Origin of the sequence: Nocardia cyriacigeorgica (genome assembly GCF_005863245.1) — a bacterium.
In the GTDB taxonomy this organism is placed as follows: domain Bacteria; phylum Actinomycetota; class Actinomycetes; order Mycobacteriales; family Mycobacteriaceae; genus Nocardia; species Nocardia cyriacigeorgica_C.
In genome coordinates this window covers 285,852-516,537 of record NZ_VBUT01000002.1, presented here as the reverse complement: position 1 = coordinate 516,537, position 230,686 = coordinate 285,852, and the positions used below count along the sequence as shown (strand labels likewise).

Below are 230,686 nucleotides of genomic sequence, written 5' to 3'. Positions count from 1 at the left end.
CCGTTGTTGGCCGGGTCCCACATCTGGGCGCAGATCTGCAAGGCCTCCTCGAGACGTTCGAAGCGTTCCGAGATGCCGGGGAACGGGACCCCGAGGCCCTCGTGTTCGCGGTCGAACCACGCCGCACCGAGGCCGAGGGCGGCGCGGCCGCCGGAGAGCACGTCGAGAGTGGTGACGATTTTGGCGAGCAGGCCGGGGTGACGGTAGGTGACGCCGGTGACCAGCAAGCCGAGTTCGACGGTCGAGGTGTGCGCGGCGAGGTAGCCGAGGGTGGTGTACCCCTCGAGCATGTTCGCCTCGGCGGGCAGGCCGGTGGGCGGGATCTGGAAGTAATGGTCCATGAACGACAGCCAGGTGGCGCCGGATTCCTCCACGGCCGCGCCGACCCTGGCCAGTTCACCGGCGATCGCGCCGGGACCACCGTCGATGTCGAAGTTCGGGATGTGAAAGCCGAGGTCCATACGATGATCTCCTCAGATGGGCAGCGTGTGCGACAAGGCTATGAGCTGGAGTGCACTCCAAGTCAAGCGCTAGCGCTCAGCGCGCGAGCCCACCGGCGAACGGCATCGCCCGCCACTGATCGATGGCCGGTTTCATGACCTCCACCAGCACCGGAAGTTGCGGTGCGAGCGCGAGATAGGCAACAACCCGCAGCATGCCGATGGCATTCACGAACTTCATGACCTCGCTGTCCAGCGGGCGCAGACCGTTTCGTCGCGCACCCCGGTCGTATGCGGCTTCCAAATCGGGCCCGAGCGCGGCCAGATCCCATTCGACCGGGCCGAGGGTGACCAGTTCGAAGTCGGAGAAGAGGTCGCCGTCCACCCCGGCGAAGAAGTTCTCGGGCGGCGAATCGCCGTGGATGGGCTGGAGGTCGATCCCGGGAAAAGCCGCCTCGAACGCCGCGCGGGAACGCACCAGTGGCTCGAGCACGGACCATTCGCGGCGCGCACGGTCCAGATCGGGCGCATCGACCAGGTCGGGGCGTTCGCCGAGTGCGGCGAGGGCTTCGGTGACGAACCAAGGTTCGGCCGCGGACAGAAACGACAACTGCCCCGGATAGGCGCGCAGTGCGGCATGCAGGTCGGCGACGCGTTCGGAGTTCGTCGCGTAGTCGGGTTCGGCGTCGGGGTCTTCATCGATGTACTCCCAGAACGTCATCGAGAATCCTTCGCGCCGAACGGGTTCCGATGCGACGAGCGAACTGGGCGCGATCACCGGTACACCGTGATCGGCGAGCCACCGCGTCACGTCGAGTTCTGATCGCTGACGCTGTGCCAGTGCGTCGAGCCCGCCGATACCAGGTACGACTGTCGGGATCCGCGCGACGACCGGCGCGGGCGCGAGGTGGACGACAACGGAGAACAGATCGTGCAGCACCCGCGCGTCGGTCACGGTGAGTCCGAGGTCGCGCCCCGCTCCCACGGCGGCGTCGACTGCGGCTGCGGTGCGGGCGGCGAGATCTGATGCGCTCAGGAAATCGGACACCGGACCGACCCTGCCACGTCGCCCGGGCCGCGCGCCGCACCGGCGTGGCCGCCACATACCGGCACCCGACGTTCGAGGTGGACGACGCATTCGTCACGGTGAGACCGGACCGTCGGCCACTCCCCACCCGCTACTATTCGCATATGCGTTCGATCACCACCGCCCAGCGGCGCGCACGGCTCGGGGTTCGGCACCGGCTGGCCTACCAGCAGCGCAGCGCCGACGTCGCCGAGATCGCGCGGTCGATGGTGGTGCTGCACGCGACCGATCCGGCGACGGTGTTCCTGTCGCTGGCCGCGCGCGGCGACGGGATCGCCCCCGCCGATATCGAGCACGCACTGTACGAGCAGCGATCGCTGCTGCGCATGCTGGCGATGCGGCGCACCATGTTCGTCGCGCCGATCGAACTGGTTCCGGTCTTGCAGGCCTCGTGCGCGGACGCACTGGCCGAGAAGCAGCGCCGCACCTACGGAAAGTTCTTGGAGCAGGCCGGAATCGGCGACGGCGATGTGCGGTCGTGGTGGGCGGAGGTGGAGGAGCAGACCCATCGGGCGCTACTCGCGCGCGGTGCCGCGACCGGTGCGCAACTGAGCAAAGACGTGCCGCTGCTGCGCACACAGGTCAATACCGCACCGGACAAGGCGTATTCGCGGCCGACCAATATCACCACCTGGGTGCTGGTGACGCTCGGCGCGGAGGGGCGCATCGTGCGCGGGCGGCCGAACGGCAGCTGGTCCAGCAGTCAGTACACCTGGTCGCCGATCGAATCGTGGCTGCCCGGCGGCGTGCCCGTCATCCCCGCCGACGACGCCCGCGACGAACTGGTCCGGCAGTGGTTGCGCGCCTTCGGGCCCGCGCCGGTCAGCGATATCAAATGGTGGACCGGGTGGACGCTGGGCGAGGTGCGCAAAACCCTGGCCCGCCTCGACATCACCGACGTCGAACTGGACGAAGGCACCGGCGTGATCCTCACCGACGACCTCGACCCGGTGCCCGAACCCGAACCCTGGGTGGCGCTGCTACCCGCCCTCGACCCCACACCCATGGGCTGGCAGTCACGCGCCTGGTATCTCGGCGATCACGCCGCCGCCCTGTTCGACCGCAACGGCAATATCGGACCCACCATCTGGTGCGACGGCCGCATCGTCGGCGGCTGGGCGCAACGCAAGGACGGCGAGATCGCGCTGCGGCTGCTCGAGGACGTCGGATCCGACGCCGTCGCGATGATCGACGCGGAAGCCGAACGCATCGGCGCCTGGTTCGGCGATGTGCGACCGGTCCCGCGCTTTCGCACCCCGCTCGAAAAGGAACTGACCGCCTGAACCGGGGTTGGAGCGGGTGTTTCGCCGCTATCGTTCGATCTTCCTGTCCCGCTCCGCCCTGTTCTTCGCCCGTGCCACTCTCGACACGCTGACCGTCGCCGCGTGCCGATCCCGCAGCACCCGGCCGGCGTGGGATCTACATGTCCAGGCCGAGATCCAGCACGGTCACCGAGTGCGTCAGGGCGCCGACGGCCAGGTAATCGACGCCGGTGCGGGCATAATCGGCGGCAACGTCGAGGGTGAGCCCGCCGGACGACTCCAGTTTTGTCCCAGGCGACTTCGTATTACGGCGCTGCACCGCGGCCTGCGTCTGCCAGAGCGGGAAGTTGTCCAGCAGCACCAGTTCCACGTTCTCGGCGAGCACGGCATCCAGCTGTTCGAGGCTGTCGACCTCCACCTCGCATTCGATATCGGGCGCGAGTTCGCGCACCGCGCGCAGCGCCTCGACCACCGAACCGGCGGCGACGACATGATTGTCCTTGATGAGGGCGGCATCGCCGAGACCCATCCGGTGGTTGACGCCGCCACCGACGCGCACCGCGTACTTCTGCAAAGCCCGCAGGCCGGGCAGGGTCTTTCGGCTGTCACGGATCCGGCATTCGGTACCGGAGACCGCGTCCACCCAGGCGGCGGTCGCGGTGGCGATGCCCGACAGATGACACATCAGATTCAGCATGGTGCGTTCGGCGGTGAGCAGCCCGCGCGTCGGCGCGACGATGCTCAGCACCGACTGCCCTGGCGTGACCCGGGTTCCGTCGGCCACCCGCTCGGCGACCTCGTAGTTGCCCGCGCCGATCACTTCGTCCAGCACCAGTAGCCCGACATCGATCCCGGCCACCGTCCCCGGCTGCCGCGACACCACCGACGCCTTCACCACCGCGTCCTCGCCGACGGTGGCCACGGTCGTGACGTCGGGCCCGTAGCGCAGATCCTCGTCCAACGCGGCCCGAATCACCGCGAGCACTTCCGCGCGCTCCAACCCCGCATCCAATCCCATCACGAACTCCTACTCTCCTGTCTCTGGTCGGCGAGCGCTACATGGCCGAGAGGTCTTCTCGCGTTTCGCCTCGGCCATGTAGCGCTCGGCGACGTCATCCGGTGGTGACGGGCACCGTCAGTGGGGTGAGGTGCGGGGTGCCGTCGGGGGCCAGGCGGATTGCCGTGCTGTGGCGGGCGGTCTCGACCGGCGCCGGGTGATCCGAGCGGGTGTGGCAGCCACGACTCTCCTCGCGCGCGGCCGCCGCCAGCAGCAGCGCACGCGCCGTCACCGTCAGCGCCGCGTCCTCGACGGCGGCGATGCGCGCGGTCAGCGTGTCGGCCGTAGCGGGATCCGATCCCGCCGCTCGGCTCAGCCCGGCCACGTCTGCGGAACTGCGCACAGCCCGCTCGATCGCCTCGATCGCGGTCGTGAGTCCGGCCGCGTCGCGGACCACCGCGGCATGGGTGGTCATCAGGTGCTGCACGAGTTCCCGAGGTGCCGAGGGGACGCCGACGTGCTCATCTGCCGCGAAGCCGGTCGGTTCGCCGAGGCGCGTCACCGCCGCCACCCCCGCACGTTCGCCGACGACCAGACCCTCCAACAGGCTGTTGGATGCCAGCCGGTTCGCACCGTGCAGCCCGGTGCGCGCCACCTCCCCCGCCGCGTACAGCCCCGGCACCGAGGTGCGGCCGCACACATCGGTCACGACACCGCCGCACTGATAGTGCGCGGCGGGAGCCACCGGGATCAGGTCGGTGCGCGGATCGATACCGACCGCCAGGCAGGACGCGGTGATCGTCGGGAACCGGGTGGTGAAGCCCTCGACGGCGCGCGCGTCCAGATAGACGTGGTCCTCCCCCAGCTGACGCATCCGGTCGGCGATGGCACGCGAGACCACGTCCCTCGGCGCGAGATCACCGAGCGGATGCACCCCGGCCGTCACCGGCATTCCACGCGAATCGACCAGCACGGCGCCCTCGCCGCGCACCGCCTCGCTGATCAACGGCCTGCGCCCGAGCCCGCCCACGGTGTGCAGGACCGTCGGATGGAATTGCACGAACTCCAGATCGGCCACCTCGGCCCCGGCCCAGAGTGCGAGCGCGATGCCGTCGGTGGTGGCGCCGGGCGGATTGGTGCTCAACGCGTAGAGCTGGCCGAGCCCGCCGGTGGCCAGCAGCACCGCGGGCGCGTGCACCGCGCCGATGCCGCGCTCGGATACCGCGATCACCCCACGCACCCCGCGCTCGCCGGTGACGATCCGCACCGCCGCCGTGCGGAATAGCACCGGAAGCCCGGCCGCGTTCAATGCGCGCTGCACCTCCGCGCCGGTGGCGTCGCCGCCGGCGTGGATGATCCGGCGGGTGCTGTGGCCGCCCTCGCGGGTGCGCGAGATCTGACCGTCACGGCCCAGGTCGAAGACCGCGCCGAGATCCGTCAGCGCGGCCACGGCGTCCTGTCCGCCCGAGACGATCGACTCCACCGCCGCGATATCGCAGAGTCCACCACCGGCGGCGACCGTGTCGCGCACATGCGACTGCACCGAATCACCATGCGGCGCAACGACGGCAATCCCGCCCTGCGCGTACTGCGTGGAGGTGTCGGTCGGGCCACCCTTGCTCAGCACCAGCACCCGCAGACCGCGCTGCGATGCGGCCCGGGCCGCGGTCAGTCCCGCGACACCGCCACCGATGACGACGAAATCGGCGTCCTCGGTCCAATCGAAAGCCGGCGCATTCATCTCTTCTCCAGGTGGATTCGCCTGCGGCCCCGCACGTCAGCGGGGCGCGCCGGGGCCGTCGGCGCCTGCACGGGCGGCGCAACAGCCGACGGCCGGGCACTCCCGGCACCAGGCCGGGACCGGTTCACTCCCCGCCGCCGGGGTTGCCGATCTCGATCATCCGCTGGACCGAATTGCGGGCCAGGGCGGCGGTTTCCGGGTCGACGTGCACCTCGTCGGTGTTCTCGGCGAGGCTGCGCAGCAGGGCGGCCGGGGTGATCATCTTCATGTACTTGCAGGACGCGCGGTCGTTGACGGCCTGGAAGTCGATGCCGGGGGCGGCCTTGCGCAGCTGGTGCAGCATGCCGACCTCGGTGGCCACCAGCACCTGGCTGGACTTGGCCGCCTTGGCCGCGTCGATCATGCCGCCGGTGGACAGGATGTGCACCCGGTCGGCCGGGAACGAGCCCTCGCCCGCCAGGTACAGCGCCGAGGTGGCGCAACCGCATTCGGGGTGCACGAACAGTTCGGCGTCCGGGTGCGTGCGCGCCTGCTCCTGGAGTTCGTCGCCGTTGATGCCGGCGTGCACGTGGCATTCACCGGCCCAGATGTGCATGTTCTCGCGGCCGGTGACGCGCTTGACATGCGCGCCGAGGAACTGGTCCGGCAGGAACAGCACCTCACGGTCGGGGTCGATGGAGGCGACCACGTCGACGGCGTTGGAGGAGGTGCAGCAGATGTCGGTGAGCGCCTTCACCGCGGCGGTGGTGTTCACATACGAGACCACGACCGCGTCCGGGTGTTCGGCCTTCCACTCGCGCAGTTCGCCGGCGGTGATCGAATCGGCCAGCGAGCAGCCCGCGCGCTGGTCCGGGATGAGGACGGTCTTGTCCGGGCTGAGGATCTTGGCGGTCTCGGCCATGAAGTGCACGCCGCAGAACACGATGGTGTCCTCGGGTGCCTCGGCCGCGATCCGCGACAGCGCCAGCGAGTCTCCGACGTGATCGGCCACGTCCTGGATCTCGGGCAGCTGGTAGTTGTGCGCGAGGATGGTCGCGTTGCGCATCCTGGCGAGGCGTTTGACCTCGCTCGCCCACTCGGGTGTCGCGTCGACCCCGGCGAACCCCGACGGAGTGTCGGTGACCCGCTCCAACAGTGCGGGGGCGAGTTCAGCTCCCATCGTCGCCATGACGGCTCCTTCCTTCGTGCGCCTCGGCATCGCCGCCGATTCGCACCACACCAGGTTTTCGACTTATGATCGAAAACATGGCCCATAGTAGCACCATCCACGAATCGCTCACCGCGGTGTTCCAGGTTCGCCGCTTCCCTGCCGACGTTCCCGCAGGTCAGAGCCGTGATGCGGGTCCGAGTGGGCGGAGCGGGCGACGGCCACCTGGTCAACGGACCGAGTTGGCGGTGTTGCTGTGGCAGCGCGCGCTGGACCCGCAAGCAGGCACCTGGTCGCTGCCGGGCGGCCGGTTGCGCGATGACGAGGACCTGGATTTCTCGGCGCGCAGACAGCTCGCGGAGAAGGTCGATGTGCGCGAGCTGACCCACCTCGAGCAGCTGTCGGTGTTCAGCGCCCCCGATCGGGTGCCGCCGCCGCGCCGGATCGCCTCGGCCTATCTGGGCCTGGTGCCGTTGACCGCCGATCCGCAGTTGCCGTCCGACACCGCCTGGCATCCGGTGTCGGCGCTGCCGGACATGTCCTTCGACCACGGCATCGTCGTCGACCACGCGCGAACCCGCTTGGCCGCCAAGCTGTCCTACACCAATATCGCCTTCGCCCTCGCCCCCGACACCTTCACTATGTCGACGTTGCGCGAAATCTATTGCGTGGCACTCGGATACGACGTCGATACGACGAATCTGCAACGAGTCCTCAGCCGCCGCAAGGTGATCACCCCCACCGGCGAGACCGCCGCCCCCGGCCGGGCCGGCGGCCGCCCCGCCGCGGTCTACCGGTTCACCGACTCCGAACTGCGCGTCACCGACGAATTCGCCGCACTGCGCCCGCCGACCTGAGCTGTGCGCCACAATGATCCGGGGTCCGTCAGCGGATCCGCGCGATCGTCGAGACCGAGGAGCGTCGGCATGTCGGGATCACCATGGACGTCCCACTGGCCCCACATCACACGCAACCGCGAACAGGCGGCCGAGTGGCTCGACAGCTGGCAGTTCCCGCACGTGCGCTGGGAGCGGCCGCTACCGGAGTTTCCGTCGCCCTATCTCGGATTCTCACGAGAGCAGCTCGACGTGTTCGAGCGGATGTTCAGCGCATCCGGCGACCACTACCAGTGGATCGTCGCCGGACAACCGGAGATCGCCGAGATCGCCGAGGCGCACGCGGTGTGGGAGTTCAACGCCCAGCACGCCTTTCAGTTGCTACAGGTCCAGCTCGTCCTCATTCCGGACCCGGACTTCATCGCCGCGGTCTGCGTCGACTGCATGCGCGCCTCGGGCGTCGACACCCTCGCCGACCTCGCCGAGGACCACGCCGGCGCACAGCACTACCACGACTGGTTCGCCCGAATGGTCGTCACCGCCTGCGACAGCGGCGGCGCGAGCGGAACAGGGCGCCGCGACCGCACCAAGATCGGCTTCCGGTGCCTGGCAACGGCATCGCATCCCGGAATGGTCGCCGCGGTGCTCGAATTGACGCCCACCGAGCACACCCTCGACGGGACGCCACTGGCCGACCTGCCCGAATACGCCCCCGAACCGCCGTCCTGACCGATTCGGCCACCACCGACTCCTCCTCGGCACCCGGGATCGGACACGCCTGCCGGCACGCTCGAGCACAGCCCCGGTTCACCGCATGCGGAAGGCCCGCCGGTAGGCGCCCGGCGTCGTGCCCACCTGGGCGCGAAAGTGCCGGCGCAGGTTCACCGCCGAGGACAGGCCCACCCGGACCGCGATCGACTCCACCGGCAGATCCGTCTGTTCGAGCAGGGTGCGGGCTTCGGCCACCCGCCGTGCCAGCAACCAGGCACCAGGACCGGTGCCGAGCTGTTCGGCGAACCGGCGGGCCAGGGTGCGGGGCGAAACATTCAGGTGCGCAGCCATATCCGCGACCGACAGCGGGGTGTCCAAGCGCGCGGCCGCCCAGTCCAGCAGCCCGTCCAGGGCATCCTCCGGCGGCGGGGCGGGAGCGTACTGGAGTTGACCGCCGTCGCGATGCGGTGGCATCACCATGTGACGGGCCACGAGGGCCGCGTGCGCGGCGCCGTGGTCCTCGCGGACCAGGTGCAGACACAGATCGATGCCCGCGCCCGCACCCGCGCTGGTGGCGACGTCGCCGTGGTCGACGTAGAGCACATCGGGCTGTACCCGCACGGCAGGGAACTCCCGCTGTAGTTGGGCGGCGCGGGCCCAGTGCGTGGTGGCCGCGCGACCGTCCAGGAGTCCCGTGCGGGCCAGCGCGAACGCCCCCGTGCAGATCGTCACCAGCCGCGCACCCCTGCTGTGCGCGGCCAGCAGCGCTCGACGTACCCGGGGCGGCAGTGGCGCCTCGACGGGCGCCCAGCCAGGGATGATCACGGTATCCGCCGACCGTAACGCCGACAGTCCGTGCGTGACCGTCATCGAATATCCGGCCGAGGTCGGCACCGGCCCGGGCTTCTCCGCGCACACCAGGAATTCGTAGTGCTGCGGTATCCCGGCCCGCACCGTGCCGAAGACCTCGGCGGCACAGCCGAGCTCGAAGGTCGACTGCACCGGCCGCACCAGAGCGACGACGCGATGCATGGCAGGAAATACCCCATGGTGTCTTTACCGCCACTGGTGCGCCGGTGGATGGCGCGGCAGGGTGGGTGTCATGCATCCGGAGATCTTGGCCCAGCAGGGCTACACGTCCGTATCCGTCGACGACGCACCTGTGCGGGAGCTCTTCCCCGGCATCCGGTTACGGCCGCTGTGGCGCGGACCGGACGGGGCACACGCCACTGTGCTGGAGATGGACCCCGGCACGTCCTGGCCGCGTCGCGATGTCCACGAACCCGGACCGGAAGAGGTGTTCGTCGTGGCGGGCACGTTCAACGACGGCGCCCGCGACTACCCGGCGGGCACGTTCCTGCACGCACCGGCGGGGACGTGGCATGTGCCCGCGTCAACCACCGGATGCACGCTGTTCGTCTTCTATCCCGAAGGCTGAGAACAGCCGCCGGTAGATCCTGCTACTGGTAATCGGCTTTCGCGTGTTTGCGTTCGCGCCGGTATCTCCGCTTGTTCGGCAGTGGTTGTGCGGCATTGGAACTGCGGAGTGCGTGGCGGGTGCGCCAGGCGGTCAGGTCGGGGCGCTCGGGCGCCTCTCCCCGAGACTCGGATCTCGAATCACGGGGCGGCAGTTGGGTCGTGCTGCGCATGGTTGTCACCTCCTTTCGCTGGTACGCGGCGGCTCTCGCGTGGCAGCGCATTCGTGCGACGCTGTCGCCCCCGGATGAATGCCGTGCCACCGTAGGCGTGCACACCCACGCTCATCCACACATTTTCGCGATGAACGCACCGCGCCGGGCTGTTCCCGGCGCGGGCCGGGAGCTGATTCAGGCCGATTTCATATCCGGTGCCGGCGCCGGTTCGGGTGGGCGGCGGGTCAACCGGTAGATCGCCCAGGCGATGAGTTCGATGAACCAGAACAGGATCAGATACACCGTCACCACCGTCACCGGGACGGCGAGGAACAGTACCGACAGCACCGCGACGAGCAGGAACAGCGCGATATCGCCCGCGGTGGCGCCGCGCAGCCGGCTGGCGAAGCGCACGGCCGCCCACATCATCCAGCGGCGCGGCACCGAGACCCCGAGTTCGCCGAGGGTGCGGCGGAAGATGCCGTCGGCGTCGGCGACGCTCACCGCACCGGAACTGAGCAGATAGTCGTGCAGGATGGCGGCTTTCGTGTACGCGCCGTAGCGCGGGACCAGCCACACCACCGGGCGCGGCACCGACGCGAAGTCGGTGCGGAAGCCCGCGGGCACCACGAATCGCTCGGTGGCGCCGCGGTACTCCAGCGGTTCGGCCACCTGCCAGAACCGTTCGTCGAGTTCCTCGACGACGATCCCGCCATCGGAGAACGGCATGGCTCGCCTCCCCTGAAAGTCCAGCGTATGCACTGATTCTAGGGTCGGCAGGTATCTACTCGACCGAACACGCGGCAACGGTTGAGCCAACAGTGGCGCGAGCGCCCAGCAGTCAGTTCGACGAATCCCGTTCCGGCACCGCATCCGACTGCTGCGCACTGCCCTGCGGCGGCGCACCGTAGCGCCCCGGGTTCGCGGGCACCCGGTAGGGGTCGTACACCGATGCCGGGTCGTACTCGTGTTCCGGCACCGGCCGCGACGCCCCGACCGGCCCGGCGTACCCCGTCCCCAGATCCTCCGACGAACTCAACGCGGCGAGGAACAACACCACCAGCGAAGCGATCAGCGGCTGCGGCACCAAGGCGAGCCAGGTGCCGACCTCGGGCGGCAACGTCACGATCTGGCCGACGGGCGGATCGGTGGGGCGCGGATGGTTCGCGTCGGCGAGGTACTGGCCGAGCAACGCCATCAGCCAGCCGCCCGCCAGCGATCCGAACAGCAGGCCCGCGAACGCGATGGGCCCGCGCATCCGCCGCCACCGCCAGGCGCCCACCGCCGAGCACACACCGATCACCGCGCCCACGCAGACGAAGATCGCCACCGCGTCGAACCGGTGCGCGCTTTCCCCGGTGAGCGCCGCCCCACGCCCGGGCTGCACTACGAGCAGCTGTTCGGCCGGCGCGAGCAGCGCCCACACCAGCGCACCGAGGAGGTTGGCGACGATGACCGCGGCCGCGATGACGCCCGCCGCGCCCACCTCCCGGCGCACGGCTGCACCCGGTTGCGCTGTCACCGGGTGCACCTGCGTATTCGCTGCGACCATTGCTGGATTATGACCGACCGCCGCGGTCGCGGGCTCAGCGGCGCTCCAGGCTGCTCGAATCGGTGACCCCGTGCCGGGAGCATTTGGCCCACCAGCCGTCGGGGTTGACCTGCACGATCATCCGGCGCCCGCAGTGTTCACAGAAACGCGGCGGCTCCAGCCCCAGTTCGGCGGCCTTCGGCATCGGATCGTCGAGCCCTGGGACGATCCGCTTGCCGGTGAACGGGTTGTAGCGCTCGGCCATGTCCATCACAGTAACCGCGCCGCTCACAGGGTGTCGTTGAGCGCCTTGATCGGCATCTTCAGCTCGCCGAGCAGGTCGAGGTCGCTCTCCGCGGGCCGGCCGAGGGTCGTCAGGTAGTTGCCGACGATGACGGCGTTGATGCCGCCGAGGATGCCCTGCTTGGCGCCGAGGTCGCCGAGGGTGATCTCGCGGCCGCCGGCGAAGCGCAGGATGGTGCGCGGCAGCGCCAGCCGGAACGCGGCCACGGCGCGCAGCGCATCGGCGGCCGGCAGCACCTCGAGGTCACCGAAGGGGGTGCCCGGGCGCGGGTTGAGGAAGTTCAGCGGGACCTCGTCGGGCTCGAGTTCGGCCAGGTTGGCGGCGAATTCGGCGCGCTGTTCGAGGCTTTCGCCCATGCCGAGGATGCCGCCGCAGCAGACCTCCATGCCGGCCTCGCGCACCATGCGCAGGGTGTCCCAGCGCTCCTCCCAGGTGTGGGTGGTGACGACGTTGGGGAAGTGCGAGCGCGAGGTCTCCAGGTTGTGGTTGTAGCGGTGCACGCCCATGGCGGCGAGCTGGTCGACCTGTTCCTGGGTGAGCATGCCGAGCGAGCAGGCGACCTGGATGTCGACCTCGTTGCGGATGGCTTCGACACCGGCGGCGACCTGCGCCATCAGCCGCTCGTCCGGGCCGCGCACGGCCGCGACGATGCAGAACTCGGTGGCGCCGGTCTTGGCGGTCTGCTTGGCGGCCTCGACCAGGCTCGGGATGTCGAGCCAGGCGGCGCGCACCGGCGACTGGAACAGGCCCGACTGGGAGCAGAAGTGGCAGTCCTCCGGGCAGCCGCCGGTCTTGAGGCTGATGATGCCCTCGACCTCGACCTCCGGGCCGCACCACTTCATCCGCACGTCGTGGGCCAGCGCCAGCAGATCCTCGAGCCGGTCGTCACCGAGCTTCAGGACCTCGAGGGTCTGTTCCTGGGTGAGTCCGACGCCGCGTTCGAGCACCTGCTCGCGGGCGATGGCCAGAATGTCGGTGGTCACGGGTGCCTGGGTCACTGCACGAATCCCTTTCATCCGGCCGGGTGCGGCCGTCGGTGGTGGCCGATCGAGATGGCATTCACACTGGAACGACCATGCAACTTGAACGGTGTTCAGGATAGGGTAGCTCGAGAGTGAGACACAACACGACGGGAGGGTTCCAGCGTGCAACTGCACCGGTCCGATGTGGTCGACGGCGCCATCGCCATCCTCGACCAATTCGGTCTCGCCGACCTGACGATGCGTCGGCTGGCCGGATCGTTGCGCGTGCAGCCCGGCGCCCTGTACTGGCATTTCCCGAACAAGCAGGCGCTGCTCGGCGCGGTGGCCGACCGCATCCTCGCGCCCATGGAGGATCCGCTCGAGGCCACCGACTGGCCGGGCCAGCTCACCGAACTCGCGCACCGGCTGCGCAACTGCCTGCTGGCCTACCGTGACGGCGCCGAACTCGTCTCGGCCACCTATGCCTCACGCCTGACCACCAGCAAGGGCCGCGAGCGTTTCGCCGGCGCCGCGATCCGCGCGGGCATGCCGCGCGCCGAGGCCGAACTGGCGGCGTTCACGCTGCTGTACTACGTACTCGGCCACACCGTCGACGAACAGTCGCGCATGCAGATGGACTCCGCAGGCGCACTCACCGACGCCGATTCCCCGCTGAGCGATGCCGAATCCCCCGACCCGACAGCCCGTTTCGACTTCGGCCTGCAACTGTTCGTCGGCGGTATCCGGCACCTGCTCGGCTCCCGCGTGCGCTGATGCTCGAATCCCGCATGCGCTGAGAGCTGCGCAAGATCGGCACGATACCTCCACGCAGGCCTTTCTCATCGCGCTATCCGGCCCTCACCGGACCAGTGCCGGCCGCCGCGCGAACCGGCTCTCCGGACGCGGCAGCCCGAAGTGGTCACGCAAGGTGGTCCCGGTGTATTCGGTGCGAAACAGCCCGCGCTCCCGCAGAATCGGCACCACGGTCTCGGCGAACACCTCGAGCCCACCCGGGTAATACGGCGGCATCACGTTGAACCCGTCGGCCGCGCCGTGCCGGAACCACTCTTCGATGGTGTCGGCGACCTGCTCCGGTGTTCCGGCGAAGACGCGATGCCCGCGCGCACCGGCCAGCCGATGCAGCAGTCCGCGCACCGTGGGACGCTCGCGCTCGACGATGCCCGCCACCACTTGCAGGCGGCTCTGGGCGTTGTCGGTGACATCACCGGCGTCGGCGAACAATTCGTACGGCACCGGCTCGTCCAGTTTCAGATGCCGCAGGCTCTTGCCCGCGATGCTTTCCAGCTGCGTCAGGCCGTATTCCGGCACGGTGAGTTCGTTGAACTCCCGTTCCAGCCGCCGGGCCCCTTCTTCGGTGTCGGCGATGAACGGAGAGATCCCGGGCAGGATCTTGACGTGATCGGGGTTGCGGCCGAAACCGCGCGCCCGCTGCTTGATATCGCGGTAGAACCGCTGCGCGTCCTCGAGCCGCTGATGCGCGGTGAAGATGGCTTCGGCATAGCGGCCCGCGAAGGCGCGGCCGTCATTGGACGCTCCGGCCTGCACCAGCACCGGATAGCCCTGCGGGGTGCGCGCGGAGCTGAACGGGCCACGCACGCGCAGGTACTCGCCGTCGAAGTCGATCCGGTGGATCTTGTCCGGGTCGGCGTAGCGCCCGGCGGCGCGGTCGAACACGATGGCGTCGTCTTCCCAGCTGTCCCACAGCGCGACCACCGCGTCGACGAATTCCCGCGCCCTGGCATAGCGTTCGCGATGATCCGGGTGCCGGTCGAGACCGAAATTGGCGGCCGCCGCTTCGGTCCCGGTGGTGACGATGTTCCAGCCCGCGCGGCCACCGGAGATGTGGTCGAGCGAGGAGAACAGCCGCGCCAGGTTGTAGGGCTCGTAGTAGGTGGTCGACGCCGTCGCGATCAGGCCGAGATGCGTTGTCGCCGAGGCGATCGCGGTGAGCAGCGTGATCGGCTCCAGCCCTGGCGCGGCGTTGAACTCCACGTTGGTTCGCAGGGCGGGCCCGTCGGCGAAGAACACCGCGTCGAAGGTCGCGGCCTCGGCGGTGCGGCCGATCTGCTGGTAATAGGACACGTCGTAGATCCGGTCGGCGCCGCTGTCGGGATGACGCCAGGCCGCCTCGTGATGGCCGGCCGGGTAGATGAACGCGTTGAGACTCAGTTGTCGTTGCTCGGTCATGAAGCCTGCTTCACCTACGCTGCCTGCGGCTCGACACCGAGCCCGCTCAGCAGCTCCTCTCGATACTGTGCGAACACCGGATCGCTGTGCCGGCGTGGATGATCCAGTGCGATGCGGCGGTCGAGCACGATGCGCCCCGCCTCGAGGACGAGCACGCGATCGGCCAGCGACACCGCCTCGTCCACGTCATGGGTGACCAGTAGCACGGCCGGGGTGTGCTTGGCGCACAGCTCGCGCAACAGCACGTGCATCCGGATCCGGGTGAGCGCGTCGAGCGCGCCGAAGGGTTCGTCGGCCAGCAACAGCGCGGGCGCGCGCACCAGCGAACGGGCCAGCGCGACCCGCTGCTGCTCACCACCGGACAACTCGCGCGGCCACGCCCGCTCCCGCCCGGCCAGCCCGACCTCGGCGAGCGCCTCCCGGCCACGGTCGGCGGCACCCGGACCGGTCAGCCCGAGGGTGACGTTGTCGAGCACCCGCGTCCACGGCAGCAGCCGCGAATCCTGGAACACCACCGCCTTGTCCGCCGGCACCGACAGCTCCCCCGAACCGGGCACGCCGTCGTCGAGTTCGGCCAGCGCCCGCAGCAAGGTGCTCTTACCGGAGCCGCTGCGCCCGAGCAGCGCGACGAATTCGCCGCGCGCGATATCGAGATCGAGCCCGTCGAGCACCACCCGGTCGCCGAAACCGCGAGTGAGGGCGCGGGCCCGGACGAGATTCAGTCGCCGAGAGTCTGCCGCCATGACAGCGCCTTCCTTTCCACTGTGCGCACGGCGAGATCACCGAGCAGCCCGAGCAGGCCGTAGATGACCAGGCCGACCACGATGACGTCGATCTGGCCGTAGGTGCGGGCCTGCGTCATCAGATAGCCGATGCCGCTGGTGGCGTTGACCTGCTCGACCACCACCAGCGCCAGCCAGGAGATGGTGACCGCCAGCCGCAGCCCGGTGAAGAAGCCGGGCAGCGAACCGGGCAGCGCGATCCGGCGGATGAACGCCGTGCGCGACAGGCCGACCGTCTCGGCGAGTTCGACATAGCGTGCGTCGACGCTGCGCAGATGCGCGTGGGTGTTGATGTAGACCGGGATGAGCACGCTGGTGGTGATGACGATGAGCTTCATCTGTTCACCGATGCCGAACCACACGATGAACAGCGGGATCAACGCCAGCGTCGGGATGGAGCGTTTGATCTGGATCGGCCCGTCCACCAGCGCCTCACCCAGGCGGCTCAGCCCGGCGATCAAGGCCAGCACCACGCCGATGACGACGCCGAGCACCAGACTGATCCCGGCCCGTTGCAGCGAGGTGAGCAGGTTCGATTGCAGGCGGCCGTCGGCGAGGAGATCGCCCGCGGTCTGCGCGACCGTCCACGGCGCGGGCAGGGTCTCCGGGTCGAGCGCACCGGAGGCGGATCCGGCGATCCAGGCGCCGATCAGCAGTGCGGGCCCGAGCGCCGCGCCGAACGGGATCGCCCGGCCCGGCCCGAGGGTGCGGCGGGTGCGCTTGCGCGCGGCGAGCGCGGGGGTGGCGGCGGTGCGCGGTACCCGTCCGAAGACGCCCGCGCCTGCGGTCTGTACAGCCATCAGTTGCTCCCCGGTGCGAAGCCGGCGCCGACCTGGCCGACGGTTTCGGTGATGACGGTGTCGAAACGCAGGTCGATCCCGTCGGCGGCGCTGACCTTGCGCGGCAGTTCACCGGCGGCGTCGATGACGTCGATGGTGGCCTGCTGGCGGTCGATCAGCTGCTGGTCCAGATGCGGGAAGGTGATGGTGCCCCGCGATGCCACGATGCGCTTGGCGTCGTCGAGGCTCACCTTCTGGTTGTCCACGTAGTACTTCTGCGCCCATTCGTCGCGGTGCTCGTTCACCCACTGCCAGGACCGCACATACGCGGCCACCAGCGCCCGCACCGCGGCGGCCTTCGCCGGATCACGCACCACCTCGCGGCGCGCGTACAGGTAGGTGAGCCCCGGGTAGGTGCCCGCGGTTTCCTCGGCCGGGATCAGCGAGGTGCCGGGGGTGCGCAGGAATCGGGTGGTGTTGGGTTCGTTGAGCGGGGCGAGATCGACCTGGCCGGTGCGCACCGCGTCCAGGAATTCGGCGAGCTGGATGCGCACCAACTCCACGTCGGAGGTCTCCAGCCCGGCCTTGTCCAGCAACCGCAGCACCGCCGCCTGCTGTGAGGTGCCCTCGGCGTAGGCGATCTTCTTGCCCTTGATCTCCGCGGCCGTCCGGACCGAAACACCGGGGGCCACACCGAATCGCAAAGCGCCCGGGTCGATCTGGGCCGCCGCGACGATCGGCACATCCTGTTTCGCGGCGAGGGCGTGGATGGGCGGGACATCGCCGACCCAGGCGGCGTCGGCGGCCCCGGCGCGGAACGATTCCAGGATCGCCGGACCGCCCACGAAGTTGGCGAACTCGACCTCGAACGGCAGCTTGTCCAGCTCACCCGAGAGCAGCAGTTGGTGGCGCAGCAGTTCGGACTGGTCGGCGAGCACGAGCTTGGTGCCCGGCGGCACCTCGGTCGGCAGTGGCCCGTCGACGACAGACCCAGCCTCCGGCTTGTCGGAGGCACATCCGGTCAGCGCGAACGTCGCGAACGATACTGCGGCGAGCAGGAGGGCGGCGGTGCGGCCGCGCGGGCCGGTGCGGAAGATACGAGGTCGAGCCATGCGGGAATTCAACAAGCCGGGCCCGGCCCCGAACACCGTTAACGGCACCGTGATCCGAACTCGTCCTCACCGTCCGGCGTCGACGCGGCCGGCGCTCTGCTGTTCGAACCGTTCCACGAACGGCTGCACCTGCTGGGCGAGCACGGTGTTGTACTCGTGCGGGCGCTGGCGCGGGTTGGCATGGCCGGTGCCGTGCGGCAGCACCACCAGCAGCGCGCCGTCGGCGCCGCCGACCTCGTCGATGAGCACCTGATGGGTGCGTTCGACGTCGACCACCTCGTCCCGGTGGGCGTCGTGCGGGCGGATGAACACGATCGCCGGACGCGGCTTGCCGTCGGCGGGCTCGGACAGCGCGCGCAGATTGTCGACCGAACCACCGGCCACGATGGCGAGGAATTGGGATTCGATCAGGCCGTTGCTCGCGGCGTCGGGGTTGAAGATCTTGTCGCGCAGCACCTCGGCCACCACCGCGCCCAGCTCTTCGACGCGGATACCGGGGACGCCGTCGCGGTCGACGAAACGTTCCCGGCGCGCATAGGTTTCGACGACCAGCCGCAACGCGCGGCTCTCCCTGGCACCGGGCAGCCAGCCCATCCAGCGCACCATGTCCTGCCCGCGGCCGCGTTTGTCGGGCCGGACGGCGTCGAGGTCGAGCGGGGTGCAGTCGAGCAGCACCGCGACCAATCGCAGCTCGCTGCCGGTGTGGATATGCTGGCCCACCTCCAGCGCGATCACCCCGCCCATGCTGTGCCCGGTGAGCACGATATTGCGGATCCCGGACATGACCGCGGCCCGGATGATCAGATCGGCGATCACCTTGGTGTCGATACCGCGATTGTCGTAGCGGATCGCCCACACCACGCCCATCGTGCTCAGCGCGGGCAGTGCTTCGGCGGTGTCGGAGGCGTTGAGGCCGCCGAGTCCAACCATGTCGACGACGGCGGTATCCCAGTCCCCCGGATCGGCGGGCGCGGAGATCGGCAGCAGCGACGGCTCGGTGCCCGCCAGCCGCGCCCGCTCCGGCGCCACATCGTGCACCCAGTACTGGACCATGCCGATCAGCACGATCAGCATCAGCGCACCGGCCCGCGACAACGCCAACCGGGTGCGGCGCAACGTCGTCCAGTTGTGCCCGGGCCGGGTCTCGGCCAGTCGGGCCCGCCGTCGCGCATCGTCCCAGTCGGTGACAGTGGACGGGTGTCGATCGTCCAGCGGCGACATGTTTTCACTGTAGGCACGGCGCGCGACGCTCTGCCATCGCCGCGACCCGGCGCCACCTCGAACCGGACCGATCGGTAGAGTTCGGCCTCACCCTCGGTGGGTGCGGGAATCCGGTGCAAATCCGGAACGGTCGCGCCACTGTGAGCGCCCCCTGCGGGCGCGAGTCAGACCTCCCCCACCGGACGAACTCTGGAGAGGCCGCGACTTGCCTGTGGAGCGCTGTTCATCGATGGTGCGTGCGCGATGACCCGTGTCGGCACCGCTGTCGTCGTCCCGATACTGCTGGCCGCGCTGGCCGCGGTCATGGTGCTGGCCACCGGATTCGGCGCGGAATCGCTGCCGGTATCGGGCGTGATCGACGTCCTGACCCACCGCCTGACCGGCCGGATACCGCCGGACCCCGGCCTGGACACCATCGTCTGGCAGCTGCGGGTGCCGCGTACCGTGCTGGCCGCGATCGTCGGGGCCGGGCTGGCGCTGGCCGGTGCGGCCATGCAGACGCTGGTGCGCAACCCGCTGGCCGATCCGTTCCTGCTCGGTGTGTCCTCCGGCGCCGGGGTCGGCGCCGCGGCGGTGATCACCTCGGGTGTGCTCGCGGGTGCGGGGCTCTGGGCATTGTCGGGCGGTGCGCTCGTCGGCGCGTTCGCGGCGGCGGCGCTGGTGTTCATGATCGCGGTGACCCAAGGCGGGCTCACGCCGCTGCGCCTCGTCCTGACCGGCACCGTGCTCGCCTCGGCGTTCTCGGCGCTGACCAGCTATCTGATCTTCCGCAGCACCGACCCGGCGGCCGCGCAGTCGGTGCTGTTCTGGCTGCTGGGCAGCCTGGCGGGCGCGGACTGGACCAAGATCGCGGTGCCGCTGGCGGTGGTCGCGGCCGCCGCAGTGGCGCTGATCGCGGCGTCGGGCTGGCTGGACGCGCTGCATCTGGGCGCGGACACCGCCGGTTCCATCGGCGTTCCGGTGCGTGAGCTGCGAATCGCGTTGTTCGTGCTGCTCGCGGTGCTGGTCGGCGTACTGGTGGCGGTGTCGGGCGGGATCGGCTTCGTCGGGCTGGTGGTGCCACACGCGGCGCGCCTTGTCGTCGGGCCGCGCCACCGCGCGCTATTGCCCACGTGCGCGCTGCTAGGGGCGCTGTTCCTGGTGATCGCCGATGCGGCGACACGAGTCCTGGTGCGGCCCACCGAGATACCGGTCGGCGTATTGACCGGGCTGATCGGTGCGCCGGCGTTCCTGATCCTGATGGGCCGGCGGCATTACCGGTTCGGTGCGTCGTGAGCGGCGCGTTCATCACAGCCGACACCGGTGGTCGTGATGAATCTGCCGAGTCGCCGGAGCACCCGATGACCGCCGACCAGGCCGTGGGCGGTGCGACCGTCGCGGTGCGCGACCTGGCCTGTGGTCCCGGGCGACGCGAGGTCCTGGCCGGCGTCGATTTCGAGGTCCGCCCCGGCGAAATGATCGGCATCGTCGGCCCGAACGGCGCAGGCAAGACCACCCTGCTGCGCACCCTCGCCGGACTCACGAAGCCGCGACATGGCCGCGTCCTGGTCGGCACCGACGATCTGCACGCCCTCTCGCCCCGCCGGCGCGCGCGAACGGTCGCGCTGGTCGCGCAGGACGAACGCCCACCCGACGATCTGCTGGCCTGCGAGGTCGTCTCACTCGGCCTGACGCCGTATCTACCGCCCTGGGGTGCCGGCTCCTCGCGCGAACGCACGATCATCGACGACGCCCTGGCCGCGGTCGACCTCGCCGGCTTCGGCGACCGCCCGGTCCACCGCCTCTCCGGCGGCGAACGGCAGCGCGTGCTGCTGGCCCGCGCCCTCGTCCAGAACACCCCGGTGCTGCTGCTGGACGAACCGACCAACCATCTCGACATCACCCACCGGCTCGAGCTGCTCGCCCAGGCCCGGCGCCTGAACCGCACCGTGATCGCCGCGCTGCACGATCTGGCGCTGGCCGACCGCTACTGCGACCGAGTGCTGGTCGTGCACGACGGGCGGGCCCATCCGCTCGAACCGCCCGAGATCGCCCTGCACGCCGACATCGTCGGCACCGTGTTCGGAGTGCGGGCCACCCGCGTGCCGCATCCCGAGACCGGCGAGAACCATCTGTTGATCACCCCGCGAGAGGCGGCCCGATGAAACACCCGATCCGAATGCTGTCGGCGGCCGCGCTGGCCGTGACGCTGGCCGCCTGCGGCAGTCCGCACGCCGCGACCGGCGACCTCACCGTACGCAATTGCGGTGTGGAGTCGAGCTTTCCGGCCCCGGCGCAGCGCATGTTCGTCAACGACAGCAACATGATCTCGATGGTGCTGGCGCTCGGCGCGCAGGACCAGGTGGCCGCGGTGTCGAGCATGCAGCAGGACATCACCGTGCTGCGCAACCACTACGGACCGGCGGTGGACACGCTGAACTCGGTGGCCGACGAATCCCCCTCGCGGGAAACGGTTCTCGCACAGGGAGCCGATGTGGTGGTCGCCGGCTGGAATTACGGCTACGACGAATCCAAGAACCTCACCCCGGATTCGCTGCGGGCGGCCGGCATCGCCGCCTACATCCTCACCGAGAGCTGCCGTCAACGCGCCGGTGAACGCCCGCGCGGAGTGGTCGAACCGTGGACGGCACTACGCGAGGATCTCACCAACCTCGGCGCCATCACCGGCCGCACCGAACGCGCCACCGAGCTCGTCGGCGATCTCGATCGCCGCCTCGCCGCGCTCGCGGCCGCGCCGAAACCCGAACGCACCCCGCGGATCTTCCTGTTCGACAGCGGCAGCGACACCATCTTCTCCAGCGGCAGTTTCGGTGCGCCGCAGGCGATCCTGGACGCCGCCGGTGGACGCAATGTGCTCTCGGATGTCCCCGACACCTGGACCGCGGTGTCGTGGGAGCGGCTGGCCGGCGCCGACCCGGACGCCATCATGTTCGTCGACTATCCGATGCAGAGCTACGCGCAGAAGGTCGAGATGCTGCGCGCCAAGCCGGGCATCAACCAGCTGCGCGCCGTCACCGAGGGACGCTTCCTGAACCTGCCGTACGCGATGTGGACGAGCGGGCCGCTCAATATCGATGCGGCCGAACAGATCCGCAAGCACCTCGAACAGTGGGGATTGGTGCCGCCGTCGGATATCGCGCCGCGATCCGACGACGCGATCCGCTGAGGTCGGGACAGGCGGTTCGGCACTCGGATAGCCGCGGCCCGAACGTGATGCTCACCACATCAACCCAGGTAGAGCGGCGCTTCCGGCGAATCTCACACCGATTGTGTCGGACCCCGGGTCTAGCGTCGGCTCCGTGACGCATACGTCGCACGGCCGGCATCATGACCTCTCACTCAGCAGACGTGACGTCAGACACAAACGCGCAATATTCGCTTGTACGCGACTATTGCGTGCGCATTATGATCGCGCGGTGACGAGTGAATTGGGAATCAGCGAGACGCTTGAGCGTTTCCTGACGGGCCTGTTCAGCGCGAGTCGTTCCGGGGGTGCCGATCGGCTGGTCGACCTGGATCTGTCGCTCTCGCAGGCACGCACCCTGTTCGTCCTCGGCCACGACGATCGTCAGCAGCTGCCCATCCACACCATCGCCGAACGACTCTCGTTGTCGGTGACCGCGGCGGGGCGCAATGTGGATCGGCTCGTTCGTCTCGGGTTGCTGACCAGGGACGAAAGCCCAGAGGACCGGCGGGTGAAACTGGTCGGCCTCAGCGAACACGGCCGCGAGGTCATCCGCGATCAGATGATGTGCCATCGCGAAGCGATCGACCGCCTGGTCGAACGCCTGCCCGACACCGTGCGTGACGATCTGCACGCCGCCCTCATCGGCGTGCTCGACTCCGGGGCACTCGCCTCGGTGCAATCCATCCCAGCCGTATCGACGGGAGACCCCTCGTGAGCAAGTCCGCCGGCAGTACCGCCGCAGCGGTACCCGACAAGATAGACGGCGCCGTACTCAAGGTCGCCGGTGTCGTCGTCCTCGGCGCCATCATGTCGATCCTCGACATCACCGTGGTCAACGTCGCGCTGCCGACGTTCCAGACCGAGTTCGACGTCGCCAACTACTCCACCGTGGCCTGGACGGTCACCGCCTACACCCTCGCCCTGGCGACGGTCATTCCGCTGACCGGTTGGGCCGCCGACCGATTCGGCACCAAACGCCTCTACCTGGCCGCGCTGGTGCTGTTCACCGGCGGTTCGGTGCTGTGTGCGGCGGCCTGGAGCATCGAGGCGCTGATCGCGTTCCGGGTGATCCAGGGCCTCGGCGGCGGCATGCTGATGCCGCTGGGCATGACGATCATGACCAAGGCCGCCGGACCCGAGCGGATCGGCCGGCTGATGGCCATCCTCGGCATCCCGATGCTGCTCGGCCCGATCCTCGGCCCGATCCTGGGCGGCTGGCTGCTCGACAACGCCACCTGGCACTGGATCTTCCTGATCAACCTGCCCATCGGCGCCATCTCGCTGGTTTACGCCTACCTGGTGCTGCCCAAGGATGATCCGCAGCCGAGTGAGACCTTCGACTTCATCGGCATGCTGATGCTCTCGCCGGGTCTTGCGCTGTTCCTGTTCGGTGTGTCCACGATTCCGGAGGAAGGCACCGTCACCGCGCCGAAGGTGTGGGCGACGATGCTGCTGGGCGCGCTGCTGGTGATCGCGTTCGTGTTCTACTCGTTCAAGCCCAAGCATCCGCTGCTGGATCTGCGCCTGTTCAAGAACTTCGACCTGTCGATCTCCACGATCACCATGTTCCTGTTCGCGGCCTCGTTCTTCGGTGGTCTGCTGCTGGTGCCGACCTACTTCCAGCAGGTGCGCGGGGAGAGCGCGCTGATGGCGGGTCTGCTGGTGGCGCCGCAGGGTCTCGGCACCATGCTCACCATGCCGCTGGCGGGTGCGCTGGCCGACAAGCTGCCGGTGGGCCGGATCGTTCCGGTCGGCATGGCGACCATCACCGTCGCGATGTTCGGGCTGTCGCAGACCGACGCGCACACCTCCTACCCGATCCTGCTGGGTCTGCTGTTCGTGCTGGGCCTGGGCATGGGTGGCACCATGATGCCGCTGATGACGGCCGCGCTGCGCACCCTGTCCGAGCACGAGGTGGCCCGTGGTTCCACGCTGCTGAACATCGCGCAGCAGATCGCCAGCTCGGTCGGTGTCGCCATCATCTCGGTGGTGCTGACCAACCAGTTCAAGGCGTCGGAGCCGGTGTCGGCGGCCCAGGCCGTCGGCGAGGCCGAACGCACCGGCACGCCGCCGGACCCGTCGATCCTGGAATACATCCAGTCGCTGGGTGCGAAGTTCGAGTCGATCGTGCTCGACGATATGGCGTCGGCGTTCTCCACCAGCTACCTGGTGGCGGCGTTCCTGTGCCTGGTCACCTTGATCGCGTCGTTCTTCCTGCCGCGCAAGAAGATCGATGCTCCGGCCGAGGGTGAACAGCCCAAGGCTCCGGTCATGATGCACTGAGCTGCGTAGAAGCGGACCACAACCGATCCCCGTGCGAACGAACTCGCACGGGGATCGGTTGTTTTCGGCTATCAGAAACGGTCGGGCACACAGGGCGAACCTCAGGCGCGCAACGCCGAACCGCAGGCCCACACGCCGAAGCTCAGGCCCACACGCCGAAGCTCAGGCCGACACCCCGACCATCGCGGCCGCGACATTATTGGCATTGGCGATCCGCTGAGCGCGGGCCTCGCCCGAGCTTCGTTCGTAGTACTGGTCGAACACGGCAGCGGCGGCGGCAGGGGTATCGGTGGCCCGCAGCCGCGCGTAAGCCGCGGACTCACTGCCTTGCAGCTCGTGCATCATGAAATCAACCTGAGTTTCCCAGTCGCCGGCCGATTTACCCTGGGCCGCAGCAAATGCTTCCAGATTCGCGCGACGCCCGCCCAGCCACTGGCACAGCCCATAGGCGCCCTCGTTCGGGTTGTAGGCCCCAGTGTTCAGCCCCGGCGCTTCGACCTGCATATTGCCGATAATGCCCGCCGCCTGGGCCGGTGTGAGGTGGTACTTGTTGACGAGCCGGTCGTAGATCTTCTCGGCCGTGGTCCGCTCACCGCCCTCCAGCGGCCGCGCATCCGCTGACGTCGGGATGTCGCCGCCGGTGTAGACGTCGCCGGGCAGGTTGCTGCCGAATGTCGGCGTCCACGGCGGTGCGCCGCCACCGCCGTACCCGCCGCCACCGCCGCCGGTATTCGCCCCGCCCGGCGGCGAATTCCAGGCCTGCCGGTCCAGCTCGTTGAAGGCGGCCCACACCTCGTCGACGGCCTTACCGATGAGCTTGTCGATCGCGCCCACCGCGCCGACCTGCTCGGCCGGGGTCGGGCGGTCCGGCGGATCGTCGACCACCGTGGCCAGGGCTTCTCTGATGGCGTCTTCGAGCAGATCGACCTGCTTGGTCACCTCATTGGCGACGTCGGCGGACGCGGCGGCCATCTCGGCGATCTGATCGTCGAGTGAATTCCATTGGTCCTGATAGTCCTTGACGTCGGCGGCCCGGAGTTTGTACTGCTGCTTCATTTCTCCGGTACCCGGCATCTCGCCGCCGAGGCCGTCGAGGTATTTCGCCGTGATGGTGGTGGCGTTCTTGTCGCCGAGCCCCTTCTTCAACGCTTCCAGCGTCGCTTCGGCCCGCCCGATATAGGGATTCAGAATGGGGGCGTCAGCAAAACGCCGAAACTTCACCGGTTCCGGAGCCACCGTCCACCTCCACCACATGAGCCGCAGCATGCGCTCCCTGCCCTGTCTGCCACAGACGCAGGTGACCACGGCAAGAAATAGCAGATTTCGCCGGCGCGCACGAGCGCCGATATTCCCTGCGGCGAGAAGTCAGCGGACTCGGGCGGACGTGCACCGTTGGTCGCGAGGCGCTCAGATCAGCGTCCCGACATCGGTGGCGACCAGATGATCGAGTGCGCGTTCGGCGACCGCGGCGATCGTCATCGACGGATTGCAGGCGGCGGTATTGCCCGGCATGAGCGCCCCGTCGAGCACGTACAGGCCGCGCTGGCCGAGCACCCGGCCCTCCAGATCGCAGACGCTGCCCATGCTCGCTCCGCCCAGCGGATGCCAGGTGGACGGGAACCCGGCATTGGTGTCGAGCAGGGCGGTGCCCGGGCCGGCGATGCGGTGCGCGGTGGGCCCGATGTGGTTGTCCTGGATGAAGGAATCGCCGTCGGCCGGCCAGCGCAGCACCGCCTGTTCGGCCGCCGCATCGTAGGTGAACGCGCCGCGGCCCGCGCTGACGCCGTAGCCGACCATCATGGTGGACTTCGGATCCACCGGCATGGGCGGGATCGACGCCTGGATGAGCGTGTGCGCGGAGTTCGGGTCCGACCAGTTCAAGCTGCCGTACACCACCGGACCACCCTGCGCGGGACCGAAATCCGCGGCGGGGTTGGTCCATACGTAGATACGGTCGGCGTTGGTGCCCCAGTTCTGGCCGACTGCGTCGGGCAGATCGGGAATCAGACCCCTCGCTCCGGCGCGCACCAGCATTTTCGTCGTGTTGAGGCTGCCGGCCGCCAGCACCAGCGCGCCCGTGGTGATGACGAGGTTCTCTTGGACGGCGCCGGTGGTGTCGATGCGGTCGACGTGCACGATCCAGCGGCCGTCGGCGCCGCGCTCGATATCGGTGACCTCGTGCTGGGTGCGGACCTGCACCCGTCCGGTGGCTTCGGCGGCCGCGATATAGGTGACGTCGACCGAGTGCTTGCCGCCGTTGTTCACGCCCATCGCGCCGTCGCCGTTGGTGTAGGACGGTTTCATCTCCCCGCGCAGTTCGGCGAGGGCGAAATTCCAGTCGATGGGCATGGGGATCTTCGACAGCGGCAGCCCGGCGCGGCGCACGTGATCGGCGAAGACGCGGGCCGCGGCATAGTTCGGATGCGCGATCAGCTCCTCCGGTGCGACGGCCAGCCCGAGCATCCGCGCGACCCGCGGATAATGCACGCGATCCATGGTGGCCCAGTCGAGTTCGGCCGGGAAATGGGTGTTGAACACCGCTTCGTCCGGCTGCAACGACATGCCCTGATAGATCAGCGATCCGCCGCCGAGCCCGGCCGCGCACAGTGCCGTCATGTTCTCCCCCGGCACCGCCTCGACCAGGCCGGTGTAGGGCTCGAAGGCCAGCGGGCGCCCGAAGAGGTTCGGGCTGGATCGATGCCACAGGATGCGCTTGTCCGGCGCGGAGGCGCGCGGGAAGGTCTCCGCGTTCGGCCCGGTGTGCCAGCGCATCCCCCGTTCCAGCAGCAGCACCGGCACCCCCGCCTCGGCCAGCCGCAGCGCCGTCACCCCGCCGCCGAAGCCGGAGCCGATCACCACGACACGGTGCTCTTCCCGGGTGAGCCGGACTCCGTTGACCCGAGCGGCGATGGCGGGCTTCGGGTCGAGGACCCGGGCTCCGGCGAGCACGGCCCCGGCGGCCACCGCCCCGGTCAGTAGCGAGCGGCGGGAGAGCACTGACATGGATGATCCTTACGACGAGCCGAGTGCGGGGTGCACGGCGCATCGCTCGACAGCACTGGCGAGTCCTGCCATCGGGTGGCCAGCGCTGGTCACGTGATGGTCCGGATGCGCCGTGCGTCGGTCACCGGGCGTCCCGACGCAACCTCTCCGCGTCGGTAACCCGGTTACCGAGTAACGACGTTACTGCACCGGCGGAGCGCAGGAGGCGAATTCGACGAACTTCCCGCTCAGCCGAGCAGGTAGCGACCCACCCAGTCGGAGTCGAACCATCCGGACGCATCGGCCCGGAACTCATCCGCCGGCCACGCGCCCGCCCCCGCCGGAACCGAGCCGACCAGTGGGGCGCCGGTCACCCGCGGCAGGTCGACGCGGTTGGTTTCCATGGCCAGATCGGGCACCTGCGGCCACGACCCGATCACCAAGCCCGCGCACTCCACACCCGCCGCGTCCAGCGCTCGCGTGGTGAGCTCGGAGTGATTGAGGGTGCCGAGACCGGGCGCGGTGACCACAAGGACCGGAGCCGACAGCTTGACCGCCAGATCCAGCAGGGTGAACTCCCCGATGCGTACCAGCAGCCCGCCCGCGCCCTCGACCAGCACGAGGTCGGCGCCGAGTTCGGTGATGGCCGAGAGCGTTTCGTCGATGGTGAGCAACGGTGCGCCGCACCGGCGGGCCGCCGTGTCGGGCGCCAGCGGTTCGGGATAGCGGGCCAGCTCGACGGTGTCGGTGACCCCGGCGAGTCGCGCGATGGTCGCGAGATCGCCGGGTTCGTCCGGTGCGACACCGGTCTGGGCGGGTTTGCAGACCGCGACCGACCGCCCGGAAGCCGCGGCGGTGGCGGCCAGGGCCGCGGTGACGATGGTCTTGCCGACGTCGGTCGACGTTCCGGTGACGAACAACAAGGTCATCGCAGTGCCTCCATACTCGCTCGCCTCACGCCGGCACCGCCTGACGCGCACCGGAGAGCACCTCACCGAGCACCGTGGCGATCGTGTCGAGTTCGGCGGAGGTGAGATTCGCCCGCGCCGTGAGCCGCAGCCGCGAGGTCCCTTCCGGCACCGACGGCGGACGGAAACACCCCACATCCAGCCCTCGTTCCCGGCACTGCTGCGCGGCATCGAAGGCCACCTGCGCCTCGCCGAGCACCACCGAGACCACCGCCGAATCCGGTTGCGGCACACCGGCGATCCGCGCGATATCGGCCGCCCGGTCCAGCACCCGCTGCGCGATACCCGGATCGCCGCGCAGGATCCCCAGCGCCGCACGGGCCGCGCCCACCGCGGCGGGCGCCAGCCCGGTATCGAAGATGAACGTACGAGCCGCGTCGATGAGGTGCGCACGCACCCGCTCACCGGCCAGCACGGCTCCCCCTTGGGCGGCAAGGGCTTTCGACAGGGTCGCGGTGATCACCAGATCCGGTTCGCCGGCCAGTCCCACTTCGTGTACCAGCCCGCGTCCGCCGGTGCCGCGGACACCGAGCCCGTGTGCTTCGTCGACGACGAGCACCGCGCCGTTGGCGCGGGTCACCCGATGCAGTTCGGCCAGCGGCGCCAGATCGCCGTCGGCGCTGAACACCGAATCGGTGAGCACCAGTGCGCGTTCCTCGGTGCGGCTCGCCAGCAGCCGGTCCACCGCGGCGACATCGCAGTGCGGTGCGATCTCCACCCGCGCCCGCGACAGCCGGCACGCGTCGACCAGCGAGGCGTGACTACCGGCGTCGGAGACGATCAGCGAGCCACGCCCGGCCAGCGCCGTCACCACGCCGAGGTTGGCGGCATAACCGGAGGCGAACACCAGCCCGGCTTCGGCGCCCATGAACTCGGCGAGTTCGGACTCGAGCAGTTCGTGTTCGGTGGTCGTCCCGGTCACCAGCCGCGATCCGGTCGACCCGGCGCCCCACCGCCGCACGGCCGCGATCGCGCCCTCGATCACCTCCGGGTGGCGTGCCAGCCCCAGATAGTCATTCGATGCCAGATCGATGGACGGCGACTGCGGTTCCCGTGCCCGCAGCTGCCGTCGCAGCCCCGCCCCCACCCGCTCGGCAGCACGCGCGTCCAGCCAGCTCAATGGATCGGTACTCACAGCTGAACACCATACTTGAACGGCGTTCAGGAGGGTGACCGGGGCCACCGGCGACGCCGTTATGGGCCGAACCAGCTGGGCGTATCCATCCGGAAGAGCTCGCCCGGCGCCAGCGTCCGAAGATCGGCTTCCAGGGCGGCCATCCGCTCGGCGCCCAGCGCGGCCGCCCAGCGCGCGTGGATGCGGTCGAAGGTCGCGGCGGATCTGTCCAGCATCTCGACGCCGCGATCGCTGAGTGTGTAGACCTTGCGCCGCGCGTCGGCCGGATCGTGGCCACGGCGCAGGTACCCGAGGCGCTCGAGGTTGTCGATGTGCTTACCCGCGGCCTGCTTGGAGATGCCGAGGGCGCGCCCGAGGTCGGCCGCCGTGCAGCCCTGCGGCCCGCTGCGGGCGATCGCCTGGAACAGGAACCCGTGCATCGGCCGCAGGTCCGGGTGCCCGTGCTCGGCGAGGTCGGCGTGCACCTCGTCGATGGCGGCACGGAAGGCGGCCAGCATGCGCAACGGCAGCTCGAAGCCACCCGCATCCCTTGACATAATGGACAACCTCGTTGACTATATGGACAACATCGTTGTCTATCTTAAGGACGTCGCTCCGTGACCGTCATCCGACACTCCGACACCCGCCGCACCGAAACCCCCGGCGGCGTCATGACCACCCTCGCCTCCCCCACCCAGGGCGGCGCCTCACTCCCACTGTGGCGCGTGGAGGTCGCGGCCGGTCAGTCCGGACCACTGCATTTCATCGATGCCGAGCAGGTCTGGACCGTCCTCAGCGGCAGCGCCGAGATCACCGTCGACGGCGCCGATCACGTGGTGTCCGCCGGGGACACGATCATCCTGCCGCCCGATATCCTGCGCCAGATATCCGGCGGCACGGAAGGTTTCACCGCCATCGTCACCGCGCCCGCCGGTGCACGAGCCGGGAAGCCGGACAGTGCGACCACGATCGTGCCGCCCTGGATCGCCTGAGCCGCTGACAGTTACCTCTATACCAGCGTCCGCGCGCCGCCTGCGGGTCATGCGGAGACCACCCAGCCGCTGGGCAGCGCCGGCCGGTGTCGCGCGGCGCCGGCCGAGCCGGACGCCGTCTTCATCACGACGCGCGACCGCGCCGACGGAGCGCTAACCGACCCGCGCCGCCGCCACCATCGCCGACGTGATGGTGGCAATGTCGCCGGTGCTGCTGATGAACGGCGGCATGCAGTAGATCAGATTCCGGAACGGCCGCAGCCAGGCACCCGCACCGACTGCCGCATCGGTGGCAGCACGCATGTCGACGGGGTGATCCAGTTCGATCACCCCGATCGCGCCGAGTACCCGGACCTCGGTCACCGCGGGCAGTTCTCGCGCCGGAGCCAACCCTGATTCGAGTTCGCCTTCGATGCGTTTCACCTCGCCCTGCCAGTCCCGCGAGAGCAGCAGTTCGATCGACGCCACCGCGATCGCGCACGCCAGCGGATTGCCCATGAAGGTCGGCCCGTGCATGAGCCCACCGTGTGCGGCGCTGAGTGTTTCGGCGATCCGCTCGGTACACAGGGCGGCGGCCAGCGTCAGATATCCGCCGGTCAACGCCTTGCCGACACACATCACGTCCGGGCTCACTCCCGCCTGTTCGGCGGCGAACAACGTTCCGGTCCGGCCGAATCCGGTGGCGATCTCATCGAAGATCAGCAGCACGCCGTGGCTGTCGCAGAGCCGGCGCAGTTCGGTGAGGTATCGCGGATCATGCCAGCGCATACCGCCCGCGCCCTGCACCACGGGCTCCACGATGACGGCGGCCAGCTCATCGGCGTGCTCGCGCATCGCACGCTCGAGTTCGTCGACGTAGCCGGGATCGAACTCCCGCGGCGGCGCGGGCACGAAGACCTGTTCGGCGAGGATGTCGGTCCACAGCGAGTGCATGCCGCCCTCCGGGTCGCACACGCTCATCGGGGTGAAGGTGTCGCCGTGGTAGCCGCCACGCCACGTGAGCAGCCGCCGTTTGCCGGGCAGTCCGAGCGCGCGCTGATATTGCAGGCACATCTTCACCGCGACCTCCACCGACACCGACCCGGAGTCGCAGAGAAACACCTTGTCCAACCCGGCCGGGGTCAGCCGCACCAGCAGCTCCGACAGCCGCGCCGCGGGTTCGTGGGTGAGCCCGCCGAACATCACGTGACTCATCCGCTGCGACTGCATCAGCAGCGCCGAGTCCAGCACCGGGTGCCGGTATCCGTGCACCGCCGCCCACCAGGAGCTCATGCCGTCGACGAGTTCGCGCCCGTCGGCCAATATCAGCCGGGTGCCCGACGCCGAGGCGACCACCAGCGGCTCGGTCGTGGCCGGAAACCCGCCGTAGGGGTGCCACACATGTTTCGCGTCGATGGCGGTGATCTCGTCGGGCGTCAGCACCACAGCAACCCTTCGCACAGTGGACGTGCCGCCACCAGCCGGCGGCCTTGAACACCGTTCAAGTTAGCACGGAGCCGCGCAACGACCAGGGGCGCAGCAGCGGCCCCGTAACGCCGGTTAGTGTCGTTGCCATGGTTTCGCCCGACTCCGCTTCCGCCGCGGCACCGCTCGGTGTCTGGCCGGGCAGCGCGTATCCGCTGGGCGCCACCTACGACGGGACCGGAACCAATTTCTCGCTGTTCACCGAGGTCGCCGACGCGGTGGAATTGTGCCTGGTCGACAAGGCGGGCGCCGAGACGCGGATCGGGCTGGAGGAGGTCGACGGGCACGTCTGGCACGCCTTCCTGCCGGGCGTCGGTCCGGGACAGCGCTACGGGTTCCGGGTGCACGGCCCGTTCGATCCCGAGCGCGGCCTGCGCTGCGATCCGAGCAAATTCCTGCTCGACCCGTACGGCAAGGCCTTCGACGGCACCTTCGCCGATCACCCCTCGCTCTACACCTACGGCGAGGATTCGCTCGGCCACACCATGACCGGTGTGGTGATCAACCCGTTCTTCGATTGGGGCGCCGACCGCCCACCGCGGCGGCCCTACCACGAGACGGTGATCTACGAGGCCCACGTCAAGGGCATGACCATCACCCACCCGGATATCCCGGAGGACCTGCGCGGCACCTACGCGGGCCTGGCGCATCCGGCGATCATCGACCATCTGCGCGGCCTCGGCGTCACCGCGATCGAGCTGATGCCGGTGCACCAGTTCCTGCACGACCGCATCCTGCTCGACCAGGGCTTGCGCAATTATTGGGGCTACAACAGCTTCGGCTATCTCGCCCCGCACCACGAGTACGCCGCCGGGGCGCGCGCCGGGGCGGCGGTGACCGAATTCAAGGCGATGGTGCGGGCGCTGCACGCCGAGGGCATCGAAGTGATCCTCGACGTGGTGTACAACCACACCGCGGAGGGCAATCATCTGGGGCCGACCATCGGTTTCCGCGGCATCGACAACGCCGCCTACTACCGGCTGATGGACGACGACCCCGCGCACTACATGGACTACACCGGCACCGGTAACAGCCTGAACGTGCGTCATCCGCACACCTTGCAGCTGATCATGGATTCGCTGCGGTACTGGGTGCTGGAGATGCACGTCGACGGTTTCCGGTTCGATCTGGCCGCCACGCTGGCCCGCGAACTCCACGATGTGGACCGGTTGTCCACGTTCTTCGATCTGGTACAGCAGGACCCGGTGGTCAGCCAGGTCAAGCTCATCGCCGAACCGTGGGACGTCGGCGAGGGCGGCTATCAGGTCGGCAATTTCCCGAGCCTGTGGACCGAATGGAACGGCAAATACCGCGACACGGTGCGCGACTATTGGCGCGGCGAACACGCCACCCTCGGCGAGTTCGCCTCCCGGTTCACCGGGTCCTCGGATCTGTACGAGGCGACCGGGCGCAGGCCGAGCGCCTCGATCAACTTCGTCACCGCGCACGACGGTTTCACCCTGCGGGACCTGGTGTCCTACAACGACAAACACAACGAGGCCAATGGCGAAGGCAACCGCGACGGCGAAAGCCACAACCGGTCCTGGAACTGCGGGGTGGAAGGCCCCACCGACGACCCCGAGGTGCTGGCCTTGCGGGAGCGGCAGTCCCGCAATCTGCTGGCCACACTGATTTTGAGCCAGGGCACCCCGATGCTCGCGCACGGCGACGAGATGGGCCGCACCCAGCTCGGCAACAACAACGTCTACTGCCAGGATTCGGAATTGTCCTGGATGGATTGGTCGCTGGCGCACAAGAACGCCGATCTGCTCGCCTTCACCCGCGCCGCGATCGCCCTGCGCACCGCACATCCGGTGTTTCGCCGCCGCCGCTTCCTCGGCGGCCCGGTCCGCGACGGCGGGCAACCCCGCGATATCGCCTGGCTGACCCCGGGCGGCGCGGAGATGACGGTCGCGGACTGGGACAGCGGTTTCGCCCGGTCGCTCGCGGTGTTCCTGGACGGCGACGGCATCCCGGAACCGGGCCCGCGCGGTGAACGCATCACCGACGATTCGTTCCTGCTGTGCTTCAACGCCCACGACAGCGCCTTGGATTTCACCCTGCCCGCCCCCGATTTCGGCGCCGAATGGTCGGTCGCCCTGGATTGTTCAGCACCCGACGGACGTGCCGAGGCCACCTATGCCGCGGCGAGCACCGTCACCGTCACCGCCCGTTGTCTGCTCGTCCTCCGCCGCACCGCCTGAGAACATGACCGAGAACCTGACCGCCACGCATCTCACCGATCCACAGTCCATGCGCCGCCCCGCCCGGTCGACGCCGGTGCGCAGCACCTACCGGCTGCAACTGCGCCCCGACCTGCTCACCTTCGCCGACGCCGCCGCCATCGCCGAATACCTACAGCAGCTGGGCATCTCGCATCTGTATCTGTCGCCGGTGATGACCGCCATGCACGGTTCCACGCACGGTTACGACGTCACCGATCCGACCACGGTGTCGGCGGCGCTCGGCGGTCCGGCCGGGCTCAAGGCGCTCTCGGACGAGGTGCGCAGCCGCGGCATGGGGTTGATCATCGACCTGGTGCCCAACCATGTCGGTGTCGGCGATCCGCGGCAGAACCCGTGGTGGTGGGATGTGCTGCGGCACGGGCCGGAATCGCAGTACGCGCACTACTTCGATATCGACTGGAGCCCGCTCAACGGCGCCGGCGGGCGGCTGGCGCTGCCGGTCTTGCAGAGCGAGAACGATCCGGCGGCGCTGACCGTCGACCGGTCCGGACCGGAGCCGATGCTGGCGCTGCACGATCTGCGCTTCCCGATCGCGCCGGATACCGACGGCGACAACGCCCTGCGCATTCACGACAAACAGCATTACCGGCTGGTGAGCTGGAAGGCCGGGTTGTGCAGCTATCGCCGGTTCTTCGCGGTGAGCGGGCTGGCGGCGCTGCGTCAGGAAGATCCGGAGGTGTTCGAGGCCACCCACCGCGAGCTCGCGGCCTGGTGTGAACATGACCTGATCGACGGTGTGCGCGTCGACCATCCCGACGGGCTGTCCTATCCGGCGGCCTATCTGGCCCGGCTGCGCAGCCTCATCGGACCGCACCGGCTGCTGCTGGTGGAGAAGATCCTCGCCAACCGCGAACCCCTCGACGCGACCCTGCCCATCGACGGCACCACCGGCTACGACGCGCTCGCCGATATCGGCGGCGTGCTGATCGACCCCGACGGTGAGCAGACGCTGACCGAACTGTCCCAGCATTTCGCCGGCCACGGCAGCGACCGCGCCTGGATCGGCGAGAAGCAGCACCGCATCAAACGCGCGGTGGCCGAGAGCATTCTGGCCCCGGAGATCCGGCGGCTGGTGGCGGCGGTGAAACGCGACGCCGGCGTGAACGGTTTCGACGCCTCCGGGATCAGCGATATGGCGCTGACCAACGCCACCATCGAGGTGCTGGCGTTCCTGCCGGTGTACCGGGTAGATTACACGCCGCTGGCCGGGATGACGGGGGCCGTCGTCGCGGATGTGGAACGACGCAACAGTGAACTCACCGCGCCGCTGTCGGTGCTGGTGGCGGCGCTGGCCGCGGGCGGTGAGGCGGCGGTGCGGTTCAGCCAGGTGGGTGGCGCGATCACCGCCAAGGCCGTCGAGGACACCATGTTCTATCGCGCGGCGCGGCTGGTCTCCCTGCAAGAGGTGGGCGGCAATCCGGCCCGGTTCGGGCATTCGCTCAACGAGTTCCACCTCGCCAACAGCGAACGCGCCCAACGCTGGCCCGCCACCATGACCACACTGTCCACCCACGACACCAAACGCGGCGAGGATGTGCGCGCCCGCATCGGCGTGCTGTCACAGGTGGCGACCCGGTGGGCGCGGTCGGTGGCGACCTGGCTGGAGCTCACGCCCGGCCCCGACGGCGCGACGGCGCTGTTCCTGTTGCAGAACATGTTCGGCGTGTGGCCCGCCGACGGCCGCCCCGCCGCCTCGGTGCCGGGGCTGCGGGATCGGCTGCACCGGTTCGCGGAGAAGGCGATTCGCGAGGCCGGCGAACACACCTCGTGGGAGGAACCCGACCCCGAATTCGAGACCGCCGTGCACACCTGGATCGACGCGGTGATCGACGGCCCGGTCGGCTCGGGACTCGGCGATCTGGTGCATGAGCTGGCCCCGCACGCCTGGTCGGATGCGCTGTCGCAGAAGCTGCTGCAACTGTGCGGGCCGGGGATCCCGGACGTCTACCAGGGCTGCGAGCTGTGGGAGGACTCGCTCGTCGACCCGGACAACCGGCGTCCGGTGGATTTCGCAACCCGCGCCGGAATGCTGCAATCGCTCACGGGCACACCAGGTTTGGACACCACCGGCGCGGCGAAGATGTGGATCGTCGCCTATGCGCTGTGGTTGCGCCGGGAACGGCCGGACTGCTTCGTCGGCGGCACCTACCTGCCGTTGTTCGCGACCGGCGAGCAGGCGGGCAAGCTGGTGTCCTATGCCCGCGGCCGGGTCGGTGATGCGCCGGAGGTGATCGTGGCCGCGACCCGGCACAGCGTGTCGCTGGCCGAGACCGGCTGGGGCGACACGGTGCTGGATCTGCCGCCCGGCACCTGGACCGACCGGCTCACCGGGCACACCTTCCAAGGCCGGGCGCGGCTGGAGAAACTGTTCGCGCGGCTCCCGGTGGCGCTACTGGTGCGCTGAGCGCTCAAGCGCCCAGCTTCGCCGTCACCGGGACGGTCTTCTCGATGAGCTCTTCCGGGAACATTCCGCCCAGCTCCTCGCGCCACCGGCGCAGATTGGCGGGGCGGTAGTCGTCGTTCTGGGTGCAGGAGGCCAAGCGGATGCCGATATCGTCGGCGACGCCGAGTTTGCGCCAGGAATCCCAGTGGAACCGTGGACTGCGCGGATTGCGCAGCGCCCGCATCAGATTCAGGATGCGGTACCCGATGCCCAGCGAGTCGTGCCTGCGCATGTGGTCGGTGCCGGTGGTGCAGCGTTCGGACAGGGCGTCGAGGCGGTCGCGGTCGAACACCAGCCCCACCGATTCGGCCTCGGCCACCATCCAGCGCAAGGTGATGTCCGACAGCCCGCATTCGGCGTAACCGCCACCGATATCGCTGTGCACGCCCTCGAACCACACCTGCTTCACGCGCTGGAAACCCCTGCGGTACTTAACATTCGGCTCCACCGGAACCTCCCACAGGCAGGGCTCGAAGTTGCGGCGCCGCTCATCGATGGCCAAGGCCTGGCGCGCGCAGTGCACATTGGGGCCCAGGCGCACGTCGTGGAACTTGTGCCGCAGTGAGGTCAGCCCGGGCACACCCAGCGCCCCGACAGTGTCGAAGACGCCGAGGAAATCGATCTTGGCCGGGCCGGGATGGCAGTTCTCCTCGCGGAACTTTACCCACTCGGCGGGTGTCTCACCGTCCGGCGGCACCGGCTGCTTGTGGATCTTCAACGCCTCCGGGTACATGCCGTCGATCATGGCTTCCGGCGTCATGATCCCGATCCGCCCGATCAAGCCGGCGAGGCTGCGCGCGGTGAAAGCGCCGCGGCTGAACCCGAAAATGAAGATCTGGTCCCCCGGTTCCCAGTTCAACGCCAGATGCCAGTAGGCGGCCGACAGGTTCGCCTCCAACCCGAGCCCGAATGCCCCGCCCATCAACCGATCCGCGAGAAATCCCTGCGTCCCCGGCCCCGGCACATACGTGACCCACTGGTGGATCGGCCGCCCCTGGTCATCGGGCGCCTCGATCCGGATGGTCTGCGCGATCTTGATGATGTTGGATACCGTCGTGCTCGACTCGGCTTTCCAGGTGCCGTCGCAGCACACCACAAGTCGTTTCATACCCCGATCCTCCCGCCGCGCCCGCTCCGGGACCCGCGTACTCGACTACCCGAATATTCGTTCCCGCCCCCGGGACCGTTAATGAGCGATTACTCGTGCCACGGTATCCACCCGCAGGTACGTCACGCCAGACCTCTGCGTGTCAGTCCTCGTCGTAGACGACGTGATAGCGGCGGGTATAGCGATTGAGCGCGCCGGGATCGAACCGGCCACCCGCACTGACCTCGGTGCGGTGTTCGATGATCGCCTCGACCACGCACTCCCAGCCGCCCGGCGACGAGATCTGGATGACGCGCGGCGGCGGGGTGGAGCCGGGGCGCAGGGCATGCGGAACACCATGCGGCAGGAACACCAGCTCGCCCGGGCCGGCCAGGTGGATCCGGTCGTCGAATTCGACTTCCAGCCTGCCGTCGAGGACGTAGACACACTCGTCGGCGACGTGGTGGATGTGCCGGGGAATCGGCTGGGCGACAGTCACTTCCAATGCCGAGAACAGACCGTCGGTGTCGGTCGTGCGGGCCTTGACGCTGAAGGCGGGCGGGACGGCGATGCGCCCGGGCCGGGCTCGGCCCTTGCCGAGCAGGTAGAAGCGGTCGCGGTCGCCCCAGTCGCCGGGGTCGCCGATCCCGAGGTGGTAGCGCATGCCGTGGGGCTTGCCGATGGCATTGGCTTTCGCCCAGTCACGGTCCGGGGTCCACTCGCCGCTCTGGCGTGCTTCGGTGACATCCTCGAGGTAGCGCTCCCAGCCGCCCGGCGCGGACAGCTGCAAGGCGTGCACCGGTGCGTCCGGCCCGCCGAGGTTGCGCATCGCGTGCGTGACGCCGCGCGGCACCAGGAAGCACATCCCGCCGGTGACGCGGTGGGTGGTGCCGCCGTAGTCGAGGCCGAGTTCGCCGTCGATCACGTAGACGAACTCATCGAAGGTGTCGTGCACGTGCGCGGGGATTTCGGCGTCGCCGCGGTTCTCCATGAGGGTGAACCGGCCTTCGGTGTCGCCGGCGCCGGCTTTGACGGTGGTCCAGGGTGGCAGTGGGACGCGGGTAGCACGGGATGCGCCTGCTACCAGCAGGTAGAAGCGGTCGGTGGTCATGACGATCCTCTCGATATCGGAATCGGATTCCGCTTCCGAATATGGCAACCCGGCGCTCGGATGTCAACGCTTCGGGGCACTCCGCAGCCCGGAACGAGGCCGCGCCTGGCCGAGCCCGCACGTCACCTCGGGTACGATCCCGAATCGGAATCCCGTTCCGACACCTGGAAGTCTTCGCTCCATGCCAGCTGCGCCCCGTCCACTCCGCGCCGACGCCGGACGCAATCGCGCGCGCGTCCTGACGGCCGCGACCGAGCTGTTCGCCGAGCGTGGTGACGAGGTCCAGATGTCGGAGGTCGCCGGCGCGGCAGGCGTCGGCGTCGGCACCATCTACCGGCACTTCCCCACGCGGCAGGCCCTGATGGAAGCCATTGCCGAACAGCGATTCCTCGCGATCCTCGACTTCGCGCGCGCCGAATGCCTCGACTGCCGCACCGGGGTGGACGCCCTCCGGCAGCTACTGTTGCGCATCGGGCAGGTCCACGAAGACGGGCGGACGCTTTCCCGGGTGATCGAGTCCGCGCTCGGCCACACCGCACCCCAGGGCCAGGTCAGCGAGGACCTTCGCGACGTGGCCGCAACGATTCTCGATCAGGGCAGGCAGGACGGCTCATTGCGATCCGATGCCACGGTGGACGATCTGTACATGATCATCGGTTCGCTCGCGACGGTAGTGCGCGCGAATCTCGGCGACTGGAAGCGGTTCGTCGACATCACGCTGGCCGGCTTGAAGCCCTGAGCGCCGGCCAGGGCCGGAAGACTTTCTGCGCCTTGTGATCAGAATCCAGCGTGACGAGCCTTGACAGTTGCGGCACCTCCTTGCGTATCGTATAAGCGGAATATGAATCCGGTTCCGTTCATTGGTTCTGATGCGGATCACTGTTCAGGTGCGGCGAGATCTGTCGTCACGTTCGCCGGAAATGGTCGCGCAAGCAGCGACCCACCGCACCATTCCGACTGCACACCAGGGTGATTCGCTTCGATTCGGTACCGCACCAGCAGTTCGACAACCAGCAGGAAGGGCACGGCAATGGCAAACACACAACCTGCCGACCTCTCGTCCGACACGTCCGCGCGACTGAAATATTGGTCCGCCGCAACACTCTTCGCCCGCCTCGCGCTCGGCGTGGGCTTTCTGTCCGCCGTCGCCGATCGATTCGGCCTGTGGGGCCGACCCGGTACGAACAACGTCGCCTGGGGCACCTTCGACGCCTTCACCGCCTACGTCGACGACCTGGCCCCCTACCTGCCCGACCTGCTGATCGACATCACCGCCTGGGCCTCCACCGCCGCCGAACTCGCCCTTGGCCTGGCCCTCCTCCTCGGCCTGGCACTCCACTGGACCGCCCTGGCCGGCTTCGCCACCCTGCTCGCCTTCGGTGGATCCATGTTCTTCTTCTCCGGACCCGAATCTGCCTTGAACGCCTCGGTTTTCAGCGCCGCCGCCGCAGCCGCCCTCCTCGCGCTCTCACCCGAGCGCGCCCACATCGTCAGCCTCGACCGGCTCCTTCGCACTTCCCCTGCGGGCGGGGACCTGGTCAACACAACCGCCGGCTGAGCATAGTCGGCCATTGATACACCCAAGTGTCCAATCGACTGGACACTTGGGCGTATGGCGTGCCACACTCGCCTAGTGCCCGATCATCCCTATCGCGTCGATGTCGCCGGCAAAGCTGTCCATATGGCCCGCGAGCGAGCCGAAACCGCCGAACTCGCGGCGCGCTGCGTGATCGCCGAGGCCATAGCGGTAATGCGCGCAGAAGGGCTCAGCGACCGCAAGATCGCCGCTGCGCTCGGTGTCAGCAAGTCGTCGATCAAGGCAATGGCCGTCCGGCCTTCGCTCACGAACAAGACCATGGCGGCGCAGGTCGAGCCCCTCCGCCAGACGGTGTGGTCCGACGTCGCGGGTATGACCGAGCAGCACTGGATGATCGAGGACGATCACCTGCGCAGCTATGAACGGATGCTGTTGCACGGCATCACACCTGAACTGATGACAGCCACCGATACCGCGATCACCGACGCGCGGGAGTACGTGCAGGTGACCACGGGCCGGCGGATTCTCGTCTACTCGCAGACCCGCTGGAACGGCAGCCCCGACGCCGCCGCGCCGTCCGGCGGGGATCAGCGTGGCCGCTATCTGATCGAACGGTGCCCCGGCCTCGACCGCGGCCTGTGCGCTGTACGGCACGAGCCGCTGCCGCTGGAGGAGATAGGCCTGGACGAGGATGATGCGCTGTACGGCACCGGATGGCCGCGACCACGCCCGACCGCACACCAGGTCTGGAAGCTACTCACCGCCGCCATCGAAGACACCTACCAGATCTTCGACCCCTCATACCCGGAGTGGGAGATCAAACGGCGCCGGGGCACCACCGACCGCTACAGCGACCGCACCGATGCTCGACCCGGTCGACGCGTGTCCACCGATTAGCTTGCACGACACGGCAGTTCACCCACGAGCAACCGCTCACAACCCACCTTGCAATGGAGGCAACCATGGAAATCGCAACGCGAGAAGAACTCGTCGCCGGCATCGCCGAAATCATCGAGGAAGTCACCGGCATCGAGCCGTCCGAGGTCACCATCGAGAAGTCTTTCGTCGACGACCTCGACATCGACTCGCTCTCGATGGTCGAAATCGCGGTCCAAACCGAGGACAAGTACGCGGTGAAGATTCCCGATGAGGATCTTGCCGCGCTCCGTACCGTGGGTGACGCCGTCGACTACATCCAGAAGCTCGCGGCCGAGAACAGTGAAACCGCACAGGCGATCCGGGAGAAGTTCGAGGCCGGCAAGCGCGGCTGACCGCAGCGGAAGCGGTGCGGGGGTGTGGGCGGTGCCGGCGTGTGGGCGGCCTTTGTATACCCCTCACGGCCCCTCTCCGGTCATGCACGGTCGACAGGATGGCCGGTCGACCGACAGGCCCTACGTCCAGTCCGCCGTCGTTCGCGATGCGACGTATGCCTCGGCCCGAATGCGGTAAACCTGACCAGCCGATGACAGCCTGGCGCTATGCAGGCATCCGGCACGGGCGGTCGGCGCAACTCGGGCGTGTTCGCACGGCGGCCGATCTCGATCGACACATAGGGTCGCCGACGCTGTCAAGCCGCGGTGGAACCCGGCTGCGCATAGCGAGGCGTTCGTTGGTGTTGTTGTTCGGGGGCTTGTTCGTCGCGCAGGTGGTTGCGGGTGAGGGTTTCGGCGAGTAGTTCGCCTGCGTGGTGGCGGTGGTTGATTCGTGGTGTTTGGTGGGGGTCGATGTGGGGTGGGGCGATCCAGGCGGTGCGTCCGGTGTATGGGGAGTGGGGGCCTTCGGTGCAGGTTTTCCAGCCGCCGGGGCCGTCGTGGATCAGGGCGTGGCAGGCATCGCAGGCCAGGGTGAGGTTGTCGATGTCGGTGGCACCGTTCTTGCGATAGTCCAGGACGTGATGGACCGCGGACAGGCTGGCGGGGGCGTCGCAGCCGGGGCGCGAGCAGCCTTTCAGGGCAGCGATGAGCGCGAGTCGTTGGGCGGCGGAGGCGAGGCGTTTGGTACGGCCGAGGTGTAGGGGGAGGCCGTTGTGGTCGAAGACAGCGAGCCAGGGTTGGGATCGTTGGGCGAGGGTGAGCGCGTCTGCGAGGGGAACGGTGCCGCCGGTGGCGGTGGTGGCGACTCCGGCGGCGCGTTCGATATCGTCGATACTGATGGTGAGGATCGTGGAGACCGGCAGGCCGCGGTGCGCACCGAGGTGTTCGGCGATGATGCCCGAGCTGAGGATGGCTTTGAGGGCGTCGTGGTTGCGTTGGGCGGTGCTGCGGTGATCACGCGCGGCGGCTTCGGAGAGTGCGGTGGGGTCTATCCAGGTGCTGTCGGGCGGTTCTGGTGGCGAATCATTCGGCGCGCCAGCCATATCGGACGACTGACCAGCGCAAGCCCTAGCGGCCGAGGCACTCCCACCGCCACCGCGACTGACATAGCCAGCATCAGAGTCGGCTCCAGCACGAACGCCGGCGCCAGCACGGCGGCTGGCGCTCCCACGAGGGTCGGCGCAACCACGAGCGACAGCACGGTATCCCGAGCCATAGGCAGCACCTGAGCCGGCGTCGACGCCACGGCCGGCGGCGGTAGCACGGCCGGCACCAGGGTCGGCGGCAGTGACACGGCCGGTGTCAGTGCCACAGCCAGCGGTATGGCCAGGGCCAGCGGCAACACCAGCGCCAGCAGCACGGCCAGCGGCAGGGCCGTGGCCGGCGCCAGGGCTGCGGCCAGTGGTAGCGGCAGGCGCGGGGCCGGTGCGGACGTGGGGCGGCTCGGGTACCGAATCATTGTGCGCACCAGCCGTATCGGACGGTCGACCAGCGGCGGCGCCAGAGCCGACGTCAACGCCACGGCTAGCGTCGGCAGCACCCGCATCCGAGTCGGCGGCAGCCGTACCTGTACCAGCACCACGGTCGGAGTCAGCGCCCGCAGCGGCAGTAGCAGCGGGACCGGCAGCACCACGACCAGTGGGAACGGCAGCGGCAGGACCAGCAGCAGAACCAGAGCCGGAGCCGGAGCCGGAGGCGGGTGCAGGGGTGGGGCTTTCGGGGTCGTCAGGGTTGCACATGCCCGGGCGGGCGTATTTGGCCAATAGTGGGTCGAGCAGGGCGCGCAGGACGGGGTCGATCTCGCCGCGGATGGGGCTCATGCCGTCGGGGCGTTGGCGGCCGATGATGATGCCGCGCATGCGGGCTCGATCGTTGTCGGTGGTGAGGCGGCCGTCGGGGTCGAGGTAGGCCAGGATCTTGTCGCCGACCTTGCCGATGTCGTCCGGGGAGCCGGTGCGGGCGAAATCGGTGAGGATTTCCTCGGCGGCGGCCCGGTCCTCATGTGTGGCGCCGCAGGGAACGCGGTTCATGACGGTGGCGATGCCGCGGGCGTGGTCGGCGGAGATCTCGCCAGCGGTCAAGGCTTGCGCGACATTCGGCAGGCGGGGTTCGATGGGGTCGCCGCCCATGTCGTGGAAGGTGGCGACGGTGTGGGCTTGGTGGACGCGGGCACCGGCATCAGCAGAGGCCAGGTTCAGCGTTTCCATCAGGAACCGTTTCAACGATTTCGCGCCGTGCCGGGCGGGTAGTGAGCGTTCGGAGGCTTCCACCAGCAGTTTGTGGCGCACCATGGTCAGCATCCGCGAGCACCGCTCGACCTCGCGCATCATGGCGATGACGGCGTTATCCGATAGTGGCGTCAACGGTTCGGCGAGCAGGTCGGTGACTGCGGCGTACAACCGGCCGACCGCGGCCTCGTCTCCTTCGATCCCCCCACTCGAATGCATGTTCGAATACTACCGCGACGACCACCCGAGCACCAGCGAAAACCGCATCTGATCTACACATCTTCACACTGGACGGGCGATCGAAAACCATTGCGGAATACGCCGTTTGGATGACCCACCGTTGCGGTCTCAGCGCAGGATCGAACACCGGGAACGGGATTCTTCCGCGACGAACTCGAATCGATGCTGAATTACCACACCGGCTGCGCACCACGTCCATTCAAGTCAGCGTTGCTGGAACTGCTCGATTCGATGAATCGGCATGGCATCGACTTTGCTCGTGTGCCGCCCTCGCCCTGGATTCACGGATCGCGGGTAGCGCAAGCGTCAGATCGAACCACTTTGCGGATCAATTGGACTGAACTTATGGCGCTTCGGATCTCCGAATCCGGTCCGCCCGCGGACTACTCGCGATCCAAACAGGAGCGTGGCGATGTTGTAGTCCGAACACACCGAAATCCGGTCGGATCGCACCGACCGGATTCGGATTATTCTATTGTGGTTGCGCCTGATTCGAAGTTCAGGCGCGGCGCAGACCCACATATTGCAGGGCAGCAAAGACACCGACGACGATGGCCTGGAGGACCGCCCAGATGGCGCCCGCCACGGTCAGGTCCAGGCCGACAGCGAACAAGGCGGCCAGGCTGACCACCACCCACGCGGCGTTGCCCGCGATGACCGTGCGGACGGCGGCCGGGTTGATGTTCGCCGGGAGGCCGACCAGGGCGACGCCGATGCCGTAGAGGGTGAGGAAGACGCCGATGGGGATGCCGATGGCGGCGTCGAGGCCGAGCAGGGATTCGATCGGGCCGGACAGCGCCAGATAGGCCAGGCCGTTGGCGGCGGTCACCACCGCGTCCAGGCGCAGCGAAAACCGCAGCAGGGCAGGGCCGGGGGTGAGCAGGGTGGACAGGTAGCCGGGGGCGGTGGTGGTCATGATGACTCCTGGAGAGTTCGAGAGAAGATCGGGGTCAGGCGGCGGCGGGGACCTTGTCGAGGAAGCCGTAGACGTTCGCGATGCGGCCGTCGGCGATGATCGCGACGTCGAATCCGACGATGACGGCGGGCCCCTCGGCGGGGCCGAGTTCCCAGGTGAAGCGCACCTGGTCGTGGTGGCCGTCGACGGGACCTGCCGGGCGGAACACCCAGCCGGGGAACTGCGCCTGCACACCGGCGATGGCGGCGGCCAGCTGTTCGTGGCCGGTGACCGACACCAGCGGGTCGATGTAGGTGGCGTCGGGGGTGAAGACGCGCTCGACGGCGGCGGCGCGGGCGCCGGCGTCGGTGGTGTTCCAGGCCTCCAGGTACTGGGCGACGAGAGTGTTCATCCTGACCTCCATAACGTTCTGATCTGCGGTTTCTCCGCTCGATCGGCTGATGAGAACTACGTTATGGGCGGACAGGGGGTCGCCGAATCAGTCACCTATAAGTACTTTCCGACGGCGTTACCTATAGGCGTCGACTCCTGATCACCCCGGTGCGGCGAAGCGGTAGTGTTCGCTGCCGAGGGCCGGCGCGTTGACCGGCCGGCGGAAAGGTGGGGGATCCAGTGGATTTCGGCAAGAACGACGATTCGGCAACCGAGGCCGACCACGAGCCGTACCCCACGGCAGCGGACAGCGCGCCGGGCATCTGGCCGTCACCGCAAGTCACTGTGCCGCAGGCATTTCCGATCACCATGCCCGCACCGGTGCGAGCAGCTCAGATCGTCTCCTGGGTGTTCGGTGCCGTGGGCGCCGCACTGATGGCGGTGGCGGTGTCCGCGGACAACTGGGAGTTGGTCGGCGCGCTCATCGGGGGTTACCTGCCCGCCGTTTTTCTGGTGGTCCTGGCGTTCGGGTTCGCGGTGAACGGCAACGGCGTGCGCGTGTCCGCGATCGTCGCCGCCGGCGTCGGAATGTTGCTCGGCCTCGGCGCGATGACACAGGGGCTCCCGCCCGGCTTCCTCGGCTTCGGCATGTGCATGGCGATTGTGATCCTCCTGTCGCAGCGCAGCGCGGCGGACTGGTTCAAGCGGCCGCAGTGAGTTCGCGCCCACGACTTCCTCAACGCCGCGGGCCCTCGGCCACTCCCCCGAACCCACCCGGTAGGCAGCACAGACCTGTGATTCGGCGTCCGTCGTAGGCGCCGATTCCGCAGGTATCGGGCTCCTCGATCAGCGGGTACTCGGTCTTCGGCAGTTCTCACACGGCCGCGGGCAACGCACCCACCTCGAGCCGCTCACCACGCCAGCGCTGACGCAGTCGGCGGTCGTGGCTGACGATCACCAGCGCGCCGGGATAGTCGGCGAGTGCCGCTTCCAGTTCCTCGATCAGGCCGGGTGAGAGGTGGTTGGTGGGCTCGTCGAGGAGCAGCGCGTCGGTCGGCTCGCTGACCAGCCGCGCCAGCGCGAGGCGTTGGCGTTGGCCGGTGGAGAGTTCGGCGACGCGGGCGGTGAGCTGGGCGCGGTCGAACAAGCCCAGCGACAACAGGCGTTCGGCCTGCCGATCGGGTTCGCCACGCCCGCGGGCGAATGCCGCGAGCAGGGTCTCCCCCGGTTTCGCCGCAGGCGGCTGCTGGGCGAGGTAGCCGATGCGGCCGCGGCGCACGACCGTGCCCGTGTCCGGGGCGAGATCACCGGCCAGCACCCGCAGCAGCGTGGACTTGCCCGCACCGTTGGGGCCGGTGATCAACAGGCGATCGCCGGAGGCGAGGGTGAGATCGGTCCGACCGAGGCGACCCGCGACCGTGACATCGGTGGCCTCGAGCACCGCGCCGCGCACCCGGCCGCCCGCCAGAGTCGGCGTGAACCGCAACGGTTGCGGGGGCGGCGGCACCGGGTCGTCGAGCAGACGACGCAGCCGCTCCTCGGCATTGCGGACGCGGCTCGCCAGCGACTGCTGGACGCGGCCGCCGGCGCGGTCGTAGGCCATCTTGTTGTTGTCGCGCATCGCACGTCCCGGTGCCACCTGACGTGCGGTGGTCGCGACGGTCTCACGCTGCCGGGCGATGTCGGTCTGCCATTGCACATACGACTGCTCCCAGCGTTGCCTGGCCGCCGCCTTCTCGGCGAGGAATCCGCTGTAGCCGTTGCCGTGCCGGATCACACGGCGGCGGTCGGCGTCGACCTCGAGCAGACTGGTCGCGACCCGATCCAGAAAGACCCGGTCATGGGAGACCGTCACGGTGGTGCCGCGGCGGGTCCGCAGGTGATCTTCGAGCCAGGTGAGGGCGTCGTCGTCGAGATGGTTGGTCGGCTCGTCGAGCAACAGCACCTCCGGTGCCGCGGCCAGCACGGCGGCCAGGCGTAAACGCACGTGTTCACCGCCGGAGAGGCCGCCGACGGTACGCGAGCGCGGCACCAACCCGAGACCGAGGCCGTGCAGGGCTTGTTCGAGGCGGGCATCGGCGTCGTAGCCGCCGCGCAGTTCGAAAACGGTCATCAGTTCGCCGTATTCGGTCATCGCGGCGTCGTCGCCGTCGGCCATCGCGGCTTCGAGTGCGCGCATGCGGCGTTCGATCGCGCGCAGTTCGCTCATGGCGCGGTCGACGACCTGCTGGACCGTCAGGTGCGGCGGCAGGTGCTCGTCTTGGGCGAGATAGCCGACGCCGCCCTCGGATCGGACGACGATCTCGCCCCGATCAGGACGCTCGACGCCGGCGAACAAGCGCAGCAGGGTGGACTTGCCCGACCCGTTCTCGCCGATGATGCCGGTGCGCTCACCCGCGCCGAGCGAGCAGCTGATCTCGTCGAGTACGACGCGACCGTGGAAGGACTTGGTGACCGCCAGTGCGGTGATCTGAGTGGGCATGTACACGCTCCGAAGCATTCGAGGTCGAGGCGGCCGTGACGGACCGCGGGGACGGGTGAACACTTCGAATGAGCATCGGCAAGTACCTCACTAGTGCGACAACTGTCGTAATAGGATGACAGCCCAGACCCACTCCGTCAAGCATCGGATGACCGACGATGAATTCCGCACCGGACAACGACCGGCCCACCAGCACTCCCCGGCCCCGGCCGGGCGGCCGGACAGCCCGTATCCGCACCCAGGTCCTCGAGGCGGTGCACGCCGAGCTGACCGAACACGGCTACGACGCGCTCACCATCGACACCGTCGCCGCCCGCGCCGGGGTGCATCGCGCGACGGTCTACCGGCGCTGGCGCGATGTGGGCGGATTGATCGCCGATGTGTTCGCCGCCGCGGAGGACATCGAATGGCAGCCACGCGACACCGGTTCCCTGCGCGGTGACCTCGCCGCGCTCAACGAGGAAATCCAGGCGTCGCTGACCGAACAGCCGTCGATCGCGGCCGCGTTGATCGCGGTGTCGTTCCGGTCGGAGGAGGCGGCGCGGGCATTGCAGCGGCTGTGGGAGCGCCGGTACGGACAGTCGGAGATTGTCGTCGAACGGGCGGTGGAGCGTGGGGAGATTCCCGCCGGAACCGACGCGCGGGAGCTGTTGATCGCGGCCACGGCGCCGCTGTATCACCGGTTGGTGCTGCTGCGGACACCGGCCGAGGTGGACCTCGCCGACCGGATCGCCGACAGTACGGCGCGGGCGGCGGCAGCCGGCGCCTTCGTCGCCCGAGAAGGTGAAAGCTGATCATGCGCTGTGATGATCACTCGCCATGAACTGACTGGCTGGCGCACACTGTAATTCGCGTCCAGGAGCAGCAGGGCGTCGCCGGTCGAAGCTTCCAGGTCGGCGCATGTGGTCGACCGTTCCGGCATCAACAGGGACGGGGTGTGATGAATGATCAGCAGTCTCGCCACGCGCCGAGTTCCCAGCAGGCTGCGAGGTTCTGGGCAGGTTGGCGGCCGAATTGGTCGCCTACTCGCTCGCCGCGGCCCGCGCCGGTGGGCGCGGGCCGCGACCACGCCACATCAGCTCGCGGCGGCGAATGCCCCCGCCTCGTACGAGCCGCCCTTGGTCCGGGTGATCACCAGCAACCGGTTGGCGGCGTTGATCATGGCGACCAGATACACCAGGGCGGCGATCTGATCGTCGTCGTAGTGTTCGCGCACCTGCGCCCAGGTCTCGTCGGACACACCGTGATAGGCGTCGGCGAGGCGGGTGCCCTCCTCGGCGAAGGCCAGCGCGGCGCGTTCGGCGCCGGTGAACACGGTGGATTCGCGCCAGGCGGCGACCAGATTGATCCGGACCGCGGGCTCACCGGCGGCCGCGAGTTCCTTGGCGTGCGCGTCGACGCAGTAGCCGCAGCCGTTGATCTGGCTTGCCCGCAACTCCACCAGCTCGATCAGGGACTTCGGCAGCGTCGAGCCCATGATCAGCATGCTGGTGCCGGCGAAACGCTTGCCGATCTTGGCGCCGAGTTCATTGGCGTTCAGGTCGAAACGGGGTTCCATGATGTGGTCCTCACTGGTTGTCACTGGATGGGAACGACCATGAGACGAACGCTGCCGGAACCGCGTAACGGAGCATCCGAGTGACGTGCGCCACGCTCGCGCGGTGTTACGCGACGACGATGTCCGGCGTCTTGTGGGTGACACACCCGAGGAGAACAGGAGCGCAGCCATGGCCGCAACGAGCACACCGGACGCCCAGCAGCCCGCGGACCCGGCCACCGCCGCCTTCCTCGCGCATCGCAATCTGCTGTTCACCGTCGCCTACGAAATGCTGGGCTCGGCCGCCGACGCCGAAGACGTGCTGCAAGAGACGTGGATGCGGTGGGCGGGCATCGATCTCGGTGAGATGCGCGATCAGCGAGCCTACCTGGTGCGCATCACCACCCGGCAATCGCTGGACCGGCTGCGCGCGCTCGGGCGGCGCAAGGAGGCCTACGTCGGGCCGTGGCTTCCGGAGCCACTGTTGACCGCGCCGGACGTGGCCGAGGACGTGGAACTGGCCGAGAACGTCTCGATGGCGATGCTGTTGGTGCTGGAGACGCTGACGCCGATCGAACGGGCGGTGTTCGTGCTGCGCGAGGTGTTCGATCTGAGCTACGAGGAGATCGGCGAGGCCGTCGACCGCAGCCCCACCGCCGTGCGCCAGCTCGCCTATCGGGCGCGGGCGCATGTGGCGGCCCGGCGGCCGCGCGGAGTGGTGTCGGAATCCGAGACCCGCGGGGCACTCGAGGCGTTCCAGCGGGCCGTCGAGACCGGCGAATTGCAGGGCCTGCTGGACATTCTCGCGCCGGAGGTGGTGTTCCTCGGCGACGGCGGCGGAGTCGCGCAAGCGGCATTGGTGCCCATCGTCGGGGCCGAGGCGGTGGCCGGACTGCTGGCGGCCGGACTGGGCAACCTTGCCGCGCGGTCGATGGAGGCCGCGCAGGTCAACGGGTATCCGGCGCTGATCCTGCGGCTGGACGGGGAGATCGACACCGTCATCACGGTGCGCATCGACGACGGGCTGGTCACCGGGCTGTACTCGGTGCGCAACCCGGCGAAGCTGTCGCGGGTGCAGCGGGAGGTGAGTTTGCGGCGCTGAGGTGGGGCGACGACGCGGTGCGCCCATCGCAACTCCAGGCAGCGACGCCGCGCGGGACGCTACCGTGGGCGAATGCTGCATGGACGCGAAGCCGAACAGGCCGAGATCGATCGGCTGCTCGACGCGGCGCGGGCCGGGCGCAGTGGGACGCTGGTGCTGCGCGGGGACCCCGGCATCGGCAAGACCGCACTACTGGATTATGCGGCGGCGCAGGGCATTCCGGCGGCGCGCAGCGCGGGCATCGAATCGGAGGCGGAGCTGCCGTTCGCGGGACTGCACATGCTGGTGCGGCCGGGCATGGAGCTGGTGGAGCGGCTGCCCGCCCAGCAGCGGGACGCGTTGCGGGGTGCGTTCGGGCTGGCGCCGCGCGACCCCGGCGACCGGATGCTGATCGGGCTGGCGGTGCTGACGTTGCTGGCCGAGGAGTCCGCGGACGGGCCGCTGCTGTGCCTGATCGACGACGCGCACTGGCTCGACCGCGCCACCGCCGAGGCCTTGCTGTTCGCCGCGCGCAGGCTCGACGCGGAGGGGGTGGTGATGCTGTTCGCCACGCGCGCGGGCGCCGGCGACTTCCCGGCACCGGGCATCCCGGAACTCCGGCTCACCGGGCTGCGACAGGAGGCCGCGGCCGCGCTCATCGACAGCACCGCCCCCGACCTCGCGCCGGTGCTGCGGTACCGGTTGCTCACCGAGGCAGCCGGGAATCCGCTGGCGCTGCGGGAACTGCCGGCAGTGCTGGCGGCCGAAGCGCCGGAAGCAGGGCCGAATCCGCTGCCGCTCACCGACCGGCTGCGGCTGGCGTTCCACGGGCAGATCAGCGGACTGCCGGAACCGACATCGACGTTGCTGCTGGTGGCGGCCGCCGCGCACACCGCGGATCTGTCGACGGTGCTGCGGGCAGCCGAAACGCTGGGCGCGCAGGTGAGCGATCTGCGTCCGGCCGAGGAGGCGAGCCTGGTGCACAGCGACGGAAGCACGCTGGTGTTCCGTCATCCGATGCTGCGTTCGGCAGTCTACCAGAGCGCGGGCCTGAGCCGTCGGCTGCAAGCCCATCGCGCGCTGGCCGCGGTGTCGACCGCACCGGAGGATGCCGACCTGCGCGCCTGGCATCTGGCTGCCGCCGCAACCGGACCGGACGAATCGGCGGCGGCCGCGCTGGAAGCCACCGCCGAACGGGCCCGCGTGCGCAGCGGCTATCACGGCGCGGTCGCGGCCTACGAGCGCGCGGCGGACCTGAGCACCGACGCCGAAGCCCGGGTGCGACGGTTGGTACTGGCGGCCGAAACCGCTGTGGAGGCCGGGCAATTCGACCGCGCACGCTTGCTGGCCGAACGCGCCGCGGCGCACGGCAGCGACGAATCGATGTCCGCGCGACTCGATGCGGTGCGCGGCATCGCCGAGTTCGGCGCCGGCCGCCCGCGCACCGCCCATGAGCTGCTGCTGAGCGCCGCCGATGGCACGGCAGATCCGGCACGGGCCGCGCGGATTCTGGCTCAGGCCGTGCACGCCGCCTGGTATGTCGGCGCGGGGGAACTCGCCGAGGTCGCCGAGCGGGTCCGGGCCCTGCGGCTGCCTGCCGCCGACCCGATGGCACCGATCATCGGTTATCTGCTGGCCGCCACGCTCGACATCCGGCCTCGACAGGGCGCACAGAACGCCCCGGCGAGCGTGCCCGAAGCGACTGTCCGAACCAGCACCTCCCTCGATAGAGAGCGCGGCGACCAGCCGGTACCCGAAGCCCGCACCGAGCGTCGCAGGCTCGCACCGCCGCTCGAGGCCGGCGGCGCAGCACCTCGCGCCGACACGCCGGCCGACTCGGCGCCCGAATCAGCCGCTCGCTCGACGACCCCGCGCACCGACCTGCGTGTCGCCGCATCGGCCGCGCAGCACAACGGCGCCGACAGTCCGCGTGATCTGGTGCAGATGTGCGGCGCCGGGCTGGTGGTCGGCGCGGATGAGCAGGTGGGTGAGCTCGCCAGGGAACTGCTGGCGCAATGCCGTGAACAGGGCCGTATCGCGTTGCTGCCGCCATTGCTGTTCTTCCGCGCGGAGGCCGAGCTGTTTCTCGGCAGGCCGCGGGAATCGCGTGTCGCGGCGGCCGAGGGACTGCGGATCGCCGAGGACATCGGTAATGGGCATTGGGTCAGTCAGCTGTGCGGCTTCCTGGCCTACCTCGGTGCGCTCGAGGGTTCCGAAACCGAATGCGGCGAGCTGGTCGCCAAGGCGCTGGCCGAGGATCTCGGTGGCCCCGACGCGGCGGGCGCGACCTGGACTCATGCGGCGCTCGGCCTGCTCGATCTCGGGTTCGGCCGGGTGGACGGGGCACTGTCGCGGCTGGCGGCGCTCACCGTGGAACCGGCACGTCATCAGGTGATCGGGTTGCGGGTGCTGCCGGATCTGGTGGAGGCGGCGGTGCGCGGCGACGATCCGGGCCGGGCCGAGGCGGCACGGGAACGGCTGACGACGTGGGCGGATCGGACCGGCGCGGACTGGATCGCGGCGCTCGCGCACCGTGCCCGGGCCCTCACCGCCGCCGACGCGACCGCCGAACACCATTTCCGCGCCGCGCTCGCGCCCGCGGGCCGCCCGTTCGACACCGCGCGCACCCAGCTGCTGTTCGGTGAATGGCTGCGCCGCGACAAACGCAAGACCGAGGCGCGCACCCTGCTCGAATCCGCCGCCGAAACCTTCGACCGGCTCGGGTTCGCGCCGTGGGCGCAGCGGGCCCGCACCGAACTCGCCGCGCTCGGCGTCGGTGCGGCGGCCCGGCCCGCGCACGGGCTCGCGGCCGCGTTGACGCCGCAGGAATTGCAGATCGCGCGGTTGGCCGCGCAGGGCATGTCGAATCGGGAGATCGCCGCGCAGCTGGTGCTCAGCCCGCGCACCGTCGGCCATCACCTGTACAAGGCGTATCCGAAGCTCGGCGTGGTCTCGCGCGGGGAGTTGGCGGATCTGCCGCTGGGGCCGGAGTGAGCCGAGCGGTTACCGTGCGCGGATCAGGCCGGTGATCCAGACCAGGCTGCCGACCGCAGCGGCGGCGAGCACCGCGACCTGCGCGGAGCCGACGATCAGGGCAAGCGCCAGCAGCGTCGCCAGACCCGCGGCGAGCGCTTCCAGCTTGTAGACCGGCCAGGCGCTACCCGCGAGGTCGATCACGGCCGGGCGGGCCGGCAGAGGGCGGCTCGCGGCGCGGAGTTCGGGGTAGGACGCGGTCATGTCTTCAGGGTATACCGGACAGCAAAGTTAGGGCCAGCGAACTTTTTGTCGCGGGTGCCACAGCCGCCGGTCGGCGCGGGGTGTTCGGGGGTGCGGGAACAACGGCGCGGTCCCGAACTGTTTGCGCAGTTATGCCACTTACAGGGGAATACGCACCGAGCACCTCCGACTGGGCCCGCAAGCAGGCCGAGACCTACGAGAATTCCGGCGGCGAGAAGGGCACCACGCTCAACGGCGTGCCCGTCGTCCTGCTCACCACCCGCGGCGCCAAGACCGGCAAACTGCGCAAGACGCCGTTGATGCGGGTCGAGCACGACGGCGAGTACGCGGTCGTCGCCTCGCTGGGCGGGGCGCCCAAGCATCCGGTCTGGTACCACAACATCAAGGCCGACCCGCACGTCGAGCTGCGCGACGGGACGGTCAGCAAGGATTACACCGCCCGTGAGGTCTTCGGCGAGGAGAAGGCGCTGTGGTGGGAGCGCGCGGTCGCGGTCTGGCCCGACTACGCCGAGTACCAGAAGAAGACCACCCGCGAGATCCCGGTCTTCGTCCTGACCCCGCGCTGATCGGTTCGCACGCCGGCCGACCACCCGCCGCAGCGGCCGACCGCGGCGGGTGGCACGATATTCGGGTGTCGGATCCGGTCGATGTCCTCGCTGAACTGCCCACCCGTCCGCCGTTGACCGCGGACGAGATCGACGCGGCCGCGAAGCGAATTTCCGACATCATCGAGCCGACCCCGCTGCAACTGTGCCCGCGGTTGTCCCAGCTCACCGGCGCGCAGGTCTACCTCAAGCGCGAAGACCTCACCGTGGTGCGCTCCTACAAGCTGCGCGGCGCCTACAACCTGGTGGTCCAGCTCAGCGACAGCGAACGCGCCGCGGGCGTGGTCACCGCCAGCGCGGGCAACCACGCGCAGGGCGTGGCGTTCGCGTGCAAGGCCATGGGCATCAACGGCCGCATCTACGTGCCGACCACCACGCCGAAGCAGAAGCGCGACCGCATCCGCATCCACGGCGGTGAGTTCGTGGAACTGATCGCGGTCGGCGAGACCTACGATGCCGCCGCCGCGGCCGCCGCCGACGATGTGGCGCGCACCGGCGCGACGATGGTGCCGCCCTTCGACGACACCCGCACCGCCGCGGGCCAGGGCACCATCGCCGCGGAAATCCTGGACCAGCTCGGCCGCACCCCCGACCTGGTGGTGGTACCGGTGGGCGGCGGCGGCTGCCTCGCGGGCATCGGCACCTACCTGCGGGAACGGTCCCCGCAGACCGCGATCCTCGGCGTCGAACCGGCGGGTGCGGCCTCGATGACGGCGGCGCTGGTGGCCGGTGGCCCGGTGACGTTGCCCGAGATCGACCCGTTCGTCGACGGCGCCGCGGTGCGCCGCATCGGCGATGTGCCGTACGCGGCGGTGTCCGGGTTCGGCGGCCGGGTGGTCACACACGGTTCGCTGCCGTTGCTGGTGGCGACCGAATCCCCGTCGGGGGCGGGATCGTTCCGGATGATGCAGGTCGACGAGGGCGCCATCTGCACCGCCATGCTCGACCTCTACCAGAACGAGGGCATCATCGCCGAACCCGCGGGCGCGCTCGCGGTGACGGCGCTGGCCGGGATCGAGATCGAGCCGGGATCCACCGTGGTGTGCCTGGTGTCCGGCGGCAACAACGACGTCTCCCGCTACGGCGAGGTGATCGAACGGTCCCTGGTGCATCAGGGGCTCAAGCACTATTTCCTCGTGGACTTCCCGCAGGAGCCGGGCGCGCTGCGGCGCTTCCTGGACGAGGTCCTCGGGCCCGACGACGACATCACCCTGTTCGAATACGTCAAACGCAACAACCGCGAGACCGGGGCGGCGCTGGTGGGTATCGAACTCGGCGCGCCGGAGGAGCTGGAGTCGTTGCTGGCGCGGATCGCGGCCTCACCGATTCAGTGCGAGCGGCTGGAGCCGGATTCACCGGCCTACCGATACCTGACCTGAGCAGCTGCGATCGATCTCGACGGCCCGCGCTGAAGCTCGTGTTTCCGGCGGGCGGGACTGCTGTCGGCAGTGATGCCGCGCCGCGCCGGGTGGCGAGCGGGTGACGGCTCAGCGCGGCTCGGTGTCGAGGACCACGAAGGAATGGCCCGCGAGTGTCGTCGCGGCATCGTCCTGAACCGGTGTGACCCAGCAATGCACCACGGCTCCCGTCACCGGCAGTGTCACCGGTTCGGCGGAGAGATTGCAGGCCAGGGTCAGTGCGCCACGGCGGATGACGATCCAGCGCGCGTCCTCGTCGTAGTCGATGTCGGTCGGGTCCGCCCATCCGTCGGTGATCTCGGGGCGGCTGCGGCGTAGGGCGATCAGCGCGCGGTAGCAGTCGAACAGCCGGGCGTGGGTGGCCCGGTCGAGTTCGGACCAGTCCAGCTTGGAGCGCGTGAAGGTCGCCGGGTCCTGCGGATCCGGGACGTCGTCGGTGGACCAGCCGTGCTCGGCGAATTCGGCTCGGCGCCCGGCGGCCGTCGCGGCACCCACCTCGGGATCGGTGTGCGAGGTGAAGAACTGGAACGGCGTGCGCGCACCCCACTCCTCCCCCATGAACAGCATCGGCGTGTACGGCGACAGCAGCACCAGCGCCGCCTTCACCGCGAGCTGACCGTCGGACAGGTAGGCGCCGGGACGGTCGCCGAGGGCGCGGTTGCCGATCTGATCGTGGGTGCAGGTGTAGGCCAGCAGCGCCGAGGCAGCAAGCACAGCACGATCGAGCGGCCTGCCGTGAGTGCGGCCCCGAAAGGTGGAATACGTTGCGGCATGGAAGAACCCGTGCGCCCAGGTCCGCGCAAGGCACGCCATGGAGCCGAAATCGACGTAGTAGCCCTGCCGTTCACCCGAGACCGCGGCGTGGACGGCGTGATGCAGGTCGTCGTTCCACTGGCCGGTCAGGCCGTAACCGCCGGCCGCACGCGGCGTGATCAGCCGTGGATCGTTGAGGTCGCTTTCGGCGATCAAGGTCAGCGGCCGGCCCAGATACGCGGCGAGGCGGTCGGTGTCGGCGGCGAGTTCGGCGAGCAGATGGGTGGCGGTGGTGTCGGCGAGTGCGTGCACCGCGTCCAGGCGCAGGGCGTCGATGTGGAACTCGCGGAACCACCGCAGGGCATTGTCGATGACGTAGCGGCGAACCGCATCCGACCCTGGGCCGTCCAGATTCAGCCGCTGCCCCCAGGTGTTGCGCTGCTCGGCCAGATACGGCCCGAAGCGCGGCAGATAGTTGCCCACCGGGCCGAGATGGTTGTAGACCACGTCCAGCGCCACCGCCAGACCGCGGGCGTGGCAGGCGTCGACGAAGCGGCGCAGCCCGTCCGGTCCGCCGTACGGCTCGTGCACCGCATACCAGAGCACCCCGTCGTATCCCCAGTTGCGCGGGCCGTCGAAGGCGTTGACCGGCATCAACTCCACCACGGTCACCCCGAGCCGCACCAGATGATCGAGACGCTCGATCGCGGCATCGAAGGTACCCGCGGCGGTGAAGGTGCCGATGTGCAGTTCGTAGAACACCTCGCCCGCGAGCGGCCTGCCGGTCCAGTGGGTGTCGGTCCAGGCCCCGGGGTCGATGCGGTGCAGTGCCGAACGGGCGTGGACGCCGTCGGGTTGACGCGGTGAGCGCGGGTCGGGCAGCACGGCCGGGTCGTCGTCGAGCAAGTAGCCGTAGCGGGCGCCGGGCGCGGCGGGCACATCCGTACGCCACCAGCCGTCGTCCGCGCGGCTCATCGGATGGACGACGCCGTCGACCTCCAGCCGCACCAGGTCCGGCGTCGGCGCCCACACCTCGAACACGGTCACCGCGCCAGCATCGCACGCACCCGCGGCCAGGGCAGCCCGGCGCGGCACTGGTGCGCCGGTGTGGTTGCTGACACAGTGGAGGCCGTGGGTATCTACAACGATCAGGTCGTCCCCCGGCTCGTCGAGGTCGCGTGCGGCGTCAAGGCCAACGATAAGCTCCGCGCGCAGGTGTGCGGCGGGCTTTCCGGCCGGGTGGTCGAGATCGGGTTCGGGTCGGGGCTGAACGTGCCGTTCTATCCGCCTGCGGTGCGGTCGGTGAGCGCGGTGGAACCGGCCGACCTCGGCTGGAAACTCGCCGAGAAACGGGTGGCCGCGGCGACGGTGCCGATCGAGCGCGCCGCCCTGGACGGCCAGTCGCTGCCCTTCGCCGACAACAGCTTCGACACCGCGGTCTCGACCTGGACCATGTGCACCATCCCCGATATCGACGCCGCGCTGGCGGAAGTGCGCCGGGTGCTGGTGCCCGGCGGCACGCTGCATTTCGTGGAGCACGGGCTCGCGCCGGACGCGAAGGTGCGGGCCTGGCAGCACCGGCTCAACCCGATCCAGAACGCGGTCGCCGGTGGTTGCAACCTGAATCGCGATATCCGGGGGCTGATCGAGAAGGCCGGATTCGCGTTCCGCGATATCGACGTCTTCTACGGCGGATGGCCGAAGTTCATGGTGGCGCAGACCATCGGGGTCGCGGTCTCACCCTAGCCGCGTCGCCCGGCACCGACCCCATCGACGGTCGCACACGACATTTGTATTAATCGGTCCAAAACTGCTACGGTTGCCGCATGGCGCGACCACGAGGCTTCGACGAGGACGCGGCGGTCGACGCGGCGATGCGCGCGTTCTGGTCCGCGGGGTACGAGGCAACCTCGACCCAGGACCTCTGCGCGGCGACCGGACTGGGCCGCAGCAGCATCTACAACACCTTCTCCAGCAAGCACGACCTGTTCGAGCGCGCACTCGGCCGCTATATGGCGGTCAAGAACGCCGCCACCGAGCAGGTACTCGACTCCGACGCCCCGGCCGTGGAGAAACTGCGCACCCTGCTGTGGCGCGTCGTCGACGCACCCGAGGACGACCCGATCGGCTGCCTGGTGGTGAATTCGACCGTCGAGCTCGGCCCGCGCGATCCCGAGGTGGCGGCGAAACTTCGCGCCGATCAACAGTATCGGCGCGAGCTGCTCACCGTCGTCATCGAGCGCGGGCAACGCGACGGTGAGATCAGCCGCGACAAAGACCCGCGCACCCTCGCCCTGTTCGTGATCGCCACCATCGGCGGACTTCAGGTGGCGGCTCGCGGCGGCGCCGATCGCGCCGAACGCGCGGCCATCGCCGCCACCGCACTCGGCGCCTTGTAACCCGCACCGCCCCAGCGACTTTCGAGCCGCCCTCACTGCTGCCCATATTTTGGACTGATTAATTCAAAACACATGGAAGGTTTCCCGTGCCCGTAGCCATCTACATCCTGGGTCTCTCGATCTTCGCCCAGGGCACCTCCGAACTCATGCTCGCCGGACTACTCACCGAGATGTCGGCCGACCTCGGCGTCTCGGTTCCCCGTGCGGGCCTGCTGATCTCGGCCTTCGCGCTCGGCATGCTCGCGGGTGCGCCGGTGCTGGCCGTGCTGACGCTGCGCTGGTCGCGGCGTACCGCCCTGCTGGTGTTCCTCGCGGTCTTCATCGCCGCGCATATCGCCGGTGCGCTGGCCACCGACTACTGGGTGGTGTTCGGCACCCGGGTCGTCGCGGCCTTCGTCTACGCCGGGTTCTGGGCCGTGGCGGCCGCGACCGCCATCGGCCTGGTGCCGGAGAACATGCGCGGGCGGGCGATGAGCGTGGTGGCGGGCGGGTTGACCGTCGCCACCGTCGTCGGACTGCCCCTCGGCACCGTCATCGGACAGCATTTCGGATGGCGGGCCGCCTTCTGGGCGGTCGCGATCCTGTCGGCGCCGGCCATGATCGGCGTGCTGGCGAAAATCCCGGGCGGGCGCCCCGCGCGGACGCCACGAGTACGCAGCGAACTCGCTGCCATGGTCCGGCCCCGGCTGTGGTTGTCCTACGCCATGACGGCCGTGGCGACCGGCGCGCTGCTGGTGACCTTCTCCTATCTGGGCGCCATGCTCACCGAGACCACCGGCCTGGCCGAGTCCTGGGTGCCCGCCGTCCTGGCCGGATACGGTGCGGGCGCGCTGGTCGGCATCGTCGTCGGCGGCCGGGTGGCCGACCGGCACCCGATGCGCACGCTGAGCGTCGGCGTCACCGGGCTGGTCGTCACCTCCGTGCTGATCGCGGTGACCGCCACGCACATCGCGCCGATGGTCGTGCTGGCCATAGCGTTGGGCGCGTTCGGATTCGGCACCAACCCGGTGCTGAACTCCCGGGTGTTCGCACTCGCCCCCGAGGCGCCGACGATGGCAGCCGCAGTGAACACCTCGGCGTTCAATGTCGGGATCACCGCGGGACCGTGGCTGGGCGGGCTGGCGCTCACCGCCGGGTTCGGATATCCGGCGACGGCATGGATCGGCGCCGCGCTGGGTGTGCTGGCGTTGGGGCTGGTGGGCTGCGCGGCCGCGGTGCAGCGGCGCGACGCCGCTGCCCGGCTCAGCGAGCAGGTGCCGGAAGTGCGCACGTCCGCTGCTGAACAGGCACCCGTCTGCGTCTGATCTGCGCCGCATGACGCCGCGCCGGCCCGGTTGCCCCGGCGCGGCTCAGGTGCCCGGCGGCCGCGGCTCCCGCTTGCGTGGTGTGCCGGGGCGCCGCGCCGCCTCCTCGGCGACGGTGGCGCGGTGCTCGGCGGGGACCAGGGCGATGATGTCGTCGCGGGAGCCGATGCTGAGCTTCTGGAAGATCGCGGCCATCTGCGCGTCAACGGTCTTGAACGAGCTCCCGCGGCGGGCGGCGATCGCGGTATTGGTCCAGCCCGCCGCGGCCAGCAGCGCCACATCCTGTTCGGCCGCCGACAACTCCTGCCACCGGGTCGGCCGCTGCCGCCGGACCGGATGCCGCACCGGCAGCGCGTCGAGCGACAGCGTGCCGAGGGCCAGCTGGGCCACCTCGTCGAGTTCCGGGCGCAGCATCGCGCCCTCGCGTTCGGCGGCGGTGAACGCGTCCTCCCCGAGCACCGAACGTGCGACCCGCGCCGCCCGCTCGGTTTCGGTGCGGAACGAGGTGAGGTGCTCCAAATCGACGCCGAGGCGCCGCCGCAGCGACGCCGCACCACCGAGAATCCAGGCGATCTCGCGAGCGCAGTCGCGTGACTGTGTGTCCTGCTCAGGATCGTCCTCGATCTTGCGGGCCAGCGCCCACGCGTACATGTGCACGGCCCAGACCGTGCCCCACCGATCACGCATGGCGAGCTGGTCGGCCAGCGTGGCCCGGACCCGGGTGAGGGCGGATTCGGCGTCGCTGTTCTTGATCAGCGCCAGCACCCAGCCGAGTTCGGCCCAGGACAGGTCCCAGGGCGCCCCGGCCCGGCGCGAGGATTCGAGATGACGACGCGCGACCTCGCGGACCTGCTCGGGGGTTCCGGCGAACCCGGCGGCGAGAACTTCGAACATCTCGCTCAACGACGCGGCACCGCGATCGCCCGCGGCGCGGAACTTACGCTGCGCCCGCACCAGCACCTCGATCGCGCGCGGATCGTTGTGTACCAACATCAACAGACTGCCGTAAGTGAACTCCACCGGCGCGGGCAAACCGAAATCGGTCTCCGGCTCCCGGCGCACCCGCGCCACCGCGCCGGGCTCGGGCAGGCAGGCGGCAATGCATTCGTCGAGCAGCCGTTCGGCGTCGGCCGGAATGCCCTGGCACATGCTCAGCCAGCCGATCATCGCCATGGCGGTGACCTGCAACTCGACCGGCTGCGGATCCAGCGCGCGGGTGGCAGCCAGCGCGCGTTCGGCCAGATGACGCGATTCGCGCAGCGACCCCTTGAAAAACGGCACCCGGATCGCGATCAGCCCCACCACGATCTCCAAACCCACCGCCGCCTCGCCGGGCGTCGACTCGGCACTGTCGATCGCGCACAGCAGGTTGTCCCAGGCGGCGCGTGCCCAATCCAGCAGCTGCTGCTCGCCGGGGCCGAGCCATTCGCCCGCGGCCTGAGCCACCTTGTCGCGGTAGTAGCGGCGATGCCGGTCGCTGAACCGTGCCAGTTCCGCGTCGCCGCGGTCGCGCAGGCGCTGCTGGGCGAAGACCCGGAAACTCTCCAGCAGCGAATACCGGGCGGCGTCGGCGGTCAGGTGCACCGAGACCAGCGATTGGTCCACCAACCGCTCCAGCAGGCCCTCGACCTCCTCGCGGGCGATGCCGCCGGGGCGTGCGCCGGGGTCGTCGTCGGAGCAGACCGCTTCGATGGCCTCGAGTTCGGCGCCGATATCGCGTTCACCGGTGTCGCCGGGGTCGGCGTCGTAGCCCGCGGCGAAGACCGACAGCCGCTCGAACAGCAGCCGCTCCTTGTCGTGGCACAGATCGTAGGACCAGGCGATGACATCGCGAATGCCCTGATGCCTGCCGTCGGTGCCGACCCGGTGCCCCGGCGACCAGCCCAGCCGGCGGTCGGAGGCCTCCCCGGTGAGGTCGCGCAGAATCATCGACAGCGGTTGCCTGCGCAGCCGGGCGGCGGCCAGCTGAATCGACAGCGGGTGATTGTGCACGTGCCGGCAGATCGCCGCGGCGAGTTCGCTGTCGGCGTCGCCCGCGACGCTGTGCCCGGTCAATTCGGCCCGGCCGCGGAACATCGTCAGCGCCTGCTCCGCCGACAGCGAACCCACCGGAACCAGGTGCTCGTCGACCCAGCCGATCGCTTCGCGACTGGTCGCGACCACAGTCAGGCCGGGCACCGCGCCGATCAGGTCGGCGATCACCCGGCCCGCGCCCTCGAGGACGTGCTCGCAGTTGTCCATCACCAGCACGGTCTGCAACTTGCGTCCGACGGCGTCGGTGCGGGCCAGGGTATCGGCGAGGGCGTCCCAGGCCGGGCGGCCGGAGAAATCGTCGTGCACCAGCGACTGGGCGAGCTCGTTCTCGATCGCGGCGGCGTCGGCATGACGGGGCAGCCGTGCCAGCCGCGCCCAATGCACCGGCACGCGTTTGGCCTTGTGGAATCGGTGCACCGCCTCGGTCGCCAAACGGGTCTTGCCGATGCCGCCCGCGCCGATCAGCGTGATGAGCCGGGTCGAACCGAGCAGCAAGGTGCCGATCTTCTCCAACTCACGCTCGCGGCCGATGAAATCACTGGTGGCCGCCGGCGGAGCACCGGCGCGCGCAGTTCTGGCCGTCACGATGGTGCAGCATAGCGGTCCCGCGCGCCGGAAATGGGCGTTGTGGCCACGGATGTGCGAGATCTACCTATACGCGCAATGTGATGGGTCCACTTGCCGCCCAAGGCATCCGGCGACGCCTGGGAGCACCGGCACGACCAGCGAAACTGTCAGGACAGTGCGAATGACGCCTCTGCGGGACACTCACGACCTCGGGCCGGGCCACGCTACCCGGCCGCAACCCTGCCGGATTCGCGTGCGATTCGACGACCCTCCGATCGAACTGAGCTATCAGGACGACCGCGCGGTCGCGGCCCGTTTCGCGCTGGCGGCAGCGGCGTTGGGCCTGCACGTGACCATCGACCAGCAGCTGCACCGCGATCTGCCCGCACTGCCGTGCCGCGGGTTGTGGACATGAACGGCCGCTGGCCCCGGCGGGGTACGGGCAGCGGCACCGGTGCGCGCATCGCCTACCGATGTGCGCGCCCTACCTATCATCCGACGATTTCGGTACACGCCGATCGATACCGGAAGGATCCGTACATGGGACAGATACAGGTGGTGGGTGCCGGCGAATGCGGGCTGCCGTTGGCGCTACGCCTGCAACGTGGCGGTCAGGACGTCACGCTGGTCACCGACAAGGACGCCGAAGCGGTGCTGGCCGGTTCGGTCACCAGCACGCAGGTCAAGTTCGCCCGCACCATCGCCCTCGAGGCGGAGGCGGGCCTGGACTACTGGGCCGAGACCGCGCCCGCCATCGACGGCATCCGGTTCACCATGGTGGTCGACCGCAACGCGGTGGCCGGCTGGTCCGGCCTATTCAGCGCACCGGCCCGCAGCGTCGACCAGCGCACCGTCTTCGCCCGCTGGTTCGGCGAATTCACCGCCGCCGGTGGCCGGGTGGAGCTCACCGCGCCATCGGTGGACGAGATCGACGCACGCGCCGCCGAGCACGACCTGACCGTCGTCACGCGCGCCTCCCGCGAGTTGGCGGACTGCTTTCCCATCGACGACTGGCTGACGGTGCCGAGCAAGCCGGTCCGCAAGCTCGCCGCGCTGTACTTGGACGGTGTCACCCCCGATCCTGACGGCCTCGGGACCTATGTGGCGCTGCCCGGGCTCGGCGAGATGGTCTCCACACCCGCCCTCACCGGCGCTCCGGGGCAGGAAAGGACCTGCGCCACACTGATGTTCGAGGCGGTGCCCGGCGGCGGCCTCGACGTGTTCGACGCCGCGAGCACGCCCGCCGAGCGGCTGCGGCTGACCCGCGAGATCCTCGACCGGCATCTGCCGCCCGCCCTGGCGGCGCGGTTCCGCGACGCCGAACTCACCGACGCCGGCGCGACCATCGCCGGTGCGGTGACCCCGGTGGTGCGCCATCCGGTCGGCACGCTGCCCTCCGGGCGGGCGGTGCTCGGCGGCGGCGACGTCGTCTGCCGGATGGATCCCGGTGGCGCCCAGGGCGCCAACAGCGCCGCCCAGTGCGCCGCCTACTACGCAGCCGCCGTGCTCGACAGTCCCGACCGCGGCTTCGACGCCACCTGGATGGCGGCGGCGGCCAAGCCGTGGATCACCGACATCGCCAGGCCCGCGGCCCTGTGGACGATGACCCTGCTGGATCCGCCGCCCGCCTTGCAGCGGCTGATGGACGCCGCACAGCAGGACCGCACCCGGGCCGACGCCTTCGCCGAGACCTTCATCGTCCCGGCGAACATGTCGCAGCTGGCGCTGCTTCAGCCCTGAGCCTGCCGGTCGGCGGTCACGACGGGGATGCGGGAAAGACGACCGGCAGTGCGGCCAGGGCCCGATGGAACGGCCCTGGCCGCCAGGACAATTCGGACACCGGCACGGCCAGTCGCACGTCAGGCAGCGCGTCGAGCAACTGGTCGACGGCGTCCTGCGCGATCAGATAGGCCACGTCCTTGGCCGGGCAGGCATGCGGCCCCGCACCCCACGCCAGATGCGACCGGTTGCCGGTGACCGGGCCCGCCCCGATCTCGGGATCGTTGTTGCAGGCGGCCAGGCCGATCACCACCGGCTGGTCGGCGGGCAGCCAGGTGTTGTCGATCAGGACGGGCTGACGCGGATAGGTGACGCTGAAGTTGGCCATCGGCGGATCGTGGAACAGCACCTCGTCGAGGGCGTCGCGGGTGGACAGGCTGCCGTCGAGCATGCTGCCGGCGAAGCGTTCGTCGGTGACCATCAACAGCAGCGAGTTGGTGATCAGGTTCAGCGTCGGCTCGGTGCCCGCGCCGTAGAGGATGCCGAGCTGATGGATGAGCTCCTCGTCGGTGAACGCGGCCGGATGCGCGATCAGCCGGGAGGTGATGTCGTCGGCTGGTTCGGCGCGCTTGCGTTCGATCAGCCGCAGGATCGCCGCGGCCAGCCGCAGGTCGGCCTGTGCGGTGTCGACGCCCTCGAAGATGGCCGCGGTCGCGGCCGCGATCTCGTTGCCGATCTCCGGCGGGCACCCCAGCAGCGCGTTGATCGCCTGGAACGCCAGCGGTGCGGCATAGTCGCGGAGCAGATCGGCGGCGCCGGCGCTGCAGAAGGTATCGATGAGCGAGATGGCGATCCGTTCCACCGTGTCGTGGAGCCGGTGCAGGTCGACACCGTCGATGCCCGCGGTGGCCGCGCGCCGGTAACGCTCGTGCTCGGCGCCCGCGCTGCGCAGGGCATTGGGCCGCCAGGCCAGGATCGCCAGCACCGGGCAGCCGGGATCGATGCGCCGCTGCCAGGCGCGCGGATCGGCCGGGAAATGGTCCGGATCGTGCAGGATCCGCACCGCGACCCGGTAGCCGACCACCAGCGTCGCCGGCACCCCCGGCGCCAGCTCCACCGGCACGATCGACCCGTACCTGTCGCGCATCTCCCGGTAGGCCTGGTGCGGATCGGTGGCGAATTCGGGAGTGTAGAGCCGGACCCGGTCGTGATCGGTATGCACCGGTGAGCTGTGATGGGGCACCGGGCACTGTCCGGTACGAACGGGTTCGGGCGAGATGTGCAACGGTGAAGCTCCCCTGATAGACCGGCGTCGACGCCATGACCGGGCCGTTCGGCGCGGTCGGACGGACCGAGGATGCGCCGATAGGTAGACCGGCGGCATCGGTAGCCGCCACCCGGGTGTCTCAGTCGCGCCGTGTCCCATTCACGACGCGCCGACCACGCCTTTCCGACGACACGCCGAGTGGGGTGCGACGTCGGTCTCCCCGGCGGAGAGCCTGTCCGGGGATGTCGTACCCCCGGCCTAGAATCTGATCCGCCAACCCCCGTCGAGACCTTGGGAGGAAGGACCGTCTTGGCCGACTCGTCCGGATCGTTCGTTCACCTGCACAACCACACCGAGTACTCGATGCTCGACGGCGCGGCCAAGATCTCGCCGCTGTTCGCCGAGGCCAACCGGTTGGGCATGACGGCGGTCGGGATGACCGACCACGGCAACATGTACGGCGCCTCGGAGTTCTACAACTCCGCGAAGAAGGCGGGCATCAAACCGATCATCGGGATCGAGGCCTACATCGCGCCCGGCTCCCGGTTCGACACCAAGCGCGTGCAGTGGGGTGATCCCAGCCAGAAGGGCGACGACGTCTCCGGTTCGGGTGCCTACACCCATATGACCATGGTCGCCGAGAACGCGACCGGCCTGCGCAATCTGTTCAAGCTGTCCTCGCTCGCCTCGATCGAAGGCCAGCTCGGCAAATGGGCGCGCATGGACGAAGAGCTCATCGCCCAGTACGCCGAGGGCATCATCGCCACCACCGGCTGCCCGTCCGGCGAGGTGCAGACCCGGTTGCGTCTGGGTCACGAACGCGAAGCGCTCGAAGCCGCCGCCAAGTGGCAGGAAATTTTCGGCCCGGAGAACTTCTTCCTGGAAGTGATGGACCACGGCCTGTCCATCGAACGGCGGGTGCGCGAGGGCCTGCTCGAGATCAGCAAGAAGCTCGGCATCCCGCCGCTGGCCACCAACGACTGCCATTACGTCACCAAGGACCAGTCCACCAATCACGAAGCGCTGCTGTGCATTCAGACCGGCAAGACGCTGTCGGACCCCACCCGCTTCAAATTCGACGGTGACGGCTACTACCTCAAATCCGCTGCCGAGATGCGTGCGATCTGGGACGAGGAGGTCCCCGGCGCCTGCGACAACACGGTGCTCATCGGTGAGCGGGTGCAGTCCTACGACGATGTGTGGCAACACCGCGACCGGATGCCGGTCTTCCCGGTGCCCGAGGGCGAGACGCAGGCCAGCTGGCTGCACAAAGAGGTCATGCGCGGCCTGGAGCGCCGATTCCCCGACGGGGTCCCGCCCGAATACATCAGCCGCGCCGAGTACGAGCTGAACGTCATCTGTGAGATGGGCTTCCCGGCCTACTTCCTCGTCGTCGGCGACCTGATCAACCACGCCCTCGAGGTCGGCATCCGGGTCGGCCCCGGCCGTGGTTCGGCCGCCGGTTCGCTGGTGGCCTACGCGATGGGCATCACCAATATCGACCCCATCCCGCACGGACTGCTGTTCGAGCGATTCCTCAACCCCGAGCGCGTGTCGATGCCCGATATCGATATCGACTTCGACGATCGCCGCCGCGGTGAAATGGTCCGCTACGCCACCGAGAAATGGGGCAGCGACCGCGTCGCGCAGGTCATCACCTTCGGCACCATCAAGACCAAGGCCGCGATCAAGGACTCCGCGCGGGTGCTGTTCGGCCAGCCCGGCTTCGCCATCGCCGATCAGATCACCAAGGCGCTGCCGCCGCCGATCATGGCCAAGGACATCTCGGTGTCGGGCATCACCGACCCGGACCACGAGCGCTACAAGGAAGCCGCCGAGGTCCGTGAACTCATCAACAACAACCCCGACATCGCCAAGATCTACGAGACCGCGCGCGGACTGGAAGGCCTGATCCGCAACGCCGGTGTGCACGCCTGCGCGGTCATCATGTCCTCCGAGCCGCTCACCGACGCCATCCCGGTGTGGAAGCGGGCCCAGGACGGCGCCATCATCACCGGCTGGGACTATCCGTCGTGTGAGGCCATCGGCCTGCTGAAGATGGACTTCCTCGGCCTGCGCAACCTCACCGTCATCGGTGACGCGCTCGACAACATCAAGGCCAACCGCGGCATCGATCTGGATATGGATCATCTGCCGCTCGACGATCCGCCCACCTACGAACTGCTGGCCCGCGGCGACACCCTCGGGGTGTTCCAGCTCGACGGCAGCGCCATGCGCGATCTGCTGCGCCGCATGCAGCCCACCGGCTTCGAAGACATCGTCGCCGTCCTCGCGCTGTATCGCCCCGGCCCGATGGGCATGAACGCGCACAACGACTACGCCGACCGCAAGAACGGGCGCCAAGAAGTCAAGCCGATCCACCCGGAGCTGGAAGAGCCGCTGAAGGAGATCCTGGCCGACACCTACGGCCTGATCGTCTATCAGGAACAGATCATGCAGATCGCGCAGAAGGTGGCCGGGTACTCCCTCGGCCGAGCCGATATTCTGCGCCGCGCCATGGGTAAGAAGAAGGCCGAGGTACTGGAGGCCGAGTACGAAGGTTTCGAGCGCGGCATGCTGGACAACGGTTTCTCCAAGCCCGCCATCAAGGCGCTGTGGGACACGATTCTGCCGTTCGCCGGCTACGCGTTCAACAAATCCCATGCCGCCGGCTACGGCCTGGTCTCGTTCTGGACCGCCTACCTCAAGGCCAACTATCCGGCCGAATACATGGCGGGCCTGCTCACCTCCGTCGGCGACGACAAGGACAAGGCCGCGATCTACCTGTCGGATTGCCGCAAGCTCGGCATCACCGTGCTGCCGCCGGACGTCAACGAATCCGAACAGAACTTCGCCTCGGTCGGCACCGATATCCGCTTCGGGCTCGGCGCGGTGCGCAATGTCGGCGCGAACGTGGTGTCGTCGATCATCGCCGCGCGCAAGGAGAAGTCGAAGTTCACCGACTTCTCCGATTACCTGAACAAGATCGACGCCATCGCCTGCACCAAGAAGGTCACCGAATCCCTCATCAAGGCAGGCGCTTTCGATTCGCTCGGGCATCCACGCAAGGGCCTGATGCTGATCCACTCCGATGCCATCGACGCGGTGATGTCCACAAAGAAGGCCGAGGCGATGGGTCAGTTCGACCTGTTCGGCGGCATGGACGACGACGATTCGGTGGCGTCGGTGTTCAACGTGAAGGTGCCCGACGAGGAATGGGAGACCAAGCACAAGCTCGCCCTGGAGCGCGAGATGCTCGGCCTGTACGTGTCCGGGCATCCGCTCAACGGGGTGGAGCATGTGCTTGCCGCCCAAGTGGATACGCCGATTCCGACCATCCTCGAAGGTGAGGTCAAGGACGGTCAGCAGGTCACCATCGGCGGCATTCTCGCCTCGGTGAACCGCCGCATCAACAAGAACGGCCTGGCGTGGGCGTCGGCCCAGCTCGAAGACCTCACCGGTGGCGTGGAGGTGCTGTTCTTCCCGCAGGCGTATTCGGTGTACGGCATGGACGTCGTCGAGGACGCGGTGGTGCTGGTGAAGGCGCGAGTCTCGGTGCGCGACGACCGGATCTCGTTGATCGCCAACGATCTCGTCGTGCCGGACCTGTCGGCCATCGGTGTCGCCAAACCGCTCGCCGTCACGATCCCGACCCGCATGTGCACCCCGGAAAAGGTGTCGGCGCTCAAGCGGGTGCTGTCCAGCCACCCGGGCACCTCCGATGTGCACCTGCGGCATGTGGGCGCGCGTGACAAGACGACCTTGCTGAAAGTGGATGACAGCCTGCGCGTTTCGCCGTCGTCGGCGCTGATGGGTGATCTGAAGGCGTTGCTCGGGCCGGGGTGCCTGACGAGTTAGAACCCTCGGGCACCGTGGCCTGAGACGTGTTCGCCCGGGCTCGATACCGTGCGGTCATCGAAGCCCGGGCGATGAGGTGTGCTGCGCGAGAACCGGATTGCCGTACCTCGCGCGAGGGTGGGAAGCTCAGGAGGAGAACAGCATCTTGCCGAAACCGCGGTGCTGATAGTGGTGCGCCCGTGGCGGTAATGCGGGGCGGGAGCGCCCCAGGCGGGTGCCGGTGCGGCGGGCGGGGGCGGCGGCGGGGCCGCGTAACCCGCTTCCAGCCGGGTCAGGTTCTCGAGCTCGCCATAGTCCAGGAAGATCCCCCGGCAGTGACCGCACTGCTCGATATGCACCCCGCTGCGGTTGTACGTCTGCATCATTCCACGACATTTCGGACACTGCATGGCGGTCACGTTACCGGGTTCAGCGGTTCCATGCAGAGACGGCAATCTGTTGTCGCGACGTGGTCGGAGAAGGGTTCTCGGGCATCATGTGGCACGGGCGTCAGCGCGTGGACGACGATGCGATCTGCGCAGGGCGTGCGCATCAGCGCGTCGCTGCGGACGATGGGGTCTGCTCGAGGCCTGAGTCTCAGCGCGCCGCCGCTGATGAGATCGGTTCAGGGACGGGGGTTTCGGTGAGGCGCCGACAGGTGTCGACGAGCGCGGTGTCCAGATCGTCCAGCGGCCGGCCCGATGCCACCGCCAAGGCCGCGGCCTGGACGACGACGGCGCGGGCCGGGAGATCCAGGGCCGGCCAGATGTCGCCGTCGGGTGGGACGGCTGGTCCGCCCGCCGCGCGATAGGCGGTCAGGAAGCGGTTCCAGGCGGCCGGATCGAGGATGCCTGCGGCGAAGAAGGCGGCGGGGCGGGCGAGGTCCCACGCGGGGTCGCCGAGGCCGAGATCGTCGAGGTCGATCAGCCGCCAGTCGCCGTCGGCGGGGCGGACCAGCTGGCCGAGGTGGAAATCGCCATGTGTGAGTGCGGTTGGCGCACAGTTCAATTCGGGGAGAGTGTCGAAAGCTCGGCGTACCACTGCCGCTGCCGTGGCATCGGCGGTGTGGCCTGCGTTGTGCAGTCGGCGCATCGCCCGGCGGACCCGGGCCGGCCCGCCAGCGGGAGGGAGGTCGCGGTAGTCGTGGACAGGTGCGGCGTGCAGGGTGGCGAGCAACCACGCGGCCGATTCCCAGGGGGCGGAGTCGGGCGCGTCCGGGTCTACCGGTGAGCCGAACGGCCACACCGTGATCGGCCTGCGATCGTGTGTCAGTAGCACGTCACCGTCGACGGGGATCGGGGCGAGCAGCACCGATCGCAGAGCCGGCGAATCGGCTGCGCGCAGCCGTGCTCGCAGGGCGGAGGCGTCGGAGTCCGCGGGGTGCGCTTTGACGACGACGTCGCCCACACGGATCACGAGTGCATCCACACGGTCGGCCAGCAGCTCGACTGCTCCGGAAGCGCCCGTCCGCCAGGCGATCTCGGTCATCGCGGTCAGCAGTTCAGGCCCGTGTGCAGACCGAACGGTGTAAGCCGAACACGCGACTGGATCGTCGTCGAGGGCCACGGCGTCCCCGTGGCGGGCTACGACACTCTCGCCGCCCGGCACCACGGCACCTTCGGCCGGCATCACAACATCGCCGCCCGGCGCCACAACGTCCTCGCCCGGCGCCACAACGTCCTCGCCCGGCGCCACGGCATCCACGCCCGGCACCCCGGCACGCTCGCCCGATAACACAGCGTCTTCGCCCGACACCATCGACTTCTCCCCTGGCGGGTCGACCGCGCACCCACGCGCCGATTCCGCCATACGCGACCTTCGGGCACGGACATCTGCCGTGCCGTCGACGAAGGCTACCCAAGTGATCGGCCGCACCTCGGCGCCGACGATGCAGCTGTGGTCGCGCCGTCCTCTCAGCCCTGCCTCGGCCCGGTTGCGTTCGGCTACCGCTGCCGCACGATGCAGGTACGGAGTGGCTGCCCGGCGTCGATGCCGGGAAGGCCGCTGCGGCCATCGCGAATTCACCCTGACACCGTCCCGCCCGCTGGTAGCGTCGCCCGGCAGCAAGCGTGATCCATCCATGACGAGCCCTCGAGGTGGTCGATGATGACTAGCAAGCTCGCTTTCGCCGTTCCGGCGGCCTCCGTTCTCGCCGCGGCCGCACTTGCCGTGACCGCGGCGCCCGCGGCGGCGGTGAACGGTGGGACGTTCCAGACCGTCTATTCGCTGACCCAAGGGCTATGCGTGGCGCAGGTCGAGGCATCGGTCAATGGCGACGCCTACCCCGAACACGCCGCGTTCACGGTCGCCTCGACCATGTGGGGCGTCGGCGACTGCCAGCTGCCGGTCACGCTGAACTGGCGCAATCTGGAGACCGGTGAGACCGGCAGCAAGACGCAGACGCCGCACGGGCCCGGATACTGGATGAACGACGGGAAATCCGCCCTGTTCGCGCCGGGGATCGGGAAGTTCTCGGCGACGGTCACCATCGGTGCGGCGCATGTGCCCGAGCCGGGGGCTATCGAGTTCACCGTCGCCGAGTACCAGGGCTGAGCGGTACGAATCCTCTCCGAACGGGCGCGAGAAGAACGCGGTGGCCCGCACCGTCGCCACCACCGGTGGCGCACCATCCTCCACGGCCTAGTTCCCGGAGTGGGCAGCCCGCGCATTCGCCGACCCGCGCGGGCCGGCTCCGCCCTGCGCTCGGTACGCGACGATCTGGGCGTGGCGACACCGGACCGGAGCCCTGGCCGATGATCAGCGGCACAATCAGGACATGAACGGTCATCGTCAGGCGGGGCTGCTCGCGCGATCGGGTGTGCACGATGTGCACGACAGGCAGGGTCGACGCCTCGGCTCACCCCGGCTCGGCGGAAGACGGTCCATGCGTCTGGGATACCTGGCCGTACGCGACAGGCACCCGACCACGCCTGACACCAACCACCCCACACACGCGGCACACCCGGCCATGCGGGACAGGCACCGGACCACGCCCGACACCGACCAGCCCCGGCGTGGCGGTCTCAGCCTTCCCAGCGACTACACCCGCGCATGACCACCACAATCATCGCGATCGCGGCTGCCACGGTAACGCTCGTGGTGGCATTGTTGATCTGGTCGCGGACCCGGCGCGTCGTGACGACTCCGGCCGAACGGGCGGTACATACCGCCCTGCACACCGCTTCGCTGGCGGCCCGGCCGCTGCGGCGCGGGCTCGATGAGAAGTCGGCGGCCGAAGCGGCGCCGTACCTGCGTGCACTGACCGGGGCCGAAGCACTCGGGGTGGCCGACGCGGACGGTGCGCTGCTGGCCTGGGACGGTCCGCATGCCGATCTGGCCGAGCAGTTCAGCGAGGCGGCGCAGCGGGCGGTCAATGGTGAGCGGCCGGTGCTCGTCGGTGGTCCGGGCGGGCAGGCGCGGGCGCGGGCCAATGAGCACGCGGGACGGACGCTCATCGCGCAGCCGCTGATCATCGAGGGCACCGGCGTGGTGGGGGCGCTCGGCGTCGTCACCACCGGCACCCCGGGTCCGGGCACGCTCGGCGCGGTCGCCGAAGTGGCCCGCTATGCCTGCGGGCAGCTGGAACTCGCCGAGCTCGACGCCTCGCGGGCGCGGCTGGACCGGGCCGAGGTGCGGGCGCTGCGGGCGCAGATCAGCCCGCATTTCATCTACAACGCGCTCAACACCATCGCCTCGTTCGTGCGCACCGACCCCGCACGGGCGCGCGAGCTGATCCTGGAGTTCGCCGACTTCACCCGCTACTCGTTCCGGGCGGCGGGCGAATACACCGTGCTGGCCGACGAATTGCGCAATATCGAACGGTATCTGGCGCTGGAGCGAGCCCGCTTCGGCGATGCGCTCCAGGTGAAGTTGCAGATCGCGCCGGAGGTGCTGGGTGTGGTGCTGCCGTTTCTCGCGCTGCAACCGCTGGTGGAGAACGCGGTCCGGCACGGACTGGCCGGTTCGGCGACCGGCGGCACCGTCAGCATCGTGGCCGCCGACGCGGGTACCGACTGTGTGATCAGCGTCGAGGACGACGGGGCGGGCATGGACCCGGAACTGCTGCGCTCGGGCGCCCTCGACGCCGTCGAATCCGGTTCCGGCGCCACCGCTTCCAGCGAATCGGCGCATGTGGGGCTGGCCAATGTGGACGACCGCCTGCGGGCCGCGTTCGGCAACGACTACGGGCTGGTGGTCGAGACCGCGCCCGGTGCGGGGACGAAGGTCAGTATGCGGGTGCCGAAGTTCCGCGCCGGAATTCAGGCGTGAATGGTGCCGCATTCGGCGGTGGACTCGGAGCCGGCCGGCTATAGCCCGCGCTACGGGTGTCCGGCGCGCGGACGACCTCTCGGTGCGGGCCCCACTGCGCCAGAGGGTGCCCGCTCCCCATTTCCCACTGTCTACGATGGTTGGGCTGTGATGTAGGACACCGGAAGGGGCTGGCGATGCTGCGGGTGCTGGCCGTCGACGATGAGAAGCCGGCCCTGGACGAACTCGTCTACCTGCTGCGCGCGCAACCGGCGGTGGGTGAGATCCACGCCGCGGGCGATGCCACCAGCGCGCTGCGGTTGCTGCGGGCGAACCCGGTGGACGCGGTGTTCCTCGATATCAACATGCCCGGCCTGGATGGGATGGAGCTGGCCGGAATCCTGTCGGAGTTCGCCAGCCCGCCCGCGGTGGTGTTCGTGACCGCCCATGATGACAAGGCCGTCGCCGCCTTCGACCTCGGCGCGGTGGACTATCTGCTCAAACCGCTGCGCGAGGCCCGGTTGGCCGAGGCCGTGCGCCGCATCGCCGCCGCACGCGCCGCCACCGCGACACCCGAGGCCGAGGCCGCACCGGAGGCCGATACCAACGAGGTGATCCCGGTCGAGCTCGCCGGCGTCACCACGCTCGTGCACCGCTCCACCGTGAGCTGGGTGGAGGCCGACGGCGATTACGCCCGGTTGCACACCAGCGCGGGCTCGCATCTGGTGCGGATTCCGCTGTCGGCGCTGGAGGCGCGCTGGCAGGACGCCGGGTTCCTGCGGGTGCACCGCTCGTATCTGGTGGCGTTGCGGCAGGTGACGGGGTTGCGCACGGTCGGAAGCGGCACGGTGGTGTGCCTGCGCGGCGAGGGTGACGCGGCGGCGGTCGAGCTGCCGGTCAGCCGCCGTCAGGTGCGTGAGCTCAAACAGCGGCTGGTCCGCGGCCCACGCCAGACCTGGACCGGCCGATGACGGGACCGCAGCCGCGTCCGCCGCGGGAACGGGTTGTGCTGGCCGAGCGGCGCGGCGCGCGGCGGGTGCACACCAGGATGGAAGTGGCCGAGCAGACCGAGATCGGGGCCGCCTTGATCGGCGGGCTCATCCGGGCTCAGCTTGGCCTCGCACTGCGCCTGGCCCTGGTGACGGTGGCGGTCCTCGGTGCGCTGCCGCTGCTGTTCGGCATCGAATCCCTCGCCCGGGCCGACGTGCTCGGGATCCGGCTGCCGTGGCTGCTGTTGGGGGTGGCGGCCTTTCCGGCGCTGTACGGGATCGGCGGGCTCTATCTGCGGCTGGCCGAGCGCAATGAGCACGATTTCCTCGAACTGGCCGAGGATTGAGATGGCCGGGGACCCAAGATGACGCAGACGTCGACGGCCGGGACCTGGCTGACGGTGGCGGCGCTGCTGCTGGCGGCGGCCGCGACGGTGATCATCGGCGGCTATGGGGTCCGGCTGGCGCGCACCACCTCCGATTTCCTGGTGGCCTCCCGCAGTGTCGGGCCGCGTTGGAATGCGGCGGCGGTCTCGGGTGAATACCTTTCGGCGGCCTCGTTTCTCGGCGTCGCGGGCCTGATCGCGAAGTACGGCGCGGACGCGCTGTGGTATCCGGTGGGCTTCACCGCGGGCTATGTGGGGCTGCTGATGTTCGTGGCGGCGCCGCTGCGGCGGTCGGGTGCCTATACGGTGCCCGATTTCGCCGAGTTCCGGCTCGGCTCACTGCGTTTGCGCCGGCTCGCGGCGCTGGTGGTGGTGCTGATCTGCGGGGTGTATCTGATTCCGCAGTTCCAGGGCGCGGGCCTGACGCTGCGGATTCTGCTCGGGGTGCCCGGGTGGGTGGGTGCGGTGGCGGTCGGCGCGATCGTGATCGCCAATGTGGTGGGCGGCGGCATGCGGTCGATCACGCTGGTGCAGGCCTTCCAGTACTGGCTCAAACTCACCGCGGTCGCGCTGCCCGCGCTGGTGCTGCTGGGGCATTTCCTCGGCGCGCATCAGCCCGTCGGCTCTCCCGCTCCGCCGACGGTCACCCAGAGCACGACCGTCGAGGTCACCACGCCGGTGATCGTGCAGGTCGACGCGCCGCAGCGGGTGCTGATCACCGGCACCGTCGACGGGCGCGCGGTGGACGGCCCGGTCGAGCTGGGCCCCGGCGAACACGAACTGGCCGCCGATACCCGGCTCGTCCTGGACGCGGGCGCCACGGTCCCGGTGGTCGCGGGCGCGCCCGCCGACGGTGCGGCCTGGCTGCTGCCCGGCGGCGGTTTCGGCGACCCGCATCCGCTCTATCAGGTGTATTCGCTGATCATCGCCACCTTCCTCGGCACCATGGGCCTGCCGCATGTGCTGGTGCGCTTCTACACCAACCCCGACGGCCGCGCCGCCCGCGCCACCGCGCTGGCGGTGATCGGGCTGGTCGGCGGGTTCTATCTGTTCCCGATCCTGCTCGGGGTGTTCGCGCGACTGTATGTTCCGCAACTGCTGATCACCGGCACCTCCGACGCCGCGGTGCTGCTGCTGCCCGGTTCGGTGCTCGACGGCCTACCCGGTCAGCTGCTGGCGGCGCTGGCGGCCGCGGGGGCGATCGCGGCGTTCCTCGCGACCTCGTCCGGGCTGCTGGTCAGCATCGCGGGCGTGCTCAGTACCGATGTGCTGCGCGGGCGGATTCGCGATTTCCGGGCGGCGGCGCTGGTGGCCGGGGCGGTGCCGCTCGGCCTGTCGCTGACGGTGGTGTCGCTGGATCTGTCGCGGACGGTGGGCCTGGCGTTCGCGGTCGCGGCCTCGACGCTGTGCCCGCTGCTGGTGCTCGGCATCTGGTGGCGTGGACTCACCGCCGCCGGCGCGGTGGCCGGGTTGGTCGCCGGTGGGCTTGCGTCGGGTGGGGCGACGGTGGTGTCGGTGCTCGGCGGGGTGTCCGATGAGCTCGCCGGTGGCTGGCCCGCGGCGTTGCTCGGCTATCCGGCGGCCGTCAGCGTGCCGCTGGCGTTCGTGACGATGATCGTGGTCAGCCTGCTGACGCGGCGGCAGGACGAGCTGACCGTCGCGCGCATCTTCGTGCGCCTGCATGCCCCCGAACGCCTCGGCATGGGCGCCGACCGCGAAGGCGGGCTGTCGGCGGGCTGACCGTTCGTCGCACGCATCCGACCGTTCACCGCACGGTCGGCTACGCCTGCCGAGTGACCCAGGCCACAGCATTCTCTGTGGGCGCGGCCGGTCGTACCTTCGGTGCACACCGTAAGCCACGTCACAGCTAGGACCGGGTGATGACCACAACCGATACCGACGCCGCACCCCCGCCGCGAACCCCGACACCAGAGGAATTCGTCCGGGTGCAGGCGAGCCCGGAATTCCAGGAACTGCGAACCCGCTTGCGGCGCTTCGTCTTCCCGATGACCGCCCTGTTCCTCACCTGGTACCTGGTGTATGTGCTGCTCGGCGCGTACGCGCACGACTTCATGGCCACCAGGCTGTTCGGCAATATCAATGTCGGGCTGGTGCTCGGCCTCGGGCAGTTCGTGTCCACCTTCGTCATCACCGGGCTCTATGTCCGGTTCGCCAACCGGGAACTCGACCCGCGGGCCGCGGCCATTCGCGAGGAACTCGAAGGGGTCACCGCATGAGCGTGCAGTATCTGGCCGCCGACACCGTCGGCAATCCGGTCGCCAACATCAGCATTTTCGCGCTGTTCGTTGCCGTCACCATGGTCGTGGTGATCCGCGCCAGCCGTAAGAACACCACCGCCGCCGACTATTTCACCGGTGGGCGCGGCTTCTCCGGCCCGCAGAACGGCATCGCCATCGCCGGTGACTATCTGTCGGCGGCCAGCTTCCTCGGTATCGCCGGCGCCATCGCGGTCTACGGCTACGACGGGTTCCTCTACTCCATCGGCTTCCTGGTGGCGTGGCTGGTCGCGCTGCTGCTGGTGGCCGAAATGCTGCGCAATACCGGCAAATTCACCATGGCCGACGTGCTCAGTTTCCGGTTGAAGCAGGGTCCGGTGCGCACGGCGGCGGCGCTGACGACGCTGACGGTCTCGCTGTTCTATCTGCTGGCGCAGATGGCCGGTGCCGGCGGTCTGGTGGCGCTGCTGCTCGATATCTCCAGCAAGTCCGGGCAGGCGATCGTGATCGCGGTGGTGGGTGTGCTGATGATCGTCTACGTGCTCGTCGGCGGCATGAAGGGCACCACCTGGGTGCAGATCATCAAGGCGGTGCTGCTGATCACCGGCGCCGCGGTGATGACGGTGGTGGTGTTCGCGAAGTACGGGTTCAACCTGTCCGACATCCTCGGTTCCGCGCAGGCCGCGGTGAGCGGTTCGGCCAATGACGCCGTCGCCGCCCGCGATGTGCTGGCCCCCGGCGCCCAGTACGGCGGCAGCGAGATGTCGAAGCTGAACTTCCTGTCCCTCGGCCTGGCTCTGGTGCTCGGCACCGCGGGCCTGCCTCATGTGCTGATGCGCTTCTACACCGTGCCGACGGCCAAGGAGGCGCGCCGCTCGGTGGTGTGGGCGATTGCCCTGATCGGCGCGTTCTACCTGTTCACCCTGGTGCTCGGGTACGGCGCGGCGGCCATCGTCGGCCCGGACAAGATCCTCGCCGCCGCCGGTGGGCAGAACTCGGCGGCCCCGCTGCTGGCCTTCGAACTCGGCGGTGTGCTGCTGCTCGGGGTGATCTCCGCGGTCGCTTTCGCCACCATCCTGGCGGTGGTGGCCGGGCTGACGATCACCGCGTCGGCCTCCTTCGCCCATGACATCTACGCCAGCGTGCTCAAGCGCGGCAAGGCCGATGAGGCCGCCCAGGTGCGGGTCTCGCGGATCACCGCGGTGGTGATCGGCGTGCTGGCCATCGGTCTCGGCATCCTCGCCAACGGCCAGAACATCGCCTTCCTGGTGGCGCTGGCCTTCGCGGTGGCGGCGGCGGCGAATCTGCCGACGATCCTGTACTCGCTGTTCTGGCGGCGGTTCAACACCACCGGCGCGCTGTGGAGCATGTACGGCGGCCTGATCTCGACCATCGTGCTGATCGTGTTCTCCCCCGCCGTCTCCGGGTCGAAGTCGGCGATGATCCCGGGCTCGGACTTCTCCTGGTTCCCGCTGTCCAATCCCGGCATCGTGTCCATCCCGCTGGCCTTCGCGCTCGGTGTCGCCGGCACCTACTACGGCGGACGCCGCGGCGGCGAGGACCCCGCCAAGGCCGCCGAGATGGAGGTGCGCTCGCTGACCGGGGTGGGCGCCGAGAAGGCGGTGGTGCACTGAGCACTACCCGATCCCCGTTGTCCCCCTTGCTCATTCGTTAGGAGTACTCGCGTTGACCACCGTCACCGTCGACCAGCTCGACAGCCCCGCCGCCTACCCGCCCGCAGCCGAATTCGCCGCGAACGCCAATGCCGGTGCCGCCCTGTACGACCGGGCGGCCGCGGACCGGCTCGAGTTCTGGGCCGAGCAGGCCCGTCGGTTGCATTGGGACCGGCCGTGGAACCAGGTGCTGGATTGGTCCAACGCGCCGTACGCGGAGTGGTTCGCCGACGGCACCCTCAATGTGGCCTACAACTGCGTCGACCGGCATGTGCTCGATGGCCACGGCGAGCAGGTCGCCATCCACTGGGAGGGTGAGCCGGGTGATTCCCGCTCGATCACCTACGCCGAGCTGCTGGCCGAGGTGAGCCGGGCGGCGAACTATTTCACCGAGCTGGGGTTGGCCGCCGGGGATCGGGTGGCCATCTATATGCCGATGGTGCCCGAGGCCATTGTGGCGATGCTGGCGTGTGCGCGGCTGGGCCTGACGCATTCGGTGGTGTTCGCCGGTTTCTCGCCTGCCGCGCTGCGCCAGCGCGTCGACGACGCCGGCGCGCGCCTGGTGGTCACCACCGACGGGCAGTGGCGGCGCGGTAAGCCCGCACCGCTGAAGGCCGCGGTGGACGAGGCGCTGGGTGAGGCCGGCGAGACCACCGTCGAACACGTGCTGGTGGTGCGCCGCACCGAGATCGAGGTGCCGTGGACCGAGGGGCGCGACCTGTGGTGGCACGAGACGGTCGCCCAGGCTTCCCCCGAGCACGAAGCTCAGCCCTTCGACGCCGAACACCCCCTGTTCATCCTCTACACCTCCGGCACCACCGGAAAACCCAAAGGCATCCTGCACACCAGCGGCGGCTACCTCACTCAGACCGCCTACACCCACCACTACGTCTTCGACCACAAACCCGGCGCCGACGTCTACTGGTGCACCGCCGACATCGGCTGGGTCACCGGCCACAGCTACATCGTCTACGGCCCCCTCGCCAACCGCGCCACCCAAGTCGTCTACGAAGGCACGCCGAATTCGCCGAACGAGCACCGGCATTTCGAGATCATCGAAAAGTACGGGGTGACCATCTATTACACCGCGCCGACATTGATCCGGACGTTCATGAAGTGGGGCAGGCAGATCCCGGACGCGCACGATCTGTCCTCGATCCGCGTGCTGGGCTCGGTCGGCGAACCGATCAACCCGGAAGCGTGGCGGTGGTATCGCGAGGTGATCGGTTCCGGCAGCGCGCCCATCGTGGACACCTGGTGGCAGACCGAAACCGGGTCGATCATGATCTCCCCGCTACCCGGCGTCACCGCCACCAAGCCCGGCGCCGCGATGACCCCGCTGCCCGGCATCTCCGCACGTGTGGTCGACGACGACGGCGCCGGACTCGGCCGCGACCGGTCGGGCCTGCTGGTCCTCGACCAGCCCTGGCCGTCGATGCTGCGCGGCATCTGGAACGATCCGCAACGATTCCAGGAGACCTATTGGGACCGCTTCCGCGAATCCGGGTGGTACTTCGCCGGTGACGGCGCGCGGCGGGATGCCGACGGTGACCTGTGGGTGCTCGGCCGCGTCGACGACGTCATGAATGTCTCCGGCCACCGCATCTCCACCGCCGAGGTGGAATCGGCGCTGGTCTCCCACAGCGCCGTCGCCGAGGCCGCCGTAGTGGGTGCCAGCGACGAAACCACCGGCCAGGCCATCGTCGCCTTCGCCATCCTCACCGCCGAGGCCGGCTCGGGCGAGCAGGACCGGGACACGCTGATCACCCAGCTGAAAGCCGAAGTGTCCCAGCAGATCAGCCCGATCGCCCGGCCACGCGACATCCACATCGTGCCGGAGCTGCCGAAGACCCGCAGCGGCAAGATCATGCGACGGCTGCTGCGCGACGTCGCCGAGGGCCGCGAACTCGGCGACACCTCCACCCTGGTCGATCCGACCGTGTTCGAGTCCATCGCCCGCGGGTAATCCCGGGACAGGCGGCGGACCCGGTCCGTGAGGGGGATCGGGTCCGCCGTCAGGTCCGGGAGAACGCGCGCCCGGTCGCCAGGAACAGCAGATCGATCGCGGGAGCGCGCACCTGCTCCGGCCCGTCACCGGCGGACCAGTCCGTGTCGGTCGCGGTCAGCCGCAGGCCACGCACCCGCTTGCGGGCACCGTAGAACCGGCTGGCCAGCACATGATCCAGCGCGGCAACGACCCGTTCCGGCGGGGAGTGCAGGGTGCGTCCGAGCGGGCGGGCCACGTCCTGTTCGTGCACGATGATGTCGGCCAAGGGATCCATGGGCGAGGCGCCGGGCGAGCGTCGCGAGGATCCCGCCGAGTCGCGCAGCTGCGCGATCAGCTCAGCGGGTGTGTGGCGCGCCGACACCCGGCGCGCGGCTTCGGCATTCATCCGATCCCAATCGCCCCTGGCCCGGATCAGGCCCACCAGGGTGGATCCGAGGGTGTCGACCGAGGCGATGTGGGCGAGGACATCGTGGATGGTCCAGCCCGGGCACAGCGATTCGCGCTGCCATTCGTCATCGGTCAGCTCGTCGAAGAAGTCGGCGAAGGCCAGCCGTTCCGCACGCAACCACGTCGAAATCAGGTCAGGATCCGTCATCGGTTCTCCCGGTTCGCAGGGGTGTCACCGATATCGACGGCGCACGGCAGGCGAAATCATCGCTCGCCGCTCGGCGACGCCGAACCCAAGTGGACGCATGACCTGGCGAGGCTCCGAGATACCTTGCGCGAAGCGGTTATTCAGAGTTGGAGTACCTTCTTGCGCATGGAGGTTCTGCTGCATCAGATCGACGCGTTCGCCGACGCACCGTTCTCGGGAAACCCGGCCGCGGTGATGCCGCTGCCGAACTGGCTGCCCGATGCGCTGTTGCAACATCTGGCCGAGGAGAACAACCTCGCCGAAACGGCCTTCTACACCCCCGGGTTACCGGCCGAGGCGGGCCCGGCGCCCGGCGATTGGCCCGCTTTTCACCTGCGCTGGTTCACCCCGCGGGTGGAGGTGGACATGTGCGGGCACGCGACGTTGGCGAGCGCGGCGCAGATCCTCACCGACATCGCGCCCGGCGCCGACCGGGTCAGCTTCTACACCCGCAGCGGCTGGCTGCACGTCGACCGCACCGATGACGACGAATACGTGCTCGATCTGCCCGTGGTGCCGTCCATCGAGACCGAACCAGATCCGGTGCTGGTGGCGGCGCTCGGCGTGCGGCCGGTGCGTGCGTATACCGGCGCGGACGCGGTCATCGTCGTCGACAGTGAGCAGCAGGTACGCACCCTGCGTCCGGCGCTGGACCGGTTTCCGCCGCTGCCGCGTGGCGCCATCGTCACCGCGCGCGGCGACGAGGTGGACTTCGTGTCCCGGTTCTTCGGGCCCGGCGTCGGCGTTCCGGAAGATCCGGTGACAGGCTCGGCGCACGCGCAACTGGTACCGCTGTGGAGTCGCGAACTGGGTCGCACGACGATGACGGCCCGCCAGCTCTCGCGGCGCGGCGGTCTGCTGCGCACCGAGCTCGTCGGCGACCGGGTGCTGCTGATCGGGCGCTGCCGCCGCTATCTGGACGGTGTGGTGACGCTGCCGGACGACTGAGCAACGCACCGCCACGTTAACGGCGGTCACGAATGTGCCATTGACAAATGGCGCATTCAGCGCTGATGCTTGGCGCATGGTGACAACGAAGTCAACGGCGACTTTGCCACGCCCGGTTCCGCGGTCGGCGTCCCTGCGGACCCGCCTCGCGGCGACCGGATCGGTGCTGAGCATCCGGCAGATCAACAGCCTCCTTCCGCCGACCCGATGGGGCATCGGCGCAGGTCGCGGCCTGATCGCGACGGTGATGGCGCTGGGCGGGCCGCCCGTGCCGGGAACTACGACGATGCCGGTGCGAGCGGCCGGGGTGCGCGGCGAGATGGTGCGCGCACCGGGGGTGCCACTGGGCGAGCGGGTGATCTATTACGTGCACGGCAGTGGGTATGTGATCTGCTCGGCGCGCACCCACCGCGGGCTGGCGTCGCGGCTGTCGAAGGAGACCGGGCTGCCGGTGTTCGTCGTCGACTATCGGCTCGCGCCCGAGCACCGCTTCCCGGCCGCCGCCGACGACGTGGCCGCCGGCTACCGCTGGCTGCTGGCGAACGGGTACCAGGCCCACAACATCGTCATGGGCGGCGATTCGGCCGGCTGCCACCTCACCCTCGACCTGCTGCTGGAGAACGCCAGGACGGGGACGGCGCAACCCGCCGGTGCGTTCATGTTCTCGCCGCTGATGGATCTGACCTTGACTGCGGCCGAGGAACTGGACCGGCGCCGCCCGGATCCGATGGCGCCGGCCCCGGTCGGGCGCCGGATGATCGCGCTCTACACCCGGCACGAACCCGCGGACTCCCCGCGGCTGCGGTTGACCATCCCGCCGGCCGTGACCCTGCCCCCGCTGTTCGTCCAGGCGGCGGCCGAGGAGATGCTGGCCGACGACGCCCGTCACCTGTGGCGGATGGCCACCGCGACCGGGAACACCTGCCGGTTGGAGCTGTGGCCCGGCCGCATCCACGTCTTCCAGGCGCTGCCGCTGCTCGTGCCCGAGGCGACGCCGGCGCTGCGCCGGGCCGCGGCCTTCGTCACCGAGGCGCTGGCCGCGGCCGACGCGCCGATCCACGAGCAGGTGAGCTGAGATGTGGCCGTTCAGCACCGACCGCACACGCAATGCGAAGGCGGTCGTCACCGGTGCCGGCAGCGGCATCGGCCGCGCCTTCGCCCTGGAACTCGCCGCGCGCGGCGGTGAGGTGGTGTGCGCCGATATCGATAAGGATCGCGCCGATGAGACCGTTCGCCTGATCGAGCGGCACCACGGGCGGCCCGCACATGCTTTCTTCTGCGATGTCGCCCAGCGCGCGGATGTGGTGCGCCTGGCCGATTTCGCCGAGGAGGTCTTCTCCGGCCCGCCGACGGTGGTGGTGAACAACGCCGGGGTCGGCATCGGCGGAAAACCTGTGGGCGACATCGGTTTCGACGATTGGGAATGGGCACTGGGCATCAACCTGTGGGGCGTGGTGCACGGGTGCGAGATCTTCGCACCGCGCCTGCGCGCCGCGGGGCGGGGCGGCATCGTCAACGTGGCCTCGGCGGCGGGCTTCGCGGCCGCGCCCGGGATGGCGGTGTACAACACCTCCAAGGCCGCGGTGCTGTCGCTGACCGAAACGATGTACGCCGAATTGGCGGGCAGCGGCGTCGCGGTGACGGCGCTGTGCCCGACCTTCGTCAAAACCAATGTGGTCGCCGACGGCCGGATCACCTCGGGGCCGTCGCGGTTGGCCGATCAGCTGATGCGCTGGACCGGGTTCTCCCCCGAACGCGTCGCCGCGGGCGCCCTCGACGCACTCGACCACGGCCGCCTCTACGTGCTGCCACAGCTGGACGCCCGGCTCGTCTGGCAGCTCAAACGCACCTTTCCCGCCACCTACGCCCACGCGCTCGGCTTGCTCAATCGCCTACTGCCCCAAGGGGATGCGGCCGCGACCGAGCCGAACTCCGATACCACAGGAGCCTGACATGGCATTCGACTTCGACAACATGCTCACCAAGATCAAGGCCAAGCAGTGGGCCCTGGCCGATATCGACTGGGACGCTCCCGGCGCCGAGGAGATCGACCCCGAACTGTGGGCCAAGCTCAAGCCCTTCATGTCCGATCTGATGTGGATCGAGAACGTCGGCGCCCGCGGTTTCGCCGCCATGGCCAAGAAGGCGCCCACCGACACCCTCAAGGAGATCTACCGCTACTTCCATGCCGAGGAACAGCGCCACGCCAATGCCGAACTGGCCCTGATGCGGCGCTGGGGCATGCTCGACGGCGACGAGATGCCGGAACCGAACATCAACGTGAAACTGGTGATCGACTTCCTGGACAAGCACGCCGACGGCATGTCGCTGTCTTTCCTCGGCACCGTGATCCCGATGCTGGAAGTGGCGCTGGACGGCGCGCTGATCAAATTCGTCACCGATGAGATCAAGGACCCCGTCGCCCAAGAGGTGTTCAAGAAGATCAACGCCGACGAATCCCGGCATCTGGCCACCGATTACGCGGTGATGGAGCTGCTCGGGCACGCCACCGCGCGCAAACTGGCCATCGACTTCATCGGCGGCTGGGCCAAGCCGTCGCTGATCGTCGGCGCGCTCAGCTACTTCCCGCTGCTGAACAAGATGCGCGACAACATCGTGGAGATGGGCGTATCCGAGGACAAGCTGTACGCGGCGATGGCCCGGTTCAAGGCCGTCGGCGAACGGGCCCCGATCGTGAACCGGCTGCCCATGTACCGGCTGGTCAAGATGCACAGCGATTGGGTGATCAATCGCGATCACCCGTACCACCTGGTCGCCGACACCCTGGTCAAGGTGACCGGCCGCATCCCCGAACGCTACTTCGCCGAACAGCCCACGTGGTCGAAGGCGCTGACCCACGAGCCGGTCGCATGAGCGCGGCGGCACAGCCACTGGATGTGGCGGTCATCGGAGCGGGTTTCGCCGGGATCGGGGTGGCGATCCGGTTGCGTCAGCGCGGCGTCACGAACGTCGCGGTGCTCGAACGTGACACCAGGGTGGGCGGCACCTGGCGCGACAACACCTATCCCGGTGCGGCGTGCGATATTCCGTCGCGGCTGTACTCCTACAGTTTCGCGCCGAATCCGGACTGGTCGCAGACCTATTCGGGCAGCGCGGAGATCCTGGGCTACATCGAATCCATGGTCGACGAGTTCGGGATACGGCCATCCATCAGATTCGGCCACAACGTCGCGGGCCTGGAATTCGACGAGGACGCCGGCCTGTGGTCCATCGCTATTACCGGCCGCAAGCGCCCGCTGCGCGCACGCGCGGTCGTGATCGCCTCCGGCCCACTGTCCAACGCCAGCTTCCCGGATATCGACGGCCTGGAGGGTTTCGCCGGACACAAGATCCACAGCGCCCGCTGGGATCACGGCTACGACTTCACCGGCAAGAAGGTGGCCGTGGTCGGCACCGGAGCCAGCGCCGTGCAGATCGTGCCGGAACTGGTGAAACAGGCCGGCAAGGTCACGGTGTTCCAGCGCACCCCCGGCTGGGTGCTCCCACGGGTCAACCGCGACACCACGGCCGCGACCAAAGAGCTGTACCGACGACTCCCGCTCGCCCAGACCCTGGCGCGGGAGGCCTGGTTCTGGGGGCACGAATCGGTCGCGCTCGGAGTGGTGTGGAACAGCCCGCTCACCCGCGTCGTCGAGCAGGTCTCGCGGCTGCATCTGCGGTCCCAGGTGCGCGACCCGTGGTTGCGCCGCCAGCTCACCCCCGACTTCCGGGCCGGCTGCAAACGGCTGCTGATGAGCAACGACTACTACCCGGCGCTGCAAGCCGACAACTGCGAACTGATCACCTGGCCCATCGTGCGCCTGGTGCCCGAAGGCATCCAGACCGCCGAAGGCATCGTGCACAGCGCCGACTGCATCGTCTTCGCCACCGGCTTCGACGTGTCCAAGGCGGGCGCGCCGATTCCGGTGACCGGGCGCGGCGGCCGCAAACTCGGCGAGGAATGGAGCCGCGGCGCCTACGCCTACAAGAGCGTCGCGGTGGCGGGCTATCCGAATATGTTCCTCACCTTCGGCCCGAACTCGGGGCCGGGGCACAATTCGGCGCTGGTGTACATGGAAGCCCAGATCGACTACATCACCGAGGCCATCGGAGTGCTGTTGCGCCGGGACCTGCGCACAATGGAAGTCGACCGGCAACGGCAGGACCGCTACAACGCCCGGCTGCAACGGCGGCTGGCCGCGACGACCTGGAACTCCGGCTGCCGCAGCTGGTATCTCACCGAGGATGGGTTCAACGCGACGATGTATCCCGGGTTCGGCACGCAGTATGTGCGTGAGCTCGCCGAGGTGGATCTCGGCGATTACGTGCTCACACCGCGGGTGGAGGCTCGGGCGCTCGCGGTTAGTGGGGCGCGGGCCGGATAGGCGCGCAGGTGCGGCTGCCCGTGCGCAGGGAGGCGCGCGGGCAGCGGGCCGGCCGGACCTGGCTCGGGGGATGTGGACGACGCCTACGGATCCACCGAAGTCGGCGGTGATCCGGCGGGAACGGGCACGGAGGTCTCGAGTCCTATCGCTCGAGTCCTATCGCTCGGGGACCGGACCATCGTCGGGTGCGGGACCGATGACGCCGGTGGCGTCGGGTAGCAGCGGCACCACCGCGAAGGCGCCGGCGGCCGCGTCCGCCGGTAGGGCCGCCACTGCCCGGATGCCGTTGCGCGCGGCGAGGTTTCGCAGCTGATCCAGCGTGCCGCGGACGATCAGGCCCACCGCGCACGCGCAGCCCTCGCGCAGCCGGGCGACCGAGACGGTGGTGATCTTCTCGGTGCGCTCGTCGACGGCGACGGTGCGGCGCAATTGGTCCAGCAGCTGCCAGGCGGCGTCCTCGGCCGAGCGCAGCACCACCTCCTCGGTGGCGGGGACCTGCACCGTCACCAGTTGGGTCTGCACGCGCGGCAGCGGCACCTGGTAGAGCACGCGGCCGATCTGGAGCCCGCCCGCGAGCTCCGGAAGGCGTTGCGGGGTCTGGTATTCGGTGAACGACACCAGCGCCCAGTGCTCGGCGGAATCGGTGCCGTTCAGCGAATCCCGTGCTCGCGCAAGGTAGTCCGCCACCGACTCGCCCTGCTCGGGGCCGAGCCGATCCGTGGACACGCCCTCCGAACGCGGCGGCTGCATGGCGCCGACGGCGATCAGCACGACCACGACCACCCCGGCGACCGCGGCGAACATCGCGCGCATGGTGCGCGTGGACCGCAGAACGGGGGTGTCCCCGGCGTCGTCGCGCGGGCCGGATTCTGGCTCACCGGGCACGGTCAGCACATCCTCCGGCGACGGTCGTCTCCGGCGCCGCGCGACCGGCACTCACGCATTGCGGAGCACATCCAGGGCGTGCGTCAGGTCCGCCGGGTACTCACTGGTGATCTCCAGATACCTGCCGTCGGCGGGATGCTGGAAGCCGAGCGAACGCGCGTGCAGCCACTGCCGTTGCAGGCCGAGCCGTTCGGCCAGGCGGGGGTCGGCGCCGTAGGTGAGGTCACCGCAGCAGGGATGGCGGATCGCGGAGAAATGCACCCGGATCTGATGCGTGCGGCCGGTTTCCAGATGGATGTCGAGCAGGCTCGCCGCCTGGAACGCCTCCACCGTGTCGTAGTGGGTGACGCTGGGGCGGCCGTCGGCGGTGACCGCGAACTTCCAGTCGTTGCCGCGGGCCCGGCCGATCGGGGCGTCGATGGTGCCGCTGCTGGGATCCGGATGTCCCTGCACCAGTGCGTGATAGCGCTTGTCCACGGTGCGCTGCTTGAACGCGCGCTTGAGCACGGTGTAGGCGTGCTCGGACTGGGCGACCACCATCACCCCGGAGGTGCCGACGTCGAGGCGGTGCACAATGCCCTGACGTTCGTGCGCGCCGGAGGTGGAGATGCGGTAGCCGGCCGCGGCCAGCCCGCCCACCACCGTCGGCCCGGACCAGCCGACGCCGGTGTGCGCGGCCACGCCGACGGGTTTGTCCACCGCGACGATGTCGTCGTCGGCGTAGAGAATCTTCATCCCCTCGACCGGTTCGGCCTCGATGGTGAGTTCGCGTTTGGGTTCGGGGAACACCACCTCGAGCCAGGCGCCCGCGGTCAGCCGATCCGATTTGCCCGCGGCGACACCGTCGAGCTGCACCGAACCCTCTTCGGCCAGCGCCGCCACCGCCGTCCGGGACAGCCCGAGCAGCCGCGACAGGCCGGCGTCGACCCGCATGCCGTCGAGCCCGTCGGGCACCGGCATGGTCCTGGTTTCCCTCACGCCGCGCTCCCCTCGCCCGCGCCGGTGTTCTCGGTGTTCGCCGCGTCGTCGGTCTTCTCGATCGTGTCGTTCTTCTCGGTTGTCACTGTGTTCTCGGTGTTCCCCGGATCGGTTTCCGCTGCTTCGCTCGCCGCCTTCTCGCGACCGACCCTGGTGCCGTTGGGCTCGAATCCGAACACCGTCAGCACCACGAGCAGGATCGCGCCGCACACGATGGCCGAATCGGCGACATTGAAGACCGGCCACCAGCCCACGGCGACGAAATCGACCACATGGCCCTGCAACGGACCCGGCGAACGGAACAGCCGATCCACCAGATTGCCGAGCGCACCGCCGAGGACCATGCCGAGGCCGACCGCCCACCACAGCGAGCGCAGGGTGCGGCCGATGCGGATCACACCGATCACCACCGCAGCCGCGACCAGCGTCAGCAGCCAGGTCATGCCGGTCGCCATGGAGAACGCCGCGCCCGGATTGCGCACCAGGCTCAGACGGACGACGTCACCGATGAGATACACCGGATCGCCGGGGGTCAGCGTGGCGACCACGATGACCTTGGTGAGCAGGTCGAGGGCGAACAACACCGCCGCGATCACCAGCAACAGCCGCAGTCGCTGCGGCGGGCGTGCCGGGCCCTCGGGGGGCTGCTCGGCGGTGCTTGGCTCGGGTGGCCGGTCGTCACTCACGCCGACCATCATCTCTCGAGGCGAGAACCGGCCTGTGCTGTGGGCACCGCATGTCCCGGCACTGCGGGCACCGCATGTACCGGCACTGCGGGCAGCGGGTGTCCCAGCCGATCCTCAGGCTGCGCTGTCCGCATGTCCCAGCTGACACTCAGGAACCGGTCGTACTCTGTTGCTCGTGACGGTGTTGTCTTCTCCCCACGCACCCCGGATCGGCCGTTCCGGAGTGCTGATCATGGTGCTCGCGGTCGGGTTGTCGGCGTTCGGTGTCGGGTGCAGCGACGGCGCCGAGCCGTCCGCGGACGTCGAGGGCACCGAGCCGCTGGGCATCGGGCGTGAAGTGACGGTGCCGATCGCCGCCGCCGTGGCCACCGTCGAGTCGCCCGGCGACGAACCGCGCGGCGCACTGCGGGCCGGTTTCCCGGACGGCACCGTGCAGGAGGTGACGCTGCGCACCGATCACCGCATCCAGCAGCAGATCAACGATCAGCCGCCGCGCGACTTCTCGCATCCGGCGCTGACCATCCCGTTGACCGCCCGCACGCACGACTCCGACGTCGACCTCACCCTCGGCGCCGTCACCACCCCTGACCCGGCGCTGTCGCAGGCGCTGACCGCCGCCGACGGCTCGCACGCCGGCCTGGACATGAGCGAGCTCGGCGCGATCACCGCGCTGCGGCTGGCCCCCTCGCCGGATACCTCGAACTCCGCGCGCGCGGCCATCGAGCAGGCGTTCTATCAGGCGGTGTACCAGTCGATCACCTTCCCGGACGATCCGGTGGGTGTGGGCGCGGTGTGGACGGTGCGCCAGGAGGTCACCGGCGGGGTGGCCCTGGACCAGGTGACGACGGCGACGTTGACCGCACGCGACGGCAACCGGCTCACCATCGACCTGACCGTGGCCCAGACGCCGAAATCGCGGACCTGGAATCTGCCCAATGACGCGGGCACCTTGCAGATCGAGGATTACGCGATGACCGGTGCGGGCACCATCATCGTCGATCTGGGCCTGCCGCTGCCGGTGTCGGGGGCGATCGATATCGGCGGGCACCAGTCCTACCGCGATGCGCGCACGGACACGCTGCTGCGCCAGACCATCAGCACACGGGTGTCCTGGGGCGAATAGGCCGCGGGATCTCGCGATCGGCGGATGTCTGTCGGTACCCGGGCCTAGGCTCGAACCCGTCCGACAACCGATCGAGACCAGGAGGTCTTGCGATGTCCGATGTCTCCCCGATTCCAGAGGGCTACCCGCGCCTGTCCCCCGGCCTGGCCGTGGACGGCGCGGCCGAAGCGATCGAGTTCTACAAGAAGGTGTTCGGCGCCACCGAGCGCATGCGCATGCCGCGACCGGACGGCAAGGTCGCGCATTGTGAGCTGCTGGTCGGCGATTCGGTGATCATGCTCGGCGATCCGGCGCCGGAGATGAAGTTCCTCGACCCGAAGACCGTCGGCGGCACGCCGGTGAACTTCAACATCTACGTCCCCGATTCCGATGCCGCCTTCACCGCGGCCATCGCGTCGGGCGCCACCGAGCTCATGCCGATGGAAAACCAGTTCTACGGCGACCGCACGGGCAGCTTCACCGATCCGTGGGGCCACCAGTGGACCGTCGCCACCCATGTCGAGGACGTCGCCCCCGACGAGATGGAGCGGCGGATGGCCGAGTTCACCGGAGCGTCCTGACAGCCGGGTGATCCTGGCTGCGGGTGACGCCCCGCAGCCAGGACCCACGCCTCGCTCAGGCGGCCCCGCCCGGGGACGCCGGGATGAGCTTGTGCTCCTCGTCGCGCAGTGACGCGGTGATCCACCAGGCCGCCTCGACCAGCACGATGCCCACCACACCGCAGATCACCGCGGCGGTGGTGAGCCCGACGTTGGACGGGTCGAGTTTGAAGAACTCGCGGGTGAACGGGATGGTGAACAGCAGCAGGTAGGCCAGCACCGAGGCGCCCAGCAGCACCACCTTCCACCACACGTACGGCCGGGCCACGATGGCCAGCACCCACACCGCGATCATGATCAAGGTGATGAGCGCGGTGGTGCCGGCCTGCACGGTCTGCTCCTCGGTCGCCTCCGGCCCCGCGTACGCGATCAGATACGCGACGAAGGTGGCCACGCCGATCACCACACCGGACGGGATCGCCAACCGCATCACCCGCCCCACGAAACCCGGACGCGCCCGCTCGTTGTTCGGCGCCAGCGACAGGATGAACGCCGGAATGCCGATGGTGAACCAGGCCGCGATGGTGACATGCCGCGGCAGGAACGGATACCCGATCGGCTCGTAGTCGAAGATCTGCGACCCGGCACCGGCCAGGCCGACCAGGAACGCCAGCAGCACCGAGTACACCGTCTTGGTGAGGAACAGATTCGAGACGCGCTCGATATTGCCGATCACCCGGCGGCCCTCACCCACCACATACGGCAGCGTCGCGAACTTGTTGTCCAGCAGCACGATCTGGGCCACCGCGCGGGTGGCGGGACTGCCCGAGCCCATCGCGACGCCGATATCGGCGTCCTTGAGCGCCAGCACATCGTTGACGCCGTCCCCGGTCATGGCGACGGTATGCCCGCGCGACTGCAACGCACCCACCATGGCGCGCTTCTGATCCGGGCGCACCCGGCCGAAAGTCGTTTCCCGGTCCAGCACATCGGCGAGCGCGTCCCGGTCCTCGGGCAGCCCGCGCGCGTCGACGGCATGATCGCCGCCGGGCAGATCCAGCGAGGCGGCCACCGCGCCCACCGACACCGCGTTGTCGCCGGAGATGACCTTGATCGCGACATCCTGGCTCGCGAAATAGTCGAGGGTCTCGCGCGCGTCCGGGCGCACCTTCTGCTCCAGCACCACCAGCGCGGCCGGGGTGACGACGCCCGGCGCGTCGGGTGCGTCGACGGCGCGATCGCTGGTGGCCAGCAACAGGATCCGCAACCCCGACGACCCGAGCTCCTCGGCGGTGCGGGCATCCTCAGAACCGGAATCGAGCAGCACATCGGGGGCGCCGAGCAGCCAGTTGCCGTGCTCGCCGTAGGAGAAACCGCTCCACTTCTTGGCCGAGGAGAACGGCGCGACGGCGGTGTAGGTCCAGTCCGGCTGCTCGGGCAGCGCCTCGGCGATGGCCTGCACACTGGCGTTGGGGCGCGGATCGTCGCCGGCCATGGCCGCGAGCGCACGGCGGATCTCGGCCTCGTAACCTGCGCCGAGAATCTTGAGGTCGGCCAGCCGCATCCCGTTCTCGGTGAGCGTGCCGGTCTTGTCCGCGCACACCACATCGACGCGGGCCAAGCCCTCGATCGCGGGCAGCTCCTGCACCAGGCATTTGCGCCGGCCCAACCGCACCACACCGACCGCGAACGCGATCGAGGTCATCAGCACCAGGCCCTCGGGCACCATCGGCACCAGCGCCGCCACCATGCCGGTGACCGCGGGCCGCCACGACTGGCCGCTGGAGAACAACTGGTTGTAGATGATCAGCGCACCGGCCGGGATCAACAGGTAGGTGATGACCTTCAGAATGGTGTTGATGCCGTTGCGCAGTTCGGAATTGACCAGAGTGAACTTGCTGGCCTCCTCGGCCAGCTTGGCCGCATAGGCGTCGCGGCCGACCTTGGTGGCGCGGTAGGCGCCGGAACCGGACACCACATAGCTGCCCGAGAGCACCTGCGCGCCCAGCTCCTTGTGCACCGGATCGGCCTCACCGGTGAGCAGCGACTCGTCGACCTCGAGCAGTTCGGATTCGACGACCTCGCCGTCGACCACGATCTGATCGCCGGGTCCGAGTTCGATCAGCTCGTCGAGCACCACGTCCTTGGGCGCGATCTGCTCGGAACGACCGTCCCGGCGCACCGTCGGCTTGGCCTGGCTGACGATGGCCAGCTGATCGAGGGTGCGCTTGGCGCGGATCTCCTGAATGATGCCGACCGCGCTGTTGGCCACGATGAGCAGCCCGAACATGCCGTCGATCACCGAACCGGTCGCCATCACCAGCACGAACAGCACACCGAGGATCGCGTTGATCCTGGTGAAGACATTGGCGCGGACGATATCGCGCACCGAACGGCTGGCCCGGTCGGGCACATCGTTGGTGCGGCCGTCACGACGACGTTCGTCCACCTCGGCAGCGGTCAACCCGGTCGAACGCGGCGCCTGCACGGATATCGACATGGCTGCCAGCCTAAGCGACGGCGTCCGGCGCGAGCCGTCACCAGCCACCGATGGCGACGAGTGCGCGGCGGCGCGCGGTACCGTCGGACGGGTGCGGCGGACCGAGTCGATTCCCGGGGTGGCGTTCGGCGTCGGGGCGTACGCGTCCTGGGGCGCATTCCCCGCGTTCTTCGGTCTGCTGGCCTTCGCCCCCGCCACCGAGGTACTCGCGCAACGCATTCTGTGGACCCTGGTGGTGGTGCTCATCGTGCTGATCGCGGTGGGCCGTCTGGGCGAGCTGCGCCGGATCTCGGCGAGCACCTGGCGGTACGCGGCGGTGGCGTCGGCGGCGATCTCGCTGAACTGGGGTGTCTACGTCTACGGGGTGATCTCCGAACAGGTGGTGCAGTGCGCGCTCGGCTACTTCATCAACCCGCTGGTCACCGTGGCGTTCGGGGTGATCATCTTCCGGGAACGCCTGGCCGCCGCGCAGTGGGTGGCGCTGGGGCTCGGGGCGTCGGCGGTCGCGGTGCTCACCGTCGATTACGGGCGTCCACCGTGGATCGCGCTGACGCTGGCGTGCTCGTTCGCCGTCTACGGGTTGGTGAAGAAGGTGATCCCGCTGGACGCGCTGCGCGGGGTGGCGGCCGAGGGCCTGATCGCTGCCCCGTTTGCGCTGGTGTTCGTGATCGTGCTCGCCGTCACCGGGCAGGGCAGCTTCGGTGGCGGCGTCTCCGATACCGCGCTGCTCATGTCGACCGGGCCGGTGACGCTGGTGCCGCTGCTGCTGTTCGCGGTGGCCGCGCAACGAGTTCCGCTGTCGACCATGGGGATTCTGCAATATCTGACACCGGCCTTGCAGTTGGCGTGGGGCGTCGCGGTGGCCGGGGAGCCGATGCCCGCCTCGCGCTGGGCCGGATTCGCGCTGATCTGGGCGGCGCTGGCGCTGTTCACCGTGCATGCGCTGGTGCGCGGTCGGCGGCGCGCGGAACCAGTGCCCAGCGACAGCCCACTGTGATCACCCACAGACGAGCAGCGCGGCAGGCCCGCGGTGGGCTACATTCTGCCGTCGAATCGACCTCGAATGCCCTGTGACCAGGGGATTTTTCTGTGACAAGGGGTATCAGTGATATTGGATGACGCGCACCTGGACCGGGCGGCCGGCGCACTGCTCGGCAGCGCGGCCGGAGACGCGCTCGGCGCCGGCTACGAGTTCACCTATCCGGGCGACGACCAGGTGATCGATATGGTCGGCGGCGGCATGTTCGGCTGGGCGCCCGGCCAGTGGACCGACGACACCTCCATGGCGGTGGCCATCGCGCTGGCCGCGGACAAGGCCGACCGCGGCATCGATCTCGACGAGGTGGCCGCCGGATTCATGGCGTGGTGGGATTCGCAGCCGCCCGACGTCGGCGTGCAGACCTCGAAGGTCCTCGGTGCGCGCCCTGCCTCGGCACGCGGCATGCAGGCGGTGGCCATGTCACTGCCCGGACTGACCGGCGGCAACGGTTCGCTCATGCGCACCGGGCCGGTCGCCCTCGCCTACCTCACCGATCCGGTCGAATGCGCGAAGGCGGCGGGCGCGATCGGGCTGCTCACCCATCACGACCAGCAGGCCGTCGAGGCCTGCAAGATCTGGAGCCATGCCATCCGGCACGCGATCCTGGAGGCGAACTTCGACGGCGTGCGCGACTACGTCGCCTCCTGCCCGGCCGCCGACTATTGGACGCCGCTGCTGGATCAGGCCGAAACCGGTACCCCGCAGGACTTCCCGAAGAACGGCTGGGTGGTGCACGCCTTGCAGACCGCGTGGTGGGCCATCACCACCACCGATCAGTCCGGGCCGGACCACCTGCCGCGCGCGCTGGAACAGTGCGTGCGCGCCGGCAACGACACCGACACCACCGCCGCCATCGCGGGAGCGCTGCTCGGGGCGCGGTGGGGTGCGTCGGCGGTGCCGGCGCGGTGGCGGGAGATGCTGCACGGGTATCCGGGGTTGACCGGCAACGATCTGGTCGCGCTCGCGCACCGGATCGCCGCGAAGAACGCGGATTAGCCGGTCCCACATCGACTGAGATCACTGCACGATCCGCGGCGGCCGCCACTCATCGGTCGCCGGCGAGCCGACCCGGCGACGAGAGTAGCTGTGGCGGACGACGCCGACCGGCCCAGCCGATCTCAGTACGAGGTGATGATGTGACCCGGCGTCCACATCCCCGAGCGCTGGATCTGCTCGACCGTGAGCTGGGCCGGCTCGGCGTCGGGATCCACCGGGATGAACTGCTCGATCGACCCCCAGTCCCTGTCCCAGTCCTGATCCAGATACGCGGGCAGGGTGCGGGCGGTGAACAGCAGCTGGGTCCAGCCGAGCGGGCCGCCACCGTCGTGGGCCTGCCACATGGTGGTGATGGAGGCGCCGTTGCGGTCGGGCAGGATCCGGTACCGCGGCAGTTCGGAGACGCCGTAGCGGGTGGGCAGATGGTTCTGGCACGGGAAGTTCAGGCCGACCGCCCAATCCAGCAGCACCGGGGTCTGCGAACCGAGCAGTTCGGTCACGGTCGTCGTCCGCGGAACGCGCGGCGGGGTGACGGCCAGCCACTGATCCGCGCCGAGATCCTTGTCCTCGGCGACCAGGCGCACCACATCGGCGTCGCCGGGCAGCTGGTCCAGCGGGACGCGCAGATTGCGCCACACCGGTGCCGGGCCGATATCCAGCGGCAGGATCATCCCGCGCGGGGCGACGCTGCCGTCGGGTTGCCTGCTGCCGTATTCGAGTTCGAGCCGCTGGCCGGGACGTTCGATCCCGTCGGCGTCGACCGATCGGATCCGGCCCGCGACCGCGATGGCGATGATGTCGCCGCGGCTGCCGTCCACCGCGTCGGGTAGCCGATACCAGTCGGTGGTGAGGGCTGCCGGAACCTGCTCGTCCGGGCTGTAGGTGCCGAGCACCGGCGTGGTGGCCGGGTCCAGCCCGAACGGCAGTGGCACGCTGCTGCCGTTCACGCCGCGACCGGTCGAGGTGTCCGAGGTCGAACCGGCCGAGGCCGCCGCGTCACGGATCTCGTCCGGGTCCGACGACACCGTATTGGCCCGTCCGGTACTGGTTTCCAGCTCCTCCGACACCAGCACGGGGGCAACACCGTTGGGCGTGAACCCGGTCGATTCGGTGCCCGCCAGCGCGGCGGCGGAATCACCGGACAGCGGGCGCAGCATCGAGGCGTTCGGATCCGGCTCGACCAGTACGTCGTCGGCCAGGCCGCAGCCATCGGAGAAGGTCGCGGCGATATTCGATTTCGCCAGCGAGTAGGCCGGGTACTGGGAGACCGTGGCCTTGGCGAAGGAGGCCACCTCGAACACCACCATGGCGGCCGCCACGATCATCAGCACCGGTGTGCGCGCGAGGCGCCCGGCCGCCGACCCGGGTGCGGGCTCGGTGCCGGGACGGATGTGGAACCACGCGGCCACCGCCAGCGCGAGCACCGTCAGGCCCATCATGAACGTCGAGAACCCGAAGCCGGCGAACGACGGCGGCTTGTCCCACCACGGGATCCCCCACGACGAGACGTACCAATAGCCGTTGGCGGCAACGAAACTCATCGCCAGGGTGAAGAAGACCGCGGCCGCGAACAGGGCCCGGTTGCGCACCGGGCGCATCACCTTCGCGCTCACCGCGACCGCGGCCAATGCGGCGGCACACGCGGCCAGCCCGGCGAACACGCCGAACTGATGGTTCCACTTGGTCGGCGCGAACATCATCAGCACCATGGCGCCGAAGGTGATGCCGATGATGCGCCGCGACGGCCCCGCCGCGGTACCGGGGATGTGGCCGCCGCGGCGCAGCATCGTGACCACGCACACCAGCAGGCACAAGAACATCAGGAACACACCGAACCGGCGCGTCAGCCAGCCGTCGCCGCTGGGCTGGATCAGGTACTGGTAGCGCAGGTATTCGAAGAACCAGGATTCACCGGGACCGATCCGGTCATGCACGTACAGCATCTCGGTGAACGCGCTGAAGCTGCGATCGGCGAAGATCACCGTCAGCACCAGCACGCCCACCGCGAACAACGGCAACAGCTGCGCCAGGTAGCCGACGGTCTTGGCGCGATGCACGATCACCGCGGTCACGGTGCGCGCCCCGGCGATCAGCGCGGCCACACAGATCACCCCCGACGGCGCGGCGGTCAACGTCATCGCGGCGATGAGAATCGCCAGCGCCGCGGGCAGCAGCCGCCGGGTGGCGATGGCGCGCTCGACCGACACCCAGGTCAGGATCACGCCGGTGGCCACCACGAACTCCGCGCGCAGGCCGTTGTTGTAGGGCAGCCAGAACGCCAGGAACACCAGCGCCGAAGTCCACACCGCGATCCTGCTGTCACGCACACCGGCGCCCAGGCGCGGAATCACCTCGCGGCTGATCACCCACCAGCACACCAGCGCCGACAGCAGCACCGGCAACCGCACCCACGCGCTGGCCACCGACAGGTGTGTCATCCAGCCGATGACGTCGGTGTAGGGGGTGTAGAACGGCGCCTCGTCGACGGAGAACCAGCGGTAGTAGTTCGACATGTAGCCCGAGCTCTGCGCACCGCGCGCCATGCCGAGGATGTAGCCGTCATCGGAGGTGTTGGCGCCGATGAAGTGCCACACCAGCAGCGTCGCGAACACCACCCAGTCGACCGGCGTCAACCGCCACCAGCGCGAAGGCAGGAAACGGCGCGCGCGGCGGCCGTCGAGCCGGTCCAGCCGATACAGCGCCACCAGCGAGACCAGCGTGGCCAGCACGGCGAGCGCGATGACGACGAGCTTGATCGGCGTCGGCGAGGTGGAATAGCGCGAATCGACCTCGATATCGACGCGCATCCCGCCGGGCACCGCACCGGCGAGATCGCTGAACACACCGACCACCTGCGGACGCAGATCGCGTTCGGTGACCGCGCCCGCCGGCCCGGCGCCGGTTACCGAGACCGCCGCGCGGGTGGTCGAGACGTCGATCGCCAGGGCACAGCCCTGATCGCGCACCTGATCCAGCGGCGCCGACCACACCAGCGTGTTGCGTGACACCGCGTCCACCCGGCCGGGACGCTCCGGGGTATCGGCGACGACCTTGACCACGAAGCCGTAGCGCTCCATATCGGCCGACTGGCGCGGGATGGTCGAGAACACCACGCCGCCGGAACCGGCCAGCTGCGAGATCGCCGCGCACGGCACCTCGGCGGTCAGCCCGATCGGCGCATACGACACCAGCGGGGCGGCGACGCTGCGGGCCGCGTCGTCCTGCGGCCAGCTGATCGTGGCGGCATCCATGCGCACCGGAAGAAACGGCACCGCGAGGGCGCACAGCGCGCCGACGAGTGCGGCGACGATGGCCACCGGCCGCGCCCAGCCACCACGATCGACGGGTGCCGGACGGGGTTCGGTTGTCTCGCCGGGCCGTTCGCCCGCCCACACCATCGTGTCAGCCACGGAGCCCGATACTAGCGGGTAGGGCGGTGTGACCGGGCCGGCGCCGATCGGGGCGTCGGTGCGCAGACGAGTAACGGCCGATGCCCGTGGCGGGCATCGGCCGTTACCGGTCGTTCAGCTGTGCGAGCCGATCAGGCCGGGCAGGCCGCCGACTGCAGGCTGGCCGCCGTGAGCATGTCGCAGGCCCACTGCTGCTGGACCTTCCACTTGCCGTCCTCGGCGACGAACGGGACCGTGACCTCGTTCGTCTGACCGTTGATCACGAAGTTCGTGGTGGCGCTGATCGTGTCGCCCAACGGCGTCACGCTGACCACCTGGATGGAGGCGCCGGACTGCTGGTAGGCCTGCGTCAGCGTCGTCGGCAGATTCGGATCCGCCTCGGCTCCCTGGATCCACTGCAGCTTCTCTTCGTTGGGCACATTCGGGTCGAGCGCGCGCTGCAGCTGCTGGTTGAGCTCGTCGGCGGTGGGGACCGGCGGCACATTCGGGTCGGCGGCGTCGGCGGTCGTCGACTGGCTGGTGGTGGTCGACTTGGCCGGCTTGTCCGATTCCTTGTCGTCGCCACCACACGCGGTCATGGTCAGCGCGGCGGCCACGGCCAGGCCCGCGATGGCGATGCGTCCGGTCTTACGAAGCTTCAACTGCTCGTCCTTTGCGTTCGAGTGAGGTTGTGTCGTTGGCACTACGGCAGCCCCGCCCGACCGGCGACGCTGCACGAGTTACCAAGGCTACCCGCCGGTCGGTCGGGCGCGAACCCGTCAGTCCAGACTGCCCAGCGGGTCGGCCCGCGACAGCGCGGGATCGTCTGCCGCGAAGGTACGCGCCGGACCCGGCCCCGTCGAGCGGGTCTCGAACCGCACCGTCACCCGGCCCTGCCCGGCGCCCTGCACCCAGCCGTGGCCGAACTCGGGGTGGTGGACGTCGGTTCCGGGATGCCAGTGCGCCCGGGGCTGCGCCGACGCACCTTCGCCGATCACACTCTCGCCGGTGGCTGCTGGGCCATCAGGCGTCGCGCCGGTGATCGGGAGATGCGGGGAAACCGGCCCGGTATCCGCGTCCGCCGAGGGCGCCTGCCCGGCACCAGCGGTGCGGCCCGGGCCCGCGGCGGTGAACACCGGTTCGTCGATCTCCGTCTCGTCGTGCCTGCCCATCGCGGCCGGCTCCGGCATCCGGTCCAGCTCCGGGAACAGCGACTCCTGACGCACATCCGACAACCCCGCGTACCCGACGCCGACCAGGCGGATAGGGCCGAGTTCCTGCGGATCGATGGCCGAGCGCTGGGCGGCGGCGGTGAGGGTGGCCAGGTCCTCGGTGGCGTAGGGCAGGGTGAACGATCGGGTGACGATGCTCATATCGGACTTCTTGAGCTTGAGCACCACGGTGCGGGCGGCGCGACCGTCACGGGCCAGGCGGCGATGCGCGGACGCGGCCATATCGTCGATGGCCAGACGCAACCGGTCCAGGGTGACGATGTCGTGTTCGACGGTGGTCTCGGCGCTGATCTGCTTGGCCTCGGCCCGCTCGCTGACGGGCCGGTCGTCGATGCCGCGCGCCAGCCGGTGCAGCGCGGCACCGACGCTGCTGCCCAGAATCGACACCGCCTCCTGTTCCGGCAGCGCGGCGAACGCGCCGACGGTCTCGATGCCGAGCGAACGCAGTTTCGCATCGGCCACCGGGCCGATCCCCCACAGTTTGCGCACCGGCAGCGTGGCGAGCAGCTGCTGTTGTTCGGCGGGCGAGACCACCCGGATCCCATCGGGTTTGGCCAGGCCGGAGGCGATCTTGGCGAGCTGTTTGCCGGTACCGGCGCCGACCGAGGCGATCAGCCCGGTGCGGTCGCGCACCAGCGCCCGCAGCTCGGCGCAGAACTCGTGCACCTGCGCCACGGAGGCGCCCACCAGTTCGGCGGGCTCACCGAACGCCTCGTCGAACGACAATGTCTCGAGCACCGGGATACGGCTGCGCAGCGCATCGAAGACCCGCCCGCTCATCACGCCGTAGACGGCGCCGCGCGGCGGCACCACCACCGCCGTCACCCCGACCAGCCGCCGGGCCTGATGCATCGGCATCGCCGACCGCGCCCCGTACACCCGCGCTTCGTAGCTGGCTCCGGCGACCACGCCGCGTCCGCCGGTGCCGCCGACGAGCACCGGCCTGCCGCGCAAGGTCGGCCGGGTCAGTTGTTCACAGGAGGCGAAGAAGGCATCCATGTCGATGTGCAGTACCCAGCGGCGGGAAGTGGCGGCGGCGTGGTCGGCCGCGGCCGCCGGATGCTGCCGGCTCACCATCTGGTCGCCGGCGGGTGGCTGGGAAGGGCCGGAAGCCGTCCCGGGCATGCCGATCACGAGTGCACCCGGGTCGACCGGTCGTCGGCATCGGTAGACCTCTCGGGCACACCCCGGCCTGCCCGCGACGGCCCGGCATCCAGCGGCCGGCACCCGGCCGCTGTGCCGCGCACCGCCCCGTCAAGGACGCCATACGCGGTGACGGTCCCAGGACTGGCGCACATGGGCAGGAATCTACGCGCGCGCACCGACAACTTGGGCGCCATCGCACACCGCCGGCCCCGGCGATGCCCGGATGCCTGTTCGTCGCTGCCGGTTTGCCTGCGGGTTCCTCCCGCGCCCAGCTACCGCCGCGACCATCCTGACCTGCCATGATCATCTCGGCTCCGGCACCGATGAACCGCCGGTCCGGCCCGGGGATCGGACTCGGGGCCGCGCCGGATATGTGATGATCGGTCCATGATGATCCGCAAGGCTGTGATTCCCGCCGCCGGTATCGGTTCCCGCCTGCTGCCGCTGACCAAGGCGATCCCCAAGGAGATGCTTCCGGTCGGCGACAAGCCGGTGATCGAGCACACGGTGCGCGAACTGGTCGCCTCCGGGATCACCGATATCACCATCGTCGTCAGCGGCGGTAAATCGCTGATCCAGGACCACTTCCGGCCCAACCCGGCGCTGGTGGCCCAGCTGCGTGCCGACGGCAAGACCGCCTACGCCGACGCCGTCGAGGAGGTCGGCGAGCTGTCGCGGGCCGGCCACATCACCTACCTGGACCAGCACGGCCCCTATGGCAACGGCACCCCGGTGCTCAACGCCGCCCGTGCCCTCGGCGACGAGCCCATGCTGGTGCTGTGGCCCGACGACGTCTTCGTCGCCGAGACCCCGCGCGCCCAGCAGCTGATCACCGCCTACGAGACCACCGGCTGCCCGGTGCTGGCGCTGATGCCGATGGATCCGAACGAATCGCAGCGCTACGGCGTGCCGATGGTGCACGAGGACCTCGACAACGGGCTGCTGCGCATCTCGGGGCTGATGGAGAAGCCGAAGCCGGAGGACGCCCCGTCGGCGTACGCGGCGATCGGTGGCTACGTGGTGACGCCGGGCATCATCGAGGAGCTGCGCAAGCAGACCGAGCGCTGGTACACCCACCGCACCGGCGAGGTCTACCTCACCGACGCCATCAATGCCTTCGCCGCCGGGCACGCGGTGTACGGCCAGGTCATCAAGGGCCGCTGGTACGACACCGGCAACCCGGCCGACTACCTGGTCGCCCAGTTCGCCACGGCGCTGGCCCACCCCGATTACGGCCCGCGATTGCGGCAGCTGATCGACTGAGTCAGAACCGCCGGATCGAGTAGATCTCGAACTGGCTCAACGGTGCGAGCCCGACCGGCACACCGCGTCCGTAGGCGTTGAAGATCTGGCCGAAGCCCGCGTAGATGCCGACGTGCGAGGCGTCGGCGTTGAGGATCACCACATCGCCGGGTGAGAGAGCATAGCGCGGGACCTCGGCACCCACCTCGGCCTGTTCCCAGGTGGTGCGCGGCAGCCGCACCCCGACCTGCGCGTAGGCCCACTGGACCAGCGCCGAGCAGTCCCACGAATGCGGCCCCTCACTGCCCCATTCGTAGGGTTTGCCGGTCTGGGTGACGGCGGCGGCCAGCGCGCCGAGCCCGGCCGGGCTCGGCAGCGGCAGCGCAGCCGAGCCGCTGGAACTTCCCGAGCCCGAACCCGATCCGGAACCCGAGGACGATCCGGAGCCGCCGCTGCCGGAGGAGCTGCCGGTATCGGGGGCTGCCACGGCGGGCGCGGCCAGGGTGAATGCCGCGAGGGCGGCGAAGCAGAAGCCGGTGATGATCCGGCGCAGCGGGGTTCTCGTCACGTGCTCGCCCTTCGGTCGGCCCGGCCGACGAGCCGTCCACCGGGACGCGTATCAGGTAGAACAATCCGTACCGATAGTCACTGCGGCACCGGCAGGAACTTCAGCCCCAGCAGCAACAGCCCTGATTGTGCCGCTCCGGATATGTGGGCACGGTGGGTTCAGCAAATCCCCCGTATGTGATTTGCATCACAATCAACCGGCGCGGCGGGTCACCCGAACCGCGATCGCGCTGGAATCGCCCCCGCGGGCGCGTCGACACGACACCTGCGCACCCCGACGGGGTTATCGCGCGCTCCTCGCCCTCGCATCCACACCCTCAGCCAGCGGAGATGGGTCGCGAATCGACCGCACGACAACCGGTGTGGGCGAGGGTCCACGCCCCCACCCACACCGGCCGGTCTCACACCTTGGCGACCGCCGCGCGCACCCCGCCGACCAATTCGGCCGCCGCCGCACCGGCCGCACCGAAGCTCAGCTCGGTAGCCAGGATTTCGCCGGCGATCAGGTCCCGGTGGGTCCGCGCCCACGCCTGCCGCTCCTCGGGCACCTCGAGCACCACCGTGATCCGGTCGGAGACATCCAGCCCCAGCGACTTGCGGGTCTCCTGGAGATCGCGAATGAGGTCGCGGGCCCAGCCCTCGGCCTCCAGTTCCTCGGTCACCACCGAGTTCAGCACCACCAGACCGGCATTGCCGGGCAGCGCGGCGGTGGACTCCGGTTCGGCCGCCACCAGGCGCTGGGTGTACTCCTCGGGCAGCAACTCGATGCCCGCCGCGCTCACCACACCGTCGGCGGTCTCGGACCACTCGCCGGCCTTGACCGCCTTGATCACCGTCTGCACGTCCTTGCCCAGCCGCGGACCAGCCGCCCGGGCATTGACGACCAGCTCGAACCGGCCGTGCGAGGCCACATCGGTGGTGAGATCCACCTTCTTGACGTTCACCTCGTCGGCGATGATGTCGGCGTAGGGCGCCAGCCGGTCGGCATCGGCCGCGGCGATGGTCACCTCCGCCAGCGGCAGCCGCACCCGCAGGTTCTGCGCCTTGCGCAGGCTCAGCACGGTCGAGCACACCGTGCGCGCCTCGTCCATCGCCGCGACCAGCTCCGGATCGTGCGGTAGTTCCTCGGCGGTAGGCCAATCGGTCAGATGCACCGAACGCCCGCCGGTCAGCCCGCGCCAGATCACCTCGGTGATCAGCGGCAGCAGCGGCGCGGCCAGCCGGGTGGTCACCTCCAGCACGGTGTGCAGGGTGTCGACGGCGTCGCGCTCCTCTTCCCAGAACCGCGAACGCGACCGGCGCACATACCAGTTGGTCAGCGCGTCGGCGAAGGTGCGCAGCTCATCGCAGGCGCCGGCGATGTCGTAGACCTCGAGCGCCTCGGTGATCGTGTCCCTGGTCACCGCGAGCTTGGCCAGGATGTAGCGGTCGAGCACATGCGCCGAATCCGTGCGCCACACACCCGGTTTCGAGGCGTAGAGCTGCAGGAAGGTCCACGCGTTCCACAGCGGGCGCAGCGCATGGCTCACACCCTCACGGATGCCGCGCTCGGTGACGATGAGGTTGCCGCCGCGCAGGATCGGCGAGCTCATCAGGAACCAGCGCATCGCATCGGAGCCGTCGCGGTCGAACACCTCCTTCACGTCCGGGTAGTTGCCCTTGGACTTGCTCATCTTCAGCCCGTCGTCGCCGAGCACGATGCCGTGCGCGGCAACGGTTTTGAACGCCGGGCTGTCGAACAGCGCGGTGGCCAGCACGTGCAGGGTGTAGAACCAGCCGCGGGTCTGGCCGTTGTACTCGACGATGAAATCGCCGGGGAAGTGGCTGTCGAACCAGTCCTTGTTCTCGAACGGGTAGTGCACCTGGGCGTAGGGCATCGAGCCCGACTCGAACCAGCAGTCGAGCACCTCCGGCACCCGGCGCATGGTCGACTTGCCGGTCGGATCGTCCGGGTTCGGGCGGGTGAGCTCATCGATCATCGGCCGGTGCAGGTCGGCCGGGCGCACCCCGAAGTCGCGTTCGAGCTCATCGAGCGAACCGTAGACGTCCACCCGCGGATAGGCCGGATCGTCGGAGACCCACACCGGGATCGGGCTGCCCCAGTAGCGGTTACGGCTGATGTTCCAGTCCCGAGCACCCTCGAGCCACTTGCCGAACTGGCCGTCGCGGATGTGCTCGGGCACCCAGGTGATCTGCTTGTTCAGCTCGACCATCCGGTCACGGAACTGGGTCACCGCCACGAACCACGACGGCACCGCCATGTAGATCAGCGGCTGACCCGAGCGCCAGCTGTGCGGGTAGGAGTGCTCGATGGTCTCGTGCCGCAGCAGCTTTCCGGCCGCCTTGAGGTCCTTGATGATCACCGGGTTGGCGTCGAAGACCATCAGGCCCTCGTACGGCGGCACCATCGAGGTGAACTTGCCGCCCGGATCCAGCGGCTGCACGATCGTGATGCCGTTGGCCGTGGCGACGTCCATGTCCTCTTCACCGAACGCGGGCGCCAGGTGCACGACGCCGGTACCGGAATCGGTGGTGACGTAATCGGCCGACAGCACCCGGTGCGCGTTGGGGTGACCGAGGAAGAAGTCGAACGGCGGCTGATACGACAGTCCGACCAGCGCGGCGCCGTCGTACTCGGCGAGCACCTCGGGCTCGTCGCCGAACTCCCGCGCGTAGTGCGACACCCGCTCGGCGGCCAGCACATAGCGTTTGCCGTCGGCGCCGCGCAGATGCACGTAGCGCACGTCGGGATGCACCGCGATCGCGAGGTTGGACGGCAGCGTCCACGGCGTGGTGGTCCAGATCAGGGCGTTGGCGCCGTCGAGTTCGTGCAGCGGATGGCCGGCCGGCACCGTCAGCACCATGTCCACGGTGACCGCCGGGTCCTGGCGCATCTTGTAGGCGTCGTCGAGCCGGGTCTCCTGGTTCGACAGCGGGGTCTGCTCGTACCAGCTGTAGGGCAGCACCCGGAAACCCGGGTAGATCAGGCCCTTGTCGTAGAGCGACTTGAACGCCCACATGACCGACTCCATGAAGTCGAGATCGAGGGTCTTGTAGTCGTTGTCGAAGTCCACCCAGCGCGCCTGGCGGGTGACATAGTCGCGCCATTCCCCGGTATACCGAAGTACCGACGTTTTACACGCGGCATTGAATTCCGCGAGCCCCATCGCGTCGATCTGTGATTTGTCCGTGATACCGAGCTGCTTTTCCGCCTCGATTTCCGCGGGAAGTCCATGACAGTCCCAGCCGAATCGCCGATCGACGCGCTTACCGCGCATTGTCTGGAAACGCGGGATCAGATCCTTCACATATCCGGTGAGCAAATGACCGTAATGTGGCAGACCGTTGGCAAACGGCGGGCCATCGTAGAACACGAACTCGCCCTCGCCCGATTCGCCTGCCTGCGAGCGGTTTTCGATGCTGGCGCGGAAGGTGTCGTCGGCGGCCCAGGCGTCGAGTACGGCGCGTTCCAGGTCGGGGAACGACGCACCCGGCCCGGCGCCGAGGTCGACGCGGGGATATGCGCTGCTACTGGAATTCTCGTCCGCCATCGCGGTGCGTCTCCTCGTGCCCGTGCGCCGTAGCGCACTCTCCTCGGCACGGGGACGACTCCGGCGCCCGGTGCGCCGAAACCGCGGTACCACCCCGCTTGTCCAGGCGCCCCTACCGGCACCGGACCTCTCGTCATGAGCTGTGACGGGCTCTCCCGTTCGGTTCTAGTGAGTGTGCGGCGGCCCTACCAGGGCGAACACACCGTTCTTCCGAAGGCTCCCCGGTGATGGCCGGATCGACGCCGTATTCATGTTTGATTCTAACCAGTTCGGTCAAACCAGTATTTCGGGTGCCGCGCTCACCGCGACGGCCACGCGAACCGGCAAACGCTCAGCGCTTGGCATGCCTGCCCTGCGGGGGCGGGTCGTCACCTTCGGGTTTGCCCATCGACAACGCGCTCACCAGCAACAACACCGCACCGATCACACACACCACGATGCAGCCCCACGCCCAGACCACCGAACCGGTGGTCAGTGCCGCGACCAGCAGGGCGAAGCCGATGGCGGCGAGGACAAGCGTCAAGACGAGCATGGTGACCCCCAGGGGATGCCAGGCGGCCCGACTGCGTCTGGGGTGTGACTATTTGCCACCCTTGGCGAACGACGCGGGCGCGAGGTTGTTCGATCCGGTGTCGAAGGCCTCGCCGCCGTCGACTGGCACCGCGGAACCGCGGTTCTCCAGCTCTTCGAGCTGCGATTCCAGGTAGGACTTCAGCCGCACGCGGTACTCGCGCTCGAAGGTCTTGAGCTGCTCGATCCGGCTCTCCAGCACCGTGCGCTGCTGGGTGATGGTCGCCATGATCTCGGTGTGCTTGCGCTCGGCGTCGGCTTGCAGGGCGTCGGCCTTCTCCTTGGCCTGGCGCAGCTGGTTGTCCGAACGGGTCTGCGCGTCCGACAGCATCGCTTCGGACTTCTGGCGGGCGTCGGCGATCATCGCCTCGGACCGGGTGCGGGCATCGCCGACGAGTCGCTCGGAATTCGCCCGGGCATTCGACAGCAAATTCTCAGCTTCGGTCTTGGCGTCGCTGGTGAGGCGGTCGGCCATCTCCTGGGCGAGGCTGAGCACCTTGGCGGCCTGCAGATTGGAGTCCGCGCCGGCGGGATCCTTGGCGGCGGGCGCGGGCGCGGCAATCGGTGCCGGCGGCGCCGCAGGCACCGGCGGTTTCACCGGTTCGGGCGGAGGTGCCTGCTGGACCGGCTGTTTCGCGGTGGCGACGGCCGCATTGCCCCGGTTCTTCTTCGCATCGGCCAGCTCGGAATCGAGCTCGGCAACCCGCTGGCGCAGATCTGCGTTCTCCTCGATCAGGCGCGAAAGCTCCTGCTCCACGAGATCCAGGAAGGCGTCTACTTCGTCTTCGTTGTAGCCGCGCTTCCCGATCGGCGGTTTGCTGAACGCGACGTTGTGCACATCGGCTGGGGTCAGCGGCATGGAAGGATCCCTTCACGCGTCTTTTGGAGATCTAGCAGATCTGGCGAGCTGTGTCCTCGGCCCATTCTGTCACACCGGGGCTACCGGCTGCCCGAGCCTGCTCACGATCGACATCAGGATGAAGACGATGAATAGCAGGACCATTATCGACAGATCGAGCCGAATTCCCCCCAATGACACCGGTGGTATCAACCGCCTCAGGAGTTTCACCGGAGGATCGGTGATCGTGAAGATCACCTCGAGGATGACGACCACGATGCCGCTGGGGCGCCAGTCACGGGCGAAGCTACGGATGAACTCGACGATCACCCGGCTGATCAGCAACAGCCAGAAGATGAACAGCACGAAGTACAGCACCGCGAACAAGGCCACGACCTCACTCTGCCGCAAAATCGGCGGCGTGCAAAATGGCCGCGCCGACCAGTTCGACCCGCATCCGGCTCTCCCCCCGGTTCATGTTCCTATTTCTGGTTGTAGAAGCCTGTTTCGGCGATCCGGCGGCGTTCCTCGGCCGATACGTCGACATCGGCAGGTGAGAGCAGGAACACCTTGGTGGCCACCTTGTCGAAGGAGCCGCGCAGCGCGAAGGCCAGGCCCGCGGCGAAGTCGACCAGTCGTTTCGCGTCGGCGTTGCTGAGATCGACCAGGTCCATGATCACCGGGTTGCCCTCGCGGAACCGCTCGCCGATGATCCTGGCCTCGCTGTAGTCGCGCGGGCGCAGCGTCGTGATCTTGGACAAGGGACCTCCGTCCTCGAAGATCGCGGGACGGCGGGCGACGACGGGATCGGGACGCATCCGCTCTTCCAGTCGCCGTTCCTCGGCCTCGGGATCGACGGCGAGCGCACCACGAGTGGCGCCACGCATGATCGGCGCGCTACCGCCGGCCCGGAACCGGCCCGCGGCCGCGGCGTCGATGCGCGTGGGGCGGCGCGGCGCCTCGTAACGGTCGTCGCCGTAGCTCTCGGGGGTGTAGTCGTCGCGCCGGGCGGGCGGGTAGCCGGCCTGGTACGGCGACTTGTAGGCCGGCTCGTCGAACTCGGCGTCGTCGTAGCGGTCGTCGGCGTACCGGTCGGCGCCGTAGCCGGGCCGGTCGGCGTAGTCGCGAGGCCGGCGCGTGCCGCGTTCGTCCATCGGGCGAGGGCCACGATCGTCGACGTAGTCGTCTTCGTAATCCTCGAGCGGAACCATGCCGAAGTAGGCCTTGAATTTGTGCAGGGTACTCATCGTTCCACCTCGCTAACGCTCGCCTCGGGCATGGCCACGACGGCCCTGGTCCCACGCTCGCTCATATCCTCCCCCTTGCCGACACCCGACTCCGCCGTGACCACGATGGTGGCGGTGTGTATCGCTCGCTCACTTCGCTCGCTCATCCTGGTCGACCTTCCTTCGGCCCCGGTGACGGCCGGGTGTTGAAGTCTTGCTCAGCCCCTCGTCGGTCCCAGCATATGTGTCGAATGTGACTGATGAGGTTTCTTTGCTACGCCGAGGTTATCGGTCGGGCGCCCATGAGAGCGGTACCGACACGCACACAGGTGGATCCGTGTTCGATCGCCGATTCCAGATCTCCCGACATTCCGGCCGACAATTCCGACGCGCCGGGATGAGCGGCGGTCAGCTCGGCGTGTACAGCCGCCAGCCGTGCGAACGCGGCGGCCGGTTCCACCTCCAGCGGAGGTATCGCCATCAGGCCGGACAGCCGCAGCGCGGGCGCTTGCGCGATCCGATCGGCAAGTGCCGCAACGGCATCCGGCGCGACACCGCCGCGACCCGGGTCCTCGTCCAGCCTCACCTGGATGAGCACGTTGAGCGGTTCCCGGCGTTCGCCGGCGTCGAGCGCCGCGGCGGCCGCGACGTCAAGGGCCGTTGCCAATCGTTCGCTGTCCACCGAATGCACCGTATGCGCCCAGCGGGCCACCGATTTGGCCTTGTTGCGTTGCAGCCGGCCGATCATGTGCCACCGGATATCGGGGTGCCGGGTGAGTTCGGACACTTTCGCGCCGGCTTCCTGCTCACGTGATTCACCGAACTCCCTGCGGCCGAGGCTATAAAGGATGTCCACGTCCGCGGCGGGGAAGAATTTGGTCACCGGTAGCAGCCGGACGCTGCCCGGGTCACGCCCGGCGGCCGCGCAGGCGGCGTCGATGCGGTCGAGCAACCCGGCCAGGTTGGTGGCCAGTTCGGTGGTGCGGCGGTCGAGGGTCTGAGCGGTGCTCGTCGGACTCACGCGTGCGGCTCCCCTTCCTGCATCCAGATGACCCCGCCGAGCCGGCCGGTGGGTGCGCCGCGGCGGTGGCTGAACAGTGTCTTGTCCTCGATCGTGCAGCGCGGGTCGACGGCGACGGCGCCGACGCCCGCGCTGGTGAGCTGTCGGCGTAGACCGGCCCGCAGATCCAGTCCGGGTGTGCCGCGTTCGGTGGTGGTGGCACTGCCGGGCAGATGCCGTTCCACATCGGCGCGCATCTCGGCGGGCACCTCGTACTGACGCCCACTGGCGGCGGGTCCGAGGAAGGCGCCGATGCGGTCGACGCGCGCACCGACCGAGACCATGGCGTCCAGTACCCGGGGCACGATGCCGATGCGGGCGCCGATCCGGCCGGCGTGCACGGCGGCGATCACCCCGGCCTCGTCATCGGAGAGCAGGATCGGCACACAGTCGGCGGTGACGACCACCAATGCCAGGCCACCGACGGTGGTCACCAGCGCGTCGGTGGCCGGTACCGGCTCGGCGCGCGGCCCGTCGACGATCTCGACATTGCGGCCGTGGATCTGTTCCATCCAGACCAGCCGCTGCGGCGGTAGCCCGATGGTCTCGGCGAGCCGCTCGCGGTTGCGGCGCACGGCCTGCGGATCGTCACCGACGTGGTCGCCGAGATTGAACGAGTCGTACGGTGCGGCGGAGAAGCCTCCGGCCCGCGTCGTGACCACTCGCCGGACAGTGCGAACCGAAACCGATGTCATGCCGACGAGCGTAGTCGGCTGCCGGCTCTGCGCCGGTCAGCGCGGGTGTACCGGGGTGATCAGCGTCGCATGAACGACGGGACGTCGACGTCGTCGTCGTCATCGTCGCCGGTGTCCGGCGGCGGGGTGTGCGAACGGCCGGTGTGGCTTGCGATGGGATCGGCCGCCGGACGGGGCCGGTCGTCGCGGTAGCTCGGCGCCGGTCCCCTGCTCACGCTGCTGGACGTAGCCGCCGCCGGGCTCTCGGCCGGACGCGCGCTCGACTCGGTGCTGCGGCTCTGGCCGATCTCGCCGGCCCGGCCCGCGCCGATGGTGCCGCGGGTGGTGGCCGGGTCGAAGGTGCGCCGGGCCGGTCCGCCGCCGTCGAAACCGGCCGCGATGACGGTGACGCGCACTTCGTCGCCGAGCGAATCGTCGATGACGGTACCGAAGATGATGTTGGCCTCGATGTGCGCGGCTTCCTGAACCAGCGAGGCCGCCTCGTTGATCTCGAACAGACCCAGGTCCGAGCCGCCGGCGATCGACAGCAGCACGCCGTGCGCACCGTCCATCGAGGCTTCCAGCAGCGGCGAGTTGATCGCCGCCTCGGCCGCCTTCACCGATCGGCCCTCACCGCGCGAGGAGCCGATGCCCATGAGCGCGCTGCCCGCACCCGACATGACGCTCTTGACGTCGGCGAAGTCGACGTTGATCAGGCCCGGGGTGGTGATCAGGTCGGTGATGCCCTGGACACCGTTGAGCAGCACCTCGTCGGCGGAGCGGAAGGCGTCCATCAGGCTCACCGCCGCGTCGCCGAGTTGCAGCAGCCGATCGTTCGGGATGACGATCAGGGTGTCGCAGGATTCGCGCAGCATATTGATGCCGACCTCGGCCTGGTTGCCGCGCCGCTTGCCCTCGAAGGAGAACGGGCGGGTGACCACGCCGATGGTGAGCGCACCGAGCTTGCGCGCGATGCTGGCGACGACGGGTGCGCCACCGGTACCGGTGCCACCGCCCTCGCCTGCGGTGACGAAGACCATGTCGGCGCCCTTGAGCACCTCTTCGATCTCGTCCTTGTGATCCTCTGCGGCCTTGCGGCCGACCTCGGGATCGGCGCCGGCTCCCAGGCCGCGGGTGAGTTCGCGGCCGACGTCGAGTTTGACGTCGGCATCACTCATCAGCAGCGCCTGGGCGTCGGTGTTGACCGCGATGAACTCGACTCCCTTGAGTCCCTGTTCGATCATCCGGTTGACGGCGTTCACGCCGCCGCCGCCGATACCGACGACCTTGATCACTGCAAGGTAGTTGTGCGGGGGCGTCATGGGCTCTCGCCTTCCTTCGATCCAAAGCCTGTCGTTTCCGGATGCTCGGCACCGATCCGCGTCGGCCGGGCCGTGTCTCCCAGCGGTCCGCGACTCGAGCAAACCCTAAACCTCAACCATAGGGTTGGCGTTATGTCAAGTATCCGACTGGTGCCGAACGCTATTCGCAGCCGACGCGATCCGCGCGCAGGCGCGCCGAGACGAGAATCAGAATCTTGTGTGATCCCGCTCGTGCCGACACGCCGGACGTCGTATCGTGGTCGGTTGCCCCCCGGCGGGAATCCCGTTGCGGGGACGCCTCCCGGATCGCCACCGAAAACTCGCCGGACACAAGGGGTATCACGCCGAGTTCGATGGACTTCGATCATTTTACCGTCACCAGATCGGGGCTCGACACGTCGAACACCGTGCCGGGGCGGGTCAGCAGCGGACCGACCACCGCCACCTTGCGTTCGGCATCGTCGGCCCCGCCCCACAGTACCGTGCGGCCATCGCGCAGCCGCAGCGAAATATCCGAAATCGACCGTACCGCAACCTCGCCCACCTGCACTCTCAGCGCCGGCGGCAACGCCGTGACCACCGCGACCGCGGCCCGGGTGCCCGGGTCGGCGCTGCCGGGATGGCCGGCCTTCAGTTCCGGCACGCCGATCGGCGGCGGCTCGATCGCGTACTCGACGCTCTGGGCGTCGAGCAGATGCGCCCCACGCTCGCTGGTGTAGAACAGCACCGGTGTGCGCTCGGTGATCGTCACCCGCACCGTCGACGGGAACGAGCGCTGCACCCGCACCGTGCTCACCTTCGGGATGCTCGCCACCCGCGCGGCCATGGCGGCGGTATCGATGCGCAGCATCGACTGCCCGTCCGGAATCTCGAGTAACTCCCGCACCCGCTCCTCCGGGACCGCCGACAGCCCCTGGATCTGCACCGCCCGCACCGACAGCAGCGGCGTGAACCAGGCCACCACGATGACGGTGATCAGCAGGCACACCGCGGGCAATCCCCACAGCCGGATCCGGCGCCACCGACGCGCACCGAACAGCTCGGCTCCGGACCGCACCGGCGCTCACCGCCCGAACTGCGGACGCGCGCGTAGCCCGTCGAGGATCTGGCTGCCGAGCATGGTGACATCGCCCGCGCCCATGGTGATCACCACGTCCCCGGGCAGCGCCAGCCCCGCCACCTGCCGTCCCACCCGGGACATATCGGGTTGGTAATGCACCGGTTTGGTGACCGACTGGGCCACCAGCGCGCCGTTGACGCCGGGCAGCGGCTCCTCGCGGGCGCCGTAGACGTCGAGCACCACCACCTCGTCGGCCAGGCCGAGCGCGGCGCCGAACTCCGTGGCGAAGGTCGCGGTGCGGCTGTAGAGATGCGGCTGGAACACCACGATCACCCGGCCGCGCCGCGAACGGGCACCGTCGGCGGCTTCCTGTTCGACCAGTGCCGCCGCGGCGCCGAGCACGGCGCGCACCTCGGTGGGATGGTGGGCGTAATCGTCGAAGACCCGCACGCCGTTCTCCCGGCCGACGAACTGGAACCGGCGGTGCACCCCGCCGAATCCCTCCAGGCCCTGGATGATCTCGTCGAGATCGGCGCCGGCGGCACGCGCGGCCAGCAGTGCGGCCAGCGCGTTGAGCGCCATATGCCTGCCGGGCACCGACAGCCGCAGGGTGCGCGGGGTGGTCTCGCCGTCGAGCTGGAATTGCGCCAATCCCCCGACATCGCGCGGCTCCCAGCTGTGCAGCCGGACCCCGACCGGCACCGGGGCATCGCTCAGATCGCCGGAACCGTAACCGAGGACCCGCACGCCCTTCTCGGCCAGCCGGTCACCGACGCGCTCGGCCAGCGCCCGCGAACCGGGGTCGTCGAGGCACACCACCAGCAGGCCGCCGGGGGCGAGCCGGTCGGCGAAATCGTCGAAGACCTGGGTGTAGGCCTCGTCGGAGCCGAAGTAGTCCAGGTGATCGGATTCGATATTGGTGACCACGGCGACGTCGGGGTCGTATTGCAGCAGTGAGCCGTCGCTCTCGTCGGCCTCGGCGACGAAGATGTCGCCACTGCCGTGGTGGGCGTTGGTGCCCGCCTCGTTGAGTTCACCGCCCACCGCGAAGGACGGGTCGACCCCGCAGTGCTGCAACGCCACGATCAGCATCGAGGTGGTTGAGGTCTTGCCGTGGGTGCCCGACACCAGCAGCGTGCGGTGCCCGCTCATCAGCGAGGCCAGCACGGCCGGTCGCAGCAGTACCGGGATGTCGCGCCGATTCGCCTCGACCAGTTCGGGATTGGTCTTGGGAATCGCGGCGTAGGTGGTGACCACCACGGTCGGGCCGCCGGGCAGCAGGTCCAGCGCGCTGGCGTCGTGGCCGATGCGCACCTGGGCGCCGCGGGCGCGCAGCGCGAGCACACCGCGGCTCTCCTTGGCATCGGAGCCGGACACCGCACCACCGCGGGAGAGCAGGATCCGGGCGATGCCGGACATCCCGGCGCCGCCGATGCCGACCATGTGCACCCGTTCGAGCAAGGGCGGCAGCGCGGCCCGCGCGTCGAGGCTGCTCGCGTCCCCGGTCATCGGCCCGCCACCCGGACGGCGATGCGGGCAACCTCGTCCGCGGCGTCGCGATGTCCGGCGCCTGCGGCGGCGCGGCCCATCTCGGTCAGCCGTGCGGGGTCCGTGAGCAGGGCAATCACCTCATCGATCACGTAGGAGGGCGTCAGCTGGGAGTCGGCCACAATTGTGCCACCACCGGCGGCGACGACGGGGCGGGCGTTGAGCTCCTGCTCCCCGTTACCGTGCGGCAGCGGCACATACACCGCGGGCAGCCCCACCGCGGACACCTCCGCCACCGTCATCGCGCCGGAGCGGCAGACCACCGCGTCGGCGGCGGCGTAGGCCAGATCCATCCGGGAAAGATAGGGCACCGCCACATAGGACGCCGACGGCGTGCCCGGCGGCAGTTCGAGGGTGTTCTTGGGGCCGTGCGCGTGCAGCACCGAGATCCCGGCGCCGGCCAGTTCCTTCGCCGCACCCGAGACCGCCTCGTTGAGCGTGCGCGCGCCCTGGGATCCGCCGAACACCAGCAGCACCGGGCCCTCGGCGGGCAGGCCGAAATGCGCGCGGGCCTCGGCACGCAGCGCGGCCCGGTCCAGCGAGGTGATGGCCGAGCGCACCGGAATACCGATGACCTCGGCACCGGTCAGCCCGGAATCCGGCACCGCGGCCAGCACCTTCGCCGCGACCCGCGCGCCGACCTTGTTGGCGATACCGGCCTTGGCGTTGGCCTCGTGCACCACCACCGGCACCGCGCGCCTGCGGCGCAGAACGCCGCGACCGGCGGCCAGGTAGGCGGGCAGCGCCACATAGCCGCCGAAACCGATGATCACATCGGCGTCGACCGCGTCGATGACGGCGCGCGCGGCGGCCACCGACGCGCGCACCCGTGCGGGCAGGCGCAGCAGGTCGGCGCTGAGTTTGCGGGGCAGCGGCACCGGCGGGATCAGCTCCAGCGGGTAGCCGCGCTCGGGCACCAGCGTCGTCTCGAGGCCGCGTGCGGTGCCGAGCGCGGTGACCCGGATCGACGGATCGAGCCGGCGCAGGGCGTCGGCGACGGCCATGGCCGGTTCGATATGGCCCGCGGTGCCGCCGCCGGCGACGATCACCGAGAGTGCCTTCCCCTGCGCGGCCGAGGTATTCCTCGCCTCGCTCACCGCGGTGTTCTCGTTCGCGGACTGGCGTGCACTCACCTGGATCTTCCTCGTTCTCTCGCGTGTGTGACCGGATAGTTCGGCTCCCAGGCGCGGGTCGCGCGCGCGGAGCTGGTGCCGCGGCTCTGCGCCGAGCGCCGCCGTGGTTCGGCGCCGCGTTGCCCGCCGGTGCGTGGCCTGCGCGCCGGCGGCGGTCCGCCCCGCTGCCCCGGCTTGGCCCGTGCGGCCGACCTGGCCCTGGCCGCCTCGGCCTTGGCCGGTGCGTACACCTCCGGTTTGGGCAGTCGAAGCAATCTACTGAACCGGCCGTCCTGGCCCGCGTGCAAGGCCGCGACCGCCTCGGGTTCATGCCTGGCGGCGTTGGCGATGATGCCGAACATCAGCAGCGTGATCGCCAGCGAGGAGCCACCGGCCGAGACCAGCGGCAGCTGCAATCCGGTCACCGGCAGCAGCCCGACGACGTAGCCGATATTGATCAGTGCCTGCCCGGTGATCCAGGTGGTCGCGGTAGCGGTCAGCAGCCGCAGGAACGGGTCGGCCGAGCGGGCGGCGATGCGCAGTCCGGTGTAGACGAACAGCGCGAACAGGCCGAGCACCAGCGCGCAGCCGAGGAAGCCGAGTTCCTCGCCGATGATGGCGAAGATGAAGTCGTTGTGGGAGTTGGGCAGATAGTTCCATTTGGCCCGGCTCTGGCCGAGCCCGCGGCCCCAGATGCCGCCGTCGGCGAGGGAGAACTTGGCCTGCATGGCCTGGTAGTTGATGCCCTGCGGGTCGTCACCGGGGTTGAAGAAGGCACGCATGCGGTCGGAGCGGTATCCCGCCGAGAGCGCGAGCACACCGGCGGCGATCACGCCGGAGATCGCGATCGTCACGAACAGCCGCACCGGCAGCCCGCCGAACCACAACAGTGCCGCGAGCACGATGCCGACGGCGATGGTGGTGGACAGGTTGGGCTGCAACACGATCAGCAGACACACCAGCAGGCCCGCGGGCACCAGCGGCACCAGGATGTCCTTGAGCGAGGCGTGCTCGGAGCGGCGCGAGGCCAGCAGGTGCGCACCCCACACCACCAGCGTCACCTTGACGATCTCCGAGGGCTGCACCGAGAACGCGCCCAGGTCGATCCAGCGGCGGGCGCCGTTGACCTGGGAGCCGATACCGGGAATCAGCACCAGCACCAGCGCGAGCACCGACAGCGCGAACAGCGGGAACGACAGCTGACGCATCCGCCGCAGCGGGATCCGCAGCGCCAGATAGAACAGCACCGCACCGAGCGCGGCGTAGACCGCCTGCTGGACGAACAGCGAATACGCCGACTTGCCGTCGGCGTAGGCCTCCACGCTCGACGCCGACAGCACCATCACCAGACCCAGCACGGTGAGCAGGGTGGCGATGGTGACGACGAGGTGGAACGAGGCCAGCGGACGCGCCAGCCAGGCGCCGAAGCGCGTGCCCGGCCGCGGAGCCCGGGCCGGGGTCACAGCCGCCGCCCGATGTCCCCGTCCTCCAGGGTGTGCACCGCGGCGGCGAAGCTACGGCCACGATGGGTGTAATCGGCGAACATATCCAGCGAGGCCGCGGCGGGGGCCAGCAGTACCGTGTCGCCGCGGCGGGCCAGTCCGGCCGCCGCGCGCACCGCCTGAGCCATCACCTCGTCGGCGGCGGATCTGCCCGCATCATCGTCACCCATGCCTGCATAGTCTCCCGAGGCCAGCTCCACCACGGGGACTTCGGGCGCGTGTCGCGCCAACGCGGATGCGATGACCTCCGCGTCGGTGCCGATCAGCACGGCCCCGACCAGCCGGTCGGCGACCTCTTCGATCAGGTCCTCCACGCCCGCGCCCTTGAGTTGCCCACCGGCCACCCACACCACCTGCGGATGCGCCAGGATCGACGACCGCGCGGCATGCGGATTGGTCGCCTTGGAATCGTCGATGAATTCGACGCCGCCCACCTCGCGCACGAACGCCGCCCGGTGCGGGCCGACCTTGTGTTCGACCAGGCCCTCCCGCACGAACTGCGGGGCCACGTCGATGGCCCTGGTCAGCGCGGCGGCGGCGAGGGCGTCGGCGACACCGGCCGGGCCGGGCGGGCTGATCTCCTTGGTCTCGGCCAGGATCGCGGCCTTGGTGAAGGCACGGTCGAGCAGTTTGCCGTCGACCACGCCGAGTTCACCGTCGGCGGGCACGCCGACCCGGAACCCGACGGTGCGTCTGGCCTTGGATTTGCGCGCCAGCGAGGCGGCCACCGGATCGTCGAGGCCGACCACGCCGACCCGGCCGACCAGCGCCCGCGCCTTGGCCGCGGCGTAGGCGTCGAGCCCGCCGTGCCAGTCGAGGTGATCCTCGGCGACATTGAGCACCACCCCGGCCTCGGGCCGCACCGACGGCGCCCAATGCAGCTGGAACGACGACAGTTCCACCGCGAGCACCTGCGGGCCCGGGTTGCGGCGCAGCGCGTCCAGGATGGGCAGCCCGATATTCCCGCAGGCCACACTGGGGATCCCGGCCGCGCGCAGGATCGAATGCACCATGTTGGTGGTGGTGGTTTTGCCGTTGGTTCCGGTCACCACCAGCCATTTGCGGACTTCGCCGTAGATGCGGGCCTGATCGACCCACCAGGCGAACTCCACATCGCCCCAGACCGGAATGCCTTCCGAGACCGCCGACACCAGCACCGGCGAGTCCGGCCGCCAGCCGGGACTGGTGATCACCAGCGCGAACCGGCTCCAGTCGGCGTGCTCGAGTTCGGCGCAGGTGGCGACCTCGAGGCCGAGTTCGGCGGCCTCGGCCAGCGCCTTGGCGCCGCCGTCGGTGACGACCGGTTTGGCACCGATGTCCTGCAGCGGCTCGATCAGCGAGCGCCCGGACACACCCCAACCGGCCACCAGCACCTCACGGCCACGCAGGAATTCGAGCATGGGGCCCGGTGAACGCAGGGCCCGCGGAGAATGTTCGACCATTGTCAGCTCACCCGACCGCGGAGAGGTATTCGCTGTAGAACAGGCCGAGTCCGACCGCCGACGCCATCGCGGCCAGCAACCAGAACCGGATGATCACCGTCGTCTCCGCCCATTTACTCAACTCGAAATGGTGATGGAACGGCGCCATCTTGAACAACCGGTTGCGGGTAGTGCGGAACACCGCGACCTGCAACACCACCGACGCCGCCTCGGCGACGAACAGCGCACCGATGACCACCATCAGCAGCTCGGTGCGGGTGGTGATGGACAGGCCGGCGAGCAGGCCACCCAGCGCCAGCGAGCCGGTATCGCCCATGAAGATCTTGGCCGGGGCCGCGTTCCACCACAGGAAACCCATGCACGCCGCGGCGCCGGCGGCGCACACCAGCGCCAGGTCCAGCGGGTCGCGCACGTTGTAGCAGCCGGTCTCCGGCTTGGTCTCGCAGGCGTGGTAGTACTGCCAGAACGTGATGATCACGTATCCGCCGAGCACCAGGCTCATCGATCCGGCGGCCAAGCCGTCGAGGCCGTCGGTGAGGTTGACCGCGTTCGACCAGGCCACCACCAGCAGGCAGACGAAGGCGAGGAACACGATCACGCCCATCGACACCGTGGTGATGTCGCGGACGTAGGACAGATGCCTGCTGGCCGGGGTCAGGCCGCTGGCGCCGCGGAACTGCAACGCCAGCACACCGAACACCACGGCGGCGGTGAGCTGGCCGATGTACTTACCGGCGGCGGTGAGGCCGAGATTGCGGCCTTTGCGGATCTTGATGAAGTCGTCGACGAATCCGACCGCGCCCAGCGCCGTGGCCAGGCCGAGCACCAGCAGCGCCGACGCCGACGGGCCCTCGGCGTCGTAGCCGATGCCGATCAGATGGGAACCGAGGTACCCGGCCCACATACCGATGATGATGGCGACACCACCCATGGTCGGCGTGCCGCGCTTGGCCTGATGGCTGGCCGGGCCGTCGACCCGGATCTCCTGGCCGAAGCCCTGTTTGGCGAACATCTTGATCAGCAGGGGCGTCAACAGAATCGACACCGCCAGCGCGATCCCCGCCGCGAACAGAATCTGTCTCATCGCACTGCCTCCGCGCTACCCCTGCGTCCATCCGGGCGCGTATCGCCGGTCAAATGCTCGGCGACGGCCCACAGGCCGACCGACTGCGACGCCTTGACCAGCACCACATCACCCGGCTCGACCGCGTCGTCGAGCAGCGCGATCGCCGCGCCGATATCGGGAACGAGGACCGATTCCTCGCCCCATGAGCCTTCCATCACCGCACCCTGATGCATCGCCCGGGACGGCCGTCCGGTGCCGACGACGACGAGCCGGTCGACGTCCAGACGCACCGCGAGCCGTCCGATGGCGTCGTGTTCGATCACCGACTCCTCGCCGAGTTCGGCCATCTCACCGAGCACCGCCCAGCTGCGGCGCGGGGTGTCACCGGCCTTGGACATGGTGACCAGCGCCTTGAGCGCGGCCCGCACCGAATCCGGGTTGGCGTTGTAGGAGTCGTTGACGACGGTGACGCCGTCGGCGGTGGTGCGCACATCCATCCGGCGGGCCGAGGCCGCGCGGGCACCCGACAGCGCCGCGACGATGGTGTCGAGGTCGGCGCCGCATTCCAGGGCCACGGCCACCGCCGACAACGCATTGCCGACCTGGTGTTCGCCGTGCACCGACAGTCGCACCCGCGCGCTGCCGGCCGGGGTGTGCAGGGTGAACTGCGCCCTGGCCTCGTCGTCGAGGACGATGTCGGTGGCGCGGATCTCGGCGCGTTCGGCCTGCCCGACCAGCACCACGCGGGCCTGGGTGCGGGAAGCCATGGCCGCGACCTGCTGGTCATCGGCGTTCAGTACGGCGAGGCCGGTCGGCGGCAGTGCCTCCACGAGTTCGCCCTTGGCCTTGGCGATCGCCTCGCGGCTGCCGAACTCGCCGAGGTGGGCGGTGCCGACATTGAGCACGACGCCGATGTTCGGCGGGGCGATCTTGGTGAGCGCGGCGATATGGCCGACACCGCGCGCCGACAGCTCCAGCACCAGGAAGCGGGTCGTCTCATCGGCACGCAAGGCCGTCCACGGATGGCCGAGTTCGTTGTTGAACGAGCCGGGTGGCGCGACCACCGGGCCCAGCGGCGCCAGTACGGCGGCCAGCAGGTCCTTGGTCGAGGTCTTACCGGAGGACCCGGTCACACCGACGACGGTCAAACCGCCTGCTGCGACCAGCCGTTCAACACTCGCGCGCGCCAGCTTCGCCAGCGCCGACAGCACCGCCGCACCGGAACCATCGGTATCGCCTGCCACCACCGCCGAATTCGCGGGCAGCGTACCGGGACTGGGCGCGACCACGATCGCGGGCACCCCCACCGGACGCGCGGCCAGCACCGCGACCGCACCGGCCTCGACGGCCGCCGCCGCGTAATCGTGGCCGTCGGCGCGCTCACCCGGGAGGGCGAGGAAAACATCTCCGGGACCGATTCTGCGCGAGTCGAATTCGACCGAACCGGTCACCGTCACCTCCGGGTCCGCGACGTCGTGCAGCGTGCCGCCGACGACGTCCGCGATATCCCGCAGTGTCATCTCGATCATGAAACCGTCAAGTCCTCCGCGTCCGAACCCTGCGGACTTCGCTGCTGTATCGCGGCCGCGAGCACCTCGCGGTCGTCGAACGGGTGCTTCACCCCGTGGATCTCCTGCCCTGCCTCGTGTCCCTTGCCCGCGACCAGCACCACGTCACCGGCGCGGGCCCAGGCCACCGCCGCCTCGATGGCAGCGGCCCGGTCGCCGATTTCGCGGACCTCGCCGCGTTCGGATTCCGGCACACCGAGCGCGCCTGTGCGCAGGGCGGCCCGGATGGCCGCCGGATCCTCGGTGCGCGGATTGTCGTCGGTAATGATCAGCAGATCGGCGCCGCGCGCACCGGCCGCGCCCATCAACGTGCGTTTGCCGGCATCGCGGTCGCCGCCCGCGCCGACCACCACCGCGAGCCTGCCGCCCGCGCCCGCGTCGGCCAGATGCGCACGCAGCGTGGCGATCACCGATTCGACCGCGGCCGGTTTGTGCGCGTAGTCGACCAGCGCCAGGAAATCCTGACCGCGCTCCACCCGCTGCATCCGTCCCGGCACGTCGACGGTGGCCAAGGCGGGCGCGGCCACCGCGGGCTCGACACCCGCCGCCGCGCACACCGCCAGCGCGAGCAGCCCGTTGGCGACGTTGTAGCGGCCCGGAAGCCGCAGGCGCACAGCGGTTTCCCCGTGCGGGCCCGCCGCGGTGAATTCCTGTTCGCCGCCGTGGGTGCGCACCGGGCCGGTGACCTGCCAGTCGGCGGGACCGGTGGTGGCGACGGTGATCGGCGCGTCCAGCCCGTCGGCCAGGCGCCTGCCCCATTCGTCGTCGACGCAGATCACCGAGGTGCGCGCGGCCACCGGCGACTGCGGCTCGAACAGCCTGCGCTTGGCGGCGAAGTAATCCTCGAAGTCGGCATGGAAATCCAGGTGGTCCTGGGACAGGTTGGTGAACCCGCCCACGTCGAACCGCACGCCGTCGACCCGGCCGAGCGCCAGCGCATGGCTGGACACCTCCATCACCACCGCGTCCACGCCCTGCTCGACCATCAGCGCGAACATCGCGTGCAGCTGCGGCGCCTCCGGCGTGGTCAGCGCGCTCGGCACCCGGCGTCCGCCGATGCGGGTCTCGATGGTGCCGATCAGGGCGGTCGACAACCCGGCGGCGGCCAGGCCCGCCTCCACCAGATAGGAGGTGGTGGTCTTGCCGGAGGTCCCGGTGATGCCGACGATGCGCAGCCGATCCGAGGGATGGCCGTAGATCGCGGCTGACAGCTCGCCGAGCACCTCGCGCGGGCGTTCCCGCACCAGCACCGGCACCCCCAGCTCACCGGCGAGTTCGGCGCCCTCGGCATCGGTGAACACCGCCACCGCGCCACGCTCGACGGCGGCGCGGGCGAACCGCGCGCCGTGCGCCTTGGCGCCGGGCAGGGCGGCGAACAGGTCGCCGGGGACGACCGCGTCCGAACGCTGTTCGATACCGGTGATCACCAGGCCGGACGGCAGGTCCGAGCGCAGCTCGGCGCCGGTCAGATCCAGCAGGTCGGGCAGCGTCGACGACGTCGGCTCGGCCGGTCGTAGCGCGTGCTGGCTGGACTGCGCGGGCACAAGGTTCCTCTCTGCGATTTGTGGTGCGTACACCGACGACGAGTCAGGTTACCGACGCCGGCTTCCGGGCAGGCAACGCGGTTCACGGATTCGGGTCCCCCGCACCCGAGCCTGCCCACCGCGACACCGGTCGCGGCAGGTCCAGCGGTTGCGGGCAGTGCCATGAACTCACGAGGCCTGCAGCACGAAACGCCTGGCAGGCTCGGTGGAGGGCGGGATGCGGTCGCGCTGCAACGCCCAGGAGGCGATGTTGTGGAACAGCGGCGCCGCGGACTGCCCGCCGCTGCCGTCGGCGCTGCGCACCGGGGCGTCGAGCATCATGCCGATGACGTAGCGCGGGTCGTCGGCCGGTGCCATCCCGGCGAAGGTGATCCAGTACGACGAGGTCGAATAGCAGCCGCAGGCCGGGTCGACCTTCTGCGCGGTGCCCGTCTTGCCCGCGATCCGGTAGCCCTCGATCGCGGCGGGGACGCCGGTGCCCATCTGCACGCCCATCGGGTCGCGCTGCACAACGGCCTGGAACATGGTGCGCAGGGTTTGTGCGGTCTGCGGGCTGACCACCCGCACGCCCTCGGGGGTCGGTTCCTCGATGCGGGTGCCTTCGGGGCCGGGCGCGATCTTCGCCCGCACGATGCGCGGCGGGATGCGCAGGCCGTCATTGGCGATGGCCTGGTACATGCTGGTCATCTGCAAGGTTGTCATCGAAAGGCCCTGGCCGATCGGCAGGTTCGCGAAGGTGCCGCCGGACCACTGGTCGCGGGCAGGCAGCAGACCCGGACTCTCGCCCGGCAGGCCGACGCCGGTGCGCTGGCCGAGGCCGAACCGGGTGAGCATGTCGGCGAAGCGGTCCTCACCCACGCGCTGGGCGAGCATCAGCGTGCCGACATTGGACGACTTCCCGAAGATCCCGGTGGTGGTGTAGGGCGCGACGCCGTGTTCCCAGGCATCGCCGACGGTGACGCCCGCCATGTGGATCCGGCCGGGCACCTGATGCACCTCGTCGGGGGTGGTGAGCCCGTATTCGATGGCGGCCGCGGCGGTGACGATCTTGTTCACCGAGCCGGGCTCGAACGCATGCGTCACCGACGGGTTGTCCAGCGCCTCCGGTTTCCAATGTTCGGGCTCGAGCGACGGATTGAAGGTGTTGTCGTTGGCCATCGCCAGCACCTGACCGGTCTTGGCGTCCAGCACCACCGCCGACGCCGATTTCGCCCCGGACAGATCCTTGGCCTGCTGCACCTGCTGCTGGACGTAGTACTGGAGATCCGAATCCAGGGTGAGTTCGACACCGTAGCCGTTGACGGCGGGCACCCGGTCGCGCCAGCTACCGGGGATCACCGCGCCGTCGGCGCCGCGATCGTAGGTGTGTGAGCCGTCGGTGCCCGCGAGCACCGAATCCATCGACGATTCCAGCCCGATCTGGCCGTGGCCGTCCCAGCCGACGGCGCCGATGATATTGGCGGCCAGCGATCCGCCCGGGTACTCGCGCGGATTCTGCGAGTCCGCGCCGACCTCCTTGAACTCGACCACGATCTCGGCGGCGATACGCGGATCGACATTGCGGGCCAGATACACGAACTGCTCGTCGCTGTTGAGCAGTTCCAGCAGCTTCTTCTCGCTCGGCCCCTTGTCGCCGAGTTTCTCGTGAATGGTGGCGGCGATATCGCGCAGCCGCTGCTCGGGATCGGGCGCGGAATCGTCCTTGGCCTTGGCCTCGGCCAGATCCTTGCGCACCTTCACCGGCTGGAAGTGCAGCTCCTTGGCGGTGACGGTGAACGCCAGCGCCTTGCCGTTGCGGTCGGTGATCGGCCCGCGCATGGCCTCGTCCACCCAGTGCGCGGTGCGCTGGCTGGCCGCCTGCGCCGACAGCCCCGGCGCGGAAATGCTCTGCACCCACAGCAATTGGATCGCGACGACGGCGAGCGCGCCGAGCATCGCGATCCGTCCCACCCCCAACCGCATCCGCACCGGCCGGTCCAGCTGCGGCGTCGCCGGCCTGCGTCTGTTCACCGGCCCGCGACGGGAACGCTTCGCGGGTCCGGGCCGCCTCATCGCGCGGCCTCGCCCGCGGTCGGCCGCGCGGGTGGCTGCCCGGGAGCGTTCTCGATGAGAGCCGGTGCGGCGGGGGCGGATTCAGCCGGTGGATGTGCTGGGTCCGCTGGTGCGGGAGCCTGGGCGCCCGGCTGCGTGTCGGCGACCGGAGCCGGGACGGGAGCGTCTGCCGGAGCAGGGACGGCCTGGCCCTGCGCAGGAGCCGGGTTCGACGCCGCGACAGGGACGCTGGACGCGGGGACCGGTACTTCGACAGCGACCTGCTGCTGACGTGCCGCGGGTGCGGCGACTCCCGCGGCGGGGGCCGAGGCAGCGACTTGCCCAGGCATCTGCGCGGGGGCGGCGGGCCCGGACGCGGGGGCGGGCGTCCCAGCAGCCGGAGCAGCCGGTGACTGCGCGATCGGTGTGGGAGCAGCTGCGGGGGCGTTGGCCGGTGCGACCGCGGCAGGGTTCGGTGCGGCAGCGGGAGCAGGCGCCGGCGCAGGAGGCGCGGGCGCTTCAGCGGCCGGGACCGGCGCAGTGTCGGCCGGTGGAGCCGGCGCGGCGGCCGGCGCGGGCGCGGGACCGGCGGCCGGAGCGCCGGCAGCTGCGGGTGCGGGTGCGGCAGCCGGGTCGGCCGGTGCGGGGGCCACGGCCGGATCGGCAGGCGCGGGGGCCGCGGCTCCTGCCGGAGAGGGAGCAGGCGCAGGTGCAGCAGTCGGAGCAGGTGCAGCGGCCGGAGCAGGTGCAGCGGCCGGAGCGGGGGCCGCGGCGGGCGCGGGGGCCGCTTCCCCAGCCGGCGCCGGTCCCCCGGCGGCCGCCGGGCCTGCTGCGCCTTCGGGAGCCGGAACGCCTGCGGCCGGCGGGTTCGGCGCGGGCGCGGGGTTCGGCGCGGGCGGCGCCAACTCGGCACCCACCGGCGGGGCCGCGTTGATCTGGGCGCCGCCGGGACGCTCGGCGGGGGCGCGGGGCGTCGAGGTGACCGGGACGACGCGCTCGCCATGGCTCTGCGGGGTACCGGGGCGGTCCGCGGCGCGGGTGGGCGGCGGGTTCAGCGGCGGCACCGGGGCGCCCTCGGCGGGCTTCGGGTCGCCGATGACGATGATGGAGCCGTCGGGCGCGACCACCAGGCGGGCCGGGTCCTTGGCCGGGATCATGCCGAGTTCCCTGGCCCGCGCGGCGAGTTCGGGCGCCGAGTCGGCGGCCTCCACTTCCCGTTGCAGGGCGGCCCGCTCGTCGGCGAGGGTCTGGTTCAGCTTCCTGGCATCGCTGAGCAGGTAGCTGTCCTCGGCGGCGCGGGTGGTGAGCAGCAGGGTGAGGGCGAGACCGCATGCGAGCAAGGCCAGGATCGCCGCGACGAACGGGATGCGGGTGGCCATGACCGAGCCGCGCGGCAGCACCGCGTCGAGGGCGCCAGCCCCTTCGGCGCGCAGCTTGCGGCGGGCGTAGGCGCGTTGCGCCGCACCCGATTTCACCCGCCCGGCGGCCTGCACTCGGCGGGCGATCCGCCCGGGCTCGGCGACGGTCGGTGTCCGTACGCTCACGCTGCGCCCTCCTGAATCCGTTCCGCCGCGCGCATCCGAACCGGGGCGGCGCGCGGGTTCTCCTCGATCTCTGCTTCGGTGGCCTGTTCGGCGCCGCGGGTGAGCAACCGGAATTCCGGCCCCATCCCGGGCAGTTCCATCGGCAGGCCGACCGGCGTGCGCGAGGCCGCACGCTGAGCCAGTTCGTGTTTGACGACGCGGTCCTCGAGCGACTGATACGACATGACGACGATCCGCCCGCCCACGCGCAGCGCGTTCAGCGCCGCGGGCAGGGCGGCGCGCAGCGATTCCAGCTCACCGTTGACCTCGATCCGCAACGCCTGGAAGGTGCGTTTGGCCGGATGCCCGCCGGTGCGCCGGGTGGCGGCGGGGATGGCGTCGTAGAGCAGTTCGACCAGCTGGGCGCTGGTGGCGAACGGCCGCTGCTGCCTGCGCCGCACGATCTCGCTGGCGATGCGGCCCGCGAAGCGTTCCTCGCCATAGGTTTTCAGGATCCGCGCCAGCTCGCCGTGGCTGTAGGTGTTGAGCACGTCGGCGGCGGTAAGGCCGGTGGTCGGATCCATCCGCATGTCCAGCGGAGCGTCGACGGAATAGGCGAAGCCGCGGTCGGTCTCGTCCAGCTGCATGGACGAGACACCGAGGTCCATCAGGATGGCGCTGACCGAACCTGTTGCGGGCAGCCCCGCCTCGGCGAGGGCGTCGGGGATGCCGTCGTATCGGGTGTGCACCAGGGTGATTCGGTCTTCGTAGGGCCGCAGCCGCTCGCCCGCCAGCGCGAGGGCTTCGGTGTCGCGGTCGAGCCCGACCAGCCGGATCCGCGGATAGGTGCGCAGGAAATGTTCGGCGTGCCCGCCCAATCCGAGGGTGGCGTCGAGGTAGACGGCGCCGGGCTCGCCGAGCGCGGGTCCGAGCAGTTCGTCGGCGCGCCGGAGCAGGACCGGGACATGGCGCGGGCCGTGCTGTTCACGGTTCACCTCGACCTCCCGGATCTTGCCTCGCTTCGTCACGCACCGATATCGGGTCGCCTTGTTCCGCAGCGTTTTCGGAGAACACCGCGGGTAGATGGGTAGTGCTGTCGTGAGTGATTGCTCTGGATTGCGGAGCAGCGAACGCTGCGGGATTCGGACCGGATGTCGGTGACGAATGCCCCGTGGTCTCTGACCGAAGCGGCACCTGGCGTCGGGGAAGTACGTCAGGGTCCGCATCCGGGCAGAGGCCGCGTGGCACTCGTACGGGCTAGAAGATCCCGCCCAGCGACTCGTCTCTCGCTTGTGCGTAGTCCTCCTCGTGTTCGGCGAGGTAGGACTCCCACGCCTGCTTGTCCCATATTTCGAGGAAGTCGACCGAACCGATCACCACGCAATCCCGTGACAGGTTGGCGTAGCGACGATGATCCGCCGACAGCACGATCCGGCCCTGAGCGTCCGGACGCTGTTCGTCCGTGCCTGCCGCGAGAGCCCGGACGAACGCCCGTGCCTGCGGGTTGCTCCGAGACGCCGCCGCGGCCCGCCGCGCGAGCGCGGTGAACTCCTCTTTGGGGTACACGGCAAGGCTGTGGTCCTGCCCCTTCGTGACCATCAACCCTCCCGCCAGATCGTCTCGAAACTTCGCAGGCAACGTGAGTCGCCCTTTGTCGTCCAATCGAGGTGTGTAGGTACCGAGAAACAACTCGACACCTCCCTACCGGACCACCTCGATCACGCATGGCCGGAACTCGCTCCGGCCGAGCGCCTTACGGCCTCTCCTGTAGTGCGCGCTCCACATTACCCCACTTTCCCCCACTTTCAATCGAAACACGGGGTGATCTGGCTCCCCGCTTTCGCGATTCCGCAGGTCATCCCAGCTATCACTGTGTGGAAGAACTTTTCCGGCGCTTCACCTCCCCGCGCGCGTCCGGATCGGACCACCCCGACAACAACCAGCAAACTCCCTGGTGTGCCCCCGAATCGGGGGGCGGTGGGGGAAGGTGGGGCGCGACCGTGGGGCGATGTGGGGCGCAGCGGGTCGCGTCATCCCATGCCGACCGGTCGGCCCGACACGCCGTGGGCGCCAAGGGGTATGGACAGACAGACGAACGGCGGTGCGGCACCGGGAATCCGGTACCGCACCGCCGTTCGCAGTAAACCTCGGGCGAGCGGGGGCTTACTCCTGCTCGAACCTTCTGCGGAAGCGATCTTCCATGCGCTCGGAGAAGCCGCCGGACCGGCGCTGACGCCCGCGCCCACCGGAGCCGGGGCCGGACGGACCGCTCGACGGCACGTCGCCACCGCGATCACTGCCGCCGGCCTTCTTGGAGCCACCGAGCAGCAGCAGCACTCCGGCACCGAACATGACGATGAATCCGATCAGGCTGATGATCGGGAAGCCGCCCGGCTTCACCGGTGCGGCGATACCTGCGACGAGTAGGAACAGGCCGAGGACGAACAAGGCGGCGGCCTGGAGTCTGCGTCTACTCGAGGTCGTTCGAAGGCGTCCGCCGCGGACGGACGAGGCGAACTTCGGATCCTCAGCATAGAGCGCGCTCTCGATCTGTTCGAGCATGCGCTGCTCGTGCTCGGAGAGTGGCACGGTACCTCCCCCGGCACTAGGACGTGGCTGTCGCCTCCGGGTAGGCGACAGATAGCCGGCCTTGGCGGCTATCTGTCTCCAATGATACGAGTTCGATCAGGGCCGTACCACCTACTCGCCGATAACTCGCGGGCCGATCCCGAACTCGGGCTCCGCCGGGCCACGCAAACGGGCCGCGGGCGCGATCAAATCCTCCACGTCGTGCAGGAACGCACCGACCCGCGAGTAGAACTCGTCGGCCTGGGTGTGGCCTATCTCGCGGGGCAGGCCGGCCTCGAGCGCCGCGCGCGTCTCGGAATGGGCGCTGAAGTAGTCGGCCCACATCACGAATTCCGGGGCGGCGCGTTGCAGCATCACCCAGGCATTGCGCGAGCGCGCTCGCGGGGCCGCGTCGGCGCCGGTGGCCGCGAGCACGGCGCCCGCCCCGCGCAGGGCGGCCAGGTAGGCGGTGCGGAAACGTTCGCGTGGATCGTGCTCCCCCGCCGCTTCCATCAAAAGCCCGTCGGCGCGGCGCAGCAGCATGCCCGCGCGCCCGGGCCGGCCCGGATGAACGTTTCGACCAGACATCAGCCGTCCCTCCACCAGTCGCACACCCCGGTCCGAGACCGATGGCCGACCGGACGGTCGGCACCGCACGAACCGAACAGGTATTCGAACGTTTGAATTGAGCTTGAATATAGAGACGACCACCGACATGTTTTCCCGCTCGCGCATCAAGCGTTCCCACGACACGAGAGCCATGACCGCCGTCAAGCCACATCACACCCCCGCACCCGTCGTCGTCGACCTGTCGGTCACGGCGCTGCGTGCCCGGTTGCACGACGCGCTCGCGGTGTATGTCGCGGCGATGGACTACCCGCGCGGCACCGAACACCACCGCGCGCCCATGTGGACCGAACACACTTCCCGCGCGGGCTGGCAGGCGGTGGCCGCGGTGATCCCCGACGACTCCGGCTACTTCGATATCCGCACCTCGCCGATCGTGGCGATCGGGTACGGCTACCGGGGCGCGCCGCATCAGTGGTGGCAGCAGCAGGTCTATACGGGGATGCGGCGGTCGAGCTGGCCGGAGCATTCGGCGCGGGAACTGCTGTCGGATTACTTCGAGCTCACCGAATTGCATGTGCACCCGTCGGCGCAGGGCCGTGGCATCGGATCGACGCTGCTGGAGCGGCTGCTGCGGGATCGGCCCGAACGCGCGGTGCTGCTGTCGACACCCGAGGTCGACGCCGAGGACAACCGGGCCTGGCGGCTGTACCGGCGCGCCGGATTCGCCGATGTGGTGCGGCATTTCATCTTCGCCGGTGACACCAGGGAGTTCGCCATCCTGGGCCGGCGGCTGCCGCTGAGCTCGCGATGACGGTGGTCGTGGTCGGTTCCGGCCACAACGCGCTGGTGGCGGCCTGCTATCTGGCGCGGGCCGGGCAGCGGGTCGAAGTGCTCGAGCGCGACGAGGTGCTCGGCGGTGCGGTGTCGACGGTCGAGCGCTTCCCCGGGCATCTGGTCGATCGCGGGTCCTCGGCCCACATCATGATCCGGCACACCGGCATTATCGAAGAGCTGGAGCTGGCGCGCTTCGGGCTGCGCTACATCGACTGCGATCCATGGGGTTTCACGCCCGCGAGCCCGGACGGCCGTGCGCCGATCGTGTTCCATCGCGACCTCGACCGGACCTGCGCGTCGATCGCGGCGGCCTGCGGGGAACGCGACGCCGACGCCTACCGCAGGTTCGTGCGGGACTGGGGCCCACGCAGCGCGCGGGTGATGCGCGCGTTCGGCGGCGGCCCGACGCCGGGGCATCTGCTGCGCTCGTTCTGGGGGCTGGACGCGAGCGCGGGCGGGAGCGCGCTGTCGCACGAATTCCTGCAATCCGGTGACGCGCTGCTGGACGGCCTGTTCGACGACGAGCGGCTCAAGGCGTCGCTGGCCTGGTTCGGCGCGCAGTCCGGACCGCCCATGTCGGAACCGGGGACCGCGCCGATGGTGGGGTTCGCGGCCCTGATGCATACGCTGCCGCCGGGGCGCGCTGTCGGCGGCAGCGGGGCGCTGACCTCGGCGTTGGTGGCGCGGCTGCGCTCCGACGGCGGTGTGGTGACCGGCGGCGACGCGGTGACCGAGGTGCGCCGCGCCGGTGACGGCTGGCGGGTGCGCACTGCGTCCGGGCGCGAACTGGACGCACGCGCCGTCATCGCGGGTACGCACATCCTGACCACGCTGGATCTGCTGGGCGCCGGCGGTTTCGATGCCGCGGCCCTGGCCGACTGGCGCCGCCGGATCCGGGTCGGGCCCGGCATCGGGATGGTGGTGCGCGCGGCGACGAACGCGCTGCCCGCCTACCCGGGCAGTTCGGCGGACGAATCAGCGCGCGGACTGCAATTCCTCGTCTCCGAGCGCGGGCAGCTGCGGGCCGCGCACGGTGCCGCGCTGGCCGGGGCGCTGCCGCCGCGGCCGGTGGTGCTGGCGATGAGTTTCAGTGCGCTGGATCCGAGTATCGCCGCGCCGGGTGAGCAGCAGCTGTCGCTGTGGTCGCAGTGGCATCCGTACCGGCTCGCCGACGGCGGCGACTGGGCCGCGCTCGCCGACGCCGAGGCCGACCGGATCATCGGCGAAGTCGATTCCTACGCACCCGGTTTCGCCGGCTCCGTGCTGCGCCGGTTCGTGCAGACGCCGGCCGATCTCGAGCGCGAGCTCGGATTGCTGGGCGGCAATGTCATGCATGTGGAGATGTCGCTGGACCAGATGATGCTGTGGCGGCCGCTGCCGGAGCTGTCGGGCCAGCGGGTGCCGGGCGCGCCGGGGCTGTATCTGACGGGGGCCTCGACCCATCCCGGCGGCGGCGTGTCCGGGGCCAGCGGCCGCACCGCCGCGCGGCTGGTGCTGCGTGATCAGGGCCGGCTCGCGCGGTTGCTGCGGCGATGAACCGTATCGAGCCCGACTCCGGTCCCGCGAGCGAGGCCGGCCGCGGCGGGGTCGCAGCGGCGGTGTCGGCTGCGCTCGGCCGGCGGCCGGTGGCCGGTGCGCTGGTGCCCGGCGTGCTCGCGGTGGCGTGGGTGCTCAGCCAGATCGCGTATCCGCTGACCAGCGGCGCGGCCCGCGACCGGGTGACGGTGCTGGTGGTGGTGCTGGCGGCCGCGACGGCCTTGACCCACGCCGCCTATACCCGCGGCCCGCGCTACGCCGTCGGCGTCCTGATCATCCTGTCCGGCACGGGCCTGCTCGCCGAGATCATCGGCACCGCCACCGGAATGCCGTTCGGTTGTTACGACTACGCCACCGACCGGCTGGGTCCGGCGCTGGCCGGGGTACCGCTGGTGGTGCCGCTGGCCTGGACGGGCGGGGTGTATCCGATCTGGGTGGTGGCGGGCCAGCTGGCCGGACGGACGTGGTGGCGGATCCCGGTGACCGCCGTCGGCGCGGTCGGCTGGGATCTGTTCCTCGACCCGCAGATGGTCGCCGACGGCCAGTGGAGCTGGTGTGTCACCGACGCGGGACTGCCCGGCGTCGAACACATTCCGCTCACCAACTATCTGGGCTGGCTGCTGGTCGCGACGGCGATGGCGGTGCTGCTCACCGGCTGGGAACGCACGGCGCCGTGGCGGCGCGGCGGGAACGCGGTGCCGGTGGCGGTGTTCGGGTGGACCTGGCTGGGTTCGGCGCTGGCGCACGCGGTGTTCCTTGATCTGCCCGCCTCGGCCTGGTATGGCGCCGCCGCTATGGGACTGCTCGGTGTGCCGCTGCTGGTGCGGTTGGTGCGCGAGCGCGGCGCGGCGGCGCGGCCCGGATCTCGCTGATCGGCGACGAGTTCCGCTCGGGTTCGCCCATGTCGCGACCGGGATCGAGTAGGTTCGGAGCAGTCGGAGACTAGCGACGGCCGGTCCCGGTCGTGGCGCGACGCCCCGGCGCCCGATCGGCTTCGTCGTCCACGATCCGGAGGGAAGATGCAGGTATCGACCGCGGTATGGATCCCGACCCTGATCCTGATCGCCGGACTGCTGCTGTTCGACTACGTCTTCCATGTGCGCAAGGCGCACACCCCCACGCTGCGCGAGGCGGGGATCTGGTCGGCGATCTATGTCGGGATCGCGGTGCTGTTCGGGTTCGGCGTGCTGATCTTCGGCGGTGTGCATATGGGCACCGAGTATTTCGCCGGCTATGTCACCGAGAAGGCGCTGTCGGTGGACAACCTGTTCGTCTTCCTCGTCATCATCGGCAGTTTCCGTGTCCCCCGTGAGTACCAGCAGAAGGTGCTGCTGGTCGGCATCGTGTTCTCGCTGATCGCGCGCACCGGATTCATCTTCTTGGGCGCCTCGCTGATCAACGCCTTCGCCTGGGTGTTCTATCTCTTCGGCGTGCTGCTGCTGGTGACCGCGGGCAATATGCTCGCGCCGGCGGAGACCGAGACCCGCTCGGCGGACAACATCGTGATCCGGGTGGCCAAGAAATGGTTCCGCACCACCCCCGACTACGACGGCGACAAGCTGTTCACCGTGCGCGACGGCAAGCGCATGCTCACCCCGATGCTGCTGGTGATGGTGGCCATCGGCGGCACCGACGTGATGTTCGCCCTCGATTCGATCCCGGCGATCTTCGGCCTCACCCAGAACGTCTACGTGGTGTTCACCGTGACGGCGTTCTCGCTGATGGGGTTGCGGCAGCTGTATTTCCTGATCGACGGCCTGCTCGATCGGCTGATCTACCTGTCGTTCGGGCTGGCCGCCATCCTCGGATTCATCGGCGTCAAGCTGATCCTGCACGCGCTGCACGAGAACAATCTGCCGTTCATCAACAACGGTGATCCGGTGCACGTGCACGAGATCAGTACCGGCGCGTCGCTGCTGGTGATCCTGCTCGTCCTGGTGGTCACCGTGGTGGTGTCGGTGGTGAGTCCGCGCGGGCGCGCCCAGCAGGCGGTGGCCAACGCGCGCAGGCACGCCACCGACTACCTCGACCTCGGCTACACCGCCGACCAGGCCGAACGCGACCGGATCTTCGGGCTGCTGCGCAGCGAGGAACAGCGGCTGCGGGCCCTGCCGGAGAAGTACCGGCGGCGGATCCGGCAGGAGGACGAACTGATGGAACTGCTGCGCCACGCCCATCGCCGCCACGACGAGACGGTCGCCGCGCGCAGCCGGTAGCGAGGCCCACCTGGGACAATCGCGCCGATGCGCGGTGTCGCGTGCGTGGCGCGGCGCGCGCCTGGCACGATGTCACCCGTGCAGCCGAGTCCCGACACCACGACGCCCGACATTCCGGTCACCTCACCGCGTGCGCCCCGCCCCGGGATCCGGGTGACGGCGGCCGTGCTGCTGGCGGCTCTGCTGGTGCCGGTGCTGGCCGGATGCCTGCGGGTGCAGGCGTCGATGGGTGTCTCGTCCAACGACCGGGTCTCCGGCCGGATCGTCGCCGCGGTGATCCCGGCCAACCCCGAGGACAAGGGCCCGCAGCTGAAAGCGCCGGACACGCTGGCCACCAAGATGCGGGTGGAGCCCTACAGCCAGGACGGCTACGTCGGCAGCCAGGTGTTCTTCGACGACCTGAACTTCGGTGAGGTGCAGCAGCTCGGGCAGCTGTCGGAGCAGACCCAGGGCATGTTCCAGTTGCAGTTCCAGCGCACCGGCGACCTGGTCAGCCTCAATGGCCGCGTCGACCTGAAATCGGTGCCGCCGCACGGCTCGGACGTGCAGTTCAGCATCGCCTTCCCGGCCCGCATCGCCAAGACCAACGGCAACCGCGAGGGCGATTCGGTGGTGTCGTGGAAGCTGCCGCCCGGCGACGTCACCAATATCCGGGCCGAGGTGAGCTACGCCGACCCGAATACCCGCTCGTTCGCGGGCTGGGCCGGCATCGTCGGCGGCATCACGCTGGCCGTGGCGGCCGTGGTGGCGGCGATGGCGTACGTCAACCGCAATCCGGCCCCGCCGAACGCTCCGGCTCCGAGCTTCGATCTCGGGCGTTGGTGGCGTGAAGTGCGCAGCAGCAGGTAGGCGTTGCCGCCACTGACCACCCGGGCGGTTCGGGTGGGCACCGGGATCGCGGTCGCGGGATGCGCTGTCGCGATAGGAAATCTGCTGACGATGCGCCGGTTGCGCCCCGGCCCGCCGGTCGGCGAGACCGTGGCAGTCTGTGTCCCGGCACGCGACGAGGCGCAGCGGCTACCGACGTTGATCGCGGATCTGCGCGCACAGACCGGCGTGCCGGGACTGCGGGTGCTGATCCTGGACGACGCCTCGACCGACGGCACCGAGACGGCGGCGCGGCGCGCGGCCGGTGACGATCCGCGCATCACGGTGCTGCGCTGCGATGACGAACCCGAACCGGGCTGGACTGGTAAGGCCGCCGCGTGCGCCCGGCTGGCCGAGGCCGCCGCGGCGACGGGCGCCACGGTGCTGATCTTCGTCGATGCCGACGTGCGGCTGGAACCGCCGGCGATCGCCGCGGCGGTGACCGAATTGCGGGCGCGGCGGTGCGCGCTGGTCTCGCCCTGGCCTCGGCAGCTCGCGCACTCCCCCGCCGAGCGCCTGGTGCAGCCGTTGCTGTGCTGGTCGTGGGCCACGACGCTGCCGGTCGCGCTCGCCGATCGGGGGACGCGCCCGTCGATGGCGGTGGCGTGTGGGCAGTTCCTGGTCTTCGACGCTGCGGCCTACCGCGCCATCGGCGGGCATGCGGCGGTGGCGGGCAGCGTCACCGAGGATCTCGATATCGCCAGGGTGTTGCGGCGTCACGGCTCGCGCACGGCGGTGGTGGCGGGCGGATCGATGGCACGCACCCGCATGTACCGTGACGCCGCCGAACTCGACGCCGGGTATACGCGGTGGCTGTGGTCGGCCTACGGGGGCTCGGCGCTCGGTGGTCTCGCGGTGGGAGCCGTTGCCGCGCTGGCGTATTGGTTGCCGCCGCTCGCCGCGATCGCCGGACGCGGCCGGGTCCGGCGGATCGGTGTGCTCGGCTACGCGGCCGCCGTCGCCGGACGGATCGTGGCGCGCTGCCTCGACACCGGTGAGCGACCGCACCGCGACGACGTCGCTACCGCATTCGCCCATCCCGTGTCGGTCGGCGTCTACCTCGCGCTCTGGGGCCGGTCACGCCGGGCTCGACGAGGCGACGCGCTCGTGTGGAAGGGACGCGCACTCCCGGCGTGAGCGCGAGCGGCGCAACTTCATCTCCGCGGACCACGCGTGCCGCCGGACAAGAGCTGAACTCACCCTGATTACTACCATTGTGCTGCGGTTTCCCTGCGACGCATGATGATTCGGCCCGATCGGAGCGGCCCACCCGCGTCCGGTCCGGCGACACCATCCAGAGCGACCGAGAGACCTGGCTCGCCGACGTCGCAGCAACCCCCCGCCTCGCCGGGTGCGGGTGCTTCTGCCGGGACCGATGGAGGCACACATGATCGAGTCCGCAGGCCGCGGTTCGCGGCGGCGCGCCGGGCTCGGCGGTCGTGTCAGAAAGGACGACGACATGGCCGTATCCGTCAAGGCGGCTTTCGCAGGCACGGTGCTTACCGCCGCCGCCACCCTCGCCGCCTGCGGTTCCGGGACCACCGCGCCGGGGGCCGACGCCGGTCCTCCGCAGCCGGGCGGAGTTCTGCGCTACGGCCTGTCCCAGCCGCCGACCTGCGCCGATCCCGCACAGGCCGGCACCAATCAGACGATCTATGTGGCACGCCAGGTGGTCGACTCGCTGACCGATCAGGATCCGGAGACCGGAGAGCTGCGGCCGTGGCTGGCCACCAGCTGGGAGGTCGCCCCGGACGCGAAGACGTTCACCTTCCACCTCGCCGACGGGGTGAGCTTCAGCGACGGCACGCCCCTGACCGCCGACTCGGTGCGCAACACCTTCGATTCGATCGTGCGCACCCTCGGCGCGGTCAAGGCGCCGCTGGGCAGCAGCTACCTCACCGGCTATGTCGGGACGACGGTGCTGGATCCGTTGACGGCGCGGGTGGAGTTCAGCGCGCCGAATGCCCAATTCCTGCAAGCCTCCTCGACGCCGCAGCTGGGCATTCTCGCCGACGCCACCACTTCCCGGCCCGCCGAGGACCGCTGCGCGGGCGCGGCGACGGTGGGTTCGGGTCCGTTCACCTACGCCGGCTACCGCCAGGACATCTCCGCCACGCTGGTGAAACGCCCCGGCTACCGGTGGGGTTCGGCGGTGTTCGCGCATCAGGGCGAGGCCTACCTCGACCGTATCGAGTTCACCGTGGTGCCCGAATCGGGGGTGCGGACCGGTTCACTGTCCTCGGACCAGCTCGACGCGACCAGCGACGCCCTTCCCCAGGACGCGCCGCAGATCGAGGCGGCCGGCGGCCGGGTACTCAGCACCCCCAATCCGGGTATTCCGTTCGGGTTCCAGCCGAATGTGACCCGTGGGCCGTTGCGTGATCCCGAGGTGCGGCGCGCGCTGCTCACCGCGATCGACCGGCGCGAGCTCGTCGATACCGTGCTCGGGCCGCAGTTCCGTCCGGCGACCAGCGTGCTGGCCTCGAAAACGCCGGGCTATCAGGATCTTTCCCAGGTAGTCGGCTTCGATCCCGACGCCGCGCGGACCACCCTCGACCGGGCCGGCTGGGTGCCGGGCGCGGACGGCATCCGGGTCAAGGACGGGCAGCGCCTCGGTTTCGCGGTGACGTTCAGTCAGGTGTTCGCCGGTAATCAGGCGATCCTCGAACTGATTCAGCAGCAGCTGCGCGCGGTGGGTGTGGATCTCACGCTGGACCTGGTGTCCATCGCCGAGTACACCGCGCGGCAGAACAGCAAGGATTTCGACGCGCTGTACTACAACAGCACCCGCGCCGACGGCGACATCCTGCGCACCGGATTCGGTCTGGACGGCCGCAATTTCAATGTCCGCCCGCCGATCCCCGCGCTCGACGAGGTGCTCACCGCGCAACTGGGTGCGGTGGACGCGCAGGCACGCGCGGCGCTGATCGGGCAGGCCCAGCAGCAGATTCTCGAGCAGGGACTGTGGCTCCCGACCGTCGAGTTGTCGCAGGCCATCGGCGCGGGCCCGGCGGTGCGGGACCTGACGTTCGACGCCTCGGCGCGGTTGCAGTTCTTCGACACCTGGCTGAGCGGGCGCTGATCATGGCGCGATATGTGGTGTTGCGGTGCGTGGCCGCGGTGTGGGTGCTGTGGGCGGCGTTCACCATCTCCTTCGTCGTGCTGTATCTGCTGCCGTCGGATCCGGTGGCCATCGCGGCCGACGGTGGCGGTGCGGGCACACCGGTCGACGCGGCCGCGCTCGCCGAGATGCGCGCCAGGTACGGCCTGGATCAGCCCTTGTGGGAGCAGTATCTGAGTTCGCTGTCGCATGCGGTGCGCGGCGATATCGGCCGCTCCATCGCCACCGGGCAGCCGGTGGCCGAGGCGATCGTGGACGCGCTGCCGTCGACGCTCGCGTTGACCGGGCTGGCCTTGCTGTTCGCTGCGGCGGGCGGGACCGCGCTGGCCTTCGCCGCCACCTACACCCGGCGGCCGTGGCTGCGCGCGACACTCGCGGCGCTGCCGCCGATCGGAGTGTCGATGCCGACGTTCTGGACCGCGCTGATCCTGTTGCAGCTGTTCTCCTTCCGCTGGCAGCTGGTGCCCGCCTTCGGTGGGCTGGTGCTGCCCGCGGTGACGCTGGCGATCCCGATCGGGGCGGTGATCGCGCAGGTGCTGGCCGCCGGGCTGGAATCGACCTGGCGCCAGCCCTTCACCGAGGTCGCACTGGCCAAGGGTGCCTCGCGCTGGTGGGTGCAGCGCAGGCATGTAGCGCGATTGGCGAGCGTGCCCGCGTTCACCATCGCCGGAGTGCTGGTCGGCAATATGCTCGCCGGCTCGGTGGTGGTCGAGACGGTGTTCGCCCGGCCCGGGCTCGGACGGCTCACCCAGACCTCGGTGCTGGCTCAGGACATTCCGGTGGTGCAGGGCATCGTGCTGGTGAGCGCGCTGGCCTTCGTCATCGTCAACCTCGCGGTGGATCTGCTCTATCCCGTGCTGGATCCGCGGATCGCCGGACGGGGTGAGCGGGCGCGCTCGGTGCGCCCGAGTGAGCAGGAGGTCACCGATGTCGCTTGAGCTGCTCGAACGGCCGAAGGCGCCGACGCGGGCGGGAGACGAACCGCCGGTGCCGCCGCGTCGCCGCCGCGCGTGGAATCTGTTGCGCGGCAATCTGGCACTGATTCCGGCGAGCGCGGTGATCGTGCTCGCCGTCGGCTGGGCGCTGGCACCCTCGCTGTTCGCCGGCGGCGACCCCTTGAAGGGTGTTCCGGCGCAGAAATTCCAGCCGCCGAGCGCCGAGCACTGGTTCGGCACCGACAATCTCGGCCGCGACCTGTACACGCGGATGGTGCACGGTGCGGGTCTGTCGCTCACCGCGACCCTGACCGCGGTCGCCATCGCGTTGGTGGCGGGCACACTGCTCGGCCTGCTCGCCGGCGCGCTCGGCGGTGTGGTGGACATGGTCGTCATGCGGGTGGTCGACGTCCTGCTGTCGATTCCCGCGCTGCTGCTGTCGCTGGCGCTGGTGACCGCCCTCGGCTTCGGCACCCGGAATGTGGCCATCGCCGTGGGCGTTTCGCTGATCGCCAACTTCGCCAGGGTGATGCGCTCGGAGGTGCTGCGGGTGCGCCGGGCGGCGTATGTGGAGGCGGCACGCGCGTCGGGGGTGCGCTGGTACACGGTGCTGGCCCGGCACATCCTGCCCAACTCCTATCCCCCGGTGCTCGCGCTGGCCTCGGTCGAGTTCGGCATGGCGGTGCTCGCGGTGTCGGCGCTGAGCTTCCTCGGCTACGGCACCGCACCGCCCACCCCCGAATGGGGATCGCTGATCTCGGAGGGCCGCAACTACCTGGCCACCGCCTGGTGGCTGACGACGCTGCCCGGCCTGGTGATCATCGCCGTCGTCCTGTCCGCCCAGCGCGTGGGTCGCGCCGTCACGAGGAGTGCACACCGATGAGCGACAACGCTGTCGTCGACGTCCTGTCCCCTGCCGACGATCATGACCCGCCCGTCGAGGCCGAGGAACTCCTACGGGTCGAACAATTACGGGTGCGCTACCGCACCGGCGACGGGCCGGTCACCGCTCTCGACGGTGTCTCACTCACGGTGCGCCGGGGTGAGGTCGTCGCGCTCGTGGGCGAATCCGGTTCGGGCAAGTCGACGCTGGCGCATGCGGTGATAGGGCTGCTCGGTGAGACCGCCGACATCGCCGACGGCTCGGTCACCTTCGCCGGACAGCCGGTGGATTTCGGATCCGAGCAGGCGCTGCGCCGGTTGCGGGGGCTCCAGGTCGGGTTCGTGCCGCAGGACCCCGGCCTGTCGCTCAACCCGGTGCGCCGCATCGGCGATCAGGTGGCCGAGGCGCTGCGGGTGCACCGGCTCGACGACCGTGGCGGTGCGCTGGAGCGGGCGACGGCCCTGCTGGCGGAGGTGGGGCTGGACCGGCCGCAGTTGCGGGCCACCCAGTACCCGCACGAATTGTCCGGTGGACAACGTCAGCGCGTGCTGATCGCCATCGCCCTGGCCTGCGGACCGGATCTGATCATCGCCGACGAACCGACCAGCGCGCTGGACGCCACCGTCGCGCGCCGGGTGCTGGACCGGCTGGCCGAACGCATCGCCGCGCGCGGGACGGCGGTGCTGCTGATCACCCACGATCTCGCGATGGCCGCCGAACGTGCCGACCGGCTGGTGGTGCTGCGCAACGGCACCGTCGTCGAATCCGGGCGCACCGCCGAGGTTCTCGGCAATCCCCGGCATCCGTACACGCGGCAACTGCTGGCCGCCGCGCCCGCCCTCACCGCCGACCGGGTGGTGCGACCGGCCACCGCGCTCGACGGCGGCCCGCTGCTCACCGTCCGCGAGGTGCACAAGCTGTTCCGCGCCGGAGCCGGCAGCACCGTCACCGCGGTGGCCGGGGTCGGCTTCGAACTCGGTCGCGGCGAAACGCTGGCGCTGGTCGGCGAATCGGGCTCGGGTAAGTCGACCACCGCGCGCATCGCGGTACGGCTGACCGACCCCGATCGCGGCGAGGTCGTCTTCGACGGCGAGCCACTGACCCGCGCCCGCGCCGGGCAGCTGCGGGCGCTGCGGCGGCGGTTCCAGATCGTCTACCAGAACCCCTACTCGTCGCTGGATCCGCGGCTGCGCGTCGGGTCGGTGATCGAGGAGCCGTTGCGCGCCTACGGCATCGGCAACCGCAAGGCCAGGGCGCAGCGGGTGGCCGAGCTGCTCGAGCAGGTGGCGCTGCCCGCCGGATGCGCGCGGCGGCGGCCGGCCGAACTCTCGGGCGGGCAACGTCAGCGGGTGGCGATCGCCCGTGCCCTGGCGCTGCGGCCGGAGCTGCTGGTGCTCGACGAACCGGTCTCCGCGCTCGATGCCTCGGTGCAGGCCCAGATCCTGGAACTGCTCGACGATCTGCAACAGCAGCTGCGCCTGAGCTACCTGTTCATCTCCCACGACCTGGCGGTGGTGCGCCGCATCAGCGACCGGGTGGCGGTGATGCGGTACGGGCGCATCGTCGAAACCGGCACCACCGCGGAGATTTTCGACAACCCCCAGCACGACTACACCCGCGAGCTGCTCGCTGCCATCCCGAAACCGTCGGTCACGCTGCGCCTACCGGCCGACGACCCGTCATGACGGCGCTCGACACCGCCCGTCCAAACACACCGAGGAGACCTCCGATGACCACCAGCCTCACCACCTTCGCCACCGACTGGGCCGCCTGGCACGCCGAACGCGAACACACCCTGCGCGACCCGCTCGGCTTCCTCAGCCTCACCGCACTGCACTGGCTCACCGACCGGCCCGAACAACTGCCGGGCGTGCCCGGCACCTGGTGGGTGATCGAGGACCGGGTGTTCGTCACCGCCAAACCCGCCGACCGGCTCGACCACGACGGCGAGCGCATCGCCGGCGTGCACATCGTCGTCGCCGAGGAAGGGGCGCCGGGCGTGCTCATCCGGCACGAGGACCGGGTGCTCGAAGTGATCCGGCGCAGCGGGCAGTCCGCCGTGCGGGTGCACGATCCGGCCGCCCCGACCTTGGCCGCCTTCACCGGGGTGCCTGCCTACGCGCCGGACGAACGGTGGGTGCTGCGGGGGCGGTTCGAAGCGTTCGGCGAGGCGACGACCGTCATCACGGGCGCGGTGGTGGCGGGGCTCGAACACCATCACCATGCCGCCGGCGTCATCGAATTCACCGTCGGCTCGGTGACCGAACGGGTCGTCGCCTTCGGCACCCCGGAGGCGCTGCGGGTGCTGTTCACCGACGCCACCAGCGGCATCACCACCTATCCGGCGGCCCGCCTGCTGGATGCCGGCGCGGTGGACGACGACGGCACCGTGCTGCTCGACTTCAACCGCGCGACCAACCTGCCCTGCGCGTTCACCGACTACGCGACCTGCCCGGTGGCGCCCGCGCAGAACCGGCTGCGGGTGGCGATCGAAGCGGGCGAACAGGATCCGCGGCTTCCGGCGGCGGAGCACCGGGCATGACGGTTCCGCTCTCGGTCCTCGATCTGGCGCCCATCAGCGCCGGATCGAGTCCGCAGCAGGCGCTGCGCAATACCGTCGAGCTGGCCCGGCGCGCCGAGGAATGGGGCTATCGCCGGTTCTGGCTGGCCGAACATCATTTCGCGCGGGTGGCCAGTTCGGCCTCGATCACCCTGATCGGGCAGGTCGCCGCGGCCACCACGCGGATCCGGGTCGGTGCGGCGGCGGTCCAGGTGGGCTATCACACCTCGATCTCCATCGTCGAGGGCTTCGGCACCATCGACGCGCTGCATCCGGGACGGCTCGACCTCGGGCTCGGCCGCTCCGGGCACCGCAGCAGGCAATTCGGCGCCGAATCCGTGCGGGCCCGCCATGTCCGGCCGCGCGACGACACCGTGCGCGGCCGCACCGAGGTGCGCGACGGGGTGGTGGTCCCGCCCCGTTCGATCCGCTGCGCATCGCCGACCCGTCGAAATTCCTTGCCGGACAACGGGCCCTGTACCAGCAGGGCGCCCAACCTGCGGAATTCGCCGATCAGGTGGCCGAGATCCGGGCCCTGCTCGACGGAAGCTACGTCGACGCCGAGGGCATCGCCCTGCACGCCGTGCCGGGCGAGGGCGCGCAGGTGCAACTGTGGGTGTTCGGCAGTACGGCCGGGGCCAGCGCGGAATTGGCCGGTCGGCTCGGACTGCCGTTCGCGGCCGCCTATCACGTCTCTCCCGGTACCGCGCTGGACGCGGTGGCGGCCTACCGTGCGGCCTTCCGGCCGTCGCAGGTGCTGGCCGAGCCGTACGTGGTGGTGTCAGCGGATGTCGTGGTCGCCGCCGACGACGCCACCGCCGAACGGCTGGCCGCACCGTACGGGCACTGGGTGCACAGCATCCGCAGCGGCGCGGGCGCCGCCGACTTCGCCGATCCGGCGACGCTGACCCCGCTCACCCCCGATCAGCGCAGGCTGGTCGAGGACCGGCTGGCCACCCAGCTGGTCGGCTCACCGGACACCGTGGTGCGCCGGCTCGCGGCTCTCCAGCGGGTGAGCGGCGCGGATGAACTGCTGGTCACCGGCATCACCCACGATCACCGTGACCGGCTGGAATCGCATCGGTTACTCGCCGAAGCCTGGGGACTGCGGCAGAGCCGGGCCGCCTGAACTGCGCGTTCGCGCGTCGGCGTGGACTCAGGCGCTGATCGGCGCGGCGGTGACGCCGTAGCCGAGGTTGGTGAGCACCTCGCCGGTCGCCTTGGCGAAGTTCAGGGTGATGAAATGCAGGCAGGGCGCGCCCTCGTCGATGAGACGCTGCCCCATCTCGGTGGCGATCTCGATACCCACCGCGCGCACGGCCGCCGCGTCTTCCTCGGAGCCGTTGCCCGCGGCCCGCTCCAGCCGTTCGATCACCGCGCGCGGCAGCGGCCGGCCGCACAGCTCCTCGGCGCGCTTGACGGTGCGCAGCGAGGTGATGGGCATCAGCTCCGGAATGATCGGCTTGGCGCCCTCGACCGGGTCCATGGCGATCAGGCGATCACGCAGCCGCAGATAGTGCTCGACGTCGAAGAACATCTGGGTGATCGAATACTCCGCGCCCGCACGCAGTTTCGCCGCCAGGAACCGGGTGTCGTGGTCGAGGTCGGGCGAGCGGTGATGGCCCTGCGGGAACGAGGCGACCCCGACGTGGAAATCGCCGAGATCGCGCACGATGCGCACCAGCTCCTCAGCGTATTCGACGCCCTCGGGATGCTTGTGCCATTCGCCGAGCGGATCGCCCGGCGGATCGCCGCGCAGAACCAGGATATTGCGGATGCCGGAGTCGGCGTAGGCGCCGACCAGCGACCGCAGCTCCGCGACGCTGTGCCCGACCGCGGTGAGATGGGCCACCGGCAGCAGCGTGGTCTCCCCGGCCAGCTCGCCGGTCACCCGCACGGTGCGGTCCTTGGTGGACCCGCCCGCGCCGTAGGTCATCGACACGAACGCCGGATGCATGCGCTCGAAGGTGCGCACCGCACGCCACAGCCTCGCCTCACCGGCGGCGTCACGGGGCGGATTGAACTCGACAGAGAAGGGCACCGCTCGGCTCGAGTGCAGCCGCAAACTATGCACGACCGACGGCGTCCCCGAGACGATCGGTGGTGCCGAGGACGGCCGGCCAGGGGTCGAACGTCCCCGCACGTTGTCGAAAGTCACCGGTTCAGTGTAGAGGTGGGCGGCCTGCGGGCCGGAGCGTCGTCGGACCGGACGCGTATTGTTCGAGCCATGAGCGGGTGCACCGCCGTGGCCGCCGAGTGCGGGGGCCTGGGTGCCATCCGCCGAGCCGACCCCTTCCCCGGACATCCTTGGAGGTCATCCTGTCCGCCGGACCCGGTACCCCGACCAGGCCGAGCCCGACCTCGGCGACCCCTGGGACGCCTGCCTTCGCCGCCGCCGTGGAACAGGCGCTGACCTCGTTCTTCGCCACCCGCCGCGAGACCGTCGGCGAGCTGGGGCCGATCTTCGTCGACGCCGCCGACGCGCTGGAATCGTTCGTGCTGCGCGGCGGCAAACGCACCAGGCCCGGCTTCGCCTGGACCGGCTGGCTCGGCGCCGGGGGCGACACCGAGGGACCGGACGCGCCCGCCGTGCTCAATGCCTGTGCCGCGCTGGAGCTGGTGCAGGCGTGCGCGCTCATCCACGACGACATCATCGACGCCTCCCGCACCCGGCGCCGCTTCCCCACCGTGCACGTCGACTTCGAACAGCGTCACCGCGACCGCGGCTGGGCCGGCGACGCGCCCCGCTTCGGCACCGGCGTGGCCATCCTCATCGGCGATCTGGCCCTGGCCTGGGCCGATGACATGGTGCACGCCTCCGGCCTCGACCCGCGGGCCGTGGCCCGCTTCGCCACCGTCTGGGCGAAGATGCGCACCGAGGTGCTCGGCGGGCAGCTGCTCGACATCCACGGCGAGGCCAGCGGCGACGAATCGGTGGCCGCGGCGCTGCGCATCAACCGGTACAAGACCGCCGCCTACACCGTCGAGCGGCCGCTGCACCTGGGGGCCGCCCTCGCCGACGCCGGGCCCGAGCTGGTGCGCTCCTACCGCGACTTCGGCACCGATATCGGCATCGCGTTCCAGCTGCGTGACGACCTGCTCGGCGTCTTCGGTGATCCCTCGGTCACCGGCAAGCCCTCCGGTGACGATCTGCGCGAGGGCAAGCGCACGGTGCTCATCGCCGAGGCGCTGGCCCGTGGTGATGCGTCCGATCCGGCCGCCGCCGAACTGCTGCGCAGCAAGGTCGGCACCGATCTCAGCGGCTCCGACGTCGACCAACTGCGTGAGGTACTGGTGCGCCTCGGCGCCGTCGACGCGGTCGAAGCCCGCATCGCCGAGCTGACCGAGCGCGCCCTGGCCGCCATCGACTCCAGCTCGGCCACCGCCGCCGCGAAAGATCACCTGCACGCCATGGCGCTGGCCGCCACCCGCCGCACGGCATGAGCGGCCGACCGCGCGCCGAGGACCGACCGATGAGAACCGTGACCGGACCGACCGATCAGGTCGTCGTGATCGGCGCCGGACTGTCCGGCCTGGCCGCGGCGCTATACCTCACCGGCGCCGGACACAAGGTCACCGTGCTGGAGCGCGCCGACCACGTCGGCGGGCGGGTCGGGCGCTACCGGTTCGACGACTATGAGATCGACTCCGGGGCAACAGTGTTGACGCTGCCCGAGCTGATCGACGACGCACTCGCCGCGGTGGGACACGACCGCGATTCTCTCGCCACGCCGCTGCGCATCCACCGGCTCGCCCCGTCGTATCACGCGCGCTTCGCCGACGGCTCCGATATCCGGGTGTTCGCCGACCCGGACGAGATGGCGGCGGAGGTGGCGCGGACCTGTGGCCCCGGCGAGGCCGGACGCTACCGCCGGCTGCGCGACTGGCTGGCCCGGATCTACCGCGCCGAATTCGGCGAGTTCATGGACACCAACTTCGACTCGCCGCTGGACATGGTGCGGTTGCCGGGCAAACGCGCCGCACTGCTGGAGCTGGTACGCCTCGGCGGGTTCGGCCGGCTCGGGCCACGGGTGCGCGGATTCCTCCGCGACCCACGGCTGACCAGGCTGTTCACCTTCCAGGCACTGTATGCGGGCATGCCGCCGAACCGGGCGCTGGCCGTCTACGGGGCGATCCCGCATATGGACACCTCGCTCGGGGTGTACTTCCCCGAGGGCGGGATGCGCGCGGTCGCCGAGACGATGGCCGAGGCCCTGGTCGCGGCCGGTGGGCGGCTGGAACTCGGGGCCGAGGTCACCGGCATCGACTACGCGGAACGCCGGGCCCGCCGGGTGCGGCTGGCCGACGGGACTTCCCGCGACTGCGATGCGCTGGTCGTCACCGCCGACCTGGGCGATATCGAACGCTTCGGGCTGCGCCGCAGGCGCGGACTGCGGGCATCACCGTCGGCGGTCGTCGCCCACGGCACCATCCCGGCCGGCATCGCCGCGAACTGGCCGATCCAGGCCCACCACACCATCGACTTCGGCGCCGCCTGGGAACGCACCTTCGCCGAGATCGCCGCACCGCGCGGCGGCCGGTTGATGAGCGACCCCTCGCTGCTGCTGACCAGGCCCGCGCTCTCCGATCCCGGCCTGTACCTCGATCGCGCCGACGGCCGGTACGAGCCTTTCTCGCTGCTGGCGCCGTGCCCGAACCTGGATTCGGCGCCACTGGACTGGGCGAACCTCGGCCCGGCCTACCTGCGCGAGCTGCTCGGTGTGCTCGAGCGGCGTGGCTACCGCGGCATCGCCGAACATTTCCGGCTCGACCACCTCGACACCCCGCACACCTGGCTGGAGCAGGGCATGCTCGGTGGCACGCCGTTCTCCGCGGCCCATCTTTTCCGCCAGACCGGACCGTTCCGGCCGCGTAATCTGCCCCGCGGCAGCGACAACGTGGTTATCGCCGGTTGCGGCACTACGCCGGGCGTCGGCGTACCGACCGCCCTGCTGTCGGGAAAACTCGCGGCAAACCGGATAATCGGGACACCGGAACGGCGCGAAGACGAAACCCCGCGCACCATCGGGACAGCCCCGCGCGAACAAGCCGTAAACTAAGCGCCGACCTATCAGCTCGCGGTTGCGACCGCCGACCAACCCGGGGGGAACGACACCACATGCCACCCCCGGAAACGACTGCCCACGTGACTACCCCGGCGCAGGCCACCGTGTCCCCGACACCCGCGGCTCGATCCCCGAAACCCACCACAGCACCGGCCGCGGGCAGTCCGCAGACGCTGCTGACGTGGCTACGCACCTCCGCCGACTTCGCCCGCAGCCCCGAGGGCCATGCGGCGCTGCTCGGCCTGGTCGGCGCGATCATGATCACCTTCGGCGGTTTCGGCGCGGGCGCGGTACGCAAACGCGATCCGCTGCTGGAAGCGATGCACCTGTCCTGGCTGCGTTTCGGGCACGGTTACGCGCTGTCGACGATCTTCGTCTGGATCGGCGTGCTGCTGATGATCACCGCCTGGGTGCGGCTGGGCCGGGCCACGCTCGGTCGCGGCAACTACTCCGGCGCGGGCGTCACCTTGAACGAGCTGCGCGCGATCGTGTGCATCTGGGTGACGCCGATGCTGTTCGCGGTGCCGATGTTCAGCCAGGACGCCTACTCGTATCTGGCGCAGGGTGCGCTGCTGCGCGACGGCTTCGACCCGTACAAGGTGGGCCCGGTCGCCAATCCGGGTGTGCTGCTGGACAACGTCAGCCCGGTCTGGACCACCACCACCGCACCGTATGGACCGATCTTCCTGCTGATCGGCCGGGCCATCACCACCGTCACCGACGACAACGTCGTCGCGGGCACCATCGCACTGCGGCTGGTCATGCTGCCGGGCCTGGCGCTGATGATGTGGGCCATCCCGTACCTGACCAAACACCTCGGCGGTAAACCCACCGTCGCGCTGTGGCTGGCGGTGCTCAACCCGCTGGTGCTGATCCACCTCATCGGCGGTGTGCACAACGAGGTGCTGATGGTCGGCCTGATGTGCGCCGGTATCGCGCTGGTGCTCGAGCGCAGGCATGTGCTCGGCATCGTCGTCGTCGCGATCGCGGTCGCCATCAAGGCCACCGCCGGTGTCGCGCTGCCCTTCCTGGTGTGGATCTGGATGCTGCACGAACGCGAGCGGCGTGCCGAGCTGGCGACGAAGGAATCCGAGGCGGCGCTGCCGCATCCCACGCTGTTGTTCGCCAAGATCGCCGGGCTCGGGCTGTGCGTATTCGCGGCGGTGTTCGCGCTCGCGTCCGCCGCGGCCGGCGTCGGCATCGGCTGGCTGACGGCACTGTCCGGCTCGAAGAAGATCATCAACTGGCTGTCGCTGCCGACCATCATGGCGCACTGCATGACCTGGATCGGCCCGCTGCCGTTCGACCCGGTGCTCACCGTGACACGCGCGCTGTGCGCGGCGGCGCTGGTGGCGATCCTGGCCTGGACCTGGTGGCGGTTCCGGCACAGCGAACGCGAGGCCGTGCTCGGCATCCTGATCGCGTTCGTCGCCATCGTCATCCTGTCGCCGGCCGCGCTGCCCTGGTACTACTCGTGGCCGCTGGCGCTGGCCGCCGCCTTCGCACTGTCCACCAGGACATTGATGGTGCTGGTGGGTCTGTGCACCTGGTTGATGCTGGTATTCCAGCCCGGCGGCTCGATCGGGCTGTACAACTTCTGGCATGTGGCCGCGGCGACCTTCGCTGCGGTGGTGGCGGCGCTGTCGCTGCGCACGGTCGACCCGCTGCGGTTGCGCAGTACTCGCGCGGTCGCGGGCCCGGCGGTTCCCTCGCCGGCCGATCCCGTCATCCATGACCGGCGCTGAGACCGGGCTCGACCTCACCGCCGGACCTGCCGAGCGCACGACCGATCGGCTGCGGCCCGCCGATGCCACCGAACTCGCCGAGGCGTACCGGCTGTGCCTGCGCATCGCCGCCGAACACGGCCGGACCTACTTCCTGGCGACCCGGCTGCTGTCGGCCTCGCAGCGTCCCGCGGTGCACGCGCTGTACGCGTTCGCGCGGATGGTGGACGACATCGTCGACTGCGCACCGGACGCCACGGCGGCGTGCTCGCGGCAACCGGCCGGCCACACGCGCACCACCGGCGCCAGGCTCGCCGCTCAGATCGATCGCATCGAGGAACAGCTCAGGGCGGCACTGGCTCCCGGCGCCGCGGCGCGACCGGCGACCGGCGTGACGACAGACCAGCGCCGCGACGCGATCCTGCTCGCGCTCACCGACACCATCCGGCGTTACGGCATTGCGGCCGAACACTTCTGGACCTTCCTGCACTGCATGCGCATGGACATCCCCGGCACGCCGCGGTTCCGGAACCGGTACGCCGATATGGCCGAGCTGAACGAGTACATGCGGGGTTCGGCGGCGGCGATCGGGCTGCAACTGCTGCCGGTGCTCGGCACGGTCGTCCCGGTCGCCGAGGCCGAACCGGCGGCCGCCGCACTGGGTAATGCCTTCCAGCTCACCAATTTCCTGCGCGATATCGGCGAGGACCTCGATCGCGGCCGGGTCTATCTGCCCACCGACGAGCTCGCCGCCTTCGGTGTGGACGACGAGCTGCTGGCCGAGTGCCGCCGCAGCGGCCGCACCGATCGACGGGTGCGGCGGGCGCTGGCGCATCTCATCGCCGTCAACCGCGATCTCTACCGCAGCGCCGCACCGGGCATCGAACTGCTCGCCCCGCGAGTCCGTCCGGCGATCCGCACCGCCGCCACCCTGTACGGCGCGATCCTGGAACAGATCGAGGACGGTGATTTCGCGGTCTTCGACCGGCGCGCTGTCGTGCCGGTGCACCGCAAGCTGCGCGTCGCCGCCGGCGCCTACCTGACCGGCCGCTACACCGGACGCACAGCGCGCGCCTCGGGCCCCCGGCGCGCCTCCTCCACGTCGAATTCGACTTCCTGACCGGCCTCCAGCGACCGGAAGCCCTCGCCGAGGATCACCGAGTACTCGACGAACACATCCGCGCCGCCGGGGCGGGCGATGAACCCGAACCCTTTCTCACGGTCGAACCATCGCACGGTGCCACGCACCATCGGCCATTTCCTCCTCGAACACCGTCCCCGGCCCTACTCGGTACATCACAATGCGCCCGCGCCGCGTTTCGCCGCAAGGCCCGGGCGCGCGCAGCCCGGATCAGGGCAGGGCGACGATGGTGACGGTTGCCCCCGCCTGGACGTTGGCGTTCATCGCGGGCGTCTGCGAGACCACCACCGACGAATCCAGCGGGGCCAGCTGGCGGACCTGCACCGTCAAGCCGAGGCCCTCGAGCACCTCACGGGCTTCGGCGACCGATTTGCCGAGCACCTCCGGCATCTTCACCGCATCCGAGACCAGCAGCACCACCGACGAGCCCGCCTCGACGGTCGTCCCGGCGGCGGGATCGGTGCCGACGACGTCGCCGGCGGCCACGCTGCGATCGAACTGCGGACGGTTCCCGCTCACCGTGATGCCCAGGTCGGTGAGCATCTGCTGGGCTTCGGCGGTGGTCTTGCCGCGCAGGTCGGGCAGCTTCACCGGCTGTGAGCCCTTGCTGGTGTACACCTTCACGTGCGCACCCATCGGCAGCACCGTGCCCGGTGCCGGATCGACCTTGGCGAGCGTCCCCTCGGGCGCCGCACTCGGCGCCTCACCGGCGTCCACCGGTTGCAGGCCCTGGTCGCGGATCAGCTGGTTCACCTCGGAGATATCCGCACCGGGCGCGACCTCGGGAACCTGCGGCTTACCGCTGGAAATCAACACCGCGACAGAGGAGCCCTTGGTGACGCGCGAACCGGCGGAGGGATCGCTGCCGACCACCCCACCCACCGGGATGGTGTCGGAGGCCTTCTGCCGGGTCGTGGTCTCGAAGCCGGCGCTGCTGAGCACCGCCGTGGCCTTCTCCACGTCCATCCCGGCGATGCTCGGCACCGCCTCGAACCGGCCCACCCCGAGCCACCACCCGCCGACGCCGACCAGCAGGGTCAGCACCGCGACGATGGCGATCCATATCGCGGCGGTGCGGCGGGAATTGCCGCGATCGCCGGCGAAGGCAGGCGCGGGCCCCGGATGCGGACGCACGTGCTGCGGCGGCGGTGGTGCGGCGGCGAACTCGGTGCGTGGCCGCTGCGCCGTGACCACCCTGGTGTGCTGGGGCTGCGCCACCGGATGCGGGCGCGGCTCGGGCGAACGCGGCCCGTCCGCGCCGGGCACGGCCCGGTAGGACGAGCTCAGATGCTCGGCCGATTCCTGCGGCGCGGGCACCCGATAGGCGGGCAGCTCCAGCGACGCGCTGATCGCGCGCAGTTCGGCGACCATCTCGTTGGCGTCGGCGAACCGGTGGGAAGGTTCGCGGGCGGTGGCACGGGCGATGAGCGCGTCGAACTCCGGCGGCACACCCGCGATGAACTGGCTCGGGCTCGGCACATCCTTCTCGATGCGCTGATAGGCCACCGACAACGACGTATCGCCGGTGAACGGCACTTTCCCGGTGAGCAGTTCGAAGATCAGGATGCCGAAGGAGTACACGTCGCTGCGCGCGTCGGCCGTGCCGGAGGTGACCTGCTCCGGCGACAGATAGGCGGCGGTGCCGAGGATGACGCTCGCGGAGGTGGTGTTGGCCGCGGCCACCGCGCGCACCAGGCCGAAGTCGGCGATCTTGACCTCGCCGGAATCGGAGATCAGCACGTTCTCCGGTTTGATGTCACGGTGCACCAGCCCCGCCGAATGCGCCACCCCGATGGCCGCCAGCACCGGCTCGGCCACCGCGCGCACCGCATGCGGCGGCATCGGACCGCGTTCGCGCAGCAGCTCGCGCAGCGTGCCGCCCTCGACCAGCTCCATGATCAGGAACGGATGGTCGCCGTCGACGCCCTGGTCGTACACCGCGACCAGCGACGGATGTTTCAGCTTGGCGACCGCGCGGGCCTCGAATTCGAAACGGGACAAAAACTGCGGATCACCGGCGAATTTGGGATCCATCACCTTGATCGCGACCGGGCGATCCAGACGGGTGTCCTCGCCGCGGAACACCATGGACATCCCACCCCGAGCGATCGGCGCATCGATGCGGTAACGCCCTTCCAGCATGTGGCCGATCAATTGATGTCCTCCGGCTTTCACAAACCCTCTCCACCCCTCGCTGCGCGCGACAAGAGCAGCCGCGCTCTGCGGCCCCCACGATGGTATCGACCGAACGCCCCCGGGTGTCTCACGACGTGGTCGCGGGCAACGTCTACCGTTATCCGGGTGAGCGCATTTCCCTGCAGTGACGATGTTCTGCCCGCCTCGGTGACCCTGTTGTCACTTCCCGACGTGGCAGAACGGCTCGGCATCGTGGTGACCAGGGTGCATCAGATGCTGCGCGACCATCAACTCCTGGCCGTCCGCCGTGACGGCGTGGCCGGTGTTCCGGAGATCTTCTTCGACAAAGACGGCAACGTGATCAGGTTTCTCCCCGGCCTGATCACCGTCATGCGTGATGCCAAGTACACCGATGAGGAGATCCTGGAGTGGATCTTCACCGACGACGATTCCCTGCCCGGTAAGCCGGTCGAGGCGCTGCACGGCCCGCTGGCCCGCGAGGTGCTGCGCCGGGCCGCCGCCGAACCCTTCTGATCGCCACCCCTGTTGATGACGTTCACCCGGCCGGCGCTTCCGACGCGCCGACCGGGTGAACCAGCCTCACCGTCCGGTGATCAGCGCAGCATCTCCGCGACGAGGAACGCCAACTCCAGCGATTGCTGGGTGTTCAGGCGCGGGTCGCAGGCGGTTTCGTAGCGGCCGGACAGATCCAGGTCGGAGATGTCCTGGGCGCCGCCGAGGCATTCGGTGACGTCCTCACCGGTCAGCTCGATGTGCAGGCCGCCGGGATGGGTGCCCAGCGCGTGGTGCACCTCGAAGAAGCCCTGCACCTCATCGACCACGCGGTCGAAGTGGCGGGTCTTGAATCCGGTCGACGATTCGTGGGTGTTGCCGTGCATCGGATCGCACTGCCAGATCACCTGGTGACCGGTGGCCTGCACCTTCTCGATGATCGGCGGCAGCACCTCGCGCACCTTGCTGTTGCCCATCCGCGAGACGATCGTCAACCGGCCCGGCTCGTTGTTCGGGTCGAGCCGCTCGACGTACTCCACGGCCTGATCCGGCGTGGTGGTGGGGCCGATCTTGAGCCCGATCGGGTTGGCCAGCAGTTCCGCGAACGCGATATGCGCGCCCTCCAGCTGACGGGTGCGCTCGCCGATCCACAGAAAGTGCGCCGACAGGTCGTAGAGCACCGGCTCACCGGTGGCCGGGGACTCCCCCAGCCGCAGCATGGCCCGCTCGTAGTCGAGCACCAGCGCCTCGTGGCTGGCGTAGATACGCGCCGATTGCAGGCTCGGATCGTTGACCCGGCAGGCGGTCATGAACCGCAGGCCGCGGTCGATCTCCTCGGCCAGCGCCTCGTAGCGGGCGCCCGCCGGGGACTGCGCGACGAAATCACGGTTCCAGTCGTGTACCCGGTGCAGGTCGGCCATGCCCGCGCCGGTCAGCGCGCGCACCAGGTTCATCGCGGCGCTGGCGTTGGCGTAGGCGCGCACCAGCCGCGACGGGTCGTGCTCGCGCAGCGCGGCGTCGGGGGCCAGCGAGTTGATCATGTCGCCGCGGTAGGACTTCAGGCCCAGCGCGTCGGTGTCGGAGGAGCGCGGCTTGGCGTACTGGCCCGCGATCCGCGCCACCTTCACCACCGGCAGGCTGGCGCCGTAGGTGAGCACCACCGCCATCTGCAGCAGGGTGCGGATATTGCCGCGGATATGGGGCTCGGTGTTGTCGGCGAAGGTCTCCGCGCAGTCGCCGCCCTGGAGCAGGAAGGCCTCACCGCGCGCGACCTCGGCGAGCCGCTCGCGCAGTTCCTCCACTTCGGCGGGCACGCAGACCGGCGGGACGCTCTCCAGCACGGTCCGCATCATCGCCGCCTGCCCCGGATCCCAGGACGGCTGCTGCAGCGCGGGACGGGCCAGCGCGTCGTCGAGCCGTTGGCGCAGCTGCGTGGGCAGCGGCGGCAGCTCGGGCAAACGATCGATGGGTACGTCGACGGTCCAGTTCACCCACTCAGAATACGGACCCGCGCGCGGCGGCGAGCATCCGCGCGGCCAACTCCGTCCGCACCGGCTGGTGCGCCGGTGCCCGCATCCGGGACTTCGGGCGGGCCGTCGTGCAGCGGGTATACCACCAGGCCGTACCCTCGAGCGGACAAGTTTCGGGAGGAGACCGGCTTTGTGAAGTACTTCTATGACGCGGAATTCATCGAGGACGGGAAGGTGATCGACCTCGTCTCGATCGCGGTGGTCTGTGAGGACGGCCGCGAATACTACGCCGTATCCACCGAATTCGATCCCGAGCGGGCCGGGCCGTGGGTGCGCAAGAACGTGCTGCCCAAGCTGCCCTCGCCGTCGTCGCCGCTGTGGCGCAGCCGCAGGCAGATCCGCGACGAGCTGTACAAGTTCCTGGTGCCGCGGCCGACGGTGCAGCCGGAGCTGTGGGCGTGGGTGGGCGCCTACGACCATGTGGTGCTGTGCCAGCTGTGGGGTTCGATGGTGGATCTGCCGCCCGCGCTGCCCCGCTACACCAACGAGCTGCGGCAGCATTGGGACGCGCACGGGCGCCCGGATCTGCCGCCGATCCCGGTCGACGCCCATGACGCCCTCGCCGATGCCCGCCACAACCTGGCCAAGTACGAGGCCATCGAGGCCGCCCGCCGCCGCTGAGGCCTCGGCCGCCACAGCCGCCCAGGCCGCCTCGACAAGAGCCGAACGAACAAGCAGGCCCCGAGTCGGATCCGACTCGGGGCCTGCTTCGCGTGTCAGCGGTCAGTGGCTGTGCTTGCCACCGTGACCGTTGGCGTTCTCCTGTGCCTTCTTCAGCACCGCGAGCTGCTTGTGCTCCTCCTCCAGCTCGGTGGCGAAGTGCTGCTCGCTCTCCTGCCACGGATCCGGGCGCAGGAAGCTGCCGGTGCCGGGCTGGCCGGCCGAACCCAGCTGGTTCATCTTCTTGGGCACCGGGGCACCCTGATACTCCAGCGGGATCGGGTGGCCGTGCTCGTCGACCGGGCCCAGCGGCTGATGCACCTCGATGTACTCACCGTGCGGCAGCCGCTTGATCACGCCGGTCTCGATGCCGTGCTCGAGCACCGCCCGGTCACTGCGCTGCAGGCCGATGCAGAACCGGTAGGTCAGGAAGTACGCGATCGGCGGGCCGACCAGCAGACCGATACGACCGACCCAGGTGGTGGCGTTCAGCGAGATGTCGAACTTCAACGAGATGATGTCGTTGACGCAGGCCAGGGTCAGGATCACGTAGAAGGTGATCGCCATGGCGCCGATGGCGGTACGCACCGGCACATCGCGCGGACGCTGCAACAGGTTGTGGTTGGCGGTGTCCTTGGTGAGCCGCTTCTCGATCCACGGGTAGGCGATCAGCAGGGTGAACACCAAGCCCATCACCAGCGCGACCCAGAACACCGCGGGCACGGTGTAGCGGCCCAGGTACAGCTCCCACGGCGGCATCAGACGCGCCATACCGTCGGTCCACATCATGTAGAAGTCGGGCTGCGAACCGGCCGAAACCTGCGAAGGGTTGTACGGCCCCAGGTTCCAGATCGGGTTGATCTGCAGGACGCCGCCCATGATGCCGACGAAGCCGAGGGTGAAGGCGAAGAACGCGCCCTGGTCCGCGGCGAACACCGGCACGATGCGGGCACCGACGACATTGTTCTCGGTGCGGCCGGGTCCGGGGAACTGGGTGTGCTTCTGGTACCAGACGATAGCCACGTGCGCCGCGATCAGCGCCAGCATGATGCCCGGGAACAGCAGCACATGCGCGATGTAGAGGCGCGGGATGATGATCTCGCCCGGGAAGTCGCCGCCGAACATCAGCCAGTGCAACCAGGTACCCACCACCGGCACACCGATGGTGATGCCGGAGAACGCGGCCCGCAGGCCGGTACCCGACAGCAGGTCGTCGGGCAGCGAGTAGCCGAAGAAGCCCTCGAACATCGCCATGATCAGCAGCAGCGAACCGATCACCCAGTTCGCCTCGCGCGGCTTGCGGAACGCGCCGGTGAAGAAGATGCGCAGCAGGTGCACGATGATCGAGGCCGCGAACAGCAGCGCCGCCCAGTGATGCACCTGCCGCACGAACAGGCCACCACGCACCTCGAACGAGATGTTCAGCGCCGTCTCATACGCCCGCGACATACCCACACCGCGCAGCGGCTGGTAGGCGCCGTCATAGACGACGTGGCTCATCGACGGATCGAAGTACAGCGTCAGGTACACACCCGACAGCAGCAGGATGATGAACGCGTAGAGCGCGATCTCACCCAGCAGGAACGACCAGTGCGTCGGGAAGACCTTGTTGATCGAGCGGCGCATGAACGCGGCGGCGCGGTAGCGCTCGTCCACGGCGTCGGCGTGGGCACCGACCTTCCGGCCGATTGCTGATGGAGAACTCATGAACGACGCTCCCAGAAGGCCGGGCCGAGCGGCTCGATGAAGTCGCCGTTGGCGACCAGGAAGCCCTCGGAGTTGACGGTGATCGGCAGCTGCGGCAGCGCCCGGGCGGCCGGACCGAAGACCGGCTTACCCCATTCGGTCGCCGAGAACTGCGACTGGTGGCAGGGGCACAGGATCCGGTTGGTCTGCTGCTCGTAGAGCGAGGTCGGGCAACCGAGGTGGGTGCAGATCTTCGAGTAGGCGAAGTAGTCGCCGAAGTTGAAGCTCTCCTGGCCCTTACGCTTGATCGCCTTCTGCGCGTCCTCGGTGCGCAGCCGGATCAGCATGACGGCGTTGCGGATACCGCGCAGCGACTGCAGGGTCGCGTGCTCGTCACCGCGCCAGACTTCCTTCCACGGGAACACCGTCTCCATGCCGCCCGCGTCCAGGTCCTCCGGACGCACCAGCACGATGTCCTCGGGACGGCCGGTGTCGCGGCGCAGGTAGATGGTCTGGCCCTCCCAGTCCGGGGTCCAGCCCGACACCCACAGCGGCGACTTGTCGCCCTTGGCCCACGGGTTCTTGATCATGCCGCCGACGAACAGCGCGGCCGAACCCAGACCGACGATGCCGAGGCCGGCGCCCGCGGTGCGGGTGATCATCTTGCGGCGACCCAGCGTGGAGGTGTCGAGCGCGTCCTGCAGCTCAGCCACCAGGGTGCGGCGGTCGACCTCGCTGGAGCGGCCGTCGTGGCGCTCCTGGATGGACAGCTCGGCCGGGATGAACTTCTTGCGGATCAGCACGACCGCGATGCCGATCGCCAGGATCGAGACACCGAAGGTGATGCCGTACAGCGGGGTGGCCAGCGAGTACAGGCCGTGTCCGTCGGACTCCTTGCCCTTGTACTCCCACGGCCAGAACAGGAACACACCGACCAGCGCGGCGGCGGCCAGACCGGAGATGGCGAACCACAGCGCCACCTGACGCTCGGCGCGCTTCTCGGCGCGGGTGCCCGGAACCGGGAACCGCTCGCGCCGGTAGGCGACGTCGACGCCGTCCATCTCGGTGCCGAGCTTGACCAGCTCGTCACGCGACATCGCGTCCAGCTCGGCCTCGGTGGGCTCCGCGGCGGCGTGGCCGGTGGGCTTCACCGTCTCTTTCGACGGCTCGGCACTGGATCCCTCATCCGGGCGCCCCATGTCGTCTCGCTCCTTCTTATCTGTCATGACCGGGATCCGATCCACATCGCGGCGCCGACGGTCAGCACGATGCCGACGACCCAGATGGCCAGGCCCTCGGTCGCGGGGCCGAAGCCGCCGAGGCCGTAACCGCCGGGCGCCTTGGCCTCCATCGAGTCCTTGACGTAGGCGATGATGTCGCGCTTCTCCTCCGGGCTCAGCTGCCGGTCGGAGAATTTCGGCATGTTCTGCGGGCCGGTGAGCATCGCGGCGTAGATCTGCTGCTCGGAGGCGGGCTCGAGCGGCGGCGCGAACTTACCCGACGACAGCGCGCCACCACGGCCGGTGAAGTTGTGGCAGGAGGCGCAGTTCATCCGGAACAGCTCGCTACCGCGGGCGATGTCGTCGCCGCGCAGCGATTCCTGGGCGATGGTGCCGTCGGCGTTGCGGACCACGGTGGGGCCGCCGCCGTTGGCCGCCACGTAGGCGCCGATGGCGTCGGTCTGGTGGGCGTCGAACTTGACGGGCTTGCGCTCGGCCTGGGCCTCGTTGCGGGTCATCGGCATACGACCCGACGACACCTGGAAGTACACCGCGGCCTCGCCGACACCGATCAGGCTGGGACCGCGATCCTCGACACCCTGCAGGTTCGCGCCGTGGCAGGTGATGCAGGAGGTCTCATACAGCTGCTGGCCCTCACGGATCAGCGCCGAGGTGTCCTCGTTGGCCGTCGCGATCTGCGGGTCGGGAGTGAGGGCCGAGGCGAGAAAGCCGGCTCCGACGAGACCCACCAGAAGCGCGAGCCCGCCCGCGATGCGGCGGCGGACGCGGCGCTGCCTGCGCGTCTTGCTGGCCTGGCCGTGCCCGGGGCTGGCGGGCTCTGGCGCTGATGGGGGAGATGAACTCATCTGTGTCCCTTTGGAGTAGACGGAACCGACTGGTGCAAAAGCTTCCACTGAGCCCGGGTCAGCGGACGAAGTAGATCGTGGCGAACAGCCCGATCCAGACGATGTCGACGAAGTGCCAGTAGTAGGAGACGACGATCGCGGCGGTGGCCTGCGCCGGGGTGAACTTGCTCAGCTTGGTGCGCACCAGCAGGAACACGAACGCGATCAGACCACCGATGACGTGCAGACCGTGGAACCCGGTGGTGATGTAGAACACCGAGCCGTAGGAGCTGCTCGAGATCGAGGTGCCCTCGTGGACGAGGTTGTAGTACTCGTAGCCCTGGCCGAGCACGAAGAAGGTGCCCATGGCGAGGGTGAGGACGTACCAGCGGCGCAGGCCGAAGACGTCACCGCGCTCCGCGGCGAAGACACCCAGCTGGCAGGTGAACGACGACGCGATCAGCACGGCGGTGACCGGGACGGCGAGCTTCATGTTCAGCTCGGTCGGCTCCGGCGGCCACTCGGTGGACTGCGCACGCGCGACGAAGTACATCGCGAACAGGCCGGCGAAGAACATCAGCTCGCTGGACAGCCAGATGATGGTGCCGACACTGACCATGTTGGGCCGGTTCAGCGAATGCACACGCTGGGTAATGGCCGATCCTGGGGTGCCTACTGCGGTCGTCACGGGGGTAAGTATGACTCGTCGTAGTACGACAGCAGTACCCGGGTAGGAAACTTGCCTGTGCGTGTCGGATTCGGTTGTGCCACTGCCTGCGGGAACGCCGGAAAATCGGGTCGCGAAGATCAAGTTCAGGAGGCCGGAACGGGTCGCGCGAACAGATATCGACAGACCGCCCGCGCCGGAGCCCATTAGGGTTGTCCCCTACGAGACTGCTGGGCGTACCAGTGTGATGGGAGATGTTGATGAGCGTGCGCAGCTGGCCCCAGGTGCTCGGCACCCTTGCCGACGGTGGCGACCTGACCGCGGACGACACCGAATGGGTGATCAACGAGATCTTCTCCGACAATGCGACGCAGGCGCAGATCGCCGCGTTCGGGGTGGCGATCAAGATCAAGGGGCCGACCGCCGAGGAGCTGTCGGGCCTGGCTTCGGGCATGCTCGGGCACGCCAGGCTGGTCCATATCGACGGCGACGCGGTCGACATCGTCGGCACCGGCGGCGACCGGTCCGGCTCGGTGAACATCTCCACGATGTCGTCGATCGTCGTGGCGGCGGCGGGTGTGCCGGTCATCAAGCACGGCAATCGCGCGGCCACCTCCAAGAGCGGCGGCGCCGACGTGCTCGAAGCGCTCGGCGTGCGCCTGGCGCTCGGCCCGGAATCGGTGGCGCGCTGCGTGCGTGAGGTCGGCATCGGGTTCTGTTTCGCGCCGCTGTTTCATCCCGCGCTGCGTTTCGCCGGGCCCGCGCGCAAGGAAATCGGCATCCCGACCGTGTTCAACGTGCTCGGCCCCCTCACCAACCCGGCCCAGCCGCGCGCGGGCCTGGTGGGCTGCGCGTTCGCCGATCTGCTGCCCAAGATCGCCGGGGTGTTCGCCGCGCGCGGCAGCAGCGCGCTGGTGGTGCGCGGCAACGACGGACTCGACGAGATCACCACCTCCGCCACCACCGACGTCTGGGTGGTCTCCGGTGGCCGGATGCGCGAGACCACCATCGATCCCACGCGGCTCGGCTTCCCCCGGGTCGACCTCGACGCGTTGCGCGGCGGGGACGCGCAGGTCAACGCCGGTGTCGCGCGCGATGTGCTGGCCGGAACGGCGGGGCCGGTGCGCGATGCGGTGCTGGTGAACTCGGCAGCCGCCATCGTGGCCTACGACCTGTCGCAGGGCGCGGGCGATCCGGACGCCGATCTGGACGATCAGCTGTCGGCCGCCGTCGAACGCGCCGCCGAGGCCATCGACAGCGGGCGCGGGGCGGCGCTGCTGGATCGCTGGGCCAAGCTCACCAACACCCTCGGCGACGCCTGATAGCGCCGTCCGGCGGCCCGTCGCCGATGAATCGGCGTGCCGGTGAGAAACGCCGGTCTTGCCTGGACCGGCAAACCGTCGATCGGCGCTATAGAGTTGCGCGGTCGTCCAGGCACATCGACGTGCCCTGATCGGACGACTCGGCGCATACCCGGCAGTCGCCGCCCTGCCCACGCGGGGCAGGCGATCGCCCGCGCCCGCACTGACAACCGTCGATCGTGGGTCTGGAGGTAGGCATGAAGCACGGTGCGCCCGTGGTGTCCGGCACTCTGCTCGCCGCGTTGGTGGTGGTGCTGAGCGCCGGGCCCGCAGCCGCCGCGCGCGGCGGGCTCGTCGTCGACGGCACCGTGCATCACGACCCCGTCGGCTGCCTCGAGGTCAGCGGTGGCGCGCGCAGCTTGAAGGTGGAAAACCACACCGACGTGCCGGTGACCGTGTACTACGGGCGCGGCTGCCGCGGCGATATCACCGCCACGCTCACCTCACGCGAGGTCCGCACCGTCGTCGGTACGTCGATCCAGGTCCCCTGACCTCTATTCGCCCAGCGAGAACCCGGCTTCGACGTCGGCGCGCGAATAGGACTTGAACGCGATGTGCGTGGTGGTCCGCACGACGCCCTCGGTCTTATCGATGCGGCCGGTCACCACCTCGGCGATCTGCTCGTGGTCGCGGACCCGGACCACCGCGATGAGGTCGACATCGCCCGCGCAGGAATAGACCTCGCTGACGCCCTCGATATCGGCGACCGCCTGCGCGGTTTCGGGGATTCGAGCGTTGGCGGCGTTGATCATGACGATGGCGGTAATCATGGGCCTCAGCCTAGGAGATCCCCGCGGTCGCTCGTCGCCACTCAGCCGGACATGCGCTCGTAATCCTGCGCCGCCGACTCCCCCGCCACCGCAGCCTCGGCCGCTGCCGCCCAGGCCAGCCGGCGGCCCGCACCGCGCATCGGTTCCCAGTAGCCTTCGCTGGTGCGCACGATCCGCACGCCCGGCCGGGCCAGCCAGCGCACCACCAACCCCACCTCCTCCGGCGAGCCGCCACGCAGCGGCGACAGATCACCGTCGCAGACCACAGTTTCCGCGGCCGCCACGATCCGCTCCACCACCGGCATGGGCGCCACTCCCCTGGCGGCCGTGCCCGCACCCGCGAGGCGGCCGTAGCGGATCACCGCGAACTCCCAGCCGCCCGCGCCGTCGGGGTGCGCGGCGACGAGTTCGGCGATACGGGCGACGGCGGCCAGGCGCTGGGTGCGGTGCAGGGCGCGGATCACCGTCACCGTGCGGTCGCGCAGCCGGGCCGCTGCCTCGAAATGTTCGACGCGGGAATGGGTTCGGATGCGGTCGAGCATTGCGTCCAGGGCCGAGTCATCGGTGCCCGCGAACAACGCCCGCACCGACTCCGGCGCGGGCGCGTATTCCCTACTATTACGGGCCATTCCATCGGCCGCCGCCGGGCAGCCACCGACGACGGCGGGCGGGCAGTCGTGAATCGCGGTGCGCGACAACCGAGTTGTGCAGGTGCGCACGCCGCTGAACTCGGCGATGGTTGCCGCGACATCCGCGGCGTCGGCTCTGGCGCCGAAGGGCCCGAGCGCGTCGACGGCAGGATTGCGCACGATGGCCAAGCGCGGGAACGGCTCGTCGGTAAGGGTGATCCACCAGCCTCGCTTGGGAAATTTCGAACGCCGGTTGTACGGCGGGGCATGCGCAATCAGCAGCCGTAGCTCACGCACCCCCGCCTCCAGGCCGTGCGCGCATTCGACGTGATCGACGCGCGTGGCCAGCGAGACCATCTCCTTGATCCGGCCCCTGGTCTCCGAGCCGGTGAAGTAGCTGCGGACGCGGCGGCGCAGGTTCACCGCCGTCCCTATATAGAGGACTTCGTCGGACGGGCCGCGGAACAGATAGACGCCGGGCCGGGCGGGCAGATCGGCGGCCAGCCCGCGCTTGGCGCGCTGGCCCGAGCTCACGTCGGGCAGATAGTCGATCAGCTCGGTGAGGCTGTGCACGCCCTGATTGCCCACCCGCGCCATCAGCGCGTGCAGCACGTCGACGGTGGCGCGGGCGTCGGCGAGGGCGCGGTGGGTCGGCTCGGTGCTCGCCCCCAGCACCCGCGCCAGCACGCTCAGCCGCACCGACGGCGCCTCGTCCCTGGCCAGCACCCGCCGCGCCAGCCGAACCGTGCACACCACCTGCGCGGCGGGCCACGGTGTGCCGCAGCGCGCCGCCGCCGCCCGCAGGAACGCCATATCGAATCGGGCGTTGTGCGCGACGAGCACCGCGCCCGCCGCGAACTCGAGGAAGCCGGGCAGCACCGCTTCGATGGGCGGCGCGGCGCACACCATGGCGGTGGTGATGCCGGTGACGTGCACGACCGCGGGCGGAATGGCACGGCCGGGATCGACCAGGGTGGCGAATTCCCCGAGCACCTCGCCGCCGCGCACCTTGACCGCGCCGATCTCGGTGATGGCATCGTTGTCCGGGCTGGTGCCGGTGGTCTCCAGGTCGACCACCACGAAGGTGGTGTCGTAGAGCGGGGTGTCGAGCTCGTCGAAGGCCAGTTGCGCGGCGCGGCGGCGCGGGACGGAGTCGGACACGGCGTGCAGCGTACGACCGGGGTCCGACAGATTTCGCCCCGCTCGCGGGCAGGATCCTCGCCTCGGCGCGTGCGGGAAAACAGCGCGAATTACCCGAATTACACGGACGGGCTTTTCGTTTTGGTACCCCCGAAATGATCTTCGATGCGTAAAAGCGGCGTAGCTCACAGAGAATCACGGTGGGTATCAATCGCCGGGCGTGTCGGATTCACGCCATGCGGCAGGAGGCCCTCCCGCCCTCCTCCACGCCTCGGACACGCTGTCCGACACCCCGCGACCGCCCCGCTACCTCGCGCCGATGTCCCGTGAACTGCGCGGAATGCGTCTCAGCCACCGCGCAGCCGCAGTTACTGTTACTTCAAGTAACGCCTGGTGACGCTTCCCGTTCATGCGGAAATCAACGCGTCGTTATCGTTTCGTGATTGTTGTGACGCATATCGCAGGCTTCTCGCGCCGAATTGTTGACCATTGCCGTTTCGCTTGTTCGCGGCTTTACAAACCACCGTGATCGGTTCGTAACCTCATCGAGACCTCACGGGTCCGACCCACCACCCCGGTGCGGCGTCGTGAGGCAGATTGGGAGTACCGCATCATGGCGTCCACCACCGTCAAACGACAGGCCAAGCGTGCCGTTGCGGCCGGAGCCGTCGGCGCTGCCACCATCGGCGCGTTCCTGCTTCCCGCCGCTCCCGCGGCGGCGGCACCGGTCACCGTCCCCGGTGTCGGCACCTTCGACGTGCCGGACAACATCGTCAACCAGATCCCCGGCGGACTGCCCGCCGTGCCGGGTCTGCAGATCCCCGCCCCCGCGCCGCTGCCGTTCACCGCGCCGACCAAGACCCTCGGCGAGGTCGCGCTCGACGCCGCGATGAGCAAGATCGGCGCGCCCTACGTCTACGGCGCCGCGGGCCCGAACGCCTTCGACTGCTCCGGCCTCGTGCAGTGGTCCTACCGCCAGGCCGGCCGCGAGGTGCCACGCACCAGCGGCGCCCAGCTCGCCTCGGGCACCCCGGTCTCGATGGACCAGCTCCAGCCCGGCGACGTGGTGTCGTTCTACGGCGGCGGCCACTCCGGCCTCTACGCCGGCAACGGCAACGTGGTGCACGCCTCCACCGCCGGCAGCCCGGTGCACGTCGCGCCGATCTCCTCCATGCCGGTCGCGGGCGCCGTCCGCTTCTGACCGCAGCTCCGGGGCCCGCATCGTCACGACGGTGCGGGCCCCGGCCGGTCCGGCGACTGTGATCGGTTCGTGCTCTACTGGACACTGAAGGTCGCCGTTCCGTAACCTAATCGAGACCTTTCCGCGGCTTCACACGAGAACGGGGCACGGCAGGCAGTGGCAGCAGATCACCGCAGTCGAGGGATGAAACGCCTGGCAGGGGCGACGATCACGGCGGCACTACTCACCGTGGCGCTACCCGGCGGCGGTCCGGTGAGCGCCGACCCGGCCACCATGCCCACCACCGCCAGCGCGGCCGTGCAGCGGTTGATCGACCTGTCGCGCGAATCCGAGCAGCTCAACCAGCAGGCGCTCGGCGCCCAGGCCGACCTCGACACCAAACTCGCCGCCCAGCGCGCCGCCGAAGCAACGCTCGCCACGGCCACCGACGCCGTCACCGCCGCACGCAACGAGGTCCGCAAGTTCCAGCCGGTCATCGACCGCACCGCGATCGCGGCCTATCAGGGCGCGCGCACCAATCGCCTGTTCTCGGTGCTGGTCAGCGATTCGCCGCAGCAGCTGCTCGACCAGATGTCCACCCTCGATGTGGTGGCCACCCAGACCTCCACGCAGCTGAAGCAATACAAGAAGGCCACCGACGCGGCGACCACGGCCGAAACCACCGCGCGCACCGCCGCCGACAATGCCCGCACCGCCGCCGAGAAGGCCGATGCCGTGCGCGGTGATCTCGAACGCAAACGCGCCGACCTCCAGGGCGCCATCGCCCAGGTCATCGAGGCCTGGGGCACGCTGTCGGCCCAGGACAAATCCGCGCTGGCCGGATCGCCGTTCCCACCCGGCTTCGACCGCGACACCCTGCTGCGCGGTCTCGTGCCCGGCAGCGGCACCAGCGCACTGGCCGCCGGGCTCACCCGGGTGGGTGACCCCTATGTCTGGGGCGCCACCGGCCCGGACCAATTCGACTGCTCCGGCCTGGTGCAGTGGGCGTTCAAGCAGGTCGGCAAGGATGTGCCGCGCACCAGTTCGGCGCAGGCGTCTTACGGCACGCCCGTCGCCAAGGAAGATCTGCGTCCCGGCGACGTCGTCTTCTTCTATCCCGACATTTCCCACGTCGGCATCTACGCGGGCAACGGGCTGATGCTGCACGCCTCCACCTTCGGTGTGCCGGTCGCCGTCGCGCCCATGGGTTCCACGCCGTACCACTCGGCTCGGCGATACTGAGCACCGATGAACGGTGTGCGGCGCGTCCGTGACTGGCTGTCGCAGCGACGGCGCTTCGAGTTCTGCCTCACCACCGTGATGGTGATGCTGTTGACCGGCACCTGCGCCGCGCTGCTGTTGCTTCCCGATTCGGTGGTGGCGCCGTTGCGCGCGGCGCGGGCGGGTACGACCACGGCGCCGGTGGCCGGTCAGGCCACGGTCGGTGACGCCAGGTTGGCGCAGATCCAGCGCATCACCGAACCGTTCGGTCCGCTGGTGACCAGGCAGGTGCCCACCGGTGGCGCTCAGCCCGCGCTGGTCGCCGGGCATCCGCAGAACCAGCGGGAAGTCGACCTCCTCGCCGACGAGCTGGCTGCGGCGAGCGCCGCCGTCACCGAGCTGTGGGGGCCGGACTGGTCCCGGTCGCCGGTGGTGGTCGTGTCCTCCACGCCCGCCGAATTCGCCGCTCTGGTCCGCGCGACCACCGACCTTCCCGGCGAAGTCGCCGCCGCCACGGTCTCGGATCCGTTCACCCCCGGCACCCAGCCGACCGGCCAGCGCGTGGTCTTCGGCCCCGACGCCGGACGCCGCCTCGACCCCGGCGGCCTGCGCTCGCTGCTGCGCCACGAACTCACCCACGTCGCCACCAGGGCCGCGACGGTCGACGGCTCCCCGCAATGGTTGCTGGAAGGTTTCGCCGAATACGCCGCCCACCGCGGGCTCGGCCACTCGTTCACCGATATCGCCCCCACCCTCGCCACCCGCCTGGCCACCGGCACCCTCCCCGCCGACCTCCCCGCCGACCCCGAATTCACCGGCCCCGACGCCGCCACCGCCTACGAACTGGCCTGGTCGGTCTGCGCCTACCTCGCCGACACCCACGACGACGCCGGTCTCGTCGCCCTGTACCGCCGCCTCGCCACCGGGCCACAAACCCCCGCCTCCGAAGACGCGGCCATGCGCGAAATCCTGGGCACCAGCCGCGCGGACCTGATCAGCGGCTGGCAAACCTGGCTGCGTGCCAGAAGCGCCTGAACCTCCGCGAACACGCGGCGCCGCAGGCGACGCAAAATCGAACACAGTAGGTTGTTGGGCATGGCTCGAACTCTGCTGGTTACCAATGATTTCCCGCCGCGTCCCGGGGGTATCCAGTCGTATCTGCAGGCATTGGCCGGGCAGCTGCCGCCGGACGATCTGGTCGTCTACGCGCCGCGGTGGCGGGGCGACAGTCATGTGAAGTTCGATGCCGAGCAGAAATTCCAGGTGGTGCGCCATCCCACCACGTTGATGCTGCCCACCCCGCTGGTGATGCGGCGCGCGGCGAAGCTGTTGCGCAGCGAGAACTGCGACACCGTGTGGTTCGGGGCGGCGGCACCGTTGGCGTTGATGTCGCCGGTGCTGCGCCGCGCGGGTGCCGAACGCATCCTGGCCAGTACGCACGGGCACGAGGTCGGCTGGTCGATGCTGCCGGCGGCCAGGCAGGCGTTGCGGGTGATCGGTGAGCAGACCGATGTCGTCACCTACGTCAGCAAGTACACCCGGGCCCGGTTCTCCGCGGCGTTCGGCCCGAATGCCGCGCTGGAGTATCTGCCGCCGGGCGTCGACCCGGATGTCTTCCGCCCCGATCCCGCCGCGCGCGCCGAGCTGCGGCAGCGCTACGGCCTCGGCGACCGGCCGACGATCCTGTGCCTGTCGCGGCTGGTGCCGCGCAAGGGCCAGGACGCGCTGATCGTGGCGATGCTGCAGATCCGGGAGCGGGTGGACGGTGCGGTGCTGGTCATCGCGGGCGGCGGCCCGTATGAGGAGAAGCTGCGTGCCCTGGCCGAGGCGCTCGGCGTCGCCGATTCCGTCGTCTTCACCGGACGGGTGCGGTCGGATGAGCTCGCCGCCCACCACACCCTCGCCGACGTCTTCGCCATGCCCGCCCGCACCCGCGGCGCCGGGCTGGACGTCGAGGGCCTCGGCATCGTCTATCTCGAGGCGTCGGCGTCCGGTGTCCCCGTCGTGGCCGGACGGTCCGGCGGCGCACCGGAGACCGTCATCGAGGGCAAGACCGGCCGCGTCGTCGACGGTCGCAAGATCGACCAGATCGTCGACGCCCTCGTCGGCATCCTGGCCGATCCCGAGGCCGCCGCCCGCATGGGCGCCGCCGGCCGCCAATGGGTCGAACAGCAGTGGCGCTGGGACACCCTCGGCGCGCGCCTGCGCCAACTGCTGAGCTGAGGGCTCGCGGCGCGCTGTAGTCTCAGCGGCGTGAGCAGTATCCAGGTCGCAGATCAGACGTTCGTCGCCGCCTCGGGCGCGGCGGTCGGTGAGTTGCTCTCCGCGCCGGGCAGATGGCGGCGCTGGTGGCCGGACCTGACGTTGGACGTGCGAGAAGACCGTGGCGACAAGGGAATCCGCTGGACCGTGAGCGGCGCGCTGACCGGCACCATGGAGGTGTGGCTGGAACCCTCGCTGGACGGGGTGATCCTGCATTATTTCCTGCATGCCGAGCCGACGCGCCCGATCGAGCCGCGCAAGTTGGCCGAGGCCAATCGGGCGCGCCGGGTCGCGGGTAAGAAGATGTCGTTCGAGGTGAAGTCCCGGCTGGAGGCCGATCGCCCGGCCGGGGTCGCCCCGTAGCTCACGTCCTGACGTTTCATCGCCAGCATCGTCGCCGGAAAGGAACCGTTCCCCGTCATGGCCGACCGGACCCAGAGATCGATCGTCATCGCGGCCCCGTCGCAGCAGGTGATGTCCGTTATCGCCGATCTGGCCTCCTACCCGGAGTGGGTGTCGGCGGCGAAGTCGGTGGAGGTGCTCGAATCCGGTCCCGACGGCCGTGCCCGCACCGCCCGCTTCGTGCTCGACGCCGGCGTCGTCAAGGACACCTACGTGCTCTCCTACACCTGGCGCCCGGACGGTAAGGCCGTCACCTGGACCTTGCTCAGCGGTGACCTGCAGAAAGCCCAAGACGGCAGCTATGAATTGGTCGATCTGCCCGACGGCGGCACCGAGGTGATCTATCAGCTCACGGTGGACCTGAACATCCCGATGATCGGCATGTTCAAACGCAAAGCCGAGAAGGTGATCACCGATACCGCGTTGAAGGAGCTGAAGAAACGGGTCGAAGGCTGACCGGGCACGGCGCCGGCCGGGGCGGGGACCACCGTACCCGCGTCGAGCTGTTCATCGGCAAGGGCGGAGTCGGCAAGACCACGCTGGCCTGCGCGACCGCGATGTCCTACGCACGCGCGGGTTCCCGGGTGCTGGTCGCCTCGCTCGATCAGGCTCATTCGCTCGGTGACGCACTCGGTTTCCGTTTCCCGCACGATCCGGGCACCGTCGCGGGCATCACCACGGTGGTGCCGGGGCTCGAGGTGATCGAGATCGATTCCCTTGCGCTGCTCGAGGACCGGTTCCGTGAGGTGACACGGCTGCTGTCGGCCGATACCGGCCATGAGCACGGATTCGATCTCGGCGCGCTGGATCCGGCCGAGCTCACCGGATTACCCGGGGTGCAGGAACTGCTGATGCTGGTGGAGATCGCCGAGTACGCGGGCGAGGACGACTGGGACGTCATCGTGGTCGACTGCCCGCCCTCGGCCGACATGCTGCGCATCGTCACCGCGCCCGACACTCTGCTCGGCTATCTGGACCGGGTGTGGCCGCCGCACGCGCGGGCGATGAGTTCTCTCGGCACCGATTTGCGCCGGGTGGTGCTGGCGACGACCGTCCAGCGCATCGTGGCGGCGGTGACCGAGGTGCGTGATCTGCTGGCCGACCATGAGCGCACGGGGGCGCGCCTGATCACGGTCGCCGAGCGGGTGGCGGTCGCCGAATCCGCCCGGGTGCGTTCGGCGGCCGCGCTGCTGGGGTTGCGCTTGGACGCCGTGGTGGTGAACAAGGTGCTGCCCGCGGTGCCCGAACCGACCGGCCCTGCCGACACCGCGCATCCCGCGGTGCACTGGTATCAGAATCGGCGCGCCGAACAGCACGATGTGATCGCCGGGCTGCGCCGGGCGATGCCCGAGGTCCCGGTGCTGGTCGCCGCGCACACCGGGCCGGAACCGGTGGGTGTCGGTTCGCTGGCGGCGCTGTCGTACGCGGTGGACGAGGGCGCCTCGCTCGCGACGCGCACCGGCGGCGCGCCGCGCGGTGCGGGCGCGGAACTCGACACGGGCCCGGTCCTGGGCAACAATCCGGCGGAGGGCGGCACACGGTCGGGCGAACCGAAGGTTCGTTTGGAATCGGGCGCCGGGCTGCATTCGGTGTATGCGATGCGGATGCATCTGCCGGTCGCCGACCCGGCGACGTTGCGGCTGGGACGAGTGGAGGACGATTTGATCGTGGGAGCGGACGGGGTCAGGCGCCGGGTGCGGCTGGCGCCGGTGTTGCGGCGGTGCACGGTCGCCGCCGCCGAACTCGACGGCGGCTATCTCATCGTGCGCTTCCGGCCCGACCCGGAGGTGTGGCCGCTGTGACCGCCACCGCCGAACCCGACGGTCTCGCCGAATTCGCCGCCGAACTCAAATTGCTCGCCGAAGCCGTCCTGGAACGGGTCGAACCGGTGCTGCGCCGGGCGGCCGCGGACGGCAAACCCGAATGGGACAACTGCAGTTGGTGCCCGGTGTGCGCGGCGGCGGCGCTGGTGCGCGGCGAACAGCACGATGTGCTCTCGGCCATCGCCGACCACGGCACCGCGATCGTCACGGTGTTGCGGGAGGCGCTGGCGGGTGTGCCGGTGGAACCGGTGATGCCCGACGGCACGGAACCCGGTGTGCGGCATCGTCATCACGGTCGGCCCGAGGGCGCCACCCGGGCGCCGGGCGCGACCGCGCACGGTTCGCAGGCCGAATCCGAGCGCGCCGGTTCCTTCGACGGCGCAGGCGATCTCGTCGACGGTGCCGGCTCTCCCGGCGCACCCACCGACGACACACCCACCGAGCGCAGCCGCCTCCGCCGAGCCAAGCCCGACGGCCGCCGCCGCTCGCGCACGAGCACTCCCGCCGACGCCGTCCGCGACGACATCCGCAGCGGCGGAACGCCCGCGGGCAGTGCCCCCGCACCCGACGCGGACCCAGCGGCAGGTGCAGGTGAGACCGGCCGATCCGCCGCCCGCGCCGGCCGGTCCGGTGCGCAGGGCCCGCGGGCCGGCACGCGATCCGGCGCACGGGACTCCGACACCGGCACAGGAACCGCGTCGCAGCCCGGGGCCCGGTCCGGCCGCCCCGAATCGCCCGAGGGCAAGCGCACCCGCTCCCGTTACGTCGGCATTCCCGTGACGATCAAGACATGACCGCACCGGCGGCGGGTTCGCACCCACTGACCGTCGGAATCGACGTCGGCGGCACCAATATTCGTGCCTCGGTGGTCGACAGCGAGGGTTCGGTGCTCGACACCGTGCAGGCCCCCACCCCGCATTCGGCGCGCGCCCTCGAGGACGCGATCGACCGGGCGGTGCGTGAACTGGCGGGACGGCATCGCATCGACGCGGTGGGGCTCGCGGTGGCCGGTTTCGTCAACGGCGATCACACCACCGTCCGGTTCGCACCGCATCTGCCCTGGCAGGACGCGCCCGTGGCGCAGCGGCTCAGCGACCGGCTCGGCCTGCCGGTGCTGCTGGAACACGACGCCAATGCCGCCATGTGGGCCGAATACCGGTTCGGTGCGGCGGCGGGCGGGCACAACGTGGTGCTGGTCGCGATCGGCACGGGTATCGGCGCCGCCCTGCTCATCGACGGCAAGCTCTATCGCGGCACACACGGCATCGCACCCGAACTCGGGCATCTGCAGGTGGTTCCGGAGGGCCGCGCCTGCGCGTGCGGCAAACGCGGCTGCTGGGAGCGCTATTGCAGCGGCACGGCGCTGGCCGACACCGCGATCGAACTGCTCGCCACCGAGCCCGGCCCGTCGTTGCTGGCCAGGGAGGTGCTGCGGGATCCGGGTTCGCTCACCGGCCGTCGAGTCGCCGGCGCGGCCCAGGACGGTGATCCGCTCGCGCTGCGCGCCATGACCGATTTCGCCCGCTGGCTCGGACTCGGATTGGCCTTCGTCGCCGACATCTTCGACCCGGATCTGGTCGTCATCGCCGGCGGGGTGAGCAGTTCGGCGCCGCTGTTCCTCGATGACGCCCGCGAGGAGTACGCCGCCGCGCTCACCGGCCGCGGGCATCGGCCGCTCGCGCGCATCCGCACCACCCAACTCGGTGAGGCGGCGGGCATGATCGGCGTCGCCGAGATGGCGCGCGCGGCCCTCGCCTCACCCGGTGGGGACATCTCCTCGGTCGCGCACACCAGTCGCTGAGCACGCGCCGAGCACACTCGCAGCAAATGGAACCGGTCCCGCCGCCGGTCTCGGGCCGGTGTCACGGCAGGCCCGACAGCACCCTGCACCAGGCCGCACCGAGCAGACGCGGTGTGGTGAGATTCGCCTCTGCGCTTGGATGTGATCTGCGTCCAGCGGTAAAGTCGGCAACCGAGAGGTGCCCGCCTACGATCCCGCTCCCGGGGGTAAGGACGTCATGTTCTACTGGCTGCTGAAGTACGTGCTGATCGGCCCGCTCATCCACATCTACAACCGGCCCACGGTAGAGGGCGTGGAGAACATTCCCGCCGATGGCGCAGCCATCCTCGCCGGTAACCACCTCTCGTTCGCGGACTGGCTGTTCGCACCCCTGATGAGCCCGCGCCGGATCAACTACCTGGCCAAGGCCGAATACTTCAACACCCCCGGTTTCAAGGGCAGGATGCAGAAGTTCTTCTTCAGCGGCACCGGCCAGTACCCGATCGACCGCAGCGGGGCCAGCGCCGCCGAGGACGCCCTCAACGCCGCCCGCAAACTCATCGATCAGGGCCGGCTGGTCGGCCTGTACCCGGAGGGCACCCGCTCCCCCGACGGCCGTCTCTACAAGGGCAAGACCGGTATGGCGCGGCTGGCGCTGGAAACCGGCGTCCCCGTCATCCCGGTCGCGGTGATCGGCACCGACGAGGTCAGCCCGCCCGGACCGTTCCGGTGGCGCCGCCGCAAGGTCACCGTCAAGTTCGGCGCCCCCATCGACTTCTCCCGCTACGAAGGCATGGGCGGCAACCGCTTCGTCGAACGCGCCGTCACCGACGAGGTCATGTACGAGCTCATGCGCCTGAGCGGCCAGGAGTACGTCGACGTCTACGCCGCCAGCCTGAAGAAGGGTGTGCCGTCCGGCTCGGCTCCCGAGGCCACCCGCATCCCGGAATCTGCCGCGAGCTGACCCCTCGTCTGCGACGCCCCGCTCACCTTCCGGGTGGGCGGGGCGTCGTCGTAGAAGAGCCACGCACGGGTGGGCGTCGCCGAGATCGCATCCGTGGCCGGTACCGCCCCGGATGCACGCCACCGCAACAGCTCCGGTCCGGCACTCCCGTCAACACCTCGAAATCGCCGCAGCCCGTGCCGGATTCGTCCGAATGACCTCGATCACAGCGCTACCGATCGGTAATGGTGCGCCGAGCCCGAGATGGCAGAGTCGCGGTCATGTTCAAGAAGTTGCTTGCGTCGGTCGGGGTGGGTGCGGCCGAAGTGGAAACCGAATTGTTCGGTACCGGGGTGCAACCCGGCGGGGTGGTGCAGGGCGTGGTTCGGTTGCGCGGCGGGCAGGCGCGGCAACGCGTGTCGCGGGTCGGCGTGGAGCTGGTGACCCGGGTGGAAGTGGAATACGGCGACGGCGAAGCCCTCGGTGAAGCCTCCTTCGCGCAACTGCCGCTGCACGGTGGCTTCGAGGTAGGGCCGGGCGCCTTCCTGGAATTCCCGTTCGCGCTGCAGGTTCCGACGGAAACTCCGATCACGTTCTACAACGGCCGCTACCTACCCGGCGCGGCCATCGCGGTCCGCACGGTGGTCGAACTCGACGGCGGCGTGGATGCCACCGACACCGACCCCATCGCCGTCGGCGCGCTCCCCGCCCAGCAGGCGGTGCTCGACGCCATCCTGCGCTGGGGTTTCGCGCTCCACAGCACCGACGTCGAATCCGGGCGCATCGCGGGCGCCGTGCAACAGCTGCCGTTCTATCAGGAAATCGAATTCGGTCCCTCCCCGCGCTTCCCGCGCATCAATCAACTCGAGCTGACCTTCCTCGCCTCCGACAACGGCATGAACGTCGTCCTCGAAGCCGATAAACGCGGCAGTTTTCTCGCCGCGGGCCGCGACGACATCGGGACCATGTGGATCGACTACGCGACGGTGGGACAGGTGGATTGGACCGCCGCGATCGGCCACCGGTTGAATACGCTCGCCTCGCGCTGAATCGGCTGGGGAAGCCGTTGACCCAGCCGACGACGCGCGTTCATATTGCGTTGCCTCGGCTGCGCCAAGGTCGACGCCATGGTTGTGCTCCGTCCCGACAACGGCTTCTCCCGGCGCGCCCTGCTGCGCACCTCCGCGCTCGGCCTGATCGCCGCACCCACGCTGGCGGCCTGCTCGAACGATGCGGGGCCCGCGCTGGTCCGGCAGCGGCCGGCGCTCACCCACGGCGTCGCCGTCGGCGATCCGCGCAGCGACGGCGCCCTGCTCTGGGCACGGTCGGATCGCCCGGCGACCCTGATCGTGGAAACCGCGGCCACCGAATCCTTCGCCGACGCCAAACGATTCACCGGACCGCTGCTCACCCCGGACTCCGATGGCACCGGCCGCCTGCGCGTCTCCGGCCTGCCCGCCGGTCAACTGGTGCACTACCGGGTCACCCTGGAGGCCGAGGACGGCGCCACCTCCGAACCGCTCACCGGCGTCTTCCGCACCGCCCCGCTGGCACCGGCCGATATCCGGTTGCACTGGTCCGGTGACGTCGCAGGCCAGGGGTACGGCATCAACCCCGATATCGGCGGCATGAAGATCTTCTCCACCATGGCCGCCCGCGACCCGCATCTGTTCCTGCACTCCGGCGACGTCGTCTACGCCGACGGTCCGTTGCAGGAGACTGTGCCGCTGCCCGACGGCCGCGTCTGGAAGAACGTCGTCACCGAGGCCAAGAGCGCCGTCGCCGAAACCCTCGACCAATTCCGCGGCCAGTACGCCTACAACCTCTCCGACGACAACGTCCGCCGCTTCAACGCCTCGGTCGCGCAGCTGGTCCAATGGGACGACCACGAAACCACCAACAACTGGTCGCCCGGCGGCACCATCGCCGCCGACAAGGGCTACACCGAGCGCGATATGGACACCCTCGCCGCGCGGGCCTGGCAGGCCTTCCACGAATGGAACCCGCTCGACCCGCACGAGGCCGCCGACGGCAGGCTCTACCGCTCGATCTCCTACGGCCCGCTGCTGGATGTGTTCGTGCTCGATATGCGCACCTACAAAGACACCAATGGCGCCAACGTCTCCCCCGACGGCAACATCTTCGGCCCGCAGCAGACCCGCTGGCTCATCGACGGGCTGCGCGCCTCCACCGCCACCTGGAAGATCATCGCCAACGATCTGCCGCTGGGAGTGGTGGTGCCGGACGGTAAGACCGCGTTCGAAGGCCCCGCCAACGGTAAGCCAGGCGCACCCTCGGGCCGCGAATCCGAGATCGCCCAGGTGCTCTCGGCGATCAAACGCGATCGAGTGACCGGCGTGGTGTGGCTGACCGCCGACGTCCACTACACCGCCGCCCACCACTACTCCCCCGAACGCGCGGCCTTCACCGACTTCGACGAGTTCTGGGAATTCGTCTCCGGACCGCTCAACGCGGGTGCGTTCGGACCCAATACCCTCGACCCGACCTTCGGCCCGGAAGCGGTGTTCGTGCACGCCCCGCCGCAGCCCAACACCTCCCCGCTCGACGGCGCCTACCAGCATTTCGGCGAGGTGCTGATCGACGGCCGGTCAAGGGAGCTGACGGTGAATCTGTGCGATGCGAGCGGAACGGTGCTGTTCAGTCGGCGGCTGCCCGCACCGGGGCGATGAACGGGGAGGATCGGGCGCGCACGCGGGCGCGCGCTGTGGTTAGCTTGCGTGCCATGAGCACGCCGCACACTGTCGCCGCCGAAGAACATCTCCCTCGTGACACCGCGGATGTCGTTCGCACCGTACGCGATTCGCGTCAGCGCGCCGAACCGCTCACCGTTTGCGGTGGTGAGCTGGTCGACGACGGCGTGTCGGTGCCCGATCAGCGTGCCGTGGTGTCGATGCGCCGGATGAATTCGGTGCTCGATATCAACCTCGGGCGCGGGACGGTCCGGGTGCAGGCCGGTGCGCGGTTGTCCGAGATCGACCGGCGACTCGGCGCGCACGGGCTCGGTCTGCCGATCGTCGGCGACCACCGCGATATCACCGCGGGCGGATTCGCGTCCGTCGGCGGGGTGAGCACGGCCTCGCACAAGTACGGCATGTTCATCGACCAGATCGTCGACCTCGAGTACGTCGATCCGGACGGGCGCATCGGCACATGCGGGCGCGACCATCACACCGAACGCTTCCACCGCATCCTCGGCGCCGGCGGGCGGGCCGGCATCATCACCGCGCTGACGCTCGACACCGTCGAGGTGGACAAGGACCACAGCTGGCTCAGCACCAACGCCCACCGCTTCCTGGATTTCGACTCCTTCGTCGAGTACGCGCACGGCCAGGTCGCGCGGCCCGGTGAGGCGGTGTTGCAGGTGGGCCGCTGGGTCGATACCGCGCCGCTGAAGGTGTCGCGGCCGGTGGGCACCGGGCATGTGCAGTTGGGCACCGTGCGGTTCGGCCAGTGGTCGAGCCTCTACCCCACCGCACCCACCCGGTCGCTGCGCGCGCGCCGCGAAGTCGGCACCAGGGCCCGCAAATCGCTCGGTGTGATCGCCTCGGCCGCCGGTGGGCGTGCGGGCATGCCGGTGCGCAATGCCGCCGCGGGCGCGGTCATGCTCACCCCGAAGGTGCTCACCCTGCGCGACGCCGAATACCTCGCCGACACCGTCATCAGCTCCTCCGAACGCGGCCCCGCCTACCGCGTCGGCGTGTTCGCCCCGCTGTCGAGCTACACCTCGGTCTTCTACCGCCTGCACGACCTGTTCGCCGGCCACCGCGAACGCACCGGCTGCTTCACCGTCATCTCCGCCATGACCTACGGCGTCCGCTCGAACTTCCTGCGCGCCGAATCAGCCGCCCGCGGCCTCACCCCCGAAGACCACGGCCTCATCACCTTCACCTGCCGCCTGCGCCCCGCCTCCCTCCCCTCCGAACAACTCCGCGACATCGTCACCACCATCGACGAAATCTGCCGCTCCGAACACGCCCTCCGCTACGAATCCGCGGAGTAGGGCCGAGCTGAGCAACTCCGGCCGCGGCCGGAGTCGCGTCCGCAGCCGATACCGCTCGCCGTCCACATGTACCCGTCGAGCGACTCGGTTCCGCATGGACGGTCGAGCCGATGCGTATCCGGTTCGGCCCAGGAACGACGAACGCCCCGCCGGTCGTAACCGGCGGGGCGTTCGTCACGCGTAGCTCAGTGCTTCTCGGGACCCATGTGGTACTCGAAGACCAGGCCGCCGGCGGCGATCAGGACCAGCACGACGCCGATGCCGATCAGCCAGAACTGGAAGAAGGCCAGGCCGAGCGCGGTGACCGAACCCGCGGCCGCGAGGCAGATGGGCCAGAAGCTGCCGGGCGAGAAGAAGCCCAGGTCGCCGGCGCCGTCGACGATCTCGGCGTCTTCGTAGTCCTCCGGGCGCAGGTCCAGGCGCCGGGCGACGAAGCGGAAGTAGGTGCCGATGATCAGCGACAGGCCCGCGGTCAGCACGATGGCGGTGGTGCCCGCCCATTCGACGCCGGTGCGCGACTGTGCCGTGAAGAAGCCGTAGACGATGCCGACGATGACGAAGAACACCGTCAGCAGTTCGAAAATCCGCGCTTCGATCTTCATGTCAGATCAGTCCTCAGTTGCTCTCGGCCGCGCTCTTGACGGTGCGGTCGGTGTTGAACGGCCGGGTGGAGGTGGCCACCGGCGATTCACCGATGGACTCGAGCGCCTGGGCGTTGGTCATGCCCTTGTCGCGCGCTTCGATGTAGGCCTGGAACTTCTCCGGCGAGACCGCGCGGACCTCGAAGTTCATCATCGAGTGGTAGGTACCGCACATCTCGGCGCAGCGGCCGACGAACGCGCCTTCCTTCTCGATCTTGGTGATCTGGAAGACGTTGTCGGAGTGGTTTTCCTTCGGGTTCGGCATCACGTCGCGCTTGAACAGGAACTCCGGCACCCAGAAGGCGTGGATGACGTCGGCGGCGGCGAGCTGGAACTCGATGGTCTTGCCGGTCGGCAGCACCAGCACCGGGATCTCGTTGCTGGAGCCGATGGTCTCGATCTTGTCGTAGTGCAGGTAGGACAGGATGTCGTTTTCCGGCTTACCGTGCACCGGGCCCGGCTGCGGGTGGCCGTGCTCGGGGTCGATGCGCTCCTCGTAGGCCTTCAGCTGTTCCTGGTTGAGGGCTTCACGCTCGGTGTCGATGCCGTTGTAGGTGAAGCCGTTCTTCAGGTCCACGCTGCGGTAGCCGAACTTCCAGTTCCACTGGAAGGCGGTCACGTCCACGACGACGTCGGGGTTGTCGACCTTCTCGTGCACGTAGTTCTGCACCACGACGGTGAAGTAGAACAGCACCGCGATGATGACGAACGGGATCGCCGTGTAGGTCAGCTCCAGCGGCACGTTGTAGCCGGTCTGGCGCGGGAACTCCGGCGAGTCCTTCTTCTTGCGGTGGAAGGCGATGGTCCAGAAGGTCAGGCCCCACACCAGCACACCCATCAGGAGGGCGGCGACGACCGACCAGGTCCACAGCTCACGCATGCGGGTGGCCTGCGGCGTGATGCCCGATGGCCAGCCGAACCGCAGCCAGACATTGTCGATCGAGCAGCCCGAGACGAGCATCGCGGTGATCCCCAAGGACACCGCCAGCCCGGCCCGCCGAAGGACACGGCCCTGCCGCCCCCGGGCGGGGTGTGCCCCGATCTCGTCGCTCGCCTTGTGCGCCACGCTCACGCCTTCCTGGTCGCCACACATTCCGACACTGCACCGTCCGCTGGGGACGGCACGTCAACAGCTTGTCCGAACCTCACCGCGGATACCGGCGCTTTCGCGCACGGAGCACCACGGGACGGCCCGAGTACTACGCAGCGTAGACCAAACCTGGTCTTGGTTCCGCGTCGGGTCGGCTTCGACACTCCGTGGTGCGGTACGCATCCGCGGCCGTGACCCCATCCGCCCAGCACGTGGCCGTCCGCCCGGTCTGGAGGTGGACGCGACCGGCGGTCGAACCAGGGCGTGCGATCGCCGTTCGCGGCAGCGGACCGTCCGCCGACTCCGCCATGGGTCCGGCCGATTCTCGCCGTCGGCGCCGTCTGGTTCCGGCCCCTGAACAAGGCGATCGGCCGTCGAGTGGGGCATACTCGGTCACTAGATTTTCGCCAGGGAGTTCTCCGCCGCGCGCGAACCGGATCGGCGCGGCACCGACCGCAGGAAAGAGGTTGCCGACGCCGTGTGTGGACTGCTCGGATTTCTGACGTCTGACAAAGCAGCGCCCGACACGGTGGAGCAGGTGTACGACGCCCTGCACTGCGGTCGCCACCGCGGCCCGGACGAGCGCGGGACCTGGCATGACGAGCATGTGATCTTTGGTTTCAACCGACTGTCGATCATCGATATCGAGCATTCGCATCAGCCGCTGCGCTGGGGCCCGGCCGACAACCCGCAGCGTTATGCCCTCACCTTCAACGGTGAGATCTACAACTATCTGGAGCTGCGCGAGGAGCTGGCGCGCGAGCACGCGGCCGAGTTCCCCGACGGCGCCATGTTCGCCACCGAGGGCGACAGCGAGTCCATCGTCGCGGCCTTCCACTATTGGGGCCCGGACGCGGTGCGCAGGTTGCGCGGCATGTTCGCCTTCGCGATCTGGGATACCGAGACCGAGCAGCTGTTCCTGGCCCGCGACCCGTTCGGCATCAAGCCGCTGTTCCTGGCCACCGGCCCCGGCGGCACCGCGTTCAGCAGCGAGAAGAAGAGCCTGCTGGAGCTGCTGCCCGCGATCGGCGCCGGCGAGGAGCTGGATTCGCGCGCGCTCGAGCACTACACGGTGCTGCAATACGTGCCCGAGCCGGAGACGCTGCACGCCGGCATCCGCAGGCTCGAGTCCGGTAGTTACGCGATGGTCCAGCCCGGCGAGGAGCCGAAGACCGTCCGCTACTTCGAGCCGCGGTTCCGGGTCAAGCCGTTCGCGGCCGGGTCCGAGCAGGCCCGCTACCGGGAGATCGCCGCGGCGCTGGAGGACTCGGTCGCCAAGCATATGCGCGCCGATGTGACCGTCGGTTCGTTCCTGTCCGGCGGCATCGACTCCACCGCGATCGCCGCGCTGGCCATGCGGCACAACCCGAACCTGATCACCTTTACCACCGGGTTCGAGCGGGAGGGCTATTCGGAGGTCGACGTCGCCGCCGAGAGCGCCGCCGCGATCGGGGCCCGCCATATCGTCAAGGTGGTCTCCCCCGCCGAGTTCGCCGCCGCCATCCCCGAAATCGTCTGGTACCTCGACGATCCGGTGGCCGACCCGGCGCTGGTGCCGCTGTATTTCGTGGCCAAGGAAGCCCGCAAGCACGTCAAGGTGGTGCTCTCCGGTGAGGGCGCCGACGAGCTGTTCGGCGGCTACACCATCTACCGGGAACCGTTGTCGCTGAAGCCGTTCGAGCGGCTGCCGCGGGGTCTGCGCAGGCTCGCGGGCAAGCTGTCGGACCGGATTCCGGAAGGCACCCGGGGCAAGAGCCTGCTGCACCGCGGCTCGCTGACGCTGGAAGAGCGCTACTACGGCAATGCCCGCAGCTTCAACGACGCCCAATTGCGCGCGGTGCTGCGCGATTTCCGGCCCGAGTGGACTCATCAGGACGTCACCGCCCCGATCTACGCGAAATCGCGCGGCTGGGATCCGGTGGCGCGGATGCAGCACCTGGACCTGTTCACCTGGTTGCGCGGCGACATCCTGGTCAAGGCCGACAAGATGACGATGGCGAATTCGCTGGAACTGCGCGTGCCGTTCCTGGATCCGGAGGTCTTCGCGGTCGCCGAGCAGATCCCGTTCGAGCAGAAGATCACCAAGGACACCACCAAGTACGCGCTGCGCCAGGCCCTCGAAGGCATCGTGCCCGCGCATGTGCTGCACCGCGCCAAGCTGGGTTTCCCTGTGCCGCTGCGGCATTGGCTGCGCGGCACCGAACTCTACGATTGGGCCCGGCAGCAGATCGCCGAATCGCAGACCGATCACCTGCTGGACAAGGCCGCGATCACCGCGATGCTCGAAGCGCATCGAGCCGGCACTTCCGATCACAGCCGCAGGCTCTGGACGCTGCTGGTGTTCATGGTGTGGCACGGGATCTTCGTCGAGGACCGGATCAAGCCGGAGATCCAGGAGCCGACGTACCCGGTGTCGCTGTAGGTCTCTCCATGAACGAGTGCCCCGCTCTGGCGAGCGGGGCACTCGTAGGTTTGAGATCGAGACATTCTGATCCCGGGCGCGGCACTCGTTTGTCGGGAGCTCGGGCCGGACGGCGCTCACCGCCGAAGCGATGAGCGAGTCCGACGCCCCACCGGGCAGGAGCGGCACCGTGCGGAGGTGCTTCGAGCTGGCGCCGGCACCACTCAGGCGAAAATCGGCGGCTCGACCTCGCGGAGCGCCTACGCACGCATGAGCAGAACCTCAGCGCAGCAGCGGCTCGAGCTCGGCGGCCGCTTCGGGCCCATAAGCCTGGGTCAGGCGCTTGAGGGCGTCGTCGGGGTCCAGGGTCCACTCCTGGGTGCCGACGGTCTCCAGCACCAGCACCGCCACCAGCGAACCCAGCTGCGCGGCGCGCTCGAGGCTCAGACCGGCGGTGTGGCCGGTGAGGAAGCCGGCGCGGAAGGCGTCGCCGACACCGGTCGGGTCGACCTTGGCGTTCTCCGGCACCACACCGACCCGGACCTCGGAGCCGTCGCGGTCGACCACGACCACGCCGTTCTTGCCGAGGGTGGTGACCCGGATGCCCACGCGGGAGGCCACTTCCTCCTCGGTGAGCCCGGACTTCTGCTTGAGCAGGCCCCACTCGTATTCGTTGGTGAACAGGTAGGCGGCGCCGTCGATGAGCTGGACGGTCTGGTCGCCGTCGAGGCGGGCCAGCTGCTGGGAGGGGTCCGCGGCGAAGGGAATGTCGAGTTCACGGCATTCGGCGGTGTGCCGCAGCATCGCCTCGGGGTCGTTCGCGCCGACCAGCACCAGGTCGAGCGTGCGGTCCTCGACCAGGCCGGCGATGGAGATGTCGCGGGCCTCGCTCATCGCGCCCGGGTAGAACGAGGCGATCTGGGCCATGTCCTCGTCGGTGGTGCAGACGAAGCGCGCGGTGTGCGCGGAATCGGAGACCCGCACCGCCGAGCAGTCGACACCGTGGGATTCCAGCCACTGCCGGTACTCGGCGAAATCGGCGCCGACAGCGCCGAGGAGCAGCGGGTTGCGGCCGAGCAGACCCATGGCATAGGCGATATTGCCGCCGACTCCACCGCGACGGATCACCAGATCGTCGACGAGGAAGCTCAGCGACACATGGTCGAGCTGATCGGCCAGCAGGACGTCGGCGAACCGCCCGGGAAAGCGCATGAGATGGTCGGTCGCAATGGACGCGGATACGGCAATGGACACGTAGCTGAACCCCTCTGAAGGCGGCAAAAGGCGAAGACCAGGACCGGAGTCCGGGTCTTCACCGTATCAACTACGTGTCCGTTGAAGGAACAACTGAGATCAGTTGAACGAATCGCCGCAGGCGCAGGAGCCGGTGGCGTTCGGGTTGTCGATGGTGAAACCCTGCTTCTCGATCGTGTCGACGAAGTCGATCGAGGCGCCCTGCACGTACGGGGCACTCATCCGGTCGACCGCGAGGGTGACGCCACCGAAATCGACGGTCAGGTCACCGTCGAGCGAACGGTCGTCGAAGAACAGCTGGTAGCGCAGGCCCGCGCAACCACCGGGCTGCACGGCGATCCGCAGTGCCAGGTCGTCACGACCCTCCTGGTCCAGCAGCGCCTTCGCCTTCGCGGCGGCTGCGTCGGTGAGCGTCACACCGTGGACTTCGGTCTCGTTCTGCACTGTCATGAACTCTCCTAAGGACAGCTGTGGTCATCCCGTGAACAGCGCACGGCTCGTCGGGAGTCAACACCACCGGGCGGGCTGCTATTCCCATCTTGCCACCTTCTCCGTCCGCGCTGGACTCGACCCAGGTGACCCCGCCCACGTGTGTCGGGCAGACCGCATTTCCGGCCGTGGCATATATCGAATAGCCTGGTTGCTGTGAAATTGTTCCGCCGCGGCGACTCCAGCACCACCGACGAGCCCGCCGACCGCACGACCGCGGACGGCGATCCCGCCGCGAGTTCCGCGCGGCAGGCCGCCACCGCCACCGCGGGTAAGGGCCGTCCCACCCCGAAACGTCGTGACGCCGAAGGCAGGCGTCGCGGGCCGGTCGCGCCGGCCCCGCTCACCGCGAAAGAGGCCCGTGCCCGGCGCAAAGCCACCAGGGGCAACAAGGCCGAGCGCAAGACCGCCGCGGCCGAGCGCCGCGCCGCCGCCCAGGACCGGCGTGCCCGCATGCTGGCCGGCGAGGACAAGTATCTGCTGCCGCGCGATCAGGGCCCGGTGCGCGCGTTCGTCCGCGATATCGTCGACGCCCGCCGCAACCTCGTCGGCCTGTTCATGCCGATGGCGCTGGTGCTGATCCTGTCGATGTTCGCCGCACCCGCGCTGCAATCGATCGTGACGTTGGCCATGCTGGTCATGATGCTGTTCATGGCCATCGAGGGCGTGATGCTCGGCCGCATCGTCAACAACCGGGTTCGCGAGCGGTTCCCCGATTCCACCGACACCGGTTTCCGGCTCGGGTGGTACGCGTTCGTGCGCGCCTCGCAGATCCGCAAGATGCGGGCGCCGAAGCCGCGGGTGGGTCCGGGCGACGCGGTCTGAGGTTTCGCGCACTCCCGCACAGTTCGCTCCCGCACAGTTCGGGTGAGCGAGGTCCGCGGTCACGCGGCGACGATCCAACCGCCGGCGCCACGCCCCCGCGCGATTCCCTCTCAGCGACAACCATCCGGCCACTGACGGAAAATCGCCCTGTCGTCCAGCGCAGCGGCGCCGACCGCGCGGCGAAACTTGCCGGTCGGCCGCGATCAGTGGTGCGGCGCACGGGACCGCATTGCCAATAGTTCGGCGCGCGCCCGCTCGACGTCGCGATCGATGATGTCCGTCGAACCGACGCGGCCGAAACCGAGCCAGCCGATCGCCGCCACGAATGCCGCCAGCGCTACCAGGGTTATCACCAAACCGATCATGGCAGTAATTGTTCGCCCGGTGATATACCGCCGAAAGTGGCTGTTCTGACATCCTTCGTCAATATTCGGCCAGATAGACTGTCGGCATGCTGTCGAAGGTCGCCGTCGTCTTGTCCGACCGGCTGGCCATGTTCGAGTTCGGTGTGATCTGCGAGGTCTTCGGCCTCGACCGCACCGCCGACGGCCTGCCCGGATTCGACTTCCGGGTGTGCGGGCGCGAACCCGGGCGTCCACTGCCGGCCACCTCGCCGGGCATCACCGTCACGCCGGAGTACGGGCTCGGCGAACTCGCCGCCGCCGATCTAGTGGCCATTCCCGCCTTTCCCGCCACCACACACCACGACCCTGCCGTCGTCGACGCCGTGCGTGCGGCCGCCGAGGCCGGGGCCATCGTGCTCACCGTCTGCTCCGGCGCCTTCCTGGCGGGTGCCGCGGGTTTGCTCGACGGACGCAAATGCACCACGCACTGGCGCCACGTCGACCAGCTCGCCGCACAATTCCCGGAGGCGACCGTCGACCCGGACGTGCTGTTCGTCGACGAAGGCAATCTAATCACCAGCGCCGGCACCGCCGCCGGCATCGACGCCTGCCTGCATCTGGTGCGCCGCGAAATCGGCAGCGCCGCCGCCAACGGCATCGCCCGCCGCATGGTGGTCCCACCCCAACGCGACGGCGGCCAGCGCCAATTCATCGAACGCCCGGTCCCCGACTGCGCCTCCGACAGCCTGCGCGCGACGCTGGAATGGATGCAGGAAAACCTCGACCTCCCGCACACCGTGGAATCCCTCGCCGCCCGCGCGACCATGTCGACCCGCACCTTCGCCCGGCGCTTCGCCGCCGAAACCGGCACCACCCCGGTCAAATGGTTGACGACCCAGCGCGTGCAGCTCGCCGAACACCTCCTGGAAGACACCGACCTCGGGCTCGAGCAGATCGCCTCGCGCGCCGGATTCGGGTCGGCAGCGTTGCTGCGCCACCACTTCCAGCGTGTGGTCGGCATCGCGCCGACCGAGTACCGCCGCCGGTTCGGTGGTGGGACACGGTAGCGCGCCGAGCGCTGCGGCGGCGGGTGCGCCGCTGCCGGGACTACCGCAGTATCAGCAGCCCCGTCGCCGAGGTGACGGGTTCCACGCTCGCGTCCAGGCAGCAACCTGGTTTGCCCGCGCATGACGCGGAGGAGCAGCGGTCCGGGGGGCGGTCGAGCATCACAGGACCGCTGAGCCCGTGATAGCAGCGGGCCTACCGAGCGGCGCTCGGCGTCATCTCACCGACAGTCAGGTTGGTAGCGTGCACGGGTGTCGTCCACCCCGCAACCGACTCCCGCACGCCGCACGCTCGTGCTCGGCGGCGCGCGATCGGGGAAGTCGGCATATGCGGAATCGCTGGTCGCAGGTGGTGCGGTCCGCTATATCGCCACGGCTACCCCCGACCCCGCCGACGTCGATTTCGCCGAACGCATCGCCAAACATCGCGAGCGCCGCCCCGTCGACTGGGAGACCGTCGAGAACGCCGACACCGCAACGATTCTCGCCGATCCCTTCCCCGGCGCGACGCTGATCGACGACCTCGGCACCTGGCTCACCGCACGCATCGACGCCCGCGACGCCTGGGACGAACCGCGCGGCACCGTCTCCCCCGACACCGACGCCCTCGTCGCCGCCGTCGCCGCCTACGAAGACCACCTCGTCATCGTCACCCCCGAGGTCGGCATGGGCGTCATCCCCGCCACCCGCTCCGGCCGCCTGTTCCGCGACGAGATCGGCACCCTCAACCAGCGCCTCGCCCAGGTGTGCGACGAAGCCGTCCTCATCGTCGCGGGGCTCCCGCTGCGGCTGGGCTGAGACAGAGAGTCCGGTGGTCGCGTCTGACTCTGCGCTCGAGTCGAGACTGCGTTCGTGCGCGGCTCTTGGCTACGACGGAGCGCGGCTGACTACGACGGAGCGCGGCCGTCCGCAGCCTCGCCGCGCGAGTTCCCGTACACCGGGTGGTCGCGTCGGGCAGACCCGGCATCGTCGCCCCACCAGCCCTCGGGTCCGCGCCGCACCGGGTGGCCGGTGACCGATGATCATCGCCGGGCAAGATGGTGCGCAGGATGGATGCGCGACCGGAGGAGCTCGGCACAGTGGAACAGGGATTCGGAGTGGTTGCGGCGCCGGACGCGCAGGTGTTGGCGGCGGCGCAGCTGCGGCAGACCCGGCTGACCAAGCCCGGTGGGGCGCTGGGACGGTTGGAGACCCTGGGCAATTGGGTCGCCGCCTGTCAGGGCGTGTGCCCGCCGAAGCAGTTCGAACGCGCGCGGGTGGTGGTGTTCGCCGGTGATCACGGCATCGCCCGCCAGGGTGTTTCGGCGTATCCGAGCGAGGTGACCGCGCAGATGGTCGCCAATTTCCTCGGCGGCGGCGCCGCGGTGAACGCGGTGGCGCGGGTGGCCGACGCGACGGTGCGGGTGGTCGACATGGCGGTGGACGCCGACACCGATCCCGGCATCTCCCAGCACAAGGTCCGCCGCGGCAGCGGCAGCATCGACCGCGAGGACGCGCTCACCGCCGACGAGGTCACCGCCGCACTGGCCGCGGGCCGCGCCATCGCCGACGAGGAGATCGATGCGGGCGCCGACCTACTCATCGCCGGCGATATGGGCATCGGCAACACCACACCGGCCACCGTGCTGATCGCGACCCTCACCAACACCGAACCGGTGGCGGCGGTCGGCCGCGGCACCGGCGTCGACGACGCGGGCTGGATCCGCAAGGTCGCCGCCATCCGCGATGCCATGCGCCGCGCCCGCCCGGTCGCCAAGGATCCGGTCGACCTGCTGCGGGTCGCCTCGGGCGCCGATATCGCCGCCATGGCGGGTTTCCTGGCCCAGGCCGCTGTCCGCCGCACCCCCGTCATCCTGGACGGGCTCGTCGTCACCGCCGCCGCGCTGGTCGCCGAAGACCTCGCCGCGGGCGCCCGCGACTGGTGGCTGGCCGGGCACCGCTCCACCGAACCCGCCCACGCCCTGGCCCTCACCAACCTGCGCCTGGAGCCGCTGATCGATCTCGAGATGCGTCTCGGCGAAGGCTCGGGCGCCCTCACCGCCCTGCCGATCCTGCGCGCCGCCGTCGCCACCCTCGCCGACATGGCGACCTTCGACGAAGCGGGCGTCAGTACCTCGGAGGCTGCGCCGGCCGTCGACCTGCACAAATGATGGGGAAGCCGCGAGAGCACACGCCGCCGCGCAGATTCGCCCATGCAGCGCACCGCGACCCGGTCACCATGCCGGCACCGGCGGAGCCGGCCCCGTGATCGGACCGCGCCTGGCCTTCTCCTGGCTGACGGTGCTCCCGGTGCGAGGGCCGGACACCGTCGACCGGAAAAGCGCGGGCATCGCCATCGCCTGGGCGCCCGTCGTCGGCCTGGTGCTCGGCCTGCTCGCGGCCGGCGCACTGTGGCTGCTCACGGCAGCAGGCGCGAGCAGCGCGATCGCGGGCCTGGTGGCCGTCGGCCTGCTCGCGCTGGCCACCCGCGGCATGCACCTCGACGGCCTCGCCGACACCGCCGACGGCCTCGGCAGCTACGGCCCGCCGGAACGAGCCCGAGAAATCATGAAGAGCGGCAGCGCCGGCCCCTTCGGCGTCGCCGCCATCGTGTTCGCCATTGGACTGCAGGGGTTTTCGTTCGCAGCACTGGCCGAGTCGAGCCGGTGGTTCGCGGTTGCGCTGGCGGTGGCGGTAGCTCGGGTCGCCGTGGTCGTCGCGTGCCGCCGCGGCATCACCGCAGCTCCGGGCACCGGGTTCGGCGCGCTTGTTGCGGGCACCCAATCGCCCGTCGTCGTGGGCGCGTGGGGGCTCGCCGCCGTGGCGGCCGGATTCTTCGCGGTGCCGGACCATCGTTGGCTTGGACCGAGCGTCATCATCGTCGCCATGGTCGTCTCGCTGATGACGGCCCGGCACTGTGTACACAGGTTCGGCGGACTGTCCGGGGACCTGCTCGGCGCCATCGTCGAGACCACCACCGCACTCACCGCACTCGGCTTCTCCTTCGGCCACTGATCCGTCCGGGCCGCAGCCGCACGCAACCGGCACACGCGGTCGCGGATGCGGGCCGCCGTCTGGCGCGGCATCCGCCCCGGTCGGTAGACCCCCCGTCCACAGCGCACGACACGCCCGCGCTGGATTTCCCAGCGCAGCGCGTCCGACACCGTCTTCGACGACCGTCCGCGCACCCGGAATCCCGCTCGTTCCAGATCGCCCGTGAGCTCGGCAACGGTAACCGGGTGCCCGGCCGTGAACATGGCCCACGTCAGCACGTATCGCAGCTCGATTCCCGCGATCGTGCAGAATTCCTCCCCGCCCATACGCCCAGTGTGCCCGTGGGGTCCGACAGGTTCGTCGAGCCTGCCGCCCGGAGAGGTCACGTTCGCCCACCTCTGAGCGACAGCCGGATCGTCTTGTCGCTCAGAGGTGGGCGAAAGGTAGTTCCGCCCGGCAGCCGCGCGAACTCACTGCCCGGCAACTCCGTAAGCGCTCCCGGCAACTCCGCCAGCAACCGTCCCAGTCACCGGTGGGCGCCCCACCTGGGCGAATCTGCAATCCGGTGAGTCGTACGGTGTCGAATCGGCCAGCTGACCCGACACCGCCGGTACCCATGGCCCTACAGTGACGGTATGTCAGCCGAGCGCCTGTACTTTCGTCAGCTGTTGTCCGGACGGGATTTCGCCGTCGGTGATCCCATCGCGACACAGATGCGCAATTTCGCCTATCTGATCGGCGACCGGGAGACCGGTGAGTGCGTGGTGGTCGATCCGGCGTATGCCGCCGGTGAGCTGGCCGACATCGCCGAGAATGACGGACTGCGGCTGACCGGGGTGCTCGCGACCCACCATCACCCCGATCACGTCGGTGGCACCATGCTCGGCTTCACCCTGCGCGGGGTGCGTGAGTTACTCGAAAAGACCAGCGTCGCAGTGCATGTCAACAATCAGGAATTACCCTGGGTCGCCAACGTTACCGGGATCGCGCCCAGCGAGCTCACCGGCCACGACCACGGCGACAAGGTGAGTGTCGGCGCGTTCGACATCGAGTTGCTGCACACCCCCGGCCACACGCCCGGCAGCCAGTGCTTCCTGTTCGACAACCGGCTCATCGCCGGCGACACGTTGTTCGTCGACGGCTGCGGGCGCACCGACTTCCCCGGCGGCGATTCCGAGGCGATGTTCCGCAGCCTGCGCTACCTGTCCGAACTGGACGGTAATCCCACGGTCTATCCCGGCCACTGGTACAGCCAGGATCCGAACGCCTCGCTGGACACGATCCGCGCCAACAACTACGTGTTGCGGCCGACGTCGCTGGCCGAGTGGCAGGCACTCATGCCCGGCTGACCCACCGAATCCGCCCTCCGGCCGCTGCCGGCCACAGTCGGCCGGCCGGAATCAGGGGACCGTCACAGACGCCTGGCCGACACCGCCACTAGGCGGCTGGCCAAGACCGCCACTAGGCGGCTGGCCAACACCGTCACAGACGGACAGCCGACACCATCACAGACGGCGCATCCACTGGTGAATGTCGGCGAAGGTTCCGCGCTGGATTCCGGTGAGGGTCTCGCGCAGCGCCATGGTGACCTCGCCGGGCTCGCCGCCGCCGATAGCGAACTCCTCGTCGCCGGAACGCACCCAGCCGACCGGCGTGATGACGGCGGCGGTGCCGCAGGCGAAAACCTCGGTGATCTCACCGGATTCGGCGCCCTTACGCCATTCCTCCACTGAGATCTTGCGCTCTTCGACCTGGTAGCCGGAGTCGGCGGCCAGGGTGAGCAGCGAGTCGCGGGTGATGCCGGGCAGCAGCGATCCCGACAGTTCCGGGGTCACCAGGCGAGCCTCGGAGCCGGACCCGAAGACGAAGAACAGGTTGTTGGTGCCCATCTCCTCGACGTAGCGGCGCTCGCAGGCATCCAGCCACACCACCTGGTCGCAGCCCTTCTCGGTGGCCTCGGCCTGGGCCAGCAGCGAGGCCGCGTAGTTGCCCGCCACCTTCGCCTCGCCGGTGCCGCCGGGCGCGGCGCGCACGTATTCGGTGGACAGCCACACCCGCACCGGCTTCACACCGCGCGGGAAGTAGGCGCCGGCGGGCGAGCCGAGCAGCAGGTACTTGTAGGCCGAGGCGGGCTTGACGCCGAGGCCGGACTCGGTGGCGAACATGAACGGCCGCAGATACAGCGATTCCTCGCCGCCGGCCGCGGGCACCCAGCGCTCGTCGACCGCGAGCAGCTGGCGCACCGATTCGATGAACAGCTCATCGGGCAGTTCCGCCATCGCCATCCGGCGTGCCGAGCGGCGGAAGCGGGCCGCGTTGGCGTCGATCCGGAAGCAGGAGACGCCGCCGTCGGGCTGACGGTAGGCCTTCAACCCCTCGAAGATGGCCTGGCCGTAGTGGAACACCATGGTCGCCGGGTCCATCGACAGCGGCCCGTAGGGCTCGACGCGGGCGTTGGTCCAGCCTTCGGCCTCGGTGTAGTCGATGGAGACCATGTGATCGGTGAAGTACCTGCCGAAGCCCGGTGCCGTCAGTATCTCCTGTACCCGCTGCTCCGGAAGCGGAGCCGGATGCGGAATACGGGTGAACTGTGCAGCAGCGGTCATACCGCGATCTTATCGGTCGAGGTTTCGCCGCTTTTCGGCGCGTTTGTTTGCGCTTTCCCGCAGCGACGCGGTGCCGGCTATTTCGCCTTGACTTCGACGAACGGCGGCCGCACGACCGCACACCGCAGCCTGCGCCCACGCACATCCACCTCGACCTCGGCACCCGGTTCGAGCGCGGCCTCGGTGTCGAGCAGAGCGAGCGCGATGCCCACCTTTAGCGACGGCGAGAAGGTTCCCGAGGTGGTCTCGCCTACGACGTCGTCGCCGAGCAGCACCTGCTGCCCTTGCCGCAGCACTCCGCGGTCGAGTGCCTTCAGCCCCAACAGGATTCGCTTCGGCCCGGCCGCCTTCTCCTGCTCCAGCGCGGCCTTGCCCCAGAACCGCGGTTTCTTCCAGCCGACCGCCCAGCCGACCCGCGCCTGCACCGGGCTGATCTCGGTGGACAGTTCGTGCCCGTGCAGCGGGTACCCCATCTCGGTGCGCAGGGTGTCGCGCGCGCCCAGCCCGGCGACCTGACCACCCGCGGCCTGCACCTCGCGCACCAGGGCCCGGAACAGCGGCTCCGCGTCGGCCCACCGCGGCAGCAGCTCGTAGCCGTGTTCGCCGGTGTAGCCGGTGCGGCAGACCCGCACGGGCCGTGAGTCCCATTCGGCGTCGGCGTAGGCCATGTATTCGAGGTCGGTGGGCAGGCCGAGCGCGGTGAGGACCTCGGTGGAGCGTGGGCCCTGCACCGCGAACACGGCGTAGTCGCGGTGCTCGTCGGTCACGGTGATCGCCTCGGGGGCGACCTTCCGCATTTCGGCGACGACGGCCGCGGTGTTGGCGGCATTGGGCACGAGGAAGATCTCATCGTCGGCGACGTAGTAGGCGATCAGATCGTCGATGACACCGCCGTCCTCGGTGCAGCACAGGGTGTACTGCGCCTTGCCCGGACGGATTCGTCCCAGATCGTTGGTCAGCGTCGCGTTGACGAACTCCGCGGCGCCCGGCCCGCGCACCGTCGCCTTGCCCAGATGACTGACGTCGAACAGCCCGACCGCGGTCCGCACCGCCTGATGTTCGGCGACGGTGCCCGCGTACGACACCGGCATCTCCCACCCGCCGAACGGCGCGAAACTCGCGCCGAGTTCGACGTGGAGATCATGAATCGGCCCTTGCAGCAGGTCAGCGTCGCTCACCCGGCGAGCTTAACCCGCCGCGACGCGTGCCCCGCCCGGCCCGTCGGTCGCGGCCGGATCCGGCGCACGGGTGCCGTTTCACACCCGGCGCCGACTCGGCCGGATCGAACCTCGCGTGCGGCATCACGATCAGGCGATGACCGGCCGTGGGCGTCGGAGCATCAGATCAGGGCCGGAACCACATCGGAATCAGCGTCGGCCCGTTTTCCGGGAGCGGATGCCTCTTCCCGGTGGCCTCGAATCCGCACCGCGCGTACAGCCGCGAGGAGGGTTCGGTGCTGGCTTCGAGGAAGGCCGGCACCTGCTGTTCGGTGTAGACCTTCAGCCGATCGCCGAGGATCGCCGCGCCCGCACCCTTACCGCGATGCTCCGGCACGGTGACGATCACCTGGAGATACCGATGCGGGAATTCCCGCGGATGCTCGGCGGCGAGCAGGGCCGTCAGCGTCTCCAGCCGGCGGGCGACGCTGAGCTCCGGCGCCTGCTGCCGCATGGCCCGCGCCTCCGCTGCCTCGGCCACGAACCGATCCATCGACGTGACGTGCTGCCAGATCGACACCGCCCAGATGGCGTCGGCGGCACCGGCGATCCAGATCTCGTCCTCTTTCAGGCCGCGGTCGATGATCATCGGCACGTGCTGGTCGATGAACGGTTCGATCGGATGCCCCTCCAGCACCCAGGCCGTCACCGCCTCGTCCGAGCATTTGCCGAACGCCTCGATCACCGGATCCCGATCCGCCTCGGTCGCCCGACGCACAGTCAGCGTGTCACCCATGGCTGTTTCCTCCCAGTGTGAACAGTGTCTGTTTGCTGCCAAAGTAAAGCGGCGACAATGCCCTTGCCATCGTTTCGTCACACTGCTTACTGTGATGAAATGGCGGCCTTGAGCACCGGCCCGGCGGCGACCACCGAACACGCCGACGGCGTCCCCTCGGACACGTGCGTGACCTGTGGACACCCCCTCGCTCATCCGGTCCGTGGTCGCCGCCGCCGCTACTGCTCACGCTCCTGCCAGGCCCGCGCCTACCGCGCCCGCCGCGACGCCCTCACTCCCGCGCATCGCGCCGCACCTGTTCGCCGCCGCGCCACCGGCGCCCTCACCGCCGTCACCATCGCCCGCACCGCCGTCGAGCTGGCCGACCGGCTCGGCCTGGACGGCCTGTCCACGCGGCGGCTGGCCGGCGAACTCGGCGTCGCCACCGCGGCCCTCTACCGCCACTACGCCGACCGCGACGCGCTGCTGGCCGCGATGGCCGAACTGGTCCTCGCCGAAGTACCGCCGCCGCCACCGGAGCTGACCGGATGGCGCGACCGCGTCGCCTACGAAGCACGCCAGGAATGGCAGCTCTACCAGCGGCATCCGTGGTTGCTCTCGGTGCTGGCACGCACCAGGCCGCCGGTCGGTCCTGCCCTGTTCGACATGCTCGAGCGCACCTTCAGCGCGCTGGACCAGCCGACCATGACCCCGACCGAGACGCTGTCGATCTACCTCACCCTGTCCGGCCTGGTGCAGGGCATCGCGCTGATGTGGAGCGCGGAGTATGTGGAACGCGCGCTCGACCCGGACCTCCACCCCGGCGAGCAGGTACTGGCCCAACTGGCCGAGCTGCTCGATCCGTCCGCGCGTCCGGTGATGCGCAAACTGTTCGGCAACACCGGACCACCCGAGATCGATTTCGACGGAGTCATCGACGCGGGCATCGATCTGCTGCTCGACGGCGTCGCCGCCCGCTACCGGCGAGACCCCGCGCGCTGATCATCCAGGCCGAGCACCCGGTCTGCCGCGCGTTCGCCCGAGGTCGCACTCGCCGATCGGCGCGCCGCGATTAGCCTGAGGCCATGACCGCTGTCGCTGATCGCCCGCTGGGCCCCGAACTGCATCGCACCGAATCCATCGGCCCCGACACCGATGTGCTCGTCATCGGACTGACGTCCTCCGAGGACGGCCCGGCCATCGTGCCCGAGGACCTGTTCAGTGACGTGCTCGGTCCCGAAGTGCGTGCGGAATTGCTCGACCAGCTCGGCGCTGTCGGCGCCAAAGGCAAGGCCGAGGAGCTGACCCGGATTCCCGCACCCGCCGCGCTCGACCGCGTCACCAGCGTGCTCGCCGTCGGTCTCGGCAGCCCCGACAAGCTCGACGCCGAGCAGATCCGCCGCTCGGCCGGCGTCGCCGCACGTTCGCTGACGGGCACCGAACTGGTGTCGACCACGCTGTCGGGGCTCGACCTGGCCGCCGCGGCGGAGGGCTTCTACCTGGGCGCCTACTCGTTCACCCCGTTCCGCTCGGAGAAGACGGCCCCCAAGCCCGACGAGCGCCCGGTGGTGCGCGTCGAACTACTGGTGCCGGAGCCGGGTTTCGGCATCACCGAGCTGTTGCGCGCGCAGCTGGTGGCCGAAGCCGTCGCCACCGCACGCGATTTCGTCAACACCCCGCCCAGCCACCTCTACCCCGCCGAGTTCGCCGCGCGCGCCCAGGTGCTGGCCGAAGCCGCCGGGCTCGAAGTCGAGGTGCTCGACGAGAAGGCTTTGGAGGCGGGCGGTTACGGCGGCATCATCGGCGTCGGCAAGGGCTCCTCGCGCCCGCCGCGCCTGGTGCGGCTTACCTACGAGGGCGGCCCGAAGAAGGTCGCACTGGTCGGTAAGGGCATCACCTTCGACACCGGCGGCATCTCCATCAAGCCCGCGCAGAACATGGAGAACATGACCTCCGACATGGCCGGCGCGGCCGCGGTCGTTGCCACCGCGCTGCTCGCGGCGCGGCTGAGCCTGCCGATCACCGTCACCGCGACCGTGCCGATGGCCGAGAACATGCCCTCGGCCACCGCCCAGCGTCCCGGCGATGTGCTCACCCAGTACGGCGGCACCACCGTCGAGGTGATCAACACCGACGCCGAGGGCAGGCTCATCCTGGCCGACGCCATCGTCCGCGCCGGCGAGGACAACCCGGACTACCTCATCGACGTCGCCACCCTCACCGGCGCGCAGATGGTGGCGCTGGGCACCCGCACCCCGGGCGTGATGGGCACCGAGGATTTCCGCGATCGCGTCGCCCGCCTCTCCCGCGAGGTCGGCGAGAACGGCTGGGCCATGCCGCTGCCCGCCGAGCTGCGCTCCGACCTCAACTCCAAGATCGCCGATCTGGCCAATGTCACCCCGCACCGCTGGGGCGGCATGCTCGCGGCCGGGCTGTTCCTGAAGGAGTTCGTGCCCGAAGGCGTGCAGTGGGCACACGTCGATATCGCGGGCCCGGCCTACAACACCGGCGGACCGTTCGGCTACATCGGTAAGGGCGGCACCGGCGTTCCGGTCCGCACGCTCATCGCCGTGCTGGAAGACATCGCCGCGGAGTAGTGGTCGGCACCTGGCGGGCGCGGCGTTCGCTGCTGTCACGCCGCCCCGCCAGGTGCGGTCATCTCTGAGCGACAACCCAGATGCGATGATCCGGCGCCGCCCGCAGCCCGGCGCAACGTAGCCAGCCGCCGCGCTTCGTGGTGACAAGCCCGGTCGGTTGCCGCAGAGGCAATTCGATCGGCGAGTCACGGCCCCGCGTCCGGCGACGTTCTACAGGTCTTCGAGATCGCGTTCGATCTGGCGTTTGCGTTCGATTCGGCGGCGCGCGTCGTAATCGCGCATCCGCTGCGGATATCCGGTCTTGTGCACGTCGTAGACGGGAATACCCAGGTCGCGGGCGAGATTCTGGGCGCCGCGCTCACCGATGACCCGGCGCGTCCATTCACCATCGGCGGCCACCAGTACCACGGTCACATCCGTGAGCGTCGTCTTCGGTTCGATGAAGCCCTCGACGCCGGTATGAGTGCGTACCCAGTCGGCCAGATAGCGGGCGTCATTTCCGTACCCGCGAGTAGCTTTCACCTGCTTGCGCGCACCCCGGCGGAAACGATCGAGCAAACCCACGCGCGCTGACCTCCTCATCCCCCGCCGGAACCGTCGTTGTTACCGGTAAGTCCATATTGCCAGTTCCCGGCTGAGGGACGCCCTCTGCGACGTCGCGTGCCCATAAGTGCAAGGATGGTTCCCGGTACAAGAACCACACGGACCCCCGGAAGCTACGCGCTGATCGATGAGCGCGGCACACAATGCCTGTGTCACGCACAATGATCGGTGGCCGGTAATTCGCCACGACCCGCGGCGAGCTACCACCGGGGTACGAACTGTTGTAGACCCGTCGAGCAGTCAGAGGAGTCAACGGACATGGCCTTCTCCGTCCAGATGCCCGCTCTTGGTGAGAGCGTCACCGAGGGAACGGTGACCAGGTGGCTGAAGCAGGAAGGAGACACGGTCGAGGTCGACGAGCCGCTGCTCGAAGTCTCCACCGATAAGGTCGACACCGAGATCCCGTCCCCCACGGCGGGTGTGCTGTCGAAGATCGTCGCCCAGGAAGATGATGTCGTCGAGGTCGGTGGCGAACTCGGCATCATCAGCGATGCGGGCGAAGCCGCCGCACCGGCACCGGCCGAGGCCCCCGAGCCCGCCGCCGCCCCGGAACCGGCCCCCGAACCCGAACCCGCCGCGCAGGCCCCGGCTCCCGCCGAACAGACCCCGGCTCCGGCCGAACAGGCGCCTGCCGAACAAGCCCCGGCACCCGCCGCGCAGGCTTCCGGCGACGCCGCTTCCGGCACCCCGGTGAACATGCCCGAGCTCGGCGAATCCGTCACCGAGGGCACCGTCACCCGCTGGCTCAAGGCCGTCGGTGACGAGGTCGCCGTCGACGAGCCGCTGCTCGAGGTCTCCACCGACAAGGTCGACACCGAGATCCCGTCCCCGGTCGCGGGCACCCTGTTGGAGATCACCGCGCAGGAAGACGACACCGTCTCCGTCGGCGGACAGCTCGGCGTCATCGGCAGCGGTTCGCCCGCCGCCGCGCCCGCTCCGGCCCCGGCCCCCGCCCCGGCTCCCGAGCCGAAGCCCGAGCCTGCTCCGGCTGCCGCGGCTCCCGCTCCCGCCCCGGCACCGGCCCCCGAGCCCAAGCCCGCGCCGGCTCCGCAGCCTGCCCCGGCTCCGCAGCCCGCGCCCGCCCAGGCTCCCGCCGCCACGGCCCCCGCGCCCGCCGCCAACGGTGCGACGCCGTACGTCACCCCGCTGGTGCGCAAGCTGGCCGAGGAGAACGGCGTGGACCTGTCCACCCTCACCGGTTCCGGTGTCGGTGGCCGCATCCGCAAGCAGGACGTGCTCGCCGCCGCCGAGGCGAAGAAGGCCCCGGCCCCGGCTCCGGCCGCACCCGCTGCCAAGGCCGCTCCGGCCGCGAAGGCCCCCGCCGCCGCGAAGCCGGAACTGGCGCACCTGCGCGGCACCACCCAGAAGGCCAACCGGATCCGCCAGATCACCGCGGCCAAGACGCGGGAATCGTTGCAGACCACCGCGCAGCTGACCCAGGTCCACGAGGCCGACGTCACCAAGATCGCGGCGCTGCGGGCGCAGGCCAAGGCCGCGTTCAAGGAGCGCGAGGGCGTCAACCTGACGTTCCTGCCGTTCTTCGCCAAGGCCGTGGTCGAGGCGCTGGGTGTGCACCCGAACGTCAACGCCAGCTACGACGAGGGCACCAAGGAGATCACCTACCACGCCGCGGTGCACCTGGGCATCGCCGTGGACACCGAGCAGGGCCTGCTCTCCCCGGTGATCCACAACGCCAGCGACCTGTCGCTGGCGGGCCTCGCGCGTGCGATCGCCGATATCGCCGACCGCGCCCGCAACGGTGGCCTCAAGCCCGATGAGCTGGCCGGTGGCACCTTCACCATCACCAACATCGGCAGCCAGGGCGCGCTGTTCGACACCCCGATCCTGGTGCCGCCGCAGGCGGCCATGCTGGGCACGGGTGCGATCGTCAAGCGTCCGGTCGTGGTCACCGACGAGACCGGCAACGAGTCGATAGGCGTGCGGTCGATGTGCTATCTGCCGCTGACCTACGATCACCGCCTCATCGACGGCGCCGACGCGGGCCGTTTCCTCACCACGATCCGGCATCGGCTCGAAGAGGCCGCGTTCGAGGCTGACCTCGGCCTGTAACCGGGAAGGTCACGCATGAAGGTCGTGATCGCCGGCTCGTCCGGATTGATCGGGACGGCGCTCGTCGCGGCTTTGCGCCGCGACGGGCACCAGGTCGTCCGCTTGGTGCGCCGTCCGGCCGCCGCCGCGGACGAGTACGTGTGGGATCCCGCCCGCGCCGATCTGGACGAGCAGGCGTTGCGCGGCGCCGATGCCGTGGTGAACCTGTGTGGTGCGAGCATCGGCAGCCGCCGCTGGACCGGCAGCTACAAGCAGGAGCTGCGCGACAGCCGGATCACTCCGACCGACGTGCTGGCCGGTGCCATCGCCTCCGCCGGGGTGCCGGTGCTGATCAATGCCAGCGGCGTGCACATCTACGGCGGCGACACCGGCAACAAGGTGGTGGAGGAATCCACCCCGCCCGGAACCGGTTTCCTCGCCACCCTGTGCCGGGACTGGGAAGCCGCGACCCTGCCCGCCAGTGCTGCGGGCACCCGCACCGTGCTGTTGCGCAGCGCGGTGGTGCTGGCCCGCAACGGCGGCATGCTCGGCATGCTGAAGCCGCTCTACCAGCTCGGGCTGGGCGGGCGGCTCGGCAACGGCCGCCAGTACACGCCGTGGATCTCGCTGGACGACGAGATCGGCGCGATCCTGTTCGCGCTGAACAACGACGCCATCTCCGGGCCGGTCAACTCCGTCGGCCCCGCGCCGGTCACCAATGCCGAGTTCAATCGCGCCCTCGGCCGCGCGGTGCACCGGCCGACGCCGATGGTCGTTCCCGCGTTCGCGTTGCGCGCGGTGCTCGGTGAATTCGCGCAAGAGGGAATCCTGCACGGCCCGCGCGCGATTCCCACCGTCCTGGAGGCGGCGGGCTATCAGTTCCAGCACCCGACCATCGGCGCGGCGCTGGCGGCGGCGGTGGGAGGTAATCACCGATGACGCTGGATACCCGCGCCGCCACCGTCATCCGGGACGCCACCGACGGCGACCTGCTGGCGATCCTCGACATCCACAACCGCGCCATCGCCGAAACCACCGCGATCTGGGACGAGGAACTCGTCGGCCTCGACGACCGACGCGCCTGGTTGCGTGAACGCACCGGCGCCGGACGTCCGGTGCTGATCGCCGAGGTCGACGGCGAACTCGCCGGTTACGCCAGTTACGGCACCTGGCGGCCGAAATCCGGATACCGGCACACCGTGGAGAATTCGGTGTACGTCTCCGACCGCTTCCACCGCCGCGGTATCGCCTCGGCGCTGCTCACCGAGCTGATCGCCCGGGCGCGCGCATCACGTGAGGTACACGTGATGGTCGCTGCCATCGAAGCGGGCAACACCGGTTCGATCGCGCTGCACGAGCGTTTCGGCTTCCGCACCGTCGGTGTGCTGCCGCAGGTCGGCATCAAGTTCGGCCGGTGGCTCGACCTCACGCTGATGCAGTTGACGATCGGTCTGGGCGACCCCGCGTCGTGGTCGGCATCCGACCACACGCCCGCATCCGGCCCGCAGCGACTGGCGTAACGTCGTGACCGTGAACCACACGCGCTCCGTCACCCGGTCCGCTCGCTTCGACACCACACCCGTCGTCGTCGAGAACCTGGGACTCATCGACTACCACCAGGCCTGGGATCGCCAACGCGAGATCGCCGCCCAGCGCGCCGAGGGACTCGGCGCCGACCATCTACTGCTGCTGGAACACCCGTCGGTGTTCACCGCGGGCCGCCGCACCGAAGCCGAGGATCTGCCCATCGACGGCAGCCCGGTGGTCGAGGTGGACCGCGGCGGCAAGATCACCTGGCACGGGCCGGGGCAGCTGGTCGGCTATCCGATCATCCGGCTCGCCGAACCCGTGGACGTCGTCGATTACGTGCGCCGCCTGGAAGAAGCGCTGATCACCGTGTGCACCGGACTCGGCGTCACGTGTGGCCGGGTGGAGGGCCGCTCCGGGGTCTGGCTGCCCGCCGCGGGCCCGCTCGCCGAGCGCAAGATCGCTGCCATCGGCGTGCGGGTGCAGCGCGGAGTCGCCCTGCACGGCATCTCGCTCAATTGCAATTCCGGGATGGAAGGCTTCAGCGCGATCATCCCGTGCGGCATCCGCGATGCCGGCGTCACCACGCTCTCGCGTGAGCTCGGCCGCGACGTCACCGTCGACGAGGTGCGCCCGCTGGTGGCCGAGGCGATTGTTGCCGCGTTGAACGGAGAAATTCCCGTTCAGCCGCACGATATCGAACATCTCACACCCGGGGATACGGCAGGCGCGTCGGCCGATCCCACCGGCGTAAGGTCGAACTCGTGACCTCAGCACAAGCACCGGCAGGCCGAAAGCTGCTGCGCATCGAGGCGCGCAACGCGGAGACCCCGATCGAGCGCAAGCCCAAGTGGATCCGTACCCGCGCCACCATGGGCCCCGAATACTCCGAGCTCAAGGGCCTGGTGAAACGCGAAGGCCTGCACACCGTCTGCGAAGAAGCCGGCTGTCCGAACATCTTCGAATGCTGGGAAGACCGCGAGGCCACCTTCCTCATCGGTGGTGAACAGTGCACCCGCCGCTGCGATTTCTGCCAGATCGACACCGGCAAGCCCGCCGCCCTCGATCGCGACGAGCCCCGCCGTGTCGCCGAGAGCGTGCAGGCCATGGGCCTGCGCTACTCCACCATCACCGGCGTCGCCCGTGACGACCTCGACGACGGCGGCGCCTGGCTCTACGCCGAAACCGTGCGCGCCATCAAGGCGTTGAACCCCAACACCGGCGTCGAACTGCTGATCCCCGATTTCAACGCCAAGCCCGACCAGCTCGCCGAGGTCTTCTCCTCGCGCCCCGAGGTGCTGGCGCACAACCTGGAAACCGTGCCGCGTGTGTTCAAGCGCATCCGCCCGGCCTTCCGCTACGAGCGTTCGCTGGAAGTGCTGACCGCCGCCCGCGACGCCGGCCTGGTCACCAAGTCCAACCTGATCCTCGGCATGGGCGAAACCCCGGAAGAGGTCACCCAGGCCATGCGCGACCTGCACGAAGCAGGCTGCGACATCCTCACCATCACCCAATACCTGCGCCCCTCCCCGCGCCACCACCCCGTCGACCGGTGGGTGAAGCCGGAAGAGTTCGTGGAGCATTCCAAGGTGGCCGAGGAGATCGGCTTCGCCGGTGTGATGGCGGGGCCGCTGGTGCGCTCGTCGTACCGCGCGGGACGGCTGTACGCGCAGGCGATGGCGCATCACGGACGGGAAATCGCGCCCGCGATGGCGCATCTCGCCGAGGAAGGTACGGCCTCGCAGGAGGCCAGCTCGGTGCTGGCGCGGTTCGGGAGCTGAATTCAGGCGCACTATCGCCGCGTACTGCGAAAACTCCGGTGAGCGTGCATGCCCTGTGGTGGGATGGGCCGTATGAAGACGCTCGCAGCGGGTATGGCAATCGTCTCGGCCGCGATGTTCTCCACTCTCGCGACCGGCACCGCCCAGGCGGCCGCGGTGTGTCCCGGCGCCGGGCAATCGACCTCGGTGGCGGCCACCGTAGGCGGCGCGCTGGAAGGCCTGACCGTCGATGACCGCGGCCGCGCCTTCACCACCGACGCCGCATCCGGGCGCGTCGACCGAATCGACGCCCCAGGAGCACCCGCCGTCCCGATCGCCACCGTCCCCAGCGGCGGCGCGGGAGCCCTGGCCTGGACCCCACGCGGGACGCTCCTCGTCGGCTACGGCGCCGACGCCCGCGTCCTCCTCGGCGACGCCCTGCGCCCGGCCGGCATCGTAGAAATGGACCCGGACACCGGCGCACTCACCCCCTTCGCCGCGGGCCTCAGCGCGGCCAACGGCATGGCCACCGCGCGTGACGGCAGCGTCTACGCCACCAACGACTTCGGTTCGCTGATCGGCAAGGTCCACCCGAACCGCGCCGTCCAAGCCGATTGGGCCGCACTCCCGAGCGCCAACGGCGCCGTGCTCGGCCGCAACGACGAATTCCTCTACGTCGGCCGGACTTTCGCCAACCCTGGCGTCAGCCGAATCCCCGTCGCCAACCCCGCGGCCCCGCAATCCCTGCTCGACCTCACCGGCCCCGACACCCTCGCCGCCCCCGACGGCCTCACCCTCGACTCGGCCGACCGCCCGATCGTCCCGCTGAACACCGCAGGCCAGGTCATCCGCGTCGACGCCCCCCACCAGTACTGTGTCCTCAGCACCGGCAACCCCCTCACCAGCGTCGTCACCTACGGCCGCGGCACCCAGGGCTTCTCCGCCGGCCGCCTCTTCGCCGCCACCTTCACCGGAGTGATCTACGAGGTTCCGGGCGGCTTCGACCCGAACGCCCGCACGGCGGCTCCGTAACCGCACGGGTCGCATGCTGGTGAGCGGCCGAAGCGGTCGCGAACTGCCCCGCACCGTTACCGGCCGCCGACTCTTTCCCCCGCGCTGTCTCGAGGCCGGCGACGGGTAGTCCCAGTCAGTCGCGGCGAACTTCCACCTCCCGCTGCCCGGCGACCTCGAGCGCCAACGCTGCTCGCACCTCCCCCATCGCCGCATCACTATCCGCCTCCGCCGCCGCCAGCGAATCCGACCACGACCCGCTCGAACGCGCGGCGGCGAGCTTCTCCAGCGCCGTCAACGCCGCGACCGCCTTCTCGTGCGCCTGCGCCGATCCGTACAGCTCGATCCGCGCGACCGCCGACCGGAGTTCCGTCAACGCCGAGTCCTTCTCTTCCCCGCGCACCCCGGCTACCGGCGAACGCACCTGACGGGCGGCGACGAGGAACTGGTGGCAGGCGTCCTCGAGTTTCCCGGTCCGTGCTGCCTGGAGTGCGATCGCCTGGTTTCGGTGGGCGAGTTTGGTGGCGTTGCGCCCGGTCAGGACGACGTTGGCGACGAGCGTCAGATTGCCGACGATCGCCACCGCCGCCGTCAACCACAGTTGGCTGGTCATGTGCGACATCTACCACCGATGAATGGCATCCCGCCACGCGCAGCACGGCCGGATCGGCGTACCACCCCGTCGCGCACCGCGCTGCCGGTCCGCGCCCTCCGCCGCGCACGCCCCCGCCGACCTGCGCAACAGCAGCCGACGACGTCGGGTTACGGTGGTCGCGCTCGTGCAGATCTGAGGAGAACAACCGTGTCGCGTTCGGCGGACCGCTTCGCCCCCGAGGGGCCGAGACATCCGCACTGGGTCACCATCCGATCCTCGCGCACCGTCCTCGTCGTGGTGCACACCATGACCGCCTGGAACCGCCTGGCCGACATCCTGACGGTGTTCGATTCCGACCGCCGCGTCCAGCTCGTGTTCACCTTCCCGGCCGCCTCCAACGTCACCGGCGACGTCGAACGTCAACTCGCCGACGACGGCGCCCTCATCATCCCCTGGTCGACAGCCCTCACCGGCACCTTCGACGCCGCCATCTCGGTCCACCACAGCGGCGAATTACACCGCATTTCAGCCCCTCTCGCCGTCTTGTCCCACGGCATCGGCTTCTCTAAGATCCCCCCGACGAGCGACGAGCGACGAGCGACGAGCGACGAGCGACGAGCGACGAGCGACGAGCGACGAGCGACGAGCGACGAGCGACGAGCGACGAGCGACGAGCGACGACGTTTACGGTCTCGGCCGCCGCTGGCTGTACCGGGAGGGCACCGTCCCCGCGGCAGTCGTCCTCTCCCACGACAGCGACCTCACCGCCCTCGCCCGCACCACCCCGGAAGCCGTTCCGAACGCCGTGGTCGCCGGCGACCCCTGCCTCGACCGCCTCACCGCGAGCCTCCCACTGCGGCACCAGTATCGCCGCGCTCTCGGCGCCGACCCGAACACCACGATCGTCACCCTCACCTCCACCTGGGGCCCGAACTCACTGCTCGGCCGCAACCCCGAACTCATCGACTCCACCCTCGCCGAACTCCCCCTCGACGACCACATCGTCACCGCGATCATCCACCCCAACGTCTGGTTCGCCCACGGCCCCTGGCAGATCCGCCGCTGGCTGGCCGACGCTCTCCGCGCCGGACTCCGCCTCATCCCGCCCCTCCACGGCTGGCAGGCCACGCTCATCGCCTCCGATGTGGTGATCGGCGACCACGGCGCAGTGACCGGTTACGCTGCCGCCCTGTCGATCCCGACGCTGCTCGCCGCCTTTCCCGACCACGAGGTCGCGCCGGGTTCGGCCGCTGAACTGGTCGGCCGGTTCGCCCCGCGCCTGGACCGCAGGCGAGCGCTGCCCGAACAGTTGGCCGAGACGCGGTCGCGACACGACTGCGAGCGTTCGCAGCAGATAGCACAACGGGTGAGTTCGAGGCCCGGACAGTGCGCTGATGTCCTCCGCTCCACGTTCTACCGGATGACCGGCCTCGCGGAACCACCATTCGCCGCACCGGTCCCGCCGTACCCGGTCGCCGGGCTGGACGCCGATCGAGAGCCCATCCGCTCATGCCGGATTTCCTGCCGCACCGACGGCACGGAGCTCCACATCCAGAGCTGGCCCGGCGATGTCGTTGCGGCGGCACGGCGCGGCCATCGCGTAGCCGAAACCTATGCCGCGGTCGATATCGCGCATTCCCGGCGGGATCTGCTCGCCAACGCCGACATCCTCGTCCTGAGCGCCGATTACGCCGCCACCGATGCCGAGGTGCTGCGCGCCCATCCGGCCGCCATCATGATCGTCACCGTCGTCGAACCCGAACGGCTGACGATTCTGCACCGGCGACACGGCAGGTTCGAACTCGAATCGTCCGACCCGGTCAAGGCTCCGATGTGGCCCGCAGGGCTCGCCGCAGCCGCCCACCATGTCTGCCGCCAGACCGATATCGACGGCAACGGCGGTATAGCCCGGTTCGGGAACCACCGAGTATCGTTCCGCCTCAAGGTGATCTGACGCCGGGCACACGATCGTTATCACTGCCCGCCGGACGGGCGTCCGATAGAGTCGACGCGTGGGGATGATCGACTGCAGGGGAGGCCGTTGTGTGTAGTAATTGGGTACCGCCGTGGGCCGATCCCTTCTTCGACCGCGATGATTTCCTGAACGCCATGGCCGACTACGTCGAGTCCTGCCGCAGACGGGGTCGGCCTGCCTTCATCCACGTCTGCGGGCTCGAGGGGCTCGGAGTATCCAGCTCGGTGGCCCGATTCGGCAAGGACAAGCGAGACCTCGTCGGCCATACATTCATCTGGTTGCGCGGCCGTGACGTCGATGGCACCCCCGTCGCGTCGGGCGAACTGCTGAACCGGGTGCTGCGCAAGCTCGGAGTTTCCGATGCAGACCAAGCAGTTTCCGACGACGCGAAGCTCGAGCAGTACCACGCGGTCGCACGCAACAAGCAATTCGTTCTGGTGCTCGACGACCTGGACAGTACAGGCCAGGCCCGGCTGCTGCTCCCCTTCGATGCTCCCGGCGCGGTTCTCATCACCACCTCGCCGTTCGCCCAGCTCGATCTGGAGGCCGAGCAAGGTTTCAAGCCGTTCCAGCCGGAGCTGCTGAGCGCGGAATCCGCGGCCGACCTGTTCCGGCACGATCTGGGCGATGCGGCGGACGTGGTCGATCCGGCCGTGGCCGGGGATCTGGTCGCGATGTGTGGTGGGCTCCCGCTGGCGATCAAACTGCTCGCCGCCCAGGTGCGCAGCGACCCCGGCTCGGCCGATGCCCTCCTCGCCGAGCTACGAGACGCCGGGCTCTCGATTCTCGATATCGGCGACGAAAAGCGCATCGCTCGATTCCTCGACAGCACTTATCAGAGTCTCGAGGCCACACTCGCCACGGCCTACCGGCTGCTCGGCGTCCTGCCCGCCACCGATTTCGACGCAGCGACCGTCGCCGCGGCATTGGGTATCGGGAAGAATCGGGCGGCAATGGCGCTCACCCGACTCGCCGCGTTCCAGCTACTCACCAAATCCGGTACCGGCAGATATGCGTTCCACCCGCTGCTGCGCGGCGACGCCAAGCTGCGGGCCGAGACCACCGATTCGCAGTCCGATCGCACGGCGGTGCTCGAGCGCTGGATCGACCAGGTACTGCGCGAGGCGATACCGCGCGGCCTTGCGCTGTCCAATCGCTGGTTCGTCACGCCGGTTCTGGACCGAGCGATGCGGTACTACGGTGCCGAGCTCCCCACGCCGAGCCGCGCGGAGGGCCTGGCCTGGTTCGACGCGGAGTATCCGAACCTCATCGCTGCGGTCCGTGCGGCGCATGGTGCGGGTCTGCACGACCACGCCTGGCAGCTGTGTGTCGTGATGTGGAAGTACCAGCACCTCTATGGATTTCACGACACGTGGATCGATACTCACGTCCTGGGCCTGGCCTCCGCCCGTGCCGCGGCAGATGTCGCCGGCATCATGCAGCTCGCCTCCCAGCTCGGCGCCGCCTACCTGGCTACCGGCGAACTCACCGCCGCGGAACAACGCTTCGACGAATCACTTACCAACGCCCAGCGACTCGGCCACGCGATCGGCGAGCAGAGCGCCCTCGAATGGCTGGGCAAAGTCGCCGCACGCGCAGGCGACTATGGACGCGCCGAACACTTCTTTCAACGGTCCTGGGACGTGACCGTCTCCGCCGACGACGACGCCATCAGCCCAGCGGACAAAGAGCGCGTATTAGCCTTGCTCCGCCTGCAACGCAATCGCGCCCGCGCGGATGTCGGCAGCTGGGACGGCATCGTCGACGACATCCGCCCGGCGCTCGACTACTTCCTTCAACAGAACAATGAGACAGACAACGTGGCCAAGACCCGTCTGGTCCTCGGCCGTGCGCTCCTCGCGGAAGGGAACGCGGCCGGTGCCGAAGTCGAGTTCGGCACGGCCGCCGCATACTTCGGGCAGGAACGAGCGACCCGGGAACAAGCTGGTGCAGAGTTGTGGCGCGCCAAGGCTTTGGCCGCCGCGCACCGCCGGGCGGAGGCGCTGACCAGCCTCGATCTCGCTCAGTCGCGGTATCAGGAGTTGGGCGACAGCCGCGCGAACGAGGTTGCCGCGTTCCGCGCCGAGCTATCAGCTTGAGCTGATAGCGAATGGGCGGCATTCCCGTGCTCGGCCGCGCCGTGGACGTCGCCGGTCGGTATCGCGGCCCGCCCCGAGGTTCCCGCTCATGGGCTCACGGCCCATAGCGAAAACAGAACGAGTCAGTACGGTGGAAATCGGCGTGCTCGACTGACACCACAACTGGACGACGAAGTGGGGATCCCAGATGCTGAAAGTCGCACACCTGGTGCGCAGATTCGGCGACAACACCGCCGTCGACGACGTCTCTTTCACCGTCGCCCCGGGCACGATGACCGGCTTCGTCGGCGCCAACGGCGCGGGCAAGACCACCACGATGCGCATGATCATGGGTGTTCTCGCGGCGCACGGCGGCGAGATCACCTGGAACGGTCGCCCGGTCACCGCCGACGACCGTCGTTCGTTCGGCTACATGCCCGAGGAACGCGGCCTCTACCCCAAGCAGCCGGTGCGCGATCAGCTCGTCTACCTGGCCCGCCTGCGCGGCCTTTCCCCTTCCGAAGCCAAGCATCAAGCCGCTGACCTGCTGGAACGGTTCTCGCTTCAGGATCGCGGCGCCGACAAACTCGAGTCGCTGTCCCTCGGCAATCAGCAGCGCGTGCAGATCGCGGCCGCCCTCATCGCCCATCCCACCGCGCTGATCCTGGACGAACCGTTCTCCGGTTTGGATCCGGTGGCCGTCGACGCCATGGCCGACCTGCTGGGACAGTACGCCGCCCGCGGCGTGCCGGTGCTGTTCTCCTCGCACCAGCTCGACCTGGTGGAGCGGCTGTGCGATCACCTGGTGATTCTCGCGAAAGGCCGCGTCGTCGCCGACGGTTCGGCCGAGCAGCTGCGCGCCGCCGGCCCGGTCCGGCGTCGACTGCGTGTCAGCGGCGACACCGGCTGGCTGCACGAGTTCGGCGGCGTGCGGGTGGTGGAAACCAACGGCTCGACGGCCCTGGTGGAGCTGGACGGCATCACCACCGACGCCTTGCTCACCGAGGCCCTCGCCCGCGGCTCGGTGCACGAATTGGCCGAGGTGCGACCGTCCGTAGCCGAGATCTTCCGCGAGGTGACCGCATGAGTACCGCTCCCCGACGCGCCTGGCTGATCGTCGCCCAGCGCGAGATCGCGGTCAAACTGCGCGACCGGAATTTCCTGATCTCCACCGTCATCACCATTGTGGCGATCGTCGCGTCGCTGGCCGTCAGCGGTTTCCTGACCAGCCGCACCGACAAGATCGATGTGGCGATCCTCGACCCCGCCGCCGGCCAGGTCATCAGCACCGCCAATGTCATCGCCGACCACGCCGACGCCGACGTCGACTTCACCGCGCACCGCGTCGCCGACCAAGCCGCGCTCGAACAGCAGGTGCGCGATGGCACGGTCGACGCCGGTTTGCTCGCCGAGTCCGGCGGCTGGCGGCTGATCGGCGACACCTCCGAGAACGACGACGTCAAGACCTACGTCACCGCCGCCGCCCAGCAGATCGCGCTGGAGCACAATGCCACCGCCGCCGGTGTCACGCTCGAACAGCTCGCCCGCGGTAGCGCCGTCAGCTACGACCTGCTGAACGAAGCAGCCGTCGACGCCGGCCTCGCGACCATCGTCGCGTTCGTGTTCGCGTTCCTGTTCTATCTGTCCTCGATCCTGTTCGGCATGTCCATTGCGCAGAGTGTGGTCGAGGAGAAGCAGAACCGCATCGTCGAGATCCTCGCCAGCGCGATCCCGGTGCGCCAGTTGCTGATCGGCAAGGTCGCGGGCAATACCGTGCTGGCGTTCGCCCAGCTCACCCTGTTCGTGGTCGCCGGCCTGATCGGTTTGGCCGCCACCGGCCGGGCCGGTCAGGTCGGGCAGATCGCCGGGGCGGCAGGCTGGTTCGTCGTCTTCTTCGTCGTCGGATTCCTGGCGCTGGCCGGGCTCTGGGCGGTCGCCGGATCGCTGGCCACCCGCAGCGAGGATCTCCAATCCACCGCCACCCCGATGACCATGTTCGTCATGATCGTGCTGTTTGCTGGAATTTTCCTGTCTGGTACAGCGCGTGTCGTGGCGTCCTATGTGCCCATCGTGTCGATCGTCGCGATGCCCGCTCGGCTCGCCGAGGGAACCGCCGCCTGGTGGGAACCCGTCGTCGCGTTGGCCCTGATGGCGGTCGCCACGTACGGCATCGTGATCGTCGCGGAGAAGGTCTACCGGCGTTCGCTGATGCAGACCCAGCGCCGCCTCACCTTCCGCCAGGCCCTCGCCGTCGAGGACTGAAACCCCTTCTCTGCCCCCAATTCATGGGGCCTGACCTGCGTGTCAGCACTCTGAGCTGCCAGTACATCCCATGACCCGACAAAGTGTGAAACAACCCCTTGTCAATACAAACGGTCGCTTGGTATGTTGCCCACGTCACAGTAGAGACCCTTACGTGACCTACCTCTCGGCTCGGTTCCACATGCCTGAGAGGTTTCGCACCAAGTCTCATAGAAGGAGATTCGCTATGGGTTCGCTCAGCGACCTGCTCGGCGCCTTGATTCCCGCTCTCGGCTCGGCCGTGGCCGGCGACGGCCTGCTCGACGTCTTCCTCGGCTCGCTCGAGGGCCTCAAGACCTTCATCGCCTGACAACCAGGCACCTCACCCACCGAGCCCATCGGGCTCGACCTGTACGAACGCTAGGAGAAGACCATGGGATCGCTCATCGACATTCTGGGCATGGGTACCGCGAGCCTCGGCGAGCACGGCACCAATATCGTGAACGCGCTGATCACCCTGAGCGGTGGCACGCCTGCCCCCGGCAAGTAATCCCCAGACAACGATCCGGGGGCGCCCGCATACGCGGGTGCCCCCCGATCTCCATGTGATCGGTAGTTGAAGATGAATCTTGGCAGGTTGCGCGGAATCACCTCGGCCGTATGCGCTTTCGCACTGGCCTCGATACCTGTCGGCGTGACGACGGCGTCCGCCGATCCGGGCGCGCTGGTGGTGAGCCAATCCACCGGCGTCGGTCAACTGGTCGAGATCAAAGTCTTCTCACCGTCCATGCAACGCTCGATCGCGCTGAAAGTACTGCGCCCCAGAGACACTCACACGCCCGCGCCGACCTTGTACCTGCTCAACGGCGCCGGCGGCGGCGAGGACGCCGCGAACTGGTTCGGCCAGACCGACGCCGTCGAGTTCTTCGCCGACAAGCACGTCAACGTCGTCATCCCGATGGAAGGCGCGTTCAGCTACTACACCGACTGGCTCGCGCCCGACGAGGGCCTGGCCGAAACCCTGGACAACAACGGCCGCAACATGTGGGCCACCTTCCTCACCAAAGAGCTTCCGCCGGTGATCGATGCGACCTTCGGCACCACCGGCGTCAACGCCCTCGCCGGCATCTCCATGGCAGGCACCTCGGTCCTCGACCTCACCATCCAGGCCCCCGCCCTCTACCGCAGCGCCGCGGCCTACAGCGGCTGCGCGATGACCAGCGACCCCATCGGCCAGGCGTTCGTCAAAACCGTCATCGACATGGGTGGCGGCGAAGCCGAAAACATGTGGGGCCCCTTCGACAGCGACCAGTGGCGCGAACACGACCCCTACCTGCAAGCCCACCGCCTGCCGAACATCCCCATGTACATCTCCAGCGGCAGCGGCTTCCCCGGCATCCACGACACCCTCGCCAACGCCCGCCTCGACAACGACACCCGCAAACTCCTCAACCAAACCCTCGTCGGCGGCACCATCGAGGCAGCCACCAACTTCTGCACCACCCGCCTGGCCCAGCGCACCACCGAACTCGGCCGCACCAACATCACCTACAACATCCGCCCCATGGGCACCCACTCCTGGGGCTACTGGCAAGACGACCTGCACGACTCTTGGCCGATGATCGCCCAATCGATCGGCGCCTGATGAAACCCGTTGCTCCACTGCGCGTCTCCGCCGAACGTCTACATCCCCGCGACGCCGTCTTCGTCTACGACGAAACCGACCGCCACCTGTCGAACATCGTCGCCGTCTACGCCTTCGACGCGTCCGACGCCGACCCTCTGACTACGGATCAGATGCTCGATTGGGTCCGAGCCCGCCTGGGCCACGCCAAACTCTTCCACCGCCGGCTACAGCGCCTCCCCCTCGATGTCGACCTCCCCTACTGGGTTCCCGACCCAATCGTCGACCTCCGCGACCACGTCACCCTCACCACGCCGGGCACCTGGTCCGACGTCCGCCGCGACATCGCCGAAATAACCTCCACCCGAATGGATCTCTCGCGCCCCCCGTGGGAAATCCACGTCATGGACCGAGTCCGCGAGGTCCCCGGCCTCCCCGGCGAAACCACCGTCGTAGTCCTGAAGTTCCACCACAGCGTCGGCGACGGCGTAGCCACCCGAGAACTCGAACTCAAACTCTTCGGCAACGTGCCCCTCCCACCACCCGCCCAACTAGACCCCCGCTGGCCGACCCCCACCACCGTCCTCAACACCGCCGACGCCCTCACCCTCGGCACCCTCCGCTTCGCCACCGGCCTCCACCGCACCCGCCCCGCCACCACCGAAACCCCCACCCACTCCACAGAACAACCTCTCCCCCACCGCCCCGCCACCCGCTTCAACCGCCCCATCCACCACCCCCTCACCTTCGACCTGGTCACCATCCCCCTCGCCGAAGTCCTGAAAACCAAAGCCAACAGCCCCACCCGCATCACCCTCAACGACCTGATGCTGGCAACGATCTCCGGCGCCTTATCCACCTACCTGGCCGAAAAGGGTGAATCCCCTGCTGGTTCCCTAGCCGCCATGGTCCCCATGTCCATGCGCCCCCTCACCACCTGGACCTCCGCCAACCAACTGGTCCAGATGTACGTCGACCTCCAACATCCCCGACCCCCTCGAACGCCTCCAAGCAATCCGAGAATCCGCCACCGCGGAAAAACACCGCAACTCCACCCCGTCAACCCTCCGCACCGAATCCCGAGTAGAAACCTCCCCCTCCTGGCTCCTCCGCCTAGCCGGCTGGGCCCGCGCGCAGCGCAGCTTCGAAGCAGCCGAAACCGTCCCGCTGGTCAACACCACCATCAGCAACGTCCCCCCGGTAGCCACCGCCCTCGAATTCTGCGGCCGGCCCGTTGCCCGAATCTTCGGCGTACTCCCGACGATGGACGGCGACGGACTGCGTCACCTGATCACCTCACAGGGAGACGAGATCGTCATCTCCTTCAGCACGGACGAGGTGATGATGCCCGATTCAGATGAGTACGCCGCTCACCTGCTGGACTCGTTCCGCGCTCTCATCGCATCGTTCGCCGCCATCCGGCGATAAACCATCTCGCACGAAACAACCAGGCGAGCACCGCCGACATATCGACCATGCTGCCGCGAGAACGGCCCTCACCCTCAACACGCACGAATACTGGCAAATACTGGCATTTACTGGAACCGCTGGATACAGTGCATCCGTGACCCCGTCAGCAGAACAGCTGGAGGCGCAGATCGCGGCGTTGCGAGCCGAAGTCCGACGCGCGGCGGCCACCGGCGATCGCGCCACCGCCCGACAATTGCGCGCCGAGCTGCGGCGAGCCGAGGATTCCTGGGATGCCGTCGTTCTCGGCGCCACGCAGGAGGCGCAACCGGTCGGCTCCACCGTTCCCGTGCGCGAACACGTGCACCGCGCACTCACCCTGCTGTCGGTTCCGGCCGCACCGAAGCTCGTCTTGGCCGTGCACACCGGGTTCTTCTCCGGCGAGCTGGTGCCCGCGCGGTTGACCAGCCTGCGCCGCGATGAGGAACGCTCCTTCCGCGCCGCGCCATACTCCCGCCCGTACTACATCTGCTCGGCCCTGACCACCGACCTCCTGGCCCCCGCACGAGGGCTGCTCGCGGTGAGCACCTGGCCGCTGGCCAAGCGCATGGTCGGGCCGCTCAGCCCGCGCGTCGATCTGCTCACCGCGGCGATCCGGCTTGCCGAACACGTTGCCGCGCAGCAGCACACCGAACCGTCGGGACAGCGGGTGCTCTGGCAGATCTCCACGTCGATTCCGGGAATCAGCGGCGCCCCGGACCGCCTCGACCCCGCAACCGTCATCGAGGCGGCCCGCGGTGAACTGGCGGTTCACGTCGACGAAGACACTCGTCATCGTGCCGCGGCCGCCGAGCGCGCGGCCCGTCAGCTCGACGACCCGGCCTCGCAGCTCTTCGGCGCGCGGCTCGGCGTCGCCGCCCGTCGAAGCGAGGCCGGATGACCACTCTCACAGCGAAGCTCGACCAACTGCGCGGTGCCGCGCCGACGACCCGGCACAATGCCCGCACCATCGCGGCGCTGACCGCGAATCCCGGCTGCGCACGCCGCGCGCTGCTCGACGCCGCCGCCGTCGACAAGGCCGCGATCGCGCAGGCCCTCGGCCATCCACCGCAGTTCGGTCAGTCGCAGTTCGCCATCACCCGCGGCAATGCCTTCGAGGCGATGGTCAAGGCCAACGGTTGCGCCGAACTGCTCGCCCTGCTGCGGGACAAGCTCGACCTCACGCTGCCCGAGGTGGCCTACCACGATCTCGCGACCGTCGGCGACAACGCCGGCAACGCGGTCCGCTACCAGCGCACTCGTCAGCTGCTCGCCGACGCCATCCGGTCCGGGACGGGCACGTTGTTCGACCATCCGATGCTGCGCCTGGACATCGCCGGCGTCCCCGCCTACCTCGAACCCGACGTCGTTGCGCTCCAGATCGAGGGCCAGTTCCATGTCGTGGAGATCAAGTCCTTCCCCGTCGTGGACGGCCGCGCCGATCCCGTCCAGGTCGCCTCCGCGGCCCGGCAGTCCGCGGTCTACGTGCTGGCACTGCGCGAGCTGATGACGGCCATCGGGGAGTCACCAAGCCTGGTCGCCGACACCGCGATCCTGGTGTGCACCAAGGACTTCAGCAACCGTCCCACCGCCGAAAAGGTGGACCTGCGCAAACAGCTCGCCGTCATCTCCCGCCAGCTCTCCCGGCTCACCGCCATCACCTCCCTCACCGACACGCTGCCGCCGGATGCCACGTTCGAGCCCGGTGAGCGCCTCGAGAGCACCCTGTCCGCCATTCCGGCCCGCTACGCGCCCGAATGCATGTCTACCTGCGATCTGGCGTTCGCGTGCCGCGCCGAGGCGCGGGTGGGAGGCTCGGTCGATGTCCTCGGCCGTGGCGTCTGCGATGACGTCGGCGGCATCGATCAGATGGACACGGTCCTCGGTCTCGCTGACGGAACCCTCACACCGGGACCCGAGCACGCCGATATCGCCGAGAAACTGCGCATCGCGCACCGCCTGCGGCTGGAGATCGCCGGATGAGTGTGCTCACCGCCCTCGCCCGGATCGAGGCCGCGCGGGCGGGACGGGCCCAGCCGATCGCCGCTGTCCGCCACGTCCACCTGTCCGATCGCCCGCTGGTCATGGTGCCGTTGCGGCTGGCCGGAGAGGCTGCCGCACCGCTGGCCGTGCTCACCGGCACCGCACCCGACGATGTCGAGTACCTCATCGTCCCCCAGCCCCGCGACCGCGTGCTGCGCCTGCGCTTCATCGCGCAGCTCGCCGACCGCGTGCTGCCGTATATTTCGTCGTTCGCCGACGAATCCGACTCGTTCGAATTGGTGCCGATCAAGTCCCGCAGCGGAACCGAACAGCAGGCCGACGAGGACGCGCCACAGGAATGGAAGCGCTACAACGACGCACCGCAGCTGCTCGTCCCCAACACCGGCGGCGTCGAATTCCTCCGCCTGCTCGGGCGCGCCGTCCGTTTCCAGCCCGTCGAAGGCCCGAACGCCGTGCCCGAATCGGTGCCGCTGCTGGGCCGCTGGCTCACCTGGTTCGCCGACCGCGCCGAACATCCCGGTTCCAGCGCCCTGTTGCCCCTGACGACGGTGCTCGCCATGCACTGGGCCACCGGCCAATCCGCGCTCGAAGACGCCAATCTCGCCGCCCTGCTCGGCTGGATCGCCCCACCCGAGGGCCTCACCGGACCACAGGCCGCCGCCCGCGCCGAGGACCCACTCCAATTCCCTCCCGCGGGCCCCGCCACCGATCCCGGCTTCGACAACGAGGAGCTGGCCCCACTGATCGCCGCCTACGACAAGGCCGCCGGCGACGAAGCGAAAACCGTTGCCGTGCACCGCCTCGAAAGTGCGCTGCGTGCCCAACTCGAGCCAACCTGGCAGCTGATGTGGCAGGGTATCGACCTGCTCCGCGAGCTTCCCGAGGGCGCGAGCGTCGCCCGCCGCTGGCTCAACGACCGCTCCGCCTTCTCCCGATTTGCCGCCGACATCCCCGAAGGCTTCCCGCAGGCCCGCCGCGATTCCGCTGTCCCGGCCGTGCGCCGCCTACTCGACCGCGAACGCGCCCTCGACGTCTTCGAAGCCGAACGGGCCTTCGACGACCCGCGCGTCATGATCGAACGCCGCCTCGCCGGCGAAGCCTTCCGCGGCGAGGTGGTCGACAGCGAGCCTGACCGCATCGACACCAGCGGTTCCCGCCGCAAACTGCGCCCGCACATCCGGGTCCGAACCGACGACCCGTTTCGCCCGTCTCTCGACGAAACGCTATTCAGCGTCGACCGGGTGAAGCAGAAGGGCAAGGTCGTAGCCATCGAGGACGATGGCTTCGTACTCGAACTCGAAGGCGGCATGGGCCGAGCCCTCACCGCACCACCCGGTTCCGTCCCCGAAGTCGGCGAAGTCGCGAGTTTCGCCCGCTTCTCTCCCGCGAGCTTCAACGCACCGGCCAAACTGCCTGCGCGCGAAGAAACTCCGTGGACGCACGGTGGGCCGCCGCCAGAGTACGTGCCGATTGCCGACGAGCCCGCCGAGGAGTGGTCATGAGGTGGTTCGCCGCGTTGACGCTCGCCGCCGGCAACAAGCACTGCCCAGTGACGCCATTGTTCTGTGTCGGCTCTCCGATTCCCCAGCCCGGATCGTCGTCGCCCGCAGCTCACCGTCGGAGGCCCTAGCATGACCACCCCTGACCAGGTAGTCACCAACATCCTCGACGACCTGCGCGACCCACCTCACCGCGCCCTCGTCGTCGATTCCCCACCCGGCGCGGGCAAATCCACCCTCGTCGTCCGCGCCGCCCGCCAACTCGCCGAAGACGACGCCCAAAAGATGATCGTCGCCCAAACCAACGAGCAGGTCGACGACCTCATCGACCGCCTCGCCACCGCCGATCCGGCCCTGCGCATCGGCCGCCTCTCCGCCGCCAACTACACCGAATCCGAACGCGTCCAACGCCCCAACGTCCGCATCGCCCAGAAGCACACCGACCTCACCGACCGCGCCATCGTCATCGGCACCGCAGCCAAATGGGCCACCATCGACGATGGCACCTGGTCCTGGGCCATCGTCGACGAGGCCTACCAGATGCGCTCCGACATGCTGCTACGCATCGCCAACCGCTTCGACCGCGCACTATTCGTGGGCGACCCCGGCCAACTCGACCCCTTCGCCACGGTCGACGTCGACCGCTGGGCAGGCCTGTCCTGGGATCCCACCATGAGCGCCGTCAGCGTCATGCTCGCCAACAACCCGGACCTCCCCGAACCCCACCGCCTCCCCGTCTCCTGGCGCCTGCCTGCCGCCGCGGCCTCCGTCGTCTCGGCCGCCTTCTACCCGTTCACCCCGTTCCGCGCCGGCACCGAGCCCGAGCAACGCCGCCTCGAATACGCGACCCGCGGGCTCCGTGGCTCACTGGACGAGGCACTGGACATGGCCGCCGAAACCGGCTGGGCCTGGTACGAACTCCCCGCCCGGCACACGCTGCGCACCGACCGCGAAGCGGTAGCCGCCATCACCGCCTTGACCTGCCGTCTCCTGGAACGCGGCGCAACCGCCCACTCCGAACAGGGCACTCACGCGGTCACCACCGAACGCATCGCCATCGGCACCGCCCACCGCGACCAAGCCGATGCCATCCGATCCGCCCTGCGCGGCACGCCCGGCGAACCGATCACCGTCGACACCGCCAACCGACTCCAAGGCCGCGAATACGACGTGACGGTCGTCCTGCACCCCCTCTCCGGCCGCCGCGACGCCAGCGCCTTCCACCTCGAGGCCGGCCGGTTGTGCGTACTTACGTCCCGGCACCGTCACGCGTGCATCGTCGTGGGGCGGGCCGGGATTCCCGAACTGCTGGATGCGCACCCGTCGGCGGAGCCGGTGCACCTGGGTGTGCCGGTGAAATTCCCGGATGGGTGGGAGGCGAATCAGTCGGTGTTGAGTCACCTTGCCGAGCACCGGGTTTCCGCAGCAGCTGTTCATTGATCAACCCACTGAATTCATAGACCTCGCCCGCTTTCGCCACAGACAGATCGAGGAACACATGGACCTGGACACCGCCCTTGCCTCATTCGACCGCACCACGGTCGCCGAGCGAATTGCCGAGGGAGAGCAGCAACGCAAGCAGATTGTCGAGCATTTTCCGCTCGAGCAATGGCCGACCATGCGCCTCGAACAGTACGCATTGGGCATCGACCGGACGGGAGAACCGACGTACTGCCGAATGCTCGAGTTCATCGCAACGGAATACGGCAGCCTGGGCGGCGGCAGCGCCGGAAAGCACATTATCTACCGACACAAGTCCGGGGAATGGCGATTGGCTGCGCAACTGGCCGGATTAGGCGTGAACGAGGCATGGGAACGCCTTCGCGGCGAGTTCGTCGCAGCCTTCGACGCGGCCGAACGGCAAGCCTTCGACGACATCGATGACCTCGATGTGCTCACCTCCGGCCAAGCCCTGGTTACGAAATCGCTGGCGGCCTATTACCCCCAGCATTTTCTGCCGATCTACTCCAGGCCACACCTGCGCGCCTTCATTTCCCTGCTGGGTGGCACGCCGGAACGGAACGCAACGGCGTGGCGGGCCAACAGGCATCTGTCTGTGCTCGTCAAGGACCATCCCGGGTTGAGCGAACTGACGTCCCGTGAAGTGGCGCGGTTCCTCTACACCTACTTCGACCCTCGCCCGAAGAGCCGAGTGGTATGGAAGATCGCACCGGGCGAGAATGCCCGGCACTGGCCGGATTGCCTGGCCCAGAACTACATTCGCGTCGGATGGGACGAAGTCGGCGATCTCGCCCAATACACCAGCGATACCGAACTCAAACACGCGATCGACAACTACTGGTCCGATCGTCCCGGCGGCAACTTGGTGAAAGCCCGGAACCTCCTCGCTTTCCGCGACCTCGAGCCCGGTGATCGCATTGTGGCCAACCGCGGCAAGACCCACGTGCTGGCCGTCGGGACCGTTTCCGGCGGTTACTACTACAACGAGGACCTCCCCGAATATCGGCATATCGTCCCGGTCGACTGGGACACCTCGCTCAGCCAGGACCTTGCGGAACCCCAGAACGCTTGGGTGCCGACCTTCGCCAAGGTCCCCGAGAAGCTGTTCGCCCAGCTCACCGACCGTTCGGCCAATGATGGTGGAGGACACGATCCGGCTCCGGTCGACCTACCGACCGAGATCATCCGCGTCCAGGAGGCATTGGCCAGGAAAGGCCAGGTCATCCTGTACGGCCCGCCCGGCACCGGCAAGACCCGCCTCGCCTTGCAGTCCGCGCTCGCCATGAACGGCGGAGCCGCAGCCATCGGTACGGCCGGGCAGGAGTCCGCGATTGGAAACATGCTGCGTTCGGGTCGAGTGCAGTTGGTGACGTTCCATCCCTCGTACGGCTACGAGGACTTCGTCGAAGGCTACAAACCGGTCGACGACCCGGCCGCCCACGGCCTGCGGCTCGAACTCACCAACGGTCTGTTCCACAACCTGTGCACCGCCGCGGCGGCCGCTCCTGACGAGACGTTCCTGCTGATCATCGATGAGATCAACCGCGGCGACCTACCCCGCATCTTCGGCGAACTCATCACCCTCCTCGAATCCGACAAACGCGGAATCGAGGTGCGCCTGCCGATCAGTAAGCGAAGCTTCTCGGTGCCGAAGAACCTGCGCATCATCGGCACGATGAACACCGCCGACCGCAGTGTCAGCCATCTCGATGCCGCCATCCGCCGGCGCTTCGCCTTCGTCGATATCGGCCCCGACCCCGATATCGTCTCCGGTTCCGTCGGTCCGCTCGACCTCACCACCTTCTTGACGTCGCTGAACACCCGCGTCGCCGCCTGCCTCGACCCCGATCATCAGATCGGCCACGCCTACCTACTGACCGACAGCGAACCCGTCGCCACCGACGAAGAACTCGCCGCGGCCTTCTACCACGACATCGTCCCGCTGCTCGAGGACTACTGCGTCGGCCGAGTAGAGCTGCTGCGGGAACTGCTGGGCAACCTCGTCGATCAGAACACCGGCAGGCCCGCACAGATCGCCGTAGCCGACCTGGCCGCGGAACTGGCTGCCGAGTTCACTGTGGCCACCAGCCGCAATGTCGATGCCTGACCGCACCGAAATCCGTGTCGCCGAGTACGAATCGGTGTCGCTGGCTCTCGACCAACTCAGCGACACCGATCTCGACCGGCTCCGCGCCCTGCACACCTGCCGCCGCTGCACCATCACCTCCGACCGCACCGGCTGGACCTTCACCGCAGGCGCCACAGTCGGTGTGCTCGCCCTCGACCGCATCCGTCTCATCATCACCCCGAAGGTGGCCTTCACCGGCGACTCCCTACTGCGCTGGCTCTGCTACGCCACCGCCACCCCGGTTCCCCACGACGCTACCCTCCGCAACTGGCAAACCCACCGCCACGGCCTCCCCGACCTCGTCGCAGCAGCCCTGCTCGCCGAATGCCAAACCCTGCTCCGCGACGGCCTACGCCGCGATTACGTCCGCCACGACGTCATCGAACCGGTCCTCCGCGGCCGCCTCGACATCGTCGCCCAAGCCACCAAGCGCTACGGCATGCTCGACCAACTCCACAGCCGCACCTTCGACCGAGCCATCGACATCTGGGAGAACCAACTCTGTGGCCTGGCCCTGCGAGCAGCCCGCACCGTGGTCGCCGACCCCCACCTGGCCCGCCAATTAGCCCAGACCGCAATCGAATTCCCCACCACCAGCGCCGCGACTCGTGTCCTGCGAACTCTCGACCGCACCACCTACACCCGCCTGAACCGCCGCTACCGCACCGCCCACCTCTGGTCCGGCCTGATCCTGCGCGGCGGCGGCGTCACCGACCTCCTGGTGAACACCGGATCGAACGCCGAAAGCCTCCTGCTGGACATGCCCGTCCTATGGGAAGCAATAGTCCGCCGCCTGATCCACGACGCCGCCCCCGCCGGCGTGGACATCGTCCCCTCCACCGGCACCTCAGCAATCACCGTCCACGGCGACCTCTCCCCCCGCCCACCATTCCGCCCAGATGTCCTGCTGCAGCGCACCAGCGGCACCCAAACACCCGAGCTGTACCCGATCGATGCGAAGTACAAGACCTACGCCGACCACACCGTGAGCACGGCCGACATCCACCAACTACTCACTTACACAGCCGGTTACGCCCCACCAGCCGCGCCGGTGGCAGCCATCGTGCATCCCGATCCGACCGCGACATCGCAGCGCACAGTCCGCATCACCGGCAACCGACGCCATTTGGGCACCGTGCACATACACGGCGTCGACACCGCCGCCTCCCCTGCCCGAGCTGCCGATGGAATCCGCGCGGCATTGTTCACGTGACCAGGTGGCTCATCTTGGCGCTCGTTCGCAGCCGCGAAGGCCCAAGCCGATACGACCGGGTGATATCGCGACGCCCGGGAACTCTTCGCTCCCCCACCTCGTCTCAGGACTCACTGCGATCTTCAGCGGCGTCGACAACTGGTGGTTTCTTTGCGTCGGGATCTATCCACGCCACGATGCCGGCACCGCCGCGGGCAAGCTGGCGACGGCCCGAGGTCGCCAGCGCCGCCGCTTTTGCTTTCGCCGCGATCATTGCCTCGGCAATCGTCGCGTGGTCACGACCCTCCCAGGTGGCCAGCTGCAGGTTTCGGGCCTGAACGAACTGGTCGAGCATCGACTCCAGTTCCTGGCGGTGCTTGGTCAACGCCCGGGAGACGAGCTTGTGATGTGCCTCGGAAGTCTTCAGCACCGCGTGTGTGGTCAGCAGCTCGCGCAGGCCGACTACCAGGTCGACGTCGGCACGATACTGCTCACGCAGAATATTCCGGGCACTGGCGATGGTCTGCTCGAAGTGTTCCGGCTCGGTGACTCGCACCTGCTCGAGCCGCAGCCGCTGCCACAGGAACAACGATTTCTGTGCGACGACCAGCAGTTGCAGCGTTTCCCCGAGCCGATTCTTACGGACCATCGCCTCGAGCTGCTCGGCACGCTTGCCGGGCCCGAGGCGACTGTCGAGGGTCTCGGCCTGCTTGCTCGCATGCATCCGCAACCGCTCCACGCCGACCTCCAGATCCGGTCCGAGGCCGGCGAGGGAGGACCAGTCGGTCGCGGTCAGCGCATCGCCGTCGGCCATCGCCCGAGCCTTCCGAGCCAGTACCCGATGATGGCCGTATATGTCGCCGAGCCGTTCGGCTGCTGCCAGCCGCAATACCTCGTCTACCTTGTCCTCGATCACGTCGAGATGCTCGTGAATCTGGTCGAACTGCGCGGAGATCGCTGCTTCCAGCGCCATCAGAGCCGCCATTTGCGGTGCGATGGCGGCAGCACCGGGTGCTGGGATCCTCGCATTCGAGCGGATCGTGCCGTTGCTATCACGCACCATCCGGTGATAGGTCACCGTAGTGCCCCGTGCACGACGGGCCGACTCGACCACGCTGGTCCCGACCATGTATGCCGAACCAACCGCACGAGCGCCGAACAACCGCGGCGCGAGCGTCGTCACCGTCACGCCGGACTCAGCAGCCACCACCGGCAGCGAGAAACCCTCCTGTCGGGTGAACTCGGCAATCGCTTCCTCGGCCCCGACCAGTGCCGTACCGAATTCGTCCTCGATGACCACGAGATCCGCCGTTTGCCCCCCGGGGCCACCGTCGGTTGTCATCGGAGCCCGCTCTTCATCCATGCTCGGCCCTTCCTGGAGCCCACAGCCGACAGCCGGGGACATCGTTCGTAGTCTCGATCAGCATTGTGCCGCAAGCCTCCGACACCTGGCGGCTATCGCAACCTGGCCGATCACCTGTGTACGCACTTGTATCGACCTGACCATGCTGCCCGCGTCCGGCAGGGGTCCCCGACGTTTCCGGCGACGAACACAGCAAGTTCTCAGCACAAGACCTGCCGGGCGGAATACCATGAGCTACCACACAATCGAATCGAGGTGGGCACGTGGTAGATCCCGTTTCACTCGGCACCGCGGCAGCGATTCTGCTTGCCACCAAGTACGGCGAGGGACTGGCGCAGAGCGCCGCCGCCGGCTCCTGGTCCGCGATCGACCGGCTGCGTCAGCGAATAGCCGCCAAGTTCCGGGATGACGAACCGACCAGCGCGGCCATCGCACGACTGGCCAGCGAGCCGACCGACGCCGACAGGGAAATCGTCGCCGCACGGATCGAGGCCGCAAGCGTCGACGATGACGAATTCCGTTCGGAGGTCGACGAGCTCGTTGCGCTCGCTCGCGAGGACCGGAAGGTGGCCGACTTCATCTCGAACGCCTATGACAACGCGAAGGTCCTCAATATGCGGGACAATCGCGGCTCCATCTCGTTCTGACGAACGCCGTGTTCAGGTTCAAGGCTGTTGCGAGAGGCAACTCCAAGCAGATAAACATCTTCGGCGACAATCGTGGCGAGATCGACGCTACGACGATCAATCTGCTGTACGGATACGTCCAACCCAAGAATATTGCAATTATGGCGTTGGTCGCGGCCATCATTGCCGGCGGAATTATTTGGGGTATCACCAGACCTTCGGACAGCGTGGATTCACTGGCCGTCGCGTATGGGTCGGCGTCGACCGACGGATGGGGACCTGACCGGATTACCTATAGCAATGGCGAGCGACCCGAATACAGTAAAGCACCGCAAACCCTCAACTCCGTCACCGATAACCCCATGCACGGGGACGAGCGCAACTTCTTCCAGATCCGGGAAGCCGGTGGCAATCACCATTGGGGCGATAGCGTCGAACTCCAGCCGGGCCGCGAATACGAGCTCTCGATTTTCTATGCGAACAACACCGCAGACAAAGCTATCGACTTCGTCCGCACCCGGGTGCAACATCCGAGGACGATCAAACACAAGGACGCGAAGGTTCACAAAGCCACCGCGTTTGTCACCGCCGCGCAGACTGTTCCGGCCGAGGTGTGGGACACCGTCGACCTGGTCAACAACACAAACGGCGACATCACGCTGTTGTACAAGGAAGGCTCAGCGCGGGTCACGGGCAACCGCGACCGGACACGTCCGGTCGAACCGTCGGAACTGTTCGGCGCGGGCACATTGGTGGGTGTAGCCGAGCAGCCGGGTACGATTCCGCCCGGCGGCGACGGTTTCGGCACAGTTGTCTTCACACTGAAATCTGTCGCACCTGGTTTCACATTCGAGTCTGCCGTACAACCCGGAACAACAGGAAATGACTTCCGTACGATCATCGAAGCACCACATGGAAGCCAGGTCCGGGTTCGGTTGACCTACTTCAACCACGGTACGACGGTGCAGCGGAAGGTCACCCTGAAGGCGCTGTTCACCGAATCGGTCCAGTTCGTACCACACAGTGCGGTATTGATCAATGCCAACCATCGCAGCGGGGTACAGTTGAAGGACGGTATAGCGAACGGTGGTGTCCAAATCGGCGATTACAGCCCGAAGACCAACGCCGCACTGTACTTCACTGCCTTCGTGTACGGCCCACCATGCTCGCAGATAAGTCTGAAGTCGACCATCGCAACCCCAAATGGCGACAGCTACGACACCGTGCTGGTCAGAATCAGTGGCCAGAATTGTTGACCGATGCTCACGCATCGTTCGGCACGACCGAGCGGCGAACCGGTCTCGCAGAAACACCCTATCCGGTCTTCTGACCCCGCTATGCCGGCCAATTCCTGAACCGTTCGTCGCCCAAAAACGTTGCTGTTCAGGTACTCTGGCGTCACCCGGCAGAGGGCAAAATCCGGAGTATCGGCCGTTGTAACCCGTCCCAGAAAGGATGTGCGTGAGCAGCACCCCGCGTGGCGAGCACACCGACGTCCCCAGACAGGTGCGTCAAGTAGCCCGCTTCCTTCGCAACACCTACATCGAACCCGGGCTGCTCGACCTCAGCGATCTCGATGACAAGCCGGAAGAAGAACGTTCACCCCGAGAGCTTTCCCGGGCGTTGGCCGCGCAGGCTGTCCGCGTCGTCACGGGGTTCGGCCCTGAGCAGGCCGCGCAAACGGTGATCGATGGTGTGGCCGACCAAGGGATCGACGCGCTGGCTGTCGTCGAAGGCCCCGACCCGCACATTTACCTCGTTCAGGCAAAGTGGAGCAAGACCGGACGCGCTCCGAGCGAACGGTCTGCCGTGCAGGAATTGCTACACGGGCTGCGTCTCATCGACGATGAGGATTACACGCCGTTCAATCCCCGTGGCCGGCACCTCGCCGAATACGCTGGGAAAGTAATGACCTCCGAAGCGGTCCCAGTGACCCAGGTGATCGCGCTGATGCGAGCCGACGAGGTCACCCCGGGATTCCGGGATGCCATCGAACACGGGGAGAAGGAATTCAACCGGCATGGTGCGATCCTGGACCACCGGATCATTCTCGCGGCCGAGATCTGGCAATCGGTACGCGATGACCATTCGGCTGATCCCGTTGTACTGCCGGTCGAGCTCTTTCCGTGGTTCAGTATCTCGACCCCGTACGAGTCATATCAGGGCGTTGTCGATGCCGAGCAGGTTGCACAATGGGTGGATGTCGGTTCGCACCTGTACAACTTGAACATTCGTAACCCATTAGGTCGCACGTCGATCAACAACGGTTTGATCGAAACCTTGACGACCGAGCCCTCAGCCTTCTGGTATTTCAACAACGGCATCACGATCCTTTGTGATTCGGTTCAGAAGGCCGGCCAGTCGATGCGAAATCCGTATAGCCGTCCGCTCGGGCTGACCTTGCATAACGCCAGCGTGGTCAACGGAGCCCAAACCGTCCGGTCCATCGCGGAGGCGGTCGCCTGCGAACCTGATGCCGCCACGGCACAAGTCGGTGTCCGCATCATCGTGACCGGCGAAGAGAAGGAATTCGCCAAGAAGACCACTCAGGCCACGAACCGGCAAAATCGCGTTGAGCAGCGCGATTTCATAGCTCTGGAGTCGGTGCAGGCCGAAATCATGGCCGAGCTTCGCGCCGAACTCGGCCTGGAATACGGTGTCCGGCGCGGGGAGCTCGACCCTCCGCCGGAGACCGGCTGTTCGGTCGTGGAGGCGGCGTGCGCATTGGCCTGTGCCCATCCGGACAGCCAGTATGCGGCGCGTATCGCGACCGACCTCGATGTCCTGTGGGAACGCGGCCCGCAGGGCATCCATGACGCCCTGTTCCGCCCACGTCCGAGCGCCTACCTGCTGTGGAACGCGGTCAATGTGCTGCGGGAGGTACGCACCAGCCTGCATGCCTTGCGCTCTCGTTATGAGGGTCGTGCCATCGCACTCGCCGAGCATGGCGTCTACCTGCTCGCGCACCTCGTCTTCCGCAGTCTCGATACCGAGGCGATCAGCGAACCGGACCAGAACCTCACCTGGCTGGCCGGGGCTCGACAGCAAGTCCCGGAAATCGTCGGCCGCCTGCTGCCCGCCGTGGTGACGGCGATCGACGATCTGTACGGCGAACGCTCGCAAATACGCGCTGTCTGCGCCGATGTCGAGCGCAGTCGCGACGTGGTCGCGCGCGTCCTCGCGCCAAGCCCGGATCAGTCGGCGCCATCGGCGGGAAGCAAGTACAAGCGAACCCGCACGACCAAACGCCTGCGGCGCCCGACCGCGGTCTCGGTGTTGATCGACCGGAATGTCCTGCCCGAGGGCGAACCTCTGACGCTGGTCGCCGGCCATCCGTCCGAGGCCGAAGCGATGCGGGACTGGCTTGCCGAGGATCCTCAACGCGGGCGAGCGACGTGGGCTCTGCATCGGTTGAAGCCGATCCTGTGGGCCGTCGACGGCAAACAGTATTCGCCATCTGGCCTGGTCAGCCTGATGTGGGAGTGGGCGGGGTGGGCGAATCGCCCGGTCGCCAACCAGGGCACCCGGCGTTGGGTGACCTCGACCGGCGACACCTTGGCCGATCTGGCCTGGCGCGCGCTCGAGGAGCTCGAAGAGTCCGACTGATCGCCGCACGCGCCAGGGCTGCCAACCACCCGAAACCGCCGGACACTCAGAGTGCGGCCAGCAGCTCCCCCACCTCCACGGTGAAGGGATCGCGGGGTCCTTTGATCATCGTCAGATCCTCCAGCAGCGCTTGCAGCATCGCGCGGGCGGCCGCATGATCACCGATCTCGCGTTTCAGGTCGCCGATCTCGAAGCGCAGGTCCAGCGCGAGTTCACAGCCGCTGCCGTCGGCGGCGGTTACCTCGGCGAGCACCTCTTCGAGTTCGCCGAGGCCGGCCTCGATCTCGCCCAGCGCCATCCGCCCGCGGGCGGCGCCGGCGCGGCATTCCAGAGCGGAGCGGCTGAATCGGCCCTCGGCGCGCTGGTAAGCCGCGGCGAGCAGGTCGAATTCACGGCAGGCGCGGCGGTCTTCGCCGGCCAGTGCCCAGGCCGCCGCTACCTGCTTGCGCAGGGTGAGCACCTGGACGTTTTCCTTACCTAAGGCCGATGCGGCGCTATCGATTACAGCGTTCAGCGCATCCGCAGCCTGGGCGAATCTTCCGCCCTCGAGTAGCGACCAGTAGCGGCTCTCGGCATCGGATATCGCGGTCTGCATGTGCTGCGCCGACATCGGAGCGGTGGGCGCCGAAGGCTGCGGGCGCAGCCGGGTGGGTTCGATCTGGCCGGTTTCCAGCGGGGCGTTCGGGCGCCGGAATATGCGTGTCGGATCGGGGAATCCGGGCAGGTAGAGCTCGGTGGGTGCCACAGGGGTACCGGGTCCGGGCAGGAACGGCAGGAGACGCTCGTAGACGGTGAAGGCATCGGCGGGGCGGCGCTGTGGCTCCTTCTGCACCAGATCGAGCACGAGCCGTTCGAACTCTGGCGGAACGTCGAGACCGAGTTGTCGCAGCGGCACCGGCGGCTGTTCGGTGTGCGCGAACATGATCGAGAACTCCGAATCAGCCTCGAATAGCGGTCGGCCGCTGATCATTTCGTGGATCAGACAGCCGAGGGCGTAGAGGTCGCTGAGCGGGGTAACTCGGCGGCCGTGGACCCGTTCGGGAGCCATGTAGCGCAGGGTGCCGATCTGCTGGCCGGTGACCGTTAGTTTCGGCGTCGAACTGTCGAGGATGGCGGCGATACCGAAGTCGATGACCTTCACCGCACCGTCGCGAGTGATCAGTACATTCCCGGGTTTGAGATCGCGGTGCACGACCGGCAGCGCATGGGCGTAGGAGAGCACGGTAGCGATCTGGGCCGCCACCGACGCCACCCAGGTCAGCGGCAGCGGGTGATCCGGGTCGATGTAGTTCTGCAACGGAACACCGTCGATGAGCTCCATCACCAGGTACACCGTCTCGAACGACGCATCCAGCACGGCGTCGAACACCTGCGGCACACCGTGGTGCCGGATACGGGCGGTGACCCTGGCTTCACGGCGGAAGCGCTCGGTGAATTCCTCGGCTTGCTCCGCGGTGACCACCTGATCGACGCGGATGGTTTTCACCGCGACTTCCCGGTCGAGGACGATGTCGTAGCCACGCCACACCGAGCCCATGCCGCCGGATGAGATCTGTTCGGTGAGTTCGTACCGGTTATCGATGCGCCGCACCCGCATTGATCGTCCCCTGTTCCCCTACACGACTATCGGCAGACTTCGCCGCGCCTGCACCATATGCGACCCGGAAGGCGACCCGCCGGACCACGGCACCCGGTCACGCTACGCCGTCCAGTCCGTGCTGTCGCCGGATCATCCGCCAGGCGGCTCGGCTCGCATGCCGGTTCAGCGTCTCCTTGAACGCCGGTTCGGAACGACTGAAGTACTTGTTACCGAGGTCGGCGACGGTGTCGAAGTGTTCCATCATCTTGTCCTGGAACACCTCGACGAACTTGCCCTGGAATTCGTCTTCGCTCTGGTTGGCGACGGCGGCGAGCTGGACTTCCGGATCGGCCAGCGCCTCCTGGTATGGCTTGGCCAAATCACCCTCGTCGAACTCGGTGCCGAAGCGTTCGTTGAGCTGTTCGATCAGCTCCGACAGCAGCGACTTCTCCGGTTCCTTCGGCGCGGCAGCGGACTCACCGAATCCAGGCAGCGTGGCCGGGCCTTCCGACGACAGCCCGAGATCGAGGTCACCGATGTGCTGGACACGGACGTGGCTCAGGTCCACCTGCCCGACGTCGACGCCGCCGTCGGCACGCCGCGGCAGCACATTCAACAGATGCTTGCCGTACAGGTGCAGCAGTTCGAGCTCAGCGTCCCGGTACGGAACGATCTGGGCGAGGAACCCGTATTTGCGCACGTAGTCGCGCAGCTCGATCCGGAACTGTTCGGCGACGTCCACATCGGCTTCTTCGTCGCTGTGCAGCAACCCGGCGAACCTGTCGACGGCGGGCTGCAGATGCCGGTACAGCTCGGCATGCAGCTTCTGCCATTTGGCCTGCGATCCCGCGGCCTGTTGTTCGGCTGTCAGATAGGCATCGGCGAACGCGCGCATTTCCGATTCGATGAGGATCGGTGCGGCCATGACCTTGGTCTGCGCGATATACAGCAGGTTCGGGTCGGTCGGCATAGTCTCGGCGAGCTCGTAGTATGGCCGGAACGATTCCTGGATGTCCTCGCCGTCGTTGGCGAAGTCGAGCACGGCGAGATCGGACTGCGATTTCAGTTCATGGGTGCGGTTGAGCCGCGACAAGGTCTGTACGGCGGCGATACCGTGCAGCTTCTTGTTCACATACATGGTGGTGAGCAACGGCTGATCGAACCCGGTCTGGTACTTCTCGGCGACCACCAGGATCCGGTACTCGCGTTGGCCGGCACCACCGGACCGCGTGGCGAGATCGTCGGCGCGAGTGTAGGCGAAGGCCTTGGGCAGCTGGGATTCGGGCAGGCCGCCGTTCTCCTTGGATTCGGTGGTTTCCTCGCCTTCATAATCGAGGGGTCCCGAGAAGGCCACCAGCACACCGATATCCGGGTACTTCTTGTCATAGCCGATATCGGCAAGATGCCGTTTGATTGCCCGCGCCATCGCGACCGCGCTCTTGCGGGAATCGGTGACCACCATGGCCTTTGCCCGACCGCCGAGCAGATCGCGGGTGTGCTCGACGAAATGCTCCACGATCACCTGCGCCTGCTGCACGACTGTGGAGGGATGGGTGAGCGCGAACCGGGCCAGCATCGTCTTCGCCTTGGATTCGGGCACCTCGCGGTCGGAGGGGTTCTCGTTGACCAGGCGATAGAAGGTCTTGTACGTGACGTAGTTGCGCAGCGGGTCGAGGATGAAGCCCTCCTCGATCGCTTGGCGCATGGAATAGGTGTGGAACGGGCGATACCGGTCGCCGTCGAGGGTTCCGAACGATTCGAGGGTCTTTGCCTTCGGCGTCGCGGTGAAGGCGAAGTACGACAGGTTCGCTGCCTGGGCCCGTTCGGCGGCCTTGCGGTCCAGGCGCTGTTCCAGCTTCAGTTCCGTGGCGCCGTCCTCTTCGTCGTCGGCATCCAGGCCGAGGTCGCGCAGCGCGGCCCGCACCGCGGTGGCGGCGTCACCGGACTGGGAGGAGTGTGCCTCGTCCACGATGATGGCGAACTTGCCGCCGCGCAGCTCGGTGGGGTTGCGGCGCAGGAAATCCAGCAGCGCCGGGAAGGTGTGCAGGGTGACGGTGATGATCTTGCCTGATTCCTGGGTGAGCGCCTTGGCCAGCTGCTCGGATTTCGCGCCCTGCTTGTCGTCGATCTTGCGGACCAACCCGTGCACCCGCTCGAAGCTACCGACGGTCTCGCTCAGCTGACTGTCCAGATTGCGGCGGTCGGTGATGATGATGACCTTGTCGAAAACCGGTGTACCGGGCGACAACCCGGCCGCCGGATCGAGCTGTGCGGGATCGGCCGCGATATGCAGATCGGTGAGCCGGTGCGCGAGCCAGCCGATGGTATTCGACTTACCCGAGCCGGCCGACGC

202 protein-coding genes, 4 pseudogenes and 2 riboswitches (2 of these 208 only partly in view) are annotated in these 230,686 nt (G+C 69.1%); of the genes and pseudogenes, 114 read left to right on the top strand and 92 right to left on the bottom strand.

The genetic code is table 11. The annotated features are described in order from the left end of the window. Nucleotides 1-461, bottom strand: partial view of an LLM class F420-dependent oxidoreductase gene (locus tag FEK34_RS05570; protein WP_138446748.1) — the 5' portion only. 415 nt of this gene lie to the left of the window's left edge; 461 of the gene's 876 nt are visible here — the first part of the coding sequence; it begins with the start codon at nt 459-461; its stop codon lies beyond the left edge, outside the window. Nucleotides 462-537: 76 nt separating this feature from the next. Beyond that, the gene (locus FEK34_RS05565) at nt 538-1,488 is read right to left on the bottom strand and encodes a phosphotransferase (protein ID WP_138446747.1); all 951 of its coding nucleotides are present in this window, start codon (nt 1,486-1,488) and stop codon (nt 538-540) included. Between the two features lie 143 nt (nt 1,489-1,631). Here FEK34_RS05565 and FEK34_RS05560 point away from each other — a divergent pair, with 143 nt between their 5' ends. After that, nucleotides 1,632-2,810, top strand: a complete 1,179-nt coding sequence (locus FEK34_RS05560) for a winged helix DNA-binding domain-containing protein (RefSeq protein ID WP_138446746.1) — start codon at nt 1,632-1,634, stop codon at nt 2,808-2,810. 136 nt (nt 2,811-2,946) lie between these two features. On the opposite strand, the gene nadC is transcribed toward FEK34_RS05560, so the two are convergent. From nadC to nadA, 3 genes are all read right to left on the bottom strand, one after another. Continuing rightward, nucleotides 2,947-3,807 carry a carboxylating nicotinate-nucleotide diphosphorylase gene (nadC, locus tag FEK34_RS05555; RefSeq protein WP_138446745.1) on the bottom strand — a complete coding sequence of 287 codons (861 nt, stop codon included), beginning with the start codon at nt 3,805-3,807 and terminating at the stop codon, nt 2,947-2,949. 94 nt (nt 3,808-3,901) lie between these two features. Beyond that, nucleotides 3,902-5,527, bottom strand: coding sequence for an L-aspartate oxidase (locus FEK34_RS05550; RefSeq protein ID WP_138446744.1), 1,626 nt, complete (start codon nt 5,525-5,527; stop codon nt 3,902-3,904). A gap of 124 nt (nt 5,528-5,651) precedes the next feature. Next, a complete protein-coding gene (gene nadA, locus FEK34_RS05545; RefSeq protein ID WP_138446743.1) occupies nt 5,652-6,695 on the bottom strand; it encodes a quinolinate synthase NadA in 1,044 nt (347 codons plus the stop codon). Nucleotides 6,696-6,772: 77 nt separating this feature from the next. On the opposite strand from nadA, the gene FEK34_RS05540 reads away from it, so the two are divergent. Together FEK34_RS05540 and FEK34_RS05535 are read left to right on the top strand one after the other, a co-directional pair. Beyond that, a complete protein-coding gene (locus tag FEK34_RS05540) occupies nt 6,773-7,531 on the top strand; it encodes an NUDIX hydrolase (protein WP_138446742.1) in 759 nt (252 codons plus the stop codon). 69 nt (nt 7,532-7,600) lie between these two features. Continuing rightward, on the top strand, nt 7,601-8,239 hold the full coding sequence (locus tag FEK34_RS05535; RefSeq protein WP_138446741.1) for a hypothetical protein: 639 nt from the start codon (nt 7,601-7,603) through the stop codon (nt 8,237-8,239). A gap of 78 nt (nt 8,240-8,317) precedes the next feature. Here the strand turns inward: FEK34_RS05535 and FEK34_RS05530 are convergent, their stop codons facing one another. Continuing rightward, complete coding sequence (locus tag FEK34_RS05530; RefSeq protein WP_138446740.1) at nt 8,318-9,253, bottom strand: GlxA family transcriptional regulator; 936 nt, start codon at nt 9,251-9,253, stop codon at nt 8,318-8,320. 70 nt (nt 9,254-9,323) lie between these two features. On the opposite strand from FEK34_RS05530, the gene FEK34_RS05525 reads away from it, so the two are divergent. Further along, nucleotides 9,324-9,659 carry a cupin domain-containing protein gene (locus tag FEK34_RS05525; protein WP_138446739.1) on the top strand — a complete coding sequence of 112 codons (336 nt, stop codon included), beginning with the start codon at nt 9,324-9,326 and terminating at the stop codon, nt 9,657-9,659. A gap of 388 nt (nt 9,660-10,047) precedes the next feature. On the opposite strand, the gene FEK34_RS05515 is transcribed toward FEK34_RS05525, so the two are convergent. The 4 genes from FEK34_RS05515 to bioB all read right to left on the bottom strand — a co-directional run bounded on the left by FEK34_RS05515 (nt 10,048) and on the right by bioB (nt 12,685). Further along, nucleotides 10,048-10,581, bottom strand: a complete 534-nt coding sequence (locus FEK34_RS05515; RefSeq protein WP_138446737.1) for a DUF1353 domain-containing protein — start codon at nt 10,579-10,581, stop codon at nt 10,048-10,050. 112 nt (nt 10,582-10,693) lie between these two features. Then, nucleotides 10,694-11,404, bottom strand: a complete 711-nt coding sequence (locus tag FEK34_RS05510) for a DUF2567 domain-containing protein (protein ID WP_138446736.1) — start codon at nt 11,402-11,404, stop codon at nt 10,694-10,696. A gap of 34 nt (nt 11,405-11,438) precedes the next feature. Beyond that, nucleotides 11,439-11,654, bottom strand: a complete 216-nt coding sequence (locus FEK34_RS05505) for a hypothetical protein (protein WP_036535591.1) — start codon at nt 11,652-11,654, stop codon at nt 11,439-11,441. 17 nt (nt 11,655-11,671) lie between these two features. Next, nucleotides 11,672-12,685, bottom strand: coding sequence for a biotin synthase BioB (gene bioB / locus FEK34_RS05500; RefSeq protein ID WP_171048057.1), 1,014 nt, complete (start codon nt 12,683-12,685; stop codon nt 11,672-11,674). A 147-nt stretch (nt 12,686-12,832) separates the two neighbouring features. On the opposite strand from bioB, the gene FEK34_RS05495 reads away from it, so the two are divergent. Then, a complete protein-coding gene (locus FEK34_RS05495) occupies nt 12,833-13,423 on the top strand; it encodes a TetR/AcrR family transcriptional regulator C-terminal domain-containing protein (protein ID WP_138446734.1) in 591 nt (196 codons plus the stop codon). 84 nt (nt 13,424-13,507) lie between these two features. Here FEK34_RS05495 and FEK34_RS05490 read toward each other — a convergent pair whose 3' ends face one another. The 5 genes from FEK34_RS05490 to FEK34_RS05470 all read right to left on the bottom strand — a co-directional run bounded on the left by FEK34_RS05490 (nt 13,508) and on the right by FEK34_RS05470 (nt 18,751). After that, nucleotides 13,508-14,857: an LLM class flavin-dependent oxidoreductase gene (locus tag FEK34_RS05490; RefSeq protein WP_138446733.1), complete on the bottom strand. Its 1,350-nt coding sequence runs from the start codon at nt 14,855-14,857 to the stop codon at nt 13,508-13,510. 14 nt (nt 14,858-14,871) lie between these two features. Next, entirely contained in the window at nt 14,872-15,600 is a 729-nt protein-coding gene (locus FEK34_RS05485) for an ABC transporter ATP-binding protein (protein ID WP_171048056.1), read from the bottom strand. Further along, nucleotides 15,576-16,439, bottom strand: a complete 864-nt coding sequence (locus tag FEK34_RS05480; RefSeq protein ID WP_138446732.1) for an ABC transporter permease — start codon at nt 16,437-16,439, stop codon at nt 15,576-15,578. The genes FEK34_RS05485 and FEK34_RS05480 overlap by 25 nt, the downstream gene beginning before the upstream one ends. Beyond that, complete coding sequence (locus FEK34_RS05475) at nt 16,439-17,530, bottom strand: ABC transporter substrate-binding protein (protein ID WP_171048055.1); 1,092 nt, start codon at nt 17,528-17,530, stop codon at nt 16,439-16,441. The genes FEK34_RS05480 and FEK34_RS05475 overlap by 1 nt, the downstream gene beginning before the upstream one ends. 66 nt (nt 17,531-17,596) lie before the next feature. Further along, complete coding sequence (locus tag FEK34_RS05470; protein ID WP_138446731.1) at nt 17,597-18,751, bottom strand: alpha/beta fold hydrolase; 1,155 nt, start codon at nt 18,749-18,751, stop codon at nt 17,597-17,599. Between the two features lie 65 nt (nt 18,752-18,816). Further along, a riboswitch (cobalamin riboswitch) is annotated at nt 18,817-18,943 on the top strand. A gap of 51 nt (nt 18,944-18,994) precedes the next feature. Between FEK34_RS05470 and FEK34_RS05465 the strand changes: the two genes are divergently transcribed. From FEK34_RS05465 to FEK34_RS05445, 5 genes are all read left to right on the top strand, one after another. After that, nucleotides 18,995-20,026, top strand: coding sequence for a FecCD family ABC transporter permease (locus tag FEK34_RS05465; RefSeq protein ID WP_138446730.1), 1,032 nt, complete (start codon nt 18,995-18,997; stop codon nt 20,024-20,026). Nucleotides 20,027-20,091: 65 nt separating this feature from the next. Then, nucleotides 20,092-20,895 carry an ABC transporter ATP-binding protein gene (locus FEK34_RS05460; RefSeq protein WP_138446729.1) on the top strand — a complete coding sequence of 268 codons (804 nt, stop codon included), beginning with the start codon at nt 20,092-20,094 and terminating at the stop codon, nt 20,893-20,895. Further along, nucleotides 20,892-21,917: an ABC transporter substrate-binding protein gene (locus FEK34_RS05455; protein ID WP_171048054.1), complete on the top strand. Its 1,026-nt coding sequence runs from the start codon at nt 20,892-20,894 to the stop codon at nt 21,915-21,917. Before FEK34_RS05460 ends, FEK34_RS05455 begins: the two co-directional genes overlap by 4 nt. Before the next feature lie 250 nt (nt 21,918-22,167). Beyond that, nucleotides 22,168-22,653, top strand: a complete 486-nt coding sequence (locus FEK34_RS05450; RefSeq protein WP_171048053.1) for a MarR family winged helix-turn-helix transcriptional regulator — start codon at nt 22,168-22,170, stop codon at nt 22,651-22,653. Beyond that, nucleotides 22,650-24,221 (top strand): DHA2 family efflux MFS transporter permease subunit, encoded by a 1,572-nt coding sequence (locus tag FEK34_RS05445; RefSeq protein WP_138446727.1) that lies wholly within the window; start codon nt 22,650-22,652, stop codon nt 24,219-24,221. Before FEK34_RS05450 ends, FEK34_RS05445 begins: the two co-directional genes overlap by 4 nt. Before the next feature lie 162 nt (nt 24,222-24,383). On the opposite strand, the gene FEK34_RS05440 is transcribed toward FEK34_RS05445, so the two are convergent. From FEK34_RS05440 to FEK34_RS05420, 5 genes are all read right to left on the bottom strand, one after another. Further along, a complete protein-coding gene (locus FEK34_RS05440; protein ID WP_171048052.1) occupies nt 24,384-25,457 on the bottom strand; it encodes a phage tail tip lysozyme in 1,074 nt (357 codons plus the stop codon). Nucleotides 25,458-25,628: 171 nt separating this feature from the next. Continuing rightward, nucleotides 25,629-27,224 carry a GMC oxidoreductase gene (locus FEK34_RS05435; RefSeq protein WP_138446725.1) on the bottom strand — a complete coding sequence of 532 codons (1,596 nt, stop codon included), beginning with the start codon at nt 27,222-27,224 and terminating at the stop codon, nt 25,629-25,631. A 227-nt stretch (nt 27,225-27,451) separates the two neighbouring features. Next, nucleotides 27,452-28,132 carry a dethiobiotin synthase gene (gene bioD, locus FEK34_RS05430; protein ID WP_138446724.1) on the bottom strand — a complete coding sequence of 227 codons (681 nt, stop codon included), beginning with the start codon at nt 28,130-28,132 and terminating at the stop codon, nt 27,452-27,454. 25 nt (nt 28,133-28,157) lie between these two features. Then, nucleotides 28,158-29,306, bottom strand: a complete 1,149-nt coding sequence (locus tag FEK34_RS05425) for an 8-amino-7-oxononanoate synthase (protein WP_138446723.1) — start codon at nt 29,304-29,306, stop codon at nt 28,158-28,160. A gap of 59 nt (nt 29,307-29,365) precedes the next feature. Then, nucleotides 29,366-29,842, bottom strand: coding sequence for a MarR family winged helix-turn-helix transcriptional regulator (locus FEK34_RS05420; protein WP_138446722.1), 477 nt, complete (start codon nt 29,840-29,842; stop codon nt 29,366-29,368). Nucleotides 29,843-29,902: 60 nt separating this feature from the next. On the opposite strand from FEK34_RS05420, the gene FEK34_RS05415 reads away from it, so the two are divergent. After that, nucleotides 29,903-30,277 carry a cupin domain-containing protein gene (locus FEK34_RS05415; RefSeq protein WP_138446721.1) on the top strand — a complete coding sequence of 125 codons (375 nt, stop codon included), beginning with the start codon at nt 29,903-29,905 and terminating at the stop codon, nt 30,275-30,277. A 153-nt stretch (nt 30,278-30,430) separates the two neighbouring features. Here FEK34_RS05415 and FEK34_RS05410 read toward each other — a convergent pair whose 3' ends face one another. Continuing rightward, the gene (locus FEK34_RS05410) at nt 30,431-31,702 is read right to left on the bottom strand and encodes an adenosylmethionine--8-amino-7-oxononanoate transaminase (RefSeq protein ID WP_138446720.1); all 1,272 of its coding nucleotides are present in this window, start codon (nt 31,700-31,702) and stop codon (nt 30,431-30,433) included. Between the two features lie 128 nt (nt 31,703-31,830). On the opposite strand from FEK34_RS05410, the gene glgX reads away from it, so the two are divergent. Together glgX and treY are read left to right on the top strand one after the other, a co-directional pair. Then, nucleotides 31,831-33,945, top strand: coding sequence for a glycogen debranching protein GlgX (glgX, locus tag FEK34_RS05405; protein ID WP_138446719.1), 2,115 nt, complete (start codon nt 31,831-31,833; stop codon nt 33,943-33,945). Nucleotides 33,946-33,994: 49 nt separating this feature from the next. Further along, nucleotides 33,995-36,391: a malto-oligosyltrehalose synthase gene (gene treY / locus FEK34_RS05400; RefSeq protein WP_138446963.1), complete on the top strand. Its 2,397-nt coding sequence runs from the start codon at nt 33,995-33,997 to the stop codon at nt 36,389-36,391. A gap of 4 nt (nt 36,392-36,395) precedes the next feature. Here the strand turns inward: treY and FEK34_RS05395 are convergent, their stop codons facing one another. Together FEK34_RS05395 and FEK34_RS05390 are read right to left on the bottom strand one after the other, a co-directional pair. Further along, nucleotides 36,396-37,538 carry a DUF2235 domain-containing protein gene (locus tag FEK34_RS05395; protein ID WP_138446718.1) on the bottom strand — a complete coding sequence of 381 codons (1,143 nt, stop codon included), beginning with the start codon at nt 37,536-37,538 and terminating at the stop codon, nt 36,396-36,398. Nucleotides 37,539-37,680: 142 nt separating this feature from the next. Continuing rightward, the gene (locus FEK34_RS05390; RefSeq protein WP_138446717.1) at nt 37,681-38,628 is read right to left on the bottom strand and encodes a cupin domain-containing protein; all 948 of its coding nucleotides are present in this window, start codon (nt 38,626-38,628) and stop codon (nt 37,681-37,683) included. Between the two features lie 181 nt (nt 38,629-38,809). Here FEK34_RS05390 and FEK34_RS05385 point away from each other — a divergent pair, with 181 nt between their 5' ends. The 4 genes from FEK34_RS05385 to acpM all read left to right on the top strand — a co-directional run bounded on the left by FEK34_RS05385 (nt 38,810) and on the right by acpM (nt 41,436). Further along, the gene (locus FEK34_RS05385; protein ID WP_138446716.1) at nt 38,810-39,367 is read left to right on the top strand and encodes a TetR/AcrR family transcriptional regulator; all 558 of its coding nucleotides are present in this window, start codon (nt 38,810-38,812) and stop codon (nt 39,365-39,367) included. A 291-nt stretch (nt 39,368-39,658) separates the two neighbouring features. Next, the gene (locus FEK34_RS05380; RefSeq protein ID WP_138446715.1) at nt 39,659-40,186 is read left to right on the top strand and encodes a DoxX family membrane protein; all 528 of its coding nucleotides are present in this window, start codon (nt 39,659-39,661) and stop codon (nt 40,184-40,186) included. A gap of 75 nt (nt 40,187-40,261) precedes the next feature. Beyond that, nucleotides 40,262-41,062 carry a helix-turn-helix domain-containing protein gene (locus FEK34_RS05375; RefSeq protein WP_138446714.1) on the top strand — a complete coding sequence of 267 codons (801 nt, stop codon included), beginning with the start codon at nt 40,262-40,264 and terminating at the stop codon, nt 41,060-41,062. A gap of 65 nt (nt 41,063-41,127) precedes the next feature. Continuing rightward, nucleotides 41,128-41,436 carry a meromycolate extension acyl carrier protein AcpM gene (gene acpM / locus FEK34_RS05370; protein ID WP_138446713.1) on the top strand — a complete coding sequence of 103 codons (309 nt, stop codon included), beginning with the start codon at nt 41,128-41,130 and terminating at the stop codon, nt 41,434-41,436. Nucleotides 41,437-41,732: 296 nt separating this feature from the next. On the opposite strand, the gene FEK34_RS30640 is transcribed toward acpM, so the two are convergent. The 3 genes and pseudogenes from FEK34_RS30640 to FEK34_RS30630 form a co-directional block, all read right to left on the bottom strand. Continuing rightward, the gene (locus FEK34_RS30640; RefSeq protein WP_349292415.1) at nt 41,733-42,521 is read right to left on the bottom strand and encodes an HNH endonuclease signature motif containing protein; all 789 of its coding nucleotides are present in this window, start codon (nt 42,519-42,521) and stop codon (nt 41,733-41,735) included. Beyond that, entirely contained in the window at nt 42,467-43,111 is a 645-nt protein-coding gene (locus FEK34_RS30635) for a hypothetical protein (protein ID WP_249358833.1), read from the bottom strand. Before FEK34_RS30635 ends, FEK34_RS30640 begins: the two co-directional genes overlap by 55 nt. Nucleotides 43,112-43,256: 145 nt before the next feature. Then, nucleotides 43,257-43,769 (bottom strand): annotated as a pseudogene (locus FEK34_RS30630) (DUF222 domain-containing protein); the annotation flags it as partial. Here FEK34_RS30630 and FEK34_RS30625 point away from each other — a divergent pair. Beyond that, complete coding sequence (locus FEK34_RS30625) at nt 43,768-43,977, top strand: hypothetical protein (RefSeq protein ID WP_249358832.1); 210 nt, start codon at nt 43,768-43,770, stop codon at nt 43,975-43,977. The pseudogene FEK34_RS30630 and the gene FEK34_RS30625 overlap by 2 nt on opposite strands. Before the next feature lie 468 nt (nt 43,978-44,445). Here the strand turns inward: FEK34_RS30625 and FEK34_RS05360 are convergent, their stop codons facing one another. Together FEK34_RS05360 and FEK34_RS05355 are read right to left on the bottom strand one after the other, a co-directional pair. Next, entirely contained in the window at nt 44,446-44,862 is a 417-nt protein-coding gene (locus tag FEK34_RS05360) for a hypothetical protein (RefSeq protein ID WP_138446711.1), read from the bottom strand. Nucleotides 44,863-44,896: 34 nt separating this feature from the next. Further along, nucleotides 44,897-45,253, bottom strand: coding sequence for a nuclear transport factor 2 family protein (locus FEK34_RS05355; RefSeq protein ID WP_138446710.1), 357 nt, complete (start codon nt 45,251-45,253; stop codon nt 44,897-44,899). 221 nt (nt 45,254-45,474) lie between these two features. Here FEK34_RS05355 and FEK34_RS05350 point away from each other — a divergent pair, with 221 nt between their 5' ends. After that, a complete protein-coding gene (locus tag FEK34_RS05350; RefSeq protein WP_138446709.1) occupies nt 45,475-45,951 on the top strand; it encodes a hypothetical protein in 477 nt (158 codons plus the stop codon). 157 nt (nt 45,952-46,108) lie between these two features. On the opposite strand, the gene abc-f is transcribed toward FEK34_RS05350, so the two are convergent. Further along, nucleotides 46,109-47,716 carry a ribosomal protection-like ABC-F family protein gene (gene abc-f, locus FEK34_RS05345; protein WP_171048051.1) on the bottom strand — a complete coding sequence of 536 codons (1,608 nt, stop codon included), beginning with the start codon at nt 47,714-47,716 and terminating at the stop codon, nt 46,109-46,111. Nucleotides 47,717-47,874: 158 nt separating this feature from the next. On the opposite strand from abc-f, the gene FEK34_RS05340 reads away from it, so the two are divergent. Beyond that, nucleotides 47,875-48,510: a TetR/AcrR family transcriptional regulator gene (locus FEK34_RS05340; protein ID WP_138446707.1), complete on the top strand. Its 636-nt coding sequence runs from the start codon at nt 47,875-47,877 to the stop codon at nt 48,508-48,510. Between the two features lie 281 nt (nt 48,511-48,791). Here FEK34_RS05340 and FEK34_RS05335 read toward each other — a convergent pair whose 3' ends face one another. After that, nucleotides 48,792-49,274, bottom strand: coding sequence for a carboxymuconolactone decarboxylase family protein (locus tag FEK34_RS05335; protein WP_138446706.1), 483 nt, complete (start codon nt 49,272-49,274; stop codon nt 48,792-48,794). 169 nt (nt 49,275-49,443) lie between these two features. On the opposite strand from FEK34_RS05335, the gene FEK34_RS05330 reads away from it, so the two are divergent. Both FEK34_RS05330 and FEK34_RS31095 read left to right on the top strand, forming a co-directional pair. Next, nucleotides 49,444-50,355 carry an RNA polymerase sigma-70 factor gene (locus FEK34_RS05330; RefSeq protein ID WP_138446705.1) on the top strand — a complete coding sequence of 304 codons (912 nt, stop codon included), beginning with the start codon at nt 49,444-49,446 and terminating at the stop codon, nt 50,353-50,355. 72 nt (nt 50,356-50,427) lie between these two features. Beyond that, a complete protein-coding gene (locus FEK34_RS31095) occupies nt 50,428-53,328 on the top strand; it encodes a helix-turn-helix transcriptional regulator (RefSeq protein ID WP_138446704.1) in 2,901 nt (966 codons plus the stop codon). Between the two features lie 9 nt (nt 53,329-53,337). Here FEK34_RS31095 and FEK34_RS05320 read toward each other — a convergent pair whose 3' ends face one another. Then, nucleotides 53,338-53,571: a hypothetical protein gene (locus FEK34_RS05320; protein WP_138446703.1), complete on the bottom strand. Its 234-nt coding sequence runs from the start codon at nt 53,569-53,571 to the stop codon at nt 53,338-53,340. A gap of 131 nt (nt 53,572-53,702) precedes the next feature. Here FEK34_RS05320 and FEK34_RS05315 point away from each other — a divergent pair, with 131 nt between their 5' ends. Then, nucleotides 53,703-54,137 (top strand): nitroreductase family deazaflavin-dependent oxidoreductase, encoded by a 435-nt coding sequence (locus FEK34_RS05315; protein ID WP_138446702.1) that lies wholly within the window; start codon nt 53,703-53,705, stop codon nt 54,135-54,137. A gap of 65 nt (nt 54,138-54,202) precedes the next feature. After that, nucleotides 54,203-55,555, top strand: coding sequence for a threonine ammonia-lyase IlvA (gene ilvA / locus FEK34_RS05310; protein WP_138446701.1), 1,353 nt, complete (start codon nt 54,203-54,205; stop codon nt 55,553-55,555). A gap of 108 nt (nt 55,556-55,663) precedes the next feature. Here the strand turns inward: ilvA and treZ are convergent, their stop codons facing one another. Continuing rightward, nucleotides 55,664-57,394 (bottom strand): malto-oligosyltrehalose trehalohydrolase, encoded by a 1,731-nt coding sequence (treZ, locus tag FEK34_RS05305; RefSeq protein ID WP_138446700.1) that lies wholly within the window; start codon nt 57,392-57,394, stop codon nt 55,664-55,666. A gap of 84 nt (nt 57,395-57,478) precedes the next feature. Here treZ and FEK34_RS05300 point away from each other — a divergent pair, with 84 nt between their 5' ends. The 3 genes from FEK34_RS05300 to FEK34_RS05290 all read left to right on the top strand — a co-directional run bounded on the left by FEK34_RS05300 (nt 57,479) and on the right by FEK34_RS05290 (nt 60,050). Beyond that, nucleotides 57,479-58,093, top strand: a complete 615-nt coding sequence (locus FEK34_RS05300) for a class I SAM-dependent methyltransferase (RefSeq protein WP_138446699.1) — start codon at nt 57,479-57,481, stop codon at nt 58,091-58,093. A gap of 80 nt (nt 58,094-58,173) precedes the next feature. Beyond that, nucleotides 58,174-58,746 carry a TetR/AcrR family transcriptional regulator gene (locus tag FEK34_RS05295; RefSeq protein ID WP_138446698.1) on the top strand — a complete coding sequence of 191 codons (573 nt, stop codon included), beginning with the start codon at nt 58,174-58,176 and terminating at the stop codon, nt 58,744-58,746. Nucleotides 58,747-58,832: 86 nt separating this feature from the next. After that, nucleotides 58,833-60,050: a Cmx/CmrA family chloramphenicol efflux MFS transporter gene (locus FEK34_RS05290; RefSeq protein WP_138446697.1), complete on the top strand. Its 1,218-nt coding sequence runs from the start codon at nt 58,833-58,835 to the stop codon at nt 60,048-60,050. Between the two features lie 45 nt (nt 60,051-60,095). Here FEK34_RS05290 and FEK34_RS05285 read toward each other — a convergent pair whose 3' ends face one another. Continuing rightward, nucleotides 60,096-62,669, bottom strand: a complete 2,574-nt coding sequence (locus FEK34_RS05285) for an AAA family ATPase (protein WP_138446696.1) — start codon at nt 62,667-62,669, stop codon at nt 60,096-60,098. A gap of 163 nt (nt 62,670-62,832) precedes the next feature. On the opposite strand from FEK34_RS05285, the gene FEK34_RS05280 reads away from it, so the two are divergent. Together FEK34_RS05280 and FEK34_RS05275 are read left to right on the top strand one after the other, a co-directional pair. Further along, nucleotides 62,833-63,066 (top strand): hypothetical protein, encoded by a 234-nt coding sequence (locus FEK34_RS05280; RefSeq protein ID WP_138446695.1) that lies wholly within the window; start codon nt 62,833-62,835, stop codon nt 63,064-63,066. A gap of 125 nt (nt 63,067-63,191) precedes the next feature. Next, on the top strand, nt 63,192-64,391 hold the full coding sequence (locus FEK34_RS05275) for a styrene monooxygenase/indole monooxygenase family protein (protein WP_138446694.1): 1,200 nt from the start codon (nt 63,192-63,194) through the stop codon (nt 64,389-64,391). Nucleotides 64,392-64,407: 16 nt separating this feature from the next. Here the strand turns inward: FEK34_RS05275 and FEK34_RS05270 are convergent, their stop codons facing one another. After that, nucleotides 64,408-65,655 (bottom strand): cytochrome P450, encoded by a 1,248-nt coding sequence (locus tag FEK34_RS05270; RefSeq protein ID WP_171048050.1) that lies wholly within the window; start codon nt 65,653-65,655, stop codon nt 64,408-64,410. 291 nt (nt 65,656-65,946) lie between these two features. Between FEK34_RS05270 and dnaE the strand changes: the two genes are divergently transcribed. Beyond that, nucleotides 65,947-69,495: a DNA polymerase III subunit alpha gene (gene dnaE / locus FEK34_RS05265; protein ID WP_138446692.1), complete on the top strand. Its 3,549-nt coding sequence runs from the start codon at nt 65,947-65,949 to the stop codon at nt 69,493-69,495. On the opposite strand, the gene FEK34_RS30610 is transcribed toward dnaE, so the two are convergent. Further along, the gene (locus FEK34_RS30610) at nt 69,492-69,857 is read right to left on the bottom strand and encodes a zf-TFIIB domain-containing protein (RefSeq protein WP_249358826.1); all 366 of its coding nucleotides are present in this window, start codon (nt 69,855-69,857) and stop codon (nt 69,492-69,494) included. The genes dnaE and FEK34_RS30610 overlap by 4 nt on opposite strands. 214 nt (nt 69,858-70,071) lie before the next feature. After that, nucleotides 70,072-70,890, bottom strand: coding sequence for an aminoglycoside phosphotransferase family protein (locus tag FEK34_RS05255; protein WP_249358800.1), 819 nt, complete (start codon nt 70,888-70,890; stop codon nt 70,072-70,074). Between FEK34_RS05255 and FEK34_RS29895 the strand changes: the two genes are divergently transcribed. The 9 genes from FEK34_RS29895 (at nt 70,855) to acs (ending at nt 80,973) form a co-directional block, all read left to right on the top strand. Continuing rightward, entirely contained in the window at nt 70,855-71,208 is a 354-nt protein-coding gene (locus FEK34_RS29895) for a hypothetical protein (RefSeq protein WP_171048027.1), read from the top strand. The two genes, FEK34_RS05255 and FEK34_RS29895, sit on opposite strands and share 36 nt — an antisense overlap. 372 nt (nt 71,209-71,580) lie before the next feature. Then, entirely contained in the window at nt 71,581-72,027 is a 447-nt protein-coding gene (locus tag FEK34_RS05250) for a hypothetical protein (RefSeq protein ID WP_138446691.1), read from the top strand. 498 nt (nt 72,028-72,525) lie between these two features. Continuing rightward, a complete protein-coding gene (locus tag FEK34_RS05245) occupies nt 72,526-73,743 on the top strand; it encodes a sensor histidine kinase (protein ID WP_138446690.1) in 1,218 nt (405 codons plus the stop codon). A 176-nt stretch (nt 73,744-73,919) separates the two neighbouring features. Next, nucleotides 73,920-74,693 carry a LytR/AlgR family response regulator transcription factor gene (locus FEK34_RS05240; protein WP_138446689.1) on the top strand — a complete coding sequence of 258 codons (774 nt, stop codon included), beginning with the start codon at nt 73,920-73,922 and terminating at the stop codon, nt 74,691-74,693. Continuing rightward, complete coding sequence (locus FEK34_RS05235) at nt 74,690-75,058, top strand: hypothetical protein (protein ID WP_138446688.1); 369 nt, start codon at nt 74,690-74,692, stop codon at nt 75,056-75,058. Before FEK34_RS05240 ends, FEK34_RS05235 begins: the two co-directional genes overlap by 4 nt. 18 nt (nt 75,059-75,076) lie before the next feature. Next, nucleotides 75,077-76,837 (top strand): cation acetate symporter, encoded by a 1,761-nt coding sequence (locus FEK34_RS05230; protein WP_138446687.1) that lies wholly within the window; start codon nt 75,077-75,079, stop codon nt 76,835-76,837. A 140-nt stretch (nt 76,838-76,977) separates the two neighbouring features. Then, nucleotides 76,978-77,334 carry a DUF485 domain-containing protein gene (locus FEK34_RS05225; protein WP_138446686.1) on the top strand — a complete coding sequence of 119 codons (357 nt, stop codon included), beginning with the start codon at nt 76,978-76,980 and terminating at the stop codon, nt 77,332-77,334. Next, complete coding sequence (locus FEK34_RS05220; protein ID WP_138446685.1) at nt 77,331-78,968, top strand: solute symporter family protein; 1,638 nt, start codon at nt 77,331-77,333, stop codon at nt 78,966-78,968. The genes FEK34_RS05225 and FEK34_RS05220 overlap by 4 nt, the downstream gene beginning before the upstream one ends. Nucleotides 78,969-79,020: 52 nt before the next feature. Continuing rightward, entirely contained in the window at nt 79,021-80,973 is a 1,953-nt protein-coding gene (gene acs / locus FEK34_RS05215) for an acetate--CoA ligase (RefSeq protein WP_138446684.1), read from the top strand. Nucleotides 80,974-81,022: 49 nt separating this feature from the next. On the opposite strand, the gene FEK34_RS05210 is transcribed toward acs, so the two are convergent. Continuing rightward, a complete protein-coding gene (locus FEK34_RS05210; RefSeq protein ID WP_138446683.1) occupies nt 81,023-81,610 on the bottom strand; it encodes a maleylpyruvate isomerase family mycothiol-dependent enzyme in 588 nt (195 codons plus the stop codon). A gap of 165 nt (nt 81,611-81,775) precedes the next feature. On the opposite strand from FEK34_RS05210, the gene FEK34_RS05205 reads away from it, so the two are divergent. The 5 genes from FEK34_RS05205 (at nt 81,776) to FEK34_RS05185 (ending at nt 86,982) form a co-directional block, all read left to right on the top strand. Then, nucleotides 81,776-82,597: a PhzF family phenazine biosynthesis protein gene (locus FEK34_RS05205; RefSeq protein ID WP_138446682.1), complete on the top strand. Its 822-nt coding sequence runs from the start codon at nt 81,776-81,778 to the stop codon at nt 82,595-82,597. 76 nt (nt 82,598-82,673) lie between these two features. Further along, a complete protein-coding gene (locus FEK34_RS05200; RefSeq protein WP_171048049.1) occupies nt 82,674-83,672 on the top strand; it encodes an alpha/beta hydrolase in 999 nt (332 codons plus the stop codon). Between the two features lies 1 nt (nt 83,673). Further along, nucleotides 83,674-84,549 carry an SDR family NAD(P)-dependent oxidoreductase gene (locus tag FEK34_RS05195; RefSeq protein ID WP_138446681.1) on the top strand — a complete coding sequence of 292 codons (876 nt, stop codon included), beginning with the start codon at nt 83,674-83,676 and terminating at the stop codon, nt 84,547-84,549. 1 nt (nt 84,550) lies between these two features. Beyond that, complete coding sequence (locus tag FEK34_RS05190; protein ID WP_138446680.1) at nt 84,551-85,471, top strand: ferritin-like domain-containing protein; 921 nt, start codon at nt 84,551-84,553, stop codon at nt 85,469-85,471. Beyond that, nucleotides 85,468-86,982: a flavin-containing monooxygenase gene (locus FEK34_RS05185; protein ID WP_138446679.1), complete on the top strand. Its 1,515-nt coding sequence runs from the start codon at nt 85,468-85,470 to the stop codon at nt 86,980-86,982. Before FEK34_RS05190 ends, FEK34_RS05185 begins: the two co-directional genes overlap by 4 nt. Before the next feature lie 156 nt (nt 86,983-87,138). Here the strand turns inward: FEK34_RS05185 and FEK34_RS05180 are convergent, their stop codons facing one another. From FEK34_RS05180 to lspA, 3 genes are read right to left on the bottom strand one after another with little or no spacing between them, the layout of a single operon-like run. Continuing rightward, nucleotides 87,139-87,867, bottom strand: coding sequence for a hypothetical protein (locus tag FEK34_RS05180; RefSeq protein ID WP_349292409.1), 729 nt, complete (start codon nt 87,865-87,867; stop codon nt 87,139-87,141). A gap of 51 nt (nt 87,868-87,918) precedes the next feature. Then, a complete protein-coding gene (locus tag FEK34_RS05175) occupies nt 87,919-88,845 on the bottom strand; it encodes an RluA family pseudouridine synthase (RefSeq protein ID WP_130915804.1) in 927 nt (308 codons plus the stop codon). After that, nucleotides 88,842-89,543, bottom strand: coding sequence for a signal peptidase II (gene lspA / locus FEK34_RS05170; RefSeq protein WP_138446677.1), 702 nt, complete (start codon nt 89,541-89,543; stop codon nt 88,842-88,844). The genes FEK34_RS05175 and lspA overlap by 4 nt, the downstream gene beginning before the upstream one ends. Before the next feature lie 220 nt (nt 89,544-89,763). Here lspA and FEK34_RS05165 point away from each other — a divergent pair, with 220 nt between their 5' ends. Continuing rightward, complete coding sequence (locus FEK34_RS05165; protein WP_432760931.1) at nt 89,764-90,654, top strand: hypothetical protein; 891 nt, start codon at nt 89,764-89,766, stop codon at nt 90,652-90,654. A gap of 92 nt (nt 90,655-90,746) precedes the next feature. After that, on the top strand, nt 90,747-91,214 hold the full coding sequence (locus FEK34_RS05160; RefSeq protein WP_138446676.1) for a VOC family protein: 468 nt from the start codon (nt 90,747-90,749) through the stop codon (nt 91,212-91,214). A 55-nt stretch (nt 91,215-91,269) separates the two neighbouring features. On the opposite strand, the gene FEK34_RS05155 is transcribed toward FEK34_RS05160, so the two are convergent. Next, a complete protein-coding gene (locus FEK34_RS05155; protein WP_138446675.1) occupies nt 91,270-93,693 on the bottom strand; it encodes a cation-translocating P-type ATPase in 2,424 nt (807 codons plus the stop codon). Between the two features lie 91 nt (nt 93,694-93,784). Here FEK34_RS05155 and rarD point away from each other — a divergent pair, with 91 nt between their 5' ends. Both rarD and FEK34_RS05145 read left to right on the top strand, forming a co-directional pair. Further along, the gene (gene rarD / locus FEK34_RS05150; RefSeq protein ID WP_138446959.1) at nt 93,785-94,690 is read left to right on the top strand and encodes an EamA family transporter RarD; all 906 of its coding nucleotides are present in this window, start codon (nt 93,785-93,787) and stop codon (nt 94,688-94,690) included. A 108-nt stretch (nt 94,691-94,798) separates the two neighbouring features. Continuing rightward, nucleotides 94,799-95,728 carry an ADP-ribosylglycohydrolase family protein gene (locus tag FEK34_RS05145; RefSeq protein WP_138446674.1) on the top strand — a complete coding sequence of 310 codons (930 nt, stop codon included), beginning with the start codon at nt 94,799-94,801 and terminating at the stop codon, nt 95,726-95,728. Between the two features lie 122 nt (nt 95,729-95,850). Here the strand turns inward: FEK34_RS05145 and FEK34_RS05140 are convergent, their stop codons facing one another. From FEK34_RS05140 to FEK34_RS05130, 3 genes are all read right to left on the bottom strand, one after another. Beyond that, nucleotides 95,851-99,126, bottom strand: coding sequence for an arabinosyltransferase domain-containing protein (locus FEK34_RS05140; protein ID WP_138446958.1), 3,276 nt, complete (start codon nt 99,124-99,126; stop codon nt 95,851-95,853). 143 nt (nt 99,127-99,269) lie between these two features. Beyond that, complete coding sequence (locus tag FEK34_RS05135) at nt 99,270-99,779, bottom strand: hypothetical protein (RefSeq protein ID WP_138446673.1); 510 nt, start codon at nt 99,777-99,779, stop codon at nt 99,270-99,272. A gap of 117 nt (nt 99,780-99,896) precedes the next feature. Further along, nucleotides 99,897-101,426, bottom strand: a complete 1,530-nt coding sequence (locus FEK34_RS05130; RefSeq protein WP_138446672.1) for a DNA polymerase IV — start codon at nt 101,424-101,426, stop codon at nt 99,897-99,899. Between the two features lie 456 nt (nt 101,427-101,882). Here FEK34_RS05130 and FEK34_RS05125 point away from each other — a divergent pair, with 456 nt between their 5' ends. Beyond that, nucleotides 101,883-102,758, top strand: a complete 876-nt coding sequence (locus tag FEK34_RS05125; RefSeq protein ID WP_138446671.1) for a UTP--glucose-1-phosphate uridylyltransferase — start codon at nt 101,883-101,885, stop codon at nt 102,756-102,758. 1 nt (nt 102,759) lies between these two features. Here FEK34_RS05125 and FEK34_RS05120 read toward each other — a convergent pair whose 3' ends face one another. The 23 genes from FEK34_RS05120 to FEK34_RS05005 all read right to left on the bottom strand — a co-directional run bounded on the left by FEK34_RS05120 (nt 102,760) and on the right by FEK34_RS05005 (nt 130,097). Next, nucleotides 102,760-103,305: a C40 family peptidase gene (locus tag FEK34_RS05120; protein WP_432760927.1), complete on the bottom strand. Its 546-nt coding sequence runs from the start codon at nt 103,303-103,305 to the stop codon at nt 102,760-102,762. A gap of 400 nt (nt 103,306-103,705) precedes the next feature. Next, nucleotides 103,706-106,855, bottom strand: a complete 3,150-nt coding sequence (gene ileS, locus FEK34_RS05115) for an isoleucine--tRNA ligase (RefSeq protein ID WP_138446670.1) — start codon at nt 106,853-106,855, stop codon at nt 103,706-103,708. A gap of 331 nt (nt 106,856-107,186) precedes the next feature. Beyond that, nucleotides 107,187-107,387, bottom strand: a complete 201-nt coding sequence (locus FEK34_RS05110) for a DUF2207 domain-containing protein (RefSeq protein WP_138446669.1) — start codon at nt 107,385-107,387, stop codon at nt 107,187-107,189. 48 nt (nt 107,388-107,435) lie between these two features. Then, nucleotides 107,436-108,284, bottom strand: coding sequence for a DivIVA-like cell division protein Wag31 (gene wag31, locus FEK34_RS05105; RefSeq protein WP_036535354.1), 849 nt, complete (start codon nt 108,282-108,284; stop codon nt 107,436-107,438). Nucleotides 108,285-108,353: 69 nt separating this feature from the next. Then, nucleotides 108,354-108,656, bottom strand: coding sequence for a YggT family protein (locus FEK34_RS05100; protein ID WP_036535351.1), 303 nt, complete (start codon nt 108,654-108,656; stop codon nt 108,354-108,356). An 89-nt stretch (nt 108,657-108,745) separates the two neighbouring features. Next, a complete protein-coding gene (locus FEK34_RS05095; protein ID WP_138446668.1) occupies nt 108,746-109,510 on the bottom strand; it encodes a cell division protein SepF in 765 nt (254 codons plus the stop codon). 253 nt (nt 109,511-109,763) lie between these two features. Continuing rightward, nucleotides 109,764-110,510: a YggS family pyridoxal phosphate-dependent enzyme gene (locus FEK34_RS05090; RefSeq protein ID WP_138446667.1), complete on the bottom strand. Its 747-nt coding sequence runs from the start codon at nt 110,508-110,510 to the stop codon at nt 109,764-109,766. Continuing rightward, complete coding sequence (gene pgeF / locus FEK34_RS05085) at nt 110,507-111,244, bottom strand: peptidoglycan editing factor PgeF (protein WP_138446666.1); 738 nt, start codon at nt 111,242-111,244, stop codon at nt 110,507-110,509. The genes FEK34_RS05090 and pgeF overlap by 4 nt, the downstream gene beginning before the upstream one ends. A gap of 59 nt (nt 111,245-111,303) precedes the next feature. Beyond that, nucleotides 111,304-112,545: a cell division protein FtsZ gene (ftsZ, locus tag FEK34_RS05080; RefSeq protein ID WP_138446665.1), complete on the bottom strand. Its 1,242-nt coding sequence runs from the start codon at nt 112,543-112,545 to the stop codon at nt 111,304-111,306. Nucleotides 112,546-112,909: 364 nt separating this feature from the next. Beyond that, on the bottom strand, nt 112,910-113,602 hold the full coding sequence (locus FEK34_RS05075; protein ID WP_138446664.1) for a cell division protein FtsQ/DivIB: 693 nt from the start codon (nt 113,600-113,602) through the stop codon (nt 112,910-112,912). Between the two features lie 6 nt (nt 113,603-113,608). After that, nucleotides 113,609-115,114, bottom strand: coding sequence for a UDP-N-acetylmuramate--L-alanine ligase (gene murC / locus FEK34_RS05070; RefSeq protein ID WP_138446663.1), 1,506 nt, complete (start codon nt 115,112-115,114; stop codon nt 113,609-113,611). Further along, nucleotides 115,111-116,157, bottom strand: coding sequence for an undecaprenyldiphospho-muramoylpentapeptide beta-N-acetylglucosaminyltransferase (gene murG, locus FEK34_RS05065; protein WP_249358825.1), 1,047 nt, complete (start codon nt 116,155-116,157; stop codon nt 115,111-115,113). The genes murC and murG overlap by 4 nt, the downstream gene beginning before the upstream one ends. A 125-nt stretch (nt 116,158-116,282) precedes the next feature. After that, nucleotides 116,283-117,728: a putative lipid II flippase FtsW gene (gene ftsW, locus FEK34_RS05060; RefSeq protein ID WP_138446662.1), complete on the bottom strand. Its 1,446-nt coding sequence runs from the start codon at nt 117,726-117,728 to the stop codon at nt 116,283-116,285. Continuing rightward, nucleotides 117,725-119,167: a UDP-N-acetylmuramoyl-L-alanine--D-glutamate ligase gene (murD, locus tag FEK34_RS05055; RefSeq protein WP_138446955.1), complete on the bottom strand. Its 1,443-nt coding sequence runs from the start codon at nt 119,165-119,167 to the stop codon at nt 117,725-117,727. Before murD ends, ftsW begins: the two co-directional genes overlap by 4 nt. 49 nt (nt 119,168-119,216) lie before the next feature. Then, a complete protein-coding gene (gene mraY / locus FEK34_RS05050) occupies nt 119,217-120,293 on the bottom strand; it encodes a phospho-N-acetylmuramoyl-pentapeptide-transferase (protein WP_138446661.1) in 1,077 nt (358 codons plus the stop codon). Further along, entirely contained in the window at nt 120,290-121,804 is a 1,515-nt protein-coding gene (locus FEK34_RS05045) for a UDP-N-acetylmuramoyl-tripeptide--D-alanyl-D-alanine ligase (RefSeq protein WP_138446660.1), read from the bottom strand. The genes mraY and FEK34_RS05045 overlap by 4 nt, the downstream gene beginning before the upstream one ends. Further along, on the bottom strand, nt 121,801-123,387 hold the full coding sequence (locus tag FEK34_RS05040) for a UDP-N-acetylmuramoyl-L-alanyl-D-glutamate--2,6-diaminopimelate ligase (protein WP_138446659.1): 1,587 nt from the start codon (nt 123,385-123,387) through the stop codon (nt 121,801-121,803). Before FEK34_RS05040 ends, FEK34_RS05045 begins: the two co-directional genes overlap by 4 nt. A gap of 168 nt (nt 123,388-123,555) precedes the next feature. Then, on the bottom strand, nt 123,556-125,439 hold the full coding sequence (locus tag FEK34_RS05035; RefSeq protein ID WP_138446658.1) for a peptidoglycan D,D-transpeptidase FtsI family protein: 1,884 nt from the start codon (nt 125,437-125,439) through the stop codon (nt 123,556-123,558). Then, complete coding sequence (locus tag FEK34_RS30365) at nt 125,436-126,962, bottom strand: hypothetical protein (protein WP_212748701.1); 1,527 nt, start codon at nt 126,960-126,962, stop codon at nt 125,436-125,438. The genes FEK34_RS05035 and FEK34_RS30365 overlap by 4 nt, the downstream gene beginning before the upstream one ends. Next, entirely contained in the window at nt 126,959-127,936 is a 978-nt protein-coding gene (gene rsmH / locus FEK34_RS05020) for a 16S rRNA (cytosine(1402)-N(4))-methyltransferase RsmH (protein WP_138446954.1), read from the bottom strand. Before rsmH ends, FEK34_RS30365 begins: the two co-directional genes overlap by 4 nt. Before the next feature lie 262 nt (nt 127,937-128,198). Further along, nucleotides 128,199-128,630 carry a division/cell wall cluster transcriptional repressor MraZ gene (gene mraZ, locus FEK34_RS05015; RefSeq protein ID WP_036535307.1) on the bottom strand — a complete coding sequence of 144 codons (432 nt, stop codon included), beginning with the start codon at nt 128,628-128,630 and terminating at the stop codon, nt 128,199-128,201. Nucleotides 128,631-129,104: 474 nt separating this feature from the next. Continuing rightward, complete coding sequence (locus FEK34_RS05010) at nt 129,105-129,530, bottom strand: DUF3040 domain-containing protein (RefSeq protein WP_138446657.1); 426 nt, start codon at nt 129,528-129,530, stop codon at nt 129,105-129,107. Nucleotides 129,531-129,641: 111 nt separating this feature from the next. Next, a complete protein-coding gene (locus FEK34_RS05005) occupies nt 129,642-130,097 on the bottom strand; it encodes an SAV_6107 family HEPN domain-containing protein (protein ID WP_249358363.1) in 456 nt (151 codons plus the stop codon). 172 nt (nt 130,098-130,269) lie between these two features. On the opposite strand from FEK34_RS05005, the gene FEK34_RS05000 reads away from it, so the two are divergent. The 12 genes and pseudogenes from FEK34_RS05000 (at nt 130,270) to FEK34_RS04945 (ending at nt 144,160) form a co-directional block, all read left to right on the top strand. After that, the gene (locus tag FEK34_RS05000; RefSeq protein ID WP_138446656.1) at nt 130,270-130,890 is read left to right on the top strand and encodes a GNAT family N-acetyltransferase; all 621 of its coding nucleotides are present in this window, start codon (nt 130,270-130,272) and stop codon (nt 130,888-130,890) included. Beyond that, nucleotides 130,887-132,449, top strand: a complete 1,563-nt coding sequence (locus tag FEK34_RS04995) for a phytoene desaturase family protein (RefSeq protein WP_138446655.1) — start codon at nt 130,887-130,889, stop codon at nt 132,447-132,449. The genes FEK34_RS05000 and FEK34_RS04995 overlap by 4 nt, the downstream gene beginning before the upstream one ends. Continuing rightward, nucleotides 132,446-133,321 carry a carotenoid biosynthesis protein gene (locus FEK34_RS04990; RefSeq protein WP_138446654.1) on the top strand — a complete coding sequence of 292 codons (876 nt, stop codon included), beginning with the start codon at nt 132,446-132,448 and terminating at the stop codon, nt 133,319-133,321. Before FEK34_RS04995 ends, FEK34_RS04990 begins: the two co-directional genes overlap by 4 nt. 147 nt (nt 133,322-133,468) lie before the next feature. Next, nucleotides 133,469-134,665 (top strand): TerC family protein, encoded by a 1,197-nt coding sequence (locus FEK34_RS04985; protein ID WP_138446653.1) that lies wholly within the window; start codon nt 133,469-133,471, stop codon nt 134,663-134,665. A 69-nt stretch (nt 134,666-134,734) separates the two neighbouring features. Continuing rightward, nucleotides 134,735-135,514: an LppM family (lipo)protein gene (locus FEK34_RS04980; RefSeq protein WP_432760930.1), complete on the top strand. Its 780-nt coding sequence runs from the start codon at nt 134,735-134,737 to the stop codon at nt 135,512-135,514. A gap of 3 nt (nt 135,515-135,517) precedes the next feature. Continuing rightward, complete coding sequence (locus tag FEK34_RS04975; RefSeq protein WP_432760926.1) at nt 135,518-136,669, top strand: glycosyltransferase; 1,152 nt, start codon at nt 135,518-135,520, stop codon at nt 136,667-136,669. Nucleotides 136,670-136,819: 150 nt separating this feature from the next. Then, nucleotides 136,820-136,914, top strand: a riboswitch (SAM riboswitch). A gap of 77 nt (nt 136,915-136,991) precedes the next feature. Continuing rightward, nucleotides 136,992-138,614 carry an ABC transporter substrate-binding protein gene (locus FEK34_RS04970; protein WP_171048048.1) on the top strand — a complete coding sequence of 541 codons (1,623 nt, stop codon included), beginning with the start codon at nt 136,992-136,994 and terminating at the stop codon, nt 138,612-138,614. Nucleotides 138,615-138,616: 2 nt separating this feature from the next. Beyond that, nucleotides 138,617-139,591 (top strand): ABC transporter permease, encoded by a 975-nt coding sequence (locus tag FEK34_RS04965; protein ID WP_138446651.1) that lies wholly within the window; start codon nt 138,617-138,619, stop codon nt 139,589-139,591. Beyond that, the gene (locus FEK34_RS04960) at nt 139,581-140,471 is read left to right on the top strand and encodes an ABC transporter permease (RefSeq protein ID WP_138446650.1); all 891 of its coding nucleotides are present in this window, start codon (nt 139,581-139,583) and stop codon (nt 140,469-140,471) included. Before FEK34_RS04965 ends, FEK34_RS04960 begins: the two co-directional genes overlap by 11 nt. Beyond that, nucleotides 140,468-142,156, top strand: coding sequence for a dipeptide ABC transporter ATP-binding protein (locus tag FEK34_RS04955; RefSeq protein WP_138446649.1), 1,689 nt, complete (start codon nt 140,468-140,470; stop codon nt 142,154-142,156). The genes FEK34_RS04960 and FEK34_RS04955 overlap by 4 nt, the downstream gene beginning before the upstream one ends. A 44-nt stretch (nt 142,157-142,200) precedes the next feature. Further along, nucleotides 142,201-143,013, top strand: coding sequence for a DUF1684 domain-containing protein (locus FEK34_RS04950; protein WP_138446648.1), 813 nt, complete (start codon nt 142,201-142,203; stop codon nt 143,011-143,013). Then, nucleotides 143,010-144,160, top strand: a pseudogene (locus tag FEK34_RS04945) (LLM class flavin-dependent oxidoreductase). Before FEK34_RS04950 ends, FEK34_RS04945 begins: the two are co-directional and overlap by 4 nt. Nucleotides 144,161-144,187: 27 nt before the next feature. Here the strand turns inward: FEK34_RS04945 and FEK34_RS04940 are convergent. Beyond that, nucleotides 144,188-145,129, bottom strand: a complete 942-nt coding sequence (locus tag FEK34_RS04940) for a methylenetetrahydrofolate reductase (protein WP_212748714.1) — start codon at nt 145,127-145,129, stop codon at nt 144,188-144,190. A 209-nt stretch (nt 145,130-145,338) separates the two neighbouring features. Here FEK34_RS04940 and FEK34_RS04935 point away from each other — a divergent pair, with 209 nt between their 5' ends. From FEK34_RS04935 to FEK34_RS04920, 4 genes are read left to right on the top strand one after another with little or no spacing between them, the layout of a single operon-like run. Then, nucleotides 145,339-146,475, top strand: coding sequence for a polyprenyl synthetase family protein (locus tag FEK34_RS04935; protein ID WP_138446646.1), 1,137 nt, complete (start codon nt 145,339-145,341; stop codon nt 146,473-146,475). A gap of 29 nt (nt 146,476-146,504) precedes the next feature. Then, nucleotides 146,505-148,091 (top strand): phytoene desaturase family protein, encoded by a 1,587-nt coding sequence (crtI, locus tag FEK34_RS04930; protein ID WP_138446645.1) that lies wholly within the window; start codon nt 146,505-146,507, stop codon nt 148,089-148,091. Between the two features lie 59 nt (nt 148,092-148,150). Beyond that, a complete protein-coding gene (locus FEK34_RS04925) occupies nt 148,151-149,842 on the top strand; it encodes an alpha-(1->6)-mannopyranosyltransferase A (protein WP_138446644.1) in 1,692 nt (563 codons plus the stop codon). Beyond that, nucleotides 149,829-150,941, top strand: a complete 1,113-nt coding sequence (locus FEK34_RS04920) for a phytoene/squalene synthase family protein (protein WP_171048047.1) — start codon at nt 149,829-149,831, stop codon at nt 150,939-150,941. The genes FEK34_RS04925 and FEK34_RS04920 overlap by 14 nt, the downstream gene beginning before the upstream one ends. Here FEK34_RS04920 and FEK34_RS04915 read toward each other — a convergent pair. Beyond that, nucleotides 150,872-151,072 (bottom strand): cold-shock protein, encoded by a 201-nt coding sequence (locus FEK34_RS04915; RefSeq protein WP_014350101.1) that lies wholly within the window; start codon nt 151,070-151,072, stop codon nt 150,872-150,874. The two genes, FEK34_RS04920 and FEK34_RS04915, sit on opposite strands and share 70 nt — an antisense overlap. A 100-nt stretch (nt 151,073-151,172) precedes the next feature. Then, on the bottom strand, nt 151,173-153,104 hold the full coding sequence (gene pknB / locus FEK34_RS04910) for a Stk1 family PASTA domain-containing Ser/Thr kinase (RefSeq protein WP_138446643.1): 1,932 nt from the start codon (nt 153,102-153,104) through the stop codon (nt 151,173-151,175). Nucleotides 153,105-153,263: 159 nt separating this feature from the next. Between pknB and FEK34_RS04905 the strand changes: the two genes are divergently transcribed. Continuing rightward, complete coding sequence (locus tag FEK34_RS04905) at nt 153,264-153,632, top strand: Rv2175c family DNA-binding protein (RefSeq protein WP_036535256.1); 369 nt, start codon at nt 153,264-153,266, stop codon at nt 153,630-153,632. A gap of 80 nt (nt 153,633-153,712) precedes the next feature. On the opposite strand, the gene FEK34_RS04900 is transcribed toward FEK34_RS04905, so the two are convergent. Beyond that, nucleotides 153,713-155,101 carry a class II 3-deoxy-7-phosphoheptulonate synthase gene (locus tag FEK34_RS04900; RefSeq protein ID WP_138446642.1) on the bottom strand — a complete coding sequence of 463 codons (1,389 nt, stop codon included), beginning with the start codon at nt 155,099-155,101 and terminating at the stop codon, nt 153,713-153,715. A gap of 171 nt (nt 155,102-155,272) precedes the next feature. On the opposite strand from FEK34_RS04900, the gene FEK34_RS04895 reads away from it, so the two are divergent. Further along, nucleotides 155,273-155,761, top strand: coding sequence for a polyadenylate-specific 3'-exoribonuclease AS (locus FEK34_RS04895; protein WP_138446641.1), 489 nt, complete (start codon nt 155,273-155,275; stop codon nt 155,759-155,761). A gap of 102 nt (nt 155,762-155,863) precedes the next feature. Here the strand turns inward: FEK34_RS04895 and qcrB are convergent, their stop codons facing one another. From qcrB to ctaE, 4 genes are read right to left on the bottom strand one after another with little or no spacing between them, the layout of a single operon-like run. Next, the gene (gene qcrB / locus FEK34_RS04890) at nt 155,864-157,507 is read right to left on the bottom strand and encodes a cytochrome bc1 complex cytochrome b subunit (RefSeq protein ID WP_138446640.1); all 1,644 of its coding nucleotides are present in this window, start codon (nt 157,505-157,507) and stop codon (nt 155,864-155,866) included. Then, the gene (qcrA, locus tag FEK34_RS04885; RefSeq protein ID WP_138458984.1) at nt 157,504-158,685 is read right to left on the bottom strand and encodes a cytochrome bc1 complex Rieske iron-sulfur subunit; all 1,182 of its coding nucleotides are present in this window, start codon (nt 158,683-158,685) and stop codon (nt 157,504-157,506) included. Before qcrA ends, qcrB begins: the two co-directional genes overlap by 4 nt. Nucleotides 158,686-158,708: 23 nt before the next feature. Further along, the gene (qcrC, locus tag FEK34_RS04880; protein ID WP_138446639.1) at nt 158,709-159,572 is read right to left on the bottom strand and encodes a cytochrome bc1 complex diheme cytochrome c subunit; all 864 of its coding nucleotides are present in this window, start codon (nt 159,570-159,572) and stop codon (nt 158,709-158,711) included. A 58-nt stretch (nt 159,573-159,630) separates the two neighbouring features. Continuing rightward, on the bottom strand, nt 159,631-160,239 hold the full coding sequence (gene ctaE, locus FEK34_RS04875) for an aa3-type cytochrome oxidase subunit III (protein WP_138446638.1): 609 nt from the start codon (nt 160,237-160,239) through the stop codon (nt 159,631-159,633). Nucleotides 160,240-160,478: 239 nt separating this feature from the next. Between ctaE and trpD the strand changes: the two genes are divergently transcribed. Both trpD and FEK34_RS04865 read left to right on the top strand, forming a co-directional pair. Further along, complete coding sequence (gene trpD / locus FEK34_RS04870) at nt 160,479-161,540, top strand: anthranilate phosphoribosyltransferase (protein WP_138446637.1); 1,062 nt, start codon at nt 160,479-160,481, stop codon at nt 161,538-161,540. Between the two features lie 236 nt (nt 161,541-161,776). Beyond that, nucleotides 161,777-162,070: a hypothetical protein gene (locus FEK34_RS04865; protein WP_138446636.1), complete on the top strand. Its 294-nt coding sequence runs from the start codon at nt 161,777-161,779 to the stop codon at nt 162,068-162,070. Between the two features lie 3 nt (nt 162,071-162,073). Here the strand turns inward: FEK34_RS04865 and FEK34_RS04860 are convergent, their stop codons facing one another. Both FEK34_RS04860 and FEK34_RS04855 read right to left on the bottom strand, forming a co-directional pair. Beyond that, complete coding sequence (locus tag FEK34_RS04860) at nt 162,074-162,349, bottom strand: Lrp/AsnC family transcriptional regulator (RefSeq protein WP_138446635.1); 276 nt, start codon at nt 162,347-162,349, stop codon at nt 162,074-162,076. 41 nt (nt 162,350-162,390) lie between these two features. After that, nucleotides 162,391-164,139, bottom strand: coding sequence for a DEDD exonuclease domain-containing protein (locus tag FEK34_RS04855; protein WP_138446634.1), 1,749 nt, complete (start codon nt 164,137-164,139; stop codon nt 162,391-162,393). 592 nt (nt 164,140-164,731) lie between these two features. Between FEK34_RS04855 and FEK34_RS04850 the strand changes: the two genes are divergently transcribed. From FEK34_RS04850 to FEK34_RS04790, 13 genes are all read left to right on the top strand, one after another. Further along, entirely contained in the window at nt 164,732-165,319 is a 588-nt protein-coding gene (locus FEK34_RS04850) for a C40 family peptidase (protein ID WP_138446633.1), read from the top strand. A gap of 183 nt (nt 165,320-165,502) precedes the next feature. Next, on the top strand, nt 165,503-166,540 hold the full coding sequence (locus tag FEK34_RS04845; protein ID WP_138446632.1) for an NlpC/P60 family protein: 1,038 nt from the start codon (nt 165,503-165,505) through the stop codon (nt 166,538-166,540). A gap of 6 nt (nt 166,541-166,546) precedes the next feature. Further along, complete coding sequence (locus FEK34_RS04840) at nt 166,547-167,554, top strand: hypothetical protein (RefSeq protein ID WP_138446631.1); 1,008 nt, start codon at nt 166,547-166,549, stop codon at nt 167,552-167,554. 60 nt (nt 167,555-167,614) lie between these two features. Beyond that, nucleotides 167,615-168,742, top strand: a complete 1,128-nt coding sequence (locus FEK34_RS04835; RefSeq protein ID WP_104359337.1) for a glycosyltransferase family 4 protein — start codon at nt 167,615-167,617, stop codon at nt 168,740-168,742. Nucleotides 168,743-168,772: 30 nt separating this feature from the next. After that, entirely contained in the window at nt 168,773-169,144 is a 372-nt protein-coding gene (locus tag FEK34_RS04830) for a polyketide cyclase / dehydrase and lipid transport (RefSeq protein WP_138446630.1), read from the top strand. A 57-nt stretch (nt 169,145-169,201) separates the two neighbouring features. Then, nucleotides 169,202-169,639 carry an SRPBCC family protein gene (locus FEK34_RS04825; protein WP_138446629.1) on the top strand — a complete coding sequence of 146 codons (438 nt, stop codon included), beginning with the start codon at nt 169,202-169,204 and terminating at the stop codon, nt 169,637-169,639. A 47-nt stretch (nt 169,640-169,686) separates the two neighbouring features. Continuing rightward, the gene (locus FEK34_RS04820; RefSeq protein ID WP_138446628.1) at nt 169,687-170,985 is read left to right on the top strand and encodes an ArsA family ATPase; all 1,299 of its coding nucleotides are present in this window, start codon (nt 169,687-169,689) and stop codon (nt 170,983-170,985) included. Continuing rightward, on the top strand, nt 170,982-171,800 hold the full coding sequence (locus FEK34_RS30605; RefSeq protein ID WP_249358797.1) for a hypothetical protein: 819 nt from the start codon (nt 170,982-170,984) through the stop codon (nt 171,798-171,800). The genes FEK34_RS04820 and FEK34_RS30605 overlap by 4 nt, the downstream gene beginning before the upstream one ends. Further along, entirely contained in the window at nt 171,797-172,807 is a 1,011-nt protein-coding gene (locus tag FEK34_RS04810; protein ID WP_138446627.1) for an ROK family protein, read from the top strand. Before FEK34_RS30605 ends, FEK34_RS04810 begins: the two co-directional genes overlap by 4 nt. Nucleotides 172,808-173,024: 217 nt before the next feature. Then, complete coding sequence (locus FEK34_RS04805) at nt 173,025-173,750, top strand: lysophospholipid acyltransferase family protein (protein ID WP_138446948.1); 726 nt, start codon at nt 173,025-173,027, stop codon at nt 173,748-173,750. 260 nt (nt 173,751-174,010) lie between these two features. Next, entirely contained in the window at nt 174,011-174,778 is a 768-nt protein-coding gene (locus FEK34_RS04800; RefSeq protein ID WP_138446626.1) for a sporulation protein, read from the top strand. 78 nt (nt 174,779-174,856) lie between these two features. After that, the gene (locus tag FEK34_RS04795; RefSeq protein WP_138446625.1) at nt 174,857-176,419 is read left to right on the top strand and encodes an alkaline phosphatase D family protein; all 1,563 of its coding nucleotides are present in this window, start codon (nt 174,857-174,859) and stop codon (nt 176,417-176,419) included. Between the two features lie 53 nt (nt 176,420-176,472). Beyond that, nucleotides 176,473-177,750 carry an FAD-binding oxidoreductase gene (locus FEK34_RS04790; RefSeq protein ID WP_138446624.1) on the top strand — a complete coding sequence of 426 codons (1,278 nt, stop codon included), beginning with the start codon at nt 176,473-176,475 and terminating at the stop codon, nt 177,748-177,750. Between the two features lie 185 nt (nt 177,751-177,935). Here the strand turns inward: FEK34_RS04790 and FEK34_RS04785 are convergent, their stop codons facing one another. Both FEK34_RS04785 and ctaC read right to left on the bottom strand, forming a co-directional pair. Beyond that, nucleotides 177,936-178,352, bottom strand: a complete 417-nt coding sequence (locus tag FEK34_RS04785) for a cytochrome c oxidase subunit 4 (RefSeq protein ID WP_014350074.1) — start codon at nt 178,350-178,352, stop codon at nt 177,936-177,938. A 13-nt stretch (nt 178,353-178,365) separates the two neighbouring features. Further along, nucleotides 178,366-179,457: an aa3-type cytochrome oxidase subunit II gene (ctaC, locus tag FEK34_RS04780; RefSeq protein WP_138446623.1), complete on the bottom strand. Its 1,092-nt coding sequence runs from the start codon at nt 179,455-179,457 to the stop codon at nt 178,366-178,368. A 502-nt stretch (nt 179,458-179,959) separates the two neighbouring features. Here ctaC and asnB point away from each other — a divergent pair. Beyond that, nucleotides 179,960-181,903, top strand: coding sequence for an asparagine synthase (glutamine-hydrolyzing) (asnB, locus tag FEK34_RS04775; protein ID WP_138446622.1), 1,944 nt, complete (start codon nt 179,960-179,962; stop codon nt 181,901-181,903). A 261-nt stretch (nt 181,904-182,164) separates the two neighbouring features. On the opposite strand, the gene FEK34_RS04770 is transcribed toward asnB, so the two are convergent. Both FEK34_RS04770 and FEK34_RS04765 read right to left on the bottom strand, forming a co-directional pair. Continuing rightward, complete coding sequence (locus FEK34_RS04770; protein WP_138446621.1) at nt 182,165-183,136, bottom strand: carbohydrate kinase family protein; 972 nt, start codon at nt 183,134-183,136, stop codon at nt 182,165-182,167. Nucleotides 183,137-183,235: 99 nt separating this feature from the next. Further along, a complete protein-coding gene (locus FEK34_RS04765; protein WP_014350070.1) occupies nt 183,236-183,586 on the bottom strand; it encodes a HesB/IscA family protein in 351 nt (116 codons plus the stop codon). Nucleotides 183,587-183,781: 195 nt separating this feature from the next. Between FEK34_RS04765 and FEK34_RS04760 the strand changes: the two genes are divergently transcribed. Continuing rightward, on the top strand, nt 183,782-184,450 hold the full coding sequence (locus FEK34_RS04760) for a DUF3043 domain-containing protein (protein WP_036535178.1): 669 nt from the start codon (nt 183,782-183,784) through the stop codon (nt 184,448-184,450). Between the two features lie 203 nt (nt 184,451-184,653). Here the strand turns inward: FEK34_RS04760 and FEK34_RS29890 are convergent, their stop codons facing one another. Further along, entirely contained in the window at nt 184,654-184,815 is a 162-nt protein-coding gene (locus FEK34_RS29890) for a hypothetical protein (RefSeq protein WP_171048046.1), read from the bottom strand. A gap of 86 nt (nt 184,816-184,901) precedes the next feature. Here FEK34_RS29890 and FEK34_RS04755 point away from each other — a divergent pair, with 86 nt between their 5' ends. From FEK34_RS04755 to FEK34_RS04740, 4 genes are all read left to right on the top strand, one after another. Beyond that, a complete protein-coding gene (locus tag FEK34_RS04755; protein WP_138446620.1) occupies nt 184,902-185,861 on the top strand; it encodes a helix-turn-helix domain-containing protein in 960 nt (319 codons plus the stop codon). A gap of 249 nt (nt 185,862-186,110) precedes the next feature. Continuing rightward, nucleotides 186,111-186,656, top strand: a complete 546-nt coding sequence (locus FEK34_RS04750) for a bifunctional adenosylcobinamide kinase/adenosylcobinamide-phosphate guanylyltransferase (RefSeq protein ID WP_138446619.1) — start codon at nt 186,111-186,113, stop codon at nt 186,654-186,656. Nucleotides 186,657-186,907: 251 nt separating this feature from the next. Beyond that, entirely contained in the window at nt 186,908-188,008 is a 1,101-nt protein-coding gene (cobT, locus tag FEK34_RS04745; protein ID WP_138446618.1) for a nicotinate-nucleotide--dimethylbenzimidazole phosphoribosyltransferase, read from the top strand. A gap of 94 nt (nt 188,009-188,102) precedes the next feature. After that, on the top strand, nt 188,103-188,852 hold the full coding sequence (locus tag FEK34_RS04740; RefSeq protein WP_138446617.1) for an adenosylcobinamide-GDP ribazoletransferase: 750 nt from the start codon (nt 188,103-188,105) through the stop codon (nt 188,850-188,852). An 11-nt stretch (nt 188,853-188,863) separates the two neighbouring features. Here FEK34_RS04740 and FEK34_RS30600 read toward each other — a convergent pair. Beyond that, nucleotides 188,864-189,157: pseudogene (locus FEK34_RS30600) on the bottom strand (hypothetical protein); the annotation flags it as partial. Nucleotides 189,158-189,466: 309 nt separating this feature from the next. Between FEK34_RS30600 and FEK34_RS04730 the strand changes: the two are divergent. Continuing rightward, a complete protein-coding gene (locus FEK34_RS04730) occupies nt 189,467-190,180 on the top strand; it encodes an MBL fold metallo-hydrolase (RefSeq protein ID WP_138446616.1) in 714 nt (237 codons plus the stop codon). Between the two features lie 156 nt (nt 190,181-190,336). Here FEK34_RS04730 and FEK34_RS04725 read toward each other — a convergent pair whose 3' ends face one another. From FEK34_RS04725 to FEK34_RS04715, 3 genes are all read right to left on the bottom strand, one after another. Beyond that, complete coding sequence (locus FEK34_RS04725) at nt 190,337-191,437, bottom strand: branched-chain amino acid aminotransferase (RefSeq protein ID WP_138446615.1); 1,101 nt, start codon at nt 191,435-191,437, stop codon at nt 190,337-190,339. Between the two features lie 77 nt (nt 191,438-191,514). Beyond that, on the bottom strand, nt 191,515-192,615 hold the full coding sequence (gene gcvT, locus FEK34_RS04720) for a glycine cleavage system aminomethyltransferase GcvT (RefSeq protein WP_138446614.1): 1,101 nt from the start codon (nt 192,613-192,615) through the stop codon (nt 191,515-191,517). Between the two features lie 166 nt (nt 192,616-192,781). Beyond that, nucleotides 192,782-193,390: a GNAT family N-acetyltransferase gene (locus tag FEK34_RS04715; RefSeq protein WP_138446613.1), complete on the bottom strand. Its 609-nt coding sequence runs from the start codon at nt 193,388-193,390 to the stop codon at nt 192,782-192,784. A 99-nt stretch (nt 193,391-193,489) separates the two neighbouring features. Between FEK34_RS04715 and FEK34_RS04710 the strand changes: the two genes are divergently transcribed. Further along, nucleotides 193,490-194,371: a TetR/AcrR family transcriptional regulator gene (locus FEK34_RS04710; protein WP_138446612.1), complete on the top strand. Its 882-nt coding sequence runs from the start codon at nt 193,490-193,492 to the stop codon at nt 194,369-194,371. Between the two features lie 83 nt (nt 194,372-194,454). Next, nucleotides 194,455-195,966, top strand: coding sequence for a leucyl aminopeptidase (locus FEK34_RS04705; RefSeq protein ID WP_138446611.1), 1,512 nt, complete (start codon nt 194,455-194,457; stop codon nt 195,964-195,966). Nucleotides 195,967-196,176: 210 nt separating this feature from the next. On the opposite strand, the gene FEK34_RS04700 is transcribed toward FEK34_RS04705, so the two are convergent. Then, complete coding sequence (locus FEK34_RS04700; protein WP_249358796.1) at nt 196,177-196,530, bottom strand: oxidoreductase; 354 nt, start codon at nt 196,528-196,530, stop codon at nt 196,177-196,179. A gap of 297 nt (nt 196,531-196,827) precedes the next feature. On the opposite strand from FEK34_RS04700, the gene sucB reads away from it, so the two are divergent. The 6 genes from sucB (at nt 196,828) to FEK34_RS04670 (ending at nt 202,937) form a co-directional block, all read left to right on the top strand. Continuing rightward, the gene (sucB, locus tag FEK34_RS04695; protein WP_138446610.1) at nt 196,828-198,639 is read left to right on the top strand and encodes a 2-oxoglutarate dehydrogenase, E2 component, dihydrolipoamide succinyltransferase; all 1,812 of its coding nucleotides are present in this window, start codon (nt 196,828-196,830) and stop codon (nt 198,637-198,639) included. 15 nt (nt 198,640-198,654) lie between these two features. Next, the gene (locus tag FEK34_RS04690) at nt 198,655-199,557 is read left to right on the top strand and encodes a TIGR01777 family oxidoreductase (RefSeq protein WP_138446609.1); all 903 of its coding nucleotides are present in this window, start codon (nt 198,655-198,657) and stop codon (nt 199,555-199,557) included. Further along, a complete protein-coding gene (locus FEK34_RS04685) occupies nt 199,554-200,138 on the top strand; it encodes a GNAT family N-acetyltransferase (protein WP_138446608.1) in 585 nt (194 codons plus the stop codon). Before FEK34_RS04690 ends, FEK34_RS04685 begins: the two co-directional genes overlap by 4 nt. A gap of 10 nt (nt 200,139-200,148) precedes the next feature. Next, the gene (lipB, locus tag FEK34_RS04680; RefSeq protein ID WP_138446607.1) at nt 200,149-200,913 is read left to right on the top strand and encodes a lipoyl(octanoyl) transferase LipB; all 765 of its coding nucleotides are present in this window, start codon (nt 200,149-200,151) and stop codon (nt 200,911-200,913) included. After that, complete coding sequence (gene lipA, locus FEK34_RS04675; protein ID WP_036543486.1) at nt 200,910-201,926, top strand: lipoyl synthase; 1,017 nt, start codon at nt 200,910-200,912, stop codon at nt 201,924-201,926. The genes lipB and lipA overlap by 4 nt, the downstream gene beginning before the upstream one ends. A 93-nt stretch (nt 201,927-202,019) precedes the next feature. After that, entirely contained in the window at nt 202,020-202,937 is a 918-nt protein-coding gene (locus FEK34_RS04670) for an SMP-30/gluconolactonase/LRE family protein (RefSeq protein ID WP_138446946.1), read from the top strand. 115 nt (nt 202,938-203,052) lie between these two features. Here FEK34_RS04670 and FEK34_RS04665 read toward each other — a convergent pair whose 3' ends face one another. Beyond that, on the bottom strand, nt 203,053-203,529 hold the full coding sequence (locus FEK34_RS04665) for a hypothetical protein (RefSeq protein ID WP_138446606.1): 477 nt from the start codon (nt 203,527-203,529) through the stop codon (nt 203,053-203,055). A 787-nt stretch (nt 203,530-204,316) separates the two neighbouring features. Here FEK34_RS04665 and FEK34_RS04660 point away from each other — a divergent pair. The 12 genes and pseudogenes from FEK34_RS04660 (at nt 204,317) to FEK34_RS04615 (ending at nt 217,818) form a co-directional block, all read left to right on the top strand. Then, nucleotides 204,317-205,465: a hypothetical protein gene (locus FEK34_RS04660; protein WP_138446605.1), complete on the top strand. Its 1,149-nt coding sequence runs from the start codon at nt 204,317-204,319 to the stop codon at nt 205,463-205,465. Nucleotides 205,466-205,554: 89 nt separating this feature from the next. Further along, nucleotides 205,555-207,585: an NB-ARC domain-containing protein gene (locus FEK34_RS04655; RefSeq protein WP_138446604.1), complete on the top strand. Its 2,031-nt coding sequence runs from the start codon at nt 205,555-205,557 to the stop codon at nt 207,583-207,585. A 187-nt stretch (nt 207,586-207,772) separates the two neighbouring features. Further along, entirely contained in the window at nt 207,773-208,651 is an 879-nt protein-coding gene (locus tag FEK34_RS04650; protein ID WP_138446603.1) for an ABC transporter ATP-binding protein, read from the top strand. Then, on the top strand, nt 208,648-209,826 hold the full coding sequence (locus FEK34_RS04645; RefSeq protein ID WP_138446602.1) for an ABC transporter permease: 1,179 nt from the start codon (nt 208,648-208,650) through the stop codon (nt 209,824-209,826). Before FEK34_RS04650 ends, FEK34_RS04645 begins: the two co-directional genes overlap by 4 nt. Nucleotides 209,827-210,052: 226 nt before the next feature. After that, the gene (locus FEK34_RS31090) at nt 210,053-210,175 is read left to right on the top strand and encodes a hypothetical protein (RefSeq protein WP_014350045.1); all 123 of its coding nucleotides are present in this window, start codon (nt 210,053-210,055) and stop codon (nt 210,173-210,175) included. 252 nt (nt 210,176-210,427) lie between these two features. Further along, nucleotides 210,428-211,450 carry an alpha/beta hydrolase gene (locus FEK34_RS04640; RefSeq protein WP_249358795.1) on the top strand — a complete coding sequence of 341 codons (1,023 nt, stop codon included), beginning with the start codon at nt 210,428-210,430 and terminating at the stop codon, nt 211,448-211,450. Next, nucleotides 211,450-212,169: pseudogene (locus tag FEK34_RS30595) on the top strand (wax ester/triacylglycerol synthase domain-containing protein); the annotation flags it as partial. The gene FEK34_RS04640 and the pseudogene FEK34_RS30595, both read left to right, overlap by 1 nt. 244 nt (nt 212,170-212,413) lie before the next feature. After that, nucleotides 212,414-212,857 (top strand): WS/DGAT domain-containing protein, encoded by a 444-nt coding sequence (locus tag FEK34_RS30590; RefSeq protein ID WP_349292412.1) that lies wholly within the window; start codon nt 212,414-212,416, stop codon nt 212,855-212,857. 136 nt (nt 212,858-212,993) lie between these two features. Continuing rightward, nucleotides 212,994-213,776: a hypothetical protein gene (locus FEK34_RS04630; protein ID WP_138446601.1), complete on the top strand. Its 783-nt coding sequence runs from the start codon at nt 212,994-212,996 to the stop codon at nt 213,774-213,776. Beyond that, nucleotides 213,773-214,858 (top strand): hypothetical protein, encoded by a 1,086-nt coding sequence (locus tag FEK34_RS04625; RefSeq protein ID WP_138446600.1) that lies wholly within the window; start codon nt 213,773-213,775, stop codon nt 214,856-214,858. Before FEK34_RS04630 ends, FEK34_RS04625 begins: the two co-directional genes overlap by 4 nt. Further along, complete coding sequence (locus tag FEK34_RS04620) at nt 214,855-216,381, top strand: hypothetical protein (protein ID WP_138446599.1); 1,527 nt, start codon at nt 214,855-214,857, stop codon at nt 216,379-216,381. The genes FEK34_RS04625 and FEK34_RS04620 overlap by 4 nt, the downstream gene beginning before the upstream one ends. Nucleotides 216,382-216,510: 129 nt before the next feature. Continuing rightward, nucleotides 216,511-217,818, top strand: coding sequence for an AAA domain-containing protein (locus FEK34_RS04615; protein WP_138446598.1), 1,308 nt, complete (start codon nt 216,511-216,513; stop codon nt 217,816-217,818). 82 nt (nt 217,819-217,900) lie between these two features. Here FEK34_RS04615 and FEK34_RS30360 read toward each other — a convergent pair whose 3' ends face one another. Further along, nucleotides 217,901-218,161 carry a hypothetical protein gene (locus FEK34_RS30360; protein WP_212748699.1) on the bottom strand — a complete coding sequence of 87 codons (261 nt, stop codon included), beginning with the start codon at nt 218,159-218,161 and terminating at the stop codon, nt 217,901-217,903. 15 nt (nt 218,162-218,176) lie between these two features. Here FEK34_RS30360 and FEK34_RS04610 point away from each other — a divergent pair, with 15 nt between their 5' ends. Next, nucleotides 218,177-219,946 carry an McrB family protein gene (locus tag FEK34_RS04610; RefSeq protein ID WP_212748698.1) on the top strand — a complete coding sequence of 590 codons (1,770 nt, stop codon included), beginning with the start codon at nt 218,177-218,179 and terminating at the stop codon, nt 219,944-219,946. After that, complete coding sequence (locus FEK34_RS04605; protein WP_212748697.1) at nt 219,933-221,180, top strand: McrC family protein; 1,248 nt, start codon at nt 219,933-219,935, stop codon at nt 221,178-221,180. The genes FEK34_RS04610 and FEK34_RS04605 overlap by 14 nt, the downstream gene beginning before the upstream one ends. 103 nt (nt 221,181-221,283) lie before the next feature. Here the strand turns inward: FEK34_RS04605 and FEK34_RS04600 are convergent, their stop codons facing one another. Further along, nucleotides 221,284-222,522 carry a hypothetical protein gene (locus tag FEK34_RS04600; protein WP_249358794.1) on the bottom strand — a complete coding sequence of 413 codons (1,239 nt, stop codon included), beginning with the start codon at nt 222,520-222,522 and terminating at the stop codon, nt 221,284-221,286. Nucleotides 222,523-222,785: 263 nt separating this feature from the next. Here FEK34_RS04600 and FEK34_RS04595 point away from each other — a divergent pair, with 263 nt between their 5' ends. From FEK34_RS04595 to FEK34_RS04585, 3 genes are all read left to right on the top strand, one after another. Continuing rightward, nucleotides 222,786-223,169, top strand: a complete 384-nt coding sequence (locus FEK34_RS04595) for a hypothetical protein (RefSeq protein WP_036543466.1) — start codon at nt 222,786-222,788, stop codon at nt 223,167-223,169. 8 nt (nt 223,170-223,177) lie between these two features. Beyond that, on the top strand, nt 223,178-224,404 hold the full coding sequence (locus tag FEK34_RS04590) for a hypothetical protein (protein ID WP_138446597.1): 1,227 nt from the start codon (nt 223,178-223,180) through the stop codon (nt 224,402-224,404). A gap of 205 nt (nt 224,405-224,609) precedes the next feature. Beyond that, nucleotides 224,610-226,754 carry an AIPR family protein gene (locus tag FEK34_RS04585; RefSeq protein ID WP_138446596.1) on the top strand — a complete coding sequence of 715 codons (2,145 nt, stop codon included), beginning with the start codon at nt 224,610-224,612 and terminating at the stop codon, nt 226,752-226,754. A 46-nt stretch (nt 226,755-226,800) separates the two neighbouring features. Here the strand turns inward: FEK34_RS04585 and FEK34_RS04580 are convergent, their stop codons facing one another. Both FEK34_RS04580 and FEK34_RS04575 read right to left on the bottom strand, forming a co-directional pair. Beyond that, nucleotides 226,801-228,345: a serine/threonine-protein kinase gene (locus tag FEK34_RS04580; protein ID WP_212748696.1), complete on the bottom strand. Its 1,545-nt coding sequence runs from the start codon at nt 228,343-228,345 to the stop codon at nt 226,801-226,803. Nucleotides 228,346-228,448: 103 nt separating this feature from the next. After that, a protein-coding gene (locus FEK34_RS04575; RefSeq protein ID WP_138446594.1) for a type I restriction endonuclease subunit R crosses the window boundary here: on the bottom strand, nt 228,449-230,686 show its 3' portion. The gene runs 930 nt beyond the window's last position; only the last 2,238 of its 3,168 coding nucleotides appear in the window; its start codon lies off the right edge, out of view; the stop codon is at nt 228,449-228,451.

What these genes read in the sequence shown, in the direction of transcription:
- FEK34_RS05560 (WP_138446746.1), top strand. Translation starts at nt 1,632, where the DNA reads ATGCGTTCGATCACCACCGCCCAGCGGCGCGCACGGCTCGGGGTTCGG.
- nadC (WP_138446745.1), bottom strand. Translation starts at nt 3,807, where the DNA reads ATGGGATTGGATGCGGGGTTGGAGCGCGCGGAAGTGCTCGCGGTGATT.
- FEK34_RS05550 (WP_138446744.1), bottom strand. Translation starts at nt 5,527, where the DNA reads ATGAATGCGCCGGCTTTCGATTGGACCGAGGACGCCGATTTCGTCGTC.
- nadA (WP_138446743.1), bottom strand. Translation starts at nt 6,695, where the DNA reads ATGGCGACGATGGGAGCTGAACTCGCCCCCGCACTGTTGGAGCGGGTC.
- FEK34_RS05540 (WP_138446742.1), top strand. Translation starts at nt 6,773, where the DNA reads ATGGCCCATAGTAGCACCATCCACGAATCGCTCACCGCGGTGTTCCAG.
- FEK34_RS05535 (WP_138446741.1), top strand. Translation starts at nt 7,601, where the DNA reads ATGTCGGGATCACCATGGACGTCCCACTGGCCCCACATCACACGCAAC.
- FEK34_RS05530 (WP_138446740.1), bottom strand. Translation starts at nt 9,253, where the DNA reads ATGCATCGCGTCGTCGCTCTGGTGCGGCCGGTGCAGTCGACCTTCGAG.
- FEK34_RS05525 (WP_138446739.1), top strand. Translation starts at nt 9,324, where the DNA reads ATGCATCCGGAGATCTTGGCCCAGCAGGGCTACACGTCCGTATCCGTC.
- FEK34_RS05515 (WP_138446737.1), bottom strand. Translation starts at nt 10,581, where the DNA reads ATGCCGTTCTCCGATGGCGGGATCGTCGTCGAGGAACTCGACGAACGG.
- FEK34_RS05510 (WP_138446736.1), bottom strand. Translation starts at nt 11,404, where the DNA reads ATGGTCGCAGCGAATACGCAGGTGCACCCGGTGACAGCGCAACCGGGT.
- FEK34_RS05505 (WP_036535591.1), bottom strand. Translation starts at nt 11,654, where the DNA reads ATGGACATGGCCGAGCGCTACAACCCGTTCACCGGCAAGCGGATCGTC.
- FEK34_RS05490 (WP_138446733.1), bottom strand. Translation starts at nt 14,857, where the DNA reads ATGACCGAGCAACGACAACTGAGTCTCAACGCGTTCATCTACCCGGCC.
- FEK34_RS05485 (WP_171048056.1), bottom strand. Translation starts at nt 15,600, where the DNA reads ATGGCGGCAGACTCTCGGCGACTGAATCTCGTCCGGGCCCGCGCCCTC.
- FEK34_RS05480 (WP_138446732.1), bottom strand. Translation starts at nt 16,439, where the DNA reads ATGGCTGTACAGACCGCAGGCGCGGGCGTCTTCGGACGGGTACCGCGC.
- FEK34_RS05475 (WP_171048055.1), bottom strand. Translation starts at nt 17,530, where the DNA reads ATGGCTCGACCTCGTATCTTCCGCACCGGCCCGCGCGGCCGCACCGCC.
- FEK34_RS05470 (WP_138446731.1), bottom strand. Translation starts at nt 18,751, where the DNA reads ATGTCGCCGCTGGACGATCGACACCCGTCCACTGTCACCGACTGGGAC.
- FEK34_RS05465 (WP_138446730.1), top strand. Translation starts at nt 18,995, where the DNA reads ATGACCCGTGTCGGCACCGCTGTCGTCGTCCCGATACTGCTGGCCGCG.
- FEK34_RS05460 (WP_138446729.1), top strand. Translation starts at nt 20,092, where the DNA reads ATGACCGCCGACCAGGCCGTGGGCGGTGCGACCGTCGCGGTGCGCGAC.
- FEK34_RS05455 (WP_171048054.1), top strand. Translation starts at nt 20,892, where the DNA reads ATGAAACACCCGATCCGAATGCTGTCGGCGGCCGCGCTGGCCGTGACG.
- FEK34_RS05435 (WP_138446725.1), bottom strand. Translation starts at nt 27,224, where the DNA reads ATGTCAGTGCTCTCCCGCCGCTCGCTACTGACCGGGGCGGTGGCCGCC.
- bioD (WP_138446724.1), bottom strand. Translation starts at nt 28,132, where the DNA reads ATGACCTTGTTGTTCGTCACCGGAACGTCGACCGACGTCGGCAAGACC.
- FEK34_RS05420 (WP_138446722.1), bottom strand. Translation starts at nt 29,842, where the DNA reads ATGTCAAGGGATGCGGGTGGCTTCGAGCTGCCGTTGCGCATGCTGGCC.
- glgX (WP_138446719.1), top strand. Translation starts at nt 31,831, where the DNA reads ATGGTTTCGCCCGACTCCGCTTCCGCCGCGGCACCGCTCGGTGTCTGG.
- treY (WP_138446963.1), top strand. Translation starts at nt 33,995, where the DNA reads ATGCGCCGCCCCGCCCGGTCGACGCCGGTGCGCAGCACCTACCGGCTG.
- FEK34_RS05395 (WP_138446718.1), bottom strand. Translation starts at nt 37,538, where the DNA reads ATGAAACGACTTGTGGTGTGCTGCGACGGCACCTGGAAAGCCGAGTCG.
- FEK34_RS05390 (WP_138446717.1), bottom strand. Translation starts at nt 38,628, where the DNA reads ATGACCACCGACCGCTTCTACCTGCTGGTAGCAGGCGCATCCCGTGCT.
- FEK34_RS05385 (WP_138446716.1), top strand. Translation starts at nt 38,810, where the DNA reads ATGCCAGCTGCGCCCCGTCCACTCCGCGCCGACGCCGGACGCAATCGC.
- FEK34_RS05380 (WP_138446715.1), top strand. Translation starts at nt 39,659, where the DNA reads ATGGCAAACACACAACCTGCCGACCTCTCGTCCGACACGTCCGCGCGA.
- acpM (WP_138446713.1), top strand. Translation starts at nt 41,128, where the DNA reads ATGGAAATCGCAACGCGAGAAGAACTCGTCGCCGGCATCGCCGAAATC.
- FEK34_RS30640 (WP_349292415.1), bottom strand. Translation starts at nt 42,521, where the DNA reads ATGGCTGGCGCGCCGAATGATTCGCCACCAGAACCGCCCGACAGCACC.
- FEK34_RS30625 (WP_249358832.1), top strand. Translation starts at nt 43,768, where the DNA reads ATGGTCAGCATCCGCGAGCACCGCTCGACCTCGCGCATCATGGCGATG.
- FEK34_RS05360 (WP_138446711.1), bottom strand. Translation starts at nt 44,862, where the DNA reads ATGACCACCACCGCCCCCGGCTACCTGTCCACCCTGCTCACCCCCGGC.
- FEK34_RS05355 (WP_138446710.1), bottom strand. Translation starts at nt 45,253, where the DNA reads ATGAACACTCTCGTCGCCCAGTACCTGGAGGCCTGGAACACCACCGAC.
- abc-f (WP_171048051.1), bottom strand. Translation starts at nt 47,716, where the DNA reads ATGCCCACTCAGATCACCGCACTGGCGGTCACCAAGTCCTTCCACGGT.
- FEK34_RS05340 (WP_138446707.1), top strand. Translation starts at nt 47,875, where the DNA reads ATGAATTCCGCACCGGACAACGACCGGCCCACCAGCACTCCCCGGCCC.
- FEK34_RS05335 (WP_138446706.1), bottom strand. Translation starts at nt 49,274, where the DNA reads ATGGAACCCCGTTTCGACCTGAACGCCAATGAACTCGGCGCCAAGATC.
- FEK34_RS05330 (WP_138446705.1), top strand. Translation starts at nt 49,444, where the DNA reads ATGGCCGCAACGAGCACACCGGACGCCCAGCAGCCCGCGGACCCGGCC.
- FEK34_RS31095 (WP_138446704.1), top strand. Translation starts at nt 50,428, where the DNA reads ATGCTGCATGGACGCGAAGCCGAACAGGCCGAGATCGATCGGCTGCTC.
- FEK34_RS05320 (WP_138446703.1), bottom strand. Translation starts at nt 53,571, where the DNA reads ATGACCGCGTCCTACCCCGAACTCCGCGCCGCGAGCCGCCCTCTGCCG.
- FEK34_RS05315 (WP_138446702.1), top strand. Translation starts at nt 53,703, where the DNA reads ATGCCACTTACAGGGGAATACGCACCGAGCACCTCCGACTGGGCCCGC.
- FEK34_RS05295 (WP_138446698.1), top strand. Translation starts at nt 58,174, where the DNA reads ATGGCGCGACCACGAGGCTTCGACGAGGACGCGGCGGTCGACGCGGCG.
- FEK34_RS05280 (WP_138446695.1), top strand. Translation starts at nt 62,833, where the DNA reads ATGACGCCTCTGCGGGACACTCACGACCTCGGGCCGGGCCACGCTACC.
- FEK34_RS05275 (WP_138446694.1), top strand. Translation starts at nt 63,192, where the DNA reads ATGGGACAGATACAGGTGGTGGGTGCCGGCGAATGCGGGCTGCCGTTG.
- FEK34_RS30610 (WP_249358826.1), bottom strand. Translation starts at nt 69,857, where the DNA reads ATGCAGACGTACAACCGCAGCGGGGTGCATATCGAGCAGTGCGGTCAC.
- FEK34_RS05250 (WP_138446691.1), top strand. Translation starts at nt 71,581, where the DNA reads ATGACTAGCAAGCTCGCTTTCGCCGTTCCGGCGGCCTCCGTTCTCGCC.
- FEK34_RS05245 (WP_138446690.1), top strand. Translation starts at nt 72,526, where the DNA reads ATGACCACCACAATCATCGCGATCGCGGCTGCCACGGTAACGCTCGTG.
- FEK34_RS05240 (WP_138446689.1), top strand. Translation starts at nt 73,920, where the DNA reads ATGCTGCGGGTGCTGGCCGTCGACGATGAGAAGCCGGCCCTGGACGAA.
- FEK34_RS05235 (WP_138446688.1), top strand. Translation starts at nt 74,690, where the DNA reads ATGACGGGACCGCAGCCGCGTCCGCCGCGGGAACGGGTTGTGCTGGCC.
- FEK34_RS05230 (WP_138446687.1), top strand. Translation starts at nt 75,077, where the DNA reads ATGACGCAGACGTCGACGGCCGGGACCTGGCTGACGGTGGCGGCGCTG.
- FEK34_RS05225 (WP_138446686.1), top strand. Translation starts at nt 76,978, where the DNA reads ATGACCACAACCGATACCGACGCCGCACCCCCGCCGCGAACCCCGACA.
- FEK34_RS05220 (WP_138446685.1), top strand. Translation starts at nt 77,331, where the DNA reads ATGAGCGTGCAGTATCTGGCCGCCGACACCGTCGGCAATCCGGTCGCC.
- FEK34_RS05210 (WP_138446683.1), bottom strand. Translation starts at nt 81,610, where the DNA reads ATGACGGATCCTGACCTGATTTCGACGTGGTTGCGTGCGGAACGGCTG.
- FEK34_RS05205 (WP_138446682.1), top strand. Translation starts at nt 81,776, where the DNA reads ATGGAGGTTCTGCTGCATCAGATCGACGCGTTCGCCGACGCACCGTTC.
- FEK34_RS05200 (WP_171048049.1), top strand. Translation starts at nt 82,674, where the DNA reads ATGGTGACAACGAAGTCAACGGCGACTTTGCCACGCCCGGTTCCGCGG.
- FEK34_RS05195 (WP_138446681.1), top strand. Translation starts at nt 83,674, where the DNA reads ATGTGGCCGTTCAGCACCGACCGCACACGCAATGCGAAGGCGGTCGTC.
- FEK34_RS05190 (WP_138446680.1), top strand. Translation starts at nt 84,551, where the DNA reads ATGGCATTCGACTTCGACAACATGCTCACCAAGATCAAGGCCAAGCAG.
- FEK34_RS05185 (WP_138446679.1), top strand. Translation starts at nt 85,468, where the DNA reads ATGAGCGCGGCGGCACAGCCACTGGATGTGGCGGTCATCGGAGCGGGT.
- lspA (WP_138446677.1), bottom strand. Translation starts at nt 89,543, where the DNA reads ATGATGGTCGGCGTGAGTGACGACCGGCCACCCGAGCCAAGCACCGCC.
- FEK34_RS05165 (WP_432760931.1), top strand. Translation starts at nt 89,764, where the DNA reads ATGGTGCTCGCGGTCGGGTTGTCGGCGTTCGGTGTCGGGTGCAGCGAC.
- FEK34_RS05160 (WP_138446676.1), top strand. Translation starts at nt 90,747, where the DNA reads ATGTCCGATGTCTCCCCGATTCCAGAGGGCTACCCGCGCCTGTCCCCC.
- FEK34_RS05155 (WP_138446675.1), bottom strand. Translation starts at nt 93,693, where the DNA reads ATGTCGATATCCGTGCAGGCGCCGCGTTCGACCGGGTTGACCGCTGCC.
- FEK34_RS05140 (WP_138446958.1), bottom strand. Translation starts at nt 99,126, where the DNA reads ATGGTGTGGGCGGGCGAACGGCCCGGCGAGACAACCGAACCCCGTCCG.
- FEK34_RS05130 (WP_138446672.1), bottom strand. Translation starts at nt 101,426, where the DNA reads ATGGTGAGCCGGCAGCATCCGGCGGCCGCGGCCGACCACGCCGCCGCC.
- FEK34_RS05125 (WP_138446671.1), top strand. Translation starts at nt 101,883, where the DNA reads ATGATGATCCGCAAGGCTGTGATTCCCGCCGCCGGTATCGGTTCCCGC.
- ileS (WP_138446670.1), bottom strand. Translation starts at nt 106,855, where the DNA reads ATGGCGGACGAGAATTCCAGTAGCAGCGCATATCCCCGCGTCGACCTC.
- FEK34_RS05110 (WP_138446669.1), bottom strand. Translation starts at nt 107,387, where the DNA reads ATGCTCGTCTTGACGCTTGTCCTCGCCGCCATCGGCTTCGCCCTGCTG.
- wag31 (WP_036535354.1), bottom strand. Translation starts at nt 108,284, where the DNA reads ATGCCGCTGACCCCAGCCGATGTGCACAACGTCGCGTTCAGCAAACCG.
- FEK34_RS05095 (WP_138446668.1), bottom strand. Translation starts at nt 109,510, where the DNA reads ATGAGTACCCTGCACAAATTCAAGGCCTACTTCGGCATGGTTCCGCTC.
- pgeF (WP_138446666.1), bottom strand. Translation starts at nt 111,244, where the DNA reads ATGACATCGGTTTCGGTTCGCACTGTCCGGCGAGTGGTCACGACGCGG.
- ftsZ (WP_138446665.1), bottom strand. Translation starts at nt 112,545, where the DNA reads ATGACGCCCCCGCACAACTACCTTGCAGTGATCAAGGTCGTCGGTATC.
- murC (WP_138446663.1), bottom strand. Translation starts at nt 115,114, where the DNA reads ATGACCGGGGACGCGAGCAGCCTCGACGCGCGGGCCGCGCTGCCGCCC.
- murG (WP_249358825.1), bottom strand. Translation starts at nt 116,157, where the DNA reads ATGGCCGTCGCCGACGCCCTGCGCCGGCTCGATCCGTCGATCCGGGTC.
- murD (WP_138446955.1), bottom strand. Translation starts at nt 119,167, where the DNA reads ATGCTCGAATTCCTGCGTGGCCGTGAGGTGCTGGTGGCCGGTTGGGGT.
- mraY (WP_138446661.1), bottom strand. Translation starts at nt 120,293, where the DNA reads ATGAGACAGATTCTGTTCGCGGCGGGGATCGCGCTGGCGGTGTCGATT.
- FEK34_RS05045 (WP_138446660.1), bottom strand. Translation starts at nt 121,804, where the DNA reads ATGATCGAGATGACACTGCGGGATATCGCGGACGTCGTCGGCGGCACG.
- FEK34_RS05035 (WP_138446658.1), bottom strand. Translation starts at nt 125,439, where the DNA reads ATGAGGCGGCCCGGACCCGCGAAGCGTTCCCGTCGCGGGCCGGTGAAC.
- FEK34_RS05005 (WP_249358363.1), bottom strand. Translation starts at nt 130,097, where the DNA reads ATGTCTGGTCGAAACGTTCATCCGGGCCGGCCCGGGCGCGCGGGCATG.
- FEK34_RS05000 (WP_138446656.1), top strand. Translation starts at nt 130,270, where the DNA reads ATGACCGCCGTCAAGCCACATCACACCCCCGCACCCGTCGTCGTCGAC.
- FEK34_RS04995 (WP_138446655.1), top strand. Translation starts at nt 130,887, where the DNA reads ATGACGGTGGTCGTGGTCGGTTCCGGCCACAACGCGCTGGTGGCGGCC.
- FEK34_RS04990 (WP_138446654.1), top strand. Translation starts at nt 132,446, where the DNA reads ATGAACCGTATCGAGCCCGACTCCGGTCCCGCGAGCGAGGCCGGCCGC.
- FEK34_RS04985 (WP_138446653.1), top strand. Translation starts at nt 133,469, where the DNA reads ATGCAGGTATCGACCGCGGTATGGATCCCGACCCTGATCCTGATCGCC.
- FEK34_RS04980 (WP_432760930.1), top strand. Translation starts at nt 134,735, where the DNA reads ATGTCACCCGTGCAGCCGAGTCCCGACACCACGACGCCCGACATTCCG.
- FEK34_RS04970 (WP_171048048.1), top strand. Translation starts at nt 136,992, where the DNA reads ATGGCCGTATCCGTCAAGGCGGCTTTCGCAGGCACGGTGCTTACCGCC.
- FEK34_RS04965 (WP_138446651.1), top strand. Translation starts at nt 138,617, where the DNA reads ATGGCGCGATATGTGGTGTTGCGGTGCGTGGCCGCGGTGTGGGTGCTG.
- FEK34_RS04960 (WP_138446650.1), top strand. Translation starts at nt 139,581, where the DNA reads ATGTCGCTTGAGCTGCTCGAACGGCCGAAGGCGCCGACGCGGGCGGGA.
- FEK34_RS04955 (WP_138446649.1), top strand. Translation starts at nt 140,468, where the DNA reads ATGAGCGACAACGCTGTCGTCGACGTCCTGTCCCCTGCCGACGATCAT.
- FEK34_RS04950 (WP_138446648.1), top strand. Translation starts at nt 142,201, where the DNA reads ATGACCACCAGCCTCACCACCTTCGCCACCGACTGGGCCGCCTGGCAC.
- crtI (WP_138446645.1), top strand. Translation starts at nt 146,505, where the DNA reads ATGAGAACCGTGACCGGACCGACCGATCAGGTCGTCGTGATCGGCGCC.
- FEK34_RS04925 (WP_138446644.1), top strand. Translation starts at nt 148,151, where the DNA reads ATGCCACCCCCGGAAACGACTGCCCACGTGACTACCCCGGCGCAGGCC.
- FEK34_RS04920 (WP_171048047.1), top strand. Translation starts at nt 149,829, where the DNA reads ATGACCGGCGCTGAGACCGGGCTCGACCTCACCGCCGGACCTGCCGAG.
- FEK34_RS04915 (WP_014350101.1), bottom strand. Translation starts at nt 151,072, where the DNA reads ATGGTGCGTGGCACCGTGCGATGGTTCGACCGTGAGAAAGGGTTCGGG.
- pknB (WP_138446643.1), bottom strand. Translation starts at nt 153,104, where the DNA reads ATGCTGGAAGGGCGTTACCGCATCGATGCGCCGATCGCTCGGGGTGGG.
- qcrB (WP_138446640.1), bottom strand. Translation starts at nt 157,507, where the DNA reads ATGAGTTCTCCATCAGCAATCGGCCGGAAGGTCGGTGCCCACGCCGAC.
- qcrA (WP_138458984.1), bottom strand. Translation starts at nt 158,685, where the DNA reads ATGGGGCGCCCGGATGAGGGATCCAGTGCCGAGCCGTCGAAAGAGACG.
- qcrC (WP_138446639.1), bottom strand. Translation starts at nt 159,572, where the DNA reads ATGAGTTCATCTCCCCCATCAGCGCCAGAGCCCGCCAGCCCCGGGCAC.
- trpD (WP_138446637.1), top strand. Translation starts at nt 160,479, where the DNA reads ATGAGCGTGCGCAGCTGGCCCCAGGTGCTCGGCACCCTTGCCGACGGT.
- FEK34_RS04865 (WP_138446636.1), top strand. Translation starts at nt 161,777, where the DNA reads ATGAAGCACGGTGCGCCCGTGGTGTCCGGCACTCTGCTCGCCGCGTTG.
- FEK34_RS04860 (WP_138446635.1), bottom strand. Translation starts at nt 162,349, where the DNA reads ATGATTACCGCCATCGTCATGATCAACGCCGCCAACGCTCGAATCCCC.
- FEK34_RS04850 (WP_138446633.1), top strand. Translation starts at nt 164,732, where the DNA reads ATGGCGTCCACCACCGTCAAACGACAGGCCAAGCGTGCCGTTGCGGCC.
- FEK34_RS04845 (WP_138446632.1), top strand. Translation starts at nt 165,503, where the DNA reads ATGAAACGCCTGGCAGGGGCGACGATCACGGCGGCACTACTCACCGTG.
- FEK34_RS04840 (WP_138446631.1), top strand. Translation starts at nt 166,547, where the DNA reads ATGAACGGTGTGCGGCGCGTCCGTGACTGGCTGTCGCAGCGACGGCGC.
- FEK34_RS04835 (WP_104359337.1), top strand. Translation starts at nt 167,615, where the DNA reads ATGGCTCGAACTCTGCTGGTTACCAATGATTTCCCGCCGCGTCCCGGG.
- FEK34_RS04825 (WP_138446629.1), top strand. Translation starts at nt 169,202, where the DNA reads ATGGCCGACCGGACCCAGAGATCGATCGTCATCGCGGCCCCGTCGCAG.
- FEK34_RS04810 (WP_138446627.1), top strand. Translation starts at nt 171,797, where the DNA reads ATGACCGCACCGGCGGCGGGTTCGCACCCACTGACCGTCGGAATCGAC.
- FEK34_RS04805 (WP_138446948.1), top strand. Translation starts at nt 173,025, where the DNA reads ATGTTCTACTGGCTGCTGAAGTACGTGCTGATCGGCCCGCTCATCCAC.
- FEK34_RS04800 (WP_138446626.1), top strand. Translation starts at nt 174,011, where the DNA reads ATGTTCAAGAAGTTGCTTGCGTCGGTCGGGGTGGGTGCGGCCGAAGTG.
- FEK34_RS04795 (WP_138446625.1), top strand. Translation starts at nt 174,857, where the DNA reads ATGGTTGTGCTCCGTCCCGACAACGGCTTCTCCCGGCGCGCCCTGCTG.
- FEK34_RS04790 (WP_138446624.1), top strand. Translation starts at nt 176,473, where the DNA reads ATGAGCACGCCGCACACTGTCGCCGCCGAAGAACATCTCCCTCGTGAC.
- FEK34_RS04785 (WP_014350074.1), bottom strand. Translation starts at nt 178,352, where the DNA reads ATGAAGATCGAAGCGCGGATTTTCGAACTGCTGACGGTGTTCTTCGTC.
- FEK34_RS04765 (WP_014350070.1), bottom strand. Translation starts at nt 183,586, where the DNA reads ATGACAGTGCAGAACGAGACCGAAGTCCACGGTGTGACGCTCACCGAC.
- FEK34_RS29890 (WP_171048046.1), bottom strand. Translation starts at nt 184,815, where the DNA reads ATGATCGGTTTGGTGATAACCCTGGTAGCGCTGGCGGCATTCGTGGCG.
- FEK34_RS04755 (WP_138446620.1), top strand. Translation starts at nt 184,902, where the DNA reads ATGCTGTCGAAGGTCGCCGTCGTCTTGTCCGACCGGCTGGCCATGTTC.
- cobT (WP_138446618.1), top strand. Translation starts at nt 186,908, where the DNA reads ATGGATGCGCGACCGGAGGAGCTCGGCACAGTGGAACAGGGATTCGGA.
- FEK34_RS04730 (WP_138446616.1), top strand. Translation starts at nt 189,467, where the DNA reads ATGTCAGCCGAGCGCCTGTACTTTCGTCAGCTGTTGTCCGGACGGGAT.
- FEK34_RS04725 (WP_138446615.1), bottom strand. Translation starts at nt 191,437, where the DNA reads ATGACCGCTGCTGCACAGTTCACCCGTATTCCGCATCCGGCTCCGCTT.
- FEK34_RS04715 (WP_138446613.1), bottom strand. Translation starts at nt 193,390, where the DNA reads ATGGGTGACACGCTGACTGTGCGTCGGGCGACCGAGGCGGATCGGGAT.
- FEK34_RS04710 (WP_138446612.1), top strand. Translation starts at nt 193,490, where the DNA reads ATGGCGGCCTTGAGCACCGGCCCGGCGGCGACCACCGAACACGCCGAC.
- FEK34_RS04705 (WP_138446611.1), top strand. Translation starts at nt 194,455, where the DNA reads ATGACCGCTGTCGCTGATCGCCCGCTGGGCCCCGAACTGCATCGCACC.
- sucB (WP_138446610.1), top strand. Translation starts at nt 196,828, where the DNA reads ATGGCCTTCTCCGTCCAGATGCCCGCTCTTGGTGAGAGCGTCACCGAG.
- FEK34_RS04690 (WP_138446609.1), top strand. Translation starts at nt 198,655, where the DNA reads ATGAAGGTCGTGATCGCCGGCTCGTCCGGATTGATCGGGACGGCGCTC.
- FEK34_RS04685 (WP_138446608.1), top strand. Translation starts at nt 199,554, where the DNA reads ATGACGCTGGATACCCGCGCCGCCACCGTCATCCGGGACGCCACCGAC.
- FEK34_RS04670 (WP_138446946.1), top strand. Translation starts at nt 202,020, where the DNA reads ATGGCAATCGTCTCGGCCGCGATGTTCTCCACTCTCGCGACCGGCACC.
- FEK34_RS04665 (WP_138446606.1), bottom strand. Translation starts at nt 203,529, where the DNA reads ATGACCAGCCAACTGTGGTTGACGGCGGCGGTGGCGATCGTCGGCAAT.
- FEK34_RS04650 (WP_138446603.1), top strand. Translation starts at nt 207,773, where the DNA reads ATGCTGAAAGTCGCACACCTGGTGCGCAGATTCGGCGACAACACCGCC.
- FEK34_RS04645 (WP_138446602.1), top strand. Translation starts at nt 208,648, where the DNA reads ATGAGTACCGCTCCCCGACGCGCCTGGCTGATCGTCGCCCAGCGCGAG.
- FEK34_RS31090 (WP_014350045.1), top strand. Translation starts at nt 210,053, where the DNA reads ATGGGTTCGCTCAGCGACCTGCTCGGCGCCTTGATTCCCGCTCTCGGC.
- FEK34_RS04640 (WP_249358795.1), top strand. Translation starts at nt 210,428, where the DNA reads ATGAATCTTGGCAGGTTGCGCGGAATCACCTCGGCCGTATGCGCTTTC.
- FEK34_RS04625 (WP_138446600.1), top strand. Translation starts at nt 213,773, where the DNA reads ATGACCACTCTCACAGCGAAGCTCGACCAACTGCGCGGTGCCGCGCCG.
- FEK34_RS04620 (WP_138446599.1), top strand. Translation starts at nt 214,855, where the DNA reads ATGAGTGTGCTCACCGCCCTCGCCCGGATCGAGGCCGCGCGGGCGGGA.
- FEK34_RS04615 (WP_138446598.1), top strand. Translation starts at nt 216,511, where the DNA reads ATGACCACCCCTGACCAGGTAGTCACCAACATCCTCGACGACCTGCGC.
- FEK34_RS04605 (WP_212748697.1), top strand. Translation starts at nt 219,933, where the DNA reads ATGTCGATGCCTGACCGCACCGAAATCCGTGTCGCCGAGTACGAATCG.
- FEK34_RS04600 (WP_249358794.1), bottom strand. Translation starts at nt 222,522, where the DNA reads ATGGATGAAGAGCGGGCTCCGATGACAACCGACGGTGGCCCCGGGGGG.